Source organism: Streptomyces sp. NBC_01317 (genome assembly GCF_035961655.1).
GTDB lineage: Bacteria > Actinomycetota > Actinomycetes > Streptomycetales > Streptomycetaceae > Streptomyces.
Genome location: NZ_CP108393.1, coordinates 4280969 through 4511188, shown reverse-complemented (window position 1 = coordinate 4511188; position 230220 = coordinate 4280969). Strand labels below are relative to the sequence as shown.

Here is a 230220-nt window from a genome sequence, read left to right as displayed (position 1 = left end):
TGGCCGTGCCCTCCCGGTCCGCGTGGACGCGGTCGCCGCCGCCGTGTTCCGTACGCCCCGGTTCTCCGCCGGAGCCGCCGGGCGCCTCGCCCGTACCACCGTCCGGCGCCACCGCGGCGCCGTGCCGCCCCGCCGAGCGCGAAGGGGCCGGTTTCCCCGCGTCGTCGCCGACGCTCATGCATCCCGTGGAGGACGCGACCGCCAGGGAGGTGACGAGGCCGACGACAAGACGGCCTGGGGCGGACAACTGGCGCACGAGAGGCACCTCCGGGACACGGGACGGAGCCCTCCGCCGACGGGGGGAGGGAAGGGTTCACTGCTTTTCCCGTCCAACTCCCTTTGCGCCGCGAGGGACACGGCCGTGAGGGCGCGACCGGCGCGCCCGTGCCCCACCCGGCTTGCCGCCGGCGCGCCTATCCCACCCAGCTCCGCGCCAGCTCGACCCCGAGGAGCACCGCGCCGAGTCCGGCCAGGACCGACAGGGCCACGTTCACCGCCGCCAGGAACCCCCGGCCGAGTTCGATCAGCCGCAGCGTCTCGTACGAGAAGGTCGAGTACGTCGTCAGCGCGCCGCAGAAGCCCGTACCGATCAGCGCGAACGTCCCGGACGAGACCGCCGCGCCGGACACGAAGCCGAGGACCAGGCTCCCGCCGACGTTCACGGTGAACGTGCCCCAGGGGAAGTCCTCACGGCCGGTCCACCGCCCCTGGACCGTACGGTCCGTCAGATACCGCAGGGGCGCGCCGACCATGGCGCCCACGATCACCAGCAGCCAGTTCACCGGACCGCCCCGCCCCCGGGCCGGGGCGAACCGCCCCGAGGCCGACCCGGGCCGCCGCCCGGCCGACCCGTACCGCCGCCGCCCCCGCGCCGTACCGCCCACCGGGTCACGAGCGCCGCCGCCCAGACCGCCGTCATCGCCCCGGCGAGGGTCCCGGCCGCGTACGCCACGGCGGTGGCGTCCTCGTGACGCCTCAGCAGGTCGTGGAAGTCGAGCGAATACGTCGAGAAGGTCGTGAACCCGCCCAGCACGCCCACCCCGAGGAACGGCCGTACGAGCGGATGCGCCGACCGCCCGTCCTCGGTGATCAGGACCATCAGGACGCCGATCAGCGCGCAGCCGAGCACATTGATCCCGAAGGTGGTCCAGGGGAAGGCGCCGGAGGCGGTGGGCCAGAGCACGTCGGCGCCGTACCGGGCGGAGGCCCCGGCGGCGCCGCCCACCGAGATGACGGCGAGCACCGCCGCCCGCCGCCCGCCGCCGGTCTCGGCGCGGTGGGCGGGCAGGTGCAGGTCGACGTCCGGGTCCATGGGCCCCGGCCGTGGCGGCTCGCCCCGCGGCTCCGGACCGACCGGCTCCGGCTCCGGCTCCGGCTCCGGCTCCGGCGGACTCATACGGGCCCCGCGGCGGGCGAGGTCAGGGGACGTACAGCCATGAAGCTCATTGTGCTCGCCCTCATCCCGCTCGTCCCGGCCCCCCACGACACGCGATCTTCACGGACAATGGCCGGGTGCTGGAGATGACGCGCGACGCGTTCGAAGAACTGGTGAGCCAGGCCCTGGACCAGATCCCGCCGGAACTGACCCGGGTCATGGACAACGTGGCCGTGTTCGTCGAGGACGAACCCGCCGCCGACGACCCCGAACTCCTCGGCCTCTACGAGGGCACCCCCCTGACCGACCGCGGCGAGTGGTACGCGGGGGTCCTGCCCGACCGCATCTCCATCTACATGGGCCCGACCCTCCGCTACTGCGAGACGACGGAGGAGGTGGTCCACGAGGTGGCCGTGACCGTGGTCCACGAGATCGCCCACCACTTCGGCATCGACGACGAACGCCTCCACGAGCTCGGCTGGGGATAGGGCCTGTCCGGCGACAGGCCCTGGGGCGTGTCCGGCGACACGCCCTAGCGGCACCACGGGCCCCACCCGCCGCGCATGGCGCGACCCCGCCTTGGGCATACGCGCCCAATGGCCCGTGATGCAGACCGTTCCCCCGTCCGCGCCACGCCCACCGGCATCCGGGGCCGGCTCGCACGCCTCCTCCCGTCCCACCTCAAACCCCACCGCCCCGCCCCCACCCGCACCCTCCTCCCCGCCCCCCACCCCTTCACCCGCTCCGTCGCCCTCCTCGCCGTCGTCCTCCTCGGCGCCTGGCTCGGCCTGCTGGCGGTCGGCGGCGTCAGGACGCCCATCGGCCCGATGGACACCAAGATGGCCCTCCGGCCGTCCCTGACCGGCGGCACCAAGATCAACGTCTCGCCCCTCGGCTCCCTGGAACTCGCCTCGCACCACGCGCCCCTGCGCCTCGACGTCGACGTCGACCGCCTCGACCCGGTCCGCTCCCAGGCCCTCGTCGACCACCCCGAGCGCCTCTCGGGCCTCCAGGAGGAGGTCGCCCACGACGTCGGGGCCGGTGCGACGGAGCTGGCCGTACGGTCCGGTGTCGCCGTCGTCTCCGGCGCCACCGCCCTCGGGCTCGCCGTCTACCGCCGCCCCCGCCGCGCCCTGGCCGCCGGCGGCCTCGCGCTCACGCTGCTGGCCGCGTCCGCCGCGGGCGCGTACGCCACCTGGAACCCGAAGTCCGTCCTGGAGCCCAAGTTCTCCGGCCTGCTCTCCTCGGCCCCCCAGGTCGTCGGCAGCGCGCGCTCGATCGTCACCGACTTCGACGTCTACCAGAAGGAGCTGGCGCGGCTGGTCACCAATGTGACCAAGCTGTACGACGCGACCGCGACGCTCCCCGCGTACGCGCCGGACCCCACCACCCTGCGGGTCCTGCACGTCTCCGACATCCACCTCAACCCGGCCGCCTGGCACATCATCGGCTCGCTCGTGGAGCAGTACGGGATCGACGTCGTCATCGACTCCGGCGACACGATGGACCACGGTTCCGCCGCCGAGAACGGCTTCCTCGACCCGATCGCCGACCTCGGTGTCCCCTATGTCTGGGTCCGCGGGAACCACGACTCCCTGACCACCCAGCGCTACCTCCGGCGGATGAAGAACGTCCGGGTGCTGGACGAGGGCCGGGCCGTGACCGTCGGCGGGGTCCGTATCGCGGGCATGGGCGACCCGCAGTTCACCCCCGACCGCTCGGTGAAGGCGCAGGGCGACCCGGCCGAACGCATGGCGGGCATCCGCTTCGCCTCCGCCCTGCGCGACCAGCAGCAGGCCGGCACGCCCGTGGACATCGCGGTCGCGCACGAACCGGTGGCGGCGCGGGAGACGGACGGCCTGGTCCCGCTGGTCCTGGCGGGCCACGTCCACCACCGCGAGACCGAGATCATGCCGCTGGGTACGCGCCTCAAGATCGAGGGGTCGACGGGCGGCGGTGGGCTGCGCGCCGTACAGAACGAGAAGCCGGAGAAGGTACGGGCCTCGATCCTCTACCTGGACCGGACGACGAAGCGGCTCCAGGCCTGGGACGAGATCACGCTGGGCGGGCTCGGGCTGACGACGGCGGAGGTGAGCCGCCACCTCCCGAAGGAGGCGGGCACCCCGGGCGGGGGCCCGTCGCCGAGCACCACGTCCACCACCTCGCCGACCCCCGCCACCCACACCCCGGTCACCTCCCCGGCCACCCCCTCAAGGCCCCCCGCTCCCTCCCCCTAATACGTTTTGGCGATATCTCCGCCATCCCATATGCTTCTCACGTCCCCGACGCGCTGCCGAAGCGCCCAGGCGGGCCCATTAGCCCCCATCGTCTAGTGGCCCAGGACGCCGCCCTTTCACGGCGGTAGCACGGGTTCGAATCCCGTTGGGGGTACGTGTCACCGTGTGCGAGACTCGCTCTCGCACATTGCTTGGTCCTGTGGAGCAGTTTGGAGTGCTCGCCACCCTGTCAAGGTGGAGGCCGCGGGTTCAAATCCCGTCAGGACCGCTGCGGCCGTGAGGCCGCGTGGCTGGGTAGCTCAGTTGGTACGAGCGATCGCCTGAAAAGCGATAGGTCGCCGGTTCGATCCCGGCCCCAGCCACCACCGGAAAGCCCCGATCACCGATCGGGGCTTTCCTCATCGGACCCCGTCGGACCGCCGGCAGGATTCCCGCCGGACCCCCCTCGGAAAACACGTTCGCCGACTTCCGGCGCGGGGTGAGATCCTGGGCTCGGTATGTCTACTTCCTTCGCCGACCTGTCGACCCTGCTGGACGAGGTCTCGCTGCGCGACGCGCAGCGGCTCGGCCGCCGGCTCGAAGGCTCCCGGCGCATCCGTAAGCCCGAGGCGCGGCAAGCCGTGCTCGACGAGATCGCCCGCGAGGCCGAGAAGGCCGCCGGGCGGACGCGGGCACGCGGTGCGCGTGTGCCCGCGGTCTCGTACCCCGAGCAGCTGCCCGTCAGCCAGAAGAAGGACACGATCCTGGAGGCGATACGCGACCACCAGGTCGTGATCGTCGCGGGCGAGACCGGGTCGGGGAAGACGACCCAGATCCCCAAGATCTGTCTGGAACTGGGCCGTGGCGTCCGGGGGATGATCGGCCACACCCAGCCCCGCCGGATCGCGGCCCGTACGGTCGCCGAGCGGGTGGCCGAGGAGCTGGACACCCCGCTGGGCGAGGCCGTCGGCTGGAAGGTGCGCTTCACCGACCAGGTGAACCAGGACGCGACCTTCGTGAAGCTGATGACGGACGGCATCCTGCTCGCGGAGATCCAGACGGACCGCGACCTGCTGGCATACGACACGATCATCATCGACGAGGCCCACGAGCGGAGCCTCAACATCGACTTCCTGCTGGGGTATCTGGCCCAGCTGCTGCCCCGGCGCCCCGACCTCAAGGTCGTCATCACGTCGGCGACGATCGACCCCGAGCGGTTCTCGCGGCACTTCGGCGACGCGCCCATCGTGGAGGTCTCGGGCCGTACGTACCCCGTGGAGGTCCGCTACCGCCCGCTCCTGGAGGAGGAGGGCGACGACGGCGACCGCGACCAGATCACCGCGATCTCCGACGCCGTCGACGAACTCCAGTCGGCGGGCCCCGGCGACATCCTGGTCTTCCTCTCCGGCGAGCGTGAGATCCGCGACACCGCCGACGCCCTGGAGAAACGCAAGCTGCGGGGTACGGAAGTGCTCCCCCTCTACGCCCGGCTCTCGCACGCCGAGCAGCACCGCGTCTTCCAGCGCCACAGCGGCCGCAGGATCGTGCTGGCGACCAACGTCGCCGAGACCTCGCTGACCGTCCCGGGCATCAAGTACGTCATCGACCCGGGCAACGCCCGCATCTCCCGCTACAGCCACCGCACCAAGGTCCAGCGGCTGCCCATCGAGCGGATCTCGCAGGCCAGCGCCAACCAGCGCAAGGGCCGCTGCGGCCGTACGTCGGACGGCATCTGCATCCGGCTGTACGCGGAGGACGACTTCGACGCGCGCCCCGAGTTCACGGACGCCGAGATCCTCCGTACGAACCTGGCCTCCGTCATCCTCCAGATGACCGCCGCCGGGCTCGGCGAGATCGAGAAGTTCCCCTTCCTGGACCCGCCGGACCACCGCAACATCCGGGACGGCGTACAGCTGTTGCAGGAGCTGGGCGCGTTCGACCCGGAGCAGAAGGACGCCAAAAAGAAGCTGACGCCCCTCGGGCGCAAGCTCTCGCAGCTCCCCGTGGACCCGCGTCTGGCGCGGATGGTCATCGAGGCGGACCGCAACGGCTGCGTGCGGGAAGTGATGGTGATCGCCGCCGCGCTCTCCATCCAGGATCCGCGTGAGCGCCCCGCCGAGAAGCAGACCCAGGCCGACCAGCACCACGCCCGGTTCCGCGACGAGACGTCCGACTTCCTGGCCTTCCTCAACCTGTGGCGGTACGTACGCGAGCAGCAGAAGGCCCTGTCCTCCTCCGCGTTCCGCCGGATGTGCAAGTCGGAGTTCCTGAACTTCCTGCGGATCAGGGAGTGGCAGGACATCTACTCCCAACTGCGTACGGTCGCCAAGCAGATGGGTCTCCGGCTGAGCGACGACGACACGAACGCGCCCGACCAGGCCGTCCATGTCTCGCTGCTGGCGGGCCTGTTGTCGCACATCGGCATGAAGGACGTGAAGGAGGCCGGGCGCGAGACGGGCAAGGGCGCGTCGGTGAAGAACGAGTATCTGGGCGCCCGCAGCGCGAAGTTCGCGATCTTCCCCGGTTCGGCGCTCTTCAAGAAGCCGCCCCGGTTCATCATGTCGGCCGAGCTGGTGGAGACCTCGCGCCTGTGGGCCCGGGTCAACGCCAAGGTCGAGCCGGAGTGGATCGAGCCGCTCGCCGGCCACCTCCTCAAGCGGACGTACAGCGAGCCGCACTGGGAGAAGGACATGGCGGCGGTGATGGCGTACGAGAAGGTCACGCTGTACGGCGTGCCGATCGTCGCCCAGCGGAAGGTCAACTTCGGCCGGATCGACGCGGAGGTCTCGCGCGAGCTGTTCATCCGCAACGCGCTGGTGGAGGGCGACTGGCGCACGCACCACCAGTTCTTCCATGACAATCGCAAACTCCTGGGCGAGGTCGAGGAGTTGGAGCACCGCGCGCGGCGCCGCGACATCCTCGTGGACGACGAGACGCTGTACGACTTCTACGACGAGCGAGTGCCGGACGACGTCGTCTCGGGGGCGCACTTCGACGCGTGGTGGAAGGCGAAGCGGCGGGACGAGCCGGAGCTGCTCGACTTCGAGCGGTCGATGCTCATCCGGGAGAAGGCCGCCGGGTCCGTCACCAAGGACGACTATCCGGACTCGTGGGCGCAGGGCGCCCTCAAGTTCCGGGTGACGTACCAGTTCGAGCCCGGCGCGGACGCGGACGGCGTCACCGTGCACGTACCGCTCCAGGTCCTGAACCAGGTCACCTCGGAGGGCTTCGACTGGCAGATCCCCGGCCTGCGCGAGGAGGTCGTGGTGGAGCTGATCCGCTCGCTGCCCAAGCCGATCCGCCGGCACTACGTACCGGCCCCGAACTACGCGAAGGCCTTCCTGGAGCGCGCGGTGCCCCTCCAGGAGCCGCTGCCGGTCACGCTGGCCCGGGAGCTCCAGCGGATGGTCGGGGTGCCCGTCAGGGGCGAGGACTTCGACCTCTCGCGGATCCCGGACCACCTCAAGATCACGTTCCGGATCGTGGACGAGCGGCGCAAGCGGATCGCCGAGGACAAGGATCTGGACGCGCTCAAGCTCCAGCTGCGGCCCAAGGCCCGCCAGGCCCTCTCGAAGGCCGCCGCGGCCACCGCGGAGCGGGACGGCGGGGAGGCCATCGAGCGGTCGGGGCTGACGGACTGGACGATCGGTCCGCTGGTACGGATCTTCGAGACGCGGCGGGCCGGCCAGCCGGTCAAGGCGTATCCCGCGCTGGTCGACCAGGGCGCGTCCGTGTCCGTACGCCTCTTCGACACGGAGGCCGAGCAGCAGCAGGCGATGTGGGCGGGGACCCGGCGGCTGATCCTCCTCAACATCCCGGTGAACCCGGCCAAGTTCGCCTCGGACAAGCTGACCAACCAGCACAAGCTGGCGCTGTCCCGCAATCCGCACGGCTCGGTGCAGGCGCTGTTCGAGGACTGCGCCACGGCGGCGGCGGACAAGCTGATCGCCGACCACGGCGGCCCGGCCTGGGACGAGGAATCGTTCCGGAAGCTGTACGACAAGGTCCGCGCCGACCTCGTCGACGCGACGGTACGGACCGTCGGCCAGGTGCAGCAGATCCTGGCGGCCTGGCAGGCCTGTGAGCGCCGTCTGAAGGCCACGAACAGCCTGGTCCTGATCAACAACGTGCAGGACGTCAGGGACCAGCTGGCGGCCCTCGTGCCGGCCGGCTTCGTGACGCGTACGGGACTGCGCCGGCTGCCCGACCTGATGCGCTACCTGGTCGCGGTGGACCGGCGGTTGCAGCAGATGCCGACCAACGTCCAGCGCGACACGACGCGCATGGAGAAGGTGCACGAGATGCAGGACGAGTACGCGTGGCTGCTCGAACAGCTGCCGCGCGGGAGACCGGTGCCGCGGGAGGTCCTGGACATCCGCTGGATGATCGAGGAGCTGCGGGTGAGCTACTTCGCGCACGCGCTGGGGACGTCGCAGCCCGTCTCGGACAAGCGCATCGTGAAGGCGATCGACGCGGCCGCCCCGTGACCGGGGCCCGGCCGCCGGTCAGTTCGACCGCACCCTCCGAGCTGCTGTAGAGTTTCGTTTCGCAGCCGGGTGAACCGGCCGCGAATCTGGTCCTGTGGAGCAGTTTGGAGTGCTCGCCACCCTGTCAAGGTGGAGGCCGCGGGTTCAAATCCCGTCAGGACCGCAGTATCGAGAAGGCCCCGCGTCGTGGACGCGGGGCCTTCTTCGCGCGTGCGCTTCCGGGCCGGTCCTCACGGGGTGGGCAAGGGGTCCTCTCGTACGGGAAAAGGCCCGTCAACGCCCCAGTCACGGAAGGTCCAAATCCGCCGCCGGGGCTCCGAGCCGCCTTGACGACGTCTTCCGGCGGGGGTACCTACAGATGAGGGCACCCTCTCCGCAGCCGGGGGCCCGCACCGGGGGTGGTGGGCATGGCGACACCAACGACAAAACAGCCGAGACAGCCAAGACAGCCGAAGCACGAGACAGGCGCCCTGCTGCGCGCCCATCTGGCCGCCGCGTCGGGCCACCGGCACCTCACACGGCGCTGTGCGATCTGCCACCGCCTCCAACGGCTCGCCATGGAACCGGCGTCCGGGACCGTTACGGACACCGGTACAGACACGGAAGAGTGACTCCAGGACTGAATCATGGCGATCGGGGCAGGTGCCGAACCGTCGTTGGCAAGGCCCAAGAAGTGTGACGGGAGTCACCGAACCATTTTCTACCAGAGGGTCACTTACGCCCGCCCTACAATCCGGCAATTTAATATGTGCAATTGCACCCCCCTCCGAACCCCTCCAGAAGCATCAGCCCCACCCTCCACACAGCGTGCCGACAGGGGTCGGACAGCCCCTTCCCGGGGCACAAAAAGACCGCGCTGAACTCGGCGGAGTCCAGCGCGGCCGACGACTTGCCCGCATGGTGAGGGCATGGAGCCTGTTGGGGCAGGCGCCCGTCGTGTGGAGCTATGGGGGCGGGAGACCGAGTTGGGGGCCCGGCTGTTCCCTGGTTGGTCGGTCCCTGACGGTGAGGTCAGGTGGTTGAGCCCTGATCGGTTGGTCAGGCCTCGCTGCGCTGCTGCGGAATACCCGCAAGCAGTGCGCGAACCTCTGCCTCGCGATACCGGCGATGCCCACCGAGCGTGCGGATGGACGTGAGCTTGCCGGCCTTTGCCCAGCGTGTGACCGTCTTCGGGTCCACACGGAACATCGTGGCAACCTCAGCCGGGGTCAGCAGCGGCTCGGCGTCAGGGGTGCGAGCGGTCATGAGCGGCCTCCTCGGGAGAACCGAACCATCTCGGTTCTTTCCTCTAAATTCTGCACCTTGACCCACGTTGCCCGAAATGGCAGACGCGGGCCGAGTCGGTTATAGGACGAACGGCTTGTCCTCGGCACTACAACTACACCATCCGTCCAGCCACGTCGGCCAAACCGATGGAATTGCCCTCTGAGGTGTTCATCAGCGGCGGAAGCCGATGGACCATGCCATAGCGGACAGTCATGCCCCAGTGACGATCAGTCACAGAGTCATCGGGAGTCACCAACACCCCCCGCATAGCGTGCAATGCTGAGCATTCCGCCCCGACTTGGACGGAAGGAGACGGAAGGAGCCCTCCCCGGACTCCTTGTCCTATTTTGACACGAGGAGGGGTGATGGGCGCAAGAGCCCCGTTAGTGCGGTCCGTCACGCTTGAGAGGCATAGGCCCGTATCGGGACTTCCGGCCCGGACAGGTACGGTCATGTCCAGACCTGTCTGAACCTCTGCTCGCCCCTGTCCGGACCATTGTCCGAACCCCTGCCCGAACCAAGGGGCGCGCCCCGTTCCGCGCGGCGTGTGAAAGGCGCGTGGAGTCCGCCGGGCGCGTCAGTTCGCGAACTGCATGTCCCGGATCGCCTTCCAGCGCTCGGTGAGCCGCCCGTACGCCTCCCCCGCGCCCGCGCCGTCCCCGTCCCGCAGCGCCGCGATCCCGGCCGCCACGTCGGCCGCCGAGCGGTCCCCCGCCAGCTGCGCCTCCGACAGGACGTACACGAGGCCGCCGTAGTCCAGCTCGACCAGCGAGCGCGGGTGGAACTCCTCCAGCCACCGCCCGACGTCCACCAGACCGTCGATCAGCGGCCCGTCGTCGACCGACTCCCGCAGCGTCCTGAGCGCGCGGGCCAGCCGCCGCCGCGCCTGCACCATCTCGGTCCGGTAGCGCATCACGGGCGCGCCGTCGCCGGCCGCCTCGTACAGCCGCTCGGCGTCCGAGAACAGCGTGAACCAGCGCACCGGCACCTGCCAGACCGCCGTCCTGATCCACGGCCGCGCGTCCGGGTTCCGGTCCCGCCAGCGCTCGTAGTCCGCCGCCGCCTGCCCGCGTACGACCGGCGGCAGCACGGCGTCCAGCAGCGGCAGCGGCAGGACGTCCGCCAGCTCCTCCAGCGCCAGCCAGCCGCGCAGCCGGGTCCGCCACGGGCAGACGCACACCACACCGTCGACTTCCGTCACGAAGGCGTCACCGCTCTCGTGGACCGGTACGGGGACGGGCGGCGTGGGCAGCAAGTCGGCCAGGGAACGCCGTAGTTCGTCCTGTGCGGTCGGCGTACGGTCCCGCCGGGCATATCGCGCCCAGTGGCTCCGTTCGGGCTCGGGAAAGGCGGCCAGCGGCTCGTACACCCGCAGGTAGGACGCGTAAGGGACAAGTACAGAAGACACCGCCGGCATGACGGGATCGTCCCATGCCCGCACCCCCCGGGAGGGTGATCCTGGGCACTGCGGCCGAACCACGCCGCCCGGGGGACTTACCCTCGTGCCCAACTGGTCCCTCCCCACCCGCCGGAGGGGCTTTCCGCCGCTTCGTACCTTGGGAGTCACCACCGTGACCGATGTGACCGACGGCGTCCTGCACACCCTGTTCCGATCGGAGCAGGGTGGCCATGAGCAGGTCGTGCTCTGCCAGGACCGCCGCAGCGGCCTCAAGGCCGTCATCGCCCTCCACTCGACCGCCCTGGGCCCCGGCCTGGGCGGTACCCGCTTCTACCCGTACGCCTCCGACGAGGAGGCCGTCGCCGACGCGCTGAACCTCTCCCGGGGCATGTCGTACAAGAACGCCCTGGCCGGTCTCGACCACGGCGGCGGCAAGGCCGTGATCATCGGCGACCCGGAGCAGATCAAGACGGAGGAACTGCTTCTCGCGTACGGGCGGTTCGTGGCCTCGCTCGGCGGCCGGTACGTGACGGCCTGCGACGTCGGCACGTACGTGGCGGACATGGACGTGGTGGCGCGCGAGTGCCGCTGGACCACCGGCCGCTCCCCGGAGAACGGCGGCGCCGGCGACTCGTCCGTGCTGACGGCCTTCGGGGTCTTCCAGGGCATGCGGGCGAGCGCCGAGCATCAGTGGGGCGACCCGTCGCTGCGCGGCAGGACCGTGGGCGTCGCGGGCGTCGGCAAGGTGGGGCACCACCTGGTCGGGCACCTGCTCCAGGACGGGGCGCGGGTGGTGGTCACGGACGTGCGGGACGAGTCCGTACGGCGCCTCACGGACCTCTACCCGGAGGTCACCGTGGTCGCGGACACCGACGCGCTGGTCCGTACCGAAGGCCTGGACATCTACGCGCCCTGCGCGCTCGGCGGCGTGCTGGACGACGTGACCGTGCCCGCCCTCACCGCGACGGTGGTGTGCGGGGCGGCCAACAACCAGCTCGCCCACCCGGGGGTCGAGAAGGACCTCGCCGACCGCGGGATCCTCTACGCGCCCGACTACGTGGTGAACGCGGGCGGGGTCATCCAGGTCGCCGACGAGCTGAACGGGTTCGACTTCGAGCGGTGCCGTACCAAGGCCGCGAAGATCTTCGACACCACTCTTTCCATCTTCGCACGTGCGAAGGAGGACGGGATTCCGCCGGCCGCCGCGGCCGACAGGATCGCCGAGCACCGGATGGCCGAAGCCCGCCCCTCGTGAGCGTGGAGGGGCGGCCGTACCCCTGCGGGGAGACGAGACTCACCCCCGGTCGGCGGGTCGCCCCTCAATAAGAGGTTAAAATCGCAGCTGACCAGCGAGGACGGCGCGCTTCGCAGGTCCGGAGCCGAGGCGCGTCCTGCGGGCGGCGTACCGTATGGCCGCGGAAGCAGGTACCGTTGAAGCCTACGGACGGGTCTCTCCGCGGAGAGCTCGTTCTGAATTATGAACGCGTGTCAAGACTCTGGGGCCGTCGAGCCCCGTCACCGAGGGGGTCGAGCCATGGGGCGCGGCCGGGCCAAGGCCAAGCAGACGAAGGTCGCCCGCCAGCTGAAGTACAACAGCGGCGGGACAGATCTGTCGCGTCTGGCCAACGAGCTGGGCGCATCACCTACGAGTCAGCCACCGAACGCGGAGCCGTTCGAGGATGACGACGAGGAAGATGACCCTTACGCACAGTATGCGGATCGGTACAACGACGACGAGGACGAGGACGACGAGTCCGGGCCCTCGGCGCAGCGCCGCGGCGCTTGACGTCCGTACCCGCTTGACGTCCGTACCTCCGGCGTCCGCGTATCTCCGGAACTCTCCGGCGGTTCTCACCGACCCGGTCCAGGACTTCGGTCCCGGACCGGGTTCTGTGCTGCCCGGTGCCGTACCGGCCGTGTAGTGGCCCGCGCAGTGGCCGGTTCCTGACCGGCCCCGGGCGTCAGCTCGCGTAGGTCGGCCTCAGCTCGCGTAGTCACCGGACAGTGCCGCGCCGGTCGCGTGGCCGCCGCGCTCGGTGATCTCGCCCGCGACCCAGGCGCGCACGCCCCGGTCGGCGAGGGTGGTCAGGGCCGTGTCGACGGACTCCGCGGGGACGACGGCGATCATGCCGACGCCCATGTTGAGCGTCTTCTCCAGTTCGAGCCGCTCCACGTTCCCGGCGCGGCCGACGACGTCGAAGACCGCGTCGGGCGTCCAGGTCGAGCGGTCCACCCGGGCGTGCAGCGCGTCGGGGACGACCCGGGCGAGGTTCGCCGCGAGACCGCCGCCGGTGACATGGCTGAACGCGTGCACCTCGGTGGTCCTGGTGAGCGCCAGGCAGTCGAGCGAGTAGATCTTCGTGGGCTCCAGCAGTTCCTCGCCGAGCGTGCGGCCGAACTCCGGGACCTCGCGGTCCAGCGACCAGCCGGCCCGGTCGAAGACCACGTGCCGGACCAGCGAGTACCCGTTGGAGTGAAGACCGGAGGACGCCATCGCGATCACCGCGTCACCCGTACGGATACGATCCGCGCCCAGCAGCTGGTCCGCCTCGACCACACCCGTACCGGCGCCGGCGACGTCGAAGTCGTCCTCGCCGAGCAGTCCCGGGTGTTCGGCCGTCTCGCCGCCGACCAGCGCGCAGCCGGCCAGGACGCAGCCCTCCGCGATGCCCTTGACGATGGCGGCGACCCGCTCGGGGTGGACCTTGCCGACACAGATGTAGTCGGTCATGAAGAGCGGCTCGGCGCCGCAGACGACCAGGTCGTCCACGACCATGCCGACCAGATCGTGGCCGATCGTGTCGTACACGCCCATCTTGCGCGCCAGGTCGACCTTCGTACCGACGCCATCGGTGGCGGAGGCGAGGAGCGGCCGCTCGTAGCGCTTGAGGGCGGAGGCGTCGAAGAGGCCGGCGAAACCGCCGAGGCCGCCGAGGACCTCGGGGCGCCTCGTCTTCTTCACCCACTCCTTCATCAGCTCGACCGCGCGGTCACCGGCTTCGATGTCGACGCCCGCGGCCGCGTAGCTGGCACCAGTGGTCGTATCGGACATGGCTGAGTACTTTCCTGTCGTCATGCGGTCGTCATACGGATGCGGAACCGGTCGTCCTACGGAGGGCGGACCTACGGATGGCGGACATACGGGTTGCGGACCTACGGGCGGCGGAGCGCCTCGGCGGCCGCGTTGGCCGGTCCCGCCGCCAGCTCGGTCTCCAGCAGCTGCTTGCCGAGCAGCTCGGGATCGGGGAGATCCATCGGGTACTCGCCGTCGAAGCAGGCACGGCAGAGGTTCGGCTTGGCGATGGTGGTCGCCTCGATCATCCCGTCGAGGGAGATGTACGAGAGGGAGTCGGCGCCCAGCGAGACACCGATCTCGTCGATCGTCATGCCGTTGGCGATCAGCTCGGCGCGGGTCGCGAAGTCGATGCCGAAGAAGCACGGCCACTTGACCGGCGGGGACGAGATCCGGATGTGGACCTCGGCGGCGCCCGCCTCGCGGAGCATCTTGACCAGCGCCCGCTGGGTGTTGCCGCGGACGATCGAGTCGTCCACGACCACCAGGCGCTTGCCCCGGATGACTTCCTTGAGGGGGTTGAGCTTCAGCCGGATGCCCAGCTGGCGGATGGTCTGGGACGGCTGGATGAAGGTCCGGCCGACATAGGCGTTCTTGACGAGTCCCGAGCCGTACGGGATTCCGCTCGCCTCGGCGTAACCGATGGCGGCCGGGGTGCCGGACTCCGGGGTCGCTATGACCAGATCGGCCTCGACGGGCGCTTCTTTCGCGAGTTTCCGGCCCATTTCCACGCGGGACAGATACACGTTCCGACCGGCGATGTCCGTGTCGGGACGCGCCAGGTAGACGTACTCGAAGACACAGCCCTTGGGCTTCGCTTCCGCGAATCGCTGGGTCCGCAGACCGTTCTCGTCGATGGCGATCAGCTCACCGGGCTCGATCTCGCGGACGAAGGAGGCGCCGCAGATGTCGAGGGCGGCGCCCTCGGAGGCGACGACCCAGCCGCGCTCCAGCCGGCCGAGGACAAGCGGGCGGATGCCCTGCGGGTCACGGGCGGCGTAGAGGGTGTGCTCGTCCATGAAGACGAGCGAGAAGGCGCCCTGCACGTCGGGCAGGATCTTGGCGGCGGCTTCCTCGACCGTGAGTGGCTTGCCGTCGTCGTCCGTCTGGCCGGCGAGGAGCGCCGTGACCAGGTCGGTGTCGTTGGTGGCGGCCACGCGCGTGGGCCGGCCGTTTTCCTTGGGGAGGTCGGCGACCATCTCGGCGAGCTGGGCGGTGTTGACCAGGTTCCCGTTGTGACCGAGCGCTATCGAGCCGTGGGCCGTCGCCCGGAAGGTCGGCTGCGCGTTCTCCCACACCGAGGCTCCGGTGGTGGAGTAGCGGGCATGGCCCACCGCGATATGGCCGAGGAGGGAGCCGAGGGACGTTTCGTCGAAGACCTGTGAGACAAGGCCCATGTCCTTGAAAACCAGGATTTGGGACCCGTTGCTCACTGCGATGCCCGCGGACTCCTGTCCACGGTGCTGTAGGGCATACAGTCCGAAATAGGTGAGCTTGGCGACCTCTTCGCCCGGGGCCCAGACTCCGAAGACGCCACACGCGTCCTGGGGGCCTTTCTCACCGGGGAGCAGGTCGTGGTTGAGTCGTCCATCACCACGAGGCACGCCACCGAGTGTAGGCGAGATCGACCACTGGTCCGAATTGGGGATGGGACGTGGCCGGATACCGCCCCTGCGGACCGTACGTTCCGTGATGCTTTCGCTTCTTTACGTAGCCGGGCAGAGGTGGCCGGTGAACGGGCGCGGGTGGGTTCCGGCGGCCCGTCCGGCCGGTACGGAGGCCGTGGCAGGCGGTGTCTAGGCCTTCGAGGCGGGCAGTGCGGCGAGTCCGCCGTCCACCCCGGTCAGCCACAGCCCACCGTGGTTGACCTCATACGTGACCTTGCCGCGCAGGACCTTCAACAAGTGCTTCTCGACCGCCGACCGAGGGCCTGTACAGGCCATTTTTGTCGAGATCACCCGGCTGAACGTGATGGTGTCGCCGGAGACCTTCGCCCTGGCGCCGAATCCGTTGCAGCCCAGATTGCCCTGTACGGAACCGTCGGTGCCCAGCGTGAAGGACGCCGAACCGTCCGTCCCGGCCGGCAGGCGGGCGGCGCTCCCGTCCGAGGCCAGGGCGTTCACGGTCCACTTCGTGCCGGTCAGGGGCGCGGGAGGTCCGCTGGTCAGGGCGAGGACGTCGCCGTCGGAGGAGGTCAGCGTGAGCCGGTCGCCGGTCACCTTCGACGTGAGCTTCCCCGTGAAGGCCGCGTCCAGCGCCTTGTCCAGAGCGTCGAGGTTCAGCACACAATCGGCGGTCGCCGTCATCCGCTTCTTGCCCACGGCCACCGTGTCGTCCGCGACGGACACGTCCACCTCGTACTCGTCACAGCCGGTGGCCAGCGTCGCCTGCGTCGTGTCGCCGAACTCCAGGGAGGTCCCCGCCGCCCCGGCGGTCCTTCTCCCGTCGACCGTCACGCTCTCCACGTTCCAGCGCACACCGGTGAGCGCCGACTCCCGCACGGAGGCGTCGTCGCCCGACGCTCCCGTCCTCGTACCCGAACTGGTCTCCGTACCGCACGCCGCCAGGGTGAGCAGCGCGAGTGCGGTGATGGCGGTGACTGCGGTGCTCTGCTGTTTCTGCATGGGGGTGGGACGGATCACACGGACGGACGGTTCCGTGCGGGTGGGGGCGCCCCGGCGCGAGAACCCTCTCCGTGACCACAGAGTCACCATCCGTATGAAATGGGGCAGCGCCCCTGCCTACGATCCTGAGTGACCGACGTCTCAGACGTCTCAGACGTCTCGAAGGGCCCACAGAGAATCGAGGTTGCCCCCATGACCCCACGCCCTCGCGAACTGACCCCCGACCGGTCGGTCCGGCACCTGTTCGGATCCGAGATGCGCAGGTTGCGCGAACAGGCTGGGATGTCTCTGGAGGACCTGGCGGCCGTCATCAGATACTCGCGGAGTTCGCTGCACCGCTACGAGACGGCGCAAGCGATGATCGCCCCGGACCTCGCGGCCAAGCTGGACGCGGCGTTCGGGACGGACGGGCTGTTCGCGAAGCTGTACGCGCTGGCACGCAACGAGGTCCATCCGGACAAGTACCGGCGGCGCATGGAGTTGGAGGCGCGGGCCGTGACGATCGAGGAGTACTCCGGGCACACTGTCCCGGGACTCGTCCAGACGGAGGCGTACGCGCGCGAACTCCTCAGGCAGGGCAACCCCGAGTCCACCCCCGCCGACATCGGCGAGAAGGTCGCGGCGCGCATGGGCCGACAAAGCCTGCTGCAAGGAGCGGCTCGGCCCTACCTGTCCGTGATCCTGGACGAGGGCGTCCTGCGGCGCACCATCGGCGCGCCGGAGGTGATGCGGGCGCAGCTGGAAGCGCTGTTGCCCCTCGTGGACAGTCCGGTCGGAATCATCCAGGTCCTGCCGTTCCGGCACAGGGCACACGCGCTGCTGGGCGGCTCGCTGACGCTTCTGACTCTGGACAACGGAACAAGCGTCGCCTACGAAGAGAGCATCACCACGGGCCAGTTGCTGGAAGACGCGGCCAGTGTGGCCCGGCACCGCCGGGCCTACGATGTGATGAGGGCCAACGCGCTGTCTCCCCGCGAGACCGGCGCCCTCATCGCATCCCCCATGGAGGCACTTTCCACATGAGCATTTCGCAGGAGACGCCCCACGTGGAGTGGATCAAGTCGAGCTACAGCAACACCGACGGCGGCAACTGCGTCGAGTTCGCCCCCGCCGCTCTCACCGCCACCGGACTGATCCCCGTCCGGGACAGCAAGATGCCGACGGGCCCGGTGCTCATGCTGACCCCCGCCGCGTGGACCGCGCTCGTCGCTCTCGCGGCGGAAGCGGACCTGCGCTAACTCATCAACGGGAGCAGGCCGGACAGGTCCGCGCGTTCGCCGCTCGCGCTCACGTTCGCCGATTCCAGGGCCGCCGCCCACGTCGTACGGCCCGTGGCCAGCCGGATCCAGGTGAGCGGGTCCGTCTCCACAACGTTCGGTGGGGTGCCGCGTGTGTGGCGAGGGCCCGCCACGCACTGGACCACCGCGTACGGCGGGATCCGTACCTCGGTCGACGCCCCGGGCGCCTTCACCGCGAGCCCGTCCGCGAGCAGCCGCGTGCAGGCGGCGAGGGTCTGGCGGTCGTACGGGACAGCCAGCCCGGTCGCGCGGTTCAGGTCGTCGGTGTGGACGACCAGCTCGACGGTACGGGTGACCAGGAAGTCCGCCAGACGCATCGTCCCGACCCGTACCGGCACCAGCCGCTCGTCCGCCGCCTCCGGCAGCGCCGCCGCGACCCGGTCCGCGGCCCGCGCGAAGACCTCCTCGACCGGCGCGGAGGCGGCGAGCGCCCGTACGTCCTCGCTGATGCTGTCCGCGTACTCGGCCGTCGCGAACGGCCACTCGTCCAGTCCGACCACCGGTCCGCCCGGCGCGACCTCGGGTCCTTCGGCGGCGCGGGTGACCGACTCGACCACCATCGCGAGGTGCGCTGCCAGGTCCCGTACCGTCCAGCCGTCGAGCCCGGTGGCCGGCAGGGCCAGCTGCGCTTCGGTGAGCCCGGCGACGGCTTCCCGTACAGCCGCGAACTGCGCCAGGACGGCGGCTCGGATCTTCTCGGGGTCGTACTTGCGCATGCGCTTCTTGGCCGGGGGCATGACGGCGAGGCTAACCGAGGGGGGAATGGCCTGAGCCTCCGGCCGGTGGATCCGGGCGGAGGCTCAGGGCCTGCTCACGACATCGACATCAACGACTTCAACGACTTCACGCCTGGCGCGGGCGCTCCAGCGTCAGCAGCAGACCCTCGACGGCGCCGGGGCCCAGGCGGCCCTTGACGTCCGCCGCGGTGATGGCCTTGAGGGCCCACCCGTCCTCGGCGTGCTTGTTGAGCGTCTTCTCCAGCTTGTCGCTGTCCAGGGCGTCGCCGATGAGCGATTCCCGGAACGTCACGACCTTGTACTCGAACGCCATGCGGTCCATCCCTCGGTCATGCGTGTCCTGTGCGCACGGCGGGACGCGTACGCACGTCCGAACACGTGCGCGCCCAGCCAACCACGGCCGGAATCAGCCGAAGAGCGCGGGGATCGTGCTCCGGTGCGCCTCGGAGACCTCGCTCAGCGGGATGCCGAACTCGCCCTGGATCTCGATCTCCGCACCGTCCACGACACCGATGCGGGTCGCGGGCAGGCCGCGTGCCCCGCACATGTCGGTGAAGCGGAGTTCCTCGCCGCGCGGGACGGACACGACCGCGCGGCCGGCCGACTCGCTGAACAGGAAGGTGAAGGCGTCGAGGCCGTCGGGCACGACCAGCCGGGCGCCGTGCCCGCCGCGCAGGCAGGACTCGGTGACCGACTGGATCAGGCCACCGTCGCTCAGGTCGTGCGCCGCGTCGATCATGCCGTCGCGGGACGCCGAGATGAGGATGTCCCCGAGCAGCCGCTCGCGCTCCAGGTCCACCTTGGGCGGCAGGCCGCCGAGGTGGTCGTGGACGACCTGCGACCAGGCCGAGCCGCCGAACTCCTCGTGGGTGTCGCCGAGCAGGTAGAGGAGCTGGCCCTCCTCCTTGAAGGCGATCGGCGTCCGGCGGGCCACGTCGTCGATCACGCCGAGGACGGCGACGACCGGCGTCGGGTGGATGGCCGCGTCGCCCGTCTGGTTGTAGAGCGAGACGTTGCCGCCGGTGACGGGCGTGCCCAGCTGGAGACAGCCGTCCGCGAGACCGCGAATCGCCTCGGCGAACTGCCACATGACGTCCGGGTCCTCGGGGGAGCCGAAGTTCAGGCAGTCGGAGATCGCGAGGGGCTTGGCGCCGGAGGCGGCGACATTGCGGTACGACTCCGCCAGCGCGAGCTGCGCGCCGGTGTACGGGTCGAGCTTGGTGAAGCGGCCGTTGCCGTCCGTGGCGATGGCCACCCCCAGGCCCGTCTCCTCGTTGACGCGGATCATGCCCGCGTCCTCGGGCTGGGCGAGCACGGTGTTGCCCTGCACGAAACGGTCGTACTGGTCCGTGACCCACGCCTTGGACGCCTGGTTCGGCGAGGAGAGGAGCTGGAGGACCTGCTCCCGCAGCTCGGCGGAGGTCGCGGGGCGCGGAAGCTTGTTCGCGTCGTCGGCCTGGAGGGCGTCCTGCCAGGACGGCCGGGCGTACGGGCGGTGGTAGACGGGACCGTCGTGCGCGACCGTACGGGGGTCGACATCCACGATCTTCTCACCGTGCCAGAAGATCTCCAGCCGGTCGCCGTCCGTGACCTCACCGACGACGGTGGCGATGACGTCCCACTTCTCGCAGATCGCGAGGAACCGCTCGACCTTCTCGGGCTCGACCACCGCGCACATGCGTTCCTGCGACTCGCTCATGAGGATCTCCTCGGGCGAGAGCGTGGAGTCGCGCAGCGGTACGTCGTCCAGCTCGACGCGCATGCCGCCGGAGCCGTTCGACGCCAGCTCGCTCGTCGCGCAGGACAGGCCGGCCGCGCCGAGGTCCTGGATGCCGACGACGAGCTTCTCGGCGAAGGCCTCCAGCGTGCACTCGATGAGGAGCTTCTCCTGGAACGGGTCGCCGACCTGGACGGCCGGACGCTTCGACGGCTTCGTGTCGTCGAAGGTCTCGGAGGCCAGGATGGAGGCGCCGCCGATGCCGTCGCCGCCCGTGCGGGCGCCGTACAGGATCACCTTGTTGCCGGGGCCCGAGGCCTTGGCGAGGTGGATGTCCTCATGCCGCATGACGCCGATGGCACCGGCGTTCACCAGCGGGTTGCCCTGGTAGCAGGCGTCGAAGACCAGCTCGCCGCCGATGTTCGGCAGGCCGAGGCAGTTGCCGTACCCGCCGATGCCCGCCACCACGCCGGGCAGGACCCGCCGCGTGTCGGGGTGGTCGGCCGCGCCCATCCGCAGCGGGTCCACGACCGCGACCGGGCGGGCGCCCATCGCGATGATGTCGCGGACGATGCCGCCGACGCCGGTGGCCGCGCCCTGGTAGGGCTCGACGTACGACGGGTGGTTGTGGGACTCGACCTTGAAGGTGACCGCGTACCCCTGGCCGACGTCCACGACGCCCGCGTTCTCGCCGATGCCGACGAGCATGGCGTCGTTGGCGGGGACCTTGTCGCCGAACTGCTTGAGGTGGACCTTGCTGCTCTTGTACGAGCAGTGCTCCGACCACATGACGGAGTACATGGCCAGCTCGGCGCCGGTCGGCCTGCGGCCGAGGATCTCCCGGACCCGGAGGTACTCGTCCTCCTTGAGGCCGAGCTCCTTCCAGGGCAGTTCGACGTCGGGCGTCCCGCTCGCGTGCTTCACGGTGTCCAGGGTCATCAGGCGCTTACCAGCTTCTTCAGGATCGAGGTGAAGAATCCCAGGCCGTCGGTACGGCCCGTACCGATCAGCGGCTCCACGGCGTGCTCGGGGTGCGGCATCAGGCCGACGACGTTGCCGGCCGCGTTCGAGACGCCGGCGATGTCGCGCAGCGAACCGTTCGGGTTGCCGTCCAGGTAGCGGAACGCGACCCGGCCCTCGGCCTCCAGCGCGTCGAGCGTGCGCTCGTCGGCGACGTACCGGCCGTCGATGTTCTTGAGGGGGACGGAGATTTCCTGGCCCGCGGAATAGTCGGCGGTCCAGGCGGTGTCGGCACTCTCCACGCGCAGTTTCTGATCGCGGCAGATGAAGTGCAGGTGATTGTTGCGCAGCATGGCGCCCGGCAGCAGATGCGACTCGGTGAGGATCTGGAAGCCGTTGCAGATTCCGAGGACCGGCATACCGGCCTTCGCCTGCTCGATCACCGTGGCCATGACCGGCGAGAACCGGGAGATGGCGCCGGCCCGCAGATAGTCGCCGTAACTGAAACCGCCGGCCAGGACGACCGCGTCGACCTGGTGGAGGTCCTTGTCGCGGTGCCAGAGCGGGACGGGCTCCGCGCCGGCGATCCGGACGGCCCGCAGGCTGTCCCGGTCGTCCAGCGTGCCGGGGAAGGTGACGACTCCGATACGAGCGGTCACTTCGACTCCTCGACCTTCACGACGAAGTCCTCGATGACGGTGTTGGCGAGGAAGGTCTCGGCCATCTCGTGGATACGGGCGAGGGCGGCCTCGTCGACCGGCCCCGCCACCTCCAGTTCGAAGCGCTTTCCCTGACGGACGTCGGCGATCCCCTCGAAGCCCAGCCGGGGCAGCGCGCGCTGCACCGCCTGGCCCTGCGGGTCGAGGATCTCCGGCTTGAGCATGACGTCGACTACGACGCGTGCCACTGGCACTCCCGGTGGTGTGGTGCGGCTGTGTTCCGCTGCGTTCCTGCTGCGTTCTGCTGTGTTCTGCCGTGTTCTCCAGGGGAATCCCCCTCGACCCCCCGAGCTCCCCTCAGCGTACCCGGCCAGAAAATCTACGCGAGTAGATATGAACAGGGATACGCTGCCCCCGAAGCCCCGCCGCAGATCAGGCCATGATTTCCGGAGGGTGGTACACCAGGGAAAATCGCGGGAAAAAGTCGGGTTCCCCCATTGCCGCGAGACACGCTGATGCAATTGGCTGGGCTTCACAATGCCGGGCCGACCGCTGTACAAAGGAATACAGCGGAAAGCTGCATTGTCCCTTAACAGCCGGAAGGCCGGTATCGCCGCACGTCAGCCGTGTTTCCGGACGGCCTCGGGCGAGGCGGTACCGCAAGAAAGGACGGATATCCGTGGCGCAGCGCGTAGTGGTCACACTCTCCGACGATCTCGACGGCGGAGAAGCGGCGGAAACGATCGCGTTCGGCCTGGATGGGAAGTCGTACGTCATCGACCTCAATCCCGCCAACGCGAAGAAACTGCGCAAGGCCCTGGCTCCGTACCTGGCAGCGGGCCGCAGGCAGACGAACGCCGCCAGGAACGGCAAGAACCGCGTCACCTACCGGCACACCGCCCTGGCCCCCGATCCGGCGGCCGTCCGGGCGTGGGCGCTCTCCCACAAGATGGCGGTACCGGCCAGGGGCCGGATCCCGAAGCGCGTCTACGAGGCTTTCAGAGAAGCGAGTTGATGCCTGGGGCACCGCCCGGGTGCCGGGCCGGAGGCGGTCGCCGGCACCCGCGGGCGGTGCCGCGTGGCGGCCGGGTGACGCGGCGGCGAACCGAGTTGGAACCACCCTCACTGATCGGCTAGAGTCTGGAGCACGCCGAAGGGCAAGGCCGAAGGGCCGGACCCCAAGCAGCGTGCGGGTGTAGTTCAGTAGTAGAACGCCCCCTTTCCAAGGGGGAGGCGCAGTGTGCAATTCCTGTCACCCGCTCTGCATCGCTCGATCTTCGGTCCACTCCGGTGGATCAGGTAGGGTGATGCGAAGTACGCATCGATTGCTCGATCTCGGTGCCGTGCGGACGTAGCTCAGTTGGTAGAGCGCAACCTTGCCAAGGTTGAGGTCGCCAGTTCGAACCTGGTCGTCCGCTCAAGAAGGGGAAGCCCCCGGTCATTCGACCGGGGGCTTCTTCGTGTGCGTGTGTGCGTCCCCTGTGCTCGATGACAAATGTCATCGGCGGCGATGACAGCGCGCACTGCCGAGTGGTCCGGTCCGGCGGAAGCCTGGAAGACATGACACCGACTTCCCACCCCGACGACCCTGTCATCGAGACCGACGAGCTGCGCCGTACCTACAGCGGCGGCTTCACCGCCGTGGACGGCGTCTCCTTCTCCGTCGGACGCGGCGAACTGTTCGCCCTGCTCGGCACGAACGGCGCGGGCAAGACCTCCACCGTGGAGGTGCTGGAAGGCCTCGCCCGCCCTAGCGGCGGAGGCGTACGGATCCTCGGCCACAACCCGTACACCGAGCGCGCCGCCGTCCGCCCCCGGATCGGCGTGATGCTCCAGGAGGGCGGCTTCCCCTCCGACCTGACCGTCGCGGAGACGGTACGGATGTGCGCAGGCTGCACCAGCGGCGCGCGGCCGACCGACGAGGCGCTGGGCCTGGTCGGGCTCACCGCGCGGGCCCGGGTCCGGGTCAAGCAGCTGTCGGGCGGCGAGCGGCGGCGCCTGGATCTGGCGCTGGCGCTGCTGGGCCGACCCGAGGTGCTCTTCCTCGACGAGCCGACCACCGGGCTGGACGCCGAAGGGCGTCGCGACACCTGGGAGTTGGTACGGGAACTGCGGGACGAGGGCACGACCGTCCTGCTGACCACGCACTACCTGGAGGAGGCCGAGGCCCTGGCCGACCGGCTGGCGATCATGCACCAGGGGCGCATCGTGACCTCCGGCACACCGGCCGAGGTGACCGAGGCGCGGCCGGCCACGATCCGGTTCGTCCTGCCCGACGACGTCCCGCCCGAACGGCTGCCGCTGTCGCTGCGGGCCGGCGCGGAGGGGCGGCGGATCGAGATCCGTACCCGGCGGCTCCAGGAGGATCTGCACGAACTCCTTCGGTGGGCACGGGAGTCGGGCATACAGCTGGCGGAGCTGGACGCGCGGTCCGCCTCGCTCGAAGACGCTTTCCTCGACATCGCGGCGCGTAGCGCGGAAACGGCGGGTGCACGATGAAGACGGCGATGAGGACAGCGATGAGGACGGCGGAGAAAGCGACAGGAGGGACGGCGGGGACCGCTGGTGGTACGGGAGGGCTCACCACGGCCGCCGGGCGGCTCGCCGCCCTCGGGCGGGCCGAACTGACGCTGCTCGTACGGAACAGGACGGCGCTGTTCACCGCCCTGTTCGTGCCTGTCGCGATGATGGGCTCGATCAAGGTCTCGCTCGAAGGCGCCGACCTGGGCGGCGCCGGGGTGACCGTCGCGGAGGCGGCCCTGACCGGCGGCGTCGGGACGGTGCTGCTGATGGTCGTCTACTCGAACCTCGTCTCCGCGTACACCTCCCGGCGCGAGGAGCTGGTCCTCAAGCGGCTCCGCACGGGCGAGACCGCCGACCGCGAGATCCTCGCCGGGACGGCGCTGCCCGCCGCCGCGCTGGCGCTCGTGCAGTGTGTGGTCCTGGTGGCGGCGGGCAGCGCGTTCCTCGACGTGGGCGGGGTCCGGCGGCCCGATCTGCTCGTGGCCGGGCTGCTGGCCGCGATCGTGCTGCTCACGGCGCTGGCGGCCGCGACCTCCGTCCTCACCCGTACCGTGGAGAGCGCGCAGATCACGACAATGCCGCTGTTCCTGGTCTCCCTGCTCGGCTCCGGCCTGTTCGTCCCGCTGGACACGCTGCCCGACCGGGTGGCGTCCGTGTGCGAGCTGCTGCCGATGACCGGAGTGATGACGCTGGTCCGGGCAGGCTGGATCGGCGGGGTGGACGGGGCGGATCTGCTCGGCGCGGGTATCAGTGCCGTGGCCTGGACGGTGCTCGCGGTGTACGCCGTACGCCGCTGGTTCCGCTGGGAGCCGCGCCGCTGAGGCGGGGTCCGGGCGCGACGAGGATGAGACGGAAAGGACGCGATGTCCCGGCTGACGGACCGATGGCACCGGAAGAGCAAGCCGGGCAAGGTCGAGAGCTACACGCGGTGGACGTTCCACACCTTCGGCCTGGTCGAGGTCAGCCTGGTCTGGAGCGTCGACCCACTCCGGGGCTGGCTGGTCCTGCTGGCGGGCCTGCACGCCGCGATGTGCGTCGTCCTCCAGGAGTGGGCGCTGGACTGGCGGCTCGGCAGGCGCGAGCGGCCCGTACGGCTCGGTCTGGCGACGGCCGCCCTGACGGTGGTGAGCGCCGTCGTGGTGCTCATCCTGATCAAGGCCGGTGCCGTCGCCGACGACGGGTCGGCCGCCGTGCTGCTGGTCGCTTTCGCCACCTACGGCCTCGGGGCGATGTCGCTGACGCTGCGTACCAGCAGGCACATGACGTACGCGCTGCTGGGCACGATCGCCGCCACCGGGGTCGCGGCGACGGCGCTGCGGCTGCCCTCGTCCCACGTCGTGGGCCTGGTCCTCGCCGTCACGTCTGCGGGCGCGGCCATCGTCGTCACGTACATCCTCTCGGTGTGGCTGCTCAACACCGTCTGGGAGCTGGACGCGGCCCGCGAACTCCAGTCCCGGCTCGCGGTCGCGGAGGAGCGGCTGCGTTTCGGCCGTGATCTGCACGACGTGATGGGCCGCAACCTGGCGGTGATCGCGCTGAAGAGCGAGCTGGCGGTACAGCTCGCCGAGCGCGGGCGGCCGGAGGCGGTGGCGCAGATGACCGAGGTGCAGCGGATCGCCCAGGAGTCGCAGCGGGAGGTACGGGACGTGGTGCGCGGTTACCGGGAGGCGGATCTGCACACCGAAATGGAAGGGGCACGCGGGGTGTTGAAGGCGGCGGGCATCGACTGCCGGATCGAGGGGGACGACGGGGGCGCGCTGTCGGCGGGGGTGCAGTCGGCGCTGGCGTGGGTGGTGCGGGAGGCCACGACGAACGTGCTGCGGCACGGGGACGCGCGGCGGTGCACCGTACGGCTGACGGAGAGGTACGGAGACGGGGACGGGCGGGCGGCGGTTCTGGTGGTGGAGAACGACGGGGCGGGAGAGACTGCCGAGGTGAAGGCGGGGGTCGATGCCGGGGGCTCGATCGGCGGTGGGCTCCGCGAGGCGCGGAAGGGCTCCGGTCTCGACGGGCTGCGGGAGCGGCTGGCCGTGGTGAACGGGACGCTGGACGCGGGGCGGGTGGACGGCGGCCTGTTCCGCCTGACGGCGCGGGTGCCGTTGCCGTTGCCGGGGCCCGTACCGGCTTCTGGGTCCGACACGCCCTCCGGAGAGGCGGCGGCATGACGGACGACACGGACGACGACCGCCGCGTACGGGTGCTGCTCGCCGACGACGAGCATCTGATCCGGGGCGCGTTCGCCGCGCTGCTCGCGCTGGAGGACGACCTGGTCGTGGTCGCCGAGGCCGCGTCGGGCCCCGAGGCCCTGGCCATGGCGAAGGCCCACCGGCCGGACGTGGCCGTCCTGGATCTCCAGATGCCGGGCGCCGACGGTGTGAAGGTCGCCACATCTCTCCGTACCGAACTGCCCGGGTGCCGGACGATGATCGTGACCGGCCACGGCCGCCCGGGTCACCTGAAACGGGCGCTGGCGGCGGGGGTGCGGGCCTTCGTCCCGAAGACGGTCAGCGCGCGCAGGCTCGCCGAGATCATCCGTACCGTGCACGCCGGAAACCGCTTCGTGGACCCGGATTTGGCGGCCGACGCCATCTCCGCGGGGGACTCGCCGCTGACCGCGCGGGAGGCGGAGGTGCTGGAGCTGGCGGCCGACGGGGCGCCGATCGCGGAGATCGCGCAGCGCGCCTCGCTGTCCCAGGGAACCGTACGGAACTACCTGTCCTCGGCGGCCTCCAAACTGGGCGCCGAGAACCGGCATACGGCAGTGCGTCTCGCACGGGAGCGAGGTTGGGTATAGTAGTTCTCGCGCCGAGGCGCTTGCGGACGTAGCTCAGTTGGTAGAGCGCAACCTTGCCAAGGTTGAGGTCGCCAGTTCGAACCTGGTCGTCCGCTCAAGAAGGGGAAACCCCCGGTCGAATCGACCGGGGGTTTTCTCGTACCGACACGCCTTGGGTCCTTAGGTCCAGCTGAGGCCGGTGAGACGTTCGTACGCCTCCAGGTACTTCGCGCGGGTGGCGTCCACGATCTCCTGGGGGAGCGGCGGGGGCGGCTGTTCGCTCGCGCGGTCCCAGCCCGAGGCGGGCGAGGTCAGCCAGTCGCGGACGAACTGCTTGTCGTACGACGGCTGGGCGTGCCCCGGCTCCCAGGTCTCGGCCGGCCAGAAACGGGAGGAGTCGGGGGTCAACACCTCGTCCGCGAGGATCAGTTGGTCGCCGTCGAAGCCGAACTCGAACTTCGTGTCGGCCAGGACGATCCCGCGTTCCCTGGCGATGTCGCGGGCCCGCCCGTACACGTCGAGCGTGGTCCTGCGCAGCAGCGCGGCGGTCTCCGCACCGACCTGGCGGGCGACTTCCTCGTACGGCACGTTCTCGTCGTGCTCGCCGACGGCGGCCTTCGTGGCGGGGGTGAAGATCGGCGCGGGCAGCTCGGAGCCGTCCACGAGGCCTTCGGGGAGCGCGAGCCCGCAGACCGTGCGGCTCTCCTTGTACTCGGCCAGCCCGGAGCCGGTCAGATAGCCGCGGGCGACCGCCTCCACCGGGACCATGTCCAGGGACGTGCAGATGAGCGTGCGGCCGGCCCAGTCGTCGGGGGCGCCCTCGGGAAGGTCCGTGGAGATCACGTGGTTCGGCACGAGGTCCGCGAGCTTGTCGAACCACCAGAGGGAGAGCTGGGTGAGGACCCGGCCCTTGTCGGGGATCTCGGTGGGCAGGACCCAGTCGTACGCGGAGATGCGGTCGCCGGCGACCATCACGAGGTCGCCGGCCTCGTTCCGGTACAGGTCGCGCACCTTGCCGGTGTGCAGATGCACGAGGCCCGGGACCTCCAGGGGCTCGGGCTTTTCCACGAATCCGGACACGGTTCCTCCGAGGGGTGGGGCTTCAAGATCGCCTCGATTCTCCCGTATGCCGGAAGTCGCGGCGTCCACGGGGGCGGGTCCCCCGCCGCCCACGGGCGGGAAGCCCCTCCCTCTCCCATCCTCTCGCCCCTCAGTCCCGTTTGCAGATGCGGTCCAGGAGGTTGGCGGTGGCGCGCTGCACGCGGGGGTCGACGTGGCCCGGCCGGTCCAGTTTCGGCGACCAGGCGAAGGTGCCCGAGGCGAAGACGAGGGCGCCGGAGGGGGCGCGGTAGAGCGAAGTCTCCTGGTGGCGGCGGGCGTTCTCGCTGTCGCGGTACGGGGAGTGCGCGAGCAGGATGCGGTCCTCGTGCTCGGGGAGGGAGATCCGGGGGTAGTACCGGTCGGCCTCTCCCGCCACGAGTCCCTCGATCTCGTCGCCCTCGGCGGCGCCGGTGGCTTCCCAGAGCCAGTGCCCGGCGTTCCGTACGACCAGGGGGTGGGGTTCCGGGACGCGGCCCGCGTACTGGATGCCGAGCAGTTTCTGCTCCGGCCGGTCCACGTCCCGCCAGAGGGCGGAGCGGCCGGGGCCGCGTCGTTTGAGGCAGGTGAGGAGGCGGTCGGGGACGCCGGAGGCGGAGGGGCTCAGCTCGACCTGCCAGTACATGGTGTTGGCGGAGAGGAAGACGAGGGAGGTGCCGTGATCGCGCGCCTGCTCGACCGTACGGCGCATGGGGACGGACCAGTACTCGTCGTGGCCGGGGAAGACCAGGCCCCGGTAGCGGGTGGGGTCGACGCGGCCCGCGTGCAGGTCGCGGGCGTCGGCGTACGCGAGGTCGTATCCGTACCGCTCGGCCCAGCGGATGAAGTCGTACGCGTGCCCGACGTGCAGGGGCAGGCCCGCGCCCGCGTACGGGCGGTCGAAGGAGACGGTCGTGGCGGCGTCCTCCTCGCCGAGGAGGGTGCCCTGGTCGTCCCAGGCGTGGTAGAGGCTGGCGCCGGTGTGGCCGTCCTCGGGGTAGAGGTTGTACGCCTGCCAGGTGATGTCGGGGAGGAGCAGGAGGAGGTCGGCGGGGCGGTTGTCGCGGATGGTGAAGGGGATGTGGGAGCGGTAGCCGTCGATGGTGGTGAGGACGGCGACGTAGGCGCCGAGCGCCCAGTACGAGGGGATCTGGAGCCGCCAGGAGAGCCACCAGTGATGGCAGGAGACCGTACGGTCCGCGGCCAGGGGCGGGGGCTGGACGATCCCGGAGAGCCGGGGGCTGGTGGTTATCTTGGAGGCGCCGTCGCCGCTGTAGTGCCCGATCCGGTAGATGTCGACGGAGAACTGCTGGGGCGGGTCGACCGTGATGTGGAAGTCGATGGACTCGCCGGGGGCGGCGGCGCCGGTGGACGCGAAGCCCTTGATCTGCCGGCGTACGTCGTCGGCGGTACGGGGGCCCGGGCTGCGCTCGCGGCCGAGCGTGGGGGCGGCGTACCAGGGGACGACCTGGCCGGTGTCGTCGAAGTAGTTCTCACTGCCGCGCAGCCACGGTAACGGGCCCTGCCCGAAGGGGTCGCTGACCGCATGGGCGAGAGCGCCCGATTCCCATCGCCGGATCTGCTCCGCCACCATGGTGCGCCCCTCTGTCGAGCCCCCGAGCCCCCGAGACAACTGGTTATAACTGGCGATAACTGGTGATGGGACCGCTGTTTCGACCGCCGGGGCTCAGGTGAAGGCGGCCGGTGCCCGGCCGGTTCTGCGGTCGACTGTCAGCGCCGGTCCCCAGCACATCACATAACGCACTCACTCCGTCACCGTTCGTCGCGAATTGCCGAGAGTGGAAGCCTCGGGTCCGGATGTGGGCGGGGGCGGGGGGAGTTGGCGGTGGGGGTGGTGGGGGGCGAGGGGTTGCGGAGGAGGTTGGGAGTCGGGCCCGCACACCCGCCTGCGGGCCGCGCCGACCCCTCGGCCCCTTCCGGCACCCAACCGTCCTCCCGTCACCGCACCTCTTCGCTGGACTGCCCGCACATGACCACGCCCTGGCTGCGGGGGAGGGAGAGGCCGGGAGGCGGGGTCCGGTGGGGGGCGGGGGCGTGTCGGGGCGGCTCGGCGGAGGGTGCCGGGGGGGCTGGGGGCTGGGGCGGGGGTGTGGTCGGAGGCGTGGTCGGAGGTGGCGGGGGCGGTGGGGGGCGCGTTGGAGCGGGAGGGGGCGGGGGGTTGGGTAGGGGGCGCTGGGGGCGCGCGGGGGTGGGCGTTGGGGACGGGGGCGCGGGGGGGGCCAGGGGGTACGGAGGCGCGTCGGGGCCACGGACGGGTACGCGGGGATGCCAGCGCGTGGGAGGACGGGGAGGCGGGGGTGGGGGCCCGCTACGGGTACCTGCGGGCGAGACGCGCGGGCAGTCACCCCGCTGAAGTACGAACTGCACCGCGCACGCGTGAGGGCACGGCCTCCGCGCACCGGACGGCGCGGGCGGCGCCGTCCGGTGGGAGCAGCTGGTGACCGACGCGACGGACCGCCGTCCCCCGGACGAGCTGGACACCGGCCGGCCGCGGCGGCCCCGGCCCAGGGCAGACCCGGACCCGCTCAGACCGGGCGAGCCACCCCGTCCCCCTCCCCTCCGGCCCATGCGGTCTTGGCCGAAGATCGAGCCGTACCGAGCGCGTCGGTGGCCTCCTCGGGTGAGCGGGCTTGAGCCCCGCTGCCGCCGTCGGCGAGCGTCTGTCCCACGCTGGCCGCGTTCCTGGGTACGGCCCTGGTAGCCGAGGGCGAGTCCGAGTTGGCACGGGCTGTCGGGCGGTAGCGGTTCCATCGCCGGTGCTGGCGCCCGCAGACCCGCACGTATCTTCGAACCGCCCCCGAAGCCTGTACCGGCCACGCCTGGATCCACCTCGACAACAGGAGGACGCCCCTCGTGCGGCTTCAACTCGACCGTGAGCGAACCGCGTTCGCCGGGATGGAGACCTGTGCGTTCGTACTGGGTCCAGCACCCGCGTTCGGGTACCGGATCGGCCGGAACACCCTGGCCGGAGCCGGACGGGTCGCGGCCCCGCGCCACCGGGGGCGCTGCCGAGCGGGGGCCCTGGGCATCGGCAAGGGGGGCTGAGGCGGCGTTCTTTGGGCTGGCTGTAGCGGGTGCTGTTGTAGCGCTGGAGCATGGCCGCGGAAGCGTCGGCCTACGCGGCAGCCCTGGCGGACTCGATGGGGCTAGTCTGCTTCGATGTACAACAGGACAGGCTCAGGCCCTGATCAGGGCCGCGTCGGCAGGGAGTTTCGGCGGTCGTTGGCCCCGGGGGCTGCGGCGTGACCTGATCGGCGGGATTCCCCGCACGAGCGGCTCCGGACCGAGACGGTCATGCTTGCCGGCGTCGGATGTACCCAAGGACAGGGGCGGTCCGTTCCGGTCGGTGATCAGGTGGATATTCGATCCCGGCTTGCTGCGGTCGGTTGGATTCGATCCCGTCAACGGCCCCCTTTTTGCGGCCCTCACGCTCACGGAATCGAATCGATCGCACATCGGAACTAGTTGGTTCGCCCCGGCCCCGCCCCGGGCCCGGCTCCGCTGGGCGGGCTTCGATCGGCCGCCTGCCAACTCGGTGAGCCGGTTCATCACCTCCGGCGGCAACGCCGGATCCGCCGTGGCGACGAACGCGCCGATCGGTACGGTGAGCCGCCGCGGCAGTTCACCGGCGGGGAGCCGGGGGTCCCGTACCGCCCCGTCCCCGGCATCCGGATCGTCCGCCGGCCGCGACGGCGGCTCCCAGGCGGCTTCCGGGCCGTCCAACACGGCGTTCCGGAGCCGGGGATCGGGGTCGTCCGCGAACCACGCGAGGCCGGGCCGGGCAAAGTTGGGGCGGTGCGGCAGGACCGACCAGTCCCGGCCCTGTGCCAGCAGTTCGTGCGGCCCGCATCGACAGGGCGCGCCGACCCCACGGCGAGGGACCGTCGAGCAGCCGCTCCCGTACCGGCTCCGGAAGCCGTTCTGCCAGGCGTCGCACGCCGGGCGATATTCGTCGGACAGGGCTGGGGAGCGGTGGCATCCTGGGCACGGGCCGGGCGGTGCGGCGATGGTCAACTCGTCGGGCGGTATGGCGATACGGCGGTACGGGAGAAGGGCGGCGCGGTGCACACCGTAGAAGTGGAATGGGTCAGCGCCCTCGACCGGCTGCCCAAGGACAGCGACTGTGTGATGGGGGCGATCACCGGGCGCTATCCCGGCGATCCCGAAGGGGACGCCGAGGCGCGGGTGGGCGAGGAGTACTGGCTGGTCCTGCCCACCTACTTCCACTCCCGTCACGTCGACGAGCGGACAGGAACGCTGTTCCACGACTGCTTCGTGGACTCGGACCGGGTGGTGCGCCTGCCGTACGGTGGCTCGACGCCCGAGCAGGTCACTCACTGGGCCGAACTGCCGGTCCTCCCCGGCACCTCGGAGCGCCAGATCCTGGGCGACGGCGCACGGCCCGCACTCCGCGCGGCTCTGCCTCAAGCGCGATGAGCCGCGTGCGGGCGTAGGGCGGGGCGTTTTCGCACAGTGGCGCACGGGCCCGCGCGAGGTGCTGCTGGGCGCGGGCCAGGAGCCCGTCCGGCGGTCCTCCGCCTCGCGATCGCACGCACCGGACGCCGCGAGCCACGCCCTCCGGGCGAACGACGCCACTTCGCGGACACGCCCTAGACGAGGCGGACCGGCTTCTCCGCTCGTACGCCCACCGTCGTCAGCCAGGCGCGGAGCGGCTCCGCGTCGCCGTCCTCGACCAGGCTGAGCACGGGGCCCGCCAGATCCACCCGGCGTTCGCCGTCGATCAGGAGGGTCGGGCCGTCGAGCCAGTCCAGACCGGGCGCGGCGCCCGCCGTGTCGACGGCGGAGCAGCAGACCATCGCGGTGACGTGGTCGGCGAGCAGTTCTCGGCCCGTACGGGGCGGCTGGAGCGGGAAAAGCGGCAACGGGTCCGTCCCCCACGGCACCAGCACCTCACCCACCGCCTCCGCGGGCACCGGCGGTGTCGCCGCCTCCTCCCGGGCCACCTCCGCGCTGATCCCGGCGGCGAGGGCGTCACCCCGGGGGGAACGACGAGGCTCACCGTCACCATCACCATCACCGACAGAGTCACCGGCGTCGTGTTCGTCCCGGTCGGAGGACATGCGGGCGTCGCCGGAGAAGGCGTCCGCGCCCGGGTGCGGGAGCCCGTCCCCGTCCCCGGCCGCGTGATCCGCACGATCCGTACCTACACCCGCGCGCGAATCCGAGCCCTCACCCCCCGCCGCCCCCGCCCCCGCCTCCGCCTCCGACAGGTGATCCATCACCCGGTCCAGCGTCGGCCCCGGCTGACCCAGCGACCGCCGTACCCCCATCCCGTCCAGCACCCGGTGCAGCCGCGCCGCCTCCGCCCGCCACTTGCGGTCCACGACCTCCTCCGGATATTGCTGCCAGTCCACCGGCGACCAGTCGGGACCCGCCTCGGCCGGCCCGCCGTGGAAGAGTCGGGCGGCCAGCAGCGACGTCGCCTCGTCCACCAGACCGGGCTCTTCGAGCAGGTCGCAGGCGGGACGCTCGCCGAGCCGCGACGTGAAGCCCTCGGCGAGACGGTCGCGGCGGGAGAGCTCCGTCAGGGCGGAGACCACGCCCGCGTCCAGCCGCGACGGCCACCGGCCCATGCGCCACGCGGGCAGCGCGACCCGGGTCAGCAGCCGGTCCCAGCCGGCGTAGGCGAGGCCGACCTGTTCCTGCGCCTGGATCCGCAGCCCGTAGTCGACCCCCTGCGCCCGCTCGGACGCCGCCGCCGCGACCCCGCGCTCCATCAGCGCGGCATGCTCGCCGCAGGCGCGCAGCAGCAGCTGGGCCACCAAACCGACCAGCACGAGCGGCACGCGCCGTACCGCACTACGACCAGGGCGGGTCGCCACGGCCACCGCCGCGTCCAGCCCCCGTACGAACCGGCGGGCCGCGGCTATGTCCGGATGCGCCGACGGCCCCGTACCCGCGACCACGGGAGCCAGCACCGCCCGCAGCTCCGCGACGCGCATCCACCACAGGAAGGGCGATCCGATGACCAGGACGGGCGCGGCGGGGACGCGACGCCGACGGCTGCCGCCGGAGAGGAGACGGGCGTGCGCCGGATGCGTACGGTCCTCCAGCCAGCTGTCGCAGTCCGGGGTGAGCGCTATGGCGGAGGGCATGGGGACGTCGAGCCGGTCGGCGAGGTCCCGGACCAGCCGGTAGAGGTCGGGCGCGGCACGCTCCGTGACCGGGACGGTGGGGCTGAGGGCCGGCCTGGCGTGAGCGACCACCACCCCCACGGCGACCGCGAGCACCAGCACGACCACCGCGAACGCCGTCACGGCCCAGCGGGCCGTGTCCCATCCCCCGCCGACCAGATGACCCGACCCACCGGCGGCGAGCAGCACGACGGCGACGGCCGCGGGCAGCACCGCGACCCCCAGCGCTCTGCCGCGGACGCGCAGCACGGCGAGGGCCCGGGAACGGGCGCCCCGCACGCCGATCTCCTCACCGACAACCGGACCTGACATGGCCGGACCTCACCCCCTCTGCCCCGCGGTGGTATTGCTCACTCCCCCACTGTGGCACCCGCCACTGACATCGCAATGCCGGTGGGCCAAGTGCCGGAATGCTTGCGCCGCACCCTAGTTGGCGCCTCGCCGACCGTCATCCGGATGGCCTACTCGTCACTCGATGGAATGGCTTTGGTCAGAGCCGCTGACACGGCCGGACAGCCGCGTTTCCGCGGGAGGGTGGCGGAGCGGCGGAGCGGCGGAGCGGCGGAGCGGCGGAGCGGAAACCACGGGGTACGGCAACGGGCGGCCCGGTGACCGAGCCGCCCGTACCTCTGCTGCTTGCCGACTACCTCCGGCCGCCCACGCCTACGCCTCCGCCGCCGCCCGCGCGATGTCCGTACGGTGCTGCGCGCCGTCCAGGCGGATGCGGCCCAGTGCCTCGTACGCGCGCTCCCGCGCCTGCGTCAGGTCCTTGCCCGTCGCCGTCACGGACAGCACCCGGCCACCCGCGGTCACCACCGTGCCGCTGTCGTCCAGGCGGGTCCCGGCGTGCAGTACGTACGCCTCGGGCGCGTCCTGCGCCGCGATCTCGTCCAGGCCCCCGATGGGGTCGCCGGTGCGCGGGGTGTCCGGGTAGTTGTGCGAGGCGACCACGACGGTCACGGCCGCGTCGTCGCGCCAGGTCAGCGACGGCAGGTCGGCGAGCGTGCCCTCCGCCGCCCCGAGCAGGACCGCCGCCAGCGGGGTCTTGAGCCTGGCCAGGACCACCTGTGTCTCGGGGTCGCCGAAGCGCGCGTTGAACTCGATCACCCGTACCCCACGGCTGGTGATCGCGAGGCCCGCGTACAGCAGTCCGGAGAACGGGGTTCCGCGTCGGCGCAGTTCGTCCACGGTCGGCTGGAGGACCGTCTGGAGGACTTCGCCGACCAGCTTGGGGTCCGCCCACGGAAGCGGTGAATAGGCGCCCATGCCACCGGTGTTGGGGCCCTCGTCGCCGTCCAGGGCGCGCTTGAAGTCCTGCGCGGGCTGGAGCGGGAGGACGGTGACGCCGTCGGTGACGGCGAAGAGGGAGACCTCGGGGCCGTCGAGGAACTCCTCGATGACCACCCGGTCGCAGGCGAGCGCGTGCGCGCGGGCCACGGCGAGGTCGTCGGTGACGACCACACCCTTGCCGGCCGCGAGACCGTCGTCCTTGACGACGTACGGGGCTCCGAACGCGTCGAGCGCGTCGTCGATCTGCTCGGGGGTGGTGCAGACGTAGCTACGGGAGGTCGGGACGTTCGCCGCGGCCATCACCTCCTTGGCGAAGGCCTTGGAGCCCTCCAGCTCGGCCGCTTCCTTGGACGGGCCGAAGCAGGGGATGCCCGCGTCCCGTACGGCGTCGGCCACCCCGGCGACCAGGGGCGCCTCGGGTCCGACGACCACGAGCCCGGCTTCCAGTTCGGTGGCGAGGCGGGCGACGGCCGCGCCGTCCATGGCATCGACCGGGTGCAGCTCGGCCACGTCGGCGATACCGGCGTTGCCGGGCGCGCAGTGGAGCGAGGTGACCTGGGGGTCGAGGGAGAGAGAGCGGCACAGGGCGTGTTCGCGGGCACCGCCGCCGATGACAAGGACCTTCACGGGGGCAGCCTAGCCGGGTGGGGGTGGGGGGGGTGGGTTGCGGGCGGGGGCGGCGGCCTTAGCGGCGTGCGCGGCGAGGGCGGCCTTAGCGGCGTGCGCGGCGGCATGGCGACCTTGGCAGCGTGCGCGGCGGCATTGGCGACCTTAGCGGCGTGCGCGGCGTGGGCGGCCTTGGCGGCGTGGGCGGCGTGGGCGGCGTTCTACTCGTTCGTGTATTCCTCCACGATGGTCGCGCCCAGCTCACGCACGATCAGGTCATGGCCGGAGAGCGCGGAGTCGACCAGGTCGGGGTCGTCCTCCTCGGGGGTGTCGTCCTCGGGGGCAACGGGGTTGGGTGCGGAAAAGCCCTGGCCGGCGGCTGGACGGCCGGGGCCTCCGGGGCCGCCTGGACCGCCGGGCGAGGAGGACGCCGGGCCATGACCTTGGCCCTGGCCTTGTCCTTGGCCGTAGCCCTGCCCCTGGCCGTAGCCCTGCCCCTGTCTCTGCCCCTGCCCCTGTCCCTGGGCGGACGCCTGGGATCCGTACCCGCCCGAGGACGCGGACGCCCCCGACGGACCGGGGGCGGCGGAGCCGGGTGCGGTGGCCTGGGTGGAGCCGGTGGGCCGGGAACCGTACCCGCCGCCCCCCGTACCCCCCGTACCGCCTCCGAAGCCCCCGCCAACACCCGCACCGGCACCGGCGCTTGAGCCGGATCCCGCGCCGGGCCCGGCGCCCGTGGCCGCGCCGGCGCCGTACCCGCCGCCGTTCCCGCCGTTCCCGCCGTTCCCGCCGTACCCTCCGGCGCCGCCGGCGCTCGTACCGCCGTTGCTGCCGCCGCCTCCGCCGGAGCCGTACCCACCGCTGCTACCGCCGCCACCGCCCGAGAGGGGCGGCCCGGCCGTACCACCCGACGGGTCGACGATGGCCTCGATCTTCCACTGGACGTTGAACTGCTCGGAAAGCGCCTGCTTGAGGACGTCCTCGCTGCCGCTGCTGGTGAAGTTGTCCCGGGCGCCGGCGTTGATGAAGCCGATCTGGAGCGTCGTACCGTCGAAGCCCGCCACCTGCGCGTTCTGGCTGAGCAGGATCCAGGTGAAGCGGCGGCGGTTCTTCACGGCCTCCAGGATGTCCGGCCACATGTTCCGTACCTGCTGGGCGCCCTGCCCCAGGGCGGGAGAGAGCGCGGGCGCGGCGGACCCCGACGGCTGCTGCCCGCCGGCCCCGGAGGCGGCGGCCGGCCCCGGACCCGCCGCCGGCGCCCCCGGCCCGGGCCCCTGCCCGGGTGTGGAGGCCGTGGGCCAGCCGCCGGGCCGGCGCGCGGCCTCGGACGCGGCGGGCGCGGCAGGGCTCGGCGCGGCGGCACCGGGCCACGCCCCGGGCCGCTGAGGCTCGGCGGCAGCCGGAGGGACGGGTGGTACGGAATGGGGCGGCGGTACGGGATTCGCGGCCGGCACCGGAGGCGCGGGAGGCGCATGGCCCTCGGGCCCGGGCACGTACCCCACGGAAAGACCACCACCGGGCCCCCCCGCGCCCCCCGCGCCTCCCGCGCCGGAACCCCCGCCCCCGGCCCCCGGCCCACCCGAGAAGACCGCGTTCGCGGCCCCCCGCTCCAACCGGTCGAGGCGTGCCTGCACGGACCGCTCGTCGTCGAAGGCGGCGGGCAGCAGCACGCGCGCGCAGATCAGCTCCAACTGCAACCGTGGCGAGGTCGCGCCACGCATCTCCGTCAACCCGGTGTTGACGAGATCGGCCGCCCGGCTCAGCTCGGACGCGCCGAGCACCGACGCCTGGGCCTGCATCCGCTCGACCACATCGGCGGGCGCCTCGATGAGCCCCTTCTCGGCGGCGTCCGGCACCGCGGCGAGGATCACCAGGTCCCGCAGCCGCTCCAGCAGGTCGGCGACGAAGCGCCGCGGATCGTTGCCGCCCTCGATGACCTGCTCCACCACCTCGAACGCGGCGGCCCCGTCCCCGGAGGCGAACGCGTCCACGACCGCGTCGAGCAGCGACCCGTCCGTATAACCGAGCAGGCCGGTGGCCATGGCGTACGTCACACCGTCCTCGGCCGCGCCCGCGAGCAGCTGGTCCATGACGGACATCGAGTCACGCACGGAACCGCCGCCGGCCCGCACGACCAGCGGCAGTACGCCTTCGGCGACCGGGATCTGCTCCTTGGCACAGACCTCGCCCAGGTAGTTACGCAGCGTCCCGGGCGGCACCAGCCGGAACGGGTAGTGGTGCGTACGCGAACGGATCGTCCCGATGACCTTCTCGGGCTCGGTCGTCGCGAAGATGAACTTGAGATGCTCCGGAGGCTCCTCGACGACCTTCAGCAGGGCGTTGAAGCCCGCCGGGCTGACCATGTGCGCCTCGTCGATGATGTAGATCTTGTATCGACTGCTCGCCGGCCCGAAGAACGCCTTTTCGCGCAGGTCACGGGCGTCGTCCACGCCACCGTGCGACGCGGCGTCGATCTCGATGACGTCGATCGACCCGGGCCCGTTCCTGGCCAGGTCCTGGCACGACTGGCACGTACCGCACGGCGTCGGCGTCGGCCCCTGCTCACAGTTCAGACAGCGGGCGAGGATCCGCGCGCTGGTCGTCTTCCCACAGCCGCGCGGGCCGCTGAACAGGTACGCGTGATTGACCCGGTTGTTCCGCAGCGCCTGCTGCAACGGGTCAGTGACATGCTCCTGCCCGATGACCTCGGCGAACGACTCGGGGCGATAGCGGCGATACAACGCAAGGGACGACACACCTACGACGATATCGGCCCCCTAGGACAACGACCCCGCCGAGCGGTCCCCACCGCCCCCTCGCCCCCCGCGCCTCTCCCCCACACACGCAAGCGCCCCCCACGCACCCGCCAGAGCCAACCTACCCTTGCTGCCTTCCGGCCCTGGGGGAGTTCAGTCAGATAGCGCCACGTGAGGGGCTCCGCTCACAGTACCCGATCCCCACCCCCCGATACGAGTTCGCGAGCACCCCTCAGGATCTTGTATGGTTCGTCGCGGAGGATTCGCCTAGTGGCCTAGGGCGCACGCTTGGAAAGCGTGTTGGGGGCAACCCCTCACGAGTTCGAATCTCGTATCCTCCGCCATTGCTCTCACCGGGCAATACGTCGAAGGGCCCCACCGGTCGCGGTGGGGCCCTTCGACGTTGTCCGTCTCAGTTTCCGTCTCAGTTGGACTTTCCGTCGGCTGCGGGCGACTCCCAGAGCGCGTCTCCGACTTGCTGCGCGACCTTCCAGCGGTCGGCATGACCCCCGCTGACCGATCCCGCCAGAGCTACGGTCATCTGGGTGAAATAGATGAGGGGAGAGGCAGATGAGTCGCCGCAGGGGGACCCGTAAGGTCGCCGCGGTCGTGACAGCGACGGTGCGTGAGTGGAGGGACGAGGAGGGTTGGGGTGTCCTCGACTCGCCCGAGACTCCTGGAGGGTGCTTCGGCCACTACGCCGACATTCAGGCGCCCGGCTTTCGCACCCTGTCACCAGGGCAACAGGTCGATCTCATCTGGGAAGCACCCGGCTTCAAGCAAGACGGGTACGACTACCGCGCGGTGAGCATCACCCCCAGGCCCGTCTGACATCCATACCTGACATCAACGTCTGCGAACGCCCTCCACACCGAAGCGGCCATGGCGGGACGAGCGACAAACCGTTCTCCGCCGTTTCAGCACCCTGCTAACGCGGTGATCGAACTCCTAATGCGGTGGTCCACACCCGGTGGGTGAGATCATCCGTGGGTGCCAGACGCGCAGCTACCACCGGGGTGGACCCTTCAGCAGATCGCCGACGTATCCGGGGACCAAGGGGCTGTTGTCCTGGACCCAAACAGGCCGGTGAAGTGGGTCGCCTTCGACGGAGCCGACGAGGCACTGCAACCAGAAATCGTGCTCGGCTTCCATAGTTTGTGCCTCGTGAAGCCAGCCCACGACGACGACTGGTACATGGGCAGCCTGTACGAAGACGGCAGCATCGACTGTTGGACAGCCTACGGCGACCTATACGAGGCACTCCGCGGCCTGTAGAGGCACAGGCCGACTGTCCAACTGCGCTACAACGACCCCATGCCGAGGCGGATGTCCACAGACTCTGGCACCCGACCTACTGAACGTTGCGGTAGACGTTGCGACGATTGCCACCGGCCAGGACCCACACGACCAGCTGTCCGTCCTCGATGGTGCAGACGACCCGGTAGTCGCCGATCCTCAACCGCCAACGGGCGCTGTGCCCTTGGAGAGCCTTGATGTCGAACCCCGCGACATCCCCGGCGTCCACCGCCTTCTGGAGTTCCGCGAGGCGGTACAGAATCCGCAGGGCGTCCGGGCGCGAGATCTTGAGCATGTCCCGCTGGGCATGCGGCGTGAAGCGAGTGACGTAGCCCATGCCCGATCAGCCCTGGTCGGCACGGAGCGCGGCAGCCATCTCTTCGAGGGAGACCGACCCCTCAGTGCCTTCGGACTCGGCTTCGTCGGCCAACTTGTTGAGCCACGCATCCTCGGCATCCTCGGCGATCCGGCGCAGCCGCTGGTACTCATCGATGTCGATCACGACGGCTTCCCGCTTGCCGCGGCGCGTGATGATCGTCGGTGTTCCGTCACGCCGAGCGCGATCGATGACATCGGCAAGGTGACTGCGGACCTCAGCCATGGACTCCACCACTGGATCGCTCATGTCATAAATGTAGCAGATGTACATGATGTGTGACCCATCGCGCACCGATGCCAGGGCCTACGCCTTACGGGCGGCAAGCGCCTGCACGCGGCCAGCGACCTTCGCGCCCTGCTGCCCCACCGAATTTCGCGGTCAGGGGATCACCGGGGGTTGCAGTTCGGGTTGCATTCACCCCCGTTCAGCACCGTCCGCTCCCCGGCAATCGAAGCATGCGGCCGCAGGTCAGGACGCCGACGGACCCCGCTGGACAGCCACACGAACAGTTGGAAAGCGTGTTGGGGGCAACCCCTCACGAGTTCGAATCTCGTATCCTCCGCCATTGCTCTCACCGGGCAATACGTCGAAGGGCCCCACCGGTCGCGGTGGGGCCCTTCGACGTTCGTACGGCCTCACAGTCTCATCGGCGGTCTCAACGGCTCCCATCGGTTTCCTCGGCCTGCCGGATGAGCCTGTCGGCGCGCGGCGCGATGTCCACGAGGATGCCGCCGATCACGTGCTGGTACCGCGCCGCCATCGCCGGGGAGGACCAGCCCACGGTCTGCATGACAACCCGCGCAGGGACACCGAGATGAGGAGCACGGTCGCGACTGTGTGACGTGCGCAAGGCGCCTGTCCCGGCCCTTCGCGTAAGCGAGAAGCTACTTCCGGGCGTCGTGGTCGGTGCTGGGCACCATAGGCGGCGTGAAGACGAATCGGCTCTCGCGCCACTACTGCGCGGCAAGTCGGCGTTCCCTCTTCCGTTCTGTCCGGTGCGGCACAAGTTCGTCAGGAACCCTGATCACCCGGCGGCCGGCCTCGCCATCACACCAGACGTGGTCACGGGTTGGACCAAAGGACAGAGAGTTCCTTCACGGGTCAGCAAAGACGGAGACCCCTTTTTCGGCTGCTGCCACAGCTCGCGGAACTCCGGTTCGGCACCCGGCACATCCCGCAGCGGCGGCTGCTCGGGATCCGGCGGGGCTCTCGGGAAGCGCTGCTGGAGCACGGGCGCGGCCGCTGTCCGGGAGCGCCCCTCGATCACGGCGTACAGGGTTCGTGAGCTGACGGTGCCGGCGAACGCTGCACCCGCTGGACCTCCCAGCCCATACGGAATCACCCGCCGCACCACCACATGGCTTTCGTGCTGGGCTGCTCGGACTTCGTCACCCACGTCCACGGAACCTGCCGCCGGAACGTCCGACTGGCCACCAGGGAACAAAATCCTCTGACAGCAGCGCCACCCGCCGCGCATCCTCCCTGGCGGCGTCTCGCCGTCGGCCGCCTTGCCATACATTCGACTATCTATACACTCAGCTATATGGACGACGCGTGGGAAATCGAGATCGAACCGGAGGTCCGTCACTGGCTGGACAACCTGTCCGATCGCGACTATTTGCAGGCGGAGCACGCCGCGGAACGCTTGCTCGATGCACCGACGACGCTCGGTGAGCCCTACTCCCGCCACCTGGGTGACGGATTACGTGAGCTGCGTTTCGCGGTGGGACACGACGGCAACGCCATCCGGCTGACGTACCGGCTCACGCAGAACCGCCGGATCGTTCTTCTGACCGTGTTTCGCAAGACGCGGATGCGTGAGGATGCTGAGGTGGCGCGTGCGAAGCAAGCGATGAAGGTCTGCGAGACCGAGCGGCACACGGCCCATGAAGAGTTCAGTCGAAAAGTCACGAAGGGAGAGGGTTGATGAACCACTCTCGATGGAAGCTCGCCCGCGAACGGGCGGCTGCGGAGGGCAGCCAGGAAGCACCTGACGTCGAAGCGATGCGCACCGAGATCCGTATGGCCTTCGACCTCGGGCAGGCCGTCCACGACCGTAGGACCGAAATGGGCTTCTCCCAGGCCGAGCTCGCCCGGCGCGCGAACATGACACAGCCGCAGATCTCGAAGCTCGAACTGGGCGGCACGGTCCCGACGCTGCCGCTGCTTGCCCGCCTGGCCAAGGCCCTCGACGCGTCGCTCAACATCGCGCTCGACGGCGACACATCCTCCGTCGTGTTCACCGCACATGCCGCCTGACCCGACCCGTTACGGGCAGTGGGAGTAGGTAGACATCCGTTCCCGCCGAAGGCGGCACGTGCTCCCTCCGCGTGGCAGTACCGAGTCAGTCGCACGGGACCCCCGCAGTCTCCGCAAGGGCGCCGGCCCTGCGCGGAAGGGTTGCATTTCGGGTTGCGTTCAGCCCCGTTCAGCAGCGTCCGGTCACTGCCAGGACGGCACACAGACGCAGCTCAGGACGTATCCGAACCCGCCGGAACCGCCGGACGAACAGTTGGAAAGCGTGTTGGGGGCAACCCCTCACGAGTTCGAATCTCGTATCCTCCGCCATTGCTCTCACCGGGCAATACGTCGAAGGGCCCCACCGGTCGCGGTGGGGCCCTTCGACGTTGCTGGTCTCCGTTACTGCTCGCCCCTGGTCCGGGCTCTTCGCCCACTCGATCCCCGTGCGGTCGCCACCCAGGTAGGCCCGCCGCCTCGCCGCCGCGGTCCGGGTCGCCGTGCACGAGCACGTCCAGCGGGTCCTGGCCGACCCGGCCGAGGTCCTGATCCACGACCGCGCACCGCCACCCCCACCGCCGACCAGATTCAGCACGGCACCCGCGCCGCCCAAGTCCGCCGCATCCTCCGGGCACCGGTGCCGACCGCTACGGCTTCACCATCGTCCTCCGACCGCACCTGTCGACAACTCGCTCGCCGGACCCGGGCAGGAATGATCAAGGGAGTTCTCGCAGGCCGCTACCCGGCAATCACACAGATGACGAATCCCGTGCATGACCTGCGAAAACGCTAACCACCCGGCGGGGAGACCTCAGCTCGCTGCCAAGTGAGCCTGATCGTGAAGTTTCCCTCGGCGGCCGTCTTGGCGACGACTGCTCCCGCTTCGGCGTTGATCTTCACTCCGAGTTCGACTTCGACGGTGCTCGGCGGGCTGGGGAGAGTGGTCAGCCGGTCCATCAGCAACGCGGCCGCGGCGCGCACTTGGTCGAAGCTCTCGGCCAGCGTCCGCGTGGCGGTCCCCACGATCTCTCCCGGCCGTGCGGCACGCACGACGCCGGAGCCGACCGGCTCGACCTCCATCGCCATCCGCTCGGCTCCGGTACCGTCCGATCCGCCCAACGGCACCCAGATGAGCTGCGTCTCGTCAGCCACGTGTTTCCTTTCCTCATGGACACAACAGTCCCCAGTACGCACCGGGTGGCACTTTCTCCGCGACGGCGGGCGGTAGCGTCTCATCACTGAGAATCCGGCAGAGGTGGGACATCCACCGCTCGGCGTCAGTGGCCGACGGCGACTTGGCGGTCTCGGCCGAGGTGGCGGGCGCCGGAATCACGCGCACCGGGTCACCGTTCTCCGGCCCGACAACAGCGAGCACACCGAAGTCGAAAAGGATCACGGACAGATCGTCGGCCGAGCCGAGCAGATCCAGCCCCCATCGACTGTCGACCCGGGCGATCGGGCCGCCGCCCGAGGGCGGCACGCCAAATGCGGGGTTGGCCCCGCCATAGGCCAGAACCTTCGAGCCCTCGGCGGCCACCGAGATCCCGGACACCGCTTCCTGCTGCGCGGTCCGCTCCTGCCGTAGGAGCCTTCCGCTCGGCAGCTCGTGCACAGCCAGTCTGGTGCTCACCTTCGAGTCCGTGATCTGTGTCTCGGCAACCGCCACCCGGGTCAGGTCCGGGCTCACATCCATCACGACGGAGCGATCGGCCGTGCTCTGCCAGCGAAGCAGCTCCCGCCCGGCCGGAGACTTTCCGCTCAGGTCCCACAGCTTCAGCACAGTCGTCGCCCCCGCGAAGCCGGACGCGAAGATCTCGGTCAGCGTGATCGCGCTTTCGCCACCGGCCCTCGGCCACAGTTCGGTGACGGACTCCGGGAGGCCGGGCATCACCTTCTTGATCCGCCCACTCGCGGCGTCCCAGAAAACCAGTCGGCCGCCCTCGCCGAAGAGCCCTGTCTGTCCCATCAGGACCTTGGACTCAGGCGCGAAGGCGAGCCGCGCGTACTGCGTCGGCGTCGTGAGGCCGGGTATGTCCGGCAGCTTCAGGTCGGGCAGCTTCAGGTCGGGGAATCCCGCCACGCTATCCGGCGGCTCTGAAAGCGAGTCCCCCTCCTCGGGGCGCTCCAGCTCCCGGATCTTCCCGGTGCGTACGTCGTACAGCTCCACCGGTAGCCCTCGCGGGTCCGGCGGGGCCGACTGCGCGGAAGCGGACAACAGGAACGACGACTTGGCCATGGCCACCAGGGAGCCGTCCGGGCTGACTGCCGTGACGTCCGCGTCGCGGCCCGTGGGCAGCCTGTGTACCCCGGATCCGTCGGTACGCAGGACCACGACCTCGTCGTCGGCGGTCCGTGAGGCAATGACTTGGGCCTTGGCATTGGCGAGGGACGACGTGGGCGGTTTGCTCGTCGGATCGGTCAGGAGCGTGTTCTGGGATGCGTACCGTGGTGCGATCAGGTCGGCGAAGCCGTATCGCGCGTACATCTCGCCGAGCCGCGCGCGGGTCTGCTCGGAGTCGTGGGTGCGATAGGCGCGCAGAGCCAGCAGCAGCGACGTGTACGAGAACCCGAGATCACGGGGGTTGGCCTGCTCTTCGGCGTCGCGCGACTGCTGGAGCAGGACCCGTGAGGCTCTTGCGGCCAAGCCCTCGCTGATGCCCTGCCGCCACGCCCAGGTGCCCAGCCCGACCACAAGGCCGAGGGCGACGGCGAGCGCGGTCAGCTTGATCCGGCGGCGGCGCGATCCCCGGACGCTCGACTCGATGAACGCCTCTTCCACCGGGCGTAGCTCGTCCTTTTTCCGTGAACGCCAGTTCTGTGCGTCGCTCAGGTCCGCACCCCGCAGCAGGCGACGCCCGGACTGCCCGTCGCCGGCCCACTGGGCTATCCGTCGCCGCAGATCCTCCTGCCAGGCGCGGAAGTCGCGGTCAGCCTCGAAGAATTCGCCAAGTCGGCCCCACTGTGTCAGCAGCGTCTCGTGGGCCAGCTCCACGGTTTCCTCGGGAGGCCCCTTGCCGGGGCGGTACTCCTCGCCGGGCACCACCAGGCGGGTGGTCATCAGCCGCTGAGCGATCCGCCACTGCCGGGGATGCAGCTCGGAGCGGGCGAGAGTACGGCGGGTGGGCGCAGTCCCGTCGCCGCCCGGGTGGACGAGTTGGACGAGGAGCGCGCGGGCATCCCGATGTTCCTCCTCCGTCAGGCTGCCGGTCCAGACCTGCTCCGCGTGGGTGACCAGCGCGTCGTTGACGCGGCCCAGGGACTCGTACGAGGCGTGGCCGATGACCCTCCGCTGCTGGCGTTCCCAGAGCTTGGTGAGGGTGAACTCCAGCAGAGGCAGTCGGCCCGGATCGCTCCCCAGGTCGCTCAGGATGCGGTCCACCAGTCCCGCTTCGTAGGCCACGCCGGTGCCGTCCAGCGGGCGTAGGACGGCCGCGCGCAACTCTTCGGCGGACATCGCCCCCAAGGTGAAGAGGCGGTCGCCGCCGAGCAGCGAAGCCAGCCCCGGGTGGTTGAGGGCGGGGGTGAGGAAGTCCGTACGCAGGGTCATCACGACCTGGAGCGGGGATCTGGGGTGCAGGCAGTACCCCAGCGCCGCCGCCAGCGCGTCCAGTTCCTCCGGCTCCGTTCCGATGAGAGCTTCCTCGAACTGGTCGGCGATCAACAGCAACCGGTCCTTGCCCTGCTGGTCGAGGATTCGGTTGACGATCGCGGGCATCTGCCCTTCGCGGATCAGGTTCGTCAACCCGGGAAGATTGGCCAGCCGCGCGGTGTCGGTCAGATCCGGCTCAAGGCGCGGAAGCAGTGCCAGAGCCAGCGCCGCGAGCGGAGTCCGCCCGAGCTGTCCGGGGCGGAACACCACGATCTCCAGATCCTGGCGTTCACGCAGCCGGGGCAGTACCCCGGCTTGCAGCAAGGAGGACTTGCCGCAGCCGGACGGACCAACCAGGGCGGTCGACGGCGCCCAGGCCAGCAGGTCGACCATCCGGCGTGCCGACTCCTCACGGCCGTGGAACAGCCGGGCGTGGTGCTCTGCGAAGGGCTCCAGAGAGCGGAAGGGGCAGGTCGGTAACGCCGCGTCCGCCAGTCCCGACCAACTCTCGCGCAGCGTCCTCGTCGGGATCAGATACGCCGTCCGTACATCTTTTCTATCGTCGGCGGCAACGACCATGCCGACCACACCGCCCTCGGCGACGTCCCAGACCGGCGCACCGGAGAAACCGAGCTCCACCCTGTGCTCGCTCGCCGGGTCCGTGTCGTACTGCAACCAGCCCGCGCCCGTCGTTCCGCGCAGCCAGCCGACGCTCCACACGCCTTCGTCGTATCGGGGCGGGAATCCGAAAGTGCGCACACGGCGGTCGGGTACGGCAGCGTCCTCCACCAACCGCGCCGCCGTCGCCTTTTCGGGCACGTCGGTGAGCAGTCGGAGGACGGCGACATCACCGGAGCCGTCGGCCCGGATCGGCGTCCACGACCCGATCCGCGCCTCAACGCGCAGGCCGTGCTCCGCCAGGGGAAAGTCGACCCAAAATCTCCCGGCAGGCGGTTCCGTCGCCGCGGGCGGAGCGCCAAGTGCCTTGGCCACCACATGCGCACACGTGATCACTTCACGATGCCCGATGAGGAACCCGGCTCCCTCCGGCCGGCCCTCGTCGTTAAGAACTCTGACTACCGAAGCGTCACTTGGCGCGGCGCTGCCCAGCTCCATCGTGCCCCCGTACGCCCGATCGATGCCCGAACCAGTAACCGTAACAACACATGGGCGTCCTCGAATTCGATTGATGAGATCGTCGCTTCCGCCGCGGCCCATGAGGTCGGGGGTGCGGGCCCGAGCAGCGTGCGGCCGGTACCGGCCGTTGCCGGGGGGGGTGGTTGGGGGCGTATCTCGCGTCTGAGGGCGGATGGGCTGCGGCCCGGCTGAGGGCGCTTGCGCGTCGGGCTTTCCGGGCGGCCACCGAGCCCGCCGGCACCCAGCCGCGGCCTCCGGGACACGGTCGAGGCGCTGCGGGCAACCCCGTGAAAGCCTGTTGGGGCAATCCAACCCCTCACGAGTTCGAATCTCGCATCCTCCGCCATGGCCCTCACCGGGCAATAAGTCGAAGGGCGTTACGCTCTCCACCGGTGCCGCGCGCGGTAGGAGGACGCTCATTCCGTCCTTCGCCGGCAAGGCCGGGAACGGGCGTGAGTATCAATTTTGCGGGCTCAGAACAGCTCACTTCGCAGGGAAAGCCGATCCCGACAACGTCAATCGAGTCCCGGTGCCCATCACACGCGAGGTGAGTCGAGCGGACAGCCTTGCCTGTTCGAGACGTGGGGGTCTGACGACGAATCGCCATCGTGACGAGTCCGTGGCCTTCTCGGCGGTGTTCGGACTGCCCGCAGAGGTCGGGCTGCGCATGGCTGCGGAGGCATTGAACCTGAGCCCGACCACCGCGTATCGGCAGGTCAGGAACGGTGACTTCCCCTGCCAGGATGCGCAGTGGTTGCGAGCACTGAGCAAGTACGACGAAGAACGAATCAATTGGAGCGAGGAGCCGCCGACAGGGGGTAGCCACCGAGTTGGCCTCTCTGCTGGGTGTTCTGTCCCGGCAGCAGCCCGAGCGCTTCGCCCGGCTCGCATGCTCTTTCGACGCCAGCATCCCACCGCCCGCCTTCAGCGCCGTGATCAACGGGATCGCCGGCAGGGTGAACGTCAGCAGCCTGCTCGATCTCTGTACGCACGCCCACCGTCTCGTCGGGCCGAGTGTGGGGCGGGACGTCTGTTCAGCGATCCAGACGGCTGCTTCGGAGGCGGCAGGACATCCTGCCACCATCCGGCTGCTGGAAATTTATGTCCACGATCCGCACCCGGCCTTCGAATCGGCGCGAACCGATGCAGGTTCCGGCCAGTGCTACTACGGCGGCGATCTCCTGACCGCGGGTATGAACTCCACGCGAGGGGAGGCCGCGCTCGCGATCGGCTCCTTGCTGGGGCAAAAGCACGCCGCCGTTCGGGATCTGCCCCCGATACTCAGCCGACTCGCCCACGACCCAATCATGGCTGTTCGGGCCTGCGCCGCGGACGCGGTGACCGTGCTCGTGCACCCTGCTCCGGATGCCGCTCGCGACCTCGCGGAAGTCCTGTTCACGGACGCCCCTGTCGAGATTCACGAGGCCCGTACCATCCACAAGCTGCTCACATGTGCTCTGCTCCACGACACCGAGCGCTTCGCGCCGGAGCTCACCAGGGTTTTCGCCGCCCCCGCGCCGGCCGCCCGCCATGCCGGAATGGCTTGGGCCGTCCTCGCGATGCGAGGGAGGCTACTCCCCTGCCTGCCCACGAACCTGGGCGGCCTCACTCCAGCGGCACGCCAAGGTGCCTCCGAGTCGGCCGCCAGCGATCCCATCTCTGGCGCATCCCTGCTACGGGAGATGTTCCACGACGACGCCGCCGCAGTAAGTAAGTCGGCGGCACATTCCATACGCGACGTGGCCTCGCTCCCACCGGGTGTCGCAGACGACCTCATCGGCTCGTTTCTCTCCAGCCCCGCCTTCTCCGAGAGTCCGGAAAAACTGGCTCGCGCGCTCGCCCGCTCGGCAAAACGCCTGTCCTCCCAGGCGATCGAGGCATGCCGGGCACTGGCAGCGTTCTCTGAACAGGGCAGCAAGGACGGGCGACGCGGATACGCGCTCATCCAGCAAACGGTGGCTGGGAAGCCGGCCGCGCCTCCACGCAGATCCTGCGAGCGTGGGAGCAGGACGCGCTCCCCGCGCTCCCGGAACTGCTGCCCCGGCTCGAAGACCCCCGCCTGTGGCCGTTCGCGGCCGAGGCATTCGCCCCGATGGGCCCGGCCGCCCGCCGAGGCTCTGCCCGCCGTCCCCCGCATCGGCCCGGCCGCCGACGCGCGACTCACGGCATGTGGTGCGGCGCATGCTGTTCCTGGCTCAGCTTGTCTTGGGGTTGGGGTTGGGGTTGGGGTCTACCGTCGGACCAGGATCAGTGCGTGGGTGCCGCTCGTGCGCCAGGGCGTGCCGGATTGTTCGAGGGACTCCAGCGTTTTCTGTTCCAGGCCCACGACGACGTCGGACTTCAGGGTTCGGAGCGTCGCGACAGACCCTGGGAAATACGCCGTGCGGTCCGCGAACGGTGTCGTGGCGTCCCACATCCGGTCGCCCACGAGGCGGCGGTAGTTGAGGTCGCCCTTCAGGATCGTGAGCGTGACGGCCTCGAACTCCTTCCGTAGGTCCTCGGGCATCTCCTCGTACGGCTGCGGAGCGCAGTAGAACGAGTGGGTACGGACATCCAGGCGGCCTGTCGCCATGGCCTGCCACAGGCGGCCGCCGACCCTGCCGGCTTCACCGGGGGCGTGGGTGAGGCGGCGGAGGCAGTCGACGACGTCCGACGTCATCGCGTCGGAGACGTAGTACGGGTAGGGCTTGACGTGAAGCACGACCTGTTCGGCATGCCGTTCTTCGAGGAGGTGGTCGATGAGGATCAGGTCGGGGAGCAGCTCTCGACCCGCGTTGTCCGCCACCACGGCGACCGTGGAACCCGCTCCGACGGGAAGAAGCCGCCACAGCAGGTCGCTGTCGTCGGCGACCAGCGCGGGGGCAGTGGCGTCCCCGGCCTCCGGCTCCGCCGCCGTGACGCGGAAGCCGAGGTCCGCGCGGTTGCCCCAGAGCGAGGCGTGGAGCAGGGCCGTGGCCCGCTCCTGGGCCGGCACGTTCGCGAGCGCGTCCAGGGCGCTCAGTTCCTCTTCCACCGTTTCGCCTCGCAGTTCGGCCTTCTTGAACGGCGCGAACGGGTCGACCCCCTGCCATGGGCCAGTGCCGAAGTAGCCGACCGCACCGAGGAGTCTGCGGTAGAAGTAGCTCTCTGCCCACAGGAACGGAGCGTCGTACCAGGAACAGCCGACGTGCTCCTCCCCCGAGACCGCCCAGCGCTCGTGGTCGTGTTCCGCGGGGGGAAGTGGTTCGACAACACCGTTGGTGATCTCGTCCAGCAAGACGTCGAGTGCCTCGTGCTGGCGCGGGCCGTACGGGAAGGCGTCTCGCACCTGCTGGATGAGAGCGGGGTGGCGCTTGGCCAGCACACTCCAGGCGAACGAACCGGGCTCGTTGCTCAGGATGACCGGAGCATTCGACGCGACGGCCGGCGGGGATGTGTGAGTGCCATCTTCGCCCGAGGCGCGGGAGGTCTTCTCTCTCATGGCGTCCAAGCCCTTCGGTTGAGGTGGGAGGTGAACCGGTCAGTCCGCTGAAGCCGTACCGCGATATCGCCGGTTCCCGCCCCGACCGCCACTCGGTTGCCCGGTCCGTCCATGGTGACAGCCCGGGCCCACCCTCCGGCCGACTGTCGAGGCCGACTGTGGCGGTCGCGGTCCGCCGACGGCACCAGGGTGGAGGTCAGGGGCGACTCGGTGGAAGGGACTGCCCAGTTGATGAGTCAGCTGTTCGGCAAGTAGACGGTGGTGGAAGCCGTCGGCGAGCTGCCGGACCCCGCGCGAATAGGTGTCCTGCTCGTCGGTACGAGCAGCTTCACCTCGCTGGACGACCTGCCCGCCGTGGCGGGCGACCCGAGCGGGCTTTCGCAGCTGTCCACGGAGGATCCGCAGAAGCGTCGGCTGACGATGGGGAGGACTGGGACGGGCTGCGTTTTATCCCGCACACCGAGGGCCACGCCCCGGACTTCGCGCTGTCGGGTGCCGTCACGTCCACGTTCATGTCCACGTTCATGTCCACGTCCGACGCAACTGGGATGACCGGGGTGCCGGACGCGCGTGCGGGGATGGCAACTTGATCGATATCGGGGGGATACGCGGGGGACGCAGAGCGCCGTTTCCATGCTGAGGCCAAAGACTCGTACCCTCGCCAGGAGCCTGCGATGAAAGCCAACTCCTCCGCTCGTGAACGGTTCGACCGGCGCCATGCCGTAGCCCTTGCCATAGCTGTGTTGATGGTCGCCGGTACAGCGTCGGCGACCACGTCCAGAGCCGGTGCCACCGGGCGTCCCTCCGAGAGACCGGTGTCCGTCGATCTGGAAACGGCGACCGTGGCCCAGTTGGGCGGGCTGCTCAGCTCCGGCAAGATCTCCAGCGCCGGGCTCACCAAGGCCTACCTGGAGCGCATACGGGACCTCAACTCCCACGGTCCTTCGCTCAACGCGGTGCGTTCCGTCAACCCCGACGCGATGAAGGAAGCGGCCGCCGCCGACAAGGCGCGCCGTGGCAAGGGGCCGCACAGCCCGCTGCTCGGTATACCGGTCATCGTCAAGGACAACATCGATGTCGCGGGTATGCCGACCACCGCCGGTTCGGTGGCGCTGGCCCACTCGTATCCCGCGAAGGACGCGCCGATCGTCGCGCAGTTCCGCAAGGCCGGAGCGGTCATCCTCGGCAAGGCCAACCTCACCGAGTTCGCCAACTACCTGACCAGCGGGATGCCCGGCGGTTACAGCTCGCTCGGCGGGCAGGTGCTCAACGCCTATGACACGAGCCAGACTCCGAGCGGATCCAGCGCCGGGTCGGGTGTCGCGGCCTCGATCGGGTTCGCCGCCGTCACCGTAGGGACCGAGACCTCCGGATCCATCCTCAGTCCCGCGTACTCCAACTCCGTCGTGGGCATCAAGCCGACCGTGGGACTGGTCAGCCGTACGGGCATCGTGCCGATCGCCGCCAGCCAGGACACGGCCGGCCCGCTCACGCGTACGGTCGCCGACGCCGCGGCCACGCTCACCGCGCTCGACGGCAGGGATCCGGCGGATCCCGCCACCGCCTCCAACCCGCTCGTCGGGCACGACTTCAGCAAGGACCTGTCGACCAGCGCGCTGCGCGGGGCCCGTATCGGCGTCGTCGCCGGCCAGGTCCCGGCCGCGGGAACCGACAACCGGGCCCTCTGGGACGCGGCCGTCACCGCGCTCACGGCCCAGGGCGCGACGCTCGTCGATGTCGCCCCGGACACCTCGGGGCGCTCCTCGACGGTCCTGTCGTACGAGTTCAAGCGCGACCTGAACGCGTATCTGGCCCGGCTGCCGAGGAACGCCCCCATGAAGAGCCTCGCCGACGTCATCGCGTACAACACCGCACACGCGGGTGCGGCGTTGAAGTTCGGACAGGTCAACGCTCTCAACTCCGAGGCCAAGGACCTCGGCCCCGACAGCGCCGACACGGCCGCCTACAAGGCGAGTCGGGCCCAGGATCTGGCCGACAGCAAGGACCGTATCGACGCCGTCATGAAGGACAACAGCCTGACGGCGCTGCTCTTCGCCAACAGCGGGAGCGCGGGCATCGGCGCGAAGGCGGGATACCCCTCGATCAGCGTCCCGGCCGGCTACCAGGCCGCCAACAGGAGGCCGTTCAGCATCTCGTTCCTCGGCCAGGCGTGGAGCGAGCCCACTCTCGTCGGCTACGCCCATGACTACGAGCAGGCCACCAAGCTGCGCCGGCCGCCGACGGTGATCAATCCGGCTCCGTACCGCTGCACGGCTCTCACGAGCCTCGGGGACTCCTGCGCGCCCTGACGCCGCCCTGACGCCGCCCTGACTGAGCAGGTATCCCCGACAGCATCTCCAGCACTCGCCTTGCAGAGGGTCCGCCGGCAGGCCGCCGGCGGACCCTCCAGTGCGTTCCTGTGGCAAGTCCGCCGAATATGCCGGGTTGAGGCGGGTTTCGGGTGTACGCCCCGGGGGCGTGCGGGGTGCGGGATGTGCGCTGGGGGCGTCGTGCGCCGGGGTGGAAGGCATTGCTTTGCGTGTTCATCAAACTACATACTGTAATCGCCTCTTTGGCTTTTCGTCTGCCGGGAGCGCTCTCGTACGTGTCCCCTCCGTCACCTTGAAGAGGAGTGCCATGCCCCGGCTAACGCTGCGAGATGTACTGGCTGTGGCCGCCCAACCCCTTCTGCTGCTCGCCGCCGTCGCCGTCTTCGTCCCCACCGTGTGGCGCGGCTGGGAGCCGGGCGTGGCCACCTTCCTCTTCCAGTTCGCGGTGCTCGGGCTGCTTCTGGTGCTGGAGTTCGTGATTCCGTACAACCCCGCGTGGCGGCCGGACCGGCGGGAGTGGGGGCATTACGCCGTGTACTACGTCCTCACCGCCGCCGGGGGCGCGCTCGGGCAGAATCTGGTGCTCCTGGCCGTCGGCGCGGTGGCGAATCCGTATCCGGTGCTTCCGCTGTGGGGCGAGATCCCGCTGGCGCTGCTGCTCGGCTCCCTCGCGAGTTACGGGGTGCACCGGGCCGGGCACACCTACGCGTGGCTGTGGCGGCTGCACGGGGTGCACCATGTGCCGGACAAGGTGAACGTCGGCAACAACAGTGTCAACCACGTGGCCGACGTCGTCATTTCGCAGGGGTTCGTCCAACTGGCCCTCGCGCTCGTCGGATTCTCCGAGCGCGCGGTCTTCGCGGTGGGTCTCTTCGTCGTGGCCCAGGGGTACTTCGTCCACGCCAACGTCCGCGTGCGGCTGGGGCCCTTGAACCATGTCCTCGCCGGTCCCGAGCAGCACCGGCTGCACCACAGCACCGATCTGGCGGAGGCCGGCCACTACGGCTCCGACCTGTCCGTATGGGACCGGCTCTTCGGTACGTTCACCTGGCACCCCGGTCGTGAGCCGGCGGCGGTCGGACTGGCCGATCCCCGCACCTTCCCGGCCACCGGTCGCATCCTCACCACACTCGTCCACCCCTGGCGCCGCTCCGCCGGGTGACGGGCTCTCCCACCGTCCCTCTGTTTCTTGCCTGTTCACGTCCGTGCGGCGCGCCGCTCCCTTCGCGTGCGCCTGTTTGGCGACCCAAGGAACGATCATGTCAGCACAAGCTTGCACGTCCCCGTCGGCCTCTCCCGCGCCGTCCGCAACGCCCGTAACGCCCGCAACATCAACAACGCCCGCCGAGAAGATCGCCGTCATCGGCATCGGCTGCCGCTTCCCCGGCGGAGCCAATGACCACCGCTCCTTCTGGCGCAACCTGGTCGAGGGCAAGGACTGCATCACGCCGACGCCCGCCGACCGGTACGACGCGGCGGGTCTGGGCAGCAGGGACAAGGCCAAACCGGGCCGGCTCGTCGGTGGGCGCGGGGGCTACATCGACGGCTTCGACGAGTTCGACCCGGCGTTCTTCGGCATCAGCCCCCGCGAGGCGCACGCCATGGATCCGCAGCAGCGCAAGCTGCTTGAGGTCGCCTGGGAGGCCCTGGAGGACGGCGGGCAGAAGCCGGGCGAGCTGGCGGGGCGCGACGTGGGGGTGTTCGTCGGGGCGTTCACCCTGGACTACAAGATCCTTCAGTTCTCGGACCTCCGCTTCGACACCCTCGAAGCCCACACGGCGACCGGAACGATGATGACGATGGTCTCGAACCGTCTCTCGCACTGCTTCGACTTCCGGGGCCCGAGCCTCTCCATCGACTCCGCGTGCAGCTCGTCCCTCGTGGCGGTGCACCTCGCCTGCGAGAGCCTGCGACGCGGCGAGAGTGCGCTGGCCCTGGCCGGCGGCACGCTGCTGCATCTGGCGCCGCAGTACACCATCGCCGAGACCAAGGGCGGCTTCCTCTCTCCCGAAGGCCGTTCCCGGACCTTCGACGCCGGAGCCAACGGTTACGTACGGGCCGAGGGCGTGGGGATCGTGGCCCTCAAGCTTCTTACGGAAGCGGTCCGCGACGGCGACCCCATCCACGCCGTCATCACGGAGACCGGGGTGAACCAGGACGGCCGCACCAACGGCATCACCGTCCCCAGCGCGGACGCCCAGACCGCGCTCATCGAGCAGGTCTGCGCGCGGGCCGGGATCACCCCGGGAAGCCTCCAGTACGTGGAGGCGCACGGCACGTCCACCCCGGTGGGCGACCCGATCGAGGCGAACGCGCTGGCGCGCGCCCTCGCGGTCGGCCGTGAGCCGGGCGCCGCGTGCTACGTCGGTTCCGTCAAGACGAACATCGGGCATACGGAGTCGGCGGCCGGGATCGCGGGGCTCATCAAAACTGCCCTCAGCCTCGAACACCGGCTGATCCCCCCGCACATCAACCTGGAACACATCAATCCGGCGATCGATCTGGACGCCGCGCCGTACGAGATTCCGGACCGGGTCACTCCCTGGCCCGCTCACGAGGGGCCGGCTCGCGCGGGCGTCAACTCCTTCGGGTTCGGGGGCACCAACGCTCATGTGTTGTTGGAAGAGGCGCCGGCGGGTGCCGGGGAGGTGCCCGCGGCCGCTGTCGAGGGGGCGCCGGGGGCTCTTGAGGACTCCTCGGCTGCCGTGGAGGGCCTTCCGGCATCCGTTTCCGCGCGGCCTTCCGGCGCCGGCGGTCTTCCGTTCGCCGTACTGCCGCTCAGCGCCCATGACGCCTCCGTACTGCCGAGGCTGGCCGAGTCCGTACGAGCGGAAGTCACGGCCCAGGGATCGGATGCGGGTCCCTCTCTCACCGACCTCGCCCATTCCCTCGCCTGCCGCAGGCAGCATCACGACGCCCGGCTGTCCGTGGTGTACGAGACGCGTGACGATCTGGACCGGGCGTTGGCGGCGTACGTCCGGGGCGAGGAGCACCCCCGCGTGCTGCGCGGGCGCAGACGCGAGGGACAACAGGCCTCGCCCGCCTGGGTTTTCACCGGTATGGGGCCGCAGTGGTGGGCCATGGGACGCGAGTTGTTCACGACCTCGCCCGTCTACCGCGAGGCCGTCGAGGCCGTCGACCGGGAGATCGCCGCGCAGGCCGGCTGGTCGCTGACCGCCGAACTGAACGCCGACGAGAACGTCTCCCGGATGGCACAGACCTGGCTCGCCCAGCCCGCCAACTTCGCCGTCCAGGTCGGCCTCGCCGCCCTCTGGCACGCCCAAGGGGTTCATCCCGGCGCGATCGTCGGCCACAGTACGGGCGAGGTCGCGGCGTTCTACGAGGCCGGGGTCTACAGCCTGCGGGACGCCGTACGGATCGTCCTGCACCGCAGCCGCTTGCAGCACCGGCTCGCCGGTGCGGGCACCATGCTGGCCGTCGGTCTGCCCGAGGCCGAGGCGTCGCGGCGCGCGGCGCCCTTCGGGGACCGCCTGTCCGTCGCCGCCGTGAACAGCCCCGGGGCCCTGACCCTGGCCGGGGACCGGGCAGCGCTCGCCGCGTACGCGGAACCGCTCCGGGCCGAGGGGGTGTTCACCAAGTTCCTCGACGTGGAAGTCCCGTACCACAGCGCCGCGATGGAGGAGATCAGGGCCGAGCTGCTGGCGGAGCTGGCCGGGATCGAACCGCGTCCCGCCCGGGTGCCGCTCCACCTCACCGGCCGGAAGGGACGGGCCGAGGGGCCCGAACTCGACGCGGGTTACTGGTGGGACAACGTCCGGGACACCGTACGGTTCCGCGATGCCGTCGACGCCCTGCTCGATGACGGACACCGTACGTTCCTGGAGATCGGGCCCCATCCGGTCCTCGGGCACTCCATCAAGGAGTGCTTCGCCGCGCGTGAGACCCGCGAGGCCCGCACGAGGGATCCCCTGGCCGACGGCGCGTCCGGGGGGTCGTACCAGACCGTGACCGCGCTGCCGTCGATCCGCCGTGCCGAGGGCGAGGCGCTGCGCTTCGCCACGTCCCTGGCCACGCTGTACACCCTCGGCTGCGCCGTCGACTGGAAGGCACTGCACCCGCGCGGGCGGTGGGTGCCGCCGCCCCGCTATCCGTGGAAGCGGGACCGGTACTGGACCGAGCCCGCGCCCGTGGCGCAGGTCAGGCTGGGCCAGGTCGACCATCCGCTGCTGGGCCGGCGCCTCGCCACCGCGGAGCCCGCGTGGGAGGTGGCGCTCGACGTGGAGACCACGCCGTACCTCGCCGATCACCGCATCCAAGGAAGGACGTTGTTCCCGGCGGCCGGGTACGTCGAGATGGCGTATCAGGCGTTACGCGCCCTGACGGGTGGTACGGACGCCGAGTTGGCGGACATCGAACTGCGCAAGGCCCTCTTCCTGCCCGACGACGCCCCCCGCGCGGTCCAGTTGTCGCTCTCCGCGCAGACCTCCGCCTTCACTGTGGCGACCGGCGGCGACACCCCTGCCGTCCACGCGTGCGGCGTGGTGCGCGGTGGCGCCCCGGCCGCTCGCGCCGCCGCGTTGGACGGGGCGGCGATCCGGGCGCGGGCGGACGGGCGGCTGGACTCCGCCGCGTGTTACGGGACGTTGAGCGCTTTGGGGTACGAGTACGGCCCCGCGTTCCAGGGGATCACGGAGGTCTGGCGGACGGGGGGCGAGGCGCTGGCGCTGATCCGGCCGCCCGCGTGTGTCGGCGGTGCGGAGGGGGCCGGCGGTGCGGAAGGTGCTGTCGGTGCGGGCGGTGCCGGCGGACACCATGTGCATCCGGTGCTGCTCGATGCGTGTTTCCAGGCGCTTCTGGTGGCCGGGCTCGCGGACGTCGAGTCCGGGGGCGCGGAGTCCGGGGGCGGGATGCTGCTCCCGCTCAGCATCGAGGCGGTACGTACGGCCCCGGTCGGCGACCGAGCCGTGTGGGCGCACGCCACCGTCACGCGGCGGGCGGAGAACGAACTCGTCGGTGACATCGCCCTCTACACGGAGGACGGCAAGCCGCTGGGGTACGTACGCGGCTTCCGCGCCGCCGACGTGGAACAGGCGTCGGCGACGGTGGGCGTTCCCACCATCGACGGCTGGCTCGCTGAACTCATCTGGACGGACGAGCCGTTGGAGGGCGACCGGGATCAGACGCCACAGGGTGGCGCTCTGGACGCGGAAGCGGCTCCGGCTTCCGTTCCGGTTCCGTACCAGAGCCTGCCGGCTTCCGGCACCTGGCTGCTGTTCGCGGACAGGCCCGGCGGGGTGGCGGACCGCCTCGCGGCGCTCGCGGGCGCGGGCGGTGCGCGCTGCCACCTCGTACGGCCGGGTGACGGCTATGCCTTCGACCGGGACGGACGGGATTCCCGGGTGGTCCCGGGCAGCGCGGACGATCTCCGCAGGCTGCTCACCGACCTTGCCGCTGACGCCGCCGAAGCCGGGCGTCCGGCCCTCGACACCGTCGTCCACCTGTGGAACCTCGATCTGCCCGCCCTGGAGGACACCGGGCGCGGCGACCTCCACGCTCACAGCACGCTGGGCGCCTACTCCGTGGTCGCCCTGGCCCAGGCCCTCCAGGACACCCCAGGCCGGTCGGCCGCTCCGGCCGCCCTGCACCTGGTGACCCGGGGAGCCCAGGCGGCCGTCCCAGGAGACCGGGTGGAACCGCTCGGCGCGCCCGTCTGGGGCATCGGCCGGGTGCTCCGCCACCAGGAACTGACCGCGCACGGGGGGAAGCTGATCGACCTGCCGCCGCTCCCCTCGGGGGACCTCCCGGAGGGACCGGAAGTGGAGTGCCCGCAGCACGCGGGGGTGCCGGGCGAGGCGGGAGCCCGGGGTGACGCCGAGGTACGGGTCGGCGCCGGGGCGCCGTGCCCCCACGAGGCCGGAGTCCGTGCCGACGCCGGGGCGTGGGGCGCCGGCGGGGCGCCGGGCAACGGCGTGGCGCAAGCCGGCGCGGGAACGCGGTCCGACGCGGGAGCGCAGGGCGGTACCCGGGCGCACGTCAACGCCGGAGCGACGTACCCGCAGGACACCAGAGCACAGGCCCATGCCCAGGCCCGAGCGGGCGTGGGAGCCCGGGCCAGCACCGGAGTGCTGGTCGACACCAGCGCGCAGACCGACGCCGAAGCACGGTACGACTCCAAAGCCGAGGCCGACGCGGGAGTCCGGGGCGACACCGGCACGCGAGCCGACGCCGAAACGCGGTACGACACCAAGGTCCGGGCCGACACGGGAGCCCAGACCGGCGCAGGAGTGGGGGGCGCCCCCGGCGCACAAGCCGACACCGCCGTACCGGGCGACGCAGGGGCCCTGGCCGACGCAGGAGCCCTGGCCGACGCAGGAGCCCTGGCCGGCACCGGCACGCAAGCCGACCCCGCACCACGCAACGGCGCCGAAGCCCAAGCCCAAGCCCCAGCCACCGCCCGCGCCCAGGCCGACGCCGTAGCGCTTCTCCGGGAGATCCTCGCGCCCGCCGCACCCGGCCGGCCTCAGGACGAAGTCGCCCTGCGTGGGGAGCGGCGGCTCGTCAGTGGGCTTTCTCGGGCCGAGGGGCTCACCCGGCCCTTTCCGCCTCGGTTGCGGGCCGACGGGGCGTACCTCGTCACCGGGGCGTTCGGGGCGCTGGGCAGGCTGCTGTGTCGGTATCTCGTCCGGCGCGGGGCTCGGCATCTGATTCTTGTCGGGCGTACGGAGCTGCCCGACCGTGGCACCTGGCGCGGGCTCGATCCGGGTTCCCCGGCGGCCGACGCCGTGCGCTTCGTCAAGGAGTTGGAGGCCCTTGGGGCCCATCCCGTGCACGCGGCCCTCGACATCTCCGACGAGCGCGCTCTGGCACGGTGGCTGGGCGAGTACCGGGACCGGGACGCTCCCCCGGTGCGTGGTGTCTTCCACCTCGCCGGGCACGTACGGGACACGCCGGTCCAGAGCCTGGACCGGGTCGCGTTCGACTCCGCCTTCGACCCGAAGGCCGCGGGGGCGTGGCTTCTGCACCACCACCTGCGCGACGAACCGCTCGACCACTTCGTGCTCTTCGCCTCCGTCGCGTCCCTGCTCACCACCGCCGGCCAGGCCAACTACGCCGCCGGCAACGCCTTCCTCGACGCCCTGGCCCACCACCGCAGGGCGCGCGGGCTGCCCGCGCTCAGCCTGGACTGGGGGCCTTGGGCGACCGGGATGATCGAGGAGCTGAGCCTGGTCGAGCACTACCGCGCCGTCCGCGGCATGAGCTCGCTCTCCCCCTCCGCGGGCATGGCCGTCCTGGAACGGGTCCTCGGCCAGGACCGCGCCCAGCTCCTGATCGCCACCGTCGTCGACTGGAAGACCTTCCTCGCCTGGTACCCCTCGCCGCCCCCGCTGGTCCGGCGGCTCGCGGCCGAAGCAGCGGCCCCCGCCACTCCCGGCGAGACCTCCACCGGCCGCGGCGCGCCCGACGAACAGAGCGCGTACCTGGACCGGTTCCGCGCCGCCGCCGGCGACGAGGAGCGTGCCCGGCTCGTCGCGGACCGCTTCCTCGGCTGCGCGTCATCCGTCCTAAGGATGAGCAGCGACCAACTCGACCTGGACACGGGCCTGGGCACGTACGGCATCGACTCGCTCCTCGCCATGGAGCTGCGGGCCAGGGTCCAGGCAGCGACCGGCGTCGCGCTCCCGGTCGTCGCGCTGCTCAGCGGGGCGCCCCTGCGCGAGCTGACGGCTCAACTCCTCTCCGGCACCGAGGCACTTGCCTCACAGGCGGGAAGCGGCCAGAGCGACGACACCTCGGTGGAGGTCCACCAGGACCCGTCCCGCCATCCCCTGACGCAAAATCAGAAGGCCCTGTGGTTCCTGAAACAGCTCCACCCGGACGGCTTCGCGTACAACATCGGCGGCGCCGTCGAGGTCCGTACCGACATCGATCCCGAGCTGATGGCCGCCGCCGTACGCGCCCTGGTGGCCCGGCACCCCGTGCTGCGGGCGAACTTCGTCATGGAGGACGGCCGGCCGCTCCAGACCGTCTCCGACACCGTCGAGCCGGACATCGAGGTCTTCGACGTCGAAGGCATGGAGTGGGACGGGATCCGCGAGCTGATCGTCGAGGAGTACCGCAGACCGTACGACCTCGCGCGTGACCGCCTGATGCGCTTCCGGCTGTTCCGGCGCGGCCCGGACCGCTGGGTGCTGATGAAGGCGGTCCACCACATCGTCTCCGACGCGATCTCCACGTTCACCTTCATCGAGGAACTGCTCGCGCTCTACGAAGGCATGCGCACGGGCCAGGCAGCCGAACTACCGCCCGTCCGGGGCCGGTACGTCGACTTCCTCAACCGGCAGAACAGATTCCTGGCCTCCCCCGACGCCGACCGCATGCTGGACTACTGGCGCGGCGCGCTGCCCGCCGAGGTCCCGCCGCTCACCCTCCACACCGACGCGCCCCGCCCGCCCGTACAAACCCACAACGGCGCCTCGGAGTTCTTCGTCCTCGACGCCGAACTCAGCGCCCGGGTACACGCCTTGGCCCGCGCCCACGACGTGACCGTCTTCACGGTGCTGCTGTGCGCCTACTACCTGCTGCTGCACCGCCACTCCGGTCAGGACGACATCATCGTCGGCAGTCCGGTGACCGGGCGCACGGACGAGGACCTGTCGTCCGTGTACGGCTACTTCGTCAACCCGCTCCCGCTGTACGCGCATCTCGGCGGCGACCCGACCGTCGCCGACCTCCTCGCCCAGGTCCGGGGGACGGTGCTCGGCGGGATCGACCACCAGGAGTACCCCTTCGTCCTGCTGGTCGAGAAGCTGGGCCTGCAACACGACCCCAGCCGCTCGGCGGTCTTCCAGGCGATGTTCATCCTGCTCGCCCACAAGGTGTCCTCGCAGCAGTACGGCTACCACCTCGACTACATCGAACTCCCCGAGGAGGAAGGGCAGTTCGACCTCACGCTCTCGGCGTACGAGGACGAGGCCGAGCACCGGTTCCACTGCGTCCTGAAGTACAACACCGACCTGTTCCGGCCCGAGACCGCCCGCCGGCTGGCCGGGCACTACCGCAACCTCCTGGAGGCGCTGACCCGTACAGCCGGCGACCGCCCGGTGGCGGGGCTCGACATGCTCGGCGAGGACGAGCGCCACGAGATCCTGCACGGCCCTGCCGCCAGGGGCCGGGTGCTGGCGCCGGAGCCCCCGGTGCACGACCTGTTCGTACGGGCGGCGGCGCGTACCCCGGACGCGGTCGCGGTCACGGTCCCCGCCGCGGGTCCTGGCGGGAAGGCCCGCCACCTGACCTACGGAGAGCTGGAGCGGGCCTCCGGTGTGCTGGCCGGGCGGCTGCGGGCCCGGGGGGCGAGCGGCGGGGTCGTCGCGGTGTGCCTGCCGAAGTCTCCGGAGCTGATCGTCGCGCTGCTGGGCGTCCTGCGCGCGGGGGCCGCCTATCTGCCCCTCGATCCCGGCCATCCCGCCGAGCGGCTGGCATTCATGGCGGGCAACGCGGACGCGCGCCTGGTGCTCACCGACGCGGCGGGCGCCGAGCAACTGGACGTGCCCGGGACGGAGTTCCTCACCGATGTCCTGGCGGGGGACTCCGAAGGCCCCGCCACCGACGCCCCCGAGGACACACCCGTCGGCCCGGACACACTCGCGTACGTCATCCACACCTCCGGATCCACGGGCCGCCCCAAGGCCGTACGGGTCTCCCACGGCGCCCTCGCGGCGCTCGGCGCGGCCTGGCGCGAGGAGTACGGGCTGCCGCACGGGCCCGGATCGGGACCGGAATCCGCACCGCGCGTCCATCTCCAGATGGCCGGCGTCTCCTTCGACGTCTTCACCGGCGACCTGGTCCGCGCCCTGTGCTCGGGAGGCCGACTGGTCCTCGCCGACCGCGAGTTGCTCCTCAACACGGCGCGGCTGTACGAGGCGATGATCACCGAGCGGGTCACCTGCGCCGAGTTCGTCCCCGCCGTGGTCCGCGCCCTGATGACCCACTGCGAGGAGGGCGGCCACCGGCTGGACTTCATGCGGCTGTTGATCGTCGGCTCCGACACCTGGAAGGTCGCGGAGTACGAGCGGCTGCGCCGCCTCTGCGGCCCGGACACCCGGGTGCTCAACTCGTACGGACTGACCGAGGCCACCGTCGACAGCGCCTGCTTCGAGGGACCCACCGACGATCTCGACCCGAACAGCACGGTCCCCATCGGCGGACCGCTGCCCAACTGCGTCCTGCACGTCCTCGACGCCCACCGGCAGCCCGCGCCGACCGGGGTCACCGGCGAGCTGTGGGCGGGCGGGGCCGGCCTCGCCCAGGGCTACGCCGGAGACCCGGAGCAGACCGGCGAACGTTTCGTCACCCTCACCCTGGACCGGGGCCCGGACGCCGTCCCCGAACGGCTCTACCGCACCGGTGACCTGGCGCGCCGGGACGCGCGGGGCCGCATCCACCTGCTCGGCCGCGCCGACGCCCAGATCAAGCTGCGCGGCCACCGCATCGAGCCGGGGGAGATCGAGGCCCTGCTGACGGCGCTCCCCGAGGTCGCCGACGCCTACGCCATGGTCAGGACCGACCTCGGCGGCGAACCGGCCCTCTGCGCCTACGTGGTACGGGCCCCCGGCACCGCCCCCGACCCGCGGGCCCTGCGCCGCCACCTCGCCGCCCACCTGCCCACGTACCTCATCCCGGCCCGGCTGCACACGCTGGACGCCCTCCCCCTGAACCCGAACGGAAAGGTGGACCCGGACGCGCTGCCCGCGCCCGCCGCCGAGTCCGCGCAGGAGCACCACGAACCACCCGTGACGCTCTACGAGGAACGGGTGGCGGCCCACTGGAAGGCGGTGATCGGCCTCGAACAGATCGGCCTGCACAGCGACTTCTTCGATTCCGGCGGCAGCTCCATCACGCTCATCGAACTGATCCACCGCCTCCAGAAGGAGTTCGGCATCGCGATCCCGGTCGGCCTGCTCTTCAAGGTGACCACGCTGCACGGCATGGCCCGTACGGTCGAGGACATCGTCACCGGCCGGGTCTCCGGCAACCTCTCCCACCTGTCCTTCAACACAGGTGCGGGACCGGTCGTCTTCTGCTTCCCGCCGGCCGGCGGCCACGGCCTCGTCTACCGCCACTTCGCCGCGCACCTCCCCTCGTACGAGCTGATCGCCTTCAACCACGTCGACGGCGACAAGAGCACGCGCTACGCCGACCTCGTGGAATCGCTGCAACCCGAAGGGCCCTGCCTCCTCCTCGGCTACTCCCTGGGCGGGAACCTCGCCTTCGAGGTCGCCAAGCGGCTGGAACAACGGGGGCGCGAGGTGGCGCATGTCGTGATCATGGACTCGTACCGCATCGAGGAGCGGTACGGCATCTCCGACGAACACACCGAGGCGTTCGAACGCGAACTGCGGGACCACCTGCGCCGTCACACCCACTCCGAGACCGTCACCGCCCAGACCCTCGAACAGGCCAGGGACTACCTGGAGTACTGCGGACGTACGCCGAACCACGGATCGGTCGCCGCGACGGTCACCGTGATCTCCGACGAGGCGAAGGTGCCGTTCTACGCGGCCGGGCAGCGCGGCAGTTGGCACACCACCTCCACCACCGTCAGCCGGCTGGTGCGCGGGGCCGGCCTGCACGCGGAGATGCTCGACGAGAAGCCCGCCGAGCGGAACGCGGCCCTGGTGCTGTCCGCGCTCGGCGACCCCATCGCGACCGCACCCCGGGAGCGTTCCGCTTCCGTGGAGGACGGCACCACAGACAGGGAACTCCATGGCGCGTGACAACCCGACGGCGCGGGGCAACCGCATGGCGCGTGACAACCCGACGGCGCTCGGCAACCCGACAGTGCTCGGCAACCCGACGGCGCGGGAGAAGAGGCCGGTGTGGGAAGCGCGGGGTCCACGGGCGGCGGCTGCTGACCGCAACCCCGGAGACCGGCCCCGGGTGATCATCATCGGCGCGGGCATCGGCGGCCTCTCCACCGGCTGCTACGCGCAGATGAGCGGCGCCGAGACCCGTATCTTCGAGCGCCACGTCCTGCCCGGCGGCTGCTGTACGGCATGGGCGCGCGAGGACTACATCTTCGACTACTGCATCGAGTGGCTCACCGGCACGGGACACAACAACGACGCCAACCGCCTCTGGCGGGAACTCGGCGCGCTCGACGGCAAGTCGATCGCGAACTTCGAGATGTTCAACACCGTCACGGACGAGACCGGCCGCTCGGTCACCTTCTACAACGACCCCGACCGCCTCGAAGCGCACCTCCTGGAGATCTCGCCGCGCGACGCCCGCCCGATCCGGGCGTTCTGCCGCGACCTGCGGCGCTTCATCCGCGTCAACCACTATCCCTTCCTGACCCCGCCGCCCCTCCAGTCCCCGCGCGAGAAGCTGGCCACCCTGCGGGCGGTCCTGCCCGCCTTCGCGCTGTTCTGGCGTACGGCCGTGACCCGGATGGAGAGCTTCTGCGACCGGTTCGAGGACCCGCTGCTGCGCCGGGCGTTCCCGTTCATCTTCTTCCAGGACCACGAGGTCTTCCCGCTGCTGCCGTACCTGTTCAACATGGCGAGCGCGTTCCACCTCAACGCCGGTTTCCCCCAGGGCGGTTCGCTGGGCCTGGCCCGCTCGGTGGAGGACCGTTACACGGCGCTCGGCGGGCGGGTCGACTACCGGGCCCGGGTGGAGCGCGTCCTGGTGGAGAACGACCGCGCGATCGGCGTGGAACTGCGGGGCGGGGAACGGCACTTCGCCGACCACGTCGTGTCGGCCTGCGACGGAGTCACCACCATCCAGGGGCTGTTGGGCGGCAGGTATTCGAGCCCGAGGGTCGACAAGCTCTTCGGGATGACCGACCGCCCGGACGTGCTCTACCCGGGCATGGTCTCGGCCTTCGTCGGGATCGACGGCGAACTGGACCCGGCCGCCCGGCACAGCACCACGTACCTGCTCTCCGACGAGGACTGCGCGGCGCTGCCGGGCGTCCTCCAGAAGAGCCTTGTCGTACAGATGCGTTCGCGCTACTCCGACGGATTCGCCCCGCCCGGCAAGTCCGTCGTCCACTGCACGTACTTCAGCGACTACGCGTCCTGGAAGCGGCTGCGGACCACCGACCGCAAGGCGTACTGGGCCCGTAAGCAGGAGGTGGCCGACTTCGTCCGGCGCTTCCTGGAACGGCACCACCCCGGCATCGGCGAAGCCATCGAGGTCGTGGACGTGGCGTCCCCGGCGACCACCGAGCGGTACACGGGCGTACGGGGCGGCAGCATCCTCGGCTGGAAGTCCTTCACGGCGGCCGACGACGTGATCACCGGCCTGATCAACAAGGACCGGATGCGGCTGCCCGGCCTGGCCGGCTTCTCCATGGCGGGCCAGTGGTTCGCGGGCGGCAGCCTGATCCGCGCCGCCGCGGGCGGCCGGTTCGTCACCCAATACCTGTGCCGGGAACTCGGCCTGGACTTCCACGCCTGGGAGAGCGGCAGTACGACGCCCTGGCATCCGGACCAGTTGGGGCGGCTGCCCCAGCTCGAAACACGCAGGGTGCGGTGACAACCGAAGTGACCACCACGACAACCACGACAACCGCCACAACGGCCACGGCCAAGGCACCCCCCCGCCGGAAGAGCATGATCATCATCGGCGGCGGCCTCGGCGGCCTCTCGACGGGCGCGTACGGCCAGATGAACGGCTACCGCACCCAGGTCTTCGAGATGCACGAGATCCCGGGAGGCTGCTGCACCGGATGGGGCCGCGGCGAGTTCACCTTCGACGCCTGCGTCAGCTGGCTGCTCGGCAACGGCCCCGGCAACGAGATGCACCAGATCTGGCTCGAACTCGGCGCGCTCCAGGGGAAGGAGATGCGCCACTTCGACGTCTTCAACACGGTACGGGGCAGGGACGGCCGCACGGTCTACTTCTACTGCGACCCCGACCGGCTCGAAAGCCATCTGCTGTCGCTGTCGCCGCCCGACGCCCGCGCCATCCGGTCCTTCTGCGCGGGACTGCGCAAGTTCATCGCCTGCCTGCCGTCATACCCCTTCCTCAAACCGGTGGGGCTGATGAGCCGCCGGGAGCGCTGGCGGATGCTGGCCGGCTTCCTCCCGTACTTCAACCTCTTCCGTACGTCGATGTCCGTACTGATGTCGGAGTACTCGACCCGCTTCAAGGACCCGCTCCTGCGGGACGCCTTCAACTACATCCTGTACGAGAAACACCCGGGCTTCCCCGTCCTCCCCTTCTACTTCCAGATGGCCGCCCAGGCGCACCGGTCGGCCGGGGTGCCCGAGGGCGGCTCGCTGGGCCTGGCGCGCTCGATCGAGCAGCGTTACCTGAGCCTCGGCGGGGAGGTCACGTACAACGCGATGGTCGAGGAGATCCTGGTCAGGGACGACCGGGCGGTCGGCGTGCGCCTCTCCGACGGGCGGGAGCACTACGCCGACATCGTCGTCTCGGCCTGCGACGGGCCGCGGACGCTCCTCGATCTGCTCGGCGGGCGCTATCTGGAGGGCGAGTACGCGACGCTGTACCGGGAGACCCTGCACCGGCCCGGCATGGTGTTCCCCGGGTACGCGAGCGTCTTCCTCGGCCTGCGCCGACCGTTCCCGGACGCCGACCCCACCACCACCCACCTGCTGGACGAGGCGACGGCCTCGCGGCTGACCGGCATCCGGCACCCCAGTCTCAACGTCCAGTTCCGCAGCCGCTTCTACCCCGAGCTGTCGCCCGAGGACACCACCGTCATCTACGCCACGTACTTCTCCGACACGGCCGCCTGGCGAGAACTCGCCGAGGGCCCGGAGCGGCTCAGCCGTCCCCGCAGAGGGGCGGAGCTGCACACGCTCCCGGTCCGGCGCGGCAAGGCGTACGCCCTCGCGAAGCGGCGGACGAGGGACGCCGTCGTGGACTTCCTCGACGAGCTGTATCCGGGGCTGAAGGACTCGGTGGCGGTACGGGACACCTGCACGCCCCTCACCCAGATCCGGTACACCAACAGCTTCGAAGGCACTTTCCTCGGCTGGCAACCCTTTGTGGAGAGCGGCGAGTTGATGGAGGAGCTGGTCAAGAAGAACGGCCCCGTCCTGCCCGGTCTGGAGAACTTCTACCTCTCCGGGGTGTGGGCCACCACCGGCGGCCTGATCCGCGCGGCGGCGGCGGGGCGGCAGGTGATGCAGTTCATCTGCCGGGACGACGGGGTCGACTTCACGGCATCGGTCGACACGAGCGCGCCGCCGCCGACGCATGTGGACATCCCGGTGGGCCCGCACCGCTGAGAGCGAACGCGCCCTCCCCCTACTCCCCCTTGTTGAGAAAGGAACATCCGTGACCGTGCCCCCCGATGTCTGCCCGATCGTCCGGGACACCTCCCCGGAGCCCCTCGCGTACCCGTTCTGGACCACCGGGGGCCTCGGACTGCCCGACGGTTACGGGCAATTGCGCGACCGGCCCCCCGTCCGGGTCCGGCTGCCGTACGGGGACGACACCTGGCTCGCCACCAGTTACGAGGACGTGCGCGCCGTCCTGTCGGACCCCCGGTTCAGCCTCGCGGAGGCCGTCCACCGCGACCAGCCCCGTATCGGCCCCATGCCCAGGACCGGCGGGGGCCTCATCGCCCTCGACGCCCCCCGCCACACGCAGCTGCGCGCGCTGCTCTCCAAGGAGTTCACCGCCCGCCGCATCGAGCGTCTGCGCGGCCATGCCGGTGAGGTGGTCGACGGGCTGCTCGACCGGATGGTGGCGGCGGGGCCGCCCACCGATCTGGTCGAGGACCTCGCCTTCCCCCTCCCCCTGACCCTCATCTGCGAACTCACGGGGGTCCCCGAGGACGACCGGGCGGGGGTACGTGCCTGGGCGGACGCGGTGTGTTCCGGCGACGTGACCCCGGATGTCGTACAGCGGCACGCCAAGGACTTCTTCGCCCGCATGGACGACTGGGTCGAGGCCCGGCGCCGTACCCCCGCGAACGACCTGATCACGGTCCTGGTCCAGGCCTCCGACGACGGCGTCCTGACCGCGGAGGAACTGACAGGCCTGCTCAACGAGATCCTCATCGGCGGCTTCGTCACCACCACCAACCAGATCGCCAACTTCTTCGCGGTCCTGCTGCTGCCGGGGGAGGCGGGGGCCGGCGGCGCGGACGTACTGACGGCCGTCCGCGCCCGCCCCGAGCTGATCCCCCGCGCCGTGGAGGAACTCCTTCGCCTGGTCCCCCTGCTCAACGGCCTCACCCTCCCCCGCTACGCGGCCGAGGACGTAGAACTGGGCGGCGTCCTGATCCGGGCCGGCGAGCCGGTCGTGGTCTCCCAGGCAGCCGCCAACCACGACCCCGCCGCCTTCCCGTCCCCCGACCGCCTGATCCTCGACCGCCCGGGCACCCCGCACATCAGCTTCGGCCACGGCATCCACTACTGCCTGGGCGCCCACCTGGCCCGCCTCGAACTCCAAACGACACTGGAACGCGTGACGACCCGGCTACCGGCGCTAAGACTGGCCGTACCGGAGGAGGAACTGCGCTGGCGGGACAGAGAGTTCTTCAGCGGCCTCCGCTCACTGCCGGTCACCTGGTGAGAATCCGCCGGTCTCAGGTGGGGCCCTTCGGCGTTCAGAGTCTGCGGGCAGTGATCAGGAGAGTGGTCGGGTTTTGGGGGAGACCAGGGTTACGAAGTTCCTGGGCACGGGAGAGTCGGAACCCCGCACGGGCAAGGACGGCCCCCCATTGGGGGACGTCGAACTCCCAACGCGCCACGGCACGGTAAGTGCCGTCAGGCAAGGCGAGGAAGTCGGTGTGGGCGTCACCGAGAATGGGCCGGCGGCCGGCACGGCGAGGGTGGGGGATGGAAAAGACCAGGGGGCGATACGGGTTGAGTCTGGCGTGAATGGCGGGCAGGAGGACGCCGGGATCGACGAGTCCGACAGCGCCGAAGACCGAATACACACCGTCGAACCGCTCAGTACCGTACCGAAGGAAGCGCAGCGCGTCGCAGGTGAGAAAGGTGACCCCCGGCACATGCCCGTAGTGATCTCGGGCGCGGCGAATCTGGAGATCGATCATGTCGACGGCGGTGACGTGGGCGCCCTCGCGGCCGGCCAGGAATGCCGCGTTGCGGCCGTCGCCGCAGCCGAGTTCCAGGAGCCTGCGGCCGCGCACGTCCCGGGCGAACGCCCCTGTGCTCGGACCGGTGCCAGGGTAAGTACCCCACTCCAGGCGCGATGGGGGCAGCAGGGCGCCACCTTGCTCATCGGGGGACTGTCTCGCGTAGGCGTACCAGGGAGAGGTCAGCGTGATCATGCACGTCTCCGAGAACGATGGTGAGGGCTTGCGAAGGGAGCGTCGCGGAACCGCGACAGGGGGAAGGCACCGGCAGCCGGCCGGTGCCTTCCAGCGGGTTCCGGCCGTTCGCTCATGGGCTCTGCCGGAAGGCCCACGGGTGCCCGAGCCGGGCGCTTCTGACAGGACGCGCCTACTGGCGCACGCCACGGCTCGGGCGACGGTTCAGTCCGTGGCCGTCAGACGGTGGGCGTACACCTGGGCGAGCCAACCGGCCTTGAACGCGCTGAGGTCTTCGCGGAAGACCGTCATGGACGCGCCGTAAGGGGCGACAACACCTCCGGACTGGTCGGGTACTGCCTGGCATCCATGGACAAGGCGTCCGCCCAGGGCGGCGTGGGCCTTGATGGACTCGATGCGGCGGTGTTCGTTGAACCAGCCACCGTGATAGATCTCATCGAGCATGTCGCCCACACTGTCGTCCAGGCCGAAGACCACCGAAGTAGCCGCAGGGAAGAACCAACAGGGGCCCACGTTGGAGATGTGCCCATCCAGTTCGACCTTGTTGAGCGCCATGAGCGTGGCGGCCTCGCGGAGCATCCTCAGATGGTCGGCAGTGACCTGCGGAAGGCCGATGCCGTTGAGGTGTTCGTCGCGGAACAGGTACGCGTACACCTGGTAGGCGGTGGAAAGGACGCGCGCCGGTTCAGGGGTACGGACGGCGTGCCTCTTGATGAAGTCGAGGGCCATCTGCTCGACGGCACTCGCGGTCGTCTCCTCGACCGGGAGAAGTTCCGACGTCACGAGATCCCAGTCCGCCACGAGCCAACTGTGTGACTCGAAGCGGAAGAAGTACTTCTCCGGGTCGATGGTGATGCGGCAGCCGTCCACGTGGATCCCCGGAAGACGGTTCCAGCCAGGGTCGAAGGCGGTGGGCAGATCCACCGTGATGATGTCGTGTGGAGCGGCAACATTCTCTGTGACGGTCATTTTTCCCTTTCATGTTCATGCGACTGACAGCGGGCAGCGAAGTGCCCGGGATGGTTGAGCTGCGGGAGTGAAACTGCCGACGCGCGTCACGATCAGCGGAAGGTCCGGCGTTCCCGGCCGAACCGGCCGAGGCTCTCCGACTCACCTCCGTCGAATATCTCGTTGAGAGCCGAACCTTCGTTCCCCTTTTGATGCCTCGGGGGACTGATTGGTGTGAACTGTAGAGAAGAGGCGCGCCAGAGAGCCCCAAAAAATCATGGGTGTGGCAATTTGTATTTTACCGCTGCCCTCATCGGCCATGAGGGAAGAGATCACATCCTCACAGCTGATCAGGGCTCAAGGAACAACATCGGGAGGAAGCCATCATGCGTACCAGGGATCCGGAAAGAGTTGAATCATGAGCGTGGGAGGTTCCGGAATCCCGCGACTCCAGGAACTGGCCTATGTGGAGACGGCGGCGCAGGCGGTCGCCGAGGGAAAAACGTTCGAGCAGATCCGTGTGGCCGTCGTCGACCGTGCCGCTCGCCACGCCTGGGAGACCGATACCGTAGGGGCGTTCAATGTGGTCAAGTGGGAGAAAAAGCGTGCTGACGGACAGGAGTTCGTCCACAGCACGGTCGACGTGCTCAAGGAGTTGATGCGACTCGGCTGGATCGATCGACGTGTCCTGCCGTCCACTCGGATTTCGGCGAGCGAGCACGCCCACGCCACGTTCACGATGACAGCGGCCGGACGGGAGTGGACCGAACTGGTGGCACATCGGCCGGCGGAGGGTTTCAACACATTGGCCGGCGCATTGATGGAAGCCCATCCCCAATTCGAAGGTTTCCTACGGTTGGTTGGTGCCCGACCGGACAGCGCAGCAAATCACTTGACGATTCCGCTGATGCGTGGCGATACGGGTCCGGGACGCGACGACGAGGCGTATCTTACGGCGTTCATCGCCAATATCGTCGAAGCTGTCCGCAAAGGCGACCTGGGCTGGTCGGCACCTCCTGACGCGATCAGTCAGACGCTCCGGGACTACGTATCTCGGGCTCGGCGCCGAACGGCTGAGCGGGCTCTGCTGGAGGAGAAAAGAGAGGAAAAGCGAGCGGCGAAGTACGGGCCAAGGAAGGAAAAGGTCACCAAGACAGTAGCGGGCAAACCGGCGTCATCGGAGGGCAAGCGGAGGCAGTTGGCCGCTCTGTGCGAAGAGGCGGCCGTACGCTTGGCGTTCGGCGCGGCGGGCTGCCCGGTGGACTACATCAGCCACGAACTGCTCCGCAGATGGACCCGGTTCCTGGGCCTCGCGAACTTCAGCTACTACGCGCCAGGGCCGCCCGCCCTTCGGCTCTGGGCAACCTCGATGGTGACCGGCACGGGGACGCCGGCGGAGTTCCGGCGCGCAGTGGGGCCCGAGGTGGAAAGGGCCGCGATGGAAGCCGTACCACGCGTCTGGAACGCCGAACGCGGCTCCGCCGCACAGGAGATGTACCGGCCGGTCTGGCGCATCAGAGCCGCTGTCTGCTGGGATCGACGGATCAACGACGGCGTCTTCGATGCCGCACTCACAGCGGCGGCGCGCGGCGAGATGGGCGACATCGGGTTCCGTGTCCATCTGGACGAGGCATCGCACGGGCGGATTCCCAGCTCCGCGCGGCCACTTGTCATGCAGACGACCCCCGGGCACCCCCGGATCTATCACGTGATGAGAATCGACTGGGCTGATGCGCGTGAAGAGGTGCTCGTGCGATGAGTGATACCTCTCCGGTGCCAGCCGTCGTGTGGATGAAAAGAGAGTGGAAGCTGCGCGGCAATCCCTTCCCCGCCACCGGCATGGCCGTTTCCGGCGGCTCGAACGCCCGGGAGAACGGCACGCTGTATGAACCCGCCGTACACGCTGATCAACTGCGCCAGGTCGTGGATAAATTCGTACTCGGCATGTCCTACGGCGGCCTGAAATTCGGTTACTTGTGGTCGGACGGCGTAGTCGCAGGCGACTCCGACTCCCGTGGCTTCGGCAAGACAGTCCTCATGCATCACATGGCGGGCTGGATCAACAAGGATTTCGGGAAAGAGGTGTGCCTCTCCGCCGGCTTGGACGAGGAAGACGCCGAGGAGGTGCCCATTTGTTGCCTGGTAACCGGATTCGACACGTCACAGATCCGGACCTTGTCCGCCGCATTGTTTGTGGCCGTCGACTACGCGGTAAAATCCAGGGTGGGAAACGGCCCGACGCTTGCCAGTCGACTCCGGGAAAGACTGGTACACAGAACAGGGATCACCGATGCCAGAAAGCTGGCCGACGTCGTAGCCCAGGGCCACCGGTCACTGCGTGGCCGGACCCTGGGGCCGCCCGACGAAAAGTTGATCGCCGCCCTGTGCGAGAGCGACCCGGCGGCCGCCGAGGAATACATGACCCGGTTGACGCCGACATCGCGCTCTCGCAACGGAGCGGTGCATATGGCAACGTTCTTGCTCTTCGCAGCCGCCGCGGGGATCCAGCACGTACTCGTCTTCTGCGACCAACTGGAAGACTTGGCCAGCACCACGACGGCAAAGGCCAAACGCGACCTGGAGGTGGAGCGTTTCCGGGACGTGATCGTGGAAACCCTGCCCATGGCCGACATGGTGACGATGGTCGTGACCATGCATCCGAGGGCCGCCATCACGATTGGGACCGCCTGGGACCTTGCCGATCTGCCGAGTTTCGCGTTGACGGAACAAAACCAGGCAAGCACCGTGAGGCTGTCCGCCCTTCGCGACCCCTCGCAGGTCGCTCAGTTGCTCCGGCCCTACGTCAATGCCGCGACGAAGGACGGTGTCGCCCGCCCCGACGACGAACTCTTCCCCTTCACCAAGGAGGCCGTGGGCTCTCTGTTCACCCGGTCCAACCGAAAACCACGCGATGTGCTGCGCAAGGCTCACACCATTCTGGAAGCGGCGGCGGCACGCAACCTGGAACGCATCGACGCCGAGGACGTCATCGGCTTCTTCGACGCCACCGGCCACCTGCCCGTGAGCTTCGGGCTCTCCTCCGACATCGACTGGAGCCGTGGATGACCCGCACGACAGGCCCGTCGGTGGTCATCGGCCCCCCTGCGGCCGGCCCCTGGCAGAGGCCTTGGCCGGGAACATCGGACCGTGCGTGCGTCCGATGCGCGGCACCACTCGGCTGGTGGGAGACCGCCAGCTGCGCATGTCGGGAACCCTCCGGGCGGCGGCACCAGGACCTGCTGTACGCCGTCGCCTGCGCGGTCAGGACACCGCTGAGCGTGCAACTCTTCGCAACCATCGCCGCACGAACCTTCACAAAGGACATCCCTGCGAAGTCCGCGATGACAGTCATGGCGGGAGACCGCCGCTTCTGCTGGGCGGGCCCGGGGCGGTACGGGCTGTTCCGCCACGGCCCGCTGCCCGGTCCGCGTACCTTGGAGGAGGTGTCCCGCCTGACCCTCCACTCGTACGACCGGCCGTTGCGCCTCACTGAAATCGATCACTGGCTCAGGGGAACGGGGTACGAGTACCGACCTCGCTCGCTCCTGCGTGCGGTGAGTACCTCGAAGTGGGTCACGATCAGAACTGACGAGTACGTACGGCTTGAGACTCCCGGTCTGGGGCAGCTGCATCTGCGGAACAGGATCGCTCCACGCCTCGCCGACGCCGACTGGTCCTGTCTGCGGAATGGTGTGGCGCGCCGGCTCGCTGCCAGCCTGACCGAGTACGCCGCTTCCCGATCCTCCGCCTCCGTACCGCCGTGGGCTCCCCCCGGACCTGACTGGGGCGCTCCGCCCGGTTGAGGCGGCCGCAGCCAGTTGGTCACCGTACAAGTTCGCGCCACAGGGACAGCTGCGGAGCCTTCTTGACGTATTGGTGCATACCGGGAACCAGACTTTCGTAGCGCGCGATCAAACGGTCGGCTGCCTCCAGGGTCGCGGTCCTCACATCGAGGGGGATGGCCTTGTCCCAGCGAAATACCGGCGCGGAATCGTGCAGCCGCTCCCGTGGCAGGAAGCGGCACGCCTCCCAGCAGATGAGTTCCGGTGCGTACTGGATCAGGTGTCCGTGCCCTTTGGCGGAACGGGCCGCGGGCAGATCGGCCAACGCCTCGTGTGCCGCTTGCCACGCCTCGACGGCACGCACGACACCGACCGGTTCCAAACCGGCGTGGAACAATGTGTGGTACGACTCCGAGGCCATGTCACCCCAAAGCGCCTCCAGACCCGCACGGGTGGACACCGCGTGGGCAAGCTCAGGACCGGGCCCCGACAAACAGGCCAAGGCCCGGGTGACTTCCACCATGCTGTACGTCCGCCCACGCGGGCCGAGCGTCACTCCCCGGCGCGGATCGAAAGTGCCCCGCTCCCAATTGGCGTTCATCAGGCGGTTGATGTTCGGGCAGCACAACAACCGGTCCTGATTGTTACGGTCGTTGACGAAGGAGTCGGCCGTGTCATGCAGCCGACGGGCCCTCGCCCGTTCGGCACCCACGACGATGTCGACCCGGACGACCGATCTAGCAAGGTAGGACGGATCCAGCGTCTCGCACGCGTCGGCGATCACCCGCAGGCGCTGCAACCCGTCGATGCACTCCACACCATCGACCCGGACAAGCTCCGAGAAGTGCCCCACGGCCGGCACCGGGCATACCTCGTCCGCGCCCAACACGATCGCACCGACGGCACCGAAATCGCCCGGGGACTCCTCCAGTAGCCGCGCCAAGGCCTGGGTCCGGTCGCTGTCGTACAGGAAGCCCCTGCGCGCCCTGAGGCGACGCGGGGCGTTCACCTCTGCCGCCAGCGGGGCGAGTTCCGCAGCCGGTACCTCAAGTACCCAGCCGCGGGTCATGTGCGCCTTGCGAAGGGGACGCAGGCAGATGGATGGCCCCCCGGAAAACATGGATTCGGACTGCAGCATCACGCTCATACCTGTCCAACGCGCGACAGGCCCGCGCGTGACGGGGCGATCTCCTTCCTGTGGGGCACGGGCGAGGCGAAGGTGGCTTCGGTTTCCGCGTGGGCCGTCGAGGCCGTGATCGGGGGGATCGCTCTCTTCGTACAGCAGCAGACCTACGAGAACCCAGGGCTTCCCCACACCCCTCTGGCCCTCTTGAAGCTGCTCGTGGCGGCGCCGTTCGTGGCGGCTGCCGGCGCCGACCTCGGCGTCCTACCGTGGGTCCGCCTGGTGATGCCGGTGCTGGTCACCACGCGTGGCTCGGCCGTCGGCTCTCCGGACGCGAGGTGCGACAGTGGATCCCTGTGGTCGCCGCCGCGGGAGCCGGCCCTCCAGCTCTGGGCGCGGCGGTGCACGCGGAGACCGGTCTCCGCGCTAGCCCCGGCCTGTAGCTACGGAACGGAACGGGACGTGGTCCTGCGGAAGGGGCGGCACTGCCGTCCTCCCGGCGGACGGCAACGCCCCCGCGACCGCGTCGAGAGCTGTTCGCCAGAGCCGGCGCCCCCGACAGCGGGGACCTCTACATTCTTCAACGCCGCGACCGGGCGGTATCGTTCGGATCTCGCCGGGGCGCCCGTGGCGGGGTCGTGACGTCGTCGGGCCAGGTGCTGGAACACCCGCATGACGCTGAGGTTTACGGCACTCCTTGCTTGCGGACTCAGTGAGCGGGATCAGGACGAGTGTGTGATGGCGGGGGTTGCCGAGTCGGAGGGCTCGGGGCCGGTCGCGTGGTGAGGGTCGGGGCAAGGCAGCCCTTCCGGCGGGCGCGGTCACTTCCGCCAGAACAGGTGGTGCTTCACCCCGCTCGGGCTGGGGACGACGTCCAGGTGGAAGCGGTCGAGCAGCTCGTCGGGGGACTCCCAGAGTCGTAGTCCGGAGCCGTACTCCAGCGGTGAGACCGCCACATGCAGGGTGTCCACGAGGTCGGCGTCGAGGAACTCCCGGATGGTGGTCACCCCGCCGCCGAGCCGGACGTCCTTGCCGCCCGCCGCCTCGCGGGCCTGTTCGAGGACCGTGGCCGGGTCGCCGTCCACGAAGTGGAACGTGGTGTCGGAGAGCGTGAGCGAAGGACGCGTGTGGTGGGTCAGGACGAACACCGGTGTGCGGAAGGGGGGTTCGTCGCCCCACCAGCCCTGCCACTCATGGTTCTCCCAGGGACCGCGCTGGGGCCCGAACTTGTTGCGGCCCATGATCTCGGCGCCGATGTTGCGGTCGTAGTCCCGCGTGAGGTAGTCGTCCAGGCCCCGGCTCCCCCCGGGGGCGGTACGCATCGGCCAACTCGCCGTGGCACCGGCCCAGGCGAAGAGCCGCCCGGGGTCCATATGACCGAAGGGCTGTTCGAGGGTCTGGTCCTCACCGGCACCGATCCCGTCACTCGACACATTGAAGTTCTGGACCCTCAGCAACTGCGTCACGTGTTCCTCCTGTGATGGGGCGACAACGGTAACGAGACCGCCCTGGCCGGGGAAACTCATCGCCGGGTGCGCCGGGCGAGGACCTGGAAGAGGACCCCGGTGGGGGACGCCCGTCCGTATGGAGGAGGATGCGGGGCGGGAGGTGATTTGAATGTGTTCAAAAATACGGAAGCCGGTACGGAAGCCGGTACGGACCCGTGCGCAGGCGCGCGTGAGGGACAGGTTCTGGGCCGTGCTGGCGGTTTCGGTGGCGGTGCTGTCCGTCGAGGCGGTGATCGGGGCGCTCGCTCTCCTCGTACAGGAGCAGACGTACGAGAACCCGGGGCTTCCGTACAACCCGCTGGCGCTCCTGCTCCTGATCGTGCTCGCGCCGCTCCTGGCGGTCGCCGGGGCCGCCCTCGGCGCCCTGCTGTCGGTCGGCCTGGTGATGCCGGTGCTGGTCACGGCCGCGTGGCTCGGCCGCCGGCTCGCGGGGCGCGAGGCGTGGTGGTGGGTCCCGGCGACGGCGGCCACCGTCTTCTGTTCATGTGTGACTTCGGCGAGCCCGACGCGCAGGGGGTGTCCCTGGGCATGGACGCCCACTGCCTTGTCACACCCGACCAGTGCACTGCCTACGGCCGTGTACGTGAAGTCGGGTGGGACGGCGATGTGCTGCGGCGCGTCTTGGCGTACGGGCGGCCGGATGCCCGCCCCAGCATGGTCGCGCTGTAGCGAGTACGGCGGTGGAGCACGGCACGGGGTCCGGTCCGTGTCACATCTCTTCGAGCCGTTCCGTCGTACGTGTGTAAGCGGCTACGGCAGCCGACCACGGCAGAGGAGATCACCATGACTGCCCGTCTTGACGTCTTCAGCAGTCCGACCCTGAACAACGTCTTCAAGCACATCATCGCGGCGGGGAAGGTGCTTCAGGACTCGACAGTGCCCGCCGCGACCCAGGAGCTGGTGAGGCTTCGTGCCAGTCAGATCAATGGGTGCGGATTCTGCACCGACATGCACGCCAAGGACGCGGCCGCCGCGGGGGAGACCTCGGTACGGCTCAACCTCGTCGCGGTGTGGCGGGAGGCCACGGTCTTCACCGAGGCCGAACGGGCCGCCCTGGAGTTGGCGGAACAGGGCACCCGTATCGCCGACGCGGCAGGCGGGGTGCCGGACGAGGTCTGGGCGAACGCCGCCAAGCACTACGACGACGAGCAGTTGGCCGCGCTGGTGAGCGGGATAGCCCTGATCAACGCCTTCAACCGGGCGAACGTCATCCTCCAGCAGCCGGCGGGCGACTACCGGCCCGGCCAGTTCGCCTAACCGGCCAGGGGCACCTGGTCGGGGACGCGCGGCCGGGTGCCCGGCGGGGCTGCGGGCCTGGCGTTGTGGTGGGGGAAGTGGGGTACGCCCCACCTTCAAGTCTGGTGCGTACCCCCGTGACCGGACCGCTGCGGTACGGAAGGGTGATCGTGCCGCGTAGCCGCGCCGTCGGGCGCGCCGCGCGGCACGCTTCCGCCATCCAGCACCCCGTCCGCACACTCCACCCCTCTGAAGGGATGGCCTTGCACAGTCCCGCACTCCCGCCGCGATCCGCAGGCATCCCCGGCCGCGCGCTCGCGCCGCTCGCCGCGTTCGCCGTGGCCGTCGTCGCCGCCCTGGGTGTTGCGTTCGTCGTCGCCCCGCGCCTGCTGGCGGGCATCAGGCCGGGCGGCGGGTTCGCAGATCAGGACGACCTCATCGGGAGCGTCCGCGAGGAGTTCGTCGCGTACTGGGGTACCGGCGACCGGGAATTCTCCCCGGGCTTGGAGAACCTTGTCGACTACTGGGTCCGCTACCACCTGGCGAAGGCCGGGATCGCCGCGATCCTGCTGGTCGTGCTCGTCGCACTCGGCGTGCGCCTCTGGAAGACGTACCTGAAGGCCGGCGGCCTCGGCGCGGCGAGGCGAGCCACCCTCGCCTCGGCCGGCGGCCTCGTCACCGTGCTCGTACTGTCCTCGCTGGCGATAGTGATGGCCAACATCCAGGGGGCGATGGTCCCCTTCGCCTCGCTGTTGTCCATGCTGCCGGTCGGCGAGACCGACGGAGAGCTGGCCGGCACGCTCGCCCAGGTCAGACAGGACCTGGCCGACACACAGGCCACGGGTACGGGTACGGGTACGGGTACGGGTACGGGTACGGGTACGGGTACGGGTACGGGTACGGGTACGGGTACGGGTGACCGTACCCCGCCTGTCCTCGATGCGATGATCAGCGATTTCGCCCGCTATCACGAGGTGATGGCGGTGATCTCCGCGGTCGTGGCGGTCGCCCTCCTCGGCGTGAGCGCGGTGTTCTGGAAGAGGTTCACGAGTACGGAGCGGTCCGACAGGCGAACCAGGCGCGTGTGGGCGTCGTTCGGCGCCCTCTCGGCGATGGTGTCGCTCGCCGTCATCGTTGTGGCGGTGGCGAACACCACTACCGCGACAGACCCGGCGCCGGCCCTCCTGGCCTTCTTCAACGGCGGAATGTGAGCACGGAGAAGTTGGTCGCTTCCCGCCTACGCGCCCGCCAGCAACGGGTCGAACGCCGTTGAGCGTTGGCGTCCCGACATGAAGGAGAGGAAGTCCTTCACGAAGGCGGCGCGGGAGTACGTCGCGGCCGTGCCCGTCACCGTGCGGTGGAAGCCCGTCCGGAACAGGGCTCGGTACTCCGTCGCGTCGATGGAGCCGTTGCCGTCCGCGTCCGTGACGGTGAAGAGCACCTCGGCGACCCTGATCAGCGCGGGGCCCGCGAGGGAGGGGACGGCGGCCGCGTACTCCTCCCTGCTCACCCTGCCGTCGCCGTCGGTGTCGAGGGCCGTTTGGAGTTCCCGCCACCACTCCGCGTACGCGTTGTAGAGCTTGGTCTCCTCCGGTTCGTCCAGGTCGAGGCGGGAGGACAACTCCCGTGCCATGGCGGCGAGATCGGGCCAGTCCAGATAGCCGTCGCCCGTCTGGTCCAGTACCTCGGCGAAGAACTCCCCGGCTTTGCTCTGCGCGCCCGATACGTCAACCGGGCCGTGTTGTACGGGGAAGGGCGTGACCAGGCGCAGCAGCGCGCCCGCCCGTTTCATCCGCCCGCGCAACGCCGTGAGCGTCGCGGCCTTGGGGTTGTCGCTGTCCGGCGACAGGTAGAGCAGGCTGGTGAGTTGGTCGGTACGCAGCCAGTGGTCCGGCAGGAAGCGTGCGAGGCCCGCGGCCATGTAGGCGCTCTGCATCAGCGCCTGGGCACCCGGGATCTCGGGCAGTCCCGCGCGGCGGCGGAAGGGTTCGGGGAGGGACGCCACCGTGATCGTGCCGATGACCGGGCCGGCCAGCGCGCGCCCCGCCGCCCACACCGTGGGCAGCCCGTCCAGCAGGGGCGGCGCCGGGAGGTGGTCGAAGAGCTTGTAGAGGATGATGCGCAGCGCCTCGGTGTTCTCCAGCACATCCTCGACCATGTGGTCGTAGTACTGCCAGAACTCCGGCAACGTGGGCGGCAGATGACCGGCCCGGTCCCCGAACGCCGCGAGGAACGCCTGGAATTCGGCGTACAGCTGCTCCATGGTGGTCCGGTCGAGCGGCTGCCCGCTCAGCCGGCACATGGTGACGGAGCTCTCGAAGAGTGTCGCGACGACCCAGGCGCGGACCTCGGGGTCCATCGCGTCGTACGGCCGGCTCTGGGCATCCGTACCGCTCAGCCGCCCGTGCAGCCGGTTCAGCCGCGCCGCCTCCCGCTGCCGCGTGTCCTCGTCGGCGCCGAACATGCGCTGGAGGCTCACGAGGGTGTTGCGCAGCCGTCGCCACGGGTGCGCGACGAACGTCGAGTTGTCGATGAGGGCCGCGCCGATCTGCGGGTGCGCGGCCTCCAGGACGGTGGCTCTGACCATGGACAGCGCCCAGCGCGGGTCGTTGAAGAAGCGGTGGAACTGTGAGTCGGGGCCGAAAAGCGAGTCCGGGGCCGGCCGGGTGGCGTCGTCGTGGGGGCCGCTGTTGCTTGTGCCGGTGTCCGTCACGGGTGGGGTTCTCCGTTCGCGTACGGTGTCACGCCGCCGAAGCGGCGCTCGCGTTGCTGGTAGGAGTGCAGGCACTCCAGGAAGTGCGGCGCGTGGAAGTCGGGCCAGAGCGCCGGCGGGAAGATCCACTCGGCGTAGGCCACCTGCCAGAGCATGAAGTTGGAGATGCGCTGCTCGCCGGAGGTACGGATGACCAGGTCCACGTCGGGTGTGTCGGGGAAGGGCAGATGAGCCGCGAAGTACTCCTCGTCCACGGCCTCGGCCGGCACCCCGCTGCGGATGAGCGACCGCGCCGCCTCCACGATGTCCCTGCGCCCGCCGTGGTCGAACGCCACGGTCAGCGTCATGCCGCGGTTCGCGTCGGTCAGCGTCATCAGGTCGGCGAAGTCCCGGGCGAGCGGTGCGGGGATCCTCGGGTCCGCCACGCCGAGGAAGCGGCAGCGGATGCCGCGGGCGTGGAGGAGCGGGGCGTGTTTGCGCACCACGCGGCGGACGAGTCGCATGAGGTAGTCGATCTCGCTGCTGGGGCGCCGCCAGTTCTCGGTGGAGAACGCGTAGAGGCTGAGCCACTCGACGCCTGCCGTCCTCGCCGCCTCGATGACGTCGATCACGGTGGTCTCGGCGGCGCGGTGGCCGGACGTACGCGGTAAGGAGCGCTGCTCGGCCCATCTGCCGTTCCCGTCCATGACGCACGCGACATGGCGGGGGACGGCCCTCACCCCTCCCTGCGGGGTCTCACCCGTCACACGCGATCTCCTGGCTGTCGCCACGCAGTTCTTCGACACTCAGCAGATTGCCGGTGCGGGTGCTTGTGCGTGGCGTGATCCTGGGATGTTCATCCTCAGGACGCCAGTCCTATTTCGTCTGCGCGATGCGTTTGGCGCGGGTTACTGATGTCCTCAATCGCCGGACGGGCTTGGGTGTGCCGTGGTGGCGGGGGGTGGGGCCTGCGGAGGTACGTATGTCCGGACTGCATGTTTTACGGCGCCTCAGGGTCCCCGGACATTCACGGTAGCCATGCGCCACAAAACACGCTTTACGTCCGGACACACGCACCTCCTCCGACCCCACCCCCCTCACGCCGAGGGTGCGCTGAACGACCCCGCCGGCCCGGGGAGCCCCGCCTCTGCCCGGTGGACAGTGCCGCTTACCAACGTCCTCAAACGCCGGACGGGCTGGATGGTGCCCCTGCCCGGTGCGCGCGCGGCTTACCGATGTCCTCAAACGCCGGACAGGCTGGATTTTGGCCTCTGCCCGGTGCCGGGTGCGGGTTACCGCGTCCTCAAACGCCGGACGGGCTTGATTTGCCTTGACGCGGGCCTGGGAGGGGGACGGGCAGGGGTCGTGTCCGGAACGTAGAGCGTGTTTTGTGTCGCGTGGCGAACCCGAACCAAACAAGGTCCCGAACGCGACGTAAAACATGCAGTGCAGGACACGACCCCTGCCCGGCCCCCGGCAACAACCCGCGGACAAAGCCCCGGCCCGCAGCGGGCACAACCAAGCCCGTCCGGCGATTGAGGACAAAAGCCCGGCCGCCAGGCCCGTCACCGCACCCGCGCCGCCCGCAACGGCACGCCCCGGAACGTTTGGATCAAGACCACCGCCGCACCCGCCGTCACACACTGGTCCGCCAAGTTGAAGATCCCCGAGTCGCCGATCTGGATGAAGTCCAGGACCGCTCCCCGCCCGAAGCCAGGTGTGCGGAGCAGGCGGTCCATGAGGTTGCCGCCGGCGCCCGCGAAGACCAGGCCCAGGCCGACCGCCCAGCCGGTGGAGCGTACGGACGGCGCCACGCGGGCTATGAAGACGACCGTCGCAATCGCCAGGAGCGTGAAGACGATCGTCGCGTCCGGCGCGAAGGAACCCGCCGCGCCCGAGTTGCGGAACGCTGTGAAGGTCACCGCCCCGCCGAGCGCGTGGCTCGGTTCGTGGCCCTCGACGACCACCGCCGCGATCGCCTTCGTGCTCTGGTCCACCGCGAGCCCGGCGGCCGCCGTCGCCCACAGCACGTACGTCCGCCGCACCGCACACCGTCCGATCCTTGGCCCCGCCCCGCGCCGAGCGTCCGCGCCGGGCGCGCGACGAGCGCCCGCCCCGAGCGCCTTCGTCAAGCGTACGTGGGCCGGGCCGGACGGCAGTCCGGCTACGCGTCCGACATCTTCGGCATCTCCCCCTCGGTCCTCGACGTGTCGATCACCGAGAAGTTCGCGCCCTGCGGGTCCGTGATCGCCGCGAAGCGGCCGAAGGGCGTGTCCATCGGGCCGAACTGGAGCTTCCCTCCGTGCTCCACGGCCTTCTTCACCGTGCCGTCGCAGTCACCGACCGCGAAGTAGACGTTCACGTACGACGTCATGTCCGGCGGGAAGTCCTCGCCCATCTTCATCCGGCCGAGGACGGGTCGCTTCTTGCCGTCGATGCTGAAGACCTTGAAGTCCATCCGCTCGTCGGCCATGGTCTGCGCCTCGTACGGGAAGACCTTCGGCAGGAACGCGTCCGTCCCGGCCGGGTCCCGTGTGAAGACCTCGGCCCACGCGTACGCGCCCGGCTCGCCCTGCTTCTCGAAGCCCTTGTGCTGCCCCGGCTGCCAGGCGCCGAAGACCGCGCCGGTCGGCTCCTTCGCGAGGGTCATCGACCCGAAGTCGCCGACCCGCATCGGCTCCGCCAGCACCTCGCCGCCCGCCGCCCTCACCTTCTCCGCCGTCGCCACGACGTCGGGCGAGGCCAGGTAGAGGCACCAGGCCGACTCCCCTTCGGAGCCCGGCATCGGCGGGACCACGGCCGCGACGGCCTTCCCGTCCGCGTAGGCCTGCGTGTAGTCGCCGTATTCCGACTCGCTGTCCCCGAAGGTCCAGCCCAGTACGTCCCCGTAGAAGTGTTTGGCGCCTTCCAGATCGGTGAACATCGCGTCCACCCAGCACGGCGCGCCTTCCGGGTACTCGGTCATGATCCTTACCCCCTCAGTGGGATGAGACATGGGTATGGCATGTGCCTGATAGGGGAAAATTGCCCGTTCTTTTACCGTAGTCAGTCCGGGAGCCGCCCGCGCGCGGAGTGATCGCTCTCCACCAGCAGGGCCCGCTCCCAAGGAGACAGGTCCGCGTCCGGGGGCGGCTTCCTGGTGGCGGAGTAGCGGGAACGGCCGACGGGCACCTTCAGGACCTGCGCGGGGAAGAGCAGGTAGAGGCGTTTGGCCTTGATCGTGGCGCCGTGCGGGGCGCCCGTCGAGTCGCGGGTCGAGAAGATCTCCGTGAGCACCCCGCCCAGATCCTTCGTGGACACGTCCTCGAAGATCCAGTCGTCCAGGAGGAGCCGTACCTTCCGCGCGGTCGGTTCCTTGCCCGTGATGCCGATGTAGACGTCCGAGCCGCCGAGCCTGCCGGCCCAGTCGGCGAACCAGTTCCCCCGCCTGACGTGCCGCTGGTGGAACGTGGCGCGCTGCCCGCCGGCGGAGCGGACAGCCTGCTCCGCCTCCGTCACCACGGGCAGCTTGGTGTTGCGTTGCGAGGCCATCGCACGAACCTTCCTCCGGCCGGTAGTCCCACCGTACGGCGACGGCGCGCACACGTCGGCGCGGGCACCTCTCCGTACGCCCGCGTACCTCTCTCCGTACACCCGCGTACACCCGCGTACGCCTCTCCGTACACGCCCGACTACCCCGCGCTCCCCGCCCGTACGAAGGGATCCGCGGGCCCAACTGCACACCGGATACGGCAGGATGGCACCGCACGCCGAGGCGCCGCGCTCCACCCGCCGACGTGCCCCCACTCCTCCCCGGACCTACCCCACCCCCACGGAACGAACAGGTGATGCAGCGATGCCCTCCTCCGGCATGCCCCCGTCCCCCCGCCCCCAGCCCCGTCCGGCGCCGGGAGACCACCGGTGAACCGTGTGCTCACCTGGCACGACCTGCTCATCGCCGGCGGCGCCGTCGTCATAGGACTCGGCGCCGGGCTGCTCCTCCGCATCGCCCTGCGCTGGCTCGGCGAACGCGCGACCCGGACCCGCTGGGGCGGCGACGACATCATCGTCGGCGCCCTGCGCCTGCTCGCCCCGTGGGGAGCGTTCGCCATAGGCGCCTCCGCCGGCGCCGCCGCCCTCCCGCTCACCCCGACCGTCGGCCACAACGTCAACCAGGTGCTGGTCGCGCTGCTCATACTGGCCGCCACCTTCGCGGCGGCCCGGGTCATCGCCGACCTCGTCCAGTCCGTGACCCTGTCCCGGTCCGCGGTGGCCGGCTCCGCGACCATCTTCGTCAACATCACCCGGGTCACGGTGCTGGCGATCGGCGTCCTCGTCCTGTTGCAGACGCTGGGCATCTCCATAGCGCCCCTCCTCACCGCCCTCGGCGTGGGCGGCCTGGCCGTCGCGCTGGCGATGCAGGACACCCTGGCCAACCTGTTCGCCGGGGTGCACATCCTGGTCTCGAAGACCGTGCAGCCCGGCGACTACATCCGGCTCAGCAGCGGCGAGGACGGCTACGTCGTCGACATCAACTGGCGCAACACGGTGGTACGGCAGCTCTCCGACAACCTCGTGATCATCCCCAACTCCAAGCTCGCCAGCACCATCATGACCAACTACCACCGCCCCGAGCAGCAGATGTCGCTGCTCATCCAGGTGGCGGTCGGGTACGGCAGCGATCTCGACCAGGTCGAGCAGGTGACCAAGGAGGTGGCGGAGAAAACCATGTCCGAGGTGGCCGGCGGGGTCCCCGACCACGAGTCGCTCGTCCGCTTCCACACGTTCACAGAGGCCGGCATAGGCTTCACGGTGATACTTCGGGCGCTGGAGTTCGGCGACCAGTACCTGATCAAACACGAGTTCATCAAGGCGTTGTACGGGCGCTATCGCGCCGAGGGCATCGAGATCCCCGTACCGGGACGAACCGTCATCATGCGCCAGCAGGAGAACGCCGCCGTCCCGCGCACGCGCCATGAACGGCACGGACAGCAGAAACCGCAGGAACAGAACGGCTGACCTGCCCGTTGCCGTACACATGGCAACTCTTGGACTCATCGGCAGCGGACACATCGGAAGCACACTGGCGCGCATCGCGGTGGCGAACGGACTGGACGTCGTGGTCAGCAACTCGCGCGGCCCCGAGACCCTCGCCGACCTGGTCGCGGAACTGGGCCCGCGCGCCACGGCCGGCACCCCGGCGGAGGCGGCGGCCGCCGGGGACTGGGTCGTGGTGACGATCCCGCTCAAGGCGTACCAGCAGGTCCCGGTCGAACCGCTCGCCGGGAAGACCGTCCTCGACACGAACAACTACTACGCGGCCCGCGACGGGAATCTGCCCGAGCTGGAGGCGGGGACGACGACGAGCGGCGAACTGCTCCAGGCGCACCTGGAGCGTTCGCATGTCGTGAAGGTGTTCAACAACATCTACTTCGAGCACCTCGCCGTCCTCTCCCGGCCGAAGGACGCACCGGACCGCAGCGCGCTGCCGATCGCCGGGGACGACGCGGAAGGGAAGGCGCGGGCGGTGGAGTTGCTCGATCTCCTGGGCTTCGACGCGGTGGACGCGGGGCCGCTCGCGGAGAGTTGGCGGTTCGGGCCGGGGACGGACGCGTACGGCAGGCCGTACGCGGAGGAGCGTGACGTGAACTTCATGCAGCGGAAGGCAGCCCCGGCGCCGGCGGCCGAGGTGACCGGGACCCTGGCGGCGGCGCGGCGCTGAGCGTGAGCTGAGCGTGTGTGTGGGGGGGGCGGCTCTGACCGTACGTATCACCAGAGCCGCCCGTCACCCCGCGGACCCTCAACTCGCGGACCCGGTCCGCGTCAGCGCCCCACCTCCGCCGCGAACGGAACCGACACCGGACCCCCAGCGCCCGCCGCCGTCGGGTGGGTCCACAGCCCAGCCTCGGCCAGCCGGGGCAGCACGCCCTCGCCGAACCAGTACGCCTCCTCCACGTGCGGGTGGCCGGACATGATGAACTCGTCGATGCCCAACCGGCTGTATTCCTCGATGCGTTCGGCCACCTCGGTGTGGCTGCCCACCAGCGCCGTCCCCGCGCCACCCCGTACCAGACCGATCCCGGCCCACAGGTTCGGCGAGATCTCCAGCCCGTCCGTACTGCCGCCGTGCAGCGCCAGCATCCGCCGCTGCCCCTCCGACTCGCTGCGCGCCAGACCCGCCTGTACGGCCTTGATCGCGTCCGGCGAGAACCCTTCCAGCAGCCGCCGCGCCTCGGCCCACGCCTGGTCCGCGGTGTCCCGCGTGATCACGTGCAGCCGGATGCCGAACCGCACGGTCCTGCCCTCCTTCGCCGCCAGCCCGCGGATCCACTCGATCTTCTCGGCCACCTGCGCGGGCGGCTCGCCCCAGGTCAGGTAGACGTCGCTGTGGCGCGCGGCGACCAGGCCGGCCGCCGGGGAGGACCCGCCGAAGTACACCGGCGGCACCGGGTCCGGCACCCGCGCCAACTTCGCCTCCTCCACCTGGAGATGCTCGCCCTTGAACGTCACCGTCTCGCCCTGCCAGAGGTCCCGGACGATCGACAGGAACTCCCCGGTACGCGCGTACCGGGCGTCCTTGTCGAGGAAGTCCCCGTACGCGCGCTGCTCGTGGCTCTCCCCGCCGGTGACGACGTTGAGCAACAGGCGCCCGGGCGCGTGGCGTTGGAAGGTGGCGGCCATCTGGGCGGCCAGCGTCGGCGCCACGAAGCCCGGCCGGAAGGCCACCAGGAACTTCAGCCGCTCCGTCTCGCGCGCCAGCATCGCCGTGGTGAGCCAGGCGTCCTCGCACCACGCGCCGGTGGGGGTCAGCGCGCCGACGAACCCCAACTGCTCGGCCGCGCGGCCGATCTGTGTGAGATAGCCGAGACCGGCGGGCCGCTGCCCGCCCGCCGCGCCCGCGGGGAGGCCGTGGCCGCCGCCGACTACGTGGCGGCTGTCGCCGTAGGTGGGCAGGAACCAGTGGAAGGTGAGACTCACGGAACTCTCCAGGAGACGAAGTACGCGACGAACAGGACGGGAAGGGCGGGCAACACCGGCAGCACCGGCGGTCTCAGAGCAGACCGTGGCGCGGTGGCCGCGTCCCGCTCAGGACGTAACGGCCGATGTGCTGCACCTTCCAGCGGACCGGATCGTGCAGCGTGTGCGTGCGCGCGTCGCGCCAGAACCGGTGCAGGTTCAGGCTGTCCAGCGCCGCCCGCGTCCCCGCCACCTCGAACAGCGCGCTGCTCGTCTCCACCGCCGCCGTCGCCGCCTGCACCTTCGCCGCGGCCACCGCGATCGAGGCCTCGGCGGCGGTGTCGTCGGTGAGGTCGGCCGCGGCCGTGTCCACGGCGTCGGCCGCCGCCACGAGGAGCGCGTCCGACGCCCTTACCTGAAGCGCCAGTTCACCGAACCGCTGGATCAGCAGCGGGTCCTCGGCCGCGCTCTCGTACCCGCTCTCGAACCACGGCCTGCTCTTCGTACGGACGAACTCGGCCGACTCCGTCAGCGCGGCCGACGCGATCCCCGCGTCGATGGCCGCGTGCAGCAACTGCGCGACGGCGCCGTGCAGTTGGGGCCCCTGGAAGGTGAGGTGGTGCGGTACGACCCGGTCGGCCGGCACCGCCACCCCGTCCAGGCGGACCGTCCCGCTCGCGGTGGTGCGCTGCCCCATCCCGTCCCAGTCGTCGACGACCGTCACGCCGGGCGCGTCCCTCGGTACGTACGCGACGTGCAGCGCGTCCTCCTTGGCGCGCGCCAGGACGGGGATCCAGTCGGCGAACAGCGCGCCGGTGGAGTAGTGCTTCTCGCCGGTGAGCCGGTACGAGCCGTCGGCCTCGGGTACCAGTCTCGTACGGATGTCCTGGACGTGCTTCGTACCGCGCTCGGACTGCGCGTTGCCGAACCGCCGCCCGGCCAGCACCTCCGCGAAGAAGAACTTCTGCTGCTCCGGACTCCCCTGCCGGCGCAGCACGTTCACGTACACGAAGTGGTTCTGCGGGATCTGGGAGAGGCTCGCGTCGCCCGTGGCCAGCAGCCGGAAGACCTCGGCGAGCGTACGGGCGGGGACGTCCGCGCCGCCGTGGGCGCGGGGCACGGTGATGCCGAGGAGGCCGGAGGCGGAGAGCCGGTCGAGTTCGGCGTACGGGAGCGTGCGGTCCGCGTCCCGCTGCCCGGCACCGGCCCGGAAGGCGTCGGCCAGCTCGGCGGCCACGGTGAGGGCTTCGGCCTCGCCGGTGATCACGTGCGCCGGCGAGGGGGGTTGGGGTGCGGTCACGGTACGGCCTCCGGGGAGAGATACGGGTCATACGGGTCAGCGGGCGGAACAGGAATCGGTACGGCGGGCGGAGCGACGGCGGGCGGGAAAGCAGCGGTCGGGAAAGCGGCGGTCGGAGCGGCCCTGGTCAGGACGGGAAGGCATCACGCGGCCACGGCCTCGGCCGGCGCGGCATCCGCCGGCACCCGGCGTGGCCGCAAGGCCAGCGAGAACTGGTCCACCACCCGGTCCAGCGCCTCCCGCGACCCGGGATCCACGACCACTCCCCCCTCGTCCAGCACGGTGATGTGCCGGTCGAGGACGAACCAGCCCTGGACGATGTGCGCGGTCCCCATGGAGGACAGCACGGGCCGCAGCGCGTAGTCGATGGCGAGCACATGCGCGGTGGTGCCGCCGGTCGCCAGCGGCAGGACGGTCTTGCCGGCCAGCGCGTACTGCGGCAACAGGTCCAGCAGGGTCTTCAGCAGCCCGGAATAGGCGGCCTTGTAGACGGGGGTCCCGATGACCACCCCGTCGGCCTCCTCGAACAGCCGCCGGGCCGCGACGATCGCCGGATGCCCGAAATCGGCCCCGAGCAGGGCCTCGGCGGGCAGCGTACGGACGTCGAGCGGCACGACGTGGTGGCCCTGGCCGGTGAGACGGCCGTCCAGATGCCGGAGCAGCCGGGCGGTACGGGACGTGGGGGACGGACTGCCGGAGACGGAGAGGATCGTGGCCATGGGATTCACCTCGGGAGGGGAGGGCGCGAGGACGAGATTCATGAATATCTCGTTAAACAGAACGGCCGACTGTAGGCGGACAACAAAAAAGGGAGGAAAATCCGCGCGCCCCGGGCACCACCGGAAACCGGCTCACCATCAATAGCCGTACAGACGGGGGGAGGGAAATTCCCAGCACTCAGCCCGTGCGCAGACAGAGGGCACTGGAGACGCGTACGAGATCGACATGACGGCGCCGGGTCAGCTCTCGCAGATCCCTCATCAGCACGTCACCGCCTCGCAGCATATTCAACAGACCCATGGGACAGGAGCGTACTCGCGCCGTCCCGCACGGGTCGATTCGGTATCCACGACGTGGTGATAGGGTTTACCTTCCAGTGGGGAGCCTTCCAGTGGGGGCTGAATGGTTCCCGTGGGTGCTGAAAGGCGAAATCGCCGATGCGAATAGAGCAGCTCGAATACATCGAAGCGGTGACCCGGCTGGGTTCCCTGCGGCGCGCGGCGGAAGCCCTGCACATCTCCCAGCCGGCCCTCAGCGAAACCGTACGCAATCTGGAACGCGAACTGGGCGTCGACCTCCTGGACCGCCGCCGCTCCGGCGCGAAGATCAGCGCGGAGGGCCGTGAGCTGCTGCCGCACATCGTCGGCGTCCTCGACGCGGTCGACCGGCTGCGCCGGGCGGCCGACGACCAGCACCGCACCAGCCGGACGCTCCGCCTCGGTACGGTCAACGCGGCCACGGTCCCGCTGCTCGTCCCGACCATCCGGGAGTTCCGCGCCGCCCACCCGGAGACCCAGATCGAGGTCATAGGCGCCCAGCAGGCCGACATCCACCGCGAACTGCTGGAGGGCGGCCTCGACCTGGGCCTGGTCAACTACCTGGAGGGCGACGACAAGCCCACGGGCCTCCACACCACCGAACTCCTGCGCGGCCGCCCGGTGGCGTGCGTCCGCACCGACAGCCCCCTGGCCGCCCAGCGCACGGTCTCGGTGGCCGACCTGCTGGCCCAGCCCCTCATCGTGATGCGTTCGGGGTACGTGATGCACCGCTACGTACACCGCCTGCTGGAGGGCCGCAGCCCGACGTTCTCGTACTCCACGGACGGCGCGGAGATGGGCAAGCTGATGGTCGCCGAGGGCCTGGGCACGACGATCCTCCCGGACTTCAGCGTCTCCGGCGACCCCCTGGAACGCTCCGGCCTGATCACCCACCGCCCCCTGGCCATCCAGGACACCGCGGTCCTCCTGGTCCTCCAACGCCCCCTCTCGGGCCCCACGCCGACGGCGTCCCGCGCCCTCCACGAGATCTTCGTGAAGAGCGCCAGGACCTACGCCCACACCACCGCCTCCCGCGCGGACGAGTCCTAGCGGGCGTCACCCCACCTCGACGGGCTCCGCGCGCTGTGGACGCCGTACAGGACGCCGCTCCAGCGGCATGACCACGGCGGCGCAGAAGCGGTCCACCGCGTCGTCCACGCTGCGGATGAAGCCGGACTCGGCGTTGCCGCGCGTATTGCCCATTCCCTTGAAGAGCGAGAGCCGGAATCCGGTGATCTCGGCGTCCCCCTTGGGCAGCAGGTCGCCGGGCTCGGGGCGCAGCCGCTCCAGCGTGCCGCGCGGCCCGCCGCCGCCCCCCGCCACCAGGGTCTGGACATGGAGATCCGCGGGCGCGTCGGCGAGTTGCCGGATCAGGCGCTTGGCCCAGGTGAGGGGGTAGCCGTGATCGGGCGCGGGGATGTCGACCGACGTACGGAGCTTGCCGGTGCGCAGATCGGCGGTGATCGCGAGGATCCCTTGGGTCCCTTCGATCCTCAACTCCGCCTCCAGGCGCCCCTCCTGGCAGAGCAGATCGGCCAGCGCGCCCCGGCGGGCCTTCGCGTCGGTGGCGCGCCGCACCCGCTGGACGGGCAGGACCTTCTGCCCGAGCTCACCCCCGAGCCGCAGACAGACCTGCCGGACCAGCCGCTCCCAGCTCGCCACGACGTCGACGGCTCGCGGATCTCCCTGGCAGAGCGTTTCGTCGTCGATCCCTTTGCGTACGGGCACCCAGGCCGGGCCCATGTTCTGGAAGCCCTGGCAGCCGGAGTTCTCGTGCTGGAGATAGTGCAGCAACTCCTGGAGGAGCCAGGCGTGCGCGGCGTTCCCGACGCCCTCGTGGCGGATCAGCATCTGCGCCTGGTGGGCGACCTCGGCCCAGGACAGGTGCCACAGGACGACCTTGTGCTTGCGGCGCCCGTCGATCTTCACGTCGACCAGCGGACTCCCCTCCAGCGCCACGTCGTTGCACAAGGTGATCACCGCGTCGTAGCCGCGCCGGGCCGCGATGTCCATGTAGTCCTGGACCTGCTGGTCCTTGAGGGGATTCCCGTTCGTCTTCGTCTCCACCAGAGCGGTCCACAGTTTGCCCGCCCGCTCCACCCGGATCACCCCGTCGGGCCGCTTGGGGCTGTCGCCGTGCGGCAGGGACACTTCGGTGAAGGTCTCCATCCGCCCGACCGGCGCCCCGAAGCCGGCGGTGAGCCGCCGGCCGAACTCGGGCACCTGCGCCATCACGGAGAGCAGGACGGACGTCGCCCGCGTCTCGCGCTCCCGGTCGCTCTTGAGCGACGGTACGGGGAAGAGCCTGGCCGGCCGCCAGGTGGTGTTGTCCGCCAGGCTCTTCTTGGCGACCTTGGGCAGGGTCACTTTCTTCCTGACGGTACGGGGCCGGCGCGCCACCGGCGGCACGTGCTCCACGGCCACCTGCGCCGGAATGACCAGGGCCGGCCCGGTGTCACTGACGGCCCCCACCCCGTCGCCGCTCGCCTGCACCACCTCGCCGGCCACCGCGGCCGGCTCCTCCACGGCGTCGTCCGCCGTGTCGTCCGTGGCGTCGTCCACGGCGTCGTCCACATCGATCCCGAAGTCCGTGGCCAGCCCGGCCAGGCCCGTCTCGTACCCCTGCCCGACGGCACGGAACTTCCACTCGCCGCCGCGCCGGTAGAACTCACCGAAGACGAAGGCGCTCTCGGCCCCCGCGTCGTCGATGGAGAACCCGAGCAGCTCCTCGCCCGTGCGGTCGCAGACCGTCAGCCGTAAGCCGTCGAGGTCCCCGAACCGCGCGCCCTCGTACCGGCTGGCCGCCACGACGATCTGCTCGACGCTCGCCTCCATCTCCGTGAGGCCGAGGCTGATCCGGTCCTCGCTGCCACTGTCCGTCGGGGTCTTCCCCAGCAGGTGCACGCTCCCGTCGGCGGCCGCCGGGTTGTTGTAGAAGAAGAAGTCGGCGTCGCTGCGGACCTTTCCGCCGTCCCCCAGCAGCAGTACGGAGACGTCCGCGTCCCCGTCCCCCTCCTCGCTGCTCCAGCTCAGGCCCACGCGCACGGAGCCCGCGTCCTCACTCAGGGACGCCAGTCCGACATTGGCGCCTTTGACGATTTCGTACATGTCCCCACCCCCTGGTGGCGGGCCGCCTCCTCCCCAGGGGTGGCCCGCCACGTCGTGTCGTGTGACGCACCGCACATTCACGGTGCGAAGGAGTGGAACCTTAGCGGGCCCGTCAGTTCGCCGCGCCGGGAACCGGTTCGGGGCGGGGGAACCTGATGCGGGTCGCCGAGGTGCCGAGGCCCGAGGGGGGTGGGGGGAGGCGGCGGGTGAGGCCCGCGCGGTCCTCGATCAGGTCCGCCTCCTTGTAGCGGAAGCACTCGCGGTGCCAGACGAGGATGCCCGACAGCCAGTTCTCCAGCTCCTTCACATAGCCGTCGAGCGCGTCGCGCGCGGTGTCGTCCAGGTCGAAGTCGTCGTACAGGGTCGGGAGTTCATGGGCGACGACGTGCTGGAACTGGCGCATGCGGGAGTTCATCAGGTCGTCGATGATCCTGAGGCCGGTCGCGTAGTCGCAGTCGAAGAAGTTCTGGACCACGAGGATCCCGTTGTGGATCTCGCCCTCGAACTCGATCTCCTTCTGGTACGAGAAGACGTCGTTCAGGAGCATCGCGTAGTCCTGGGCGGCGTTCTGGAGGGACTGCATGGGGCCGGTCCGGTAGATCTCCGGGGGCACGGCGTCGCCGAGGCCGATCCGGCACAGGTTCATCGTCAGGTCGGAGCCGAACGTGCGGCGCCGCATCTCGATGTAGTCGACCGGGTCGGGGATGCGGTTCAGGAGCTGGTTGTTCATCTCCCACAACCAGCTGTCGATCATCTCCTCGACCGACTTCCGGAAGTCACGGCGGCCGTCGAGGTCCATCGGTCCCGCCGTACGGGCCCACAGGTCGGCGAGGCCCCTCTCCAGACCGGTGTACGCCGGCGGTGTCTCGTCGGACTCGACGGGCATGAACAGCAACAGCCGCTCGTTGCACGCCTTCGCGCCCGCGAGATCGCGGACGCTGCCGTAGATCACCGGGTACAGGTCGTCGCCGTACGTCCCCCAGGCCAGCCAGTCCGAGGACAGGTCCAGGCCCTCCGGCGTGGCGTCCGGATGGATGCCGGCGGCGCACAGGGGGAGGTCGATGCGACGCAGGCGCTTCTCGTCCCAGACGTCGGAGCCGGGCCTGCCCGGCTGCGCCTCCAGGATCCCCATCCGGTGGCACCACTCGACCACGTGCTCGCGGGAGTGGGCCAGGTGCGGGCTGAGCTTCGGCTCGAACGGAATCTGGAAGTCCGGCAGCACGGACGGGCCCACCCGCTGGAACGGGACATGGCTGAAGCTGCGGATCCGCGCGGGGGACCCGGCGGTGAGCGTCTTGAGGTAGGCCGACGCGGCCGTCCCCAGCCCGACCGGCGTCATGGAGAAGCCGGGGCCGAGGCCGAGGCCCGCACCCGTACCGACCCCGCCGCCCCCCACCCCGACCGCGCCGGCCGCGCCCGACTCGGCACCGTTCATGTACCGGCTGGAACGCATGTGCCACTCGTGGCCGCCCGACTGCCAGTCCTGGAGGCCCTTCACGTACGCGAGGACATCGGCGCAGGCCGCCGGATCGAGGCCCTTCTCGGCGAAGAGGGGGCCCAGCTCGGTCAGCGTGGTGTTCTCGAACTGCTGGAGGCGGGAGGTCAGCAGATCGTTGACGGCATCGGCAGCCTCCTGTGTCGTACAGCCGAGAAACGTCTCCAGGACGAGGACGCCGTTGCTCAGCTCGCCCTCCTCCTCGATCTCCCGTTGGTACGAGAACAGGTCGTTGCGCAGGTGGACTCCGTCCGAGAACGTGTCCTTGAGGACCCGCAGCGGCCGGGACGCGGCGACCTCCGCCGGGATCTCGGCGCTCACGTACTCGATGAGGCCCGCCGACCAGGGCGCGCCGCCGACCTTGCGGCGCATCTCGATGTACTCGACCGGGTTCGCGACCCGCTCCGCGTTGATGTTCGCGAGCTCCCAGTCGGACTCGTTGAGCAGGTTCTCCGTGCTCTCGGCGAACCGCTCCCGCCAGGCCATCGACATGCTGGGGACCGTACGGGCCCAGAGGTCGGCCAGCCCCGCCTCGACGGGATTGGTCGGCTCGGGGAAGCCGTCGGCGAGATCCATCGGCATGAAGGCGGCCAGCCGCTCCAGATACGCCTTGCCGCCCTCGCGGTCCTGCGGCTTCTTGAAGACCTCCAGGAAGTGGTCGTCGAAGAAGAAGACCCACACATACCAGTCGGTGACCAGCGACAGCTGGGGGGCCGTGCAGTCCGGGTGGGTGTACGAGCACAGCAGGGCGTAGTCGTGGGAATCGAGGTCGTGCTCGTCCCAGACGCCGGAACCCTCCAGCATCCCCATGTCCCTGGCCCATTGTTTGGTGTGCGCTCTCGCCTCCTCCAGATGCGGATTGAGCCGGGCCGGATAGGACATGTAGAAATCCGGCAGTTCAAAGGGCTGTGTCACTGACGCGTGGCCTTTCCCGAAGCGTCCGGGAGCGTTCCCTGTCACCCGGTCGGCTCAGCTCTACCCCTCGTCCGGGTCCCCCATCCGCACCACAAAATAGTCATATGAACGTACCGATGGGGCTGCCTGTGGACAGCCTGCGTGCGGCCCGCCGGATACCGCGCGATCATGAGGAAATGAGCACCAAGATCCAGCTGGCACAGCAGCAGGAAGCCGACGACCTGCTCGGCCGCAGCCCCCTGGCCGCCCTGGTCGGCATGCTGCTGGACCAGCAGATTCCGATGGAATGGGCCTTCTCGGGCCCGTACACGATCGCCGTCCGCATGGGGCGCGACGACCTCGACGCCCGCGAGATCGCCGCGTACGACCCCGAGGCCTTCGCGGCCCTCCTCTCCGAGAAGCCCGCCGTGCACCGCTACCCGGGCTCCATGGCCACGCGCGTCCAGCAGCTCTGCCAGTTCCTGGTCGAGCACTACGACGGGGACCCCGGCGCCCTGTGGCGCGACGCCGCCACCGGCGCCGAAGTACTGACGAGGCTGAACGCGCTCCCGGGCTTCGGCAGACAGAAGTCCCAGATCTTCCTGGCGCTGCTGGGCAAACAGTTCGCGGTCCGCCCGCGCGGCTGGCGCGAGGCGGCGGGGGCGTACGGCGACGAGGGGTCGTTCCGCTCGGCCGCCGACATCACGGGACCCGAGACCCTGGCCAAGGTCAGGGCCTTCAAGCAAGAGGCGAAACAAGCCGCGAAACAGAAGGCGGAGAAGAAAACGGAGAAGCCGGAGAAACGGGAAAAGGCACGGAAGCCGGAGAAACCGGAGAACCCTAAGAAGGGGGAGAAGTCAGGGAAAAAGGTCTGAACGGCACCGGCATGGTTCCCAGAAGCCCCGCCGGTCGCTAGCTTTCCCTGACATTTGTTCGCACCGGAAGGACCCCCTGTGAACGCAACACCCCGTGCCTCACGCCGAGTTCTGGCCATCGCGGCGGCCACGGCCCTCGCCGCGCCGCTGCTCCTGGCGGCCTCCCCGGCCAGCAGTACGCAGTCGCACCACCACGGCTCGCACGCGGCCAAGGACGCGGCGAAGCTCTCCCGGAAGCTCGTCCGGGAAGCCTCGGCGCAGGACGTTCTCCGGCACCTGAAGAAGTTCCAGGCCATAGCGGACGCCAACGGCGGCAACAGAGCCGCGAGCTCGGCGGGCCACGAAGCCTCGGCCGCGTACGTGTACAACGAGCTCAAGAAGGCCGGCTACCGGGTCTCGTACCAGACCTTCGAGATCACCTACATAGAGACGCTCGCCGAGACGCTCCGGGTCACCGCGCCGACCCCGCGCGACGTCGCCATCTCCGCCCTGTCGTACACGACCTCGACCCCGGTCGGCGGCGTCACGGCCCAGCTGGCCGCCGTCCCGGTCGACGCGACCACGGGCTGCGAGCCCGAGGACTACACGGCGGGGGCCTTCACCGGCAAGATCGCGCTGATCCAGCGCGGCGGCTGCACCTTCGCCATCAAGCAGCAGCAGGCGGCGGCGGCCGGCGCGGTCGCGGCGATCATCTACAACAACACGACGGGCGTCATCAGCGGCACGCTCGGCGACCCGAACGCCGGAGTGATCCCGACCGGGGGCATCACCCAGGCCGACGGCGAGGCCCTCGCCGCCGACATCGCGCAGGGTCCTGTGACGGTCACGGCGGAGATACGCCAGTTCCAGGAGCAGCGGAGCACCCGCAACGTGGTCGCGGAGACGAAGGCGGGCGACGCCGACCGTACGGTCATGCTCGGCGCCCACCTGGACTCGGTCGAGGCGGGCCCCGGCATCAACGACAACGGTTCCGGCTCCGCCGGCCTGCTCGATGTCGCCCTCGACCTCGCCAAGACGCACGACAAGCCCGCCAACAAGGTCCGCTTCGCCTGGTGGTCCGCGGAGGAGCTGGGCCTGCTCGGCGCCGAGGCGTACGTCGCCGGGCTCACCCCCGAGCAGCAGGCCGACATCGCCCTCTACCTGAACTTCGACATGATCGGCTCGAAGAACTTCGCCCAGTTCGTCTACGACGGCGACGACTCCGACGCCACGGGCGCCGGCCCGGGCCCCGACGGCTCGGCGCAGCTGGAGAAGGGCATCAACAGCTTCCTCGACCGCCGCGGCCTCCCGCACGAGGGCACCGACTTCGACGGCCGCTCCGACTACGGCCCCTTCATCGACGCGGGCATTCCGTCCGGCGGCACCTTCACCGGCGCCGAGGGCATCAAGACCGCGGCCCAGGCCCAGAAGTACGGCGGCCAGGCCGGCGTCGCGTTCGACGCCTGCTACCACTCCGCCTGCGACAACCTGTCCAACATCAACAAGAAGGCCCTCGACGTCAACGTCGACATCATCGCCGACGCCGTGGGCACGTACGCCCACGACCTGCGCGCGCTCCCGAAGCGGCCCGCCTCCGCGCCGGCCGCGCGCATAGCCGGCGCCCGCACCGCCGACGGCCACGCCGCCACCGAGTAACGGGGACACCGGCGGGCCGTGGGCGGCGAACTCCCCGCCCACGGCCCGCCACCGGCCCGGCTGCGTGTCGCCACCAGCCCGCCACCATCCCCCCGCCGGCCCTCGCGCGGCCCGTCGCCGGTGTCCGGTCCGGGCCGATCTCGGCGCCCGGGTCACCGGAGGGGATGCCTCCACTCAGGCTTCGCTCCCGCTTTGCCATCTAATGCCACTTTTGAACTCGGGCGCCATGGCTGCGCCCGGAGCCTCTTGACCGGTAGGCTTTCCGTGTGATCTTCAAGCGCATCGGTAACGGGCGGCCGTATCCCGACCACGGCCGGGAAAGCACCCGGCAGTGGGCGGATGTCGCGCCGCGCCCGGTCCGCCTCGATCAGCTCGTGACCACGAAGGGTCAGCTGGACCTGGAGACGTTGCTCGCCGAGGACTCCACCTTCTACGGAGACCTGTTCGCGCATGTCGTGAAGTGGCAGGGCGATCTCTATCTGGAGGACGGACTGCACCGTGCCGTCCGCGCCGCCCTCCAGCAGCGACAGGTGCTGCACGCCCGCGTCCTGGAGCTCGATCTGGGCTGAGGCGGCTCCCGGGAGAGTGACGGACTGAGCCTTTCGGGCCCATTCCTCACCCCGACCGCCCAACCCGTTGATCATTTAGTAGGAATCACCACCGGCGCCCACTACGCTGCGCCCATGAGCATGCTCACTCCCCCCGGCATGGGCGGAAAGTACCGCATCACGGGGAACAAGTACCCGCGCATGCGCCGCCCTCGGCGCCGCCACAGGATCGTGCTCGCGGCCGTCGCATCCGTTGTTGCCCTCGGCCTGGCCGGCTGGGGGACCTTGCAGCTCATCGACGTCTTCACGGGCGACGGCAAGAAGACCACCGCCGCCGCGAAGACGCCCGACTGCAAGCCCTCCGCGGCACCCGCCAAGGCGCTGCCGAAGCCCGGCCAGATCAAGGTCAACGTCTACAACGCGACCCCGCGGGGCGGTCTCGCCAAGACCACCGCCGACGAGCTCAAGAAACGGGGCTTCGTCATCGGCAAGGTGGGCAACGCGCCCGCCACCTACGACAAGAAGGTCCGGGGCGCCGGGATACTGCTGGGCGCCCCCACCGCCGCGGACGGGCCCCTCACCGTTCTCGGCACTCAGCTGACGGGGGCCGCGTCGAAGACCGACACCCGTAAGACCCGGGACGTCGACCTGATCCTCGGCACGGGGTTCAAGAAGCTCAACGTCCAGCGCGAGGCGGACCAGGCGCTGGCGACCCTGTCGAAGCCCGCCCCGGAGCCCGCCTGCGGCAAGCTGGGCGCACCGCGCAAGAGCTGACCCCCCGGCGTACCGCCGCTCTTCCGTCCCCGGGCGGGGCACTTCCACCGCCCCGCCCGGCGACGAACAAGGCCATTCGGTCGCTAGCCCGCGAGTCCGTACATCCGGTCGCCCGCGTCGCCGAGGCCCGGGACGATGTAGCCGTTCTCGTTGAGGCGCTCGTCGACAGCCGCGGTGACGACGGTGACCGGCGCGCCCGCCAGCTCGCGCTCCATGACCTCGACGCCCTCGGGCGCCGCGAGGAGCACGACGGCCGTCACGTCGTCCGCCCCGCGCTTGATCAGCTCACGGATCGCCGCGACGAGCGTGCCGCCGGTGGCCAGCATCGGGTCCAGTACGTACACCTGCCGGCCCGAGAGGTCCTCGGGCATCCGGCTCGCGTACGTGGACGCCTGGAGCGTCTCCTCGTTGCGGATCATCCCGAGGAAGCCCACCTCGGCGGTCGGCAGCAGCCGCACCATGCCGTCGAGCATGCCCAGACCGGCCCGCAGGATCGGGACGACCAGCGGCCGGGGGTGGGAGAGCCGCACCCCGGTCGTGGCGGTCACCGGGGTCTCGATGTCGACCTGTTCGGTACGCACATCCCGGGTGGCCTCGTACGCGAGCAGGGTGACCAGCTCATCGGCGAGACGCCGAAAGGTCGGGGAGTCGGTGCGCAGGTCGCGCAGCGTGGTGAGTTTGTGCGCCACCAGGGGGTGGTCGACAACAAGAATCCGCATGGCGACCACAGTAACCGGAGGCCAAGGCACTACGGCCTGCCACCGACCGCCGAACCTCCCGGGCCGGACCGGTGGCATCAACCCGGGGTGCGGAGGGAAGGTGGATTGAGGTCATGAAGTGTCGGGAGACACATCCATCACTGGGATGGTGAGGCGACCGTGCCGGACAGGGACCAGCGACAAGCGGAAGAGCAGCAGGCCTCGGACCTGGGCGTACGGCCCGAAGACAAACCCGACGACAAGCCGGGCCGAACACCCGACCGAACGCCCGACCGAACGCCCGCTGCGGAGGCGGAGGGGAGGCCCCGCGCCGACCCCGCCCCAGCTCCCGACCTCGTACCGGGCCCCGGTCCCGACCCCGCCCCCGGCCTTGACGTCGGTGCCCCGACGGACGCGGCCCGCAGCCGCCGCCGCGCGCAGTTCCTGCGGGAGCTGAACGAGGCGAAAGCGCTCCAGGAGCGGGTGAAGCCGCGCCGGGCCCGCGCCGCGCGGATGCGCCAGCAGATGCGGATGCGCACCTTCCGCTGGTAGTGCGCGGGCAGCCGCGCCGAGCCACGCCCGGCCGCCACGCCCCCTGTGGGCACACATCTCGGGGGCCCCGGCGCCCTCCTGGGACACTTCGGCGCCGTCCGAGGGGTATCCCGCGCCCCACCACGGGAGCGGGCCTAATAAAATGGCCTTACGACGCAACGGTGGAAGACCTCTCGCGACGCGTTCGTTTCTGCAACGATTCCGGGTGGGCGGGGCAGAGCAGCGCACCGCCGGATCGTCACCTCTGACCAGTGGGAGAGTCACGGTGTACTTCGCCGCACTGCTCGCGCGCACCGAAGACGGGTGGCAAGCGAGCGACACAGAGCTCGACGACGTGGAGACCCTGTCGGATCTGACCGACCTGGCCCGCGAAGTCTCGGTGGACGAGGACACGGTCCTCGTCTTCATCGAGCAGGAAGACGCCTGGTTCGGCATCGTCCGTGTGGAGGGCGAGGAGGACCCTCGTATCTACGTCTCGGACGCGGCCGCGGCCGCACGCTCCTCGTACGGGGAGATTCTCATCGATGAACTGATCGGCCGGGACGACGACGACCCCGCCGACGACCTGGACACGCTGGACCTCGACGGTACGGAGGACGGCGAACCGGACGAGAACGACGAGGAGGACGAAGAGAGCCCGGTGGCGAGCGGGGAGATCGTGCCCGCGGGACCCGCCGGCGACCAGGAGATCCTCGTTGATCTCGGGCTGTCCGAAGGGGATCTGCTGGCCCTGGAGACCGACGCCATGGCCGAGATCGCGGAGGCTCTGGGAGCCGCCGAGGTCCTGGAGACCGTCCGCTAGTGCCCCGGCACGACCCTGTGCCGGACCCGGTACGCGATCCGTGGCGTACGTCCATGCGCCGCGCCCTGGACGAAGCGGCGCTGGCGGCCGAGTACGGCGACGTACCGGTCGGTGCCGTCGTGCTGTCACCGACCGGGGCGGTGCTGGCGGCCGGCCACAACGAACGTGAGGCGACGGGTGACCCGACGGCCCATGCGGAGATCGTGGCGATCCGCAGGGCGGCCGGGGCACTCGGCGCGTGGCGCCTGACGGGCTGCACGCTGGTCGTGACCCTGGAACCGTGCACGATGTGCGCGGGCGCGATCGTGCAGTCCCGCCTGGACCGCGTGGTGTTCGGCGCGCTCGACGAGAAGGCCGGGGCGGCGGGTTCGCTCTGGGACGTCGTACGGGACCGCCGCCTCAACCACCGCCCCGAAGTGATCCACGGCGTCCTCGCCGACGCCTGCTCCGCCCTGCTGACCACGTTCTTCCGCGACCGCTGACACCCCTTCACGGATACCGATTTCAAAGCACGGCCCACTGTGGGCTAAGCTTTCTCCCGGTAGCGTGTCCGAGCGGCCGAAGGAGCTCGCCTCGAAAGCGAGTGTGGGGAAACTCACCGAGGGTTCAAATCCCTCCGCTACCGCAGGTAGACGAAGGGGCAGGCCTATTTGGGCCTGCCCCTTCGCTGCATTCCGTCTCAGTTTCCGTCTCAGTTGGCTGGTACGAGAGCGCCTGAGGCGCCGTCGTCATCGTCGGGACGGTCTTTCTCGCTCTGCCAGATCAGACCGTCCACCTGCTTCGCGACGCCGGTTCGCACCGTGTCCACCATGTGCTGATACCTGGCGGCCATGGCAGTGGAGGACCAGCCCATGAGGCCCATCACGGCCCGCTCCGAGACTCCCAGAATCAGAAGGACAGTCGCGGCGGTATGGCGAGCGTCGTGCAGTCGGCCGTCCCGCACTTTGGCGTCTCTCAGAAGTTCCTTCCAGTCGTCGTAGTCGGTGCGGGGCGATGTGCCCCGGCCGGTCTCGGTGGCGAACAACCAGCCCTCATCCGTCCATCGGTCTCCGGCTGCTCCCTTCTCTGCGTCCTGTCGCGCGCGGTGGACCCGCAACAGCTCCACAAGCTGTAGCGGCAGACCGACCGACCGCCGTCCCGCGCGGGACTTCGTGTCGGCCGTCTCGGGGTTCGTACGCTGCCGCTGGGGGCAGTACCCGGCCTTGCGTCCGCATTCCTTGGCGTCCGCGCATCCGTGGGCGTACTGAGGGCGGCGGCGACTACGCCGGACCATCAGAACCCCTCGCGCGAGGTCCACGTCAGTCCACTTGAGCCCGAGGGCTTCCCCTTGACGCAGCCCGAGAGCAAGCGCCACTGCCCAGCGTGCTGAGTTCCGCCGGTCGTCGGCGGCCCGCAGCAAGCGCTGGACCTCTTCGACGGTGAAGGGCTCAACCTCCTCTTCCCGGACGCGCGGGGCTTTGGCTAGACGCACGGGGTTCTGCCCGAGGTGGCCACGTCGTACTGCCTCGTTGAGCGCCGTGCGGAAGGTGCGGTGAACCTGGTGAGCGGTACCGGGCTTGCTGCCGGCCGCCATCATTGCGCCGTACAGGTGCTCAATGTGCTCGGGCTTGAGCTGGTCCAGCTTGTGCGCGCCCAGGCCGGGGATGAGGTGCTTCCGCACCGCGACGCCGTAGCCGACCATCGTGTTCTCGTTGACCCCGAGGGGCGCGATGTTCTCCACCCAGTGCGTCAACCACATCGCCACGGTCCACGGCCGCCCAGGCTTTCGGAGTATCTTCGCGTCGCGCTGCTGTTCCAGCTCCTTGACGGCTTTGGTCACCTCAGCCCGGGTCTTGCGTTCAACGTGGCGCCGGTCCGGCTTCCCGTCATCCCGGATGCCGACCGTGACGCGACCGTGCCACTTACCGTCCTTTCCGAGGTAGATCGATGACCGGCCGTTGGGCTGGCGGGTGCGCTTCTTGCTCTCGTCTTCCATGGGGCCTCTCTCAAGCCGCGCGAGCGGCGGTGCTGTGGGACTGCCGGAGACGGGCGACGTACTCCGGTATGGCGTCGGCGGGGACCCTGCGGAGACGCCCGAGGGTCACGGATTCCAACTCGCCGGAAGCGATGAGGCGGAAGCACACGGTCCGGCCGATGGTGAGTCGCCGGGCAGCTTCCTCAACCGTGAGAAGGGCGAGCGAATGATCAACTACCAGTTCCATGAGGGGCTTTTCCTCACTGCGAGCTCGATAGAAGAGGGGTCTGCATGCCCCCTCCCTGTCAGGTCCGCTACTTCCGCTACCTCCGCTACCGCCCTGGTCAGGGGCATGATCGAGGTAGCGGATAGGGGTAGCGGTAGCGGATACATCCGCTACCGGCCCGGGGATGGGCGCCATGGGCCGGTAGCGGATGGATGGTGCGTGGTAGCGGATGGATCGGGCTCATCCGCTACCGGTTTTAGGCCTCTGAGCTGGGCGGTAGCGGAGGTAGCGGAAGTAGCGGACTTTCAGGGGGTGGGGGGCAGTAGCGCTGCCAGGCGTCCGCCATGTCGGCCGCGTAGTAGCCCTTGAGGACCCCGCCGCCGCTCTTGATGTTCCGGGCCGCGATCGGACTGTTCTCACCGGTCATGTACTCGCGGAGCATCTTCGACAGGCCGCGCGGGTCCAGGGGCCTGCCACCCATGTCTGCCCACGGCGCCTCGTCCAGGCTGTGGAGCCGTTCGAGGATGGCGCTCGTAGGCAGTCGGTCGATACCGTTGAGGACGTGGTCCCGCAGGTCGGTGAGGAGCCGAATGCCGATGCTGCCTTTGTCGTCCACCTTGGCCGCGTTGACCAGCTCCACACACGCGGCCCGTGCGCGCTTGGGCCATTCGCCGCCCGCCGCATCGGCGACCGCGATGAGCGGTTCCCACACATCGGCCGGCCGGTCCGTCACCTCGTCCGGCATGACGGGAAACGCGCCGTCGACGGCGGGCCGCACGCTTTCCGCCCACTGCGCGAGCCGCTCACGCAGCGCGTGCCCTTCCTGCGTGTGGATGCGGTGCCGGAAGGGCTCCACACGCTCGTTCCGGGCCCGGCGGCGCATGCGGATGATGACGGAGCGCGTGAGGATCGTGTCCGGCAATGAGCCGAGCCCCGCCACGGCGACCGCACAGTACGAGGGGAACGCCTGAACGGTCTGGTTCCCGCCGTCACCGACACACCGGTAAGTGACTCCGGTACGGCGGTGTCCGGCGTTGAGGAACCCGCGCAGTTCCTCGTTCTCCCCCGCTTTGGGACCGAAGACGGTGTCGATCTCGTCAAACAGGATGGTGGGCCGCCCCTCCGCACCGGACACCGCCCGGAACAGTGCCGCCGCGCTGGCGTTGACGGCGACCATGGGCTGAGGCGTGAGGGTTTCCACGATCTCCAGACCCCTGCTCTTCCCGCTCCCCGGTTCCGGGGAGAGGAACGCCAGACGGGGTGTGGAGTCGAAGCAGTCGAGCAGGTGGGCGTGCGCGTCCCACAAGGTCACCGCGACGTAGGCGGCTTCGGCCGGGAAGACGTTGAAGCGGCGGTGGAACTGCTCCACCTCGGTGAGCAGGGCCGCGCCGTCGACGGACGGGGTGCTTGGGGGTGCGGTGCTCATGCGGCGGTCCTCCTGGTGTTGCGGGCGGCCGGGGGGCGCAGCACGGTGACGTTGGTCTGGCCGGGGTGGTGGGGGCAGGCGTCCCGGTGCGCGGCGTGGTCCTCGACCAGCGCGAGGACGTCCGCTTGTCCGGTGGCGGTCAGGTCCCGGCCGCAGGCGCACCAGGACCGGGCCGTGGGCGTGGCGCGGTACGGGGCCCGGATGGTCAGTTCCCCGACGACGCGGAGCGGGGCGGCATGTCGCGGGGCGGGGGGAACAGAGGTGGGGACGCCTTCGGCGATGACCTTCGGCGCCCCCGCGCCGTGACGGGCGGGGGCCGCTTCGGCGAGGCTGGGGCCGGCAGGGGTGGAAGGACTGCTCTTAAGGAGGGAAGTTGGGGCGGCGGTCATGCGGCTCTGCCGGGGTTGTGGGCGATCGACCAGTTCAGCGCGCTGGTGATGGCGGGGCGGCATTCGCTTTCGCGCAGGCCGGACGCCGATCCCGCCCAATTAAGAGCGTCTTCGACCTCGGCCCGGGTGAGGGCGCCGGTTGCGACGAACCGTCCCAGGGCGCGGGCGGCACGAACGAGCGTGGCGTTGCGCACACCCTCCTGCGCGGTCGCGACGTTCGCCGTTTCGGCCTTGAGAGCGGCTGTGGCGTACGCAGGACCCTTGGGCGGCGTAGGGGCGGCCGTTAGTGCCCCCGACTCCTGACGGACCGTCAGAAGAGCGTACAGCCATTCCGGGAATGGGGCGACCGGCGCCGGATCGGCGACCACGTAGGGACCGGCGGGGGTGGCGCTGCCGGGGGCGACCACGTACCCGCCCCATGCCCGCGTGTCGATCAACTCCCCAAGCTTCCCAGCGGTGTTGGTCAGCCGGACGTCGCCCGGGGCGGTGAAGTAGAGGTGGTGGCCGCCGGAGGGGGTCCGGGTGCGGTAGGTGGTGGGGACGGCCTGCCCGGCGCGCTCGCAGAGCGCCTTGAAGGTCGCCGCGCCGCTAGGCGTGCCCGCACTGCTGTGGGGCTTGGGCATGTCGAGGTCCACCACGACCAGCCCGGAGGGGCCGGTGGCGATCCCGATGTTCGCGGGCTGGTAGTCCCAGCAGTACTGGATACGGCCGGGGTCAGTGGTGGCGCGCTGCTCCCACTTGCGGTGACCGCCCGCGCAGTCACCGGTGCGGGCGCAACGCTCCTCACCGTGCAGGGCAGGGCGCTTGTCGCCGGTGCGCAGGGGGAAGACGTGCCAGCCGCGTTCAGCAGCCGTCAGAGCGGCGGACAGCAGCGCGGATGGGGGTTCATGGGTCATGCTGAGGTGTCTCCTGTTCCGTGATGAACGGGGAGACCAGGGCGGCCCGCATCTCGCCAAAGTTCCGGGCCGCCCTAGCCGTGTCTAGAAGGGCGGTTCGTCGGAGTAGCCGCCGGACGGGGTGCAGTGCGGGAGCGGCAGCAGGACCCAGCGGCGGTCTTCGATCCAGCACGGGCACGACCACCAATCGGTGCCCGCGTACTCGCCGGTCTCGTGGTCGCCGTAGTCGTAGCTGTGTCCGCCGTTGCCACCGCAGTCAGGGCAGTTGGGGCGGGGGGTGTCGGTGAGGATGAGTGCGTGCCGGGGCCAGGTGGTGCGCTGGACGCGCAGCCGCAGTAGGGCCCGCACGGCAAGGTGGGGGCGTCGCATTCAGCTCTCCTTCGAGGCGCTGTAGGCGGGTAGTTCGGGGAGTCCGGCGGTTTCGAGGGTGTGCGGGTTGAACCCGGGGAGTGCGGCGCGGGCGGTGAGCGCCTGCGCGAGGGCTTCGGCGTACGCCGATCCTTCGCGGGCCACCTCGATCTGCGTGCGTCCGCGGATGGTTTCGACGCGTTCGACGTGGGCGTGTTCCTCGCGCCGGATCGTCGTCCCGCGCTCGTACGCCACGGTGTCGCGGCGGTCGGTGCGCCAGTACCGGGCGGCCAGCCCGTAGGAGACGGCGGTGGCGACGGCCCAGAGGAGAACGGGCAAGGACCAGCCGTCGGCGTACCCGGCGACCCCGGCGACGGCGAGGGCGCCGGAGGTGGCGAACGCGGTTCCGGCGAGGACTCCGTTACCGGAGCGGCCGGCCGACGCGAACGCCCCGGCCGCAGCCGATCCGGCGGCGAGGACGACCATCAGCGCGGCGTTGCCGACGCTGTGTTCGGCGCCGTTGGCGTTCCAGATCCGCCCCAGGATGAGCACGGTGGACGTGGCCACGACCGGCGCCACCTTCGGGGCCGCGACGGCGAGCCAGTGGCGCGCGAGGATCTGTTCGTTCATGACGGGCGGTCCCTTCACAGGTCGGGGATGGCGTTGATGACGGCGGTGGTCAGTTCGTTGATGGGTCCGGCCGCGCCGGTGGAGGCGAGGAAGAACCCGAACCCGGCGGCGATGAACGCGGCCCCAGCGCTGAGGGAGTTGGAGCGGAGCAGGAAGAACAGGACCAGGCCGAACAGGAAGACGAGCGAGATGGTGATGGCCATGAGCGGGGGTCTCCTTCGGGGTTAGGGGGTGCCGTCGCGGTAGGTCTGCGACCAGAGGTTGAACAGGTGGCGGCCGACGCGTATCCGCTTGCCGGTGGCCTGGCAGCGGCGGCAGTCCTTGCCGCGCTTGGCCCGGCCCTTGCGGTCGGTCTTGATCGCGTGGCCCATGCCACGGCACCGGCGGCAGTCCCCGAACGGGCTGACCGCACACATCCCGCCGTAACACACCGTTACGACGACAAGGCAGGCGCTAGCGAGGAGCAGGGGGGTCATGAGAGGCCCTTCCAGGCGGTTTCCGGGGTTTCCGCAGGTGGGCCGCTATGCGCTAGCGACCTGATCACAGGCGGTTTGGGGTGCTAGCGGGGGCGCTAACGTTAGCGAGGGGTGCCGCTAGCGTTAGCGCCCCCGGTGGTCAGCTCGCGTCCCGCTTTCCGTCACGCTCCGCAATCGCGGCCGTGAGGTGCGAGCGGTCGACACCGCGCCGGTTGACGACCTTGCCGTCCACCCGGCGTCCCACCTGGATCGTGGCGACCCCGTGCGGCTTGAGGGCTGCGGCGAGGGCTTCGGGGTCCCACCCGCCGTACACGTCCGGCCGGAGTTCCGCGAGGCGGGCCACGATCGTCTCCGACCACACCTTGGGCTCACTAGCGGGCACGACGGCCAGCACGTCGGCCAACAGGTCGTACCCCGGACCCGTGTCGGCATCGAACTCCTCACCGAGCGCGTGCCCGGACAGCGTGCCGGCCGCCTCGCGGAGCTTGCGGGCGCGCAGGCCGATCACCTCGGCGGTGGGTGCGTCGACGTACGCGGAGGAGACGATGCGGGCGTCGGCGCCTTCACCGACGAAGTAGTGGATGCCCTTGTCCTTCCACGAGAACATCGTGGCCCGGATGCCCCGCTTGTACGAGGAGGTGCCGAGGACCATGTCGTTCTCCAACTGGCCCATGACCTTGAGGCAGAAGCGGGCTGAGGCGTTCGCGCTGATCCCGGTCGGCAGCGCCTTGGCATCCGGGCGCTGGGTGGCCAGCAGGAGGACGATGCCGGTGGCGGGTCCGCGCTTGACGAGGTCGGTGCAGATCTCTTCGAACTCGCCTCCGTGCTTGGGGTGTTCGAACCACACCTGACACTCGTCCACCCCCACGACGATGGGGTGGAGTCCGAGCTTGGGCTTGTTCGCGAGGTCCGATGTGACTTTGGACTCCGGGCAGATGTCCCGGGGCAGGGAGCGGATCATCTTGGCCCGGCGGCGGAGTTCCTGGCGGAGTTCGCGCAGGTCGGCGAGGGCGTATTCGATGTCCTCGTCGTCGTCCCCGGCCCGGTGGCGGTGCGAGACCCGCTCGCCCACGGGGTCCAGGTCACCGGTTCCCTTGAGGTCGTAGGTGTGCAGCTCAGCCCGCACATCCAACGCCGCGATGAGGAGCAGGAGACGCAGCAGGAAGGTCTTGCCCATGCGGGGGATGGCGCCGATGACGGCGGCGATGTACATGAGGGTGATCTCCACCCAGCGTCCGCGCTGGTCGGTGCCGAACGCGACGGGCTTGAACAGGTCCACCCCGCCCGTCTTGAGGAGCGGCCACGCGGGCTTCTTCGCGGTGGACATGTCCTGATCACCCACCCACATCACCAGCCGCCCCGTGTGCTCCTCCGGGACCGCCTCGGGCCACACGCAGCCCAAGGGGCGGCGCAGACCGGACGCGAGCTTGTCCCGCTTGTCGATGACATCCGTGACGGTGACGCCGTACGGGAGGTCGCCCTCGGCACGCCACCCCGGCCCGTCCCGGGTGATGGGGGCGGTGAAGACGAACCCGTCCCGGCCCTTGCCCTGCGCCTGATTGATCGCGGGAATGCCAAGAGCACCCAGCGCCCGAAGAACGATGTCGCTCGTGAGCTTCGGTGCGTTCGGCAGTTCCACGGCGCGGGTGACGACGGGCGCGTCGGCCCGCGTGCCGGCCGCACCGAGCGCCAGCATCACCGCACCGACCGAGAGGGCTTGGAGCCACCCGGGGGCCAGGACGTAGATGGCGAGGGCGGCACCGATCCCGACGAACATGCCCAGCGTGCCGACCAGGGTCCGCAGCCGTACACGTCCGTCACGCTGGCGGGAAAGCTTCAAGTACTCGGCGGCGTCCTCGCGGCGGACGGCGGCGAGGCGGACGGGCTCGCCCTCGCGGTCGGCCATCCACCGCATCGACCCGCCCACGAACCGCGCCGCCCCCACCGGCGACTGCAACGCGAGTCGGCCCGCGTAGTACGGCGAGCGGATCGCGTGGTACCCGGCCAGGTGGCCGTAGTGCCCGGCGGCCCACCGGGCCGCCGTCTTGAGTTCGGCCGTCGACCGCAGCCACGCGGGGAGCAGGTCCCGGCGCTTGGCGCCCATCAGCCGACCGAGGTAGCCGGGCCCGACCGGCGCCGGACCATCCACCAACACCCTGGCGGTCGGATCACCCGACTCAGGGTCGGTGGAGTCGGCCGACTCCACACCCGACTCAGGGGTGGTGGTGTCGACCGACTCGCGAGCCGACCGCGCCTTGTCCAAGTCGACCACGTTCGCGTCGGAGTCGGGTGCGATCGGCTTGTCGAAGTCGGCAATGAGGTCGGCTTCGAGCCGGTTGAACAGTTCGTTCTCATCCTCGTGATTCACTGAATGTCCTCCCCGGACACTGGGGTTGGAGAGGGGCCCGGACGGCGCTTGGTAGGCCCCCGTCCGGGCCCCTGCTGTGCGGTGCGTGCCCCGGGCCCGATCCGATCGGGCGCCCTCACGGCGTGAATGCCGGGGCGGTGGGTCAGCGGCAGCGGCGGCAGCGAGGGCCGTGAGCGACGGCGCACAGTTCGGCCGGAGTGAATCCGCCCAGGTCGCCGGTGTGCTGCACCTTGTCCTCTACGACGCGTCCCCGGCCGCTGTTGTCCGGGACGTCGATCTCCCACCCGGTGGTGACGTACTTGCCGGGGCCGACCTTCCGGATCTCGCCCACGGTCTTGATCCGGCTGCGCTTCTGCGCACGCGCCTCCCGGCGTTCCTGGGCCAGCGCGGATGCCTGCCGGTTCACGGCGTCGTAGCGGGCCCGACGATCCGCCTCAACGGCCCGCGCCTCGGCCGCCTCCCGGTAACGCTCTTCCTCGGTCTGCACACGGGCTTTGCGGTTGAACAGGCCCATCACGGGCTCCTCTCAGAAATAAGGTCAGACAGCGCGCTGGTCTTCGGGATACGCGCAGCTCACGCACATGCCGAGCGAGGTCGGGATGCGGTATCCGGCGTCGATACGGCACTCGGGACAGACACGGCGGGCCGCGTTCGCCTTGTCGAGAGCGGCCCACTTCGCGGGGGTCATCGGCCGGACCGGTTTGGCGAGGTCGCGGTGGTAGAGGTAGGCCACACGCAGCGTCGGCGGCTGACCCGCGCGGCGGCGGCGGTTGGAGAACCACAGCAGTTGCGCGGCGGCCAACTGCCCCCCGGGCCGCAGCCCGGCGGCACGGAGCTGGCGGCGCGTCGCGTACCCGTCCGGGGCCATGCGGAACGGGAAGGTGGGGAGCCCGTACTCAGCTCCGTCCGGGTCCCAGAAGCGCCCACCCACTACGCGGCCCTGCCCATCGGGCCGCCGGTACGGGCGCCCCGGCGTCCGGAGCGGCGGCCGGTCAGGGTCGCGAAGAGCATCCCGAGACCGGCCCGCCGTACACCCGCGCGGGCTTGCTTGGCCGCGTACATGGCCTCATCCGCCCGCCGTAACAGGCCCGACAGGTCCTCGCCGGGGAAGTCCGTCACACGGACCCAGCCGAGCGAGACCGTGGTGTGCACCGCCGGGTCCAGCCCGGCCGCCGGCCGCGCGAGGACCCCGTGAAGAATGGTCAGCAGGTCCGCGACAGTGCCGTGCTTGTCGATGACCACGGCCGCAAACTCATCCCCGCCCAGCCGTCCGGCGACTCCGTCGGTGCCGACGTAGTGGGCGAGCCGGTCCGCCGTTGCTTTCAGCAGCGCGTCCCCGGCCGCGTGGCCGTGGGTGTCGTTGATCTGCTTGAAGCGGTCGACGTCCGCGAGGACCACCACGGCCCGCTCATCCCGCAGGAGTGTGGTGGCGCGGCGGGTGAAGCCGTCCCGGGTCCGCAGCCCGGTGAGCGGGTCGCGGCGGGCGGTGCTCAACCGGCGGCGCAGTACGTACAGGTGGGTGGACCATCCGGCCGCGAGCGGCCCGGCGGTCGCCAGCACGGTCAGGGCGGCGCTCATACCGTCACCGCCTCACGCGTCTCGGCCCGTTCGGCCCGCAGCGCGTCGCGCAGGGTGCGGGCGTTGGCGGACGACGTACGGACCGCCTTGCGGACCGCTTCGGCTGTCAGGTCCGCGTCCGGCCAGTCGGCCGTGGCCGACCGGGCCTCGGTGAGGAGTTGGTCCGGGGTGCGGGTCGGTCGGGGGGTGCGTGCCGACTCAGGTACCGGACCCGTCGACCGACGCGGACGCGACTCGACAGCCTCGGCGGCTTTCACCGGTGCCGTCTCGGTCGGCTCAACTTCCGGCACCGACTTGACAGCGGCGGGGGCCGGAAGTTCGGCCACCGGGGCAGGCGGCACGGGGGTCGACTTCCGCAGGTCAGACCCCAACCGATTTGCGATGACCTGCGTCGATACATCCTGATCTGTGATCGGGGCCGGTCGGTGGTGCAGGACCTTGGCCACGAGGTCGGAACCGAAGTAGATCGACCCGACCGGGAGCGAGGTGGCGAGCAGGACCAGGGCCCAGTTGGCGGGGTTCCAGTCGGCCAACTGTCCCCAGTCGACCGCCCGACTGTGCAGGGCGGGAACGAGCCCGTGCACGTAGTTCAGGACCAGCGAGGCGACCGTGTAAGCGGCCAACACCCGCAGCGCGAACCGGCGGTCATCCCCGACCAGAACCAGGGCAGCGACCAACGCGAGGGCCATCAGGCCGTCAACCACGAACGGATACAAGGTCGCCCCGGTCGCGTCCGCGCCGATCGCACGGGCCACGTCCCGCAACGCGTTCCACGACACCCGAAACGCCATCCCGACCACACCAACCAGCGCGAGAACGAGCAGGGTCTTGGCAGTGCGGTTCATACCAGCCCACCCCCGATCGCGATCACAGCGGCCAGGATCAGCAGCACGCCGGCCGCGCAGGTCAGGTCGACCGCGCGGGACAGGCAGCGGAACTTGGCCACGGCGATACGGGAGAGATTCGCGATGTCCGCCCCGCGCCGGTCTTCCGCCAGCGCGGTACGGATCTCCTCGGCGGTAAGCCGGGCCCAGTACGGGAAGCCCGCCACGGCCGCGCCGGACATGTTCGGTCGCACCGCCCGCAGCAGCAGACCCGCCGCAACCAGCAACAGACCCACCCCCAACCCACCGACGACCAGCGAGGCGACCGGCAGGGGCGCGTCCTTGGCGACCGTCCACACCCCAGCCAGCAGGGCGCCGATGAACGCCAGCAACAACGACGTCTTGGTGTCGGTGCGGGCGATCTCCGCCTTCACCTCCGCATGAGCGGCGGTGAGGCGAGTCTCCAGTGTGCTGCTCATGCCGCCGCTCCCTTCCGGGAGTTCCGACGCCGGGCGGTGACCCGGGGCGCGAGCGGAGTGACGTTGAACAACTCCGGGGCGAACGCCTCGATCGCCTCAGCGGCAACCCGGCTCACCCGGTCCGGAAGATCCGGCTCATCCGCGAGGATGTCCCGGGCCGCGTCCAGACGGGCCGCCCGCTCCATCTCACTCTCACCCGCGACACCCAGCCACAGATCCAGCGGGCTACCGAGCGCGAGTTCGACAAACTCAGTGGCCGTGACAGCCACATGACCAGCGACGATACTTCTCATGGGTCGTGCACTCCTTAGACGGTGGGAACGGCCCAAACAGCGGCCCCGGTGTCTCACCACCGGGGCCGCGCCGTTCGTGGATGGAGTGCCCCGGCCGGGAGTCGAACCCGGCCTGCGACCATCGGGGCGGTACTGCTACCTCTTCCTGCGGTCCTGCTTCTCCTGCTGCTTGCGGTCGTGCTCTTCCTGCGTGATGCGGGCGAAGTCGCCGAACGCGGCATCCGCGCTGGCCTTCCACTTCTTCGCGCTGTCGTCCATGCCCCACTTCCTCGCGCGGGCCGCGCACTTGAGGTCATCGGCCTGCTGGGTGAGCGCGGCCTGAGCGTCGGTGTGGCGTCGTCGTCCGAGCATGGGGTTACTCCTCAATCAGGGTGTGCGACGGTGGGGTTGAGGTCAGGCGTAGAGGTGCGCGGCACCGGCGGTGCGCAGTGCGGTGTGCGCCTGGCGGGCCCGAAGTCCCGCCGCGTCCAGCTCTTCTGCCGGCACGTCTCCGAGCGCGAAAGCCGCGTCCACCGCTTCCTGCGCGAGAGCGAGCAGGGCGGGGTGGTCCGTGGCCATGTGGAGCGTGTCCATGGCGCCGGTCACAGCCGAGCGGGCCGCGTACCGGGCCTGCCGCGCCTCGGCCGTCTCGGGTTCGCCTTCACGGCGGGCCACGATCTTCAAGTACTGCTGTTCGCGGTGGCGGACCAGCGCGGCCAGCAGCGCCGGGACGGCTTCGGCCAGCGCCTGACGTCGACGCTCCGCCACCGCGTCCTGCGCGGTGCGGGAGGTGGTCCGGTGCTGCATGAATCCGGCAACCAGCGTCCCGGCCAGCGTGCCGAGAATCGCGAGGATCGTTCCTGTCATGACTGCCTTTCCTGCGGTGTCGGTGCAGGTCCGGAGGTGTTCCGGCTCCCCTCGGCCCTGCCCGTACGACCAGTGGCCGGACGGGCAGGGGAGGCAACCGGCAGCGACCCGAGGGCCGCTGAACCGATACGAGATGTGCGCGAACCTGTGTCGCGCTGACCGCCTTATCGAGGAGGCGGCGGCCTCATTCAGCTCACTGTTGAGTTGTCAAGAAACAGCCAGCTCAGGGCCCGATGGGATACGACCAAAGCCGTCTTCCAAGCGAGCAATCCCGAACCGAGTACCGCGCGGTTCAATGCGATACCTGTATTACAGGTCCTACATGAGGCATCCGTCAAGTCGGTCGGCGAACTTCCTCGGTTTCGCGCCGGGACTTCCTGGCGCACCATCAGCATCGCCGCAGGTGAGGGGCGTTGGTTACCCGCTGCATGGACACCTTGGGCTCATCTGGCTACCTTCAAGAGGTCCCTAGACGTCCCATCGGGAGTAGAGATGTCCAACGAGCGGTTGAGATCAGCACTCTTGGCTCAGGGCGTGACGATCCAGGATTTGGCAGACGCCATCGAGGTCAACCCCAAGACCGTCGAGCGCTGGATCACGCAGGGGAAGGTGCCGTACCGGCGCCACCAGTACGCAACTGCGGCACTCCTCAAAGTCGACGTGACGACGCTGTGGAACGACGATCGCGCCGTCGACACCGCCTCAGACCTGAGTAGAGCGGAGATCGTCACCGTCTATCCGCACCGCCACATGGTGCCCAACACTCTCTGGCGTGAGCTGTACGAACAGGCTGAGACCTTCCTGGACGTCCTCGTCTACTCCGGCCTGTGGCTGTCTGAGGACCCGCTGTTTCACGATCTGCTCAAGCGGAAGGCCCAGGGGACCACCCAGGTACGCATCCTGTTGGGTGACCCCGACTGCGCTGCGGTACAACAGCGGGGGATAGACGAGGGGCACCGCATCATGGACGGCAAAATCCGCAACGCCCTGGTCAACTACCGCCCGCTCTTCACGAGCCACCCAGACATCGGCTTCCGTCTACACGACGGGACCCTCTACAACTCGCTCTTCCGCTCGGACAACGAGATGCTCGTGAATACGCACGTGTACGGCATCGGCGCCTACATGGCGCCTGTCCTTCACCTCCGGCGACTCCCGGGCGGCGGGCTGTTCGACACCTACGCGAATAGCATCGAACAGACCTGGGGAAGCGCACGCCCCGTCACCGATCACGACATTACAGGAGCTTGAACCATGGGACGCATCGACTACTTGCACGACCCTGACGCGCCGCCGGCCAACTCTGTCGTGCCCTCCGTCGTGGGCTTCGTACAGAACGACGCGGACGAAGTGCTGGTGATCAAGCGATCCGACAACGGACGCTGGGCACTGCCCGGAGGTGGCCACGAGGTAGGCGAATCCATCAGTGACACCGTGGTGCGGGAGGTCTGGGAAGAGACCGGCATCAAGGCCGAAGTCGTGGACTTGTCCGGGATCTACACGGACCCCGGCCACGTGATGCTGTACGACGACGGCGAGGCACGGCAGCAGTTCAGCATCTGTTTCCGCGCCCGGCCCGTCGGCGGCGACGTTCGTACGAGCGACGAAACGACACAGGTCCGCTGGGTTTCCCCAGCGGACCTGTCGACGTTCGACATCCACCCAACCATGCGACTCAGGATCGAGCACGCGATGGACCGGACGCGTACGGCGCCCTACGTCGGCTGACGCTCCGCAGCGGCAAGCCGTTCGAGCACCCGTGCCGTACTGGAAAGGATCTCCGGTTCGGCCCGGCGGATGAACCTACCGATCAGGCTGTCCGCGCCGTACCGACCCGCGATCTCGTTGACCCGATCCACCGGATTCGTAGCGATGCCGTCCGGCGTCGTGTTCATGTCGCAGTAGCAGAGAGCATCGGCAAGGTGGGCGCGCTCACGAGCGAACTCGGCTTCCAGCTCTTCGCGGAGTCCGCGAGCCTCAGCTTCCATCCATGCACACGAATGGTGAGCGACAAGGCTCACAACCCGTTCGTCGGCATGGGCCGTCTCCCGCAGGTATCGAGCGCCGTCCAGCGGATGGAACCCCGTCTTGACCAGGTCTGGCGAGTAGCCGATGTCATGCAGTACTGCCGTGGCCTCCATGAGGTCGGCATCTGTGCCGAGGACGGGCGCGAGCGACCGCGCCCGTTCGGCCACGCCAAGGCAGTGCTTCCACCGACGCGGCAACGGCTCGGCAAGAAGCGATTCAGCAAGGGGGTAAGCCCACTCCGTGAGCTGCGTCGTGCTCAAGACCTGCGACCCTCATTCCTCTCCGGCAAGGACCGTACGGTCCGCGGCTTGCCCTGCTTCCCTTCGGACAGCAGCCCGGACGCTTGCAGCTTGTCCAGCGCCTTACTCACAGTCGGCCGCGCCACCCCGAAGATCTTGCTCAACTCGGACGCACTCGGGAACGTGTCTCCCACCGATAGCTTCTCGGTGATGACCACATCCGCGAGCCGTTCGGCCAGCGGCCGGCGGTCCTCGTACTGTCCCTCTCTGACGACTCGCCAACGCCCACCGGGCACCGGTTCGGCGAGCCCCTCCTCTTTGAGTACCGCGAAAGCCCGGAGCGCCACACCACGGGAGATCCCGTGGTCGCTCATGAGGTCTGCCACGGATGGAAGCTCCGTCATCCCCGCATCGGTCTCGATCCGGGCCTTCACCACATCAGCGATCTTCCGGAAGGTCCCCCGAGGACTGGCCTGGTCCGGCACCTGTTCTCCCTCTCCCCGCTTCGTCGTCTGTCCAGGGTCCGCAACATGCATTCTCGCTGTATGCATACCCGGACTAGGCCAAGCGTCGCATGACTGGACCGTCTCAGTTCCCGTCTCATTCACCGCCGTCCGGAAGCGTTCACGGGGGTACACAGCTCGGCTCGCCGCAGCGCCAAAACGGCGGCGTGAACGGAGATGAACGGCGGCGAACACGGCTCTGACCAGCACGAACAGACCTCGAAAGCGAGTGTGGGGAAACTCACCGAGGGTTCAAATCCCTCCGCTACCGCAGATATGGAGAGGCGCCCGGTTCTATGAACCGGGCGCCTCTTCGGCTTCCATCCCAGTTGGTCACCTCGGAGTGGAAATCTTGCTGTTGACCTGTCCGTCCACCTCTACCCTGCTTGCGTGGATCGTGACTGGATGCAGCAACGGCTCGAGGCGTTTGATGCGCTTGTGACCAAGTACGTGACGGCAAGCGGACCTTCGCCCGACGCGCTCTCGCTCTCCGAACGGCCACGCCCGGCCAATCCTGAGCTTCCGGGGCTTCGCACGGAGATGATCAAGGCGGAGCCCACGGTCAGGAAGATTCTCAGTCGCCTCGACCCCGCGCTCGTGGCGGACTTTAACGTCGAGAGCGGGAGTGGACGGCACGCTGCCGTAAGCCAGGTTCGTCGTGGCCTCGGAATACTCGCCGACATGGACGAGTGGGCGATCCGCCTGACGCCAGACACCCCCGCCCTGCACGCCGACCAGCTCCACCCGTGGGTGTGGGACGCCGCGCGCACCTTCTGGGAGTCCGAGCACTACCGGGCCGCAGTCCACGCCGCCGCGACGTCGATCAACGCCCGCCTTCAGAACAAGCTGGGCCGGCGTGACGTATCGGATGCCAAGCTCGTCCAAGAGGCCCTGAGCGACAAGGCCCCCGAGCCGGGTAAACCGCGGCTGCGGATCCCTGGTGATCAATCCGACCCCGGGGTCCAGACACGCCAACGTGGCGCCCTGCAACTAGGCCAAGGGGCCTACTCCGCGCTCCGAAACCCCGCCGCCCACGAAACAGGCGACTTGGCGGAGCAAGAGGCGCTGGAGCAGTTGGCCACCTTCAGCGTGGTCGCACGGCTCATGGATCAGTGCCAGGTCGTGTACTAGGCCGGACGAGGGACAGGCCGCGTGGCCGCCTCCGCCACCTCGCCGGGCGCGTACGAGCGCCCCGGCGGCTCCGGTGTCCATCGTCGGGCCGGTCTGTCACCCCGTACCAGGAGGCCATCAGGGACACCTCCACTCGACTGGACAAAAGTCCTACTCCTAGTGGGATAATGCGGGCATGGCCATCGAGCACGCACCCCCGGACGAGACCACCGTCAAGAAGTCGGTCACCATCCCCAGGTCGCTGGCCCGCGAGGTCGAAGCCCGCACAGGCGCGCGCGGGTTCTCGCGCTTCGTCTCCGACGCCGTCGAACACGCCCTCGCCCTGACCAAGACCAGGGAAATCGTCGAGGCGTACGAGGACGAGCACGGCTCGTTCACATCCGAAGAGATCGAGGAGGCCCGCCGCGCATGGCACGGCGAGTGACCGCGGCGTTTCCGCGCGCCCTCCTCATCCTCGACGCACAGCCACTGTCCCTGCTGGCCGAACGGGACCGCGGGATGACCCTGATGCTCAAGGTCGCCGAAGCCGAGGGATACGCGGCCGCGATCTCCACCGTCAGCATCGCCGAGGTCCGCCGCACCGGACAGGCGGCGAACCACCTGCGCTGGCTCCGCTCCCGGCTCACCGTCATTCCCGCGACCGAGTTCATCGCCGACCGTGCGGCACAACTGCTGGAGGACGCCGGCCTCGACGGTCACGAGAACGTCGTCGACGCGCTCGTGGTCGCCACGGCGGCATGTTCGAGCGGACCGATGAAGGTTGCCTCCACCGACGGTTCCCACATCCCGAAGCTCTGCCATGCCGCGTCCGTCGATCGCGGCAGTCCCGTGGAGTGGGTCCGCGTCTGATCCCTCCGGACGTGGACCGGCTCAGCGCGGGGCGGTTCAGCGCAGGGCGGTTCAGCGCAGGGCGGTTCAGCGCAGGTGGGCGATGACCCTCGCGAAGTCCGTCATGTGTGCTTCCAGTACGGAGAAGTAGGTCAGGCCGTACGTCTCGCGGTAGCCGGTCAGGGTGTCGGCGATCTGGCGTTCCGAGCCGACCAGGACGTTGGGCATCCGGAGGATCTGTTCGTCCGTCAGGGTGGGGGCGATGCGGCGCATCGTCGTCAGGTCCGCCTCGGCCGGGTCGGCCAGGACCACCGCGGAGACGAACAGGTTCAGCTCCAGGCCGGCGAAGCGGGCGCCCGCCTCGGTCCGTACGAACTCGATCCGTTCCGCCAGGACCTCCCGGGGGTCTCCGCCCGGTGGCGTGGCGATCGACATGACCGGGAAACCGACGATGTCGGCCTCCTTCGCGGCCAGCCGGAGCATGCGGTCACCGACGCCGCCCAGCAGGAGCGGTGGGCCCGGGCGCTGGTGTACGGGGGGCAGGTGCTGCTCGGAGGCGAACAGCCTGCGCAGTTCGGCGACCGTGTGCGTGAGATGGTCGATCCGCCGGCCCGGGGCGGGGAACGGCAGTTCGGCGGCCTCGAACTCGGCGGCCAGGTAACCGGCGCCCAGGCCCAGTTCCAGCCGGCCCTCCGTGAGCTGGTCGGTGTGGGCGACGTCCCGGACCAGGACGGCGGGCCGGTAGAAACCGGTGTTGAGGACGAGGGTGCCCACCCGCATCGTGGTGGTCGCCTCGGCGGGCGGAGACCAGGGCGGGGAACGGCGCCGGCATGCCCAGGTGGTCGGGCACCTGGAGGACGTCGTAGCCAAGATCCCCGGCCTGCCGGACCCGGGCCTGCCAGGCGGAGCGCGATCCGGGGGTCAGCAGGCTGACGCCGAAACGGAAGGGACGGGTGGGCATGGCTTCCTCTCGCCGAGCGCGTTCCCCCTCCGCCGAATTTACCCCGAAGGTCAATATATGATCGGTATGTTGTTGATATATAGGGTGTTCGTTTGTTTTCGGCTGGATTGGCGTGCCTTTGCCGGGCCTCTTCCCCCGCCCCGGGCCGGACGTACGGACGCGACGCTCGAACACCCTCCGAACATCGGCGTTCATACGGTTAGACTCTCGCGACCGCACAGGGGGCGGCCCGTGGACGCGGCTGGGGAGGCAGTGGGGAATGGCGCAAACGAGAAAGATCGTGTTCTACGCGGTCACCGTCTTCGTGCTCTTCACGATCGTCAAATCCCCGGAACGGGCCGCGGATCTCGTCCAGGTAGGGTTCGAGGGCATTTCGAGCGCCGCGAAGAGCGTCGGTACGTTCATGACGGAGCTCGTCCAGTAGCGCCGCCGTACCCGCCGCACCCCGCCGCACCCCTAGGAGTGCCCCTTGATCCGCCACCTGGTCCTCTTCAAGCTCAACGAGGGTGTCTCGCGTGACGAGCCCCGCGCGATCGCCGGGGCGAAGGCCTTCGAGGAGCTGGGCGGGCAGGTCGCCGAGCTGACGTCCTGGGAGTGCGCCTGGAACATCAGCGACCGGCCCATCGCCTACGACTTCGCCATCAACTCGGCCGTGGCGGACCGCGATGCGCTCCAGCGGTACGCCGACCACCCCGCCCATCAGGCGGCCGTCGCGCAGTGGCGCGAATTCGCCACCTGGGTGATCGCCGACTACGAGTTCTGAGCCTCCGCTCCCCCTGCCCCACACCTCTCCGGTGTGGGGCTTTTGGGTTTATTACCCCAACTTGCCGTCAACACGGTGTTATCGGGTGCTTGCACACAGTGCACATGTCTTGTGATGCTATGACCGCTTTTGACGGATGAGTTGACCGTAGTCGACCGCAAAGGGGTGGCGTGACCGTGCCGGCCAGTACTACGCCTCAAGTGCCGCCCCAGAACGAGACCGGACCACGGGTCGGGAGCGAGCCCCGCCCCGAACACGTGCCCGAGCCCCCCCTCGAACCCAGACCCGACACCGAGTCCCGCCCCACCACCGCCCAGAGCCGTGGCGCCGACACCCGCGCCCTGACGCAGCTCCTCTTCGCCCAGCTCAAGGACCTCGAACCGGGCACCCGCGAGCACAGCCGCGTGCGCGGAGCGCTCATCGAGGCCAACCTGCCCCTGGTGCGGTACGCCGCCGCGCGCTTCCGGAGCCGTAACGAACCGATGGAGGACGTCGTCCAGGTCGGCACGATCGGTCTGATCAACGCCATCGACCGGTTCGACCCCGAGCGCGGGGTGCAGTTCCCGACCTTCGCGATGCCGACCGTCGTCGGCGAGATCAAACGCTACTTCCGCGACAACGTACGGACCGTGCACGTCCCGCGCCGGCTGCACGAGCTGTGGGTCCAGGTCACCGGCGCCACCGAGGACCTGACGACGGCTCACGGCCGCACCCCCACCACCGCCGAGATCGCGGAGCGGCTGAAGATCTCCGAGGAGGAGGTCCTCGCCTGCATCGAGGCGGGCCGCTCGTACCACGCGACCTCCCTGGAGGCCGCCCAGGAGGGCGACGGACTGCCCGGCCTGCTGGACCGGCTCGGCTACGAGGACCCGGCGCTGGCCGGGGTCGAGCACCGCGACCTCGTACGCCATCTCCTCGTACAACTTCCCGAGCGGGAACAGCGGATCCTGATGCTGCGCTATTACAACAATCTGACGCAGTCGCAGATCAGTCAGGAATTGGGCGTCTCCCAGATGCATGTGTCAAGGCTTCTTGCCCGAAGCTTTGCCCGGCTGCGATCCGCAAATCGGATCGAGGCGTAGCTCGCGGGGGTACTTTCGCGCTTCCCCGCCTTTTGTCCCGCGCGCCTCCCGGAAAAGCCCCACACCCCCTCTTTCCTGCGCAGACGTCACCCTTACTTGTCGACATGTCACTACAGCGTGTTGCCGACATGTGACATTCTGCTGGAACCGCGTTTGCCGCAGCCCCACCGCCGGTATTCAGGTGGAGGCTGCGTTCCTCCGACGGGAGCGGCCGCCGCGACCGTCCGCGACCTCAAGGGGGTGGCATGTCCGTAGAACAGGGCAGCTCGAAGGTGCTCACGCTCACAAAGAGCGCTCCCGCGCCCGAGGCTCTCGACACCGTGCTCGACACCGTGGCCGTGATCCAGCCGCGGGTGTCCCAGCCGGAAGCCATCGACACCCGCACTCTGTCCCGCTCCCTGTTCCTGCGGCTCGCCGTGCTCGACCAGGACAGCCCGGAGCGCACCTACGTACGGGACACCCTCATCGAGCTCAACCTGCCGCTGGTGCGGTACGCGGCGGCGCGGTTCCGCAGCCGCAACGAGCCGATGGAGGACATCGTCCAGGTCGGCACGATCGGCCTGATCAAGGCGATCGACCGGTTCGACTGCGAACGGGGCGTGGAATTCCCGACGTTCGCGATGCCGACGGTCGTGGGCGAGATCAAGCGCTTCTTCCGCGACACGTCGTGGTCGGTACGCGTCCCGCGCCGGCTCCAGGAGCTGCGCCTCGCGCTGACGAAGGCCAGCGACGAGCTGGCGCAGAAGCTGGACCGCTCCCCGACCGTGCCCGAACTGGCCGTGGTGCTCGGGGTGTCGGAGGAGGACGTCGTCGACGGCCTCGCCGTCGGGAACGCGTACACCGCCTCCTCGCTGGACTCGCCCTCCCCGGAGGACGACGGCGGCGAGGGTTCGCTCGCGGACCGGCTCGGCTACGAGGACATGGCGCTGGAGGGGGTGGAGTACCGCGAGTCGCTCAAGCCGCTCCTCGCCAAACTCCCACCCCGCGAGCGGCAGATCATCATGCTGCGGTTCTTCGCGAACATGACCCAGTCGCAGATCGGCGAAGAGGTGGGCATCTCCCAGATGCACGTCTCGCGCCTTCTGACCCGTACGCTCGCGCAGTTGCGGGAAGGCCTGATCTCGGACTGACGCCGGCGGACCCCGCCCTCGTGTCCGGATTTCCGGGCGGGGTTCCGCGGTGACGAAGCATCAGTCGAAGAATCAGCGGACAGGACATCGGACGTCACAGGCTTCGCTGCCGCCGCCCTCGGGGGACGGCCCTGTGGGCTCAGCCGAAGGCCAGCCAGGCCACCACGGCCAGGACGACGACCACCGCGACGACGCCGACGATCAGTCCGACCTTCGGCCCGCTCTGCTGCTGAGGTGCCTGCCGGCGCTCCGGCTCACCGTCGTCGACAAACGCGCGGAACATCTGAGTGCTGCCCGCGGGGTCGGGATTTCCCTCGGGTCCCTGCGGGGCATGGGGGTTGTGTGCCATGGGGCAGGACCCTAGCGAACGCGCGCACCCCGCCCAACCCCGGGCCCACCGCCGATCGCCGTGAATCCGCCCCGGTGACGCCTCCGGGGCCCCCGGCGTCCTCTCGCGCCCGTCGTTGACCCGTGCCCTGCCAAGCCTTTTGGGTTCCTTTACCCCTCTCGGCCCGCTTTCATTTGCCTGTAGCAACCAACTGCTTCTACAGTTCTATGGTTGCCCCAAGCAACAAGATAGGGAGGGGCGACCGTTCGGACGGCGGGAAGACGGCGGGGAGGGCGGGGCCGATGGCCGCACGGAGTCGGTACGCGGAGCTGGCCCGGCAACTCAGCGCCATCGGGGTCGTCAAACGAGGTCTGGCACGGACTCTGCCCGCCGACTGCCCGGGTGGCTGCGCCGCCGTACTGACCACGCTGGACCGGTACGGCGAGATGCGGATGAGCCGCCTCGCCGAGCTGCTGGCGGTCGACATGTCGGTCACCAGCAGGCACGTGGCCCACGCCGCCCGGCGCGGCTGGCTCGCCCGGTCCCCCGACCCCGCGGACAGGCGCTCGCGGATCCTGCGGCTGACCCCGGCGGGTCACCTGCTGCTGGACGAGCTGACGCGGCGGACGACCGAGACGTTCGCGTACGCGCTCGCCGACTGGACCGACGACGACGTCGGCCGGCTCGGCGCCCTGCTCGACCGGCTGCGCGAGAGCTTCTCACCCGACCCGCCGCGCGACAGCTTCCGACCCGGCCCGCCGCGCGACAGCTTCTGACGCGAGAGCGTCCAGGACGACAGACGACACAGGACACAGGACAAGGAATTCCATGGCTACGACCACACCGACCGGTGTGCGGGGCGGCCACGCCAAGCGTGGCGGCGAACCCGCCCCCGTGACGGGCGCTCCCATGACACACCGTCAGATCATGGAGGCGCTCTCCGGGCTCCTCCTGGGTCTCTTCGTCGCGATCCTCTCCTCGACGATCGTCACCAACGCGCTCCCCGAGATCGTCTCCGACCTCGGCGGCGGCCAGAGCGCGTACAGCTGGGTGGTCACCGCCTCGCTGCTGGCGATGACGGCCACCACCCCCCTGTGGGGCAAGCTCTCCGACCTCTTCAGCAAGAAGCTGCTGGTCCAGATAGCCCTGGTCATCTATGTGACGGGTTCGATGGTCGCCGGCCTCTCGCAGAGCGCCGGGATGCTGATCATCTGCCGCGTCTTCCAGGGCATCGGCGTCGGCGGTCTCTCCGCCCTCTCCCAGATCGTCATGGCCGCGATGATCGCCCCGCGCGAGCGCGGCCGCTACAGCGGCTACCTCGGCGCCACCTTCGCCGTCGCGACCGTCGGGGGCCCGCTGCTCGGCGGAGTCATCACCGACACCAGCTGGCTGGGCTGGCGCTGGTGCTTCTACGTGGGCGTGCCGTTCGCCGTCCTCGCCCTGGTCGTGCTCCAGAAGACGCTCAAGCTGCCGGTCGTCAAGCGTGAGGTGAAGGTCGACTGGTCGGGCGCGTTCTTCATCACGGCCGCCGTCTCGCTGCTGCTGATCTGGGTCACCTTCGCCGGCAGCAAGTACGAGTGGGCCTCCTGGCAGTCGTACGTCATGGTCGGCGGCTCGCTCGTGCTCGGCGCGCTCTTCGTCCTCGTGGAGTCCAGGGCGCGCGAGCCCATCATCCCGCTGCGCCTGTTCCGTAACCGCACCATCACCCTGGCCTCGATCGCGTCGCTCTTCGTCGGGATCGGGATGTTCACGGGCACGGTGTTCTTCAGCCAGTACTTCCAGCTCGCCCGCGACAAGTCCCCGACGATGTCCGGCCTCATGACCATCCCGATGATCGGCGGCCTCGCCCTCTCCTCCACCGTCTCCGGGCAGGTCATCACCCGGACGGGGCGCTGGAAGGCGTGGCTCGTCAGCGGCGGGGCGCTGCTGACGGCGGGGCTCGGGCTGCTCGGCACGATCCGGGTGGACACCCCGTACTGGCACATCGCGATCTACATGGCGCTGATGGGCCTCGGCATCGGCATGATGATGCAGAACCTGGTCCTCTCGACGCAGAACCAGGTCACCGCCAAGGACCTCGGCGCCGCCAGCTCGACCGTCACCTTCTTCCGCTCCCTCGGTGGTGCGGTCGGGGTCTCGGCGCTGGGCGCGGTGCTCGGCAGCCGTATCACGCACTACGTGAAGGACGGGCTGGCCGACCTCGGGCCGCAGGGCGCGGCGCTGGGGCACGCGGGGACGGGGGGCGGGGCGATCCCTGATCTGTCGGCCCTGCCCGTACCGCTGCGGAACGTCATGGAGAGCGCGTACGGCCATGGCGTGGGTGACGTCTTCCTGTTCGCGGCGCCGGCGGCGCTGCTGGCCTTCCTGGCGACGCTGTTCATCAAGGAGGTCGCGCTGAGGACGAAGGCGGGCGGGGAGGGGGCGGCGCCGGGTCCCGGTGGGGCTTCGGATACGGCTCCGGAGGTGGCTTCCGAGGTGGCTCCGGGTACGGATTCGCGTACAACTCCGGAAATCGCTCCGGACACGGATACGGCTACGGCTCCGGCTACGGCTCCGGCTCCGGAACCGCAGGGCATCGCCGTACGCGGTGTCGTGCGGGGCGCCGAAGGCACCGCGGTGCCCGCCGCCGCCGTCACCCTGATCTCCCTGGGCGGCAGCCAGTTGGCCCGCTCGGTCGCCGAGCCCGACGGCTCCTACCTCCTGCACGCGCCGGGCTCCGGCTCGTACGTCCTGATCGCCTCCGCCGACGGCTTCCAGCCGCAGGCCTCCACGGTGGTGGTCGGTGAGGAGCCGGTCGGGTACGACATCCTGCTGTCCGGTACGAGCGGTCTCACCGGGACCGTGATCAGCGCGGACGGCGGGCTGCCCGTCGAGGGCGCCATGGTGATCGTGGCCGACGTGCGCGGCGACGTACTGACCACCGGGAAGTCCACCGAGCGGGGCGAGTTCGCCTTCGGCGAGCTGGTGCCGGGCCCGGTGACCGTCGCGGTGAACGCGTCCGGCTTCCGGCCGCTGGCCCTGCCGGTGGAGATAGGCGGCCACGGGATCACCCGTATCGAGGCGGTCCTCCGGTCCGGCGCCCTGGTACAGGGGACGGTACGGGCGGGCAGCGCCCGCCGCCCGCTGCCCGACGCGCGGGTGACGCTCGTCGACGCGGCGGGGAACGTGGTGGCCACCGCGACGACCGGGGACGACGGGGCGTACGCCTTCGCCGACCTCGACGCGGGCGAGTACACGGTCATCGCGACCGGATACGCGCCGGTGGCGGGCTCGTTGACGGTGGCGGGGCGCGGGGTCGAGGGACACGACATCGAACTGGCCCACCCGGGCGCGTAGTCGGGCACCTGGTTGCACGCGGCAGAGGGACGAAAGAGGTGAGAGGCACGATGGGGCTTCGCGGACAGGTACGGACACGGGACGGCTGGGCGCTCCCGCACGCGGTCGTGACCATGACCGACACGACCGGCGCGCAGGTGCTGAGGGCGGCGGCGGGCGAGGACGGGTCGGTGCGGGCGGACGTCCCGCTCGCGCCCGGTCCGTACACCGTGATCGTGACGGCACTCGGGTACGCCCCCGTCGCCTCCACCGCACTCGTGACGGCGAGCGGCAGGGCGGAGGTCGGCACGGTGGTCCTGGCCCGGCAGAACGGCACCGAGCTGCCCGCGCCGGGTGTCTGGAGCCTCGACCCGGCGCATTCGTCGGTGGGCGCGGTGGCCCAGCACCTCGGGATCTCCAGCGTGCGCGGGCGGTTCAAGGAGTTCGGCGGCCGGATCGAGATCGTGGAGTCGGGGGGCTCGTACGCCGGCTCCCGGGTCGACGCGGTCATCGCCGCGGCGAGCATCGACACCGGCAACACCCTGCGGGACAAGCACCTCAGGTCGCCGGACTTCCTGGACGTGGAGCGGTTCCCGGAGATCACGTACCGGAGTACGGCCCTGACCCCGGCGGGCCCCGACCGCTGGACCGTGCACGGTGAACTGGCGTTGCACGGAGTCGTACGGGAGGTCGGTCTCGACCTAGGCTACCTGGGGGCGGGCCCCGATCCGTGGGGCGGGCGGCGGGCGGCCTTCCGGGCGACGGCGGAGCTGCGGCGGGAGGACTTCGCCATGAACTACAACCAGGTCGTCCAGGCGGGCGTCGCGATGATCGGGACCACGCTGCGGGTGGAGTTGGAGGTGCAGGCGGTGCGGGGGGAGAGCGTGCCGGGCGCGGAGTCGTAGGCTCGGCCCCATGGCACCGAACATCGCAACGAATACGACCGTGGACCTGGCCGGGCTGCTGGAGTTCGTACGGCCCAGGCACCGCGCGATCCTCCTCACCACACGCGCGGACGGGCGCCCGCAGGGCTCGCCGCTCGCGTGCGGCGTCGACAACTCGGGCCGGATCGTGGTGTCCACGTACCCGGAGCGGGCGAAGACGCGGAACGCGAAGCGGGACGAGCGGGTGAGCGTGCTCGTCCTGTCGGACGACTGGAGCGGCCCCTGGGTGCAGGTGGACGGCGCGGCCGAGGTGATCGACTCCCCGGAGTCGGTCGAGCCGCTGGTGGAGTACTACCGGAACATCGCGGGGGAGCACCCGGACTGGGACGAATACCGCGCGGCGATGGTGAAGCAGGGCAAGTCGATCATCCGGGTGACTCCGGAGCGGTGGAGCCCGATCGCCACGGGCGGCTTCCCGGCGCGGCTGGTGTCGTAGGGGACGGGTGGGGGCGGTTGGGGGCGGTTGAGGACTCCGGGGGGACTCAGTACTACGTCACTACGTCGCGATACCGATGCCGATAAGGGTGGCGGTGGGAGCGAAGGTGCCGAGAAGGCTGAGTCCCCAGTACGGGGCCGGGCGCAGCCGGGTGCGGTGGGCGAGCGGTCGGTTGGCCAGCCACCAGAGGAAGGCGCAGGCGGCGGCGGGAAGTCCGGAGGCGAGGAGGACGACGCCGAAACCGTCATTCTCCTCCGGCGCCGGGTCCACCCAGGTCGCGACGGTGTAGTAGAGCAGATAGATCGGGACGACGGCGGGCACGCCGAGCAGCAGGTTGACGCCGAGCGCCGTGTACCACCGTCCGAGCATGACTCCCCCGCCCCCGCGATCAGTTGGCGGTGACACTAACCGACGGCCGGTGCGGGGGGCAGGGTTTCTCGTCAGCCGCGCTCCCGCATCGCCTCGATGCCCGCGATCATGAGGTCGAGCGCGAAGGTGAAGTCCCGCTCGCGCATCTCCTCGACCGTCTCGCTGCCGCGCGCGCCCATCAGCTCCTCGGTGTTCCTGAACGCCCGCTTGAAATCCGGCTGTTCGTGGATGGTCCCCATGGCGTGCCGGTGGTACTCGTCCTGGGTCAGGCCCGCCTCCGCGCACCGCTGGACGAAGTGGCCCTCGATCGTGCCGAATCCGTACACGAACTGGAAGACCGCGGAGACCGCGCCCATCCGGCCGTACGGAGCCAGGCCCGTCCTGCCCATGACGGCGAGGACGGCCGACGAGAAGGCCCGCGAACCCGGGCCGATGTTCAGGTACTTGCCGATGAGCGGGGAGACCCAGGGGTGGCGTACGAGCACGGTCCGGTAGCTGACGGCCAGTTCGCGCAGCTGGTCGCGCCAGTCGGCGGTCTCGTCCGTCAGGTCGGGCACGCGGACCTCGCCGAAGACGGCGTCCAGGGCGAGTTCGAGCAGGTCGTCCTTGGTGTCCACGTACCAGTAGAGGGACATGGCGGTGACGCCCAACTCGCCCGCCAGCCGCCGCATGGAGAACTTCGCGGAGCCCTCGGCGTCGAGGAGCCGTACCGAGACCGCGGTGATGCGGTCGCGGTCGAGGGGCGGGGGCTGGTCGGTACCGGACCTGGTCGCGGTGGTGGTGCTTTTCGCTTCCCCGGCCGCCGGCTCCGCGCGGTCGCCACGGTCCGCCCTGCGGGGCCTGGTCACCGGTTTCCCGTCCAGCCAGACGCTGGTCCTGGGCGGACGCTTCGGGCTGTCGGCTTCCGACGCCATGGCTGAGCCTCCTCGGTTCCGTCCGGCCGGGTGGCCGCGCGGCCCCCTGGCGGTGCCGACCGCCGGATACCGCCCACCGGCACCCGGAATGTCCGCCGAGGGCGATGCTATGCCGCCGTGGGCGAAGAGTCTGCCCTGCGTGCGCGGCCTGCCTTGTCCGCGTTCCCCGCCCGGCGCGGCTCCACCGCGGCATCCGGGAGTGGTCTGACTAGATTGACCGGATGGCTACTTTGCGCGCGCTGGAGTGTCTGGTCGCACTCGTCGACGAGGGGTCTGTGACCAGGGCCGCGGCGGCCCTTCACCTGTCACAGCCCGCTCTGTCCCATCAGATCGCGGCCCTGGAGCGGGAACTCGACACCCCGGTGGTGGAACGGCTGTCCCGGGGTGTACGGCTGACCGCCGCAGGCCGGGCCGCCGCGATCGACGCCCGTATCGCCCTGAAGGCGGCGGAACGTGCCGTGGAGGCCGGCCGGGACGTGGCCGCCGGGCGGGCCGGGCGGATCCGGCTCGCCTGTGCCGAGACGATGACCGTCTGGCTGCTGGTCTCCCTGCTGCGGCGCTGGCGTTCCCGGCGGCCCGAGGTGCGGATCGACCTCATGGAGTTCACCAGTACGGACGCGATGGTGGAGATCCTGATGGCGGGGGAGGCGGACATCGTCGTCGGTCCCGAGCCGACCGGCACCACGGCGCACGTCGAGCGGCTGGGGGACGAGGAGATGCTCGTCGTATGCCCCGAGGAGCACCGCTTCGCCGGCCGGTCCTCCGTACGCGTGGAGGACCTGGCCGGCGAACCCTTCGTCCACTACACGAGTGACAACGGCAACGCCGCCTGGGTGGACCGGTTCGTCTCCTCGCACCAGGTCTCGCTCAGTCCCGTGCTCCGTACGCGCAGTCCCCGCACCGCGGCCCAGCTGGCCGGGGCGGGGATGGGCGTTTCGATCGTCCCCGCGTCGGCGCTCGCCGTACGGCCCGCCGGAGCGGTGGTGCGTTTCGACCCGCCGGTCCGCCGCGCGGTTGTCGCGATCACGACCGTTCCCTCGGACGCCCTGGTCGCCCTCTTCCTGAGGGATCTACGGAACCAGGGACTGCCGGCCGGGACGGACCGCGCGGACGGCTTCCAGGATCAGGTCGGTGACGGCTCCGGGGGCGGTGACGAGCGGGGAGTGGTCGGTGGGTCCTGACCGTACGTCGGCGTTCATCCTCTCCGCCATGAAGCGCTGGGTGCCGGTGGGGATCATGCGGTCCCGCTCGGCGACGAGGTACCAGCTCGGCCGGTCCCGCCAGAGCGGGCGGCCGACGGGGGTGCTGATGCAGGCGCCCGCGATCGGCCGCTGGACGGCGGCGAGCAGGGCGCGTTCCTCGTCGGTGGCGTCCGGGGCGAAGGCGTCGCCGAACGCGGTCTCGGGGAGCCATATGTATCCGTCGGCGTCCGGGGCCAACGTCGGTGCCTTCGGGTGCGGTTGGTCCCGGTAGTAGACGTCGGCCACCGTCTCGCCCTCGTCGGGGGTGAGCGCGGCGACGTACACCAGTCCGGCCACCCGGTCGTTCCGGGTCGCGCCGATGACGGCTCCGGCGTAGGCGTGACCGACCAGGACCACCGGGCCTTCGGTGCGCTCAAGTGTCCGTTCCAGCGCTGCCAGGTCGTCCTGCGGCGAGGAGAGCGGCAGCGGGGCGGCCAGGGTCCGGATGCCGTGCGATGTCAGCCGGGTGATCACCTTGCTCCAGCTCGATCCGTCCGCCCAGGCGCCGTGGGCGAGGATCACGGACGGCGCGCGGTCGGGGGCCGCCGAGGTGTGGTTCATCTCTTCGACTTCCTTGCGTGAGTGGTGTGATGGCCTTGCGTGAGAGGTGTTACGGCTTGGGGTCGACGTCATCCAGGAACGAGTGGATGAGCCCGGCGGCCTCGTCCAGACGGCTTTCGAGCAGGAAGTGCCCGCCGTCGAGCAGGTGGATCCGGGCGTCGGGAAGGTCCTCCCGGAACGACTCCGCCCCGGGGGGACCGAAGATCGGGTCGTTCTTGCCCCAGACCGCGAGGAGCGGCGGCCTGTGTTCGCGGAAGTACGCGTGGACGCTCGGGTAGAGGGGCGAGTTGGTGGCGTAGTCGCGGAACAGGGCGAGCTGGACGAGGTCGTTGCCCGGCCGGGAGATCAGGTGGTGGTCGTGGTACCAGGCGTCGGGGCTGACGACCGTCTCGTCCGGGACGCCCGTGACGTACTGCCACTTGATGAGGTCGAGGGTGAAGGCGCCACGGATCGCCGCCTCGGTCTCCTCGGTCTGCTCCCGCTGGTAGTCCCACACGGCCTTCCAGAACGCCTCGACGAAGCCGCTGTCGTAGGCGTTGCCGCTCTGGCTGACGATCGCGGTGATCGCGTCCGGCTCGCCGAGCGCCAGGCGCCAGCCGATGGGGGCGCCGTAGTCCTGGACGTAGAGGGCGTAGCGGGTGACGCCGAGCTGGTCGAGCAGGCCCTTGGTGAGCGCGGTCAGCGCGTCGAAGGTGTAGTCGAACCGGTCGGCGGCCGGCGCGTCGGACAGGCCGAAGCCGAGGTGGTCCGGCGCGATGACGTGGTACCGGTCGGCCAGCTTCGGAATCAGGTCGCGGAACATGTACGAGCTGGTCGGGAAACCGTGCAGCAGGACAAGTGCGGGGGCGTCGGCGGGTCCCGCCTCCCGGTAGAAGATCTGGTGCCCCTGGACGGTCGCGTAACGATGGTGAACAACGTTCATGATGGCCCCTTCGGGGTGGCGCCTCAGGTGAGAGGCTCTCCACCGTCGACGCGGAGAGTCACACCTGTCAGCGAAGCGTTTGTCATGGCGAAAAGAACCGCGGCGGAAATGTCGTCCACCGTGCCGATACGGCGGGCTGGATTTCTCGTCCGGAGGTTTGCGAAATAGGCTTTCTTCTCTTCTTCGCCCAAGGAGTCCCAGATCCCGGTGTCGATGACACCCGGCGAGATGGCGTTGACCCTGACCGGCCCCATTTCAAGGGCGAGGGACCGCGTCAGGAAATCGGCGGCTCCGTTGGTGGCGGCGACGCCGAGGTAGCCGATCACCGGCTTGAACGCGGCCACACCGGAGAAGAGCGTGAAGGAACCCCCCTCCGCGATCCGTCCGGAGAAATACTTGGCGAGCATGATCGGCCCGACGACCTTGGTGTCGAACGAATGCAGGACCGCCCCGCGGTCGAGTTCCGCCAGGTGACCGCGGGCGCGGGCCGAGGCGGTCGACACCAGGTGGTCGATCTCGCCCAGCCGCTCCGCGAGGGCGGCGATGCTCGCGTCGTCGTTGAGGTCGACGTCCTCCACCTCGATCCCCGGATCGTCGTACGCGTCCCGCAGCGCTTCCCGGCTCCGCCCCGCCACCACGACGTTCGCTCCCTCGGACCGCGCGGCGAGGACGACGGCCCGGGCGATTCCACTCCCCCGGCCGATGACGAGCACGGTCCGCCCTTTCAACGAGAGAGCCATGGCTTCCTCCCTTGAGCGTGTCCTCCCAGCCTAACGAGCGAATTTGCCGACCGCCGCTTCTGGATCATGCGTTTTCCCGAGGGAAAGCCAAGATTTCCCGCATGACCTCCGACCTCGGCAATGGGCCGGGAGGAGATCTACGATGGAAGGTCCGAGGCACGCGCATATCCGCCCGCAGAGCCATCAGTGGAAGAAGGAATCGTCATGGGTCTGGCATGGCAGCAGGGGCCTCTCGCACCGCATTCGATCGGCAGGTTCCTCACACCCGAACCCTTGCCCGAGAGGCTGCTGTTCGCGGAACGGCTCCGCCGCAGGATGCGGGTCCGATTCTCCGGCGAGTGCATAGCGGAGAGCGAGGACGTGATTCTCCTGCACGAACCCGGCAGGTATCCGGTGGCGTATTTCCCGCTCGGCGCGGTGGAGCACGGTGTCCTGGAAGCGGGCCAACTGACCACCCGGCACCGCGAACTGGGCACCACGACCTGGTACACGGTCCACGGAAAGGACCGGAAGACCCCGCGCGCCGCCTGGCGGCACACGGAACTGCCCGCGTACGCCGGGGAGTTCGAGGACCGGGTGGCGTTCGCCTGGCGTGCCATGGACGCCTTCTACGAAGAGGACGAACGGATCCTCGGCCACGCGGCGGACGCGTACCACCGGATCGACATCCGCGACTCCTCGCGGCACCTCGAAGTACGGGACGGCGACCGGGTGGTGGCGAACACCCGGCGGCCCGTCGTGCTGTACGAGTCCGGCTTCGCGCCGCGCTGGTACGTGCCCCGGGCCGACATCGACGAGGACGCCCTCACGCCCGTCGAGGGCCAGACCTTCTGCCCGTACAAGGGACTCGCGGACTACTACGAGATCGGCGGCACCGAAGGCGCCGCCTGGTCCTACCGCCACGCCTACGACGAGGTGCGCCGCGTCGACGATCTCGTGTCCTTCGAGCCGGACAAGATCGCGGTCCACCTGGACGGTACGCGCCTGGAGCTGGAGCCCGGCCAGACGGTCATCCCGCACGGTGCCGATCGCGGACTCGACGTGGCCGAGGTGGAGAAACCGTAACCCCGGGAATTCCCCGCGCCACGGAACAGACGTGACAGACGCGATACGGAGACAAGCGATGAAATCAACACTCCAGGACAAGACGGTCCTTGTGGTCGGGCGCGGCAGCGGTATCGCCCGCGCGGTGACGCTGGCGGCCCGGGAGGCCGGCGCACGGGTCGTGGTCGCCGGACGCGACGAGGAGAGCCTCGCGAAGGCGTACAACGACCCGGGAGTCACCCCGGAGACGGTGGACCTCACGGACGAGCAGTCGGTCGTCGCCCTGGCCGAACGGCTCGGAGAGGTCGACCACATCGTGTCGACCGCCTCGGCCCGGGCCCGGGGCACCATCGACGCGCTCTCCCCCGAGATCCTCCGGCTGTCCTTCGCGACAAAGGCGATCGGGCCGATCATCCTCGCCAAGCATTTCCGTGACCGGATCCGCGAGGGTGGCTCCCTCACCCTCTTCTCCGGCGCCACGGCCATCAAGCCCGTTCCCGGCATGCTGGCCGTCGCCGCCACCAACGGGGCGGCGGATGTGATCGCCAAGGCCCTCGCCGTGGAACTGGCTCCCGTACGGGTCAACGCCATCTCGCCGGGGATCGTCGACACGGGGGCGTACGACGCCTTGGGCGAGGAGAAGAAGGCCGCGCTGTTCGCCGACAGGAGCGCGCACAACCCGGCGCGGCGGATCGGCACCGCGGAGGACATCGCGGACGCCGTCGTCTTCGCGATGACCAACACCTTCCTGACAGGTGTCTCGCTGTCGGTCGACGGCGGCGAACCGCTCGCCTGACGCGGGGCCGGCTGTCAGCGGCGTGTGCTGAGCCCGCGTCCTGTCGGTGAGCTGTGGTTGCGGTTGTGGTTGTTGTCGGGAGTGTGGCCGAGATCCGGGGACTGCCCGGGGTGCGCGGGCAGCCGTACGGCGAACACGGTCCGGCCGGGCACGCTCCGTACGTCCACGGTCCCGCCGTGCGCGGTGACCACCGCCTGGACGATGGCCAGGCCGAGGCCGGTCGAACCGGCGGCGCGGGAACGCGAGGCGTCGCCGCGCGCGAAGCGTTCGAAGACGTGGGGAAGGAGGGAGCGGGGAACTCCAGGACCGTTGTCCTCCACTTCCAGCACCACCCACGGACCGACGTACGCGTCGCGGCCCGCACCCCGGCCCTTCCCGTCCTCCCGGCGGACCCGGGCGGTGACGGTCGTGCCCGGCGGGGTGTGCGTCCGGGCGTTGGCGAGCAGGTTGACGAGCACCTGGTGGAGCCGGGACCCGTCGGCGAGGACGATGGCGGCCGGGTCGTCCGGCTCCGGCAGGTCCAGCCGCCAGTGGTGGTCCTGGCCGGCCGCGCGCGCGTCACTGACCGCGTCCACGACCAAGGGGGAGAGATCAGTGCTCCCGTACGAGAGCGGCCGTCCGGCGTCCAGTCGCGCCAGCAGGAGCAGATCCTCCACCAGCCCGGTCATCCGCTCCGCCTCCGCCTCGATCCGCCGCAGCGCGTACCGCGTGTCCGGGCCGGTCTCCTCACGGCCCCGGCGCGTCAGCTCCGCGTACCCCCGGATCGAGGCCAGGGGCGTACGCAACTCGTGGCCCGCGTCGGCCACGAACTGCCGTACCCGCGTCTCGCTCTCCTGCCTGGCCCTCAGCGCGGACCCGACATGCCCGAGCATCCGGTTGAGGGCGGCCCCCACCTGCCCGACTTCCGTCCGCGGATCGGCCTCCGCCGCCGGAACCCGTACGAGCGGAGCCACCTCCCCCCGGTGCAGGGGCAGTTCGGAGACGCGCGTGGCGGTCGTCGCGACGCGGCGCAGCGGCCGCAGCGCGATCCCGACGAGGACACCACCCGCGATCCCGGCGGCGGCCAGCCCCGCGACGGTGACGCAGACCTCCACGACGATCAGCGTGTTGAGAGTGTTCCGGACCGGGTTGAGGGGCACCCCGACGAGGAAGTCGCCCTTGATGCCGCTGACGTACTGGACCCGGTAGTCCCCGCGGCCGGGCAGGGTCACGGTGTGCGGGTCGCCGTCGCGCGGGACGGTCGCGAGCGCGGCGGTCTGCGCGGCGGTCAGCGGCCGGTCGGTGACCTGGGGGTCCTCCGGGGTCTCCTCCTGGGTGCTGATCAGCGACCGTCCGAGGGCCCCGGCGTCCGTCACCTCCGCGCCGACGGTCCCCACGGGGGCGCCGCCGCCCGTCACCACCTTCAACGGGTCCTTGCCCGCCAGCCCGCCGGACGCCTGCGCCGGGGGACCGGTGGACCGGGGCGGCCGTTCCTGGGGGCCCGCGGCGCGCGCGGCGATGGTGGACACCTGGGTGTCCAGCTGGTCGTACAGATGCGAACGGAACGCGATCGTCGTGACGCTCCCGATCACCGCGGCCACCACAGCGATCAGCGACACCGCGGACACCACCAGCCGGGTCCGCAGCGACCAGCGCCGTCGCGTGGCGGCCGTCATCGCGGAGCGGCGGCCGGGTCGCCGGGCTTGATCAGGTATCCGGCGCCGCGCCGGGTGTGGATCATCGGCGGGTGACCCGCGTCGATCTTCCTGCGCAGGTACGAGATGTAGAGCTCGACCACGTTGGCCTGGCCGCCGAAGTCGTACGACCACACCCGGTCGAGTATCTGGGCCTTGCTCAGCACGCGGCGCGGATTGCGCATGAGGTAGCGGAGCAGCTCGAACTCGGTGGCCGTGAGGTGGATGGACCGGCCGGCCCGGACGACGTCGTGGCTGTCCTCGTCCAGGGTGAGGTCCCCGACGGCCAGCAGCGACTCGCTGCGGGTGGCGGCGGCGCCGGAGCGCCTGATCAGGCCGCGCAGCCGCGCGACGACCTCCTCCAGGCTGAACGGCTTGGTGACGTAGTCGTCGCCGCCCGCCGTCAGCCCGGCGATACGGTCCTCGACGGCGTCCTTCGCCGTGAGGAAGAGCACGGGCACCTGGGGCAGCTCACGCCGGAGCCGGCCGAGCACCGCGAGCCCGTCCATGTCGGGCAGCATCACGTCGAGCACCACCGCGTCGGGCCGGAACTCCCGCGCCGACCGCACCGCGCCCGCCCCGTCGCCGGCGCTGCGCACCTCCCACCCCTCGTACCGCAGGGCCATGGACAGCAGCTCGGTCAGCGAGGCCTCGTCGTCGACGACGAGGACACGGACGGGGTTCCCGTCCGACCTGAGCATTTCGGCGCGCCCCCTGGGCGAGATCACGGTCATGGTCCTCACCCTGGGGAGGGCCGGTGAGAGGGTTCTTGCCGATTCCTATGAATTCCCTGAGAAACCCCTGGGACCTGCCTGCCGGGCAAGACCGAAGAGCCGGGCGCCGTTGTCGTGGCACACCGCCCGCAGCCAGTCCTCCCCCAGTCCGAGCCCTTCCAGGGCCTCCAGCTGGTGGACGTAGGGGTACGGAATGTTGGGGAAATCGCTCCCGAGCAGGATCCGGTCCCCCAGATCCGCCAGCCGCCCCCTGGCCTCGCGGGGGAAGGGGGCCATGGCCTCGCTGAAGTCCGTGAACGCCATCGTCGTGTCGAGCCGCACCTCCCCGTACCGCTCGGCCAGGTCGAGGAAGTCCCCGTACTCCGGCATCCCCATGTGCGCGACCACCAGCCGCAGCCCGGGGTGGCGCGCGAGCAGCCGGCCCACGGGCTCGGGCCCGGTGTGCTTGCCGGGCGCCGGCCCGGAGCCGCAGTGCGTCACCACCGGCACCCCGGCCTCGGCGAGCAGCCCCCAGGCCCCGTCGAGCAGCTGGTCGTTCGGGTCGTAGGCCCCCACCTGGAAGTGGGCCTTGAAGACCCGGGCCCCACCCTCGACGGCCCTGCGGACGTACGTCTCGACTCCCGCCTCGGGAAAGAGCGTGGCGGTCCGCAGACAGTCGGGGGTACGCGAGGCGAAGCCGGCGGCCCACCCGTTCAGCCACTCGGCCATGCCGGGCTTGTGCGGGTAGAGCATCGAGGTGAAGGCACGTACCCCGAACGCCCGCAGCAGCGCGACACGTTCGTCCTCCGCCTGCCGGTAGGTGATGGGCCACTCCCGGCCGATCAGGGGCCCGGCGGAGTCGAAGTAGGCCCACACCTTGCGGAGGACGCGGTCAGGCATGAAGTGGGTGTGCACATCGACAAGCGCGGGCAGCCCGACCCGCTCCCGGAAGCGCAACACGTCACGTACATCAGCCGCATCGGCCACATCCGCCACGTCGGCCGGATCAGCCGGATCAGCCGGATCGCCCACGAAAAACCCCTTCCTCGGCCGCCTCCTCAGAATTCAGAAGAGGCCACCCTGAACGTCTCCCGCCCGTACGTCCAGCACAGGCACGGTCAACTCCCCTTCCCCGTCCCTCACGCCGATCACCTCCCATCCCTTCATCAGCCGGGTGTCCAGGACAACCACCCTTCCGCTCCCTCCCCTCCCGCCCCCGGCCGTGGCGAGATGCAGATCAGGCCCGGAAGCGGCGAGGAGCCGTCCGGCGACGCACCCCCCGTCCACCAGCTCCCGCACCACATCGGTGGCAGGCGCGAGCCCGTCCAGTCCGAAGACGCCCCCGTGGTCGACCGCCTCGAACCCGATCCGCTCCAAGGACTCGGGCCAGCCGGCCAACGCCCCGGCCCGCGCATGCAGCCGCCGTACCTCGTCCGCGCGCTCGGCCACCCCGGGCAGATCGGCCCGTACGCGCCGCTTCTCCGCGTACGGAATCCGGTCCGGCACACCCAGCGCGACCCGCAACAACTCCTCGGCCCGCCGCGCGGCCATCAGAGGCCCCCGCCCCAGCCAGCTGAAGACCACGGCCCCCTGCTCCAACAGCCGCGCGGCCCCCCGCTCCTCCCTGGTGATCCCCACCTTGACCATCCCAGGACCGAACCAGGCCACGTACACGCGGTAGGCGCGGGGGTCATCGGCGAGCGCGTCGGCGGCCACGGAATGCAGCCGGTCCAACCGGGAGCACTCCACACACAGCCCCCCGGTCGACCGCCCCCCGAGCACACCGTTCACCGGACACGGATTCCCCCGGGCCCCACGACAGACCCGCACCCCCACCACTCGAAACCCGACCGCACTCCCCCACGCGACGGCACTCTCCCGCCGCACACCCACTCCACCGCCCCGCCGCCACCGGAGCACGGGCGTCCCGCCCGCCCACCCCACCCCGTCACACCACCAGCCCACAGACGTCACCCGACCACTGTCCCCCACGCCACTGACAACGCCCCACCGCGTTGGCCCCCACCGGCATCGCCCCACGACCTCCGACGAACGCCCCGAAATCTCTTGTCCGTCCTCCAAAAATAAAGTCTCACTCGAATGCATCATTTCCGAATGGCGCGTTCAAGCGTTATGTGCCTATGACAGCCGGGCTGTTCCCAGACCCCGAACTTCCCTGTCCAAGGACCCCCGTTCTACAGGAGCAGGCTCTCTCATGACATTGGACGTCTCGCGCGCGCCGTCACGTCGCCGTATCGTTCCCAGATTGATTGCCGGGGCGATGGCCCCGCTGGTCGCCGCCGCCGTCGTGGTAATGACGTCGACCCAGGCCGTCGCCATCGCGACACCCGTTCCGCTGGGTACCGCGGACAGTTTCGCCGTACTGGCGGGACAGCAGATCACCAATACCGGCCCCTCGGTCATCACCGGTGACGTCGGCGTGAGTCCGGGTACGGCCATCAGCGGGTTCCCGCCCGGTCTGGTGAACGGTGTCCAGCACTCGGCGGACGCCGTCGCGCTCCAGGCGAAGTCCGACCTGGTCGCCGCGTACAACAACGCCGCGGGGCAGGCCACCGACGCCGCTCTCCCGCCGGACGCCGGCGGTCTGACCCTCGTTCCCGGCGTCTACACGGCGTCCTCCACGCTGGGCCTCACCGGCACCCTCACGCTGGACGCGGGCGGCAACCCCAACGCCGTCTGGGTGTTCCAGGTGGGCTCCGGACTGACGACGGCGTCCGCCAGCCGCGTGGCGCTGATCAACGGCGCCCAGCCGTGCAACGTCTTCTGGGAGATCGGCAGCTCGGCCACGCTCGGCACCAACTCCGTCTTCGTGGGCAACATCCTGGCCCTGACCTCGATCAGCGTCACGACCGGGGCGAGCATCGACGGCCGGGCGCTGGCCCGTAACGGCTCGGTGACCCTGGACAACAACCGCATCAGCCGGGCGACCTGCTCCACGACCACCACGGGTGGCACGACGACCGGGACGACCACCGGCACGACGACGGGCACCACGACCGGTACCACCACGGGTACGACGACCGGGACGACCACCGGCGTGCTGGGCGGCGTCCTCGGGGGCGTACTGACCGGTGGCACCACCGGCGGCACCACCAACGGCGGTGTGCTGGGCGGCGTCCTCGGGGGCGTGCTGGGCGGTGGCACCATCGGCGGCGGCAGCACGGTCAGCACCTCCGGGAACATCTCGGGGAACACGTCCGGCAACACGGCGGGCAACACCACCGGAGGCAACTCCACCAAGGGGAACACCGCCGGCGGCAACATCACGGGCGGGAACATCACCGGGGGCAACATCACCGGGGGCGGCCACGGCAAGCCCGAGCACGGTGGCGGCCACGGCAAGCCCGGCCACGGCAAGCCGGAACACGGCGGAGGCCACGGCAAGCCCGGCCACGGCGGCGATCACGGCAAGCCCGAGCACGGTGAGGGCCACGGCAAGCCCGGCCACGAAGAGGGCGGCTACGGCGGCTACGGCGGCGACGAGGGTTACGGCGGCTACGGCGACCGGCCCCAGGGGCCCGAGGACCACGACGAGTCGCGGAACCCCGGTGACTCCGAGGGTCACGACAGTCACGGCGAGTGGTCCGACGACCAGGGCCAGACGCGCTAGGTGACGGTCCGGGCCGGTACATCCGGCTCGATCAGCGGCGGCGCGCGGCGGAATCCCGGATCCCGATTCCGCCGCGTGCCGTCCGTGAATCCCCGTAAGGAAACGTGGACGTGAGTAGCTGCGACGAGAAAGAAATCCTACGAGAACAGGAGGAAGAAACAATTGCGGAATCCGTGCCTTCGGCACGACCACGCCCCTGGCTCGCGCGCACGCTGAAAGCGGGGCTGCGGACAGTGGTCGCCCTCTGCGCGGTGACGACGCTGACACACGTGACGATGGTATTCCTGCACGTGGCCCCGGCCAATGCGGTTTCACAGCGCTACGGTCGACAGATCGACGCATGGATCTATCCACTGTTCGAACAGAATTGGCGGCTCTTCGCACCGGACCCGGACTCCGTCAACCGGCGCATTCTGGCGAGGACGGCACACACCGCGCCGGACGGCACCGTCGAGGTCAGCGACTGGTTCGACGTGACGGCCGCCGACCGAGCCGATGTGAAGCACAACGTGTTCCCCAGCCACACCACACAGAACCTGCTGCGCCGCGCCTGGACGTCGTACGTCGAACTGCACGGCGGTGACGACCGGCCCCATTCGGAGCGGGCCGCGATGATCCAGCGGTATCTGTACAACATCGCGTCGGACCGCGCGGCCGACCACGGCGACGGCCCCTTCGAGTCCCTCCAGCTCAGGGTCCTCACGCTGGCGATCGCCCCACCCGCGCCACCGGACGGCCGGCAGGCGCCGACGGCGTCCCGGGTGACAGAGAACCGGCTGCTGCCGTGGCGGAAGGTGAACCGGGATGGAAACTGAACGAATCGCGCCGGTCCCGCGGCGGTCCACGGACCCGCGGACGGAGGACACCGGAACCACGTCACTGCCCGCCCGTGCAAGGGCCCTGGCCACGCTCCTCGTCGAACGTCCCGTCTCCCTGTACGCGGCGGCCGTGCTGCGCATCGGGTACGGCTTCCTCTACCTCGCCTTCCTGCTGCGCGAGTTCCCGCACCGCGACGAGATCTGGGGCCCCGGTTCGCCGTGGACTCCCACGCTGGCCAGGGAGTTGTTCGACCAGACCGGCTGGGCCAGCGTCCTGACCCTGTCGGACAGCCGGACGTACTTCGAATGCTGCTACGCGGCGGCCCTGGTCGTCTCGGCCCTGTTCACACTGGGCTGGCGGACCCGGATCCTGTCCGTGCTCTTCGCGGTCGTGGTGGCGTCGTTCCACGCCCGGTCGATCTTCATGACGGACGGCGGAGACAACCTCATCCTCCTCATGACCGTCTGCCTGGTCCTGACGGCCTGCGGAAGACGCTGGTCCCTGGACGCACGCCGCGCCCGTACGAGGCCGGCCAGGAAACCACGCTCCCGAACCGCCCCCCTCCCCGCCCTCCGCGACGCGGGAAAAACACTCACCACCACACTGCACAACTGCGCGATGTTCGTGATCGCGGCGCAGGTCTGCTTCCTGTACGGATCGGCCGGCCTGTACAAGGTCCAGGGCGGCACCTGGGGCAACGGCACGGCCCTCCACTACGTACTGAACCTCCAACTCTTCCGCCCTTGGCCCGCGCTCTCCCAGCTGGCCGACCAGTACCCCCTGATGATCGCCGTCACGGGCTACCTGACCGTGCTGCTCCAGGTGGCTTTCCCCTTCACCCTGTTCGGCCGCCTGAAGTACCCGGTCCTGGCGGCACTGCTCGGCATGCACCTGGGAATCGCCCTCCTCATGGGCCTGCCACTCTTCTCCGGCGCCATGATCGTGGCCGACACGGTCTTCCTCCCGGACCGCTTCTTCACGTCCCTGTCCCAACGAACCCGCAGCCTGGCCACCCGCAAGAACAAGCCGCCGACGGCACCGACACCCCTCCCCCAACAGACCCGCACGGAGGGAGCAAAGTCGGTTTCACGCCCCCTGGCCTGACGGACGTCAGAAACTCCCGATGATCAGCCAGGCGGCAACCCCCAGCACGGCGAGATACCCGCCGACGGAGATCGCCTTGCCGACCCCCTCGCGCCCGGAGTTTTCGACCGCACGGCCCGCGACGCCGACGAGCGGCGCCCCAAAAATGATCAAGAGAATGCCGAACAAGAAGTTCATGAGTCCCCCTGTCCCCCTCAGGATCACTCCCCAGTGATCCAGGAGGGGCGAGTCTAGGTCAGGCAACGCCACACCGGATAGGCGTCCTTGGCCGCTCTTACCAGGCAGGGAAACGCAAGAGGCCCCGGATCTCTCGGGGGCCTCGCAGCTGCTGTGCACTCGGCAGGATTCAAATCTGCAACCTTCTGATCCGCAGGGTGGGGCGGCGCGTTGAACGGGGTCCGCCTTCTGTCGGACGTGCCACAACCTTCCCCAGACGCAGGGGTCAGCCACGGTCAGCACCGGTGGCACGCGAGCGGTGTCGCGGGTGCGATCAGCCGAGGTATGGCCGCTCACGGTGTTCCAGGAAGTGACGGATACGGAGCTGCTGCGTGTGGTGCATCGGCAGGTGGCCGATTTCCTCGGGCTCAACGAAGCGCAGCTCCGTTGACTCGTCCGAGATCGCGAGCCGGCCGCCGACCACGCGGGCGGTGAAGCAGACGTTGAACTGGCGGCGCACTTCACCGTCCGAGTAGGCGATGACGTGGCGTGGGTCGGTGTACGTGCCTACGAGTCCAGTGATCTCTACGTCCAGACCCGTCTCCTCCCTCACCTCCCGGACCGCCGTGCCGGGAAGTGAGTCGGTCATCTCCATGCCGCCGCCGGGGAGAGCCCAAAGGTCGTTGTCCCGTCGGCGCTGCAAGAGCAGGCGCCCTCTGTCGTCGGTAACCACGGCGGACGCGGCGACCACCATGCTGTTCGGCTCAGGTGCCGCCGGGTCGTCGTAGTACTCGGTCCGTGCCACGGTCACTCTTCCCTTACTGGTGTCGCGGTGTCCCACACAGCGTCGAAGCTGCCGGCGTAGGTGTCGAACATGCGCCCCGACTCGCTGCGGCGGAGGTGCCACACCGGGGCGCCGTAAGCGTTCACTCCCCATACGTGGGCGTTGACCAACGCCTGGTCATCCGCACGATAGATCGAGTTGTAGAGCGTGGTCGCATGGGTCCGCACCTCGATGCCAGGTACGCCGGCAAGGGCGCGGTAGTGCATGAGTGCGAGTCGGCATCGGGACTCGATTCCGTGCCCGAACCGCTCCTCCTCGCCGCGCTGTTGCACACGGGGACTGTCCGGGTCGCCGATCGCGATGCGGACCGCACACCCGTCCGCAGCTCGCTCGCGCAGCACGTCATTGAGCTGCGGATACGCCTCGTGCAGGAAGACGGCTGCATACACCAACACGTCAATGTGCTCGCGGGCTTGGGTCAGCATGTCCACATAGGTGGACATGGGGATGTCCGCCCGCTTGTCGTACAGAGCCACAAGTTCCGGACTGACAGCGCGGACAGGGCGAGCCTGCCTGAGCGCGGGCCATAGAGCGTGCACGTCTTCTCCTAGCGTTTCCGCTGCCAGCATGGCCGTTGCACGACGCGGCGTTCGCCCCTGATTGACCCATCGCTCGATGGACTTGGGATCGACTTCGACCTTGTCCGCGAGGGCGCTGTACGTCCAGCCGCCGGCTGCCATGGCAGCTCGTAACCTCTCGTTCGGCATTGCGATCTCTCCTAAGACCTGGGGACGGCACCAGGGACGTTCTATCCGATGCGGGACGTCCCCAACTGGGGCTCCGCGGTGGTTCCGACGTCCCGATGAGCAACCGGATGATCGGGTCCAGATGAGTACCAGAGCACAGCGACAATCAAGGAGCACTCACATGACAGCAACGGCCAACGACCAGAGGACCGGGCGCACGGTGGCTGGTGAGGAGCTGTTCGAGAGCCTCACGCACTTCGTCGTCGTCCACAACGGGCAGTCCTCCGACCGGGCGGAGCGGATCGCGGACCAGGCGGTGGCCTTCGTGGTCGCCACCGCGACCGCGACCGTCCCCATGATCCCGTCGGACGACGTGGACCTCGGTCTGCACGCGCTCGTCCTGCACACAAAGGAGTACGCCGACCTGTGCCAGCGGGTCGCCGGCCGTTTCCTCCACCACAACCCGAAGCCGGGCGGTGGTGGTCGTGACCCTGAGATGGTCGCTGCCTCCGCACACGCGATGAAGGCGGCCGGCTTCATGGTCTTCGACGACCTGTGGACCGTGGACGGTACGAACCTCGCGCAGTGCGACTCGGACTGCGGCCGTCCGTACGGTCAGGCGTAGCGCCACGAACCCAGCGGCGCGGCCGGCCCCGATGCGGGGGCGGCCGCGTTGCCCGGAAGGAGAACAGACGTTGTCCGGGACACCCTCTGAACTGCCGATCGTCGTGCTCGATGCGCTCAGGCCCAAGGCTCAGCGCCTGGTCGTCCATCGCCGGGGCTCCACGGTCTGGGAGGTTGAGAGCCATCGGGGGCGGTACGCCGTGAAGATCGGATATCCGATCGAGGCCACGGCCGACTGGCCCGCCCAACCGTGGACGGCGCTCGCCCCCGCCCGCGAAGGCGCCGTGCTGCACCGGATCGGCTTCGATGACTTCGCGTACGGCGAATGCAAGCGGGGCACCTGGAACTTCCAGCCGTGGCGCGAGGGGCCTGACCTCTACGGGCTCTGGAAGCCCTGTCGTGAACCGGACTCTCGTTCTGAACCGCACACCAGCGTGGCCCTCGGCTGCGTAGAGGCACTGGCCGAACTACATGCCAAGGGCTGGGCCCACGGCGACGTGCAGCCCGCGCACTTCATCATCGGACCGGAGCGCACGCACCTCATCGACCTGGCCTTGGCGCGGAGTGGGCACATCCCCGAGCGGTACGACTTCCCGTTCCGCGGCTGCCTCGTGCACTACGAAGCGCCAGAGATCGCGCGCAGTGTGCTCGCGACCGGAGAGGCTGAGGCGACACAGGCAGCCGATGTCTACGCGCTCGGCGCGTCCCTGCTCATTTCCGCCACGGGCTGGCGGGCCGTCGAGTACCCGGACAACGCACCCCGCCCTGAGCAGAGACGAGCCGTTGCGAGTGGCAAGCGCCGGCCAGTGAGGGTCCATGGCGAGCTGGGCGAACTGATCGACGCCATGCTCAGCTCCGCGCCCGAGGACAGGCCCACGATCTACGAGGTCGGCAAGGCCCTCAGCTGAGCCGTAGACCCTCAGGCAGAAGACCGGACCACCCCTCGGCCGTCGTTCTCGTAGCCGTCCGATCCGCTTCGAAGGCGGTTGCCGTCCAACATTGCCGTCAAGGCACAGACGAAAGGCCCTGTGGAGAGATCCACAGGGCCTTTGACGTGCTGTGCACTCGGCAGGATTCGAACCTGCAACCTTCTGATCCGTAGTCAGATGCTCTATCCGTTAAGCTACGAGTGCTTGGCGTTCCGGGCTTTTCTGCCTGGGCGGCGTTGCGAGAACAACATTACATGACCTGTGGCGCCAGGTGAAATCCATTAGTCACACCGGGGCTGACCTGCGGAGATGCCCACCAGGTGGGGTGTGCGGAGTGGGTCGGCGGGGGCGGGAACGGGTGAAGCCCCGGCCGGGTGGCCGGGGCTTCGGGTGGTGCTTGCGCGGAGGCGGAGGGATTTGAACCCTCGATGGGCTTTAAGGCCCAAACCGCATTAGCAGTGCGGCGCCATAGACCGGACTAGGCGACGCCTCCAGCACACCACCGCGCGGGCGCGGACGGTGCGTGCAGATGATGACACAGCCGGGTGGGCTCTCACCAATCGCCGCTCACGGTACTAGGCGGGCGGGGCGTAGAGCAAAGCATCTCCGGTCGCCCCTCCGCGGTCGCGCGCCTCCGGTTGCGCAACGCCTGGGCCCGACGAGCGTTAGACGTGTCGGGGGCCGCCCCCGGATCCGTAACCCGTCAGGAGCTTTCATGCTGCGCCGCCTCGTCCTCACCGCCGCCGCGTCCGTCGCCGCGCTCACCGCCCTCGCGCCCGCCGCCTCAGGCGCCTCCGGCGCTCCCGCGGGGCCGCTCGCCGCCGGTTCCGGCGCCTCGCCGCTCGCCTCCCCCCTCGAGCGGCTCGCGCCGCTTCCGCTGCCGCTCCTGGAGGAGCGGCCCGACTCGTTCACCGTCACCGTCGCCGGTTCGGGCGTCACCCGGGCGGATGGTTCGTTCAAGCTGGAATGCGGCCCGGTCGGCGGGACGCACCCCCGGGCGAAGGCCGCGTGCGACCGGCTGACGGAGCTGGCCGGCAGCGACCAGGACCCGTTCGCGCCGGTGGCCAAGGACCAGATGTGCACCATGCAGTACGGCGGTGACGCCACCGCCCGCGTCACCGGCATCTGGCGGGGCAGGAACGTGGACGCCACGTTCAACCGCAAGAACGGCTGCGAGATCGCCCGCTGGAAGACGATGGAGCCGATCCTGCCCGCCCCCGCCGGTTCGTAGGACGAGCAGGACGAGTAGGACGAGCGGGAGACCTCTCTCCTCCGATCCCGCTTCGATCCTCCCTCCCGCACCCCCGCCCCGCCCGCCCCCCAAGTCCCCCCGGCGCACCGCCATATGGGGACATCGGCGGACGCGGGGGCGCGGGACGGGGGGCGGTGAGCGGGTGTCGCGCGCCCCTTCTTCGGGTGCGCTCCCCCTCATCCGCCGTCACGGCCCCCTCCCCAGCCTTTAGACTCCCTCCCGTGACAGGCCGAGACCCGAGAGGCAAGATGGGCTCGGCCGTCCGCAAGGGGCAGCAGGTCAGGGAGGAAGCGTCGTCGTGAGTAGCAGGCCATCCCGGGGCGCTGCTCGTCTCGCGGCGATACTCGACGCACTCCCCGACGGCTTGGTGCTCGTCAACGCCAACGGCACGGTGGTCAACGCCAACACCATCGCGCTGGAGATGTTCGAGACCCCCGGCACGGCCCTCGTCGGGCGCGGGCTGCTCGATCTGCTCCCCGAGTTCGACTCCAAGCTCATCCCCGGCTCGATGCGCCGCCCCGACTCCGCCGACTCCCGGGGCCGTACCAAACCGACCCGGATGGTCGCGCGGCGCACCGACGGCGGCGAGTTCCCCGCCGAGGTGACCAGCGCGAGCCTGGAGGACGGCCGGGACGCGTACACCGATTCCCACAGCTACACCGGCGACGAGCTGCTCATGCTGGTCGTACGGGACCTGTCGGGCACGGTCGACACCGAGGCCGAACTGGCCCGTTCCCAGCGCCAGACCGAGATGATCCTGCGGGCCGCGTCGGAAGGCGTGGTCGGTACGGACACGGACGGCCGGGTCGTCCTCGTCAACCCCGCCGCCGCCCAGATCCTCGGCTTCCGCGCCACCGACCTCGGCGGCCGTGAGCTGCACACCCTGATCCTGCACTCGCGCGCGGACGGCGAGCCGTTCCCGTACGCGGACTCCCCGCTCGCCGACACGCTCAGGTCCGGCCGCAAGCACCGGGTGCGCGGGCAGGTGTTGTGGGCGAAGAACGGCAAGCAGGTGCCCGTCGACCTGACGACCGCGCCGGTACGGGACGGCGACCAGCTCGTCGGCGCCGTGATGACCTTCACCGACCGCCGGGCGCACGAAGAACTCGTCGACCAGCACAACGCCGAGCTGGCCGAGGCGAAGAAGAAGCACGCGGCGGAGCTGGCGGAGGCGACGGAACGCCTCACCGCCGAGCTGGCGAAGGTCAAGAGGCAGCTCACCGGCGAACTGATCGAGACGACCGAGCGCCTCACCACCGAGCTGGACGAGGGCGCCGAGCGGCACGCGGCGGAGCTGGCGGACCGCAGCGACCGGTACGCGGCCGAGATCGAGGAGCTGACGGAGCGGTACGGCGAGGTCGCGGCGCGGCACGCCCAGCTGACGGCCGTCCTCGGCGAGGCCCTGCGCGGGCCGTTGGAGGAGCTGCGCGGCGAGCTGGCCACGCTCGCCGCCGACCCGGCGGGCCAGCTCTGGCCCGAGGCCAACCAGATCCTGCACCACCTGGCCGCCGGGTACGCCCGGATGACCACGCTGGTCGACAACGTGCTCGGCTACCAGCGGCTGGACGACGGTACGGAAGGGCTCGCCAAGGTAAACGTGCTGCTCGACGCGGTCGTGGCGGCCGGCGTCGAGGGCGCGGTCGAGCTGATCGGCCCCGGCCGGGCGCAGTTCGCCGTGCACGCCCCGCCGATCGAGGCCGAGGTGGACCCGGGCCGGCTGGCGCAGGCCCTCGCGCACCTGATCGCGGACGTGGCCGGGGTCGACTCCACGGGCCGGGCGCGGCTGGTGGCCGGGGGCGGCGGGTACGTCGACTCGACGATCGTGGTGGCCGCCGCGCAGCGCGGTGACGTCGTACGGATCGAGGTGCGCGGGCCGTTCGCCGGGGGTGATCCGGTGCACGAGCCGCTCGTGCGCGGGATCGTACGGGCGCACGGCGGGGTGCTCCAGACGCACGAGATGCCGGGGATGGGCGGCAGCGCGTACGTGCTGGAACTGCCGCTGGGTGAGGGCGGGGGGACGATTCCGACCGTGCCCGCGCCCGCGCCGGCTGCCGCGGTGTCCTCGTCGTCGGAGCTGTCCGTGCACGGGGCGGCGGGGACGACGGGTCCGGTGGCGGATCAGGTGGCGGGTCCGGTGGCGGATCGGTCGGGAGTGGCGGGGCAGACGGGCGTGGCCGGGCAGGCGGGGCAGGCCTCTGTGCCCGCTCAGCAGCAGGGGCCCGGGACCTCGGGAGGCGGCAGGCGGCGGGCACGGCGGGCGTCCACGGACGCGTTCCTGGAGGCCGCGGTGCCGGACGTGCCGGACGCCGGGGAGCCGACCGGGCGGCGCCGGGCGCGTACGGACGCCCAGCAGGACCTCATCCCGGCGCAGGATTCCGGTGGGCACGGGGGAGACGGCGGGCCGGGCGGCGAGGGCGGGATCGGCGCCGGGACCGGGCCCGGGGGCGGAAGCGGGAACGGTGGTACGGGGCGCCGGCGCGGGCGGCCGAGTCCTGCCGAGGACGCGGCGGTGGTGTCGGGGTCCGGCGGGGCGGGGTCGGGGTTGGCGTCGGGGTCCGGGTCCGGGTTGGCCTCGGGGTCAGGGGCCGTAGGAGAGTCCGTGGCTCCCGGGTCGGCGGTGGCCCTGTCGGGCGGCGCGGCTGTCCCGGCCGGTGTACCGTCCGAGGGCGCGGTGGTCACGTCCGCCGAGGGTTCGCACCCGACCGGGCGTGCGGCGCTCGGCCAGGCCGTACCGCCTCAGGGTGTGCCCGTGGACGCCGCCTCGGCGGCGGGAACGGGACGCCGGGCGCGGCGCGGCGGCGAACAGAACGCGATGCCGGCGCTGCCCGCCGGTCCGTCCGCTCCCCCGGCGCCGTCGGCGCCTTCCGGTGCCGCCGGTCCTTCCGGGGCCGCCGGTCCTTCCGGGGCCGGTCCCGCCGGGCCCGTACCGTCTTACGCGTCGGCTCCCGCCGGGATGCCCGCGCCCCTGCCCGTACCGCACCAGGCGCCGCCCCCCGCCTCCGCGAGCGGCGCTCCGAACGCCGGGCGCCGTGCGCGCCGGGCGCTCGCTCCGGCGCAGGAGCGGCACACACCCGTACCGCCCGAGCCGGAGGGCGGGCGCAGCCCGTTCGCGCTGCCGCCGGCCGACGCCGACCGCACCCCGGCCCCGGCCGGGCCCCCGGCTCCCGCCCGCGGTCTGCCGGTCGCGGCCACGACGGACGACTCGCTGCCGGGCCGCCGTGCCGACGCCGTACGCCAGGACTCCGTACCGGCGCCTGCTTCGGCCGGGCACGACGTACGTACGGATCCGGAGGCCGCCGACCTCACACCGCCGCAGGCGCCGGGCGTACCGTCCGGGCGGCGGCGGGCGCGCAGGGATGTCGGCGGTGGCGCGGACGACTCGATGGAGATGCCCGTCCAGCTGGACACCGGGGCCATGTCCTTCGACCCGGACGGGAACCAGTGGGGGGCGGCGGACGCCGACCACAGCCCGGGTGGGGGCCAAAGCAGCCAGAACCAGGGCCAGAACCAGAGCCACGCACTCGGAAACGGCCCGGTCGCGAACGGGCAGGACGGACCCTCCACGCCTTCCGGCTTCGGCCCGATGGCCGGACCGCCCGGCTGGCCCGACGATCCCCGTCCGGCTCAGGACACGGCGGGGGGCCAGGGCCTCAGGGCGTACGGTACGGACGCGTACGGTACGGACGGCGACACCGCCGGCGTACCGGCCCCCCGGCCCGCGCCCGACCCGGCGCCCGACCACCCCGCCGCCGCGGAATCGGCCGCTCCGCCGCCCGCGCGGCGTGGCGCCCATCAGCCGCTCCCGCCCGCCCAGCCCCTGCCCGAAGAGGCACCGTCCCCGGACTCCACCCAGGGCCGCGCCTTCAGCGTGCGGACGCTCGGCCAGGGGGTGCCGTTCTCCCAGCAGCAGCCCGCCCAGCCCACCCAGGGGCGTGGGCAGAGCCTGGTCCCGGGCCCGGCGCAGCAGGGCCGAGCGGCCCAGCCGCACGCCCCGTCCGTACCGCCCGCGCCGCACGTCCCATCCGTACCGCCCGCGCAGGCACAGGCAGCGGCGCCGACACCGGCCCACCACCAGAACCACAGCCAGGTGCAAGGCCAAGCCCTGCAAAGCCAGAGCCAGGGCCAGGGTCAGGGCCTCGCCCACACCCAGGGCCAGACCCACGGAGACACCCAAGGCGGCCAGCCCGGGACCGGCCAGAACCCCTCCGGCACCCTCGGTTCCGGCCGCCGCCGCAAGCTCGGCACCCCGCCCGACAGCGACCACCCCGAAGCGAACCAGAGGTCCCACCCGCAGGGCTCCTCCCGCCTCGCCACCGCCCACCCCGAGGGACGCTCGTACGCGATAGGGGCGCCCGACGAGGGCGCGGAGGGTCCCCAGCCGCTGGACGGTCCCGGCGGCGCGGTCGAGGTGGCCAACCGCCCCCAGCCGCGCCCCGTCGACGACGAACTGCCCCCGGAGCCCCTCGACAACCCGCGCCGGCTGCTCGTCTGGCCCGCCCCGGACGTCTCCACCTCGCAGGCGCTGAGCGACCGCGGCTACCGCCCGGTGGTCGTGCACTCGCGCGAGGAGGTCGACGCCCAGATCGCCGCGTTCCCGGCCGCGCTCTTCGTCGACCCCCTGACCGGCCCCATCACCCGTACCGCGCTCCAGTCCCTGCGCCAGGCCGCCGTCGCCGCCGAGGTCCCCGTCCTGGTGACGGCCGGTCTGGGCCAGGCGACGCGGGAAGCGGCGTACGGCGCGGACCCCGCCGTCCTCCTCAAGGCCCTGGCACCGCGCGACAGCGAACAGCACCCCCCGCGTGTCCTCCTGGTCGAGGAGCACGACGAGATCGCGCTCGCGCTGACGGACACGCTGGAGCGGCGCGGCATGCAGGTCGCGCGGGCCGCCACCGACGACCAGGCCGTGGCCCTGGCCGGGCAGATGCGGCCGAACCTGGTGGTCATGGACCTGATGCGGGTACGGCGCCAGCGCGCCGGGATCATCGACTGGCTGCGGGCGAACGGCCAGTTGAACCGTACGCCGCTGGTCGTCTACACCTCCGTCGGCATCGACCCGGCGGAGCTGCCGCGGCTGTCGTCGGGGGAGACCGTACTGTTCCTGGCCGAGCGGTCCACCAGCGACGAGGTGCAGTCCCGGATCGTGGAACTGCTCGCGAAGATCGGGACGAACTGACCGCCCGTCCCGCTCCTCACCACCCCACGCGACCTACAGAACCGTGATGTCCAACTCGCCCGCCGCGTACCGCGCCCTGATCACCTTCTTGTCGAACTTCCCCACGCTCGTCTTCGGCACCGACTCCACCAGCGCCCACCGCTCGGGCAGCTGCCACTTGGCGATCCGCCCGGCGAGGAACTGCTTGAGCGCCGTGTAGTCGGCGCCCGCGCCCTCCTTGAGGACGACGGTCGCGAGCGGGCGTTCGCCCCACTTCTCGTCCGGTACGGCCACCACCGCGGCCTCCGCCACCTCGGGGTGGGCCATCAGCGCGTTCTCCAGCTCGACGCTGGAGATCCACTCGCCCCCGGACTTGATGACGTCCTTCGCGCGGTCGGTGAGGGTGAGATACCCGTCGGGGCTGATGACACCGACGTCGCCGGTCCGCAGCCAGCCGTCCTCGCTGAACTTGTCCTCGGGCCTGATCGGTTCGGCGCCCGCGCCGCCGTAGTACGCCCCCGCGATCCACGGACCCCGTACCTCCAGTTCACCGGCCGACTCGCCGTCCCAGGGCAGGAAGTCGCCACCGGGCCCCGCGAGGCGGGCCTCGACGCCGGCCGGGAAGCGGCCCTGCGTGATGCGGTACGGCCACTCCTGCTCGGCGGTCAGGCCGGCGGGCGGGTCGGACGTCGTGCCCAGCGGCGAGGTCTCGGTCATGCCCCACGCGTGACAGAGCCGTACACCCAGCTTGTCGTACGCCTCCATCAGCGACGGCGGGCAGGCCGAACCGCCGATGGTGACGCGGGCCATGGAGGTCAGGTCGCGCGGCCGGGCGGTGACCTCGGCGAGGAGCCCCTGCCAGATGGTCGGCACGGCGGCGGCGTGGGTGGGCTTCTCGCGCTCGATCATGTCGGCGAGGGGCGCGGGCTGGAGAAAACGGTCGGGCATCAGCATGTTGACGCCCGCCATGAACGTGGAGTGGGGCAGCCCCCAGGCCGCGACGTGGAATTGGGGCACTACGACCAGGGTGGTGTCCCGGTCCGTCAGCCCCATCGACTCGGTCATGTTGACCTGCATCGAGTGCAGGTAGATGGAGCGGTGGGAGTAGACGACGCCCTTGGGCTCGCCGGTGGTGCCGGAGGTGTAGCACATGGCGGCCGCGGCGCGTTCGTCCAGCTCGGGCCAGTCGTAGCCGGTGGGACGGCCGGCGATCAGCTCCTCGTACTCATGGACACGGGCCGTGGCCCCGTGGAGGAGGGTGCGGTCGCCGGGACCGGAGACGACGACGTGCTCGACGGTCGGCAGGTGCGGGAGGAGCGGCGCGAGGAGCGGCAGCACGGAGCCGTTGACGATGACAACCCGGTCGGCGGCGTGGTTGACGATCCAGACCAGTTGCTCGGGCGGGAGGCGGAGGTTGAGGGTGTGGAGGATCGCGCCCATGGACGGAATGGCGAGGTACGCCTCGACGTGCTCGGCGTTGTTCCACATCAGCGTGGCCACGCGCTCGTCGTCGGTGACCCCGAGCCCGTCGCGCAGGGCGTTGGCGAGCTGTGTCGCCCGTACGCCGACGTCGGCGAAGCTGCGGCGCTGCGGCTCGTCCTCCCCTGTCCAGGTCGTGACCTGCGACTTTCCGTGGATGGTCATCCCGTGGCGCAGGATGCGGGTCACAGTTAGCGGTACGTCCTGCATGGTGCTGAGCACGGGCGTCCTCCCGGTCGGCGCTGACACTGTGGCGTGGCGCTGATGCTGCGAGGATTCTGCGCACATACCGCGCGGTATGTCACTACCCGGGAGTAGAACGAAAGAAGAATCGAGAAGGGAAAGGGCGCACCCGACTCCCGCTCAACGCACCGGCGACAGTTCGGGATCCTCCCGGAGCTTTCCCAGCGCCCGCGAGACCGCGCTCTTGACCGTACCGACCGAGACGCCCAGCACCTCGGCGGTCTGCACCTCGCTGAGGTCTTCGTAGTACCGCAGCACCACCATCGCCCGCTGGCGGTCGGGCAGTCTCATCACCGCCCGCCACATCGCGTCGTGCACCGCCTGCTGTTCGGCCGGATCGGGCTCGGGCAGCCCCACCGGCTCGGGCAGTTCGTCGCAGGCGAACTCGTCGACCTTGCGCTTGCGCCACTGTGACGTACGGGTGTTGAGCAGGGCGCGGCGTACGTATCCGTCGAGGGCGCGGTGGTCCTCGATGCGGTCCCAGGCGACGTAGGTCTTGGTGAGCGCTGTCTGGAGCAGGTCCTCCGCGTCGCTCGGGTTGGCGGTGAGCGAGCGTGCCGTACGGAGCAGGACGGGGCCCCGTGCGCGTACGTACGACGAGAACGAGGCGTACGGCGCGTAGGTCGAACGGGCCGGGTGCGCGGGGCGGGGGGTGTGCGCCGGGTGCGTGGAGTGGGGTGGGTGCGCTGTGTGCGCGGAGTGGGGCGGAAAGGCGGTCGTTTTGACGGCTGTGGAGGCGTTTGTGCAGACAGGCGTGGTCATGGCTCCACGCTAGGAGCGGGGCTTCGCCGGGGGATCGGCCCCAGGTCCCGAAGCTGTCTCCGCCTCAGGGTGTAGGGGTGGTGCCCGCTCCACCTCCTGAAGGTGGAGAACAGGTGACGTGGCCCGTCAGGGTAGGCGCCGGGCGGGCGGGGTCCGGGCGGGCACTATACGAGCCGGGGTGAGGGCCGGGATGCCACCCGGGATGCCCGCCGGGGTGACGACGAAGCCCTGCGCGACGGGGCCGGAAGACCGGACCACCGCCGCGCAGGAATTCGTATCACCCCTTGATCACACACCCCCCGTCGGGCCGCGTGTCACCAGAGGTTCGTGAAGGACACCGAGATGTTCTCGTTGGACTGGTCGATCGCCGTGAAGGCGGAGCCGACCACACTGGCGGTGTTGTTCTGGTTGGACGCGCCCGCTCCGTTGGCCACCTGCTGGGTGGTGGTCGAATTGCCGTAGTTGTTCCCACCCACGCCGCTGCCGCTGATCGTGGACACAACCGCGTTCGATCCGTCGTTCGCGAATCCACCGTTGTCGGCCTCGGCCACCCCGGTGAAGAGCGCGGCGGCGAGGGGGAGTGCGGCGACAGCGGCGATGACGCGAACGGTACGGAAGCTTGCCATGTCAGTTCCTCCAGGAACGAGAAGTACGGCTTGTCCCAGGGCAGTTGGCCGACCGCCCGGGTCGTGGTGACGACGTCGCGAACTCAGGATCGCCCACCGAATCCCCTGCGAACCAGCCCGGAGAACCCCATTCCCTCGCAAGCGTGAGGACAAGTCGATAAACATGCTTTGCGCCCCCAAAGCCGTACATCACCCCCAGACGGGCCGCCGAACCCAGGCGCCGCAAGAGGCGAAGCGTTACGGCAGGCGTCCGTACGCACCCGAACTTTCACGTCCCGGACACCCTCGCTCCGGCCCCCTCTTCCTTTCTTCGAACAACTGTACGAACATAGAATCATGGCCACCACCGCCCGGCACACCGCCACCCCGGCTCTCGCCCACGCGCTGTCCGCCGCCGAGCGCGGGCTCCCCGTCATCCCCCTGTCCCCCACCAAGCTCCCCGCGCTGCCCTCACCGCACCGGGGCGAGCCCGAGCCGGGCCTCTGCCGCGGCGAGTGCGGGCGCCCGGGCCACGGCGTGCACGACGCGACCACCGACCCCGCCGCCGTACGGGCCCTGTTCGCGGCGGCGCCGTGGGCCACGGGGTACGGCATCGCGTGCGGCCGGGCCCCGCACCACCTGATCGGCATCGACCTGGACGTCACGCCGGTGGGGGCCGTATCTCCGGGTACGGCCCTGTCTCCCGGTACGGCCCCATCTCCCGGCACGGCCCCGTCTCCCGGTACGGCCTCCGGAACGCCTCCGTACATCGAAGCCACCCCGGCCTCGGTGGCCGCGCTCCAACAGATCGCCCTCCAGCACCTGTTCACGCTCCCGGAGACGGTCACGGTGCTGACCCCCAGCGGGGGCCGCCACATCTGGCTGTCGGGCCCGCCGGACGTCACCGTCCCCAACTCCGCAGGACGCCTCGCCCCCGGCATCGACGTACGGGGAGCCGGCGGCTACCTCATGGGCCCCGGCTCGGTCAGCGCCCGGGGCGCGTACCGGCTGGTCCCCGGTTCGGCCGGCCTCTCACCCGCGCCGTGCCCGCGCGCCCTGCTGCGCCTGCTCACGCCGCCGACGCCGCCCCGCCCGCACCGGGCGGAGACGTACCGGACCGGTCATCGTTCAGGCGACCCGGACCAGACGGCCGACCGCCGTTCCCCCGCCACCGACCGGCCGGCCCAGGGCCACGGGCTGGTGCAGTTCGTCCTGGCGGCGCACGAGGGCCAGCGCAACACCCGCCTGTTCTGGGCCGCGTGCCGGGCGTACGAACACGGCTTCGGGGAGGCGCTGGCGGAGACACTGATCGAGGCGGCGGTACGTACCGGCCTGATGGAACAGGAAGCGCGCGCGACGGTGGCCTCGGCCGCCCGCCTCAGCTCTCCTCGACGAGGTGCTTGACGGTCCCGAGATAGCGGCGGACCGCCGCCCCGTAAAAAGTCGAGACCACCCCCGCCGGCACGGTGAACCGAAGCGCCTTCTTCACGGCGGCCTTGTCGAAGCTGAGTTCGTACACAAACCTGACGACGTCGACCGAAAGCACCTCCACGGCCCGGACGTTGAAGATGTGCGCGTCGTATTCGGGAGGGGTACGGGTGACAAGCCGCCGGCCCGGTTCCAGCTCGACCACCTCGGTGAGCACCGAGAGGGAGAAGAAGCCCAACAGCCTTGCTTCCTGGACCAGTTGGGTACCGATCATCAACGGTCCGCGCAGCTCCACCCGCCTGATCTCGGGCCGCCACTGCCGGTCGTTGCGAAAGTCGCTCACGAACTGGAAGACGCGCTCCTGTGACGCGTCAATCGTTATGGACTGCGCGATGCGCACATAATCTGTCATCGAATTTCCCTCAGAGCCAAGCTGAAAAGATCAGGCACCACCCCGCCCACGGCACACGCCCCCACTCACCATGCTCACGCCGCGGGAACACACCGGCAACTCGCGGGGGTGCACCCAGCACCACCTCCGAGCCGGGCCGTACGCCCAGTGTGCGCGGCTCTCCCCATCCGTAGCGTCATGGACATGGTGCAGGGAGCGCCGTGGGAGAAGGGGCGACGGACATGTTCCAGCGGACGAGCGGGACCGGAACCACCAAGAGTGGCGAGGGGCTGCGGGGACGTGGCCTCCCGCTCTTCTTCACGGTCACCTTCACCACGACCTGGGCCTTCTGGCTGCTCGCGATCGCGCTCGGCGGATCACCGACCAGCTCCCCCACCGCCGTTCCGTACCTGCTCGGCGGCTTCGGCCCGGTGTTCGGCGCGCTCGCGGTCCGGGCGCGGCGGGCCCGCCGCCGGGAGCCCGTGCCCGCGCGTGCGGTGCCGTACCGGCAGGGGGTACGGGTGTTCCTGGCGCTGCCCCTGCTGGTGCTGGCGTCGGCGAGCGTCGTGGTGGGCGCGCTGCTCGCGGACCTGGTGGGCGGTCCCGGGGTGAGCCTGACCGAGGGCAGGGAGCTGATCTCGACGGTGGGCGGAGTGGTTCCGTTCTTCGTCAGCATGCTGATCGCGGGGCCGCTGGCCGAGGAGCCGGGCTGGCGCGGTACGGCGTACCCGCGGCTGCGCGCGTCGATGAGCCGGGTCCGGGCCGGTGTTCTGCTGGGCGCGGTGTGGGCGGTGTGGCACCTGCCGCTGTTCTTCGTCGACGGCACGGTGCAGGCCGAGTTGGGGCTCTTCAGCTGGAGCGGCCTGATGTTCTCGCTGAGCGTCGTCCCGGTGGCGCTGCTGACCGGTTACGCGTACGAACGTGCCGGAGTCGTCGCGTCCGTCGCGGTCCACCTCGGGTTCAACGCGACGATGGCGGTGCTGACGGTCGAGTCACCGGTGACGCAGGCGCTGGTCCTGGCGGTGCAGCTCGTCCTGGCTGCGACGCTGCTGGGGACGAGCCGGGGGCGCGAGGCGGTCCGGTCGGACCGACCGGTGCGGGTCGAGGCCGTACCCGTACCCGCACCCGCACCCACTCGCTGATTCGTCCCTCACGGGTGGGTCGTCACGACGTCACGGCCCCCGAACGGAACGCCTCCGCGGCCCGGTCTGCCTGTTGGGAGACCGCGGCCGCGGCGCGCGTCGCCCGCCCGGAAAGGCGCCAGGCGACCATGCGCAGCCCCACGGCGGGGCTCGGCGGGAACACACCGAGCTGACCGAGCATGGTGACGTCGTCCCGTACGGCCTCGTGGCTGACGACCTTGCCGTCACGGACGCCGAGCACGTGCACCTGCTCGAAATCGATCTGCCGCCCGGTGGGAGGGACGGCCTGGTCGAGCGCGCCGTCCCGGAACCGTACGAACGGACCTGTGTGGCGCCCCTGCATGCGCAGCCTGACCCACACCTGGCCGTCGCTCTCGGCGACCCCCAGGACGGGGAAGCGCAGCTCGCTGAACGCGAAGCGCATCCAGGCACTCGACGCGAGGGTCCCCGCCGGGCCGGGGATCGCGCAGGCGGAGGGGGCGACGGCCGCCTCGCGGTTGTAGTTGTCGTCGGCGACGACGGAGGCGGCCAGGGACGGGTCCCCGGTCTCCAGGATCCGGAAGAGCCCGTGGGCCAGTTCGTCGGCGTTCATCCGAGGTGCCACCTGTCTCTTGCTGTTTGCTCGATAGGCCTAAATTCAGGTTACAAGCCATCTAATGAATAGGCCAGCGATAGCATGACGTCATGACCGACAAGCGCCTGTACAGCTCCCCGCTCCGGAAGAAAGCCGCGGCCGAGACGCGCGAGCGAATCCTCCGGCAGGCGGTGGAACTGTTCGCTCAGCGGGGGTACGGACGCGTCACCGTCGCCGACATCGCCCAGGCGGCCGGCGTCGCCTCCAAGACCGTCTTCGCGAGCGTCGGGAGCAAGTCGAGCGCCCTGGACCAGATCGTGGACAAGGCGGTCACGGACTCCGGCTACGAGGCGACCGTGGCGCACCTCCTCGCGGCGACGACCCCGGAGGCCGTACTGAAGGCACTGGCCCACGGGACCCGTACCGGCAACGAGGGCCAGTTCGAGGTCCTGGAGGCCGTCAGAGGCGCGCTCCCGGTCCACGAGGACAGCGAGGCCCTCTGGGCACGGGCCACCGCCGCCTACCGCCAGGCGCTCGACGAGGCGGCCCAGCACCTGCGCGAGCTGTCCCCCGCCGTCCGGGACACACCGCGCGAGGAGATCGCGGACATGTTGTGGTTCTGGTTCGGCCCGACGAGCTGGCGCACCCTGGTCACCGAGTCCGGCTGGTCCTGGTCCCGGGCGGAGGGCTTCCTGTACCGCACTGCCGGAACCACACTCGGGGTCCTCCCGGCTGAGGACGGAATGAGGACGGATGAGGACTGCTAACGCGCGGCGAGCCGCTCCAGCAGGGCGGCGCTCCGCGCCAGCAACACCCGCTCCTCATCGGTGAGTTCGGACTCGATGGCCTGCGCGAGCCAGCCGGCCCTGCGGCCACGCTCCGCCTCCAGGGCGGCGCGGCCCGCGTCCGACAGCTCGACCAGCGACTTGCGGCCGTCCGTGGGGTGAGCACGGCGCGTGATCAGGTGCTGGTCCATGAGCAGTCCCACCGCCCGGGCCATCGACTGGGGGCGTACGCGCTGATCGGCGGCGAGATCGCTGGTGGTCATGGCGCCACTGCGGTCGAGCGCGCCGAGCACGGCGACCTGGCCGAGCGGGATGTGGTCCTCGTGTTTGACGCGCCGGGTCAACTTGCCCATCGCGGTGCGCAGTTCGGCGGCGATGGCGGCGGCGTCCGAGGTGGGCATAGGGCACTTTACCGCGTTCACCAGCATTGCTGCGCACCTGACCTGCACAGTAACACTACACAGCGGCGCTGAACAGCCACACTGAACAGCTGAACTGAGCAGCAGAACTGACCAGCATTGCTGTACGGTTTCTGTCGTCGGGCCCAGCGCCAGCGTCGTCGCAGCCGGGGCCACGGCACACACGACAACGGGAAGGGACTCCCATGTCCGCGAAGGCAGCCGCCACCGTCAACGCCGCCACCGGAACCGTCGGCACCCCCATCCACACCGTCACCGCCCGCCGGATCATCGACAGCCGGGGCAACCCCACGGTCGAGGTCGACGTCGTCCTGGCGGACGGTTCCCCGGGACGCGCGGCTGTCCCCTCCGGCACCTCCACCGGCGCCCGGGAGGCCGTGGAACTGCGCGACGGAGACCCCGCGCGCTGGCACGGCAAGGGCGTCGACCGCGCGGTGGCCCACGTCAACGGGGAGATCGCGGCGGCCGTACGCGGCCGGGAGGCGGCGGACCAGGCGGGTCTCGACGCCGCGCTGATCGCCCTCGACGGCACCGCCACGAAGTCCCGGCTCGGCGCCAACGCGATCCTCGGCGTCTCCCTCGCCACCGCCAAGGCCGCCGCGGCGGCCCACCGCCAACCCCTCTACCGCTACCTCGGCGGCGCCGGCGCCCATCTCCTGCCGCTGCCGATGATGAACATCGTCAACGGCGGCGCCCACGCCGACAATCCGCTGGATTTCCAGGAGTTCATGATCGTGCCCGTGGGCGCGGACACCTTCGCCGAAGCCGTCCGCATGGGCAGCGAGGTCTTCCACACCCTGCGCCGCGACCTGCTGGCCGCCGGGCACTCCACGGGCGTCGGCGACGAGGGCGGCTTCGCGCCCGCCCTCCGTACCGCCGAAGAGGCACTCGACTTCGTGACGGCCGCCGTCGAGCGCGCCGGCTACCGCCCCGGCACGGACATCGGCCTGGTCATGGACCCGGCGTCGTCGGAGTTCTTCCACGACGGGGTGTACGACTACGCGGGCGAGGGGGTGCGCCGTACCCCCTCCGAGAACGCCGACTACCTGGCCGGGCTGATCGACGCCTACCCGGTCGTCTCCATCGAGGACCCGATGGCGGAGGACGACCTGGACGGCTGGCGGGAGTTGACCGCCCGCGTCGGCGACCGCTGCCAGCTCACCGGCGACGACGTGTTCTGCACCGACGAGACGCTGCTGCGCGAGGGCATCCGTACCGGTGTCGGCAACTCGGTCCTGGTCAAGGTCAATCAGGTCGGGACCCTGACCGAGGCGCTGGCGACGGTGGCCACGGCCCACCGGGCGGGGTGGACGGCTGTCATGTCGCACCGCTCGGGCGAGACGGAGGACACCACCATCGCGGATCTGGCGGTGGCGACGGGTTGCGGTCAGATCAAGACCGGCTCGCTCTCCCGCTCCGACCGTACGGCGAAGTACAACCAACTGATCCGTATCGAGGAGGAGTTGGGCGACGCGGCACGCTTCGCGGGCGGCTCCGCGCTGCGTAGGGCGTGACGGCGGCTCGTGTGTGACCTGCTGTGACCTGCTGTGACCTGCTTCTGTCACAGATCGCCGACAGCGCAACCGAGGGGGCCGGTCCGCCGGTCTTGCCGGGCGAACCGCTCACCGTTGCCCGCTGTTGCCGCCGCACCTGCCGAGGAGACACCACCATGTCCGAGACCTCAACTTCCCTGATCCGGCGCCTTCGTGGCCGGGCCATGGGACTCGCCGTCGCCGGTACGGTCCTCGTCCTCGCCGCTCCCGCCTCGGTGACGGCCGCCGCCGCTCCCGACCCGGTCTCGGTCCTCTCGTACACCGCCAAGGAGCGCAAGGCGGCCCTCAGTTACTGGACGGCCGCCCGCATCAAGGCCGTCGGGAAGTCCGTGGACCTCGGCCCGACCGGGCCGAAGGCCAAGCTGTACAAGGGCGTTGCCCTGAAGACGGTGGGCCGGCTCTTCTTCGTCAACGCGAACGGCGCCGACACGTGGTGCACGGCCACCGCCGTGAAGAGCGCGAACCGCTCGGCCGTGATGACCGCGGCCCACTGCGTGCGCCGGGGCTCCTCGCCCGGCAACACCAACACGGAGATGGTCTTCGTCCCCGGCTACCACAAGGGCAAGAGGCCGTACGGCACGTTCGCGGTCCGCAGCGCCGCGACCCCGCGTACGTGGGTGTACGACTCCACGGACGACCTGTCCGCCCTCGTCGTGGACGCCGACAAGAACGGCCGCAAGCTCACCGACGTCGTGGGCGGCCAGGCCATCGCCTTCAACCGCCCGGTCGGCGGCACCATTTCCGCCCTTGGCTACTCGGCGACCCGCCCGCAGCTCGGCGAGGAACTCCTCCGGTGCGTCGGCACGGCGAAGAAGGCCGACGGCACGCAGGCCATCCCGTGCGACATGACGGGCGGCTCCAGCGGCGGCCCCTGGCTGGCCGGCTTCAGCACCACCACGGGCAAGGGCACCCTGATCTCGGTCAACGCCTCGCTGGACTCACTGACCCCGACCAAGATGTACGGGGAGATCTTCGGAGCCACAGCCAAGAAGGTCTACGACCGCGCCCAAAAGGCCTGACAAACCAACCCCGCGCACACAGAAAGAAGGGGTGCCTCCACAACGGAGGCACCCCTTCCACACTGCGGAGAAGACGACTACGGGCTACGGGCTACGGGGCGAGAGTCTCCCCGAAACGGGCGTCAGGAACGGGCGCGCTGAGCGTGGCACCGTTGAAGGACCACGACCCGGCCCCGGCGGGGCCGTTGTCCGTACCGGGGAAGACCCAGGCGGCGCCGTCGTCCGTGTCCTCGCCGGGCGCGGAGGCGACCAGCTCGGCCTTGCCGTCGCGGTTGGCGTCGATGAGCCGGAGGGCGCCGCCGAACCGGTCGTTGTCCTCGTTGTCACCGGGGACGGACGGCGTGCTCTGGCTGAAACTGGCCAGGCCTCTCGGGGTGAGCCCGTTGGCCGTACCGCGCATCACCCACACGGTGCCGGGATCGGTGAGGCTGTTGATGTCGTTGGCGGGGGCGCTGATCGCGGCGTCGGCGTAGCCGTCACCGTTGACATCCCCCACGGTGACGGCACCACCGAACCGATCACCGATCGTGTCCTCGCCGGAGGCGCCGACGGTGGTCTGGGTCCAGTGCTGGAATGCGTGCTCACGGGTGTTCGGCCCAGTGGGCCCGCCGAAGAAGACGTCGACCGTACCGCCGTCGAGCAGCGATTCGCTGAGGTCGTCGCTGTCGGCGGGAGAGCCGGAGTTCGGCACCGCCGAGGACGGCCGACTCTTCCGCGCCGCTCGCGGCGGCGGCCTCCTGAGTAAGGAGTACAGCGGCATCTGGAAGGCTGCTCGCCGCGTCGTTCTCACCCCACACGATTTCAAGACCCTCTTGCCGAGGTGCCGTACGGACTCCGGGCCGCTGAAGCCTCCTTGTGGTTGGAGTCCGGCGTCTCCCCGGCTGAGGTCGCCCGGCGCGTCGGCCACAGCATCGCCGTGCTATTCCGCTTCTACGCCAAGGCGATCCATCGCAGCCAGCAGCACGCCAATCAGCAAATCGAGCATGCACTCAAAGCCGCGCGACAGGTCAGCCGCTGATAGGTGCCACCGCCCAAGGTGGAGTGTTCATGGGGCACCCCACCAGCACTGGCTCTCGTCGCCACACTGGGGGGCGGTGGCCAAACGTCTCTACCCGCGAAGGGCCGTGATGATCGCAGCTACGGCGCCAACCAGTGCTGAAGCTGCCGTCATGAGAGCGGCCCAGGTGGCTCCCCCTGAGGAAACCCCACCTTCCCGCTCGGCGGGCTTCTCCGGATTCATCTGACGTGTTCTCCGATCACTCAAGTGAGACGTTCCTGTGCCGATCACAAACGCAGTGCCTGACCCGAGGTCAGCGCGGCTGCTCCGGCACCCATCAGAGAACCTGTCCACCTTCAACGTCGCTATCAGGATGGCAAGTTCCGGCAAACACCGGACAGCTATCAGGGCACTGACCTAGTGTTTCGACCGATCAGCCAGACAGTCTCGGACGCTACCGGACACACCCGGACGCAGCTGGACGACGAAGGAGCACCACTGTGACCCTCGCATCGCGCCTACAAGATCTGCGAAATAGAGCCGGTAATCCCACGTACCGGCAGATTGAGCGACTAATCGCCAGGCAGGCACATGACAACCCTATGGCGAGATCGACAATCCAGGAAAAGATCACGGGGAAATCGCATCCGAACCTCGCGCAAATCTTTAGCATGGTCGAAGCCATCGCAGAGCATGCAAGGCTAATCGAGTCACCACTAACCCCTCAGGAAGTAGATAAATCTCGCTGGAGAGATCTATACACGAGCTCACTCCGGGCGAAGGAACTCAGAATCCCACAGTCACCCCAGCGCAATAGTAAGCCCGAAGATATAGAGCCGTGGAACCTGGAGCCTCTGCGTCAAGCGCATATGCACGACTTAGTGGACCTCGTAACCAAATCGATCGACCGCCCAGTCTCGACATGGCTACCAGAGGTCATTGAGGCGCTCCTACTGTCAGAAATGTCTTGCACAGAGCTCTTGCGTAGGGCCGCGCAGGAGAGCCCGCAGGAGATAGTGCAAATAATTGCTGCGTTCGACAAATCCTTCCCAGTCGAGGAGCTAAACCCGTGGGATCCTTCCCCGGACCCTTGGGCTACTTCGGATCGAGATCGAGTCATCGGCGGCTACTTGGCCCAGGTAGCGCGAAAGCATGGGGCCTTCTCTTCGCCCGCCATCATCGTCGGCCTGAGACGGGTGGGGCTACCAGAGCTAGTCAACGCCTACTTGTCTTCCCTATCCAAGGTGCAACCCGCACCGAATATTGTCCGAATCGTGAATCACCTTCGCTTCACCACGCTTTCGGGTGACGCCGACGCTCTTCTGGCTCAGATCGGAGAGAAACGCAACTCGGAGCAAGTAATCGAGTTCGCTCAGTACATCGGAGCTCACGGACAGCCCGGCGACAGAACCAAAATCATGAAAGGCGCCGGCAGGAGCTGGTACCAACTCGACAGCGTCTCATTCGAAGCAAAGAAGAGCAACGTCGATGACGATTTCATCAAGGAGGCCATCTGGGGGATCCCCTACGGGAAGCACGCCGATTTTTCAGATGAGTTGACTAAGGCCGGAAACCCCAAGCTCGCAGACCGAGTACGTCGCGCGGAGAACGAACCTCCTTTCTAGCAAGACCGGGGGATTCACGACAGAGCGCCTTGCTTTACTGAATCCCTGCCACACGCCCTACATATTTCGCCGTAGGGTGTCTGTCTGTTTTGCAAAACAGCCCCCATCCAGGGCCGTTGGCCTGCATTCTGCATCCATGGACGAAGGACTTGTAGCACTGATCTCCGCAGGTGGGGCTCATAGGTGGAATCAGTGGAGCCGCCATCGGGGGCCGGGCTGCTGTAAGAGGCACACGCCTCGGGGCAGAGACGGCTGCACGGGCCACCGCCAGGCAAGTGCACGATCAAGGAACGATCAATCACGAGCATTGGCTCCGCGGGCAACGTCGGGAGTCCTGCCGTGCCTTACTCGCCGCGTACGACAGGTACGCGATCGCTGCGTCAGACATCAGCCGGGCGCTTGAGGCCCAGAGCCAACCATCACGTGAGATGTGGTCAATGATCGGGCAAGCCGTCTCCGACATCAGGAACAGCTACTTCCAAGTCCGTCTGTTGGTCTCCGAGAACCTCCTTCAGCCCACCCGTAATCTCCGGCTTCACGTGGAGGACCACAAGAAGTGCTTGGACAGCCGAGCGACCGGCGCTCAGCTGACCATCCATGTGCGGCAAGCCCCGGCGATTCCTCCTCCCCAGAGAAACGCAGGTCAGCGACGCTGGGAGCGATGGACCGTGGTCCATGTCTGGTCCACAAGCAGTGATCCAACGCGGTACAGGGGCGGCTCAGGGTGAGACAGGGATCACGACGAAGGGGTGTCCCGGATCCGGGACACCCTTCTGATCAGCACGTTCTCTGACCTGGTGCGGTGGGTGTGGGATTTGAACCCACGGTGACATCGCTGCCACGACGGTTTTCAAGACCGCTCGCTTCTCTGTCACGAGACCACCCCTGGCCAGCGCCTTTACCACTCGCCCGCGTCTGGCGTGGCCTCCCTAGGCCGCAGGATGGCCACGGCTTCCAGAACCGGGGCTGCTTCGGCTCACGCACGGGCCGCCGGCTGGCGCAGGGTGATTGGCGCCGACCGGCTGTTGGTAGTGACTGCCGTTGTGGCTCTGCTGCGACAAGGTCAGAAGCGACCGCCCTTGGACCTTGCGAGCCCGAATGGTGGACGCCATCCGCGGCGCCGGCTTGCCCTCCTGCGCTGCCTTAGGGGCAGTTGGAGGGGCCACGGGCTCACTACAACCTCTGGGGCGACGGTGTCTTCAAAAGTCACCTCGCCGGAATCGAAGTGCGCGTCAGTGAACGTTACTCGCCCAGCATCAAACAACGCATCATCAAAAACGATGGAAGTGCCGGTTTGGCGAATGCTATCGAGGCCCACGTGCGACCCAGAAAAATGTGCACCCATGAAGCTCAGCATGCCTGCATCAAGTTCGGCCGCGGCGAAGTCGACGCGGCCACCGAGAAATTTTGCCCCTACCCAGACTGGCCCACCGAAGCTTAGACTAGCCCTGCCGAGCCTGCTTGCGCTGAAGGTAGTTACACTTCCCGGGTGAAATACGGAATCGCCAAACTCCAGACCCCCTGAGGCGATCTCGGCGAAAATGAAGCTCACACTGGATCCGGCCCTGAACTGTGCTCCGATAAAATGCACTATGCCTCCATCAAATAGTGCTGGATCACTTTCTCCATCTCCGAAATCAACGTGGACATCTTCAAGTATCGCGCGATCGAACAGAGTCTTTCCGGAGCTAAAGCGGCATCCAGAGAAGCTTATGTAGCAGTTTATGAAGTGCGATCCTGCGAAGGATCCCCCATCGAAGACGGCTCCACTGAAGTCCAGGTCGTAGCCACACCAAGAGCTCTCCGCCGTAGGCTCCTGTAGGTGCTCCGTGATTACCTTCATGATTGTGTGACGCACTTCCCGCTCCCCGTTGGGTGGAGCGGAGGGGTTATACGGCATCCGCAAGTACCCACATAGAAGTCTGCATATAGTCTCTCGCTGGGAACCGTCTTCGTCTGCGAGCCGTGACAGCGCATAGACGCCAGCCAAGCGTACGGAAGAACTCTCATTCCCGAGCTGCTCGGCTGCGTTCTGGTACCTGGTTCCGAGACTATCGGCATCAGCCCTGCGGCTAGCGGCTTCTTCGATCTTCTGTTTTCTATAGGCGTACACAATGGCGAAAACTCCAGCGAGAAGCCCGGCTCCCATGACAGTGCTTCTGGTGAGATCGAAAAGCCTATCCGGCGGTAGGGACGAATTCTTATCGGGCCACAGTCCGACGTCAGCGCCTGTTAGATGAGCCATCCCGGCGAAGATGAGCCAAGCGCAAGAGGAAGCCGCCAAGAAAGCGAATGCCAACGCGAGAGGGAAATTCGGCATTCGTGGCGTGTGCCGCCCTGCATCTCCGCTGCGTTTCGCGCGCGCCGTCCGATTATTCGTGAGAAACGGTTTTATCTTTCTGAGGAACAAACGCATGAAGGGTGAGTCTACGGTCGGGCCAAGGTCGGTGCGGAGGGTTTCGCCAAATTCGATCCTGTCGTTTACGCCAGCCCTCGGAGAGATGTGGTGCAGTGGGGTCGCAGTCCCGAAGGAGACAAACAAGCACGTCGCAACACCTTCCGCAGCGCTTCGGCGCTTCGGCCGGTTGCCTCCCCTGGCCATCTCGTACGGCCAGGGCCGAGGGGAGCCGGAACCTTGCCCGCTTCAACGGCGCGCGGCCCCGGTGCTGACACACCGGGGCCGCTGTTTCGGGCCGTTCCCACTTGATGAGGAGCACGACCCATGGATCACATCGTTACTGTTCAGGACGCCGTTACGGCGTTCGAGCCCTGGCTTGAGCCGACGGATTCCGAACTGGCCGCGATCGAGATCGAGATGCCGCTCATCCGGGCGGATGCCGAACTGCTCGACGCGCAGATCATGACCCTGGACCGGCCGACCAACGAGCTGGACACGCGCCGTGTCCGCCGGGCACGTCGGCGCGTACTGGCCGCCCGCCGGGAGCTGGCGAACCGGACCACCACGGTGACCACCTCCGGGGGTGCGGCGTGAGTGCCGACCTGAACAAGAGCCTGGCCGCCGCTCATGCGGAGGTGAAGGCGGAGATCGCACGGACCGACACGAAGACCTCGTTGCTGCTGGCGTTCATCGGCGCGCTGCTGGCGGGGATGTGGACGGTCGCCAAGGACGCGTCCATGCCGATCGCCGCGTACGTCGTCGGGGGCGCGGGTGTGGCCCTGCTGCTCGTACGACCTGCGCCACGCCTGCGTCTCCTTCTGGCTGCGATCGGGGGTGAGTCTCGCTGAGACCGCCCGTCGGGCCGGACAGAGCATCGCCGTTCTCCAGCGCTACTACGCAAAGGTGTTGGACGGCGAAGAAGAGCGGATGAACGACCTGATCGACCAGGGCTTTGCCGACCAGGCTAAGGACGAACAACCGGCTCCTTGACCCTGGCCGATCCTGGCCACAGGTTGGCCATACGCCCTGGTCAACACTGGGAAACCCGCGAGGCGGGGTGAGACAGGGTGAACGCAGAAGGGGTGTCCCTCAGTGAGGGGCACCCCTTCTGACCAGCGTCTACGCTGACCTGCGCGGTGGGTGTGGGATTTGAACCCACGGTGACATCGCTGCCACGACGGTTTTCAAGACCGTTCCCTTAGGCCGCTCGGGCAACCCACCTTTGCTCCGGGAGTGTTGCTCGGGAGCGGGGACAGCTTACCGGGCGGGGGGTGGGGTGGGGGGACCTAGTGGGGGTGGGGGTGAGGGGTGGGGGTGAGGGGTGGGGGTGAGGGGTGGGGGTGTTCGGGGGTCAGCTTTCGCCCTTGCGTTCGCCCAGGGTGACCTGGACCGTGGACTCCTTGCCGGCGCGCTTGTACGTCAGGGTGACCTTGTCGCCCGGCTTGTGGGTCCAGATCTCGCTGATCAGGGTCGGGCCGCTGTCGATCGGGGTGTCGTTGAACTTGGTGATGACGTCGCCCGCCTTCAGGCCCGCCTTCGCCGCCGGGCCGTCGGGGGTGACCGCCGGGGTGCCGCCCTGGCCGTCCGCCGAGATCGTGGCGCCGCTGCCGCCCTCCGTCATCGTGACCGTGGCGCCGATGACCGGGTAGACCGGGGTGCCGGTCTTGATGAGCTGCTCGGCGACGTTCTTCGCCTGGTTGATCGGGATGGCGAAACCGAGGCCGATGGAGCCCGCCTGGCCCTGGCCCGTACCGCCGCTGCCCGAGGGCTGGATCGCGGAGTTCATGCCGATGACCGCGCCGCCGGCGTCCAGCAGCGGGCCGCCGGAGTTGCCCGGGTTGATGGAGGCGTCGGTCTGGAGGGCGCTCATGTACGAGTTGCTGCTGCCGGTGCCGTCGCCCGAGGCGACCGGGCGGTTCTTGGCGCTGATGATGCCGGTCGTGACGGTGTTGGAGAGGCCGAACGGGGCGCCGATCGCGATCGTGGAGTCGCCTACGGCGACCGCGTCCGAGTCGGCGAGGGGGAGCGGGTTCAGGCCCGAGGGGGCGTTCTTGAGCTTCACCACGGCCACGTCGTAGCCCTCGGCGCGGCCGACGACCTCGGCGGTGTACTTCTTGCCGTTCGAGAACGTCGCCGTGAGGGCGCCGCCCTCGGCGGCGGACGCCACCACGTGGTTGTTGGTCAGGATGTGGCCCTGCTTGTCGTAGATGAAGCCGGTGCCCGTACCGCCCTCGCCGTCGCCGCCCTTGGCCTCGATGGTCACCACGCTCGGCAGCGACTTGCCGGCCACCGCCGCGACCGTGTCCGCCGCGCGGGCGAAGTCCTTCGGCGCGTCCGCGGCCGAGACGGTCGTCGAGCCGACCCCGTCGTCGTCGTTCTTCGCGATCTGGTAGCCGAGACCGCCCCCGAGGCCGCCCGCGACCAGCGCGACGACGGCCATGGCCGCGATGAACAGACCCAGGCGCTTGCCGCCGGGCCTGGACCGCGCGTGCTCCGGGCTGCCCCACTCGGGGCCGTCGCCGCCGCTTCCGTACGAGCCGCCGCTTCCGTAGGAGGGGAGCACCGGCGGGGGCGGCGGCCAGGAGGCGTCGACTACGGGCTGCGCCGACGTCGGGGCGTCGGACGGAATCCCGGCTCCGGGAGTCCCGGCCCCCGGAACCCCGGGAGCGCCCGCAGGCGCGTGGGCGGGGGGCGGGGTGTGCCCCGGCGGCGGGTAGTCGCCGGCCGGGGGAGGCGTCTGTCCCGGCTGCGGGTAGGCGTCGGCCGGAGCCGGTGTGGACGCGGGTGTGCCCTCAGGAGCGGCATCCGGCACGGGAGGTACGGACGGGGCGCCTGAGGCCCCAGTGCCCTCGTTCTCGGTGCTCACAGCTCGTTCTCCTCGGTTCCACGTCAGTCGTCGGCAAGGTCATCGGCAGGGTCGTCGGCAAGAATTCCGTACGGTTCGCACGCAAGTTTCTGCGGACAGTTTTGTCCACAGCACGTCAGGCCACTGTAAGCAGGAGCTGTGCGTCGTACCATCATTCTTCATTACGGACAAAACGCCTGCACCTCTGGCCGACCGGCCGCAGCCCCCCGGCCGTTCGCCCGCCTACCCCGGCACGATGGCACCATGACGCGGTGACTCAAGCCCGCCACCACAGTATTCAGGTCGTCGCACACCGCGGAGCCTCGGAGGACGCCCCCGAGCACACCCTCGCCGCGTACACCAAGGCCATCGAGGACGGCGCCGACGCCCTGGAGTGCGATGTACGGCTCACCGCCGACGGCCATCTCGTCTGTGTGCACGACCGTCGCGTGAACCGTACGTCCAACGGACGCGGCGCCGTCTCCGCCCTGGAGCTCGCCGACCTCGCCGCGCTCGACTTCGGCTCCTGGCGGGACAGCGAGGAGAGCCCGGACTGGCGGGACCGCGAGTTCACCTCCGTACTGACGCTGGAGCGGCTGCTCGAACTGGTGGCGGACGCCGGGCGCCCCGTCCAGCTGGCCATCGAGACGAAGCACCCCACCCGCTGGGCCGGTCAGGTGGAGGAGCGTCTGCTCGAACTGCTGCGGCGCTTCGGGCTGGACCGTCCCACCCCCGGTCGGGCCGGGGCCAAGGGTGGGACGGGATCGGTCGAGGGGGGATCGGCCGAGGTCGGATCGGCCGGGGAGACGTGGAACGGGGTGGAACTCCATGAGTCCGCCGTACGGATCATGAGCTTCTCCGCCCGCTCGCTCCACCGGATCGCCTCCGCCGCCCCCCAGCTGCCGACCGTCTACCTGATGCAGTTCGTCTCCCCCCGGCTGCGCGACGGGCGGCTGCCGGCCGGTTCGCGGATCGCGGGTCCCGGCATGCGGATCGTCCGCAACCACCCCGGTTACATCGCCCGCCTGCACAGAGCGGGCCACCGTGTCCACGTCTGGACGGTGAATGAGCCGGAAGACGTCGATCTGTGCGTACGCCTCGGAGTCGAGGCGATCATCACCAACCGCCCCAAACAGGTCCTGTCCCAGTTGGGCCGCCCTGTCTGAGATCTTCCGAGATCTCCAGGCGCGTTCCCCGCCCAGGGAGTGCACCGGCGCGCTCGAACTGTGTTCGAGAGTCATGAGTGCGTCAACGGCTCCCCTATGGCCGGTTTCCGGTCCAGGCCAATGGGGCATTCACATCGTGGCGTGGGGCTAAGGAGGTCTCGGGGGTGACGGTTTTGGTGGCACAAGAGGCGCCCACGTCGTCGAGCATGGCCGTACCCCACGGTCCTGCGGGCGTGGGGGCGGCGCGACGCCGGATGCGCGAGCAGTTGCGGCGCAACGGGATGTCGGACGCAGTGGTGGACGACGCGGTTCTGATCCTTTCCGAGCTGCTCAGCAACGCCTGCCGGCACGGCAGGCCGCTGGGGCGCTCGGACATCGGCGACGGGGACATCCGTGCGGCCTGGCACGTCGACAAGGCGGGCCGGCTGACGGTCGAGGTGACGGACGGGGGCGGTCCGACCCGTCCCGTCCCGTCGACACCGTCGGTGACGGCGCGCGGCGGGCGCGGGCTCAACATCATCAGTGCGCTGGCGCAGGACTGGGGTGTACGGGACAGCGCTTCCGGTGAGGTGACGGTGTGGGTGCTCGTCACCGAAGGACACCGCCGCGACGATTTCGCTACGCGCGTCACTGGCCCCGGTCTCGATGTCGGACTCGACGTCGGCGATCTGGGTTTCGTGGACGCTTTCGACGAGTTGGGCTGAGGCCCGGGCGTCCGGCCGACCGGGCCGGGGCCCGACCGGGCCGGGGCCCGGGTGGGGCGTGGCCCGGGTGGGGCGTGGCGGGAAGCGTGCGGTGGGCGCCGCGCCTGCCCGTACACCTGTACGGCGGACCCACTCCCCCGGCCGGTACGGCTAGGCTCGCGCCGACACCGCACCGCCGCTACCGGGAGAAAGCCACACCATGGCCAAGAAGCGCCCCCAGACCAAGGCCAACACGGCGCAGCTCAAGGACGGACCGGTCCCGGTGGTGGGGGCCCGCGAGCCCTGCCCGTGCGGTTCCGGCCGTCGCTACAAGGCCTGCCACGGCCGCTCCGCCGCGCACGCCGTGACCGAGCTGGTGCAGCGCCCCTTCGAGGGCCTCGCCGGTGAGTGCGACTGGGTCGCGCTGCGCGAGCTGGTGCCCGCCGCGACCGTCGAACTGACCCTGAGGGACGGGCTGCCCGACGGTGTCCCGTCCGTGACGCTCGCGACCGTCCTGCCGATGGCCTGGCCGGCGCTGCGCCGCGACGACGGTTCCGTCCTGCTCGCGCTCCAGAACGACACCTCGTCCGGCGACCTCAGCCGGGACCTCGCCGACACACTCCGGCGTGCGCTGACCGCCGAGCCCGGTACGCCCGTCGCCTCCGAGCGGGCGCCCGCCGACGGCCCGCGCCTCCAGGACCTCCTGGACCCCGAGGCGGACTTCCGCCCGGTGGTGCACCCCGGCTTCGAGTTCTGGGTGCCCGACGCGGAGAACTCCACCGCCGAGGTGACCGCTTCCTTGGAACGCGCCAACGAGGCCGCGATCCCGACCGTCCTGCTGGCGCACTCGGACGCCGCGTACTGGTGCGAGACGCCCACCAAGAACCACCTGCGCTGGGTCATGCCGTACCCCGAGGAGAAGCTGCTCGACGCGCTGGCCCGGCTGCACGCGGCCGGGACGTCGGGCCTCGGTGAGGGGACCCGGCTGGTCGGCTCCTTCCGGGCGCACGGGCTGACCGTGCCGGTCTGGGACCTGCCGAGCACGATGGGCGCGGAGGAGTGCGAGAAGCCGGCGACGGAGTTCGCGGAGCGGCTGACGGCGGCGCTCGCGGCCGACACGCCGCTGAGCGGGGACGAGCGCAGGGCGCGCGGCGGGCTCACCAACCGCCAGGTGACGCTCAGCTGACGGTGCCGGGGCGGCCGGCCCGGGAGCGACCCGTGGCGGCGATCGCGACAGTGGTACGGCGACACCGGTACGCCGACACCGGACGACACCATTCGCCGTCTCCGTACCACCGTCGCGGTGTTTTCCCCGGAGGCGGTGACACCTGTCACATCCTCCCTACCGGCAGGTAATTCATTGTCCGAATACACCGGATCGAATTTGCTAACCGCCGATCTCTTGTTACGGTTCTAGAAGCCCGGTCGCTGGTGCATCCCCCGTCGCCAGCGGCCGGGCGTTCGCGTGACCGGACCGGGTCCGTCGCTCAACGGCCCCCGGAGCCCGGGGAGTTGCTCCCCGACCGCAGCAACAGCGGTGCGTCGTCCGCGCTCTTCCCGTCCTCGGCGCCGTTCTCCCCCACAGCCGCGAACTCCGCCATCGCCAGGTACCGCGAAGCCCTTCCCAGCGACGGTTCACGAGGGGTTTCACAGGTGGCCGGCTCGTCCTCCGCCGCCACCGCGCAATGCGTCTGTACGGTCCGCGCGCCGGGACCCATCAGGCTCAGTACGGCGCTCAGTTCACGCCCCGTCGCGTTCCGGTAGTACGTACGCGCCCATGTGTCGCGCCCCCCGCTGAGGACACACGACTGGGCCTCGATCCCCTCGGGGGAGGCGACTTCGGGACCGCACCGCTCGGCCGTACGTACCGCTGCACCCCCTCCCGCGACCGGCCGGTCACCCGCCGCCGTAGACCCATCGATTCCGGTCAGATGTGAAGCCGGAAGCGGCAGCGGGAGGGGAACCGGGGGCACCGCCACCGGAAGAAGGGGACGCGGGAGGGGCGCCGGACCGGAAGCGGGTCCCGCGGAGGCGGCGAACGGCAGCAGTGCGGTGCACACCACAACAGCCGTGAGCCCGATCGCGCGCAGATTCATGGGGGCCACCTGCCGATGCGGGGAAATTGCTGACGGTCGGCCGAAAGATATCGGCGAAATGGGCCGTCCAGCCGCGCCGCGCGCCCAATTCCCCACTTCTCGGGCCGCCTCACACCCGTACGAGTGACAACAGAGGTGAGAGCGGCACGGCAGCGCCGTACCGCTCTCGGTTCTCACCTCTCAGCGCTCAGCGCTCACCTTTCAGCGCTCACCGCTCAGTACGCGAGCCGGCTCCCGCCGTCCGGTGCGCTCGTGCTCGCCTCGACCAGCGCGTCCACGACCGCCTCCACGTCCGGCAGCCACGGCGCCGCCGAGCCGGGCAGCGGGGCCCGCTCCCAGCGGACCTGTCCGCCGGCCGCCTCGGACGGGGGCAGCATGAGATAGCCGCCCGAGCCATGGAAGCGCAGCGAACTGGGCACCCAGTCCTTCGCGTAGAGCAGCTCGCCGAGCTGTTCGAGGGTGTACGGGGACACCAGCAGCGACCAGCGCGTGGGCGTCGCCACGACCGGGCCGAGGCGCATGCCCATCCGGTCGAGCTCCACCAGGGCGCGCGCACCGGCGACGGCCGGCAGGCTCACCGCGCACGGCGCGCTGTCGCCGGTCGCCAGCACGATCGGAGCCGTCGGGCGGTTGCCCCACCACCAGCGCACCATGCGCGCGTCGGTGGTGGCCGCCAGCAGTCCTGGATCGAAGGGGTGTGCGCCCGGTACGGCGCAATCGGGGTCGGGGCAGGCGCAGCCGTAACCGCGTGTCCCGCGTGCGCCGGACGCCGTCAGCCCGGCGCCCGGCAGGACGGGCCATCTCCACGCCGAGGCGTAGGTGAGCGCCGCGTCGAGCTGGGCAGGCCTCCCCTTACGCCGGAACCGGAGCCTGCGCCGCCTTCCGAGGATCTCGCGCATGAGCGCTCGTTCCTTTCCGTTGAACGCCGAGGTCCACATGACACTGACACCATGTGTGTGCATCATTTCGCTGTGCGTACATCCGCTGTGCGTACATCCGCTGTGCGTGCAATCGCTGTGCGTGCTGTGTGTGCATCCGCTGTCGCTGTGCGTTCGACGCTTCGCCGCGCTGTGCCGCGCCGCCCCCGGGGGCACGGACAGGCGTTCCAGGCCTGGCGGCGCATGACGGCGCCTCGGGGCCGGGCACGACCTGTCGGGCCGTCGGGCTGTCGGACTGTCCTCTTTGAGGTTGTGGCGAGGGGTGGCGTGCGCATTGCGCTTGCTCTCCCGCTGTACTCCGTACTTTCCTCGCCACTCCGAGGGGATGGGGTGCGCGGCCTACGGCGGATAAGACGCCCGGGCCTGCTGCCAGGTTCCGGGGCGGTCCCAACTGCCCCTGTCCGTCACCGTTTACGTACCCATCACGTTCGGAATGACGCTCCACCTGGACCGTAGGTGAACTCAGCCCCGGCAGACCCCCCAGGTTGAACTCACTCAGTCGATCGCAAAACCTGATCAGGGGGGTCATTTTTTCGCCAAGTTCAGGCTGCGCGAGTTAGCCGTCGCCTCACCAGGGCAATGCTGGACATTGCCCCAGTTGTAGGGGTAGATGTGAATCCATGGAGTGGATGCATGGATAGCCGCGCAGAATGACGTGGGGGTTTGCAATGCTGTTGCACGGTACGCGCGAAACGTACCGGTCGGTGAGCCGGTTGCCATGAGCGCTCCGAACCTTCCGAAAGTGGCTGGAATCGATCCACCAGCTTCCGCCCCCGCGCAGACTGCCGCGCCACTCGACGACCTGACACCCCCGCCGGGGCTGCTGCTCCAGGACCGGCTGGCCGGATGGGTGTCCGATCTCACCACCCTGCACGAGCTGATCGAGCGCCTGGCCGGCACCGGCTCCCTGGACGGCGCGCTGAACGAGATCCTGCGCGCGGGCGCCGCCCTCGTGGGCGCCCGGCGCGGTCTGGTCGTGTGCGAACCGGCCGACGGCCTCGGCCCCGTCACCACGCTCGGCCTGGGGCTGGCCCACGCCGAGCTGGGGCACCTGGAGACGGTGCCGCGCCGCGCCACGTCGTACGGACGCCTACTCGACTGTGCCGCCGGCCGCGCCGAACCCGTCGCCGTACCCGACCTGCTCGGTGATACGGAGCTGGATCCGCGCCAGCGGGAGGTGGCGGCGCGGCTGGGGTACGGGGCGAGTTACGCCGTACCGCTCGCGACAGCGGGCACGCCGGATCCGGACAGGGCGGACCTGGACACGCCGGACCTGGACACCCTGGACGTGAACACCCTGGACGTGAACACGCCGGGCATGAACACGCCGGCCCCGAAGAGGCTCGGCGCCGTCGTCTGGTTCTACGACGAACCCGCCGAACCGGTCGAACGGCAACGCCATCTGGTGGGCCTCTACGCCCGGTACGCGAGTGAGCACCTCGCTCTTCTCGTGGAGCTGGAACGCGCCCGCGCCCGTACGGCCACCCTCACCGAGGAACTGCTGCCCGGCCGGCTGCCCCGCATCCCCGGCGTCCGGCTCGCGGCGCGCCACCGCACGGGGCCGCAGGGCGGCGGTGACTGGTACGACGCCCTGGCCCTGCCCGAGGGCGCGGTGGGGCTGGCCGTCGGGTCGGTGAGCGGCTCCGGGCCGGGCGCGGTGGCCGCGATGGGGCGGCTGCGGGCCTCCCTGCGGGCGTACGCCGTGATGGAGGGCGAGGACCCCGTCGCCGTACTGTCCGATCTGGAACTGCTGTTGCGGCTCACCGAGCCGGCCCGTACCGCCACCGCGCTCTTCGCGTACGCCGAACCCGCCCGGGGCTCGGTCGTGCTCGCCGGGGCCGGGCACGCCCCGCCGCTGATCGTGGGGGCGGGGCGGACCGAGTTCGTCGAGACGTCCCTGTCCGCGCCGCTGGGGATGCTGGCGTGCTGGGAGGCGCCGAGCGTGGAGGTCTCTCCCGAGCCAGGAGAAACGGTGCTGCTGTACACCGACGGGCTGTTGCGGCGTACCGGCGAGCCCATGGACCGGGCCTTCGCGCGCCTGCACGCGGCGGCGGCGAGTGTGCCGGAGGCGGCGCGGGACGATCCGGGGGCGGTCGCGGACCACGTCCTGCGGGCGGTGCTGCCGGGGGAGGGTGCGGGGGTGGCGGCGGGGGTGACCGGCCGCGGCGGATCCGCCGACGACGTGGTGATGCTCGCGGTCCGTTTCGACTGATTGCTCACAAGCCCGTCACATCGACCTGGACCCTCTTTCCTTCGCACATACGATGGAAGGACGGTCCAGAGTCGTATGTCCAGAGCTGTATGAAGAGTCGTATCGAGTCGAGGAGAAGACGTGGCTGAGGAGCTCCCCCTGGAGACCCCGGAAGCGGAAGAGAAGCCGATCAAACAGCGGAAGAACGGTCTGTACTCCGGCGTGTCCGACGAGCTCGCGGAAAACATGAAGTCCGGCTGGGCCGACACCGAGCTGCACGGCCTGGAGCCGATCGCCCAGGCGTCGCACACGGCCGCGCGCCGCGCCGCGCTCTCCGCGCGCTTCCCCGGTGAGCGCCTGGTGATCCCGGCGGGCAACCTCAGGACGCGGTCGAACGACACCGAGTACCCCTTCCGCGCCGGCACCGAGTACACGTACCTCACCGGCGACCGGACGCACGACGGCGTCCTCGTCCTGGAACCGCGGAAGAACGGCGCCCAGGACGACGGCCACGACGCGGCTCTCTATCTGCTCCCGCGCTCCGACCGGGAGAACGGCGAGTTCTGGCTCGACGGCCAGGGCGAGTTGTGGGTCGGCCGCCGGCACTCGCTCGCCGAGTCGGAGCAGCTGCTGGGCCTGCCCGCCAAGGACGTGCGCGAGGTGGCCACCACCCTCGCGGAGGCCACCGGGCCCGTGCGGGTCGTGCGCGGTCACGACGCCTCGGTGGAGGCGGCGCTGACCGACAAGGTCACGGCGGAGCGCGACGAGGAGCTGCGTGTGTACCTCTCCGAGGCGCGCGCGGTGAAGGACGAGTTCGAGATCGGTGAGCTCCAGAAGGCCGTCGACTCGACCGTGCGCGGCTTCGAGGACGTCGTGAAGGTCCTCGACAAGGCCGAGGCGACGAGCGAGCGCTACCTGGAGGGAACGTTCTTCCTCCGCGCCCGCGTCGAGGGCAACGACATCGGCTACGGCTCGATCTGCGCCGCCGGACCGCATGCCACGACCCTGCACTGGGTGCGCAACGACGGAAACGTACGCTCCGGCGACCTGCTCCTGCTCGACGCCGGGGTGGAGACACACACGCTCTACACCGCCGACGTCACCCGCACGCTGCCGATCAACGGCCGCTACAGCGCGATCCAGCGGAAGATCTACGACGCGGTGTACGAGTCCCAGGAGGCCGGGATCGCGGCGGTCAGGCCGGGCGCCAAGTACCACGACTTCCACGACGCCTCGCAGCGTGTGCTCGCCGAGAAGCTCGTCGAGTGGGGGCTGCTGGAGGGGCCGGTCGAGAAGGTCCTGGAACTGGGGCTCCAGCGGCGCTGGACCCTGCACGGCACCGGCCACATGCTCGGCCTGGACGTCCACGACTGCGCCGCCGCGCGCCGGGAGGCATACGCCGACGGGACGCTGGAGCCGGGCATGTGCCTCACCGTCGAGCCGGGGCTGTACTTCCAGGCGGACGACACGACGGTGCCGGAGGAGTACCGCGGGATCGGGGTCAGGATCGAGGACGACCTCGTCGTGACGGAGGACGGGAACCGGAACCTGTCCGCGGGACTGCCGCGCCGGGCCGACGAGGTCGAGGCGTGGATGGCGGCGCTGAAGAACTAGGTACGCGCAGGTACGTACCGGTACCGGGAGGGCGTCCTGCCCCGTGCTCACATGGCGCGGAGCAGGGCGCCCTCCCGCCACTTGAGGATCTTGTCGAAGCTGACCACGGCGCCGCGCCCCGGCCGGTTGCGGAAGTGCACGTGGTCGGCGAGCTGCTCGATCAGACACAGGCCCCGGCCGCCCTCGGCGGTGACGGCGGGGGCCGGGGTCACGGGTACGGTCACCGTCGCACCGGCCGACACGGCGGCGGGGACGGGGGTGGCGGAGGCGGTGGAGTTCGCGGTCGCGCCGACCTGGGTGGTACGGCGCACCATCCGCCGCGCGGGAAAGCCCGGACCCGAATCCGCCACCTCGATACGGCACTTCTCGCCGTCCAGATAGGCCGTCACCTGGTACGCCCCCGGCGCCTCCCCGGGCCCCTCGCCGCCCCCGTGCTCGACGGCGTTGGCGCAGGCCTCGCTGAGCGCGACGGACAGGTCGAAGGAGACGTCCGGGTCGACGCCCGCGGTCTCCATCGTGCCGAGCAGCAGGCGCCGGGCCAGCGGGACGCTCGCGGCTTCGCGCCGCAAGTGCAGAGACCACCAGATGCTCATGCTCCAGCCTCCCGGCCACGGCTCGACATACCGATACGTATTGCCCTTCACGCCGTTTCGTAAGCACGCGGACGACCGGATGGCCCCGATAGCCCCCATTAGCCCCCGTTCGGCGGACGCGTGGACGGGGGACCGCGGTGTATGGCGGCGAACAGGACAGAGAACGGCCTTGCGGACCTGCCCTGCGGCGCCCCGGGGCCCAGTGCGATGATGGCCCGGCCATGTCGTCCGATCACGTCGCTCGCGCCGCAGCCGCTCCACGGCTGCTGAGGACCGCGGTGTTCACCGCGGTCTGCGTTCTGCTGTCCGCGACGGGTCACGTCCTGGCCGCCTGTGCCCCCGTCCCCTGGTGGACCCTGGTCCTCGGCTTCCTGGGGGTCTTCGCGGTCGCCGCTCCGCTCGCCGGACGCGTGCGCTCGACCCCCACCGTCGTCGCGGCCCTGACGGGTGGGCAGCTCGCCCTGCACAGCCTCTTCGGGTTCGGGCAGCAGCACATGGTGATGCCCACGGGCCCGGGCACGAACGACGCCCTCATCAGGATGGCCGCGAAGCTGGTCTGCGGCGCGGGCCCCGTCTCGCTGAGCCCCGTCGACGCGCAACGGATCGTCGCCGACGCCGGGATCAGCCTGACCGGGCACGGCGCCATGGGAACGACTGGCACGGCCGCCGCGCACGGCGCCCACGGCGCCCACGGCATGGTCATGAACGTCGGCCCCATGGCGTCCGCCGACGGACTCCTGCCCTCCCTCCCGATGGTGCTCGGCCACCTGCTGGCCGCGCTCGTGACCGGCTGGCTCCTGCGCCACGGCGACCTCGCGCTGCACCGGCTCGTCCGGCTCTCGGCGCGGGGCGCCGGCGAGGTCAGGGAGAACGCTCAACTGCGCTCCCTGCGCGCCGCCCTCTCTCTCGTACGGGCCCTGCGTGCCGGACTCCCCGGTGCGCCTGCCCCGGGCCCGCGCCTGCCGCGTGCCTCGTACGGCCCCCCGCCGGTACCGGCGGGGGAGACACTCCAGCACACAGTGATCAGGCGCGGGCCGCCGGCCGGCCTCGCTCTCGCCGCCTGACGCGACGCACTCCGCTCGGCACGGGGGTGTGGTCGCCATGCCGTCGCGTGCCCTCCCCACGCGATCGCATCAGTTCGCTCGCCCGATCACTGACTTCTCATCACACCGTGGAGTGTTCCGTGTTCCCAGCCAAGAAGTTCTCCGGTTCGAACGTCGCCCGTGTCACCGTGGCCGGCGGTATCGCCGCTTCCGCCGTCCTGCTGCTGGCGGGCCCGGCGTCCGCGCACGTGAGTGTGCAGCCGCTCGGCGTCGCCGCCAAGGGCGGTTCCGCCATCGTCAACTTCAAGGTCCCCAACGAGCGTGACGACGCCAACACCACCCAGCTGGAGGTGAACATCCCCGCCGACCACCCGCTGGCCTCCGTGATGCCGGAGCCCATCCCGGGCTGGAAGATCGTCGTCACCAAGGCCAAGCTGGCGAAGCCCCTGGAGCTGCACGGCAACCAGATCACCGAGGCGGTCTCCAAGGTCACCTGGACGGCGACCGCCGGCGGCGGGACCCCGTCCGGCCAGTTCCAGCTCTTCCCCGTCTCCCTCAGCCAGCTGCCCGAGGACACCGACCAGCTGGTGTTCAAGGCCATCCAGACGTACTCCGACAAGGAGGTCGTCCGGTGGATCGAGGAGCCGAAGGAAGGCGCGGCCGAGCCCGAGAACCCGGCGCCCGTCCTCCAGCTGACCGCCGCCACCGAGGACGAGCACGGCGCGCCGGCCACCAGCGCCACCGCCAAGCCCGCCGCCGAGGGCAGCGAGGCGCACGACACCTCGAAGACCGAGACGGCCTCCGGCGACTCCAGCGACTCCACCGCCCGTGTCCTCGGGATCACCGGCATCGTCGTCGGCATCGCGGGCGTGGCCTTCGGTGTCCTCGCCGGACGCCGCCGCACCGCCTGACCGGCCCCCCACCCGCCGGTCACGCGCGGCACGCGGAGCTGTGAAGCCATGGAGCCGTGGCGTCGCGACATTGCGAGACTGTGATGTCGCGACGCCACGACACCACGACGTGGTGACGTGGCCACGTGGTGAAACGTGGTGACGTTCCGACGGACGGAGACATCGCAGCCCGACCACCCACCGTCCGGGCCCTCACGGACCCGCGTGCCCGGTACCGGCATCCCGCACCCCTCGACCAGGAAACACCTCCCATGCGTAAGAAGACCGTGTCCACCGCCGCCGCCCTCGCGGTGCTGACGGCACTCACCCTGACCGCGTGCGGCGACGGCGGTGGCAGCGACGCCGCCAAGCCGATCGCCGACATCTCCATGCAGCCGAAGAACAAGGCCGCGACCGTGCTCGACCAGCCCTTCACCAAGCCCGACTTCGTCCTCACCGACACCAAGGGCAAGCCGTACAACTTCCGCGAGCGGACCAAGGGCAAGGCGACGCTCATCTACTTCGGCTACACCAACTGCCCGGACGTCTGCCCGACCACGATGAGCAACATCGCCATCGCCAAGAAGTCCCTCCCCAAGGCCGACCAGGACAAGCTCCAGGTCGTCTTCGTCACCACCGACCCGGCCAGGGACACCCCCGCGTCGCTCGCCAAGTGGCTGCCCGCCGCCGGCGATCCCTCCTTCGTCGGGCTCACCGGAGACTTCAAGGCCATCCAGGCCGGCGCCCGCAGCATCGGCATCGGCATCGACCCGGCCACGACGAACAAGGACGGCACTGTCGTCTCCATGCACGGAGCGCAGGTCATCGCGTTCTCCCCGAAGACCGACGGCGGCTACCTCCTGTACGGCGACGACGCGTCCTCGGACGACTACGCCAAGGACCTCCCGAAGATCATCAAGGGAGAGAACCCGTGACGGGAGACACCGCCGCCCCCGTCCCGGCCCCCGCCCCGTCGCCCGCCCTCCGCACGTCGCCGCGCCTCGTCGTGGCCGGTGGTCTCACCTCCGCCCTGGCACTGGCGTTGATACTCGTCGGCTGCTCGTCCGGATCGTCCACCTCCTCGAAGTCGCCCGAACTGAAGGTCAGCGGGGCCTACATGCCGCGCCCGGTCAGTGACCTCGCGGCGGGCTTCCTCGTCGTCACCAACAGCGGCGGAGCCGCCGACAAACTCACCTCCGTCACCAGCGCTCTCTCCGACAACATCACCATCCACAAGACCGAGGACCAGAAAATGATGGAGGTGACGTCCTTCGACATCCCGGCGGGCGGCACCCTGGATCTCGCACGCGGCGGGAACCACATCATGTTCGCCGAGCTCAAGCAGCAGCCGAAGCAAGGCCAGGAGATCGGCATCGAGCTGCACTTCGAGAAGGCCGACCCCATCAAGGTCGAGCTTCCCGTGAAGGAGACCACGTACAACCCGGCCCAGAACTGAGGGACTGAACACCATGACGACCACCGCCCCGCGCTTCGGAGCCGCACCGGCCGCACCACTCGTGCGACTGCTGCTCGTCGCCACCGTGCTGCTCGGCACCGTCTTCACCGTGCTGTCCGGCACGGCGTCGGCGCATGCCGCACTGACCGGCAGCACCCCCGAGGACGGGGCGGTGGTCGCCACCGCCCCCAAGGACGTCACCCTCACCTTCTCCGAGCAGGTCGCCCTGAGCGACAGCTCGATCCGTGTCCTCGACCCGAGCAACAAGCGGGTCGACACCCAGAAGATCCGGAACCTGAGCAGCGGGAAAACGGTCAGCTACGCCGTGGATCTGCACGCCGGTCTGCCCGACGGCACCTACACCGTCGCCTGGCAGGCCGTCTCGGCCGACAGCCACCCCGTCTCGGGCGCCTTCACCTTCTCCATCGGGGCCCCCTCGAAGACCGAGGCCACCCTGCCCGCCGAGAAGGCCGGCGGCGGCCTGGTCGGCTTCCTCTACGACGTCGCGCGCTACGTCTCGTACGCCGGTTTCATCCTCCTCGTCGGTGGTTCCGCCTTCGTCCTCGGCAGCTGGCCGCGCGGCGCGTCCGTCCGGCCTCTGCAACGGCTGGTCGTCCAGGGCTGGATCGCCCTCACCGCCGCCACGCTTGTCCTCCTCCTGCTCCGCACCCCCTATACCGGCTCGGGCGAACTGGCCGACGCCTTCGACCTGGGCGGACTGCGGGCCGTCCTCACCACCAAGTCCGGCACCGCCCTCGTCTCCCGGCTGCTGCTCCTCGGCGCCGCCGCGCTCTTCGTGGCCGTTCTCTTCGGCGCGTACGGCCGCCGGGAAACACCCACGAACGAGGACGAGGCGAAGGAGAAGAAGGACCTCACCTTCGGACTCGCCGTCGGCGGCGTTGTCGTCGCGGCCGGCATCGCCGCCACCTGGGCGCTCTCCGAGCACGCGTCGACCGGGATCCAGGCCGGTCTCGCCATGCCGGTGGACGTCCTGCACCTGCTGGCGGTGGCGACCTGGCTCGGCGGCCTGACTGCCCTGCTCGTCGCGCTGTACCGGGCGCCCTCCATCGAGGCCGCGGCGGTGCGGCGCTTCTCGCGTACCGCGTTCGTCAGCGTCGTCGTACTCGCCGCGACCGGGCTCTACCAGTCCTGGCGGCAGGTCGGATCGTGGTCGGCGCTCGGGGACACGTCATACGGGCAACTCCTCCTGGTGAAGGTCGGGCTGGTCGCCGTCCTGATCGCCATCGCCTTCTTCTCGCGGCGATGGACAGCACGGCTGGGAGAGTCGGGGGCGGTCCCGGCGGAGGCCGGGACAGAAGCGAGGGCAGAAGCGAAGGCAGAAGCGAAGTCGACGACGGAAGCGGAAACGTCGGAGCCATCAGAAACAAGGACAGAGACAGGGACAGGGACAGGGGCGGGGGCTGAGGCCGCAGCGGAGACAGGGGCCGGGAGCGGGTCTGGGGCTGCGGTCCTGGCCGGTGCCGGAGCGGCGGCCGGGAGCGGAGCGGAAAGCGCGTCGGGGTCGGAGACCTCGACCGGACAGGGGACCCGGTCCGAGACCGTCACCGCGAGCACAACCGCGGTCGGCGATACTCAAAGGATTGCCCAGCTCGCCCGCCAGCAAGCCGCGATGGCGACAGCACGCCAAAAGCGACTGCGCGACGCCGACACCGAACGCTCCGGACTGCGCCGTTCCGTCCTGGCCGAGGCCGGCGTCGCCGTCGTACTCCTCGCCGTCACCACCGTACTGACGTCGACCGAGCCCGGCCGGACCGCCGAACAGGAAGCGAACCGGACAGGCGCCTCCGCCAGCGCGCCCGCGACCGCCGGGCCCATCGACGTCACCCTGCCCTTCGACACCGGCGGCCAGAACGGCAAGGGAACAGTGCGGGTGACCCTCGACCCCGGCACGTCCGGCGCCAACCTGATGCACCTCTACATAGACGGGCCGGACGGGCAGCCCCTCGACGTGCCCGAGGTGAAGGTGGCCTTCACCCTGACCTCCCAGAAGATCGGCCCGCTGCCGATCGTCCCCGAGCGGTTCGCCGCCGGACACTGGAGCGCGGACGGGGTACAGCTCCCGATGCCGGGCGTCTGGAAGCTCCAGGTGACCGTGCGTACCTCCGATATCGACCAGATCACCGTCGACAAGAACGTGAAGATCGGCTGACCCCGTGAGCGACACCAGGCAGAACAAACTCGCCCGGAACGACCGGAACAACCGGCCCGACGGCGACAACGAGGACGGCCGGAGCGGCCGGAACCCGGACGGCGTCTCCCGCCGCCGCCTCCTCGGCACCGCGAGCGCCGTCGGAGCCGCCGGACTGGCACTCGGCGCGGCGGGCGGAGCCGCGGCCTCCGCCGCCGGCCGGAGCGAACCCGCCCCCGTCACCGCGCTGACCACCCTCGGCACGGACACGGTCGCCTTCCACGGCGCCCACCAGCCGGGCATCACCACCCCGCTGCACGCGCGGGGCCACCTCGTCGCCTTCGACCTGGCGCCGGGAGCGGGACGCAAGGAAGCGAGCGCGCTGCTGCGCCGCTGGTCCGCCTCGGCCCGGGCCCTGATGGCCGGGGAACCGGCCGCCGGCCACGACACCGGTGTCGCCCTGGACGCCGGCCCGTCCTCCCTCACCGTCACCTTCGGCTTCGGCCGTACCTTCTTCGACCGTACGAACCTGACCGGCCGCCGGCCCTCCGCGCTCGACCCGCTCCCCCCGTTCTCCTCCGACCACCTCGACAGCTGGCGCAGCGACGGCGACCTCTGGATCCAGATCGGCGCCGACGACGCGCTGGTCGCCTTCCACGCGCTGCGCACACTCCAGAAGGACGCGGGCGCCGCCGCCCGGGTCAGGTGGCAGATGAACGGGTTCAACCGCACCCCCGGCGCGACCCCGCACCCCATGACGGCCCGCAACCTCATGGGCCAACTCGACGGGACCGCCAACCCCAAACCGTCCGAGCCCGACTTCGACCGGCGCGTCTTCCTGCCGTCCACCCCCGCGGCCGACACCACGGCCTCGGAGGACACCGCCTGGATGGCGGGCGGCTCCTACGCCGTCGTACGGCGCATCCGCATGCTCCTCGACGACTGGGAGCAGCTCTCCCTCCACAAACAGGAACAGGTCATCGGCCGCCGCAAGGCCGACGGCGCGCCCCTCACCGGCGGGACGGAGAGCACCAAGCTCGCCCTCGACACCGTCGGCCCCGACGGCAGGCTCGTCATCCCCGGCAACGCGCACGCGCGCATCTCCGCCCCCGAGGCGAACGGCGGAGCCGCCATGCTGCGCCGCCCCTTCTCCTTCCACGACGGGATCGGCCCGGACGGAACGCCGGACGCGGGGCTGCTCTTCGTCTGCTGGCAGGCCGATCCGCTCAAGGGATTCGTACCCGTGCAACGCAAGCTCGACCGCGGTGACGCGCTTTCGGCGTACATCCGCCACGAGGCGAGCGGGCTGTTCGCGGTGCCGGGCGGGGCACGCGAGGGCGAGTACGTGGGCCAGCGCCTCCTGGAGGCCTAGTAGGTCGCTCGGGCGCCGTACGCGTCCAGCTCAAGGGCATGATCCCGGAGCGGGCACCTCCACCGGCCTATTAGGGTGACCGTATGTCGGCCACGCGCTACACGTATCTCGGCCCCGAGGGCACCTTCACCGAGGCCGCCCTCCGTACGCTCCCGGAAGCCGCCACGCGTGAGCTGATCCCGATGGTGTCCGTACCGGCGGCCCTCGACGCCGTACGGAACGGGGACGCCGCGGCCGCCCTCGTACCGATCGAGAACTCGGTCGAGGGCGGGGTGACGGCCACGCTCGACGAACTCGCCTCCGGCGAACCGCTGATGATCTACCGCGAGGTGCTGCTCCCGATCGCCTTCGCGCTGCTCGTACGGCCCGGCACGGAGCTCTCCGAGGTGAAGACGGTGACCGGTCATCCGGTCGCCCAGCCCCAGGTGCGCAACTGGCTGCGGACCCATCTGCCGGACGCGTTGTGGGAGTCGGCGGCCTCGAACGCGGACGGCGCGCGGCTGGTACAGGAGGGCCGTTTCGACGCGGCGTTCGCGGGTGAGTTCGCGGCGGCGACGTACAGGCTGACGCCGCTGGTCACCGAGATCCACGACGCGGAGAACGCCGAGACGCGGTTCGTGCTGGTGGGCCGCCCCGCGCGGCCCGCGTCGCCGACCGGGGCCGACAAGACCTCGGTCGTCATCTGGCTGGGCGACGACCGTCCCGGCGCGCTGCTCGAACTGCTCCAGGAGTTCGCGGTGCGGGGGGTCAACCTGATGCTGATCCAGTCGCGGCCGACGGGCGCGGGCATCGGCAACTACTGCTTCGCCGTGGACGCCGAGGGGCACATCGCGGACCGGCGGGTGGGGGAGGCGCTGATGGGGCTCAAGCGGATCTGCCCCAAGGTGCGGTTCCTGGGGTCGTACCCCCGGGCGGGGGTGTCGGCGGCCGACGCGGGGCAGTTGCGGCCCGGCACCTCGGACGCCGAGTTCATCGAGGCGGCGGACTGGCTGACGCGCAGCCAGGACGGCCGGGCCTGAGCGCGTAGGCCGCGGCCGGCCCACGTACGCAGGAAACATGCACGCGGCACACGTACGTCTCGGGTGCGCGGCACCCCTACCTCTCGGCCTGCGCATCTTTCTCAGCCTGTGGATGCAGACCAAAGTTATCCACAGGCTTGCTTCTCGACCTGGGGACAAGTCGATAACCCAACCCGGCGCAGTCGACAAATCACCCTAGTCACCCCACTCCCGTCCACAGGGCGCCAGGTCGCCCGTGTCACCCCAATTCCAGCGACCAACTCGTCAGAGTGAGCCATTCCCACCCGAATGAGTGTGTGAAGTGGGTTTGAGCGGGGAATTCTTCGGCCTGCACGCAGACCCCGGAATGATCGCTTCCGCCATCCACAGAACTCCCACACAGCCTGTGGATAACTCTGCCGGTAACACACAGCCCACTGTGGACAACTCAACGCGGTCGCCACCCCCAAGTCCCCTTCTCCACAAGGACGGTGAGTCAAGGCGGCGAGGCCCGACTGCCCCTTTCCGGGGAATTGGATCACTTTCATTGACGCGAGGCGAATACCCTCCAAGATCACCCCCGCCTTCACCGCTGCGCACTTTTCTCAATTTGCACAATTCCGGCAAGCAGGACAAAGAGACACGCGTGCCGATATCGAGTGGGGTGGTGTCGGTGGGCACCGGTAGCCTTGTGGGGTGATTGACCTTCGCCTGCTCCGTGAGGACCCCGACCGTGTCCGCGCCTCCCAGCGCGCCCGTGGAGAGGACGTCGCGCTCGTCGACGCCCTGCTCTCCGCCGATGAGCGGCGCAGGTCGTCCGGCCTCCGCTTCGACGAGCTGCGCTCCGAGCAGAAGTCGCTCGGCAAGCTGATCCCCAAGGCCTCGCCCGAGGAGAAGGCCGAGCTGCTCAGGAAGGCCGAGCAGCTCAAGTCCGACGTCAAGGCCGCCGACGTGGCGCAGCACGAGGCCGACGACGAGGCCAAGCGGCTGCTGCTCCAGCTGGGCAACGTGGTGCACCCCGACGTCCCGGTGGGCGGCGAGGAGGACTTCGTCGTCCTGGAGACGCACGGCACGATCCGCGACTTCGCCGCGGAGGGCTTCGAGCCCAAGGACCACCTGGAGCTGGGCGAGGCGCTGGGCGCCATCGACGTCGAGCGGGGCGCCAAGGTGTCCGGCTCGCGCTTCTACTACCTGACGGGGATCGGCGCGCTGCTGGAGCTCGCTCTGGTGAACGCGTCGATCGCGCAGGCCACCGAGGCCGGCCTCGTCCCGATGCTCACGCCCGCGCTGGTCCGCCCGCGCGCGATGGAGGGCACGGGCTTCCTCGGCCAGGCCGCGGAGAACGTGTACCACCTGGAGAAGGACGACTACTACCTGGTCGGTACGTCGGAAGTCCCGCTCGCCGCCTACCACATGGACGAGATCATCGAGGCCGGCAAGCTGCCGCTGCGCTACGCGGGCTTCTCGCCGTGCTTCCGCCGTGAGGCGGGGACGTACGGCAAGGACACGCGGGGCATCTTCCGCGTCCACCAGTTCGACAAGGTCGAGATGTTCTCGTACGTCGACCCGGCGGAGGCGGAGGCCGAGCACCGGCGGCTTCTGGACTGGGAGAAGCAGTGGCTGAGCGCTCTCGGGCTGCCCTTCCAGGTGATCGACGTGGCCTCGGGTGATCTGGGCGCCTCGGCCTCGCGGAAGTTCGACTGCGAGGCGTGGATCCCGACGCAGGGCAAGTACCGCGAGTTGACGTCGGCGTCCAACTGTGACGGCTTCCAGGCCCGCCGGCTGTCCATCCGGATGCGGGACGGCAAGCAGGTGAAGCCGCTGTCGACGCTGAACGGCACGCTGTGCGCCGTACCGCGCACGATCGTGGCGCTGCTGGAGAACCATCAGCAGGCGGACGGTTCGGTGTGGGTGCCCGAGGTGCTCCGTCCGTACCTGGGCGGGCGTGAGATTCTGGAGCCGATCGCCAAGTGAGCGCCGCCGCCGCCTCTTCGGCCTCCCCGGCCGGCGACTCCGCCGGTAGGGGGGCGCCGTTCCCGTACAAACTTGTGGCGACCGACCTCGACGGCACGCTGCTGCGTGAGGATTCCACGGTCTCCCCGCGCACCCGTGAAGCGCTCGCCGCGGCGACCGCGGCGGGCGCCGCTCACATCATCGTGACGGGGCGCGCCGTGCCGTGGACCCGGCGCATCCTGGACGACCTCGGGTACGACGGTCTGGCGGTGTGCGGTCAAGGGGCGCAGGTCTATCACGCGGGCGAGCACAGGCTGTTGACGTCGGTGACGCTGGACCGGCAGCTGGCCGGGGCGGCGCTGGCCAAGATCGAGGCGGAGGTCGGTCCGCTGGCGCTTGCCGTGAGCCAGGACGGCCTGGACGGCGAGGTGCTGTTCGGCCCCGGCTACCGGGTGCACGAGGGGCCGCTCGCCTCGGTGGCCGAGGACGATCCGGTGAAGATGTTCTCGGCGCCGCTGAACAAGGTGTACATCCAGCATCCTGAGCTGGACGACGACGAGTTGACGCGGATCGCGCGGGCGGCGGTCGGCGACATGGTCGCGGTGGTGATGGCGGGCGCCGGCGTGGTGGAGATCCTGCCGCTGGGGCTGAGCAAGGCCACGGGGCTGTCGCTGGCGGCGCGCCGGCTGGGCGTGAAGGCGGCGGACACGATCGCGTTCGGCGACATGCCGAACGACATCCCGATGTTCGGCTGGGCGCGGCACGGCGTGGCGATGGCCAACGCGCACCGGGAGTTGAAGGCCGTGGCCGACGAGGTCACGGCGTCGAACGAGGACGACGGCATCGCGGTGGTGCTGGAGAAGCTGCTGCTCCAGGGCTGAGAGTTCGGAGATCCGTGGTGCCTTGTGGGTACGTGGCACTTTCCGGGCCCGTGTGCGGAGGATGCGCGGATCGAACGCGCGCGGGGGGTGTGTACCCCGACGACGGCTTAGCAAGCCGCTGCCTTACCACTCGGCCAATCCTCCGGGAAGGGCGGCCCGCGCGTACGCGCGCTCGAAGCGGCCGCCCCGGGCAGCGCGTCGGCGGCCGCACGGAGCAGATGATGGCTACTCCGGAGCCTGCGCGACGCTGCCCTGGTGGGAACTCGACGGACTGCAACTCCCCGTCATCGCCGCGCTCCTCTCCCGGTCCTGTGGTGGTGCTCCAACACCAACTACTGTGCCCGGTGGTCCGATTCGGCGCCACCGAATTACGGGCGGTACGAAGCACGCGGTGAGCGGTGAGCGGTACGTACGGTACGGCCCGTGCCTGCCGCCCGACGGACGGATGTCCGCCCGGGTGGACAGGCACGGGCCTCCTACCGGATCAGCGATGATCAGCGACGCCTACGGCCGCGGCGCAGATCCCTCAGCTCGTGCACGACGTCGTCCACCCGGCCGTCGATGCGCTTGATGTCGTCGGACAACGCGCACAGCCGGTGGCTGATCGCCGCCACCACCTTGTTGGTGGCGTCCAGTCGCCGGTCCAGGTTGTCGAGCCGGATGGACATCCGGTTCAGGACGGGACCCAGTTCCTGGAGGGCGACGCCGACTCCACCGAGGCAGGCCTCGACGTTGGTCAGGCGCCGGTCCAGGGAGGCGTACCCCTCGCGCCAGCCCTCCTCGGCGTCGAGGAGGTACGTACGGACGCACCGGGCGATGTCGCTGTCGCGAAGTAGCATCGCGACGTTGAGGACGGAACGGCGGGTGTAGAGGGTCAGCTGGGTGACTGCCTGTGGATAACTTTCGCCCCCACCGTCGCCCCATAGTGACAACATGTCACTATGAAAGCTTCGCAGGTCAGAGCCTCGCAGCACGCGCATCCCGTTCTCGGTCAGCTCCGCTCGGTGCCGTGCGGTCAACTGCCTGATGACGTCTGTGGATACTTCGAAGTACCGGGACGCGTCCTCTGTGCGGATGTGAATTCCGTCCGGGAGCATGACAAGAGCCTTGACCTTGTCGAGCGCGTCGACCCGCCCCAGGTGCTCGGCGCGCATGGTGCGCGATTCGAGCAAGGCGACTTCCGATGGCATGGAGATGCCTTCCGTTCGTGAAACCGATGATGGTCGGCCCTGTCCCCGGGCTCAGGGGCGGAGGTCGGCTCACGGTGCTACTCACTCAACGACCGGTGCGGCTTCTCACCCTTCACCGGCAATCCTCAAATTCACGAACGCTCGACGTCACGAACTCCAATTGCCTCCACGCAACCTGGACAACGAACCGATAAGCGTACAGTTACGCCGCAACCCCCGCCCATCGGGCAGGGGTTGCGTCACACGCGGCGGTTCGCCTGCTTCGAGGTCGTCTGCGTCGGCTATTCGTCGCCCGCCAGCGTCAGCGTGCGGAGCTTCTGGCCCGCGTACCAGGTCGCGGCCACGGTGACGATCGCCAGGAGCGCCACCGCCGTCGGCAGTTTCACGTCCGAGGTGATGATGCCGTCGCCGCCGATCTTCTGCGCCAGTGCCAGCGCCCACTGCTGGACGCTCAGGGTGCGGGCGCCCGCCACCAGGCTGCCGAAGAGGGTCTCCCAGACCAGCGCGTAGACCAGGCCGATGACCACCGCGTGCCGGCTGACCGTACCGAGCAGCAGGAACAGAGCGCTGTACGCGATCGACGCGACGAGCGCGGCGACGGTGTAGGCGATGGCGATCTGCTGGCCGTTGCCGTTCAGGATGTAGCCCGCGATGAACGTGGGGACGGCGGAGAAGGCCATGGTCACGGCGATCGCCACGATCAGCTTGGTGAAGATGATCGTGGGCCGCTTGAGCGGCTTGGCGAGCAGGTAGACGATCGAGCCGTCGTCGATCTCCGGGCCGATCGCTCCCGTACCCGCGATCACGCCGATCAGCGGCACCATCGTGGCGATGGCGAAGCCGCCCAGCACGTCCGACGCGACCTGGTCGTCCGCACCGCTGAACGCGCGGACGGCGATCGCGATGACGATCAGCAGGGCGGGCAGTACGAAGAGGATCGCGGCCCGGCGCCGGCCGAGCAGGGCCCGGTAGGTGAGCCGGGCGACTGTGGGGTCGTACATGACGTCACAGCTCCTTTCTGGGCGCTCAGGCCGTTACGAGGTAGGAGAAGACCGACTCGAGGGATTCGTCCGAGGGCGAGACCGTGAGCAGCCGGATGGAGTGCTCACGGGCGACCCGCGGCAGCAGTGCGGTGAAGCGGCTGAAGTCGACCGCCTGGATGCGCAGCGCGCCCTCGGCGAGGTCCACCTCGATGCCGGCCGTCGACGGATCGGCGATCAGCGCGGCGGCGAGCGCGCGGTCGTCGCTGGACCGTACGAGATAGCGGTGCGGCCGGTCGGTCATCAGGCGGCGGATCTTGCGGAAGTCACCGCTCGCGGCGTGCCGTCCCGCCACGATCACCTCGATGTGCGAGGCCAGTTGCTCGACCTCTTCGAGGATATGGGACGAGAAGAGGACGGTGCGGCCCGTGGCGCCCATTCGCCGCAGCAGTTCCATCAACTGCATGCGCTGGCGCGGGTCCATGCCGTTGAACGGCTCGTCGAGCAGCAGCACCGACGGGTCGTGGACCAGCGCGGACGCCATTTTCACGCGCTGGCGCATGCCCTTGCTGTACGTCGCGATCTTGCGGTCCTGCGCGTACTCCATCTCGACCGTGGCGAGCGCCGTGTGGGCCGCTTTCGCACCCAGTCCGTGCAGTTCGGCGTTGGCGACGACAAATTCGAGGCCGGTGAGGAAGTCGTACATCGCCTCGCGCTCGGGCACGATCCCGATCTGGCGGTACACGGACTCGTTGCGCCAGATCGGCGCGCCGTCGAGCGTGACGGTTCCCGTGGAGGGGGCGAGGAAACCACCCATCATGTTGATGAGGGTGGACTTCCCGGCACCGTTGGGGCCGAGCAGTCCGGTCACGCCGGGGCCGACGGTCATGGTCACGTCGTTGACGGCGACCACGTTCCCGAACCAGCGGGAGGCGTGCTCGATGTTGATGGTGGTCACAGCCCGACCTTCCGGTAACGGCGCATGAGGACGGCGTACGAGCCGGCGATGAGCGCGAGGACGACCAGCAGGTAGAGCACGCCGAGGCCGGCCGAGGGGCCCACGCCGCCGGGGAAGCTGGAGGAAGCGCCCAGGAACGCGGTCTGTACGCCGTCGATGAGCGTGACCGGCGAGAAGAGGCCGAGCCACTTGGCCGCGCCGTCCGAGCCCGTCCCGACGGCGATGCCCTGGACCGTGCTGACGGCTCCGTACGTGATGGTCAGGGTCGCGATCACGGCGGCGACGCCGAACCCGCGGCGCGGGGTGAACGCGGCCATCACCAGGCCGAGTCCGCCGAAGAGGAGGGAGAGCAGCGCCACCGATACCAGCCCCTGTCCGAATCCCTTGGTCTGGTCGGCGAAGTCCATCTTCGCGAGCAGGGAACCCGCGTAGAGGATGACGAGCGGCGACGCGGTCAGGACGAAGAGCGCCGAGGCCATCGCGCCGTACTTGGCGAGGACGTAGTCGACGCGCTCGATGGGGCGTGAGAAGTAGAGGGGCACCGTCTTGAACCGCAGGTCGCGGGAGACGGACTGGGGGGCCTGCGACGCGAGGTAGAGACCGATGACGGCCTGGGTGAAGATCGCGTAGCGCGTGTAGTCGAGCGGCAGGCTCTTCAGGTTGGTCGCGATGGCGACCGCCACGATGATCCCCGCGGGCAGGCACATCACCGCGAAGAGGATCATGGGCAGGACCTTGGACTTGGCGGAGCGGCCGAGGCCGTACGAGCCCCGCAGGGACTGCGAGTAGAGGGAGCGGCGGGCGTACGCGCGGCCCAGCCGGGCGCCGTCGTAGTTGCGGTAGCCGATGTTGTGGATACGGGTGGTGTCGGCCCCCAGGGGGGTGCCGGCGGGGGCCTCGGTCTCAGCGCTCATCTCCGTCTCCTCCCTTCTGGAGTGCGTACTGCTCGTCGGCGGCGGCTGCCGTCGCGGGTACGACGGCTCCCGCGTGTGTGACCGGTTCGGTCCCGGCGGGGTCCGCCGTTTCGGCCGCTTGAGGGCGGAAGACCTCGGCGATGTGGTGGCGGCGCTGTTCCATCCGTACGAGGCCGAGCCCGAGTTCGGCGACGGTGTCACGGACGATGTCGTACGTCTCCTCCCCCGCGGCCTCGATCAGCAGGATGTGCCCGGCCCCGGGCAGCCCCTCCTCCATGCCCGCGTGGAGCGTCAGCCCCGCCGTGGTGAGGTGCTCGCGGAGGGTCCGCGTGCCGTCGGGGTGGGTGTCCGTGTCGGTGACCTCGACCGCGAGGGTCGTGGTGATCTGGGTGAAGTCGCTGGTGGAGCTGGAGCGCAGCAGCTTCCCGCCGTCGATGACGACGACGTGGTCACAGGTGCGTTCGAGCTCGCCCAGGAGGTGCGAGGTCACCAGGACGGAGATGCCGAAGTCGCTGTAGACCCGGCGGATCAGGCCGAGCATCTCGTCCCGGCCGACCGGGTCGAGGCCGTTGGTGGGCTCGTCCAGGAGGACGAGTTGGGGGTCGTGGACCAAGGCCTGCGCGAGTTTGACGCGCTGCTTCATGCCGGTCGAGTAGCCGCCGATGGGGCGGTACCGCTCCTCGTAGAGACCGACGTGGCGCAGCGTGTCCGCCGTGCGCTCGCGGGCCGCCGTCGGAGGGAGTCCGGACATGCGTGCCATGTGGACGACGAACTCTGTGGCCGAGACGTCCGGTGGCAGGCAGTCGTGCTCGGGCATGTACCCGACGCGCTCCCGGATGGCGGCGCCACTGGTGGCGACGTCGAGCCCGAGCACCGCGGCCCGGCCTTCCGTGGCGGGGGACAAACCCAGCAGGATCTTGATCATGGTGGACTTGCCGGCTCCGTTGGCGCCCACCAGGCCGGTCACGCCGGGTCCGATGTCCAGGGAGAGCCGGTCAAGCGCGGTTACCCGAGGGAACCTTTTGCTCAGACCTTCAGTCGCGATCACAGTCACACTCCGAAGGTAGTGGCGCGGACCACAGGGGTCGTCAGACCAGACGGCTGGATCGGCCTCCCCCTGGAGATGTACGGAACCCGTAAGGGCGTACGGGGTCGAGCCGGCCGCGCAGCCCCCTTCACACCCCTGGGTCGCCGCCCGGTTTCCACAGGTAACCCCACGGCCCTTGACGTAGCCGCCAGGGATTGTCACATTCGGCAGTGTCACATGGCGAACACACACAGCGACGTGGGGTGGGGTGCGGGTGCGGGAGCACGTGCGGGGGCGAGGACAGGTGCGGAAGCGGGGTCGGGGGCGCCTGAGCGGCGGATCGGTCGCTGAGCTGGACGGATTCCGGCGGACGCAGCGTCTGGCGTACGCGTGCGCGGAGGAGGTGGGGGCGCGGCTGCGGCCGGGGGTGACCGAGCGCGAGGCCGCGCGGATGCTGCGGCGGTGGCTGGAGGTCCGTGGTGTGCGGGACTGGTTCCATCTGCCCTTCGCGTGGTTCGGGGACCGCACGGCGTTCACCGGCTTCCGGATACCGCTCCAGTTCTTCCCCACCGGCCGCCGGCTGGAGGAGGGGATGCCGTTCATCCTCGATCTGGCGCCGGTGTACGGCGGGTTCTCGGCGGACGTCGGCTTCTCGGGGCGGATCGGTGAGAACGCCCTGCACGACAAGCTCCTCGATGATCTTCGGGCGCACCGTGAGCTGATCCTGCGCGAGGTGCGCGAGCGGCGCACGCTGCGTGCGATCTACCAGGACGTGGACCGGCTGATGGTCGAGCAGGGGTACGCCAACCGTCATCGGGCGTATCCGTTCGGCGTCATCGCCCACACGGTGGACCGGGTCGAGGAACGCCGTTGGTCCCCGCGTGTGTTCGGCTTCGGCACCCAGGCGCTCAAGGGGCTGGCGAGCGACGCCGTGCGCGGGCACCGGGAGGGCTGGTCGCCGCTGTGGAGCCCGTACGGCTTCTCCGACCATCCGCCGGCCCCGGGGATGTGGGCGGTCGAACCCCACCTCGGATTCCGCGGTACGGGGGCGAAGTTCGAGGAGATCCTGGTGGTCACCGACTCGGCCGATCCGGAACAGAGCGCGTTCTGGCTGGACGACGATCTGCCGCACGTGCGGCGCTGGGAGACGACGGTATGAGTACGGACAGGCGCGGGGAAGTGCGTGAGCGGCGGGTCAGCACCGGCGGGCTCGAGCTGAGTGTGGCCGAGTCGGGCGACGCGGCGCGGCCGACGGTCGTGCTCGTCCACGGCTATCCGGACAGCAAGGAGGTCTGGTCGGAGGTCGCCGTACGGCTCGCGGAGGACTTCCATGTGGTGCTGTACGACGTGCGGGGGCACGGCGGGTCGACGGCGCCGGTTCCGCTGCGCGGCGGTTTCACCCTGGAGAAGCTCACGGACGACTTCCTGGCGGTGGCCGACGCGGTGAGCCCCGGCCGGCCGGTCCATCTGGTCGGGCACGACTGGGGGTCGGTGCAGTCCTGGGAGTTCGTGACCGTGGCACGGACCGAGGGCCGTATCGCGTCGTTCACCTCGGTATCGGGACCGTCCCTGGACCACCTGGGGCACTGGATCGCACAGCGGGCGTCGCGGCCGACGCCCCGCGGGGCCGCTCAACTCCTGGGTCAGGGCGCCAAGTCCTGGTACGTGTACGCCCTGCATGCGCCCGCGCTGACGGAGCTGGCCTGGCGCGGGCCTCTCGGCCGGCGGTGGCCCGCGATCCTGCGGCGGATGGAGAAGGCCCCCGAGGGAGCGGCCCCGTACCCGACGGCCTCGCTCCCCCAGGACGCGGCGCACGGTGCCTGGCTCTACCGGGACAACGTGCGGGCGCGGCTGCGCAGGCCCCGTACGGACCCCTACGCGCACGCACCCGTCCAGCTGATCACGCCGACCGACGACGTCTTCCTGTCGGAGCGGCTCTACGACGATCTGGATCGGTGGGCACCGGATCTCGTACGGCGCTCGCTGCCCGGCAAGCACTGGGTGCCGCGCACGCGTCCCGCTCAGCTGGCCTCGTGGATCGGTGAGTTCGTCGTACGGCACGAGGACCGCGAGGGCGGCGGGCAGCCGAAGGGGGCCACGGCGGCCGGGGCGGTCCGGGAGGCCCCTGCGGTTTCGGCGGTCCGGCCGGCCCCGGCGGCCAGGACGGCCGGGGTGTACGCGCGGCGTTTCGGCGGGCGGCTCGTGCTGGTCACAGGCGCGGCGGGCGGGATCGGCAGGGCCACGGCCTTCGCCTTCGCCGAGGCGGGCGCACGGGTGGTGGCGGTCGACCGGGACGCCGAAGGGGCGGCCAGGACGGCGGAGCTGGCCCGGCTGATCGGTGCGCCGGAGGCCTGGGCGGAGCGGACCGACGTGAGCGACGGTGAGGCGATGGAGAAGCTCGCCAAAAGAGTCGTCACGGAGTACGGGGTCGTCGACGTCCTGGTGAACAACGCCGGGATAGGGCTGTCCGGCCCGTTCCTCGACACCTCGGCCGAGGACTGGAAGCAGGTCCTGGACGTCAACCTCTGGGGCGTCCTTCACGGCTGCCGGCTCTTCGGCCGCCAGATGGTGGAGCGCGGAGAGGGCGGCCATATCGTCAACACCGCGTCCGCCGCCGCCTATCAGCCCTCGAAGGCGCTGTCCGCGTACTGCACGTCCAAGGCAGCGGTGCTGATGCTCAGCGAATGCCTGCGGGCGGAGTGGGGTGGGCAGGGGATCGGCGTCTCCGCGATCTGCCCCGGCTTCGTCAACACCGGGATCACCTCGACCGCGCGTTTCACGGGTGTCTCCGCCGAGGAGGAGTCGCGGCGCAGGAAGAAGGCGAAGCGGCTGTACGGGCTGCGCGACTACCCGCCGGAGAAGGTCGCGGACGCGGTGCTGCGCGCGGTGGTCCGTAACCAGGCCGTGGTGCCGGTCACCCCGGAGGCCCGTGGGGGACTGGTCCTGTCCCGGATCGCGTCCGGGGCGCTGCGCGCGATCGCACGGGTGGAGCCGCCGCTGTGAACGCCGACGGCCACGAGGAGCGGGAGAAGTCCGGGGACTCCGGGGAGCGCGAGGAGTCCCGGGAACGCGAGGAGCGGTACGCGATCGTGCCCCGCCGGGTGTCGTTCGACTGGCAACGGACTCCGCTTCACTGGATACCGGACGAACCGACCGCCACCCATGTCATCAACGTCCTGCACCTGCTGCTGCCTGCGGGGGAGCGGTGGTTCGTCCGGGTCTTCAAGGAGGCTCTGCCCCTGGTCACCGATCCGCGACTGCTCAAGGACGTCAAGGGCTTCATGGGCCAGGAGGCCACGCACAGCGTGCAGCACTCCTACGTGCTGGACCACCTGGCGGAGCAGAAGCTGGACACCGAGGCGTACACCCGCCAGGTGGACTATCTCTTCGAGCAGCTGCTCGGTGAGCGGCCACCCTGGGGCATCCCGTTCCCCGCCGGGAGATGGCTGCTCTACCGGCTGGCGTTCGTCGCCGCGATCGAGCAGTTCACGGCGGTTCTGGGTGACTGGATCCTGCGCGCGGACGCGCTGGACCGGGCCGGTGCCGACGGGACGATGCTGGATCTGCTGCGCTGGCACGGCGCGGAGGAGGTCGAGCACCGGGCGGTGGCGTTCGACCTGTACCAGCACTGCGGGGGCCCGGAACCTCTGCGGTATATACGCAGGGTGGGGACGATGGCGGTCGCCGCGCCCATGCTGCTGTGGCTGTGGAACCGAGGGGCCGCCTATCTGATCCGGCACGATCCGCAGCTCGCGGGCCGGCTGCGTTACACGCCGCCGGCGCACCATAGGGGGATCAGGAAGGGGCTGTTGCCCCCGTGGCATGAACTCGCCGCCGCGATACCCCGCTACCTCCGAAGGTCGTACCACCCCTCGAAGGAGGGTTCGCTGGGCCTGGCCGTCGCCTATCTCGCGTCCTCGCCCGCGGCCCGTGCGGCCGCCGGGGCGGCGGAGCGGGCGGCCCTGGGGAAGGAGGCGTGAGCGCGGAGTACCGGATAGAGGGGCTGGCGCGGGCGAGCGGCGCCACGGTCCGTACGATCCGCGGCTACCTGGACCGCGGGCTGCTGCCCCGGCCCGAGCGGCGCGGCCGGGCCAACGTGTACGGGGACACGCACCTCGCCCGGCTGCGGCAGATCGCCGACCTGCTGGACCGGGGCTATTCGCTGGCCGCCATCAAGGAGTTGCGGGAGGCGTGGGACGCGGGGCGTGGCCTGGGCGGGGTGCTCGGGCTGGTCGCCGAGGCGGACGCACCGTGGACGGACGAGGAGGCGGCCAGGATCTCGCGGGCGGAGCTGGACGAGCGGTTCGGTGGCGAACCGGACGACCGGGCGGTCGCCGAGGCGCTGGAACTCGGCGTCCTGGAAAGGATTCCCGGGCGCGACGACCTCTTCCTGGTGCCGAGTCCCCAGGAGCTTTCCGTGGCGGCCGAGTTGCATGCGGCCGGTGTCCCGCTCCCCGCGATATCGGGCCATCTCAGGGAGCTTCGCGGGCAGGTCGAGCAGATCGCGGACCGTTTTGTGGAGTTCACCACCGAGCACGTCTTCGCCCGGTATCTCGGCCACCGGTCCCCGACGGAGGGGGAGGCGACGGAGGCCGCCGCGCTCGTACGGCGTCTACGACCGCTCGCCCAGCGGTCCGTCGACGCGGAACTGGCGCGCGCGATGCGGCTGTTCGCGAGCCGCCACCTCAGGCGGCGGCTCGCGGGGGAAGGAACGCCTCCGGAGCCCGTCGAGACCGGGGAGGTGGCCCTGCCCGTCACCACGATCCAGGCCGTGGAGGCGCTGGTTGGCACGGCAAACGTGGCGGCCTTCATCACAGCGGCCGCCGAACGGGAGCTCCAGACACGGACCTTGGACGCGCTCGCCCCAACCACGCGACAAAGCAGCGATATTCCCCAAATAGGTTAAACGGACGGCCCGTTGTCCACAGCATCCTCAAATCACCTGTGGATAAGTCGAGTTGGCTGTGGATCAAACCTGTGAATCGAAATGGGTTCAAATGATTGGCGCGGCAGACCGGCGACCGGCACGCTGTTCGGATGACCGGAGTATCCGATGAACGACGCACCGTGAAGGTGTCCAAGTACCTCTCGAAACACCTGCGCCACCAACCCGAGCGGATCGGCATCACCCTCGACACGAACGGCTGGGTGGCGATCGAAGAACTGCTCCACGCCGCTGCCGCGCACGGCTTCCGGATGAGCCGCGCGGATCTGGACCACGCGGTGGCCGTCAACGACAAGCGGCGCTTCACGGTCGACGGCGACCGGATCCGGGCCAACCAGGGCCACACCGTCGCCGTCGACCTGGAACTGGCACCGGCCGAGCCGCCCGCGTACCTCTACCACGGCACCGCTCCCCACAGCCTGGACGCGATCCGCGCCGAAGGGCTGCGCCGCATGCGCCGCCACCACGTCCATCTCTCGGCCGACCGGGAGACGGCCACCCGGGTCGGCGCCCGCCGTGGCCGGCCCGTCGTGCTGGCGGTGGACGCGGGGGCGATGCACCGCGCCGGCCTGATCTTCCACCTGAGCGCGAACGGAGTCTGGCTCACCGACTCCGTACCGCCCCGCTTCCTCCGCCTGCCCGGCTAGCGAACACTCCCCACGCCGCGACTACCGGCCGAGCTGCGCCGGCGCCTCCGTGGCGATCCGCTCGAACACCCGCGGGTCCACGGCGAAGTCCGTGTCGGGGACGGGCTGGTGGATCACGATCTCGGTGATCCCGATCTCGGCGTGCCTGCCCGCGAAGTCCACGAAGGCGTCGACGGATTGCAGCGGCCCGGTCCGGTCCGGGGTGAAGCCGGTGAGCAGGATCTTCTCCACCCCGGCCACCTCCCGCCCGATCTCCGCGCAGGCCTTGCCCAGCCGGTCGACCTGCCCGCGGATCGCGTCACGCGACTCCTCCGGCGTCCCCGTCTCGTAGAGCTTCGGATCGCCCGTCGTCACCCACGCCTGCCCGTACCTCGCCGCGAGCTTCATCCCCCGCGGACCGGTCGCGGCCACCGCGAACGGCAGCCGGGGGCGCTGCGCGCACCCCGGGATGTCCCGCGCCTCGGACGCGGAGTAGAAGGTGCCGTCGTACGTCACGGAGTCCTCGGACAGCAGCCGGTCCAGCAGCGCCACGAACTCGGCGAACCGGTCGGCACGCTCCCGGGGCGACCACGGCTCCTGCCCCAGCACCGTGGCGTCGAACCCCGTACCGCCCGCGCCGACGCCCAGCGTGATCCGGCCCTCCGACACGTCGTCCAGCGAGAGCAGGTCCTTGGCGAACGGGACCGGATGCCGGAAGTTCGGCGACGTCACCATCGTCCCCAGCCGCAACCGCTCCGTCACCCCGGCCGCCGCCGTCAGCGTCGGCACCGCCCCGAACCACGTCCTGTCCCGGAACGGCACCCGCCACGACAGATGGTCATACGTATACGCGGCATGGAACCCGAGCTCCTCGGCCCGTTTCCACACCTCCCGCCCCTCGTCGTGCCAGCGGTAGATCGGCAGAATCACAGTGCTCAGACGCATGGGGACGACCTTACGAGCAACAAGCCCCGCACCGGCGATGGATCGCTATCGGGGAAGCGGGCGATGGAACACGCACCGTCTCGCTACCGTGGCTGGGATGAGCAATGAGCGCCGCCGAAGTCGACGCACACCGGAGCGCGACACGAGCCACGTCCCAGACCTCGCCCAGGCCCTGCGCCGCAGCGCCGAACTGAAGGACGACCTCGTAGCGTTCGGGGAGAGCCGCTCCTTCGAACGATTCCTCGACCCGCTCCTGACGGAAGCCGTCAGCCCCGAAGGCGCGTTGGACGAGGCGACCGCGATCAACGTCATCGACCGCTTCCTTCTTCAGCACCGCCTTCCGGACGGCACCACGGTCGCCGACCGTTTCGTCACCCGGAGGACGGCCCTGACCGATGCCGACCGGCAGATGGTCCTGGCCTGGCGTGACCCGGTGGAGGGGATCTTCGAGGTACGGGGCAAGGACGGCGACTGCCTGCTCCTGCTCAACCTGGTGGACGACCTCGAATACCGGGCCTACACCAACGCCGGGCGGTCGGCTTTCCGCGGGGTCGCGAAAGAAGGCTTCCTCGGTGCCCGCCTGGTCGGCCTGACAACTGTGCCCGGCGCGTGGCTCGTCTCCGGCGTCATGTCCTCCTACCCCCGGGCCGCCGCGCCGGAGATCGCCGCTGCCGCCCTCGACCTGGCCACCAGCCGACCCGACCTCGTCTTCCGCAACCCGGAGAAGGTCGAGGAAGGATGGCGCTCGATGCGCGAGGACCGGGCCGCTTTCGCCGACTTCTTCGGCAGCGACGAGCTGGTCCTCACCGTCGGAGAAGCCGAGGAGCGCATCAACGCCTATTACCGCCACCGGCAGCAGACTGCCACCGCGGCCCAACGCCCCGGCCGTGCCCGGGGCAATCAACACGCCACCCCAGAGGTGCCTCTCTTCACGCTGCCCGCTGAACTCGCGGACGCGGAGACCATCGGCGTCATCTACGACCAGGTCGACGGACTCAACTTCTACGCGGACTACGGGGCGCTGCTGGACCTGTTCGCCAACCCCGACCTCGCGGGCCGCAAGCACCATCAGGACCTGCTCCGCACGTACTTGCGCGAGGAGACGATCACGCCGCTGCCCATCCGCCGTCTGACCGCCGTACACCCGCAAAACGTCGACACGGTGTTCCGCAGACTCCTGCGGCAACCCGGCTTCACCTGGAGCGAGCACGGCGACGCACTCCTGCGCCGACGCAAGCCCTGGTACGACGAGACCGAGCCGCGCCCCGGAGTCTCCGTGATCGGTGACCGGCTCAGTGAACTGCTCCGCGTCCGGCCGCGCTGAGCGCGTGCCCGCCGCACAGCCGGCAACCGAGAAGGACGGCCACTGTCGTGCATACTGCGGTATGCTCGCCGTATGGCTGACACGACCCGGATCACGGTCACGCTGCCGACCGAGCAGGTGGCAGAGCTGAAGAAACTCACGGACAACGTCTCCGGCTACGTGGCCGAGGCGGTCGCCCGTCAGATCAGGCACCAACTGCTCGGGGCGGATCTGCGGAGCTACGAAGACGAGCACGGCTCCTTCAGCGAAGAGGAACTGGCCGAGGCCCGAGCCCGTATCGCGGGAGCGACGGAGACCACGGGCGGCGCGAGCGCCGCGTGAGTCAGCACATCGAATCCGTGGTGTTGGACAGCGAGGGCCTGTCCGCCTGGGTCGCCCAGGACCGGAAGGTCCTCGGCCTGCTGAAGGTGTTCCACGAGATGGGCGCGGATCTGATCATCAGCGCGAACACCATCGTGGAGGTCAGCCACTCCCGCGTGAACAAGCCGCGGCTCCAGTGGACCTTGTCCCGGGTCAAGGTGGAGCCGGTCACCGAGCAGACCGCCAAGGAAGCGGCGCGGCTGCTCAAGGTGGCCGGCCTGCACGGTCACAAGTACGCCATCGACGCGACTGTCACGGAGGCGGCACTCCGGCAGCCCGGACCCGTAGTCCTGCTGACGTCGGACATCGACGATATGGCCCGACTGTGCGGCAAGCAGATCGGGCTCATCAGTCTCTGAGCCACAAAATGGCAGGTCAGCCCATGATGCACGAACGCGGCTTGACCGACGTCACCAGCGTCCCCAGCCGCATCCGCCCGGTCACCCCCGCCGCCGCCGTCAACGTCGGCACCGCCCCGAACCACGGCCCGTCCCGAAACGGCACCCGCCACGACAGATGGTCATAGGTATACGCGGCATAAAACCCCAACTCCTCGGCCCGCCGCCACACCTCCCGCCCCTGCTCGTGCCAGCGGTAGATCGGCAGAATCACGGTGCTCAGACGCATGAGCCGAAGATAAGCGATAGGTCGGGGTGAACCGGCGGAGGCAAAGGCGTGGTCAGGGGATGCGGATCAACCTTCCCACTTCTGCGGGCAGTTGAAGCACTCAGAAGTTTGCGAAGCTAGCTTCGAAGTGTAGTCTTTCTGGTGTCAGCAGGGATCGGGGCCGCCCGGACCTGGTGTGTGGTGCCGTACGTGAACTACCCGCGCCACCCTGCATGGTTTGCACGCCCGGCAGGGTGGCGCGGCTCAACCATCCCCGCACGAAGTGCGAAGACAGAAAGGAATCCTCATGAGGATTGCCGTTACCCATCATGCATGGTCCCTCCCGCCTCGGGCCATCAAGGCCAAGGTGCCGCTCGTACTGATCATTGTCTTGGCCGTGGTCGGCGCCTTTGCCCTGGGGCAGGGTGGGGCGGCGCTGACCGTGGTCGTCATGGCCCTGCTGGCCGCTGCCATGGAGGATCTGGTGCGCGGTGCCATGCGGTACTGGAAGCAGATCGCCTGACCGTGGGCGGCGGGGTGTCCGGAGCGAGAGCCCGCACCGGACACCCCGCCGCCCACCCGTGGGACCACAGCAGATTGGCAGTGCCGGGAAGAGGACAGAGGAGCCGTGCAGGGAGACGACGCGTCTATGAGCTGGGACCATAAAATTCCGCTAGGGAGCCTGTGTGAGGTGAAGGCCGGCCCGTCCGGGTCCTTGCTGGATAACCTCCATGACGGCCCCGACGGAGTGCCGGTGATCTCGCCGCCGGATCTCACCTACGACCACAGAGTGGACACCCGACGGCTACGGCGGGTGCCGTGCGAGGAGGCGAAACGCCTCTCCCGGTTCTCTCTGCAGGAGGGAGACATCCTCGTCGTGCGGCAGGGGACGCTCGGCCGTCTGGCGCTGGTTGAGGCGCAACACGCCACCTGGTTCTACGGCTCGTCCTGTCTGCGGATCAGGCCCCGGCGGGAGCACGTCCTGCCTGAGTACCTCGTGTCGTATCTGTCGTATCCGCCTGTGCAACGGTTCATGCTCGGCCAGTCCATCCCGGGTACGGTGCCTTCGCTCAACTCCGCAATGCTGAACGACTTGCCTGTCACCGTGCCGCCCCTGGACCGGCAGCACGCTGTCGTCGAAACCCTGGCGGACGTCGACGCACGGATCAGGATCCAGCGGCAGATGGCTGATCGCCTGGAAGCATTGCGGCCGGCCATCTTCGGAGAGCTAATCCAGGGAGTGAGGCGCACGTGAGTCCGATCACCTACGGCCAACTGGAACGGACCCTCTTCAAGGCTGGTGACATCCTGCGCGGCAGGATGGACTCCTCGCAGTACCGTGAGGTCATCTCCGCGATGCTGCTCCTCAAGCGGGTCTCGGACCAGCCCGGCATCCTTCGGGTGCCTGACCTTGCGCGTTGGTCCCAGATCGTCGCCTACGAGGGCAAGGCACCGGGACGTGTGCTCAACGAGGCCCTGTGGGCACTTGAGCAGAGCAACCCCGAGGTATTGAAGGACGTGTTCGAGGCCGTCGACTTCGAGGTAAGGCTGAGCCGCGCCGAGTTGAAGGCGCTGGTCGATCACTTCGACCGTGTTCCGCTGAACGACGACGACCTGGAGTTCGGCGATGTGGTCGGCCGCGCCTACGACTGCCTCCTGGACGCGTTCGCCGGCAGTGTAGGGAAACGGGGTGGGGAGTTCTTCACGCCGCGTTCTGTGGTCCGCCTGATGGTGCGCCTAGTCCGACCGCAGGAAGGACAATCGGTCTACGATCCGTTCACCGGCTCAGGAGGCATGCTTGTCCAGGCCGGGCAGTACGTCGACGAGCACGGCGGAGAGGGCACGGGCCTCGCCTTCTTCGGACAGGAGATGAACGCCGCGACGTGCTCAACGGCCCGGCTGAACCTTCTGCTGCACGGCCTTAAGGACAGTTCGGTGCTCTGCGGAGACACACTGACCGATCCACTCCACTCGCTGGAGGACGGCCACCTGAGACGCTACGACCGCGTGCTGACCAATCCTCCCTTTTCGATGAAATACTCCGAGAAGGAGATAAGGCATCCGGACCGGATGAAGTACGGCTGGACACCCGGGCACAGGGCCGATCTGATGAACGTCCAGCACGTGCTGGCCACACTCCTTCCGGATGGAATCGGTGCAGTGGTCACCCCGCACGGTGTGCTGTTCCGGGGTGGGGCGGAGGAGCAGATCCGCCGGGGAATCGTCGCGGACCACCGGCTCGAAGCGGTGATCGGTATCGGACCCAACGTGTTCTACGGCACGGCCATCCCGGCCTGCATCCTGGTGCTACGGGGCACGGACGGAACACCGTCGGATAAGCGCGGTCACGTGCTGTTCGTCAACGCCGAGCGCGAAGTGGTCACGGGGAGGTCGCAGAACCGTCTGGAGCCGCAGAACGTGGAAAAGATCGTGGGAGCCTTCCGCGAGTGGGCGGACATTCCCGGCTTCTCGCGAGTGGTCTCGCTGGACGAGATCGAGGCCAACGACTTCGACCTCAACATCCGGCGCTATGTCGACGCGGGTCCGCCCGCCGAGCCGTCGCTGGACGTCCGCGCCGCGCTGTTCGGCGGGGTGCCGAGAAGCGAAGTCGTTGCAGAAATGAGGAGGTTCGAGGTCTTCGGTATCGGCATCGCCGACCTGTTCACGACGAAGAGTTCCGGCTACCTCGATTTCCCGGACAGCGGTTGCGAGGCGACTGCAGTTCGGATCCCGGACCTGGCGGCTGTCCGAGAGAGGGACTTCGTCGAAGACTGCCGCGCCTGGTGGCTGGCAATCGAATCACGCCTTACCGAGCTCGCAGGCACCGGAAAGCTGTCGACGTTGAGTTACCGGCTAATGGCCTCTTTCCGTGAGGAGCTCCTGCCGGCCGGGATCCTGGACCAGTACCAGTTGACCGGTGCCTTCGCGGCATGGTGGGCCGTTCGTCAGGACGACCTCAGGAGCCTGGACCGCTGGGGCTTTCCCGGAGTGATCGACCGATGGGCGGTGGCCGAGAGCCGACCTTCGTATCTCCCTGAGAGCCTGGCCCGCGAGCGAGTGCTTGACGTTCTTGGTAACGACCTTTGCTCTCGCGTGGAGAGGCTCACTGCCGCGGAGCGGCAACGAATGGTCGATGTCTACCGCTCATGGGGTGAGCGGTACGGGACTTCCTTCACGGACCTGGAGAGGCAGAGCGAGGCAGCTGCGACACAGCTCAGAGTGCGCTTGGAGGAACTCGGCTACACCTGATCGGTCCGTTCTACCAGCCCGCCATGACCTGGTATCGCCGTCCGGGAGCGGAATTCCCGCGTCGAGGTCGAGCCCGGTCACCTGCAGACCTTCTGACGTCGGACATCGACGGCACGGCCCGCCTGTGTGGCAAGCAGATCGGGCTCATCAGCCTCTGAGCCACAAAATGGCAGGTCAGCCCGTGATGCATGAACGCGGGTTGACCGAGGTCACCAGCGTGCCCAGGCGCATCCGCGAGGTGGCGGTGGCGGCGGCCGTCAGGGTGGGGACCGCGCCGAACCACGGGCCGTCGCGGAACGGCACCCGCCACGACAGGTGGTCGTAGGTGTAGGCGGCGTCGAAGCCCAGCTCCTCGGCCCGCCTCCACACCTCCCGTCCTTCGGTCCAGCGGTAGATCGGCAGAATCACTGTGCTCAGGCGCAAACTCATGGAGTCGAGCCTACGGTCCGCGTCGCGGATGCCGCCGACCCATATATGTCGCGGGCGCTGTCGCCCGGGGGGAGCGGTCGGCGGTCAGCGCATGTGGCCCATGGTCGTCTCCACCTCGGCCACCAGAACGCGGGTCGTCTCCCCTTCCTGTGCGGCCAGTTCGTCCCGGAGGGCCGTCAGGCGGGCCAGGGCCGCGTCCTGCCGGTCGAGGGCACGTTCGCTCCAGGCCACGCGGGTCAGGCACCGGACGCGGGAGTCCAGGGCGTCCGGCCCGGCGCGGCGCGCGCCTCTCACATGTGCGCCCCTCCGCACGCCCGTGCACCTTCGTACGTGAGAATGGCCCGGTGACCTCCACCGACGACTCCCCGCTCCCCGCCCGGCCCCGGCTGATCGCCACCGATCTGGACGGCACCCTGCTGCACGACGAGAAGACCGTCTCGGACCGTACGATCGCCGCGCTGGCCGCCGCCGAGCGGGCCGGCATCGAGGTCTTCTTCGTCACCGGCCGGCCCGCCCGGTGGATGGACGTCGTCAGGGAGTACGTGCACGGCCACGGCATGGCGATCTGCGCCAATGGCGCGGCCGTCGTCGACCTGCGCGCCGGCGGAGAGCTGCTCCGCGTCCGTCCGCTGGACCGTGCGACCGCGCTCGACGTCGTACGGGCCCTGCGCGACGCGGCGCCCGGCACGACCTTCGCGATCGAGCTGAGCACCGGCATCCACTACGAACCCGACTATCCGGCCTTCCACCTGGACCCTGGGGCGAGTGTCGCCGCCGCCGAGAAACTCCTGCACGAGGACGAGCAGGGCTCGGCCGCCCCCGTACTGAAGGTGCTCGCCCACCACCCCGACCTGACCCCGGACGGCTTCCTGACGGTGGCCAGGACGGCCGCGGGCGGCCTCGCGTCCTTCACCCGCTCCAGCCCGACCGCCCTGCTGGAGATCAGCGGCCTGGGCGTGAGCAAGGCGAGCACACTCGCGCTGTGCTGCGCCGAACGCGGCATCTCCTCGGACGAGGTCGTCGCGTTCGGGGACATGCCGAACGACCTGGAGATGCTGACCTGGGCCGGTACGTCGTACGCGATGGGCAACGCCCACCCCGACGTGCTGGCCGCCGCCTCGGGACACACCCTCACCAACAACGAGGACGGCGTCGCGGTGGTCATCGAACAGATCCTGGCCCGCCTCTGACAGAGCTGGCGACGGAGCAGTCGACGGAGCAGTGAGGGGAGAGACCACGGCCACCGAACGGCCCGCCTCCTAAAGAGGCGCCTCCCACACCACCGTCGTACCGCCGCCGCCCTCCCCCAGACCCGCCACACACGTGCTCGATCCGCCCAGCGACTCCGCCCGCCGCTGGAGATTGCGCAACCCGCTGCGCCGGCCGCTCTCGGGCAGCCCCACACCGTCGTCCGCCACCGACAGCCGGACCGCCTCATGGCCGTCGGGCAGCCGGACGGTGGCGTCGACGACCACCTCGATCCGGGTGGCGTGCGCGTGCCGGAAGGCGTTGGAGAGGGCTTCGCGCAGCGCGGCGATCAGGTTCTTCCCGGTGAGCTCGCCGACCCGGCCGTCGACGGGTCCGACAAAGCGGTGGGACGGCTGGAACCCCAGCGGCACGGCCGCCGTCTTGATCTCGCGCAGGACGCGCGTCCGCAGCCCGGACGGCGCCTCCGCAGGGCCCCGCTGCAACGCGAAGATGGCGGTACGGATCTCCTGGATGGTCACGTCCAGCTCGTCCACGGCCCGGCCGATGCCCTGGTGCGCCTCCTGGGCGACCGGGCCGCGCTGGGCGCTCTCCAGCATCATCCCGGTGGCGAAGAGCCGCTGGATGACCAGGTCGTGCAGATCGCGGGCGATCCGGTCCCTGTCCTCCAGGACGGCCAGCCGCTCCCGGTCGCGCTGCGCGTCGGCCATCATCAGCGCCAGGGCCGCCTGGGAGGCGAACTGGGTGGCGAGGATGCGTTCGGTCTCGGTGAAGCGGCGCGCGCCGCGCGGGCGGGGCGTGACCAGGGCTCCGAGCACCCGCCCCCCGCTGTGGAGCGGCAGCAGCATGCACGGGCCGTACCCCTCGGCCATGTCGGTGATCATGCGCGGGTCGGTGGTGGAGTCGTCCACGAAGACGGACTCGCCGGCCAGCAGGGACCGTACGACCGGGCTCTCGGGGGGAGCGGTCATGCCGAGCCTGGAGGAGGGGTGGGGGCGGTCGGAGGAGATCGCGACGATCTCCAGCCCGTCGCCCGGCGTGGGCAGCATGACCACGCCGGCCGCCGAGTCGGCGAGGCTGCGGGCCTGTTCTGCGACCACCGCGAGGGCGTCGGCCCCGCCGTTGGAGAGCAGCGCCGTGGTGACGGCGACCGAGCCGTCGATCCACCGCTCGCGCTGCCTGGCCGCCTCGTACAGCCGCGCGTGCCCGATGGCGATCCCGGCCTCCGTGGCGAGCACCCGCAGGACGTGCAGATCCTGGTCGTCGAACGCGACCGCCGCGTCCTCGTCCGTCCCCGCCTCCCCCGCGCCGGAACCGGAACCTTCCGCGTCCTTGGAAGCGCGCTTCTCGGCGAGATACAGGTTCCCGAACAGCGCGCCGTGCACCCGGATCGGCACCCCGATGAACGTGCGCGTCGGCGGCCCCGCCCGCCCCTCGCCGTCGGAGCCGCCGGAGCCGCCGGAGCCGTCGGAGCCCGGACCGGTCTCGTGCTCGCCGAGCCTCATCGGCCCCGACTGCTGGATCAGCGCGCCCAGCAGGCCCCTGAGCCCGTCGGGCCTGCCTCCGACCAGCCGTACCTCCTCCGTGCCGACCCCGTAGGTGACGAAGTCGGAGAGGCCGTCGCCCGACTCGTCGACCACACCGATCGCCGCGTAGCGGGCGTCCGCGAGGTGGGCCGCGGTCTCACAGATCCGGTCGAGCGTGGAGTGCAGTTCGAGCCCTGTTCCGACGGACCGCATGGCTTCCAGCAGCTGCGGCACCCGCGCCGTGAGCTCGGTGGACATGCCTTGGAGGCTGCGCGCCGCACGGGTGGCGGCCTCCAGGTGTTCCGTCGACTCGGGCACTGCCATGCCCTTGAGCGTAGTTAGTCCTATTTGATGGGGAAAGTCGGCGGTCCTGATACGGGCAGCAGATCACCGGCCCGCTCCCGCTCCAGCATCCGCCGCAGCGGCCCCTCCTCGGCGATCAGCCGGTCGTACGGTCCGCGCTGTACGGTCCTGCCCTCGTCGAGCACGATCACCTCGTCGACCGCGTCGAGACCGCGCAGCCGGTGGGTGATGAGCAGCGTCGTCCGCCCCTCGGTCACCTCCAGCAGGTCGGCGGTCAGCGCGTCCGCGGTCGCCAGGTCCAGGTGCTCGGCGGGCTCGTCCAGGACCAGCACGGGGAAGTCGGCGAGCAGCGCACGGGCGAGCGCCAGGCGCTGGCGCTGCCCCCCGGACAGCTGGGCGCCGTGCTCGCCGACCAGCGTGTCCAGGCCTGCGGGCAGCGAGTCGGCCCACTCCAGCAGCCGCGCCCCGCGCAGGGCGTCACGCATCTCGCCGTCGGTCGCGCCGGGGCGGGCGAGTCTCAGGTTCTCCCGTACGGAACTGTCGAAGAGGTACGCGTCCTGGGCGCACAGACCGACGAACCGCCGGACCGTGTCGCCGTCGAGCGTGGCGGTGTCCGTACCGCCGAGCAGACAGCTGCCCTCGTGCGCGTCCAGGAAGCGCAGGAGCACCTGGGCGAGCGTGGTCTTCCCCGCGCCCGACGGGCCGACCACGGCGACCCGCCGGCCCGGGGTCAGGGTCAGGTCGAAGCCGGTGAGCGCATTCCGCCGCTGCCCCGCGTACCGCGCGGACACTCCCCGCACCTCCAGGGGGAACGGCGACACGGGCGCGGTGGCGGGCCGCTCCGGCTCCTGTACGGGTACGGGGGCGTCCAGCACCTCGCAGACCCGCCGCGCGCCCTGGGCGGCCCGCTGCCGGTACCGCACGGCGAGCGGGAGCCCGGCCACCGCCTCGAACGCGGCGAGCGGGGTCAGGACGACGACGGCCAGCTCGACGCCCGCCAGACGCCCGTCCCGTACCGCCTGCACCCCCACCACCGCGGCGGCGGCCACGGTCAGCCCGCAGACCAGGGCCGACAGCCCGCCGCCGAGCGCGACGGCGCCCGCCCCCCGCGACGCGAGGGAGGTGAGCGTACGGTCCGCCTCCCGGGCCCGCCGGAGCCGGCCGGGAAGCGCGCCGGTGACGGTCAGCTCGGCACTTCCCCGCAGCAGGTCGGCGACCCGGGTCGCCAGCAGCCCGCGCGCGGGCGCCAGCCGGCGCTCGGCCAGGCGGGCGAAGGCCCCGCTCAGGAGCGGCACACCCACACCGGCCAGGAGCAGGCCCGCGGTCAGCAGCGCACCCGCCTCCGGCAGCAGCCAGGCCGTGAACCCGACCGTGCCCGCGCCGACGAGCAGCGCGGTGCCGACCGGGAGCAGCCAGCGCAGCCAGTAGTCCTGGAGTTCGTCCACGTCGGAGACGAGCCGGGAGAGCAGATCCGCGCGCCGGGTGGCCCCGAGCCCCGCGGGCGCGACGCGCTCCAGCCCCCGGTACACGGAGACCCGCAGATCGGCGAGCATCCTGAGCACGGCGTCGTGCGACACGAGCCGCTCGGCGTACCGGAAGACGGCCCGCCCGATGCCGAAGGCGCGGGTCGCCGTCACGGCGACCATCAGGTAGAGGACCGGGGGTTCCTGGGAGGCCCGCGAGATGAGCCACCCGGAGACGGCCATGAGGCCGACGGCGGAGCCGAGCGCGAGACTGCCGAGGACCAGCGCCAGTACGAACCGGCCGCGCAGCGCCCCGGCGGCGGCCCGCATCCGCGCGAGCGGCTGCGCGCGGGCGACGGCTTCGTCGCCTGCGGTGGTTTCGGCGCCGACGGTGACGTGGCCGGCGATCACCTCCCGCGCCTCGGAGCTGTCCGCCACCAGCCTGGCTGCGCCCCCGCCCAGATCCGTACCCGGCCCACCCCCGGCAGCGCCACGAGCACCCGAAGCCGCCACCGCCCCCTCTCCCTCCCCCTCTCCCCAGGACAGCGTGATCACCCGGTCCGCCACCGCGAGCAGCGCCGGCCGGTGGACCACCAGGACCACCGTCCGCCCCCGCGCCAGCCGCCCCACCGCCTCGACGATCCCCGCCTCCGTCTCGCCGTCCAGCGCCGCCGTCGGCTCGTCGAGCAGCAGCACCGGCCGGTCCGCGAGGAAGGCACGCGCCAGCGCGAGCCGCTGCCGCTGCCCGGCCGAGAGCCCCGCCCCGTCCTCGCCGAGCGGGGTCTCCGCGCCCCGGGGAAGCGCCGCCACGAAGGTGTACGCCCCCGCGTCCCGCAGCGCGGCCCGTACCGCCGCGTCGTCCGCGTCCGGCCGCGCCAGCCGTACGTTCTCCGCGATCGTCCCCGCGAAGAGGTACGGCTGCTGCGGCACCCACGCGATCCGCTCCCGCCACCGCTCCAGGTCGAGTGACGTCAGGTCCCGCCCGTCCACCCGCACCCGGCCCTCGTCGGGAACCGTGAACCCGAGCAGTACTTGGAGCAGCGTGGACTTCCCCACCCCGCTCGGCCCGACCAGGGCGACGGTCTCCCCCGGCTCGACCGTCAGTGTGGCCGCGTCCAACGACGGTTCCTCGCGGCCTTGGTGGCGGACCGTCACCCCGTTCAGCTCCAGCCGGACCGCACCGGCCGACACCTCCTCCCGTCCGCCCGCGCGCGGCGCGGTCTCCAGGACCGTGAAGATCTCCTCCGCCGCCGCGAGCCCCTCGGCCGCCGCGTGGTACTGCGCGCCGACCTGACGGATCGGCAGGTACGCCTCGGGGGCGAGGATCAGCACCACGAGTCCCGTGTAGAGATCGAGGTCGCCGTGGACGAGCCGCAGTCCGACACCGACCGCGACCAGCGCCACGGACAACGTCGACAGCAGCTCCAGCGCGAAGGACGACAGGAAGGCGATCCGCAGCGTACGGAGGGTGGCCTGCCGGTACTCCGAGGTGATCCGGCGGATCGAGTCGGCCTGCGCCTTGGCCCGTCCGAAGACCTTGAGCGTCGGCATCCCGGCGACGACGTCCAGGAAGTGCCCCGAGAGCCGCGACAGCAGCCGCCACTGCCGGTCCACCCGGGTCTGGGTGGCCCAGCCGATGAGGATCATGAACAGCGGGATCAGCGGGAGCGTCACCACGATGATCGCGGCCGAGACCCAGTCCTGCGTGACGATCCGCGCCAGGACCGCCACCGGTACGACCACCGCGAGCCCGAGCTGGGGGAGGTAGCGCGCGAAATAGTCGTCCAGGGCGTCGATGCCCCGGGTGGCGAGGGCGACCAGCGAACCGGTCCGCTGTCCGCTCAGCCACCCCGGGCCCAGCTCGGCGGCCCGTTCCAGGAGCCGTCCGCGCAGTTCGGACTTGACCGCCGCGCTCGCCCGGTGTGCGGCCAGCTCGGTCAGCCAGGACACCAGCGCCCGCCCGACGGCGACCGCGCCCAGCAGCAGGAGTTCGGTGCGCAGCCCCGAGGGGGAGTCCCCGTGCTGAAAGGCGCCGACGACGACCTCGGCGATCAGCGTCGCCTGGACGATCACCAGCCCGGCACCGGCCAGCCCGAGCACAACCACGGCCACGATGAAGAGGCGAGTGGTCCGGGCGTACCGCAGCAGACGCGGATCGATCGGTTTCACGTGAAACACCGTCCTCAGTGCGTATCGGCCTCAGTGCGTGCCGGACTCGGCGATGTGTTGCGTACCGATCCGCTTGCGGAACACCCAGTACGTCCACCCCTGGTAGAGCAGCACGATGGGCGCCGTGATCCCGGCTCCCCAGGTCATGATCTTCAGGGTGTACGGGGTGGACGAGGCGTTCGTCACCGTGAGGTTCCACTGCTCGTTCAGCGACGACGGCATGACATTCGGGAACAGCGTCAGGAAGAACATCGCGACAACGGCCACGACGGTCAGCCCGGACAGCGCGAACGACCAGCCTTCGCGGCCCTTCCCGATCGCGCCGATCGCGCCGGCCAGCGCGGCCACGGCCACCACAAGCGCGACCAGGCTCCTGCCGTTGCCGCTGTCGGCCTGGGTCCAGAGCAGGAACCCGAGCGCCAGGACGGCGGTCACCGGCCCCAGGACGAGGGCCAGCCTCCTCGCCCGTACGCGGATGTCCCCCACCGTCTTGAGCGCGGCGAACACCGTGCCGTGGAAGGTGAAGAGGGCCAGGGTCACCAGGCCGCCGAGGAGCGCGTACGGGTTGAGCAGGTCGCCGAGGGTGCCGACGTACTCCTTGTGCGCGTCGATCCGTACCCCGTGCACGATGTTGCCGAAGGCGACGCCCCACAGGACAGCAGGCAGGAGCGAGGTCCAGAAGATCGCGTGTTCCCAGTTGCGCTGCCAGCTCTCCTCGGGTCGCTTGGCGCGGTACTCGAACGCGACGCCGCGCACGATCAGGCAGACGAGGATCAGCAGCAGCGGCAGGTAGAAGCCCGAGAAGAGGGTGGCGTACCACTCGGGGAAGGCGGCGAAGGTCGCGCCGCCCGCGCTGAGCAGCCAGACCTCGTTGCCGTCCCAGACGGGCCCGATGGTGTTGATCAGGACGCGCCGTTCCGTACGGTCGCGGGCCAGCAGCTTGGTCAGGACCCCGATGCCGAAGTCGAAGCCTTCGAGGAAGAAGTAGCCGGTCCACAGGAAGGCGATCAGGACGAACCAGACGTCATGGAGTTCCATGGTTCCTCAGCCCTTCAGTAGGAGAAGGCCATCGGGCGGTCGGCGTCCGTGTGGTCGCCGCCGATCCGGGTGGGCGGGTCGAGGTCGTCGTCGGTGAGTTCCGGTGGCCCTGCCTTGACGTACTTGACGAGCAGTCTGACCTCGATGACCGCGAGGACCGCGTACAGCAGGGTGAAGGTGATCAGCGAGATGAGCACCTCGGTCTGGGACGTGTGGGGGGAGACCGCGTCGGACGTGCGCAGCACGCCGTACACCACCCAGGGCTGGCGTCCGGTCTCGGTGAAGATCCAGCCCCAGGAGTTGGCTATCAGCGGGAAGAGGAGCGTCCACAGGGCGGTGAGCCAGTACCACCGGGTGAGCTTCGGGCTGAGGGCCTTGTTCCGGAAGAGCACCAGATGGGGCACCTCGTCCTCGCCGGTGCGCAGCCGTTGGGGCAGCAGGAACTTCCGGCGGGTGAGCCAGAGCCCGAGCAGTCCGAGGCTGAAGGACGCCATGCCGAAGCCGATCATCCAGCGGAAGCCCCAGTAGGCGACGGGGATGTTGGGCCGGTAGTCGCCGGGCCCGTACTTCTCCTGCTCGGCCTTGTTGACGTCGTTGATCCCCGGGACGTACGAGCTGAAGTTGTCGTTCGCGAGGAAGGACAGCAGCCCTGGGATCTCCAGCTCGACGGTGTTGTGGCCCTTCTGGACGTCCCCGTAGGCGAACACGGAGAACGGCGCGGGCGCCTGCCCGTCCCAGAGGGCCTCGGCGGCGGCCATCTTCATCGGCTGCTGCTTGAACATGACCTTGCCGAGCGTGTCGCCGCTGACGGCGGTCAGCATTCCGGCGAGGACGACGGTGACCAGCCCGAGGCGCAGGGAGGTGCGCATGACGGGGATGTGCTTCTTGCGGGAGAGGTGGAAGGCGGCGATGCCGACCATGAAGGCGCCGCCGACGAGGAAGGCGGCCGTCATGGTGTGGAAGAACTGGGTGAGCGCGGTGTTCTGGGTGAGCACCGCCCAGAAGTCGGTGAGTTCCGCGCGCCCCGACTTCTTGTTGATCCGGTAGCCGACCGGGTGCTGCATCCAGGAGTTCGCGGCGAGGATGAAGTACGCGGAGAGGATCGTGCCGATCGAGACCATCCATATACAGGCCAGATGGATCTTCTTGGGCAGCTTGTCCCAGCCGAAGATCCACAGTCCGATGAAGGTGGACTCGAAGAAGAAGGCGATCAGTGCCTCGAAGGCGAGCGGGGCACCGAAGACGTCACCGACGAAGCGCGAGTAGTCGGACCAGTTCATGCCGAACTGGAACTCCTGCACGATGCCGGTGACGACGCCCATCGCGATGTTGATCAGGAAGAGCTTGCCCCAGAACTTCGTGGCCGTGAGGTACTTCGGATTCTCCGTGCGGACCCACGCGGTCTGTAGCCCGGCGGTGAGCGCGGCGAGCGAGATCGTCAGCGGGACGAAGAGGAAGTGGTAGACGGTGGTGATGCCGAATTGCCATCGCGCCAGGGTCTCCGGCGCCAGAGCGAGTTCCACGTCGTTACTCCTTACATCGCCGTGGTCAAGCGGCGGCTTGCCCCTTTGATCCGGTCCGCATTCCGTACGTAACGGAGCAAACGAGGCACGCTTGTGAACGCGTTCACATTCACAAGCATTATGGCGCACGCCGATCCGGACCTTCGTTCGGGGGGTCCCCCCAACGAGGCGCACCGGCCCAGCACCGGGGGAAGGCCGGCAGAACGCGGCGGAAACGGCCCCCGGAAACGCCGAAGGGCGGCCCCCTCAGGAGGCCGCCCTCATCCGGTCCGTCAGCCGGTCACAGCTCCTCGCGGAACTTCTCAGCCGCCTGGAGGAAGAGATCGTTGGCCTCGGTCTCACCGATCGTGACCCGTACGCCCTCGCCCGCGAAGGGGCGGACCATCACCCCGGCCGCCTCACAGGCCGCCGCGAACTCGAGCGTGCGCTCGCCGAGCCGCAGCCAGACGAAGTTCGCCTGGGTCTCGGGCACCGTCCAGCCCTGTCCCGCCAGCCTGCCGGCCACCCGGGTCCGCTCGGTGACCAGCGCCTCGACCCGCTCCAGCAGCTGGGTCTCGGCGCGCAGCGAGGCCACCGCCGCGTCCTGGGCGATCTGGCTCACCCCGAAGGGCACGGCGGTCTTGCGCAGCGCGGCCGCCACCGGCTCATGAGCTATCGCGAAACCGACCCGCAGACCGGCCAGCCCGTACGCCTTGGAGAAGGTGCGCAGCACGGCCACGTTCGGGCGCTCGCGGTACAGGTCCACCCCGTCGGGCACCTCGGCGTCGCGGATGAACTCGCGGTACGCCTCGTCCAGCACCACCAGGACGTCACCGGGCACCCGGTCGAGGAACCGTTCCAGTTCGGCCCTGCGCACCACCGTGCCGGTCGGGTTGTTGGGGTTGCAGACGAAGATCAGCCGCGTCCGGTCGGTGACCGCGTCGGCCATCGCGTCCAGATCGTGCGCCTCGGCACCGGTCAGCGGCACCTTCACCGAGGCCGCACCCGAGATCTGGGTGATGATCGGGTACGCCTCGAAGGAGCGCCAGGCGTAGATGACCTCGTCACCGGGGCCGGCGGTGGCCTGGACCAGCTGCTGGGCCACCCCCACCGAGCCCGTGCCCGTCGCCACGTGCTCCAGGGGCACGTCGAAGCGGCCGGCCAGCTCCTCAGTCAGGCCGGCGCACGACAGGTCGGGGTAGCGGTGGAAGATCCCGGCGGTGGCGATCACCCGCTCCATCACGCCGGGCAGCGGCGGGTACGGGTTCTCGTTGGAGGACAGCTTGAACGCGGCGGGGCCCCCTGCCGCGGCGGGCTTGCCCGGCTTGTACGTCGGGATGCCGTCCAGCTCGGCACGGAGCCTGGGCCCCGTACCGCCGCCCACCGCAGGGCTCGTCTTGCTCACCGCAGGTCCTCCTCGGCCGTTCACGGGTGTCGCATCAGGGGTGTCGCGCTTTTCAATACTGCTCACCATAGGAGGATTCGGAGCCCCTGCGAAGGGCTCCGTGACGTGGGCCACTCGGGAGGACGTCGACCTCGGTGACGCGGATCACCCGGGACGGCATCGAGCGGGGGGCGCACTTCTTCCTGGCGCGCGCCCGTGGTCCGCGCCGTGGCGCGCATCCCCCGTAGAGGTGAGTTGAGACAACTTCGAAACATGGACCTTTCGACAGGCACATGCCGTCCGATGCATGCCAGACCACAGCCGGAACGGACAAACCCCACTTCATCCAAGGACGTTGGGGGCTGTTGACCATGCAGAAACGTGCCTGCTGAGGGGTGCATATGCGACCGGCCCAACCGCCCGCCCGCGCCCTAATATCGGCTGGCCATGACAGCAGCAGGGAAACACCAGGTGAGCCGGACGGACACAACCCGCCGGGGAAACCGGCAGGGTCGGGCGGGCATCCGGGACGTCGCAGCCGCAGCCGGTGTCTCCATCACGACTGTCTCGGACGCGCTCAACGGCAAGGGTCGCTTACCCGACGCCACGAGAAGCCACGTCCGAGAGGTCGCCGAGCGCCTCGGCTACCGTCCTTCCGCCGCCGCCAGAACCCTCCGTACCGGCAAATCGGGCCTCATCGGCCTGACCGTGACGACGTACGGGGATGAACCTTTCACCTTCACCGAATTCGCCTACTTCGCCGAGATGGCCAGGGCGGCCACCTCCGCCGCGCTGGCCCGGGGCTACGCCCTCGTCATCCTCCCCGCCACCTCACGCCACGACGTCTGGGCGAACGTCGCCCTCGACGGCACCGTCGTCATCGACCCCTCCGACCATGATCCGGTCGTCACCGAACTCGTACGCCAGGGTCTGCCCGTCGTCTCCGACGGCCGGCCCGCGGGCACCCTCCCCGTCACCGCCTGGGTCGACAACGACCACGAGGCGGCCGTCCTCGACCTGCTCGACCACCTCGCCGACGCGGGCGCCCGCCGGATCGGCCTGCTCACCGGCACCACCACCGACACCTACACCCGCCTCTCCACCTCCGCGTACCTGAGCTGGTGCGAGCGGGTCGGCCAGGACCCCGTCTACGAGTCCTACCCGGCCCACGACCCGTGCGCGGGGGCCGTCGCCGCCGACCGGCTCCTCGCCCGCCCCGACCGCCCGGACGCCGTCTACGGCCTCTTCGACCCCAACGGCACCGATCTGCTCGCCGCCGCCCGGCGGTACGGGCTGCGGGTCCCCGAGGACCTGCTGCTGGTGTGTTGCAGCGAGTCCACCGTGTACGCCACGACGGAACCGCCCATCACGACCCTCTCGCTCAAACCGCGCCGGATCGGCACGGCCGTCATCCAGCTCCTCATCGACGCCATCGAAGGGATCAACACCGGCGCGCCGATCGAGCAGGTGATACCGACCGAGCTGGTCGTCAGGACCTCGTCCCAGCGCCGCCCGCCCCGCACCACGGTCAGCGCTCCCCGATCCCCCGCGGGGGACTGACGGAGCGCTGCCGGGGCCGGGCCGGTCCCTTCCGTACCCGGCCGGCGGCCCTGACCTTTCACCGCCGAAGGCCCAGACCTTTCACATTTGGGGTGATCGGCGTGAAAACCTCCGGCGAACCTGAGGTGGAACCGGATTCACCACCCCTGGTGCGTCACACAGGAGGAGCGGGATTCCTATGATGGGCGCACGACACCATGGACCTTTCCTGACCTCCGGTGGGCACCCGCCCACCGGAGAGGGCGAGCCCGAGAGGTGTACGGCGGCGCGACGGTGGTGGAGGGGTCGATGACACAGGGGGCCGGTCAGGGACCCGCGGTGCGGACGGCGACGTTGCGCGACTTCCGCGTACCGCCGTACGCGCAGGTTCCCGTGCAGTCCGGGCAACCGGGGCATCCCGAACAGTCCGGGCGGCAGGGGTACGGCCACGAGGCCGCGCACCCGTCCGGGCATCCCGGCAACGCGATCCCCGCCGACGAGGTCCCGGAGGGTTACACACCGACCGAGCGCGACCTCCCGGTGATCGGCCCTGAGGGGGTGACCGTCCAGCTGCACCTGGCGCCCGACGGTCTTCCCGAGCAGGGCGGACCCGGCCCGCTCTACGTCGTCGGCGACGTGCACGGCTACCTGGACGAACTCCTCCACGCCCTCGGCGAGCAGGGCCTCATCGACTCCGCCGGCAACTGGTCGGCCGGCAACGCCCGGCTCTGGTTCCTCGGCGACTTCACCGACCGCGGCCCCGACGGCATCGGCGTCATCGACCTCGTGATGCGGCTCTCCGCCGAGGCGGCGGCGGCGGGCGGCTACTGCAAAGCCCTGATGGGCAATCACGAACTGTTGCTCCTGGGCGCCAAGCGGTTCGGCGACACCCCCGTCAACTCCGGCGCGGGCACGGCCACCTTCCAGGCCGCCTGGCTCCTCAACGGCGGCCAGAAGACCGACATGGAGCGCCTCCAGGACGTCCACCTCCAGTGGATGTCACGGCTCGACGCGGTGGTCGAGGAGGACGGGCATCTGCTGATGCACTCCGACACCACGGCCTACCTGGACTACGGCTCCTCCATCGACGACGTCAACGACACCGTCCACCAGATCCTCACCCGCAACGACGCGGACGAATGCTGGGACGTGTTCCGCAAGCTCACCAAACGCTTCGCGTTCCGTGACGAGGGGGGCACCGAGGCCGTCCAGGAACTGCTCGCCACGTACGGCGGAAACCGCATCGTCCATGGTCACAGCCCCATTCCCTATCTCCTGGGCGAGGTCGGCACCGAGGACGCCCCGGACGGCGAAGGCGGCGGCCCCGGGGTGGAGGGGCCCCACGTGTACGCCGACGGCCTGGCCATCGCCATGGACGGCGGAGTGACCATGGCGGGGAAACTGCTGGTCGTACGGCTTCCGCTGGCCGACTGAGCGGCTCCGCCCGCACAACTGAGCGGATTCCCGGGCACCACTGACAGTTTCCCCGGCACAACTGACGGCTTCCTCCGCGCAACTGACGGCTTCTTCCACGCAACTGACCGTGTTCTCCGCACCACTGAATCGACAGGGATCCGGTGTTTTCCGGAAACCCCCTGTCACCCCGCGGCAAAACAGCTCTACCATCGGCTTATCCGTAGCAGGCTCTCCTTCCGTTTCTGCCAACCGCCCGTTCACGCGGGCGAATCGGCCCTACGGAGCATCGGGGGATGCACATGAACAGCGCTCCGCACCTGCTGAGCGAGGATCGAGCGGATTTCGAGCGGATCCTCGACGACGCACTGCGCAACGCGCACGACCGCCCGGATCTGGCCGACGTGGGCCGGCGGCTGAACGCCGAGCAGTTGCGCACGATGGCCCTCAACGCCACCACACAGATAGCCACCGCCGCGGCAGCCGAGTACGAGCACTACGCCAAGATGCGCGAGGAGTTCCGCTCCCCGGTCTCCTCCCCGGCCCTGAACGGCTCCGTCAGAGAGCCGGCCACGGTCGAGGAGGACGACGACACGGGCGCGGGGTTCGCGGCGGTCATCACGGTCCTGGTCCCCGTCCTCGGCGGCACCGCGGCGCTGATCTTCCTGCTCGTCGGCTACCTCCTCAAGGCACTGACCCCGGCGCCCGCCTTCGCCGACTCCCTGCTCGCGGTGGGCTGGTTCTTCGGCGCGGTCACCGTGATCGGGATCCTGGGCGCGGCGGTCGGCCTGGTCATCACGGCCGTACGCAACGGGGCCACCGAGGTCCCGGCGCCCGAGGAGCCTGGCGGAGAGCTGCCGGACGAGGTCGCACGGGCCAGGGAGGCCTGGCGCCACGCCCTCCTGGAGCGCGGCATCCTGCCCTTCCTGCGCCGGGCCCTCGCCGACCCGAGCGCGGGCCGGGCGGCGCCGGGACCGCCCCGTACGGTGGGCCACCTGCCCAAGATCGGCTACAGCCATCCCGGCTTCTCCAGCCCTGACGAAGGCTCAGCGGCCCACCAGCGCCCCACGTTCAGCAGCCCGGACTTCACCAGCCCCGACTTCGGCGGCCCGGAACACCAGCCCGAATAGCCGCGACTCGCCCCGCCCGCCCTGCGACGGTGGGCGGCGAGACGCCCGGCCGGAGCCGGAGTCCCCCCGCCCACGTGTCACAGGATCAGTCGGCGAGCGGCAGATACACCCGGTTGCCGGCCGCCGCGAACTCCTTCGACTTCTCCGCCATGCCCGCCTCGATCTCCTCGGACGCCAGGTCACCACCGTGCCGGCGCCTGATGTCCTGCGAGATCTTCATCGAGCAGAACTTCGGCCCGCACATCGAGCAGAAATGCGCGGTCTTCGCCGGCTCGGCCGGCAGCGTCTCGTCGTGGAACGCGCGCGCCGTGTCCGGGTCGAGGGCCAGGTTGAACTGGTCCTCCCACCGGAACTCGAACCGGGCGTCCGACAGGGCGTCGTCCCACTCCTGCGCCCCCGCGTGCCCCTTGGCGAGGTCCGCCGCGTGAGCCGCGATCTTGTAGGTGATCACACCCGTCTTCACGTCGTCGCGGTCCGGCAGCCCCAGGTGCTCCTTGGGCGTGACGTAGCAGAGCATCGCCGTGCCCCACCAGGCGATCATCGCCGCGCCAATGCCCGAGGTGATGTGGTCGTACGCCGGCGCCACATCGGTCGTCAGCGGGCCGAGCGTGTAGAACGGCGCCTCCTCGCAGATCTCCTGCTGGAGGTCGATATTCTCCTTGATCTTGTGCATCGGGACATGCCCGGGGCCCTCGATCATGGTCTGTACGTGGTGCCGCTTGGCGATCGTGTTCAGCTCGCCCAGCGTCCGCAGCTCGGCGAACTGCGCCTCGTCGTTCGCGTCCGCGATGGACCCGGGCCGCAGGCCGTCACCGAGGGAGTACGTCACGTCGTACGCGGCGAGGATGTCGCAGAGCTCCTCGAAGTTCTCGTACAGGAACGACTCCTTGTGGTGCGCCAGGCACCACGCGGCCATGATCGAGCCGCCGCGCGAGACGATGCCGGTCTTGCGGCGGGCGGTCAGCGGCACGTACCGCAGCAGCACCCCCGCGTGGACGGTCATGTAGTCGACGCCCTGCTCGGCCTGCTCGATGACCGTGTCCTTGTAGATGTCCCAGGTCAGCTCCTCGGCCTTGCCGTCGACCTTCTCCAGCGCCTGGTAGAGCGGCACCGTGCCGATGGGGACGGGGGAGTTGCGCAGCACCCACTCCCGGGTGGTGTGGATGTTGCGGCCGGTCGAGAGGTCCATGACCGTGTCCGCGCCCCACTTGGTGGCCCACGTCATCTTGTCCACCTCCTCCTCGATGGAGGAGGTGACCGCGGAGTTGCCGATGTTGGCGTTGACCTTCACCAGGAACCGCTTGCCGATGATCATCGGCTCGATCTCCGGGTGGTTGACGTTCGCCGGCAGGACGGCCCGGCCCGCGGCGATCTCGTCACGGACGACCTCGGGCGCGACGTTCTCCCGGATCGCGACGTACTCCATCTCCGGAGTGACATCGCCACGGCGTGCGTACGCAAGCTGCGTCACCGCCTGCCCGTCCCGGCCCCGCCGGGGCTGGCGCGGCCGGCCGGGGAACACCGCGTCGAGGTTCCGCAGCCCCCCGCGCGGCGAGGTGTGCTTGAGCCCGTCGTCCTCGGGGCGGACCGGACGGCCCGCGTACTCCTCGGTGTCACCGCGCCCGATGATCCAGTTCTCCCGCAGCGGCGCGAGCCCGCGGCGGACATCCGTCTCGATCGTGGGGTCGGTGTACGGCCCGGACGTGTCGTACAGCGTCACGTCCTTGCCGTTGGTGAGATGCACCTGACGGACGGGCACCTGGAGGTCGGGGCGCGAGCCCTGGACGTATCCCTTGTGCCAGCCGATGGACCTCTCGGTCTCGTTCTGATCCACGGCCCCGCCCGGATTCCCCGATTCGCCCGGGGAATCCGATTCCGAGGCAGGCGTGTGTGCGTCCTGAACGGTCATGAGACCTACTCCCTACGCCGGCATTACCCGGTAACAGGTTCGGCGGTCGGCGCAGCGGTGGGAGTCCAGGGGGAAGATCCCCGGGACTGCACAGTCAACGCCCTCTCAGCCCGGTGCTCCGAGCTCCCGCGTGTGCAAAGGTGTGTCCACGCTAGCCCCACGACCGGCGTGCTGAACAGAGGGCCTCTCGCTTCTTGCGATGATCGGGGGGTGACCTCATCCCAGCAGAGCCACGAAACGCACGGCCACACGCACAGCCACGGGCCTGCCGAGCCGGTCTCCCAGCACCTCCGCAAGGTCATCGCGGCGGTGCTGATCCCGTTCGCCGCGGCCGTGGTCGTGGGTCTGGTCGTCCTGTGGCCCGGCGGCGCGCCCGCCCATGAGCGCTCGGGGGTCGGCTTCGACCGGCAGACCGAGCAGGGCCGGGTGGTGAAGCTCCAGCCGGTGGACTGCAAGGACGTGAACGCCTCCCAGGTCCCGTCGACCGGCGACACCTCGACCCCCGAGGGGCGGGAGGCGGAGCGGGCGGAGACCGGGCAGTGCAAGAAGGCCACGGTCGAGGTCACCAGCGGCAAGGAGAAGGGGCGCACCTTCATCGAGGTCGTCCAGCCGGACGCGCCACGGCAGTTTCACGTGAAACAAGGCGTCGTACTGGCGTACGCGCCCGACGCACCCCACGACCTCCAGTACTCGGTCACCGATGTCGACCGCCACCTCCCCATGGCCCTGCTCGCCGGGATCTTCGCCCTCGCGGTGGTCGTGGTGGGCCGGCTGCGCGGGCTCATGGCGCTGATCGCCCTGGCGGTCTCCTTCGGGGTGCTGACGCTCTTCATCCTGCCCGCGGTGCTGCAAGGCTCGAACCCGCTGGTCGTCGCGGTGGTCGGGGCCAGCGCGATCATGCTCATCGCGCTCTACATGTGCCACGGGCTGACCGCGAGAACCTCGGTCGCGGTCATCGGCACGCTGGTCTCCCTGTTGCTGATCGGACTGCTGGGCTCGATCTTCATCGGCTGGGCGAGCCTGACCGGCAACACCGACGACAGCACCGGCCTGATCCACGGGCTGTATCCGCACATCGACATGAGCGGTCTGCTGCTGGCCGGCGTGATCATCGGGTCGCTCGGTGTCCTCGACGACGTGACGGTGACCCAGACCTCGGCGGTCTGGGAACTGCACGCCGCGGACCCGTCGATGGGACCGCGCGCCCTCTACCGGGCGGGCATCCGCATCGGCCGCGACCACATCGCGTCCGTGGTCAACACGCTCGTCCTGGCCTACGCGGGCGCGGCGCTGCCGCTGCTGCTGCTCTTCTCCATCGCGCGGTCCGGCGTGGGAACGGTCGCCAACAGCGAGCTGGTGGCGGAGGAGATCGTACGGACCCTGGTCGGGTCGATCGGACTGGTCGCGTCCGTGCCGGTGACCACCGCCCTGGCGGCGCTGGTGGTCTCCGCGGACCGGTCGGGGGCCGCGGGGCGGGAGACGGCACCCATGGTGCCGGGACAGGGCACGGCAGTGCGCCCGCACGGCAGCAGGGGCCGCCGCCGCAGGAAGTGACGGCGCCGGCCTGGGTGAGGAAATGACGGCGTGAGGGGTGACCGCGTAAGGAGGTGGCCCCGTAGGGAGGTGACCGCGTCAGCCCGCGTCAGCCCGCGTCAGCCCGCGTTCTCCTCCGCCAGGATGCGGCCGAGCGCCTCCTCCAGGTTGCCCTCGAAGTCACCGAGCGTGCGCTCCTGGCCCAGCGGGACCAGCCGGTCCGTACGGTCCAGGAAGGCCACGACCGGCGCGGCGCTCACCCGGAACAACGCGTGGTCCTCACCGACCTGGAGCCGGATGTGAACGTCCGACAGATCCTCGGGCTCGGTCGGCGAGATGTGCACGTCACCGTCGCCACTGGGCGTGTTGATGCCGTCCAGCAGCAGCTCGCGGCCGAAGGTCCAGGTCACGGGCGCGTCGCCGGGCAGATGGAAGGTCATCCGCACCGCGTACGGATCCCCCATCTCGTAGTGCAGTTCCACCGGGATACGGAACGAGAGCTCCTCTGAAACGAGGAAACTCATCAGAACCTCGGCCTGGACCGACTCGCGCATCATGTACTCCGGAGTAGATGAAGCTGTGGCTGGGAATGATCCCTGACCCTCTCGACGCCATCGTCCTGTAAGGGCCCGCAGATCACAAGGAGTAATTTTTCAGATACTGATAGAGAAGTCGACCGAGGTCGGCAGAAATCCGATCTCTCTCCGTAACCGTGCTACGGCGGGAAGTAGCTGATCCTCCCGATGGCAAGGTACGGAAATGGCCAACGCGCCGGCCGTCGTCCCGGCGCTGACGGGCACGGCGGCACAGACCGTGCCGAGCGCGTACTCCTGGCGCTCCACCACCGGCTCCGTCCGCCCCAGCGACCCCAGGCGCTCCAGCAGGGCGACCCGGTCCCGTACGGAATGGGACGTGAGAGGGCTCACCGGATGGCGGTCGAGGTGATCGTCACGCGACGCGTCGTCGAGCTGGTTCAGCAGGCAGAGGCCGATCGCGTGGGCGTGGCCCGTCTCGCGGAAGTCGGCCCACTCGGCGACAGCCGGCCGCGCCGGGCTGTCGGCCACGGACACGAGGTCGATCTCACCCTCGTGGTAGACCGCGAAGTAGACGGGGACACCGATCGTGTCCCGCCAGCGCCCGATCGCGTCTGTGATCTTGCTGCGACGATTCTGCACTCCCTCGCCACGCACCAGCCGCTGCGCGGCGTCACCGAGGACGAACACCCCCCTCTCGCGCCGGAGGTAACCCTCGTGCGTGAGCGTGCGCAGCAGGTGGTACGCGGTGGGCAGCGGAAGTCCCGCCTCGCGGGCCAGCTGTTTGGCGGGGGCGCCGCCGGGGTGGGAGGCCGCCGCCTCCAGCAGCCGCAGCGCCCGCCGGACCGACCCGATGAGGGTGGGCACCGGGGTACGTGGAGCCGTGGCAGCTGTGGCCATGAGGTCACCCCCGAGGGAATCCTGAGGCCCCGCCCGGAAGGATCGTATGAACCGCAGGCCAGGACGATCTCCCACGGTGCTTTCCGAGGGCGCGGCAGAGGGTTGTCACTCTAGGGGCAGGCCACGCCCAGGGGTGGTTTCCCGTTCACCTTTCCCCCGCGCGGGCTAACGCCCGTACGGACCACCGAGCCGTCGTACGGGCCCGGCGGCCACGGCCGCCCGCAGCGGGTCCTGGTCCTACCAGCCGTCGCGCGACGACGACGAGGACGACAGGAACTTCCGTACGACATAGACCAGCCCGCCGACGATCGCGACGAAGAGCAGCAGCTTGAAGAGCAGCGAGATCAGAATGCCGAGCACCGTGGCGATCAGCCCGCCGAACACGACGATGGCGATCACGGGCACCGCGATCCACTTGACCCACCACGGCATCCCCGTGAATATCTCCCGCACGGCCATCGCCCTACCTCGCTTCGCCCAGTACCTCGCACATCGACACCTGACGTATCGACCCGACATCCCCGATGCTAGATCGGCGACGGCGCCGGCGGAGGGCCCGCGGCCCCCCGCTCTCCCCTGATCCGACCCTGAGGCCGCCCTGAGGGTCCGGCGCCCCGGGAGTGGTCCGGCGCCCCAGAAGTGGTCACGCGGAGGCGGCCCGCTCCGGGAAACGGCCCGGTCAGCCCTCCGGCGGCGAGAAGACCACCATCACCCGCAGATCCTCCGTGATGTGGTGGAACTTGTGCGCCACCCCCGCCGGCACGTACACCACACTGCCTCGGCCGACCTGCGTCGTCTCCATCCCGACCGTGATCGACGCCCGGCCGCTCACGACGAAGTACACCTCGTCCTGGCTGTGCGGCCGCTGCGGGTCGGTCTCCCCGGCGTCCAGCGCGTACAACCCCACGGACATGTTGCGTTCCCGCACGAATTGCAGATACGCCCCGTCGTTGGCGGCGCGCTCCGCCTCCAGCTCGTCAAGTCGAAATGCCTTCATGCCACGATCACACCATGAAGAATTTCGTAGTCAAGACGATCGCCAACGCCGGGGCGCTGGCGGTCGCCATCTGGCTGATCCACGACATCACCCTGGCGGGCGACAGCACCGCCGGGAACGCCTTGTCCCTGGTGCTCGTCGCCCTGCTCTTCGGCCTGGTCAACGTGATCGTCAAGCCGTTGGTGAAGCTGCTCACACTGCCGCTGTTCATCCTCACCCTCGGGCTCATAACCCTGGTGATCAACGCCCTCATGCTGCTCCTGACGTCCTGGCTCGCCGACAAGCTGACCCTGGACTTCCACGTGGACGGCTTCTGGACGGCCGTGCTCGGCGGGCTGATCATCTCCGTCGTGTCGTGGGCGCTCAACGTCGCGCTCCCCGACGACGAGGACTGACCCCCGATGGCGTCCCCCTACCGCGTGTGCTTCGTCTGCACCGGGAACATCTGCCGCTCACCCATCGCCGCGTCCGTCTTCCGCGCCCGCCTGACCGAAGCGGGGCTGGACACCCTCGTCGAGGTGGACAGCGCCGGCACCGGCGGCTGGCACGAAGGCGACGGCGCCGACCCGCGCGCCGCCGCCGTCCTCGAAGCACACGGATACGACAGCGCCCACACGGCCCGC

General features: G+C 70.0%; 207 protein-coding genes, 14 tRNA genes, 1 other RNA gene and 3 pseudogenes (2 of these 225 only partly in view). 112 read left to right on the top strand and 113 right to left on the bottom strand.

The window, feature by feature from the left end:
• The 3 genes from OG349_RS19460 to crcB (OG349_RS19450) form a co-directional block, all read right to left on the bottom strand.
• A protein-coding gene (locus OG349_RS19460) for a hypothetical protein (RefSeq protein WP_327235823.1) crosses the window boundary here: on the bottom strand, positions 1–256 show its start. It extends 326 nt beyond the left edge of the window; only the first 256 of its 582 coding nucleotides appear in the window; it begins with the start codon at positions 254–256; the stop codon falls past the left edge of the window.
• 157 nt (positions 257–413) lie between these two features.
• Complete coding sequence (gene crcB, locus OG349_RS19455) at positions 414–782, bottom strand: fluoride efflux transporter CrcB (RefSeq protein ID WP_327235822.1); 369 nt, start codon at positions 780–782, stop codon at positions 414–416.
• Entirely contained in the window at positions 779–1312 is a 534-nt protein-coding gene (gene crcB / locus OG349_RS19450; protein WP_327238622.1) for a fluoride efflux transporter CrcB, read from the bottom strand. The genes crcB (OG349_RS19455) and crcB (OG349_RS19450) overlap by 4 nt, the downstream gene beginning before the upstream one ends.
• A gap of 200 nt (positions 1313–1512) precedes the next feature.
• Here crcB (OG349_RS19450) and OG349_RS19445 point away from each other — a divergent pair, with 200 nt between their 5' ends.
• From OG349_RS19445 to OG349_RS19410, 8 genes are all read left to right on the top strand, one after another.
• Positions 1513–1863: a metallopeptidase family protein gene (locus OG349_RS19445; protein ID WP_327235821.1), complete on the top strand. Its 351-nt coding sequence runs from the start codon at positions 1513–1515 to the stop codon at positions 1861–1863.
• 108 nt (positions 1864–1971) lie between these two features.
• Positions 1972–3612, top strand: coding sequence for a metallophosphoesterase family protein (locus OG349_RS19440; RefSeq protein ID WP_442806272.1), 1641 nt, complete (start codon positions 1972–1974; stop codon positions 3610–3612).
• An 81-nt stretch (positions 3613–3693) separates the two neighbouring features.
• Positions 3694–3766, top strand: a tRNA-Glu gene (locus OG349_RS19435).
• 39 nt (positions 3767–3805) lie between these two features.
• A tRNA-Asp gene (locus OG349_RS19430) sits at positions 3806–3880 on the top strand.
• A 20-nt stretch (positions 3881–3900) separates the two neighbouring features.
• Positions 3901–3977 (top strand) — tRNA-Phe (locus OG349_RS19425).
• 132 nt (positions 3978–4109) lie between these two features.
• Positions 4110–8078 carry an ATP-dependent RNA helicase HrpA gene (gene hrpA / locus OG349_RS19420; protein ID WP_327235819.1) on the top strand — a complete coding sequence of 1323 codons (3969 nt, stop codon included), beginning with the start codon at positions 4110–4112 and terminating at the stop codon, positions 8076–8078.
• Between the two features lie 88 nt (positions 8079–8166).
• A tRNA-Asp gene (locus tag OG349_RS19415) sits at positions 8167–8241 on the top strand.
• Between the two features lie 244 nt (positions 8242–8485).
• Positions 8486–8689: a DUF6274 family protein gene (locus OG349_RS19410; RefSeq protein WP_327235818.1), complete on the top strand. Its 204-nt coding sequence runs from the start codon at positions 8486–8488 to the stop codon at positions 8687–8689.
• A 427-nt stretch (positions 8690–9116) separates the two neighbouring features.
• On the opposite strand, the gene bldC is transcribed toward OG349_RS19410, so the two are convergent.
• Together bldC and OG349_RS19400 are read right to left on the bottom strand one after the other, a co-directional pair.
• The gene (gene bldC / locus OG349_RS19405; protein ID WP_003949541.1) at positions 9117–9323 is read right to left on the bottom strand and encodes a developmental transcriptional regulator BldC; all 207 of its coding nucleotides are present in this window, start codon (positions 9321–9323) and stop codon (positions 9117–9119) included.
• A gap of 598 nt (positions 9324–9921) precedes the next feature.
• Positions 9922–10761 (bottom strand): hypothetical protein, encoded by an 840-nt coding sequence (locus OG349_RS19400; protein WP_327235817.1) that lies wholly within the window; start codon positions 10759–10761, stop codon positions 9922–9924.
• Positions 10762–10915: 154 nt separating this feature from the next.
• Between OG349_RS19400 and OG349_RS19395 the strand changes: the two genes are divergently transcribed.
• Positions 10916–11998 (top strand): Leu/Phe/Val dehydrogenase, encoded by a 1083-nt coding sequence (locus OG349_RS19395; RefSeq protein ID WP_327235816.1) that lies wholly within the window; start codon positions 10916–10918, stop codon positions 11996–11998.
• Positions 11999–12277: 279 nt separating this feature from the next.
• The gene (locus tag OG349_RS19390) at positions 12278–12529 is read left to right on the top strand and encodes a DUF3073 domain-containing protein (RefSeq protein ID WP_161310486.1); all 252 of its coding nucleotides are present in this window, start codon (positions 12278–12280) and stop codon (positions 12527–12529) included.
• Between the two features lie 195 nt (positions 12530–12724).
• On the opposite strand, the gene purM is transcribed toward OG349_RS19390, so the two are convergent.
• The 3 genes from purM to OG349_RS19375 all read right to left on the bottom strand — a co-directional run bounded on the left by purM (position 12725) and on the right by OG349_RS19375 (position 16440).
• Positions 12725–13795, bottom strand: a complete 1071-nt coding sequence (purM, locus tag OG349_RS19385) for a phosphoribosylformylglycinamidine cyclo-ligase (protein WP_327235815.1) — start codon at positions 13793–13795, stop codon at positions 12725–12727.
• A gap of 101 nt (positions 13796–13896) precedes the next feature.
• The gene (gene purF / locus OG349_RS19380; protein ID WP_161310484.1) at positions 13897–15420 is read right to left on the bottom strand and encodes an amidophosphoribosyltransferase; all 1524 of its coding nucleotides are present in this window, start codon (positions 15418–15420) and stop codon (positions 13897–13899) included.
• 192 nt (positions 15421–15612) lie between these two features.
• On the bottom strand, positions 15613–16440 hold the full coding sequence (locus tag OG349_RS19375; RefSeq protein ID WP_327235814.1) for an META domain-containing protein: 828 nt from the start codon (positions 16438–16440) through the stop codon (positions 15613–15615).
• Between the two features lie 192 nt (positions 16441–16632).
• Here OG349_RS19375 and OG349_RS19370 point away from each other — a divergent pair, with 192 nt between their 5' ends.
• Both OG349_RS19370 and OG349_RS19365 read left to right on the top strand, forming a co-directional pair.
• Positions 16633–17463, top strand: a complete 831-nt coding sequence (locus OG349_RS19370) for a helix-turn-helix domain-containing protein (protein WP_327235813.1) — start codon at positions 16633–16635, stop codon at positions 17461–17463.
• A complete protein-coding gene (locus tag OG349_RS19365) occupies positions 17460–17678 on the top strand; it encodes a DUF397 domain-containing protein (RefSeq protein ID WP_327235812.1) in 219 nt (72 codons plus the stop codon). The genes OG349_RS19370 and OG349_RS19365 overlap by 4 nt, the downstream gene beginning before the upstream one ends.
• Here OG349_RS19365 and OG349_RS19360 read toward each other — a convergent pair.
• The 5 genes from OG349_RS19360 to purS form a co-directional block, all read right to left on the bottom strand.
• Positions 17675–18475, bottom strand: coding sequence for a maleylpyruvate isomerase family mycothiol-dependent enzyme (locus OG349_RS19360; protein WP_327235811.1), 801 nt, complete (start codon positions 18473–18475; stop codon positions 17675–17677). The genes OG349_RS19365 and OG349_RS19360 overlap by 4 nt on opposite strands.
• A 106-nt stretch (positions 18476–18581) precedes the next feature.
• Positions 18582–18788, bottom strand: a complete 207-nt coding sequence (locus OG349_RS19355; RefSeq protein WP_327235810.1) for a DUF4177 domain-containing protein — start codon at positions 18786–18788, stop codon at positions 18582–18584.
• A 93-nt stretch (positions 18789–18881) separates the two neighbouring features.
• The gene (gene purL / locus OG349_RS19350; protein ID WP_327235809.1) at positions 18882–21131 is read right to left on the bottom strand and encodes a phosphoribosylformylglycinamidine synthase subunit PurL; all 2250 of its coding nucleotides are present in this window, start codon (positions 21129–21131) and stop codon (positions 18882–18884) included.
• Positions 21131–21811, bottom strand: a complete 681-nt coding sequence (purQ, locus tag OG349_RS19345) for a phosphoribosylformylglycinamidine synthase subunit PurQ (RefSeq protein WP_327235808.1) — start codon at positions 21809–21811, stop codon at positions 21131–21133. Before purQ ends, purL begins: the two co-directional genes overlap by 1 nt.
• The gene (purS, locus tag OG349_RS19340; protein ID WP_161310479.1) at positions 21808–22059 is read right to left on the bottom strand and encodes a phosphoribosylformylglycinamidine synthase subunit PurS; all 252 of its coding nucleotides are present in this window, start codon (positions 22057–22059) and stop codon (positions 21808–21810) included. Before purS ends, purQ begins: the two co-directional genes overlap by 4 nt.
• Before the next feature lie 431 nt (positions 22060–22490).
• Between purS and OG349_RS19335 the strand changes: the two genes are divergently transcribed.
• From OG349_RS19335 to OG349_RS19300, 8 genes are all read left to right on the top strand, one after another.
• Positions 22491–22826 (top strand): histone-like nucleoid-structuring protein Lsr2, encoded by a 336-nt coding sequence (locus tag OG349_RS19335; protein ID WP_327235807.1) that lies wholly within the window; start codon positions 22491–22493, stop codon positions 22824–22826.
• A 174-nt stretch (positions 22827–23000) separates the two neighbouring features.
• A tRNA-Gly gene (locus tag OG349_RS19330) sits at positions 23001–23072 on the top strand.
• Positions 23073–23156: 84 nt separating this feature from the next.
• Positions 23157–23229: transfer RNA gene (locus OG349_RS19325), tRNA-Gly, on the top strand.
• A 142-nt stretch (positions 23230–23371) separates the two neighbouring features.
• Positions 23372–24310 (top strand): ABC transporter ATP-binding protein, encoded by a 939-nt coding sequence (locus OG349_RS19320; protein ID WP_327235806.1) that lies wholly within the window; start codon positions 23372–23374, stop codon positions 24308–24310.
• 8 nt (positions 24311–24318) lie between these two features.
• Positions 24319–25155, top strand: a complete 837-nt coding sequence (locus OG349_RS19315) for an ABC transporter permease (RefSeq protein WP_327235805.1) — start codon at positions 24319–24321, stop codon at positions 25153–25155.
• Positions 25156–25197: 42 nt separating this feature from the next.
• Complete coding sequence (locus OG349_RS19310; protein ID WP_327235804.1) at positions 25198–26499, top strand: sensor histidine kinase; 1302 nt, start codon at positions 25198–25200, stop codon at positions 26497–26499.
• Positions 26496–27128 (top strand): response regulator transcription factor, encoded by a 633-nt coding sequence (locus tag OG349_RS19305; RefSeq protein ID WP_327235803.1) that lies wholly within the window; start codon positions 26496–26498, stop codon positions 27126–27128. The genes OG349_RS19310 and OG349_RS19305 overlap by 4 nt, the downstream gene beginning before the upstream one ends.
• 22 nt (positions 27129–27150) lie before the next feature.
• Positions 27151–27223 (top strand) — tRNA-Gly (locus tag OG349_RS19300).
• Between the two features lie 64 nt (positions 27224–27287).
• Here OG349_RS19300 and OG349_RS19295 read toward each other — a convergent pair.
• The 3 genes and pseudogenes from OG349_RS19295 to OG349_RS19285 form a co-directional block, all read right to left on the bottom strand.
• Positions 27288–28187, bottom strand: coding sequence for a phosphoribosylaminoimidazolesuccinocarboxamide synthase (locus OG349_RS19295; protein ID WP_327235802.1), 900 nt, complete (start codon positions 28185–28187; stop codon positions 27288–27290).
• A 130-nt stretch (positions 28188–28317) separates the two neighbouring features.
• Positions 28318–29778 (bottom strand): N,N-dimethylformamidase beta subunit family domain-containing protein, encoded by a 1461-nt coding sequence (locus OG349_RS19290; RefSeq protein ID WP_327235801.1) that lies wholly within the window; start codon positions 29776–29778, stop codon positions 28318–28320.
• A 1625-nt stretch (positions 29779–31403) separates the two neighbouring features.
• Positions 31404–31646 (bottom strand): annotated as a pseudogene (locus OG349_RS19285) (IS5/IS1182 family transposase); the annotation flags it as partial.
• Positions 31647–32267: 621 nt separating this feature from the next.
• Between OG349_RS19285 and OG349_RS19280 the strand changes: the two are divergent.
• The gene (locus tag OG349_RS19280; RefSeq protein WP_327235800.1) at positions 32268–32642 is read left to right on the top strand and encodes an AQJ64_40280 family protein; all 375 of its coding nucleotides are present in this window, start codon (positions 32268–32270) and stop codon (positions 32640–32642) included.
• Positions 32643–32815: 173 nt separating this feature from the next.
• Here OG349_RS19280 and OG349_RS19275 read toward each other — a convergent pair whose 3' ends face one another.
• From OG349_RS19275 to ffs, 4 genes are all read right to left on the bottom strand, one after another.
• Entirely contained in the window at positions 32816–34672 is a 1857-nt protein-coding gene (locus tag OG349_RS19275) for a hypothetical protein (protein ID WP_327235799.1), read from the bottom strand.
• 351 nt (positions 34673–35023) lie between these two features.
• Entirely contained in the window at positions 35024–36277 is a 1254-nt protein-coding gene (purD, locus tag OG349_RS19270; RefSeq protein WP_327235798.1) for a phosphoribosylamine--glycine ligase, read from the bottom strand.
• Positions 36278–36477: 200 nt separating this feature from the next.
• On the bottom strand, positions 36478–39012 hold the full coding sequence (locus OG349_RS19265) for a DNA polymerase III subunit gamma and tau (protein WP_327235797.1): 2535 nt from the start codon (positions 39010–39012) through the stop codon (positions 36478–36480).
• Positions 39013–39100: 88 nt separating this feature from the next.
• Positions 39101–39195, bottom strand: an RNA gene (gene ffs / locus OG349_RS19260) — signal recognition particle sRNA small type.
• 73 nt (positions 39196–39268) lie between these two features.
• Between ffs and OG349_RS19255 the strand changes: the two genes are divergently transcribed.
• From OG349_RS19255 to OG349_RS19245, 3 genes are all read left to right on the top strand, one after another.
• Positions 39269–39356 (top strand) — tRNA-Ser (locus OG349_RS19255).
• A 226-nt stretch (positions 39357–39582) separates the two neighbouring features.
• Positions 39583–39843, top strand: coding sequence for a cold-shock protein (locus OG349_RS19250; RefSeq protein ID WP_327235796.1), 261 nt, complete (start codon positions 39583–39585; stop codon positions 39841–39843).
• Positions 39844–40002: 159 nt separating this feature from the next.
• The gene (locus OG349_RS19245) at positions 40003–40287 is read left to right on the top strand and encodes a hypothetical protein (protein ID WP_327235795.1); all 285 of its coding nucleotides are present in this window, start codon (positions 40003–40005) and stop codon (positions 40285–40287) included.
• A gap of 76 nt (positions 40288–40363) precedes the next feature.
• Here the strand turns inward: OG349_RS19245 and OG349_RS19240 are convergent, their stop codons facing one another.
• The 3 genes from OG349_RS19240 to OG349_RS19230 form a co-directional block, all read right to left on the bottom strand.
• Positions 40364–40645 (bottom strand): type II toxin-antitoxin system RelE family toxin, encoded by a 282-nt coding sequence (locus tag OG349_RS19240; RefSeq protein ID WP_327235794.1) that lies wholly within the window; start codon positions 40643–40645, stop codon positions 40364–40366.
• Positions 40646–40651: 6 nt separating this feature from the next.
• On the bottom strand, positions 40652–40933 hold the full coding sequence (locus tag OG349_RS19235) for a type II toxin-antitoxin system Phd/YefM family antitoxin (protein ID WP_327235793.1): 282 nt from the start codon (positions 40931–40933) through the stop codon (positions 40652–40654).
• Between the two features lie 409 nt (positions 40934–41342).
• Positions 41343–41477 (bottom strand): hypothetical protein, encoded by a 135-nt coding sequence (locus OG349_RS19230; RefSeq protein WP_327235792.1) that lies wholly within the window; start codon positions 41475–41477, stop codon positions 41343–41345.
• Positions 41478–42230: 753 nt separating this feature from the next.
• On the opposite strand from OG349_RS19230, the gene OG349_RS19225 reads away from it, so the two are divergent.
• Positions 42231–42614, top strand: a complete 384-nt coding sequence (locus tag OG349_RS19225) for a type II toxin-antitoxin system RelE/ParE family toxin (protein ID WP_327235791.1) — start codon at positions 42231–42233, stop codon at positions 42612–42614.
• Entirely contained in the window at positions 42614–42946 is a 333-nt protein-coding gene (locus tag OG349_RS19220; protein WP_327235790.1) for a helix-turn-helix transcriptional regulator, read from the top strand. Before OG349_RS19225 ends, OG349_RS19220 begins: the two co-directional genes overlap by 1 nt.
• A 768-nt stretch (positions 42947–43714) precedes the next feature.
• Here OG349_RS19220 and OG349_RS19215 read toward each other — a convergent pair.
• The 4 genes from OG349_RS19215 to OG349_RS19200 all read right to left on the bottom strand — a co-directional run bounded on the left by OG349_RS19215 (position 43715) and on the right by OG349_RS19200 (position 51111).
• Positions 43715–44077 (bottom strand): CU044_2847 family protein, encoded by a 363-nt coding sequence (locus OG349_RS19215; RefSeq protein ID WP_327235789.1) that lies wholly within the window; start codon positions 44075–44077, stop codon positions 43715–43717.
• Positions 44078–44090: 13 nt separating this feature from the next.
• Entirely contained in the window at positions 44091–47630 is a 3540-nt protein-coding gene (locus tag OG349_RS19210) for an nSTAND1 domain-containing NTPase (protein WP_327235788.1), read from the bottom strand.
• A gap of 1055 nt (positions 47631–48685) precedes the next feature.
• Positions 48686–49072, bottom strand: coding sequence for a hypothetical protein (locus tag OG349_RS19205; RefSeq protein WP_327235787.1), 387 nt, complete (start codon positions 49070–49072; stop codon positions 48686–48688).
• A gap of 809 nt (positions 49073–49881) precedes the next feature.
• Positions 49882–51111: a damage-control phosphatase ARMT1 family protein gene (locus OG349_RS19200; RefSeq protein WP_327235786.1), complete on the bottom strand. Its 1230-nt coding sequence runs from the start codon at positions 51109–51111 to the stop codon at positions 49882–49884.
• A gap of 815 nt (positions 51112–51926) precedes the next feature.
• Here OG349_RS19200 and OG349_RS19195 point away from each other — a divergent pair.
• The 6 genes from OG349_RS19195 (at position 51927) to OG349_RS19170 (ending at position 69956) form a co-directional block, all read left to right on the top strand.
• On the top strand, positions 51927–53420 hold the full coding sequence (locus tag OG349_RS19195) for an amidase family protein (RefSeq protein ID WP_327235785.1): 1494 nt from the start codon (positions 51927–51929) through the stop codon (positions 53418–53420).
• A gap of 328 nt (positions 53421–53748) precedes the next feature.
• Positions 53749–54603 carry a sterol desaturase family protein gene (locus OG349_RS19190; RefSeq protein WP_327235784.1) on the top strand — a complete coding sequence of 285 codons (855 nt, stop codon included), beginning with the start codon at positions 53749–53751 and terminating at the stop codon, positions 54601–54603.
• Between the two features lie 97 nt (positions 54604–54700).
• Positions 54701–65176, top strand: coding sequence for a non-ribosomal peptide synthetase/type I polyketide synthase (locus OG349_RS19185; RefSeq protein ID WP_327235783.1), 10476 nt, complete (start codon positions 54701–54703; stop codon positions 65174–65176).
• A 25-nt stretch (positions 65177–65201) separates the two neighbouring features.
• Positions 65202–66941: a phytoene desaturase family protein gene (locus OG349_RS19180; protein ID WP_442806401.1), complete on the top strand. Its 1740-nt coding sequence runs from the start codon at positions 65202–65204 to the stop codon at positions 66939–66941.
• Between the two features lie 77 nt (positions 66942–67018).
• On the top strand, positions 67019–68662 hold the full coding sequence (locus OG349_RS19175) for a phytoene desaturase family protein (RefSeq protein ID WP_327238621.1): 1644 nt from the start codon (positions 67019–67021) through the stop codon (positions 68660–68662).
• A gap of 49 nt (positions 68663–68711) precedes the next feature.
• Positions 68712–69956 (top strand): cytochrome P450, encoded by a 1245-nt coding sequence (locus OG349_RS19170; protein WP_327235781.1) that lies wholly within the window; start codon positions 68712–68714, stop codon positions 69954–69956.
• A 34-nt stretch (positions 69957–69990) separates the two neighbouring features.
• Here the strand turns inward: OG349_RS19170 and OG349_RS19165 are convergent, their stop codons facing one another.
• Complete coding sequence (locus tag OG349_RS19165) at positions 69991–70677, bottom strand: class I SAM-dependent methyltransferase (RefSeq protein WP_327235780.1); 687 nt, start codon at positions 70675–70677, stop codon at positions 69991–69993.
• Between the two features lie 204 nt (positions 70678–70881).
• Positions 70882–71646, bottom strand: coding sequence for a hypothetical protein (locus tag OG349_RS19160; RefSeq protein ID WP_327235779.1), 765 nt, complete (start codon positions 71644–71646; stop codon positions 70882–70884).
• A gap of 397 nt (positions 71647–72043) precedes the next feature.
• On the opposite strand from OG349_RS19160, the gene OG349_RS19155 reads away from it, so the two are divergent.
• On the top strand, positions 72044–73384 hold the full coding sequence (locus OG349_RS19155; protein WP_327235778.1) for a hypothetical protein: 1341 nt from the start codon (positions 72044–72046) through the stop codon (positions 73382–73384).
• Entirely contained in the window at positions 73381–74691 is a 1311-nt protein-coding gene (locus OG349_RS19150) for a hypothetical protein (protein ID WP_327235777.1), read from the top strand. Before OG349_RS19155 ends, OG349_RS19150 begins: the two co-directional genes overlap by 4 nt.
• 756 nt (positions 74692–75447) lie before the next feature.
• Here the strand turns inward: OG349_RS19150 and OG349_RS19145 are convergent.
• Both OG349_RS19145 and OG349_RS19140 read right to left on the bottom strand, forming a co-directional pair.
• The gene (locus tag OG349_RS19145; RefSeq protein ID WP_327235776.1) at positions 75448–76554 is read right to left on the bottom strand and encodes a hypothetical protein; all 1107 of its coding nucleotides are present in this window, start codon (positions 76552–76554) and stop codon (positions 75448–75450) included.
• Between the two features lie 797 nt (positions 76555–77351).
• The gene (locus tag OG349_RS19140; protein ID WP_327235775.1) at positions 77352–77996 is read right to left on the bottom strand and encodes a dihydrofolate reductase family protein; all 645 of its coding nucleotides are present in this window, start codon (positions 77994–77996) and stop codon (positions 77352–77354) included.
• A 211-nt stretch (positions 77997–78207) separates the two neighbouring features.
• Here OG349_RS19140 and OG349_RS19135 point away from each other — a divergent pair, with 211 nt between their 5' ends.
• From OG349_RS19135 to OG349_RS19125, 3 genes are all read left to right on the top strand, one after another.
• Positions 78208–78825 (top strand): hypothetical protein, encoded by a 618-nt coding sequence (locus tag OG349_RS19135; protein WP_327235774.1) that lies wholly within the window; start codon positions 78208–78210, stop codon positions 78823–78825.
• The gene (locus OG349_RS19130; protein WP_327235773.1) at positions 78822–79295 is read left to right on the top strand and encodes a carboxymuconolactone decarboxylase family protein; all 474 of its coding nucleotides are present in this window, start codon (positions 78822–78824) and stop codon (positions 79293–79295) included. Before OG349_RS19135 ends, OG349_RS19130 begins: the two co-directional genes overlap by 4 nt.
• 242 nt (positions 79296–79537) lie before the next feature.
• Positions 79538–80485: a hypothetical protein gene (locus OG349_RS19125; protein WP_327235772.1), complete on the top strand. Its 948-nt coding sequence runs from the start codon at positions 79538–79540 to the stop codon at positions 80483–80485.
• Positions 80486–80511: 26 nt separating this feature from the next.
• On the opposite strand, the gene OG349_RS19120 is transcribed toward OG349_RS19125, so the two are convergent.
• The 5 genes from OG349_RS19120 to OG349_RS19100 form a co-directional block, all read right to left on the bottom strand.
• Positions 80512–81987: an oxygenase MpaB family protein gene (locus tag OG349_RS19120; protein WP_327235771.1), complete on the bottom strand. Its 1476-nt coding sequence runs from the start codon at positions 81985–81987 to the stop codon at positions 80512–80514.
• On the bottom strand, positions 81984–82706 hold the full coding sequence (gene uppS / locus OG349_RS19115; protein ID WP_327238620.1) for a polyprenyl diphosphate synthase: 723 nt from the start codon (positions 82704–82706) through the stop codon (positions 81984–81986). Before uppS ends, OG349_RS19120 begins: the two co-directional genes overlap by 4 nt.
• Positions 82707–83531: 825 nt before the next feature.
• Entirely contained in the window at positions 83532–84011 is a 480-nt protein-coding gene (locus tag OG349_RS19110; RefSeq protein ID WP_327235770.1) for a signal peptidase II, read from the bottom strand.
• A 119-nt stretch (positions 84012–84130) separates the two neighbouring features.
• Positions 84131–84931, bottom strand: a complete 801-nt coding sequence (locus OG349_RS19105) for a VOC family protein (protein WP_327235769.1) — start codon at positions 84929–84931, stop codon at positions 84131–84133.
• An 80-nt stretch (positions 84932–85011) separates the two neighbouring features.
• The gene (locus OG349_RS19100) at positions 85012–85497 is read right to left on the bottom strand and encodes a hypothetical protein (RefSeq protein ID WP_327235768.1); all 486 of its coding nucleotides are present in this window, start codon (positions 85495–85497) and stop codon (positions 85012–85014) included.
• A 369-nt stretch (positions 85498–85866) separates the two neighbouring features.
• On the opposite strand from OG349_RS19100, the gene OG349_RS19095 reads away from it, so the two are divergent.
• On the top strand, positions 85867–86964 hold the full coding sequence (locus OG349_RS19095; RefSeq protein ID WP_327235767.1) for a mechanosensitive ion channel family protein: 1098 nt from the start codon (positions 85867–85869) through the stop codon (positions 86962–86964).
• Positions 86921–87667, top strand: coding sequence for an NADPH-dependent F420 reductase (locus OG349_RS19090; RefSeq protein ID WP_327235766.1), 747 nt, complete (start codon positions 86921–86923; stop codon positions 87665–87667). Before OG349_RS19095 ends, OG349_RS19090 begins: the two co-directional genes overlap by 44 nt.
• Positions 87668–87768: 101 nt before the next feature.
• On the opposite strand, the gene OG349_RS19085 is transcribed toward OG349_RS19090, so the two are convergent.
• From OG349_RS19085 to OG349_RS19070, 4 genes are all read right to left on the bottom strand, one after another.
• Positions 87769–88923, bottom strand: a complete 1155-nt coding sequence (locus OG349_RS19085; protein WP_327235765.1) for an LLM class flavin-dependent oxidoreductase — start codon at positions 88921–88923, stop codon at positions 87769–87771.
• 73 nt (positions 88924–88996) lie between these two features.
• Positions 88997–90202: an SfnB family sulfur acquisition oxidoreductase gene (locus OG349_RS19080; RefSeq protein ID WP_327235764.1), complete on the bottom strand. Its 1206-nt coding sequence runs from the start codon at positions 90200–90202 to the stop codon at positions 88997–88999.
• Positions 90203–90345: 143 nt separating this feature from the next.
• Positions 90346–90921, bottom strand: coding sequence for an NADPH-dependent FMN reductase (gene ssuE / locus OG349_RS19075; protein ID WP_327235763.1), 576 nt, complete (start codon positions 90919–90921; stop codon positions 90346–90348).
• A gap of 178 nt (positions 90922–91099) precedes the next feature.
• Complete coding sequence (locus OG349_RS19070) at positions 91100–91222, bottom strand: putative leader peptide (protein ID WP_272925754.1); 123 nt, start codon at positions 91220–91222, stop codon at positions 91100–91102.
• Positions 91223–91359: 137 nt separating this feature from the next.
• Between OG349_RS19070 and OG349_RS19065 the strand changes: the two genes are divergently transcribed.
• Positions 91360–92289 carry a LysR family transcriptional regulator gene (locus OG349_RS19065; RefSeq protein ID WP_327235762.1) on the top strand — a complete coding sequence of 310 codons (930 nt, stop codon included), beginning with the start codon at positions 91360–91362 and terminating at the stop codon, positions 92287–92289.
• 6 nt (positions 92290–92295) lie between these two features.
• Here OG349_RS19065 and OG349_RS19060 read toward each other — a convergent pair whose 3' ends face one another.
• Positions 92296–94347, bottom strand: coding sequence for a TerD family protein (locus OG349_RS19060; protein WP_327235761.1), 2052 nt, complete (start codon positions 94345–94347; stop codon positions 92296–92298).
• 112 nt (positions 94348–94459) lie between these two features.
• Positions 94460–96757, bottom strand: coding sequence for a terpene synthase family protein (locus OG349_RS19055; RefSeq protein WP_327235760.1), 2298 nt, complete (start codon positions 96755–96757; stop codon positions 94460–94462).
• 176 nt (positions 96758–96933) lie between these two features.
• On the opposite strand from OG349_RS19055, the gene OG349_RS19050 reads away from it, so the two are divergent.
• The 4 genes from OG349_RS19050 to OG349_RS19035 all read left to right on the top strand — a co-directional run bounded on the left by OG349_RS19050 (position 96934) and on the right by OG349_RS19035 (position 100568).
• Positions 96934–97611 (top strand): HhH-GPD-type base excision DNA repair protein, encoded by a 678-nt coding sequence (locus tag OG349_RS19050; protein WP_327235759.1) that lies wholly within the window; start codon positions 96934–96936, stop codon positions 97609–97611.
• Positions 97612–97689: 78 nt separating this feature from the next.
• On the top strand, positions 97690–99246 hold the full coding sequence (locus OG349_RS19045) for a M28 family metallopeptidase (RefSeq protein WP_327235758.1): 1557 nt from the start codon (positions 97690–97692) through the stop codon (positions 99244–99246).
• Positions 99247–99512: 266 nt separating this feature from the next.
• Positions 99513–99815, top strand: coding sequence for a type II toxin-antitoxin system VapB family antitoxin (locus tag OG349_RS19040; protein ID WP_023540426.1), 303 nt, complete (start codon positions 99513–99515; stop codon positions 99813–99815).
• 138 nt (positions 99816–99953) lie between these two features.
• Positions 99954–100568, top strand: a complete 615-nt coding sequence (locus OG349_RS19035) for a LytR C-terminal domain-containing protein (RefSeq protein WP_327238619.1) — start codon at positions 99954–99956, stop codon at positions 100566–100568.
• An 83-nt stretch (positions 100569–100651) separates the two neighbouring features.
• On the opposite strand, the gene upp is transcribed toward OG349_RS19035, so the two are convergent.
• Positions 100652–101287 carry a uracil phosphoribosyltransferase gene (gene upp, locus OG349_RS19030; RefSeq protein ID WP_161313175.1) on the bottom strand — a complete coding sequence of 212 codons (636 nt, stop codon included), beginning with the start codon at positions 101285–101287 and terminating at the stop codon, positions 100652–100654.
• 207 nt (positions 101288–101494) lie between these two features.
• On the opposite strand from upp, the gene OG349_RS19025 reads away from it, so the two are divergent.
• The 4 genes from OG349_RS19025 (at position 101495) to OG349_RS19010 (ending at position 103245) form a co-directional block, all read left to right on the top strand.
• Positions 101495–101818: a hypothetical protein gene (locus OG349_RS19025; protein WP_442806400.1), complete on the top strand. Its 324-nt coding sequence runs from the start codon at positions 101495–101497 to the stop codon at positions 101816–101818.
• A gap of 265 nt (positions 101819–102083) precedes the next feature.
• Positions 102084–102620, top strand: a complete 537-nt coding sequence (locus tag OG349_RS19020) for a tRNA adenosine deaminase-associated protein (RefSeq protein ID WP_327235757.1) — start codon at positions 102084–102086, stop codon at positions 102618–102620.
• 53 nt (positions 102621–102673) lie between these two features.
• Positions 102674–103102, top strand: coding sequence for a tRNA adenosine(34) deaminase TadA (tadA, locus tag OG349_RS19015; protein ID WP_161306681.1), 429 nt, complete (start codon positions 102674–102676; stop codon positions 103100–103102).
• A 58-nt stretch (positions 103103–103160) separates the two neighbouring features.
• Positions 103161–103245, top strand: a tRNA-Ser gene (locus OG349_RS19010).
• Positions 103246–103311: 66 nt separating this feature from the next.
• On the opposite strand, the gene OG349_RS19005 is transcribed toward OG349_RS19010, so the two are convergent.
• The 18 genes from OG349_RS19005 to OG349_RS18920 form a co-directional block, all read right to left on the bottom strand.
• Positions 103312–104595, bottom strand: a complete 1284-nt coding sequence (locus tag OG349_RS19005; protein WP_327235756.1) for a tyrosine-type recombinase/integrase — start codon at positions 104593–104595, stop codon at positions 103312–103314.
• A gap of 10 nt (positions 104596–104605) precedes the next feature.
• On the bottom strand, positions 104606–104821 hold the full coding sequence (locus OG349_RS19000) for an excisionase family DNA-binding protein (protein WP_327235755.1): 216 nt from the start codon (positions 104819–104821) through the stop codon (positions 104606–104608).
• A gap of 235 nt (positions 104822–105056) precedes the next feature.
• Positions 105057–106226 (bottom strand): DUF3631 domain-containing protein, encoded by a 1170-nt coding sequence (locus OG349_RS18995; RefSeq protein ID WP_327235754.1) that lies wholly within the window; start codon positions 106224–106226, stop codon positions 105057–105059.
• Positions 106223–106615, bottom strand: a complete 393-nt coding sequence (locus OG349_RS18990) for a hypothetical protein (protein WP_327235753.1) — start codon at positions 106613–106615, stop codon at positions 106223–106225. Before OG349_RS18990 ends, OG349_RS18995 begins: the two co-directional genes overlap by 4 nt.
• On the bottom strand, positions 106612–107511 hold the full coding sequence (locus tag OG349_RS18985; RefSeq protein ID WP_327235752.1) for a bifunctional DNA primase/polymerase: 900 nt from the start codon (positions 107509–107511) through the stop codon (positions 106612–106614). Before OG349_RS18985 ends, OG349_RS18990 begins: the two co-directional genes overlap by 4 nt.
• 84 nt (positions 107512–107595) lie before the next feature.
• Positions 107596–107880: a hypothetical protein gene (locus tag OG349_RS18980; protein WP_327235751.1), complete on the bottom strand. Its 285-nt coding sequence runs from the start codon at positions 107878–107880 to the stop codon at positions 107596–107598.
• The gene (locus OG349_RS18975; protein ID WP_327235750.1) at positions 107881–108489 is read right to left on the bottom strand and encodes a hypothetical protein; all 609 of its coding nucleotides are present in this window, start codon (positions 108487–108489) and stop codon (positions 107881–107883) included.
• A 14-nt stretch (positions 108490–108503) separates the two neighbouring features.
• Positions 108504–108692: a hypothetical protein gene (locus tag OG349_RS18970; protein WP_327235749.1), complete on the bottom strand. Its 189-nt coding sequence runs from the start codon at positions 108690–108692 to the stop codon at positions 108504–108506.
• Positions 108693–108713: 21 nt separating this feature from the next.
• A complete protein-coding gene (locus OG349_RS18965) occupies positions 108714–108965 on the bottom strand; it encodes a hypothetical protein (protein ID WP_327235748.1) in 252 nt (83 codons plus the stop codon).
• Positions 108966–109104: 139 nt separating this feature from the next.
• Positions 109105–111333, bottom strand: coding sequence for a cell division protein FtsK (locus OG349_RS18960; RefSeq protein WP_327235747.1), 2229 nt, complete (start codon positions 111331–111333; stop codon positions 109105–109107).
• Between the two features lie 142 nt (positions 111334–111475).
• Positions 111476–111847 (bottom strand): hypothetical protein, encoded by a 372-nt coding sequence (locus tag OG349_RS18955; RefSeq protein WP_327235746.1) that lies wholly within the window; start codon positions 111845–111847, stop codon positions 111476–111478.
• Positions 111848–111871: 24 nt separating this feature from the next.
• Entirely contained in the window at positions 111872–112264 is a 393-nt protein-coding gene (locus OG349_RS18950) for an RRQRL motif-containing zinc-binding protein (protein ID WP_327235745.1), read from the bottom strand.
• Positions 112264–112911, bottom strand: coding sequence for a GGDEF domain-containing protein (locus OG349_RS18945; protein WP_327235744.1), 648 nt, complete (start codon positions 112909–112911; stop codon positions 112264–112266). The genes OG349_RS18950 and OG349_RS18945 overlap by 1 nt, the downstream gene beginning before the upstream one ends.
• A complete protein-coding gene (locus OG349_RS18940; protein WP_327235743.1) occupies positions 112908–113756 on the bottom strand; it encodes a DUF2637 domain-containing protein in 849 nt (282 codons plus the stop codon). Before OG349_RS18940 ends, OG349_RS18945 begins: the two co-directional genes overlap by 4 nt.
• Positions 113753–114214, bottom strand: a complete 462-nt coding sequence (locus tag OG349_RS18935; protein ID WP_327235742.1) for a Pycsar system effector family protein — start codon at positions 114212–114214, stop codon at positions 113753–113755. The genes OG349_RS18940 and OG349_RS18935 overlap by 4 nt, the downstream gene beginning before the upstream one ends.
• Positions 114211–114507: a hypothetical protein gene (locus OG349_RS18930; protein ID WP_327235741.1), complete on the bottom strand. Its 297-nt coding sequence runs from the start codon at positions 114505–114507 to the stop codon at positions 114211–114213. The genes OG349_RS18935 and OG349_RS18930 overlap by 4 nt, the downstream gene beginning before the upstream one ends.
• 135 nt (positions 114508–114642) lie before the next feature.
• The gene (locus OG349_RS18925) at positions 114643–114858 is read right to left on the bottom strand and encodes a hypothetical protein (RefSeq protein ID WP_327235740.1); all 216 of its coding nucleotides are present in this window, start codon (positions 114856–114858) and stop codon (positions 114643–114645) included.
• 42 nt (positions 114859–114900) lie between these two features.
• The gene (locus OG349_RS18920) at positions 114901–115353 is read right to left on the bottom strand and encodes a protein kilB (protein WP_327235739.1); all 453 of its coding nucleotides are present in this window, start codon (positions 115351–115353) and stop codon (positions 114901–114903) included.
• A 492-nt stretch (positions 115354–115845) separates the two neighbouring features.
• On the opposite strand from OG349_RS18920, the gene OG349_RS18915 reads away from it, so the two are divergent.
• Positions 115846–116604, top strand: coding sequence for a helix-turn-helix domain-containing protein (locus OG349_RS18915; protein ID WP_327235738.1), 759 nt, complete (start codon positions 115846–115848; stop codon positions 116602–116604).
• 3 nt (positions 116605–116607) lie between these two features.
• A complete protein-coding gene (locus tag OG349_RS18910) occupies positions 116608–117081 on the top strand; it encodes an NUDIX domain-containing protein (protein ID WP_327235737.1) in 474 nt (157 codons plus the stop codon).
• On the opposite strand, the gene OG349_RS18905 is transcribed toward OG349_RS18910, so the two are convergent.
• Together OG349_RS18905 and OG349_RS18900 are read right to left on the bottom strand one after the other, a co-directional pair.
• Positions 117069–117641 carry an HD domain-containing protein gene (locus tag OG349_RS18905; RefSeq protein WP_327235736.1) on the bottom strand — a complete coding sequence of 191 codons (573 nt, stop codon included), beginning with the start codon at positions 117639–117641 and terminating at the stop codon, positions 117069–117071. The two genes, OG349_RS18910 and OG349_RS18905, sit on opposite strands and share 13 nt — an antisense overlap.
• A complete protein-coding gene (locus tag OG349_RS18900; protein WP_327235735.1) occupies positions 117638–118105 on the bottom strand; it encodes a GntR family transcriptional regulator in 468 nt (155 codons plus the stop codon). Before OG349_RS18900 ends, OG349_RS18905 begins: the two co-directional genes overlap by 4 nt.
• A gap of 408 nt (positions 118106–118513) precedes the next feature.
• Between OG349_RS18900 and OG349_RS18895 the strand changes: the two genes are divergently transcribed.
• The 3 genes from OG349_RS18895 (at position 118514) to OG349_RS18885 (ending at position 120103) form a co-directional block, all read left to right on the top strand.
• On the top strand, positions 118514–119254 hold the full coding sequence (locus OG349_RS18895; protein WP_327235734.1) for a TIGR02391 family protein: 741 nt from the start codon (positions 118514–118516) through the stop codon (positions 119252–119254).
• A gap of 175 nt (positions 119255–119429) precedes the next feature.
• Positions 119430–119678, top strand: a complete 249-nt coding sequence (locus OG349_RS18890) for a hypothetical protein (protein ID WP_327235733.1) — start codon at positions 119430–119432, stop codon at positions 119676–119678.
• On the top strand, positions 119663–120103 hold the full coding sequence (locus OG349_RS18885) for a DNA-binding protein (RefSeq protein ID WP_327235732.1): 441 nt from the start codon (positions 119663–119665) through the stop codon (positions 120101–120103). Before OG349_RS18890 ends, OG349_RS18885 begins: the two co-directional genes overlap by 16 nt.
• Positions 120104–120169: 66 nt before the next feature.
• Here OG349_RS18885 and OG349_RS18880 read toward each other — a convergent pair whose 3' ends face one another.
• On the bottom strand, positions 120170–120862 hold the full coding sequence (locus OG349_RS18880) for a TIGR03621 family F420-dependent LLM class oxidoreductase (RefSeq protein WP_327235731.1): 693 nt from the start codon (positions 120860–120862) through the stop codon (positions 120170–120172).
• 440 nt (positions 120863–121302) lie between these two features.
• On the opposite strand from OG349_RS18880, the gene OG349_RS18875 reads away from it, so the two are divergent.
• The 4 genes from OG349_RS18875 to OG349_RS18860 all read left to right on the top strand — a co-directional run bounded on the left by OG349_RS18875 (position 121303) and on the right by OG349_RS18860 (position 124018).
• Positions 121303–121467: a hypothetical protein gene (locus OG349_RS18875; RefSeq protein ID WP_202532172.1), complete on the top strand. Its 165-nt coding sequence runs from the start codon at positions 121303–121305 to the stop codon at positions 121465–121467.
• Positions 121468–121512: 45 nt separating this feature from the next.
• Positions 121513–121806, top strand: a complete 294-nt coding sequence (locus tag OG349_RS18870; protein ID WP_327235730.1) for a Dabb family protein — start codon at positions 121513–121515, stop codon at positions 121804–121806.
• A 257-nt stretch (positions 121807–122063) separates the two neighbouring features.
• Positions 122064–122888, top strand: a complete 825-nt coding sequence (locus OG349_RS18865; protein ID WP_442806399.1) for an RNA polymerase sigma factor SigF — start codon at positions 122064–122066, stop codon at positions 122886–122888.
• 245 nt (positions 122889–123133) lie between these two features.
• Positions 123134–124018: an RNA polymerase sigma factor SigF gene (locus OG349_RS18860; RefSeq protein WP_327235728.1), complete on the top strand. Its 885-nt coding sequence runs from the start codon at positions 123134–123136 to the stop codon at positions 124016–124018.
• A 139-nt stretch (positions 124019–124157) separates the two neighbouring features.
• Here OG349_RS18860 and OG349_RS18855 read toward each other — a convergent pair whose 3' ends face one another.
• Positions 124158–124367, bottom strand: a complete 210-nt coding sequence (locus tag OG349_RS18855) for a hypothetical protein (RefSeq protein ID WP_327235727.1) — start codon at positions 124365–124367, stop codon at positions 124158–124160.
• A gap of 281 nt (positions 124368–124648) precedes the next feature.
• On the opposite strand from OG349_RS18855, the gene OG349_RS18850 reads away from it, so the two are divergent.
• The 4 genes from OG349_RS18850 to OG349_RS18835 are packed head-to-tail and all read left to right on the top strand — an operon-like array spanning position 124649 to position 129041.
• Positions 124649–125122 carry a MarR family winged helix-turn-helix transcriptional regulator gene (locus OG349_RS18850; protein WP_327235726.1) on the top strand — a complete coding sequence of 158 codons (474 nt, stop codon included), beginning with the start codon at positions 124649–124651 and terminating at the stop codon, positions 125120–125122.
• A gap of 52 nt (positions 125123–125174) precedes the next feature.
• Complete coding sequence (locus OG349_RS18845) at positions 125175–127682, top strand: MFS transporter (RefSeq protein WP_327235725.1); 2508 nt, start codon at positions 125175–125177, stop codon at positions 127680–127682.
• Between the two features lie 50 nt (positions 127683–127732).
• Positions 127733–128566 carry a YceI family protein gene (locus OG349_RS18840; RefSeq protein WP_327235724.1) on the top strand — a complete coding sequence of 278 codons (834 nt, stop codon included), beginning with the start codon at positions 127733–127735 and terminating at the stop codon, positions 128564–128566.
• A 10-nt stretch (positions 128567–128576) separates the two neighbouring features.
• Entirely contained in the window at positions 128577–129041 is a 465-nt protein-coding gene (locus OG349_RS18835; RefSeq protein WP_327235723.1) for a PPOX class F420-dependent oxidoreductase, read from the top strand.
• A 60-nt stretch (positions 129042–129101) separates the two neighbouring features.
• Here OG349_RS18835 and OG349_RS18830 read toward each other — a convergent pair whose 3' ends face one another.
• Positions 129102–129410, bottom strand: a complete 309-nt coding sequence (locus tag OG349_RS18830) for a hypothetical protein (RefSeq protein ID WP_327235722.1) — start codon at positions 129408–129410, stop codon at positions 129102–129104.
• A 71-nt stretch (positions 129411–129481) separates the two neighbouring features.
• Positions 129482–130324: a TetR/AcrR family transcriptional regulator gene (locus OG349_RS18825; RefSeq protein WP_327235721.1), complete on the bottom strand. Its 843-nt coding sequence runs from the start codon at positions 130322–130324 to the stop codon at positions 129482–129484.
• 221 nt (positions 130325–130545) lie between these two features.
• On the opposite strand from OG349_RS18825, the gene OG349_RS18820 reads away from it, so the two are divergent.
• A complete protein-coding gene (locus tag OG349_RS18820; RefSeq protein WP_327235720.1) occupies positions 130546–131505 on the top strand; it encodes a LysR family transcriptional regulator in 960 nt (319 codons plus the stop codon).
• Here OG349_RS18820 and OG349_RS18815 read toward each other — a convergent pair.
• The 3 genes from OG349_RS18815 to OG349_RS18805 are packed head-to-tail and all read right to left on the bottom strand — an operon-like array spanning position 131395 to position 133788.
• Complete coding sequence (locus OG349_RS18815) at positions 131395–132126, bottom strand: alpha/beta fold hydrolase (protein ID WP_327235719.1); 732 nt, start codon at positions 132124–132126, stop codon at positions 131395–131397. The genes OG349_RS18820 and OG349_RS18815 overlap by 111 nt on opposite strands.
• A gap of 49 nt (positions 132127–132175) precedes the next feature.
• A complete protein-coding gene (locus OG349_RS18810; RefSeq protein ID WP_327235718.1) occupies positions 132176–133048 on the bottom strand; it encodes an alpha/beta fold hydrolase in 873 nt (290 codons plus the stop codon).
• Positions 133049–133071: 23 nt separating this feature from the next.
• Positions 133072–133788: an SDR family oxidoreductase gene (locus tag OG349_RS18805; protein WP_327235717.1), complete on the bottom strand. Its 717-nt coding sequence runs from the start codon at positions 133786–133788 to the stop codon at positions 133072–133074.
• Between the two features lie 204 nt (positions 133789–133992).
• Between OG349_RS18805 and OG349_RS18800 the strand changes: the two genes are divergently transcribed.
• Together OG349_RS18800 and OG349_RS18795 are read left to right on the top strand one after the other, a co-directional pair.
• Positions 133993–134853, top strand: coding sequence for a DUF427 domain-containing protein (locus OG349_RS18800; RefSeq protein ID WP_327235716.1), 861 nt, complete (start codon positions 133993–133995; stop codon positions 134851–134853).
• 58 nt (positions 134854–134911) lie between these two features.
• Positions 134912–135628 (top strand): SDR family oxidoreductase, encoded by a 717-nt coding sequence (locus OG349_RS18795; RefSeq protein WP_327235715.1) that lies wholly within the window; start codon positions 134912–134914, stop codon positions 135626–135628.
• Between the two features lie 14 nt (positions 135629–135642).
• Here OG349_RS18795 and OG349_RS18790 read toward each other — a convergent pair whose 3' ends face one another.
• The 4 genes from OG349_RS18790 to OG349_RS18775 form a co-directional block, all read right to left on the bottom strand.
• On the bottom strand, positions 135643–137283 hold the full coding sequence (locus tag OG349_RS18790; RefSeq protein WP_327235714.1) for a sensor histidine kinase: 1641 nt from the start codon (positions 137281–137283) through the stop codon (positions 135643–135645).
• Positions 137280–138035 (bottom strand): response regulator transcription factor, encoded by a 756-nt coding sequence (locus OG349_RS18785; RefSeq protein ID WP_327235713.1) that lies wholly within the window; start codon positions 138033–138035, stop codon positions 137280–137282. Before OG349_RS18785 ends, OG349_RS18790 begins: the two co-directional genes overlap by 4 nt.
• 45 nt (positions 138036–138080) lie before the next feature.
• Positions 138081–139010 (bottom strand): amidohydrolase family protein, encoded by a 930-nt coding sequence (locus OG349_RS18780; RefSeq protein ID WP_442806398.1) that lies wholly within the window; start codon positions 139008–139010, stop codon positions 138081–138083.
• Positions 139011–139079: 69 nt separating this feature from the next.
• Entirely contained in the window at positions 139080–139979 is a 900-nt protein-coding gene (locus OG349_RS18775) for a DUF2797 domain-containing protein (protein WP_442806397.1), read from the bottom strand.
• 250 nt (positions 139980–140229) lie between these two features.
• On the opposite strand from OG349_RS18775, the gene OG349_RS18770 reads away from it, so the two are divergent.
• The 3 genes from OG349_RS18770 to OG349_RS18760 all read left to right on the top strand — a co-directional run bounded on the left by OG349_RS18770 (position 140230) and on the right by OG349_RS18760 (position 143568).
• Positions 140230–141645 (top strand): ice-binding family protein, encoded by a 1416-nt coding sequence (locus OG349_RS18770; protein WP_327235712.1) that lies wholly within the window; start codon positions 140230–140232, stop codon positions 141643–141645.
• A gap of 110 nt (positions 141646–141755) precedes the next feature.
• Positions 141756–142460, top strand: a complete 705-nt coding sequence (locus OG349_RS18765) for a DUF5819 family protein (RefSeq protein ID WP_327235711.1) — start codon at positions 141756–141758, stop codon at positions 142458–142460.
• Positions 142450–143568, top strand: a complete 1119-nt coding sequence (locus tag OG349_RS18760) for an HTTM domain-containing protein (RefSeq protein WP_327235710.1) — start codon at positions 142450–142452, stop codon at positions 143566–143568. The genes OG349_RS18765 and OG349_RS18760 overlap by 11 nt, the downstream gene beginning before the upstream one ends.
• A gap of 6 nt (positions 143569–143574) precedes the next feature.
• On the opposite strand, the gene OG349_RS18755 is transcribed toward OG349_RS18760, so the two are convergent.
• The 3 genes from OG349_RS18755 to OG349_RS18745 form a co-directional block, all read right to left on the bottom strand.
• Positions 143575–143745: a hypothetical protein gene (locus OG349_RS18755; RefSeq protein WP_327235709.1), complete on the bottom strand. Its 171-nt coding sequence runs from the start codon at positions 143743–143745 to the stop codon at positions 143575–143577.
• Between the two features lie 313 nt (positions 143746–144058).
• A complete protein-coding gene (locus OG349_RS18750; RefSeq protein ID WP_327235708.1) occupies positions 144059–144529 on the bottom strand; it encodes an NUDIX hydrolase in 471 nt (156 codons plus the stop codon).
• A gap of 2 nt (positions 144530–144531) precedes the next feature.
• Positions 144532–145275 (bottom strand): helix-turn-helix domain-containing protein, encoded by a 744-nt coding sequence (locus OG349_RS18745; protein ID WP_327235707.1) that lies wholly within the window; start codon positions 145273–145275, stop codon positions 144532–144534.
• A gap of 160 nt (positions 145276–145435) precedes the next feature.
• On the opposite strand from OG349_RS18745, the gene OG349_RS18740 reads away from it, so the two are divergent.
• Entirely contained in the window at positions 145436–145879 is a 444-nt protein-coding gene (locus tag OG349_RS18740; protein WP_327235706.1) for a hypothetical protein, read from the top strand.
• A 70-nt stretch (positions 145880–145949) separates the two neighbouring features.
• A complete protein-coding gene (locus OG349_RS18735) occupies positions 145950–146786 on the top strand; it encodes a protein kinase domain-containing protein (protein WP_327235705.1) in 837 nt (278 codons plus the stop codon).
• Between the two features lie 152 nt (positions 146787–146938).
• Here the strand turns inward: OG349_RS18735 and OG349_RS18730 are convergent.
• Both OG349_RS18730 and OG349_RS18725 read right to left on the bottom strand, forming a co-directional pair.
• Positions 146939–147011, bottom strand: a tRNA-Arg gene (locus OG349_RS18730).
• A gap of 198 nt (positions 147012–147209) precedes the next feature.
• Positions 147210–147300, bottom strand: a tRNA-Ser gene (locus OG349_RS18725).
• Positions 147301–147522: 222 nt separating this feature from the next.
• On the opposite strand from OG349_RS18725, the gene OG349_RS18720 reads away from it, so the two are divergent.
• Positions 147523–148038 carry an SSI family serine proteinase inhibitor gene (locus OG349_RS18720; protein ID WP_327235704.1) on the top strand — a complete coding sequence of 172 codons (516 nt, stop codon included), beginning with the start codon at positions 147523–147525 and terminating at the stop codon, positions 148036–148038.
• 319 nt (positions 148039–148357) lie between these two features.
• Positions 148358–153232: a response regulator gene (locus OG349_RS18715; protein ID WP_327235703.1), complete on the top strand. Its 4875-nt coding sequence runs from the start codon at positions 148358–148360 to the stop codon at positions 153230–153232.
• Positions 153233–153265: 33 nt separating this feature from the next.
• On the opposite strand, the gene OG349_RS18710 is transcribed toward OG349_RS18715, so the two are convergent.
• From OG349_RS18710 to OG349_RS18700, 3 genes are all read right to left on the bottom strand, one after another.
• Positions 153266–154912 carry a long-chain fatty acid--CoA ligase gene (locus OG349_RS18710; RefSeq protein ID WP_327235702.1) on the bottom strand — a complete coding sequence of 549 codons (1647 nt, stop codon included), beginning with the start codon at positions 154910–154912 and terminating at the stop codon, positions 153266–153268.
• Between the two features lie 141 nt (positions 154913–155053).
• Entirely contained in the window at positions 155054–155695 is a 642-nt protein-coding gene (locus tag OG349_RS18705; RefSeq protein WP_327235701.1) for a SigE family RNA polymerase sigma factor, read from the bottom strand.
• Between the two features lie 314 nt (positions 155696–156009).
• A complete protein-coding gene (locus tag OG349_RS18700) occupies positions 156010–156321 on the bottom strand; it encodes a hypothetical protein (protein ID WP_327235700.1) in 312 nt (103 codons plus the stop codon).
• Positions 156322–156657: 336 nt separating this feature from the next.
• Here OG349_RS18700 and OG349_RS18695 point away from each other — a divergent pair, with 336 nt between their 5' ends.
• Positions 156658–157704, top strand: a complete 1047-nt coding sequence (locus OG349_RS18695) for a bifunctional DNA primase/polymerase (protein ID WP_327235699.1) — start codon at positions 156658–156660, stop codon at positions 157702–157704.
• On the opposite strand, the gene OG349_RS18690 is transcribed toward OG349_RS18695, so the two are convergent.
• Positions 157679–158140: an SRPBCC family protein gene (locus OG349_RS18690; RefSeq protein WP_327235698.1), complete on the bottom strand. Its 462-nt coding sequence runs from the start codon at positions 158138–158140 to the stop codon at positions 157679–157681. The two genes, OG349_RS18695 and OG349_RS18690, sit on opposite strands and share 26 nt — an antisense overlap.
• A 221-nt stretch (positions 158141–158361) precedes the next feature.
• Here OG349_RS18690 and OG349_RS18685 point away from each other — a divergent pair, with 221 nt between their 5' ends.
• Positions 158362–159261, top strand: coding sequence for a CPBP family intramembrane glutamic endopeptidase (locus OG349_RS18685; RefSeq protein WP_327235697.1), 900 nt, complete (start codon positions 158362–158364; stop codon positions 159259–159261).
• Between the two features lie 22 nt (positions 159262–159283).
• Here OG349_RS18685 and OG349_RS18680 read toward each other — a convergent pair whose 3' ends face one another.
• Positions 159284–159853 (bottom strand): ester cyclase, encoded by a 570-nt coding sequence (locus OG349_RS18680; protein ID WP_327235696.1) that lies wholly within the window; start codon positions 159851–159853, stop codon positions 159284–159286.
• 92 nt (positions 159854–159945) lie between these two features.
• On the opposite strand from OG349_RS18680, the gene OG349_RS18675 reads away from it, so the two are divergent.
• The gene (locus OG349_RS18675; protein ID WP_327235695.1) at positions 159946–160602 is read left to right on the top strand and encodes a TetR/AcrR family transcriptional regulator; all 657 of its coding nucleotides are present in this window, start codon (positions 159946–159948) and stop codon (positions 160600–160602) included.
• On the opposite strand, the gene OG349_RS18670 is transcribed toward OG349_RS18675, so the two are convergent.
• The gene (locus OG349_RS18670; protein ID WP_327235694.1) at positions 160599–161021 is read right to left on the bottom strand and encodes a MarR family winged helix-turn-helix transcriptional regulator; all 423 of its coding nucleotides are present in this window, start codon (positions 161019–161021) and stop codon (positions 160599–160601) included. The two genes, OG349_RS18675 and OG349_RS18670, sit on opposite strands and share 4 nt — an antisense overlap.
• Before the next feature lie 203 nt (positions 161022–161224).
• Between OG349_RS18670 and eno the strand changes: the two genes are divergently transcribed.
• Both eno and OG349_RS18660 read left to right on the top strand, forming a co-directional pair.
• A complete protein-coding gene (gene eno, locus OG349_RS18665) occupies positions 161225–162553 on the top strand; it encodes a phosphopyruvate hydratase (protein WP_327235693.1) in 1329 nt (442 codons plus the stop codon).
• 155 nt (positions 162554–162708) lie between these two features.
• Positions 162709–163611 carry a trypsin-like serine peptidase gene (locus OG349_RS18660; RefSeq protein WP_327235692.1) on the top strand — a complete coding sequence of 301 codons (903 nt, stop codon included), beginning with the start codon at positions 162709–162711 and terminating at the stop codon, positions 163609–163611.
• 91 nt (positions 163612–163702) lie between these two features.
• Here the strand turns inward: OG349_RS18660 and OG349_RS18655 are convergent, their stop codons facing one another.
• Positions 163703–164302: an FG-GAP repeat protein gene (locus OG349_RS18655; RefSeq protein WP_327235691.1), complete on the bottom strand. Its 600-nt coding sequence runs from the start codon at positions 164300–164302 to the stop codon at positions 163703–163705.
• A gap of 168 nt (positions 164303–164470) precedes the next feature.
• Between OG349_RS18655 and OG349_RS18650 the strand changes: the two genes are divergently transcribed.
• Together OG349_RS18650 and OG349_RS18645 are read left to right on the top strand one after the other, a co-directional pair.
• On the top strand, positions 164471–164629 hold the full coding sequence (locus tag OG349_RS18650) for a hypothetical protein (protein WP_327235690.1): 159 nt from the start codon (positions 164471–164473) through the stop codon (positions 164627–164629).
• Positions 164630–165279: 650 nt separating this feature from the next.
• On the top strand, positions 165280–166233 hold the full coding sequence (locus OG349_RS18645) for a hypothetical protein (protein ID WP_327235689.1): 954 nt from the start codon (positions 165280–165282) through the stop codon (positions 166231–166233).
• Positions 166234–167028: 795 nt separating this feature from the next.
• Here the strand turns inward: OG349_RS18645 and OG349_RS18640 are convergent.
• Together OG349_RS18640 and OG349_RS18635 are read right to left on the bottom strand one after the other, a co-directional pair.
• Positions 167029–167119 (bottom strand) — tRNA-Ser (locus tag OG349_RS18640).
• Between the two features lie 177 nt (positions 167120–167296).
• Positions 167297–168382, bottom strand: a complete 1086-nt coding sequence (locus tag OG349_RS18635) for a hypothetical protein (protein WP_327235688.1) — start codon at positions 168380–168382, stop codon at positions 167297–167299.
• A gap of 573 nt (positions 168383–168955) precedes the next feature.
• Here OG349_RS18635 and OG349_RS18630 point away from each other — a divergent pair.
• Both OG349_RS18630 and OG349_RS18625 read left to right on the top strand, forming a co-directional pair.
• Positions 168956–169225 carry a DUF6284 family protein gene (locus OG349_RS18630; RefSeq protein WP_327235687.1) on the top strand — a complete coding sequence of 90 codons (270 nt, stop codon included), beginning with the start codon at positions 168956–168958 and terminating at the stop codon, positions 169223–169225.
• Positions 169222–169479, top strand: a complete 258-nt coding sequence (locus OG349_RS18625; RefSeq protein ID WP_442806271.1) for a hypothetical protein — start codon at positions 169222–169224, stop codon at positions 169477–169479. The genes OG349_RS18630 and OG349_RS18625 overlap by 4 nt, the downstream gene beginning before the upstream one ends.
• A gap of 286 nt (positions 169480–169765) precedes the next feature.
• On the opposite strand, the gene OG349_RS18615 is transcribed toward OG349_RS18625, so the two are convergent.
• Both OG349_RS18615 and OG349_RS18610 read right to left on the bottom strand, forming a co-directional pair.
• Positions 169766–169852, bottom strand: a tRNA-Ser gene (locus OG349_RS18615).
• Positions 169853–169982: 130 nt separating this feature from the next.
• Positions 169983–171497, bottom strand: a complete 1515-nt coding sequence (locus OG349_RS18610; protein ID WP_327235686.1) for a S1C family serine protease — start codon at positions 171495–171497, stop codon at positions 169983–169985.
• A 251-nt stretch (positions 171498–171748) separates the two neighbouring features.
• Here OG349_RS18610 and OG349_RS18605 point away from each other — a divergent pair, with 251 nt between their 5' ends.
• The 3 genes from OG349_RS18605 (at position 171749) to OG349_RS18595 (ending at position 174511) form a co-directional block, all read left to right on the top strand.
• Positions 171749–172642, top strand: a complete 894-nt coding sequence (locus tag OG349_RS18605; protein ID WP_327235685.1) for a glycerophosphodiester phosphodiesterase family protein — start codon at positions 171749–171751, stop codon at positions 172640–172642.
• Between the two features lie 77 nt (positions 172643–172719).
• Positions 172720–173346 carry an ATP-binding protein gene (locus tag OG349_RS18600; RefSeq protein ID WP_327235684.1) on the top strand — a complete coding sequence of 209 codons (627 nt, stop codon included), beginning with the start codon at positions 172720–172722 and terminating at the stop codon, positions 173344–173346.
• Between the two features lie 199 nt (positions 173347–173545).
• On the top strand, positions 173546–174511 hold the full coding sequence (locus OG349_RS18595; RefSeq protein ID WP_327235683.1) for a DUF5926 family protein: 966 nt from the start codon (positions 173546–173548) through the stop codon (positions 174509–174511).
• A gap of 301 nt (positions 174512–174812) precedes the next feature.
• Here OG349_RS18595 and OG349_RS18590 read toward each other — a convergent pair whose 3' ends face one another.
• Together OG349_RS18590 and OG349_RS18585 are read right to left on the bottom strand one after the other, a co-directional pair.
• Positions 174813–175421, bottom strand: a complete 609-nt coding sequence (locus tag OG349_RS18590; protein ID WP_327235682.1) for a hypothetical protein — start codon at positions 175419–175421, stop codon at positions 174813–174815.
• A gap of 215 nt (positions 175422–175636) precedes the next feature.
• The gene (locus OG349_RS18585) at positions 175637–176320 is read right to left on the bottom strand and encodes a bifunctional DNA primase/polymerase (RefSeq protein WP_327235681.1); all 684 of its coding nucleotides are present in this window, start codon (positions 176318–176320) and stop codon (positions 175637–175639) included.
• Positions 176321–177077: 757 nt separating this feature from the next.
• On the opposite strand from OG349_RS18585, the gene OG349_RS18580 reads away from it, so the two are divergent.
• Together OG349_RS18580 and OG349_RS18575 are read left to right on the top strand one after the other, a co-directional pair.
• Positions 177078–178571, top strand: a complete 1494-nt coding sequence (locus OG349_RS18580; RefSeq protein WP_327235680.1) for a PP2C family protein-serine/threonine phosphatase — start codon at positions 177078–177080, stop codon at positions 178569–178571.
• A 120-nt stretch (positions 178572–178691) separates the two neighbouring features.
• Positions 178692–180164, top strand: coding sequence for an aminopeptidase P family protein (locus OG349_RS18575; RefSeq protein ID WP_327235679.1), 1473 nt, complete (start codon positions 178692–178694; stop codon positions 180162–180164).
• Positions 180165–180211: 47 nt separating this feature from the next.
• Here OG349_RS18575 and OG349_RS18570 read toward each other — a convergent pair whose 3' ends face one another.
• Positions 180212–180757, bottom strand: coding sequence for an ATP-binding protein (locus tag OG349_RS18570; RefSeq protein WP_327235678.1), 546 nt, complete (start codon positions 180755–180757; stop codon positions 180212–180214).
• A 221-nt stretch (positions 180758–180978) separates the two neighbouring features.
• Between OG349_RS18570 and OG349_RS18565 the strand changes: the two genes are divergently transcribed.
• The 9 genes from OG349_RS18565 (at position 180979) to OG349_RS18525 (ending at position 191499) form a co-directional block, all read left to right on the top strand.
• Positions 180979–181821, top strand: coding sequence for a hypothetical protein (locus tag OG349_RS18565; RefSeq protein WP_327235677.1), 843 nt, complete (start codon positions 180979–180981; stop codon positions 181819–181821).
• A 119-nt stretch (positions 181822–181940) separates the two neighbouring features.
• On the top strand, positions 181941–182711 hold the full coding sequence (locus OG349_RS18560) for a YcnI family copper-binding membrane protein (RefSeq protein WP_327235676.1): 771 nt from the start codon (positions 181941–181943) through the stop codon (positions 182709–182711).
• 251 nt (positions 182712–182962) lie between these two features.
• Positions 182963–183625 (top strand): SCO family protein, encoded by a 663-nt coding sequence (locus tag OG349_RS18555; RefSeq protein WP_327235675.1) that lies wholly within the window; start codon positions 182963–182965, stop codon positions 183623–183625.
• Positions 183626–183696: 71 nt separating this feature from the next.
• Positions 183697–184146 carry a copper chaperone PCu(A)C gene (locus OG349_RS18550; RefSeq protein WP_442806396.1) on the top strand — a complete coding sequence of 150 codons (450 nt, stop codon included), beginning with the start codon at positions 183697–183699 and terminating at the stop codon, positions 184144–184146.
• A 13-nt stretch (positions 184147–184159) separates the two neighbouring features.
• A complete protein-coding gene (locus tag OG349_RS18545; RefSeq protein WP_327235674.1) occupies positions 184160–186316 on the top strand; it encodes a copper resistance CopC/CopD family protein in 2157 nt (718 codons plus the stop codon).
• A 4-nt stretch (positions 186317–186320) separates the two neighbouring features.
• A complete protein-coding gene (efeB, locus tag OG349_RS18540; protein ID WP_327235673.1) occupies positions 186321–187667 on the top strand; it encodes an iron uptake transporter deferrochelatase/peroxidase subunit in 1347 nt (448 codons plus the stop codon).
• 83 nt (positions 187668–187750) lie between these two features.
• Complete coding sequence (pheA, locus tag OG349_RS18535) at positions 187751–188686, top strand: prephenate dehydratase (RefSeq protein WP_327235672.1); 936 nt, start codon at positions 187751–187753, stop codon at positions 188684–188686.
• A gap of 675 nt (positions 188687–189361) precedes the next feature.
• Positions 189362–190639 carry a serine--tRNA ligase gene (gene serS, locus OG349_RS18530; protein ID WP_327235671.1) on the top strand — a complete coding sequence of 426 codons (1278 nt, stop codon included), beginning with the start codon at positions 189362–189364 and terminating at the stop codon, positions 190637–190639.
• A 74-nt stretch (positions 190640–190713) separates the two neighbouring features.
• Positions 190714–191499 carry an HAD family hydrolase gene (locus tag OG349_RS18525; RefSeq protein WP_327238615.1) on the top strand — a complete coding sequence of 262 codons (786 nt, stop codon included), beginning with the start codon at positions 190714–190716 and terminating at the stop codon, positions 191497–191499.
• Between the two features lie 55 nt (positions 191500–191554).
• Here the strand turns inward: OG349_RS18525 and OG349_RS18520 are convergent.
• From OG349_RS18520 to OG349_RS18495, 6 genes are all read right to left on the bottom strand, one after another.
• Positions 191555–191643 (bottom strand) — tRNA-Ser (locus tag OG349_RS18520).
• A gap of 350 nt (positions 191644–191993) precedes the next feature.
• Positions 191994–192689, bottom strand: coding sequence for a hypothetical protein (locus OG349_RS18515; RefSeq protein WP_327235670.1), 696 nt, complete (start codon positions 192687–192689; stop codon positions 191994–191996).
• Positions 192690–192970: 281 nt separating this feature from the next.
• Complete coding sequence (locus tag OG349_RS18510) at positions 192971–193690, bottom strand: ABC transporter permease (protein WP_327235669.1); 720 nt, start codon at positions 193688–193690, stop codon at positions 192971–192973.
• 25 nt (positions 193691–193715) lie between these two features.
• Positions 193716–194627: an ABC transporter ATP-binding protein gene (locus OG349_RS18505; RefSeq protein WP_327235668.1), complete on the bottom strand. Its 912-nt coding sequence runs from the start codon at positions 194625–194627 to the stop codon at positions 193716–193718.
• A complete protein-coding gene (locus tag OG349_RS18500) occupies positions 194624–195541 on the bottom strand; it encodes an ABC transporter permease (protein ID WP_327235667.1) in 918 nt (305 codons plus the stop codon). The genes OG349_RS18505 and OG349_RS18500 overlap by 4 nt, the downstream gene beginning before the upstream one ends.
• Positions 195531–196589, bottom strand: coding sequence for an ABC transporter ATP-binding protein (locus OG349_RS18495; RefSeq protein ID WP_327235666.1), 1059 nt, complete (start codon positions 196587–196589; stop codon positions 195531–195533). Before OG349_RS18495 ends, OG349_RS18500 begins: the two co-directional genes overlap by 11 nt.
• A gap of 283 nt (positions 196590–196872) precedes the next feature.
• Here OG349_RS18495 and OG349_RS18490 point away from each other — a divergent pair, with 283 nt between their 5' ends.
• The 5 genes from OG349_RS18490 (at position 196873) to OG349_RS18470 (ending at position 202160) form a co-directional block, all read left to right on the top strand.
• Positions 196873–197727 (top strand): M24 family metallopeptidase, encoded by an 855-nt coding sequence (locus tag OG349_RS18490; protein WP_327235665.1) that lies wholly within the window; start codon positions 196873–196875, stop codon positions 197725–197727.
• Positions 197724–199571 carry an SDR family oxidoreductase gene (locus OG349_RS18485; RefSeq protein WP_327235664.1) on the top strand — a complete coding sequence of 616 codons (1848 nt, stop codon included), beginning with the start codon at positions 197724–197726 and terminating at the stop codon, positions 199569–199571. Before OG349_RS18490 ends, OG349_RS18485 begins: the two co-directional genes overlap by 4 nt.
• A gap of 83 nt (positions 199572–199654) precedes the next feature.
• The gene (locus OG349_RS18480) at positions 199655–200548 is read left to right on the top strand and encodes a metal-dependent hydrolase (protein ID WP_327238614.1); all 894 of its coding nucleotides are present in this window, start codon (positions 199655–199657) and stop codon (positions 200546–200548) included.
• Positions 200545–201474 (top strand): MerR family transcriptional regulator, encoded by a 930-nt coding sequence (locus OG349_RS18475; protein WP_327235663.1) that lies wholly within the window; start codon positions 200545–200547, stop codon positions 201472–201474. The genes OG349_RS18480 and OG349_RS18475 overlap by 4 nt, the downstream gene beginning before the upstream one ends.
• 131 nt (positions 201475–201605) lie before the next feature.
• Positions 201606–202160 carry an RNA 2'-phosphotransferase gene (locus OG349_RS18470; RefSeq protein WP_327235662.1) on the top strand — a complete coding sequence of 185 codons (555 nt, stop codon included), beginning with the start codon at positions 201606–201608 and terminating at the stop codon, positions 202158–202160.
• A 21-nt stretch (positions 202161–202181) separates the two neighbouring features.
• On the opposite strand, the gene OG349_RS18465 is transcribed toward OG349_RS18470, so the two are convergent.
• Positions 202182–203084 carry an LLM class flavin-dependent oxidoreductase gene (locus OG349_RS18465; RefSeq protein ID WP_327235661.1) on the bottom strand — a complete coding sequence of 301 codons (903 nt, stop codon included), beginning with the start codon at positions 203082–203084 and terminating at the stop codon, positions 202182–202184.
• Positions 203085–203181: 97 nt separating this feature from the next.
• On the opposite strand from OG349_RS18465, the gene OG349_RS18460 reads away from it, so the two are divergent.
• From OG349_RS18460 to OG349_RS18450, 3 genes are all read left to right on the top strand, one after another.
• The gene (locus OG349_RS18460; RefSeq protein WP_327235660.1) at positions 203182–204408 is read left to right on the top strand and encodes a hypothetical protein; all 1227 of its coding nucleotides are present in this window, start codon (positions 203182–203184) and stop codon (positions 204406–204408) included.
• Positions 204409–204480: 72 nt separating this feature from the next.
• Positions 204481–204729, top strand: a complete 249-nt coding sequence (locus OG349_RS18455) for a type II toxin-antitoxin system CcdA family antitoxin (protein ID WP_167981807.1) — start codon at positions 204481–204483, stop codon at positions 204727–204729.
• Positions 204726–205127: a DNA-binding protein gene (locus tag OG349_RS18450; protein ID WP_327235659.1), complete on the top strand. Its 402-nt coding sequence runs from the start codon at positions 204726–204728 to the stop codon at positions 205125–205127. The genes OG349_RS18455 and OG349_RS18450 overlap by 4 nt, the downstream gene beginning before the upstream one ends.
• Before the next feature lie 46 nt (positions 205128–205173).
• Here OG349_RS18450 and OG349_RS18445 read toward each other — a convergent pair.
• Positions 205174–205395: pseudogene (locus tag OG349_RS18445) on the bottom strand (LLM class flavin-dependent oxidoreductase); the annotation flags it as partial.
• Between the two features lie 286 nt (positions 205396–205681).
• Between OG349_RS18445 and OG349_RS18440 the strand changes: the two are divergent.
• The 3 genes from OG349_RS18440 (at position 205682) to OG349_RS18430 (ending at position 208623) form a co-directional block, all read left to right on the top strand.
• Entirely contained in the window at positions 205682–205897 is a 216-nt protein-coding gene (locus OG349_RS18440) for a hypothetical protein (RefSeq protein ID WP_327235658.1), read from the top strand.
• Between the two features lie 126 nt (positions 205898–206023).
• Complete coding sequence (locus OG349_RS18435) at positions 206024–206629, top strand: restriction endonuclease subunit S (protein ID WP_327235657.1); 606 nt, start codon at positions 206024–206026, stop codon at positions 206627–206629.
• A complete protein-coding gene (locus OG349_RS18430; RefSeq protein WP_327235656.1) occupies positions 206626–208623 on the top strand; it encodes a type I restriction-modification system subunit M in 1998 nt (665 codons plus the stop codon). The genes OG349_RS18435 and OG349_RS18430 overlap by 4 nt, the downstream gene beginning before the upstream one ends.
• 180 nt (positions 208624–208803) lie before the next feature.
• Here the strand turns inward: OG349_RS18430 and OG349_RS18425 are convergent.
• Together OG349_RS18425 and OG349_RS18420 are read right to left on the bottom strand one after the other, a co-directional pair.
• Positions 208804–209052, bottom strand: a pseudogene (locus OG349_RS18425) (LLM class flavin-dependent oxidoreductase); the annotation flags it as partial.
• A gap of 84 nt (positions 209053–209136) precedes the next feature.
• Positions 209137–209346 (bottom strand): hypothetical protein, encoded by a 210-nt coding sequence (locus OG349_RS18420; protein ID WP_327235655.1) that lies wholly within the window; start codon positions 209344–209346, stop codon positions 209137–209139.
• Between the two features lie 50 nt (positions 209347–209396).
• Between OG349_RS18420 and OG349_RS18415 the strand changes: the two genes are divergently transcribed.
• Entirely contained in the window at positions 209397–210242 is an 846-nt protein-coding gene (locus tag OG349_RS18415; RefSeq protein ID WP_327235654.1) for a Cof-type HAD-IIB family hydrolase, read from the top strand.
• Between the two features lie 69 nt (positions 210243–210311).
• Here the strand turns inward: OG349_RS18415 and OG349_RS18410 are convergent, their stop codons facing one another.
• The 5 genes from OG349_RS18410 to hisC form a co-directional block, all read right to left on the bottom strand.
• Complete coding sequence (locus OG349_RS18410) at positions 210312–212108, bottom strand: sensor histidine kinase (protein WP_327235653.1); 1797 nt, start codon at positions 212106–212108, stop codon at positions 210312–210314.
• Between the two features lie 20 nt (positions 212109–212128).
• Positions 212129–215719, bottom strand: a complete 3591-nt coding sequence (gene cydD / locus OG349_RS18405; protein WP_327235652.1) for a thiol reductant ABC exporter subunit CydD — start codon at positions 215717–215719, stop codon at positions 212129–212131.
• A 30-nt stretch (positions 215720–215749) separates the two neighbouring features.
• Positions 215750–216757 carry a cytochrome d ubiquinol oxidase subunit II gene (cydB, locus tag OG349_RS18400; protein ID WP_327235651.1) on the bottom strand — a complete coding sequence of 336 codons (1008 nt, stop codon included), beginning with the start codon at positions 216755–216757 and terminating at the stop codon, positions 215750–215752.
• Between the two features lie 14 nt (positions 216758–216771).
• Entirely contained in the window at positions 216772–218280 is a 1509-nt protein-coding gene (locus OG349_RS18395) for a cytochrome ubiquinol oxidase subunit I (protein ID WP_327235650.1), read from the bottom strand.
• A 280-nt stretch (positions 218281–218560) separates the two neighbouring features.
• A complete protein-coding gene (gene hisC, locus OG349_RS18390) occupies positions 218561–219643 on the bottom strand; it encodes a histidinol-phosphate transaminase (protein WP_327238613.1) in 1083 nt (360 codons plus the stop codon).
• A 447-nt stretch (positions 219644–220090) separates the two neighbouring features.
• Between hisC and OG349_RS18385 the strand changes: the two genes are divergently transcribed.
• The 3 genes from OG349_RS18385 to OG349_RS18375 all read left to right on the top strand — a co-directional run bounded on the left by OG349_RS18385 (position 220091) and on the right by OG349_RS18375 (position 223725).
• Complete coding sequence (locus OG349_RS18385) at positions 220091–221203, top strand: LacI family DNA-binding transcriptional regulator (protein ID WP_161312533.1); 1113 nt, start codon at positions 220091–220093, stop codon at positions 221201–221203.
• 273 nt (positions 221204–221476) lie between these two features.
• Complete coding sequence (locus tag OG349_RS18380; RefSeq protein WP_442806395.1) at positions 221477–222616, top strand: metallophosphoesterase; 1140 nt, start codon at positions 221477–221479, stop codon at positions 222614–222616.
• Between the two features lie 275 nt (positions 222617–222891).
• A complete protein-coding gene (locus tag OG349_RS18375) occupies positions 222892–223725 on the top strand; it encodes a hypothetical protein (RefSeq protein ID WP_327235648.1) in 834 nt (277 codons plus the stop codon).
• Positions 223726–223810: 85 nt separating this feature from the next.
• On the opposite strand, the gene thiC is transcribed toward OG349_RS18375, so the two are convergent.
• Positions 223811–225634, bottom strand: coding sequence for a phosphomethylpyrimidine synthase ThiC (gene thiC / locus OG349_RS18370; RefSeq protein WP_327235647.1), 1824 nt, complete (start codon positions 225632–225634; stop codon positions 223811–223813).
• A 210-nt stretch (positions 225635–225844) separates the two neighbouring features.
• On the opposite strand from thiC, the gene OG349_RS18365 reads away from it, so the two are divergent.
• Complete coding sequence (locus OG349_RS18365; protein ID WP_327235646.1) at positions 225845–227188, top strand: YibE/F family protein; 1344 nt, start codon at positions 225845–225847, stop codon at positions 227186–227188.
• A gap of 98 nt (positions 227189–227286) precedes the next feature.
• On the opposite strand, the gene OG349_RS18360 is transcribed toward OG349_RS18365, so the two are convergent.
• The 4 genes from OG349_RS18360 to OG349_RS18345 form a co-directional block, all read right to left on the bottom strand.
• Complete coding sequence (locus OG349_RS18360) at positions 227287–227721, bottom strand: SsgA family sporulation/cell division regulator (RefSeq protein ID WP_161312540.1); 435 nt, start codon at positions 227719–227721, stop codon at positions 227287–227289.
• 99 nt (positions 227722–227820) lie between these two features.
• Complete coding sequence (locus tag OG349_RS18355; RefSeq protein WP_327235645.1) at positions 227821–228600, bottom strand: IclR family transcriptional regulator; 780 nt, start codon at positions 228598–228600, stop codon at positions 227821–227823.
• Positions 228601–228837: 237 nt separating this feature from the next.
• Positions 228838–229053 carry a DUF5326 family protein gene (locus tag OG349_RS18350; RefSeq protein WP_327235644.1) on the bottom strand — a complete coding sequence of 72 codons (216 nt, stop codon included), beginning with the start codon at positions 229051–229053 and terminating at the stop codon, positions 228838–228840.
• Between the two features lie 226 nt (positions 229054–229279).
• Positions 229280–229597, bottom strand: coding sequence for a cupin domain-containing protein (locus tag OG349_RS18345; protein ID WP_161312527.1), 318 nt, complete (start codon positions 229595–229597; stop codon positions 229280–229282).
• A 14-nt stretch (positions 229598–229611) separates the two neighbouring features.
• On the opposite strand from OG349_RS18345, the gene OG349_RS18340 reads away from it, so the two are divergent.
• On the top strand, positions 229612–229992 hold the full coding sequence (locus OG349_RS18340; RefSeq protein ID WP_327235643.1) for a phage holin family protein: 381 nt from the start codon (positions 229612–229614) through the stop codon (positions 229990–229992).
• A 6-nt stretch (positions 229993–229998) separates the two neighbouring features.
• On the top strand, positions 229999–230220 hold the beginning of the coding sequence (locus tag OG349_RS18335) for a low molecular weight protein-tyrosine-phosphatase (RefSeq protein ID WP_327235642.1). 279 nt of this gene lie beyond the right edge of the window; 222 of the gene's 501 nt are visible here — the first part of the coding sequence; its start codon is at positions 229999–230001; the stop codon falls past the right edge of the window.

Bases quoted from the DNA above. Each gene is read 5' to 3' on its own strand.
- crcB (WP_327238622.1), bottom strand. From the start codon at position 1,312: ATGGACCCGGACGTCGACCTGCACCTGCCCGCCCACCGCGCCGAGACC.
- OG349_RS19440 (WP_442806272.1), top strand. From the start codon at position 1,972: ATGGCCCGTGATGCAGACCGTTCCCCCGTCCGCGCCACGCCCACCGGC.
- hrpA (WP_327235819.1), top strand. From the start codon at position 4,110: ATGTCTACTTCCTTCGCCGACCTGTCGACCCTGCTGGACGAGGTCTCG.
- OG349_RS19410 (WP_327235818.1), top strand. From the start codon at position 8,486: ATGGCGACACCAACGACAAAACAGCCGAGACAGCCAAGACAGCCGAAG.
- bldC (WP_003949541.1), bottom strand. From the start codon at position 9,323: ATGACCGCTCGCACCCCTGACGCCGAGCCGCTGCTGACCCCGGCTGAG.
- OG349_RS19400 (WP_327235817.1), bottom strand. From the start codon at position 10,761: ATGCCGGCGGTGTCTTCTGTACTTGTCCCTTACGCGTCCTACCTGCGG.
- OG349_RS19390 (WP_161310486.1), top strand. From the start codon at position 12,278: ATGGGGCGCGGCCGGGCCAAGGCCAAGCAGACGAAGGTCGCCCGCCAG.
- purM (WP_327235815.1), bottom strand. From the start codon at position 13,795: ATGTCCGATACGACCACTGGTGCCAGCTACGCGGCCGCGGGCGTCGAC.
- OG349_RS19375 (WP_327235814.1), bottom strand. From the start codon at position 16,440: ATGCAGAAACAGCAGAGCACCGCAGTCACCGCCATCACCGCACTCGCG.
- OG349_RS19370 (WP_327235813.1), top strand. From the start codon at position 16,633: ATGACCCCACGCCCTCGCGAACTGACCCCCGACCGGTCGGTCCGGCAC.
- OG349_RS19365 (WP_327235812.1), top strand. From the start codon at position 17,460: ATGAGCATTTCGCAGGAGACGCCCCACGTGGAGTGGATCAAGTCGAGC.
- OG349_RS19360 (WP_327235811.1), bottom strand. From the start codon at position 18,475: ATGCCCCCGGCCAAGAAGCGCATGCGCAAGTACGACCCCGAGAAGATC.
- OG349_RS19355 (WP_327235810.1), bottom strand. From the start codon at position 18,788: ATGGCGTTCGAGTACAAGGTCGTGACGTTCCGGGAATCGCTCATCGGC.
- purL (WP_327235809.1), bottom strand. From the start codon at position 21,131: ATGACCCTGGACACCGTGAAGCACGCGAGCGGGACGCCCGACGTCGAA.
- OG349_RS19320 (WP_327235806.1), top strand. From the start codon at position 23,372: ATGACACCGACTTCCCACCCCGACGACCCTGTCATCGAGACCGACGAG.
- OG349_RS19315 (WP_327235805.1), top strand. From the start codon at position 24,319: ATGAGGACAGCGATGAGGACGGCGGAGAAAGCGACAGGAGGGACGGCG.
- OG349_RS19310 (WP_327235804.1), top strand. From the start codon at position 25,198: ATGTCCCGGCTGACGGACCGATGGCACCGGAAGAGCAAGCCGGGCAAG.
- OG349_RS19305 (WP_327235803.1), top strand. From the start codon at position 26,496: ATGACGGACGACACGGACGACGACCGCCGCGTACGGGTGCTGCTCGCC.
- OG349_RS19290 (WP_327235801.1), bottom strand. From the start codon at position 29,778: ATGGTGGCGGAGCAGATCCGGCGATGGGAATCGGGCGCTCTCGCCCAT.
- OG349_RS19275 (WP_327235799.1), bottom strand. From the start codon at position 34,672: ATGTCAGGTCCGGTTGTCGGTGAGGAGATCGGCGTGCGGGGCGCCCGT.
- OG349_RS19250 (WP_327235796.1), top strand. From the start codon at position 39,583: ATGAGTCGCCGCAGGGGGACCCGTAAGGTCGCCGCGGTCGTGACAGCG.
- OG349_RS19240 (WP_327235794.1), bottom strand. From the start codon at position 40,645: ATGGGCTACGTCACTCGCTTCACGCCGCATGCCCAGCGGGACATGCTC.
- OG349_RS19235 (WP_327235793.1), bottom strand. From the start codon at position 40,933: ATGAGCGATCCAGTGGTGGAGTCCATGGCTGAGGTCCGCAGTCACCTT.
- OG349_RS19230 (WP_327235792.1), bottom strand. From the start codon at position 41,477: ATGCAGACCGTGGGCTGGTCCTCCCCGGCGATGGCGGCGCGGTACCAG.
- OG349_RS19225 (WP_327235791.1), top strand. From the start codon at position 42,231: ATGGACGACGCGTGGGAAATCGAGATCGAACCGGAGGTCCGTCACTGG.
- OG349_RS19220 (WP_327235790.1), top strand. From the start codon at position 42,614: ATGAACCACTCTCGATGGAAGCTCGCCCGCGAACGGGCGGCTGCGGAG.
- OG349_RS19210 (WP_327235788.1), bottom strand. From the start codon at position 47,630: ATGGAGCTGGGCAGCGCCGCGCCAAGTGACGCTTCGGTAGTCAGAGTT.
- OG349_RS19200 (WP_327235786.1), bottom strand. From the start codon at position 51,111: ATGAGAGAGAAGACCTCCCGCGCCTCGGGCGAAGATGGCACTCACACA.
- OG349_RS19190 (WP_327235784.1), top strand. From the start codon at position 53,749: ATGCCCCGGCTAACGCTGCGAGATGTACTGGCTGTGGCCGCCCAACCC.
- OG349_RS19185 (WP_327235783.1), top strand. From the start codon at position 54,701: ATGTCAGCACAAGCTTGCACGTCCCCGTCGGCCTCTCCCGCGCCGTCC.
- OG349_RS19180 (WP_442806401.1), top strand. From the start codon at position 65,202: ATGGCGCGTGACAACCCGACGGCGCTCGGCAACCCGACAGTGCTCGGC.
- OG349_RS19175 (WP_327238621.1), top strand. From the start codon at position 67,019: ATGATCATCATCGGCGGCGGCCTCGGCGGCCTCTCGACGGGCGCGTAC.
- OG349_RS19165 (WP_327235780.1), bottom strand. From the start codon at position 70,677: ATGATCACGCTGACCTCTCCCTGGTACGCCTACGCGAGACAGTCCCCC.
- OG349_RS19160 (WP_327235779.1), bottom strand. From the start codon at position 71,646: ATGACCGTCACAGAGAATGTTGCCGCTCCACACGACATCATCACGGTG.
- OG349_RS19155 (WP_327235778.1), top strand. From the start codon at position 72,044: ATGAGCGTGGGAGGTTCCGGAATCCCGCGACTCCAGGAACTGGCCTAT.
- OG349_RS19150 (WP_327235777.1), top strand. From the start codon at position 73,381: ATGAGTGATACCTCTCCGGTGCCAGCCGTCGTGTGGATGAAAAGAGAG.
- OG349_RS19145 (WP_327235776.1), bottom strand. From the start codon at position 76,554: ATGAGCGTGATGCTGCAGTCCGAATCCATGTTTTCCGGGGGGCCATCC.
- OG349_RS19130 (WP_327235773.1), top strand. From the start codon at position 78,822: ATGACTGCCCGTCTTGACGTCTTCAGCAGTCCGACCCTGAACAACGTC.
- OG349_RS19105 (WP_327235769.1), bottom strand. From the start codon at position 84,931: ATGACCGAGTACCCGGAAGGCGCGCCGTGCTGGGTGGACGCGATGTTC.
- OG349_RS19100 (WP_327235768.1), bottom strand. From the start codon at position 85,497: ATGGCCTCGCAACGCAACACCAAGCTGCCCGTGGTGACGGAGGCGGAG.
- OG349_RS19090 (WP_327235766.1), top strand. From the start codon at position 86,921: ATGAACGGCACGGACAGCAGAAACCGCAGGAACAGAACGGCTGACCTG.
- ssuE (WP_327235763.1), bottom strand. From the start codon at position 90,921: ATGGCCACGATCCTCTCCGTCTCCGGCAGTCCGTCCCCCACGTCCCGT.
- OG349_RS19070 (WP_272925754.1), bottom strand. From the start codon at position 91,222: ATGGGTCTGTTGAATATGCTGCGAGGCGGTGACGTGCTGATGAGGGAT.
- OG349_RS19065 (WP_327235762.1), top strand. From the start codon at position 91,360: ATGCGAATAGAGCAGCTCGAATACATCGAAGCGGTGACCCGGCTGGGT.
- OG349_RS19060 (WP_327235761.1), bottom strand. From the start codon at position 94,347: ATGTACGAAATCGTCAAAGGCGCCAATGTCGGACTGGCGTCCCTGAGT.
- OG349_RS19050 (WP_327235759.1), top strand. From the start codon at position 96,934: ATGAGCACCAAGATCCAGCTGGCACAGCAGCAGGAAGCCGACGACCTG.
- OG349_RS19035 (WP_327238619.1), top strand. From the start codon at position 99,954: ATGGGCGGAAAGTACCGCATCACGGGGAACAAGTACCCGCGCATGCGC.
- upp (WP_161313175.1), bottom strand. From the start codon at position 101,287: ATGCGGATTCTTGTTGTCGACCACCCCCTGGTGGCGCACAAACTCACC.
- tadA (WP_161306681.1), top strand. From the start codon at position 102,674: ATGCGCCGCGCCCTGGACGAAGCGGCGCTGGCGGCCGAGTACGGCGAC.
- OG349_RS19005 (WP_327235756.1), bottom strand. From the start codon at position 104,595: ATGGAAGACGAGAGCAAGAAGCGCACCCGCCAGCCCAACGGCCGGTCA.
- OG349_RS19000 (WP_327235755.1), bottom strand. From the start codon at position 104,821: ATGGAACTGGTAGTTGATCATTCGCTCGCCCTTCTCACGGTTGAGGAA.
- OG349_RS18995 (WP_327235754.1), bottom strand. From the start codon at position 106,226: ATGAGCACCGCACCCCCAAGCACCCCGTCCGTCGACGGCGCGGCCCTG.
- OG349_RS18990 (WP_327235753.1), bottom strand. From the start codon at position 106,615: ATGACCGCCGCCCCAACTTCCCTCCTTAAGAGCAGTCCTTCCACCCCT.
- OG349_RS18985 (WP_327235752.1), bottom strand. From the start codon at position 107,511: ATGACCCATGAACCCCCATCCGCGCTGCTGTCCGCCGCTCTGACGGCT.
- OG349_RS18980 (WP_327235751.1), bottom strand. From the start codon at position 107,880: ATGCGACGCCCCCACCTTGCCGTGCGGGCCCTACTGCGGCTGCGCGTC.
- OG349_RS18975 (WP_327235750.1), bottom strand. From the start codon at position 108,489: ATGAACGAACAGATCCTCGCGCGCCACTGGCTCGCCGTCGCGGCCCCG.
- OG349_RS18970 (WP_327235749.1), bottom strand. From the start codon at position 108,692: ATGGCCATCACCATCTCGCTCGTCTTCCTGTTCGGCCTGGTCCTGTTC.
- OG349_RS18965 (WP_327235748.1), bottom strand. From the start codon at position 108,965: ATGACCCCCCTGCTCCTCGCTAGCGCCTGCCTTGTCGTCGTAACGGTG.
- OG349_RS18955 (WP_327235746.1), bottom strand. From the start codon at position 111,847: ATGGGCCTGTTCAACCGCAAAGCCCGTGTGCAGACCGAGGAAGAGCGT.
- OG349_RS18945 (WP_327235744.1), bottom strand. From the start codon at position 112,911: ATGAGCGCCGCCCTGACCGTGCTGGCGACCGCCGGGCCGCTCGCGGCC.
- OG349_RS18940 (WP_327235743.1), bottom strand. From the start codon at position 113,756: ATGAACCGCACTGCCAAGACCCTGCTCGTTCTCGCGCTGGTTGGTGTG.
- OG349_RS18935 (WP_327235742.1), bottom strand. From the start codon at position 114,214: ATGAGCAGCACACTGGAGACTCGCCTCACCGCCGCTCATGCGGAGGTG.
- OG349_RS18930 (WP_327235741.1), bottom strand. From the start codon at position 114,507: ATGAGAAGTATCGTCGCTGGTCATGTGGCTGTCACGGCCACTGAGTTT.
- OG349_RS18925 (WP_327235740.1), bottom strand. From the start codon at position 114,858: ATGCTCGGACGACGACGCCACACCGACGCTCAGGCCGCGCTCACCCAG.
- OG349_RS18920 (WP_327235739.1), bottom strand. From the start codon at position 115,353: ATGACAGGAACGATCCTCGCGATTCTCGGCACGCTGGCCGGGACGCTG.
- OG349_RS18915 (WP_327235738.1), top strand. From the start codon at position 115,846: ATGTCCAACGAGCGGTTGAGATCAGCACTCTTGGCTCAGGGCGTGACG.
- OG349_RS18910 (WP_327235737.1), top strand. From the start codon at position 116,608: ATGGGACGCATCGACTACTTGCACGACCCTGACGCGCCGCCGGCCAAC.
- OG349_RS18890 (WP_327235733.1), top strand. From the start codon at position 119,430: ATGGCCATCGAGCACGCACCCCCGGACGAGACCACCGTCAAGAAGTCG.
- OG349_RS18885 (WP_327235732.1), top strand. From the start codon at position 119,663: ATGGCACGGCGAGTGACCGCGGCGTTTCCGCGCGCCCTCCTCATCCTC.
- OG349_RS18880 (WP_327235731.1), bottom strand. From the start codon at position 120,862: ATGCGGGTGGGCACCCTCGTCCTCAACACCGGTTTCTACCGGCCCGCC.
- OG349_RS18875 (WP_202532172.1), top strand. From the start codon at position 121,303: ATGGCGCAAACGAGAAAGATCGTGTTCTACGCGGTCACCGTCTTCGTG.
- OG349_RS18860 (WP_327235728.1), top strand. From the start codon at position 123,134: ATGTCCGTAGAACAGGGCAGCTCGAAGGTGCTCACGCTCACAAAGAGC.
- OG349_RS18855 (WP_327235727.1), bottom strand. From the start codon at position 124,367: ATGGCACACAACCCCCATGCCCCGCAGGGACCCGAGGGAAATCCCGAC.
- OG349_RS18850 (WP_327235726.1), top strand. From the start codon at position 124,649: ATGGCCGCACGGAGTCGGTACGCGGAGCTGGCCCGGCAACTCAGCGCC.
- OG349_RS18845 (WP_327235725.1), top strand. From the start codon at position 125,175: ATGGCTACGACCACACCGACCGGTGTGCGGGGCGGCCACGCCAAGCGT.
- OG349_RS18840 (WP_327235724.1), top strand. From the start codon at position 127,733: ATGGGGCTTCGCGGACAGGTACGGACACGGGACGGCTGGGCGCTCCCG.
- OG349_RS18835 (WP_327235723.1), top strand. From the start codon at position 128,577: ATGGCACCGAACATCGCAACGAATACGACCGTGGACCTGGCCGGGCTG.
- OG349_RS18830 (WP_327235722.1), bottom strand. From the start codon at position 129,410: ATGCTCGGACGGTGGTACACGGCGCTCGGCGTCAACCTGCTGCTCGGC.
- OG349_RS18825 (WP_327235721.1), bottom strand. From the start codon at position 130,324: ATGGCGTCGGAAGCCGACAGCCCGAAGCGTCCGCCCAGGACCAGCGTC.
- OG349_RS18820 (WP_327235720.1), top strand. From the start codon at position 130,546: ATGGCTACTTTGCGCGCGCTGGAGTGTCTGGTCGCACTCGTCGACGAG.
- OG349_RS18815 (WP_327235719.1), bottom strand. From the start codon at position 132,126: ATGAACCACACCTCGGCGGCCCCCGACCGCGCGCCGTCCGTGATCCTC.
- OG349_RS18810 (WP_327235718.1), bottom strand. From the start codon at position 133,048: ATGAACGTTGTTCACCATCGTTACGCGACCGTCCAGGGGCACCAGATC.
- OG349_RS18805 (WP_327235717.1), bottom strand. From the start codon at position 133,788: ATGGCTCTCTCGTTGAAAGGGCGGACCGTGCTCGTCATCGGCCGGGGG.
- OG349_RS18800 (WP_327235716.1), top strand. From the start codon at position 133,993: ATGGGTCTGGCATGGCAGCAGGGGCCTCTCGCACCGCATTCGATCGGC.
- OG349_RS18795 (WP_327235715.1), top strand. From the start codon at position 134,912: ATGAAATCAACACTCCAGGACAAGACGGTCCTTGTGGTCGGGCGCGGC.
- OG349_RS18790 (WP_327235714.1), bottom strand. From the start codon at position 137,283: ATGACGGCCGCCACGCGACGGCGCTGGTCGCTGCGGACCCGGCTGGTG.
- OG349_RS18785 (WP_327235713.1), bottom strand. From the start codon at position 138,035: ATGACCGTGATCTCGCCCAGGGGGCGCGCCGAAATGCTCAGGTCGGAC.
- OG349_RS18770 (WP_327235712.1), top strand. From the start codon at position 140,230: ATGACATTGGACGTCTCGCGCGCGCCGTCACGTCGCCGTATCGTTCCC.
- OG349_RS18760 (WP_327235710.1), top strand. From the start codon at position 142,450: ATGGAAACTGAACGAATCGCGCCGGTCCCGCGGCGGTCCACGGACCCG.
- OG349_RS18755 (WP_327235709.1), bottom strand. From the start codon at position 143,745: ATGAACTTCTTGTTCGGCATTCTCTTGATCATTTTTGGGGCGCCGCTC.
- OG349_RS18745 (WP_327235707.1), bottom strand. From the start codon at position 145,275: ATGCCGAACGAGAGGTTACGAGCTGCCATGGCAGCCGGCGGCTGGACG.
- OG349_RS18740 (WP_327235706.1), top strand. From the start codon at position 145,436: ATGACAGCAACGGCCAACGACCAGAGGACCGGGCGCACGGTGGCTGGT.
- OG349_RS18720 (WP_327235704.1), top strand. From the start codon at position 147,523: ATGCTGCGCCGCCTCGTCCTCACCGCCGCCGCGTCCGTCGCCGCGCTC.
- OG349_RS18705 (WP_327235701.1), bottom strand. From the start codon at position 155,695: ATGACCACGCCTGTCTGCACAAACGCCTCCACAGCCGTCAAAACGACC.
- OG349_RS18700 (WP_327235700.1), bottom strand. From the start codon at position 156,321: ATGGCAAGCTTCCGTACCGTTCGCGTCATCGCCGCTGTCGCCGCACTC.
- OG349_RS18695 (WP_327235699.1), top strand. From the start codon at position 156,658: ATGGCCACCACCGCCCGGCACACCGCCACCCCGGCTCTCGCCCACGCG.
- OG349_RS18690 (WP_327235698.1), bottom strand. From the start codon at position 158,140: ATGACAGATTATGTGCGCATCGCGCAGTCCATAACGATTGACGCGTCA.
- OG349_RS18685 (WP_327235697.1), top strand. From the start codon at position 158,362: ATGTTCCAGCGGACGAGCGGGACCGGAACCACCAAGAGTGGCGAGGGG.
- OG349_RS18680 (WP_327235696.1), bottom strand. From the start codon at position 159,853: ATGAACGCCGACGAACTGGCCCACGGGCTCTTCCGGATCCTGGAGACC.
- OG349_RS18675 (WP_327235695.1), top strand. From the start codon at position 159,946: ATGACCGACAAGCGCCTGTACAGCTCCCCGCTCCGGAAGAAAGCCGCG.
- OG349_RS18670 (WP_327235694.1), bottom strand. From the start codon at position 161,021: ATGCCCACCTCGGACGCCGCCGCCATCGCCGCCGAACTGCGCACCGCG.
- eno (WP_327235693.1), top strand. From the start codon at position 161,225: ATGTCCGCGAAGGCAGCCGCCACCGTCAACGCCGCCACCGGAACCGTC.
- OG349_RS18660 (WP_327235692.1), top strand. From the start codon at position 162,709: ATGTCCGAGACCTCAACTTCCCTGATCCGGCGCCTTCGTGGCCGGGCC.
- OG349_RS18645 (WP_327235689.1), top strand. From the start codon at position 165,280: ATGGTCGAAGCCATCGCAGAGCATGCAAGGCTAATCGAGTCACCACTA.
- OG349_RS18635 (WP_327235688.1), bottom strand. From the start codon at position 168,382: ATGGGAGCCGGGCTTCTCGCTGGAGTTTTCGCCATTGTGTACGCCTAT.
- OG349_RS18630 (WP_327235687.1), top strand. From the start codon at position 168,956: ATGGATCACATCGTTACTGTTCAGGACGCCGTTACGGCGTTCGAGCCC.
- OG349_RS18595 (WP_327235683.1), top strand. From the start codon at position 173,546: ATGGCCAAGAAGCGCCCCCAGACCAAGGCCAACACGGCGCAGCTCAAG.
- OG349_RS18590 (WP_327235682.1), bottom strand. From the start codon at position 175,421: ATGAATCTGCGCGCGATCGGGCTCACGGCTGTTGTGGTGTGCACCGCA.
- OG349_RS18585 (WP_327235681.1), bottom strand. From the start codon at position 176,320: ATGCGCGAGATCCTCGGAAGGCGGCGCAGGCTCCGGTTCCGGCGTAAG.
- OG349_RS18580 (WP_327235680.1), top strand. From the start codon at position 177,078: ATGAGCGCTCCGAACCTTCCGAAAGTGGCTGGAATCGATCCACCAGCT.
- OG349_RS18570 (WP_327235678.1), bottom strand. From the start codon at position 180,757: ATGAGCATCTGGTGGTCTCTGCACTTGCGGCGCGAAGCCGCGAGCGTC.
- OG349_RS18565 (WP_327235677.1), top strand. From the start codon at position 180,979: ATGTCGTCCGATCACGTCGCTCGCGCCGCAGCCGCTCCACGGCTGCTG.
- OG349_RS18555 (WP_327235675.1), top strand. From the start codon at position 182,963: ATGCGTAAGAAGACCGTGTCCACCGCCGCCGCCCTCGCGGTGCTGACG.
- OG349_RS18545 (WP_327235674.1), top strand. From the start codon at position 184,160: ATGACGACCACCGCCCCGCGCTTCGGAGCCGCACCGGCCGCACCACTC.
- pheA (WP_327235672.1), top strand. From the start codon at position 187,751: ATGTCGGCCACGCGCTACACGTATCTCGGCCCCGAGGGCACCTTCACC.
- OG349_RS18515 (WP_327235670.1), bottom strand. From the start codon at position 192,689: ATGCCATCGGAAGTCGCCTTGCTCGAATCGCGCACCATGCGCGCCGAG.
- OG349_RS18510 (WP_327235669.1), bottom strand. From the start codon at position 193,690: ATGTACGACCCCACAGTCGCCCGGCTCACCTACCGGGCCCTGCTCGGC.
- OG349_RS18500 (WP_327235667.1), bottom strand. From the start codon at position 195,541: ATGAGCGCTGAGACCGAGGCCCCCGCCGGCACCCCCCTGGGGGCCGAC.
- OG349_RS18485 (WP_327235664.1), top strand. From the start codon at position 197,724: ATGAGTACGGACAGGCGCGGGGAAGTGCGTGAGCGGCGGGTCAGCACC.
- OG349_RS18470 (WP_327235662.1), top strand. From the start codon at position 201,606: ATGACCGGAGTATCCGATGAACGACGCACCGTGAAGGTGTCCAAGTAC.
- OG349_RS18465 (WP_327235661.1), bottom strand. From the start codon at position 203,084: ATGCGTCTGAGCACTGTGATTCTGCCGATCTACCGCTGGCACGACGAG.
- OG349_RS18460 (WP_327235660.1), top strand. From the start codon at position 203,182: ATGAGCAATGAGCGCCGCCGAAGTCGACGCACACCGGAGCGCGACACG.
- OG349_RS18455 (WP_167981807.1), top strand. From the start codon at position 204,481: ATGGCTGACACGACCCGGATCACGGTCACGCTGCCGACCGAGCAGGTG.
- OG349_RS18440 (WP_327235658.1), top strand. From the start codon at position 205,682: ATGAGGATTGCCGTTACCCATCATGCATGGTCCCTCCCGCCTCGGGCC.
- OG349_RS18435 (WP_327235657.1), top strand. From the start codon at position 206,024: ATGAGCTGGGACCATAAAATTCCGCTAGGGAGCCTGTGTGAGGTGAAG.
- OG349_RS18410 (WP_327235653.1), bottom strand. From the start codon at position 212,108: ATGGCAGTGCCCGAGTCGACGGAACACCTGGAGGCCGCCACCCGTGCG.
- cydB (WP_327235651.1), bottom strand. From the start codon at position 216,757: ATGGAACTCCATGACGTCTGGTTCGTCCTGATCGCCTTCCTGTGGACC.
- OG349_RS18385 (WP_161312533.1), top strand. From the start codon at position 220,091: ATGACAGCAGCAGGGAAACACCAGGTGAGCCGGACGGACACAACCCGC.
- OG349_RS18375 (WP_327235648.1), top strand. From the start codon at position 222,892: ATGCACATGAACAGCGCTCCGCACCTGCTGAGCGAGGATCGAGCGGAT.
- thiC (WP_327235647.1), bottom strand. From the start codon at position 225,634: ATGACCGTTCAGGACGCACACACGCCTGCCTCGGAATCGGATTCCCCG.
- OG349_RS18360 (WP_161312540.1), bottom strand. From the start codon at position 227,721: ATGCGCGAGTCGGTCCAGGCCGAGGTTCTGATGAGTTTCCTCGTTTCA.
- OG349_RS18355 (WP_327235645.1), bottom strand. From the start codon at position 228,600: ATGGCCACAGCTGCCACGGCTCCACGTACCCCGGTGCCCACCCTCATC.
- OG349_RS18345 (WP_161312527.1), bottom strand. From the start codon at position 229,597: ATGAAGGCATTTCGACTTGACGAGCTGGAGGCGGAGCGCGCCGCCAAC.
- OG349_RS18340 (WP_327235643.1), top strand. From the start codon at position 229,612: ATGAAGAATTTCGTAGTCAAGACGATCGCCAACGCCGGGGCGCTGGCG.